This is a genomic window from Pararhizobium qamdonense (assembly GCF_029277445.1).
GTDB classification, from domain to species: domain Bacteria; phylum Pseudomonadota; class Alphaproteobacteria; order Rhizobiales; family Rhizobiaceae; genus Pararhizobium; species Pararhizobium qamdonense.
In genome coordinates this window covers 3,468,194-3,690,277 of sequence record NZ_CP119566.1, presented here as the reverse complement: position 1 = coordinate 3,690,277, position 222,084 = coordinate 3,468,194, and the positions used below count along the sequence as shown (strand labels likewise).

The window sequence follows — 222,084 nt, the reverse complement described above, 5'->3', positions numbered from 1 at the left end:
TGCCGAGGCGCTCTACGCCGATCTCGGCCATTTCGGCCGCAAGCCCATCCAGTGGGCCTGGATCGGCCTCGTCTTTCCGGCACTCGCGCTCAATTATCTGGGGCAGGGGGCTCTCGTCCTCAAACATCCCGAGGCGATGTCCGATCCCTTCTACCTGATGTTCCCGGAATGGGCGCTGCTGCCGGTGGTCATCCTGGCCACCTGCGCCACGATCATCGCCGCCCAGGCCGTCATCACCGGCGCCTTCTCGCTGACGCGCCAGGCAATCCATCTCGGCTTTCTGCCGCGCATGGCGATCTTCCATACGTCGGAGACCCAGACCGGCCAGATCTACCTGCCCAATGTCAACATGCTCCTGATGTTCGGCGTCATGCTTCTGGTCTTCGTCTTCGGCTCGTCCGAATCGCTTGCCACCGCCTATGGTATCTCCGTTACCGGCGCGATGGTGGTCGATACGTTCCTGGCCTATGAGTTCGTGCGGGTGCGCTGGCGCTGGCCGCTCTATCTGGCGATTGCGACGCTTCTTCCATTGCTGATGCTCGAAATGATCTTCTTCGGCGCCAATATGCTGAAGATCCATGATGGCGGCTATGTACCTGTGCTGATTGCCGCAGCGATCATCGTCATCATGTGGACATGGCGGCGCGGTACCAAGATCCTGCATGACAAGACCCGGCACACCGATATCCCGCTGGCCTCCTTCGTCAAATCAATCGAGCGAAAGAGCGAGCATGCACCGGTTTCCGTGCCGGGAACGGCGATCTTCCTCACCAGCGATCCGGAATCGACGCCGGCCGCGCTGTTGCACAACATCAAGCACAATCACGTCCTGCACGCGCAAAACTTCATCCTGACGATCCGCACGCTGAACACGCCGATCGTTCCCAAGGACCAGCGCGTCACGGCCAGCAGCCTGTCGGAACGTTTCAGCCTCCTGGAAATGCGCTTCGGCTATATGGAAACCCAGAATGTCTCGCAGGCGCTTGGCCTCTTCCGCAAGACTGGCCTGAAGTTCGACATCATGTCGACCTCCTTCTATCTGGGACGGCGCAAGCTGGTGCCGGATGCGCAATCGGGCATGCCGCACTGGCAGGACCGCCTGTTCATCGGCCTTGCCAATGCCGCCATCGACCCCTCGGACTATTTCCGCCTGCCGACCAACCGCGTGGTGGAACTGGGCTCGCACGTCATCATTTGATTGCGCTTATAGCGACAAGCGCCTCCTGCGCCGTTCGGCCGGGGGGCGTTTTGCGTTCCAGCCACCCATTCCGGGACGGCCTTATTAACCAACCATCAAGGTTAATGCTTCATTGTCAGGGAAGTTGAAGCGGTAAACGCGCCATTGAATGCGACGTCACCGCTTGTCCGATTCACTTCCGCGGGGAAAGACGGTCCGGGTATTTTTGCCGGATGGAAACCCGCGTCTGTCAGTGCGTGGAGTACGGTTGGTGCGTAAGGGTAAAGTGCTGCGTTTTCCGTCCGGTTTGCCATCCGCGCGCTGGACTGCCCCGCTGATGCTGGGCATCGGCCTGCTCGTCGGGTTACCCTCGGTGGCCGCCCATTCCGATCTTGCAACCTTTCTCTCCGGCGTCAATCGCGGTGGCGAACGCTGGCGCATGCACATGACCCGCTCGCCGGCCGGCTCGCTGCACGAGGTCGAGATGGTCTTCAGCGATCCGGTGATCACCGGATCGATCGGCGACGGGGCAGGGATCGACATGCCGGGTGGCGGCAAGGTCTCGCTCACCGCCGGCCAGAAACTGGCCGATCCGCGTACCGACGAGGACCGGGTGAACCGCAAGGACAAGAAGGGCCGCATCATCGCCGTCGCCCCGGTGACGCCGCCGAAGGATTTTACCGCAGGCTCGATCCTGCAGCGCACGAGTTCGCTGACCGACCCGCTGTTTGATGCGGCAGAACGGATGGTGTTTTCGAAGTCGCAGATCCAGGGCAAGGAAATCAAGATCGCCACGGCCTTCTACAAGAAGAAGGCGCCCAAGGCCGATCCAGCCATGTCGCCGATGCTGGCAAGCCTGGTGACCAATGCGTCGGCCGATATCCTTGCTACCGCCTATGCACCGGCCGAGCCGGATTATGCCCGCCAGTCGCCATTTGATTCGATCCTGCGCGAAGACAAGACCGGCGGCCGCTTCATTCCCGACATCGCCCCGGAGGATCACGCCTGGGCTGCCAATCCGCTGCCGGCCTCGGTTTTTTCCGAGGCTGAACAGAAATGCCTGACATCGGGCATCTATTTCGAATCGCGCGGTGAAACGCTGAAAGGCCAGGCGGCCGTCGCCCAGGTCATTCTCAACCGCGTCCGCAATCCCGCCTATCCCTCGACGATCTGCGGCGCCGTCTATCAGAACAAGAACTGGTACAACCGTTGCCAGTTCTCGTTTGCCTGCGACCGCATCCCCGATATCGTCTGGTCGCGCTCGGCCTGGGCAACTGCCAAGGAAATCGCCCTTGCGGTGACCGCAGGCAAGATCTGGTTTCCCGAAGTCGGCTCCGCGACGCATTATCACGCCACCTATGTGAAGCCGGACTGGGGTCCGACGATGAAGCGGGTCTCCAAGATCGGCAAGCACATCTTCTACCGCACCTATGGCGGTGGATGGAGCTGATCGCCTGGCCTGATGACTTGGCCTGATCACTTGGGCTGCGGGCAGCAGCCGGACTGACTTATTTCCGTCACGGTCCGGCAAAGCCTCCGGTGATTCCCCGAAAATCCCGCCAGACTGGCACGGTTATCGCGTAACATAATGTTTTTATTAAATAATATTGTGGCCTAACAAGGCCGTTTGGTGCCTTGACTATGCAGGCCCCGAAAACTATGTTGCGGCCGACTTCAGAACGGGCCGAACGGTGGCTTCAAATCCGGCCTTTGTGTGACCAGGCTTATGGTTTATCACCATGAGAGGCGACAAAAGGCGGGGTGCCACATGACGGATAACCGGAAAGAGGGTCTGGAAGATCGGCTGAAACGCCTCGGTTCGGAATTGTCTGAAAAGCGCAAGGACGATCCGAAATACGCTGCGGATGAAGCGCGCGCTGCGCAGAACCGCAAGGGCTATCAGGTCGCGATCAAGCTTTCGAGCGAATTTGTGGCGGCGATCATTGTCGGTGCACTTCTGGGCTATCTTTTGGACCATTTTGCGGGTACAGGGCCGTGGGGGATGATTGTGCTTCTCCTGCTTGGTTTTTGTGCCGGTGTGCTGAATGTCCTGCGTTCGGCGGGCATGGTGGCAGCGCCTCATCCGGCAGATACGCTGGGCAAGGGCATCAAGAACAAGAGCGACGACGCGTAGACGCGCTGTCATCGCAGGTTGAAATATCCGCCCCTTGGCGGTGAGTAACGAGGAAGAGCGGCTGTGGCAGGCGATAAGGTAGATCCGGTACACCAGTTTGTGGTCAACAAGATCATTCCGATCGAAATTGGCGGTATTGATTTCTCTTTCACCAACGCATCGCTGTTCATGGTCGCGACGCTCGCCGTTGCCACCGGTTTCCTCTACTTCACGACGTCGACGCGCAGCCTGGTTCCCGGCCGCATGCAGTCCGTCTCCGAAATCTCCTATGAATTCATCGCCTCGATGCTGCGCGAAGGTGCAGGCTCCCACGGCATGAAATTCTTCCCGATGGTGTTTTCGCTGTTCATGTTCATCCTGACGGCAAACATGCTCGGCATGGTTCCCTACTTTTTCACCGTCACCAGCCAGATCGTCGTGACCTTCGCGCTTGCGCTCTTCGTCATCGGCACTGTCCTGTTCTACGGTTTCTATAAGCACGGCCTTGGCTTCCTCAATGTGTTCGTGCCCTCTGGCGTACCTGGTATCCTTCTGCCTTTGGTTATTGCAATCGAAGTGATCTCCTTCCTGTCCCGTCCGATCAGCCTTTCGGTTCGTCTCTTCGCGAACATGCTGGCCGGCCATATCACGCTGAAAGTGTTCGCAGGCTTCGTCGCCTCGCTCGGAACCCTCGGCGCGCTGGGCATTGGTGGTGCGATCCTTCCGCTCATCATGACCGTGGCCCTTACGGGTCTCGAATTCCTCGTATCCTTCCTCCAGGCCTATGTCTTTGCGGTGCTGACGTGCATGTACCTCAACGACGCAGTGCATCCGGGTGGCCACTAAGGAATAAAGTCGTGGGGCTTTCCCGCTCCGGATCGTTCTTCGGTCCTGACCGGTGGGAGTGCCCAAGTTAGCCGCAACAACCATTTCGAAGGAGAAAATCATGGAAGCGGAAGCAGCAAAGTACATCGGCGCAGGTCTCGCTTGCCTCGGCATGGCCGGCACGGCTCTTGGCCTCGGCAACATTTTCGGTAGCTACCTGTCGGGCGCCCTGCGCAACCCGTCGGCAGCAGACAGCCAGTTCGGCCGTCTCGTATTCGGCTTCGCCGTTACGGAAGCTCTGGGCATCTTCTCGCTGCTCGTAGCTCTGCTTCTCCTTTTCGCCGTCTAAGACCGGCTTGAAGGCAGGGCCGCGGTTTCAACGTCGCGGCCCGCATCTTTTCTGAGTGCACCTGGAGGTGAGCATGTTTGTGACCGCGGCATACGCCCAGTCAACCACCACCGAAGGCGCAGTGACCCACGACGCCGCTGCCGGCGAGGTCCACACCGAAACCGGTGTAGCCCAAGAAGGCGGACATGGCTCGGGAGTGTTCCCGCCCTTCGATACGTCGACATTTGCATCGCAGCTTCTGTGGCTGGCGATCACATTCGGTCTTTTCTACCTTCTGATGTCGAAGGTCGTCATGCCGCGCATCGGTGGCATTCTCGAAACGCGTAACGACACGATCGCACGCGACCTCGATGATGCAGCCCGCTCGAAGGCAGAGGCCGACGCCGCCATTGCTGCCTATGAGCAGGAACTGGCCGCCGCAAAAGCCAAGGGCAACGCGATCGCATCGACTGCGCGCGAAGCTGCAAAGGCAAAGGCTGCTGCCGATCGCACCGCGGTCGAAGAAAGCCTGAACAACAAGATTTCCGCTGCCGAAGCGCGTATCGCCGATATCAAGACGAAGGCCCTGGCCGACGTTGGCGCGATCGCCGAGGACACTGCGACAGCCGTCGTCGAGCAGTTGATCGGCGGCAAGGTATCGAAGGCTGAGATCGCATCTGCGGTCAAAGCATCGGCGAAGTAAGGAGAGCATCATGGATTTGACCTCACTGGCCACATTCTGGGCCACAGTCGGCTTGGTGCTTTTCCTCGCGCTCATCGTCTATCTCAAGGTTCCGGGCATGCTGGCCAAATCGCTCGACGAGCGCGCCGGCCGCATCACCAACGAACTGGCCGAAGCCAAGCGCCTGCGCGCCGAAGCCCAGGCCCTGCTCGTCGAATACCAGCGCAAGCGCAAGGAAGCCGAAGCGGAAGCCGCCAACATCGTTGCCGCTGCCGAACGCGAAGCTGAAATGCTGACCGCCGAAGCCAAGCAGAAGACCGACGAATTCGTCGCCCGCCGCACGGCCTTGTCGGAACAGAAGATCAAGCAGGCCGAAACCGACGCCATCAACTCGGTTCGCGCCACGGCCGTCGATATCGCCATTGCCGCCGCCGAAAGCGTCATCACGGCAAAGTCGGATGCCGCAACCCAGGCCGCCCTGTTTTCCAAGGCAATCAGCGACGTGAAGACACGCCTGAATTAAGCAACCGCGTGATCGGGATTTGAAAAGGCTGGCTCGCGCCGGCCTTTTTTATGTCTGCCGGAGGGGTTCGAGGACTGGCATCAGCCCGCGCACCAGCGGCGAGCGCTTGGCCACACCCCGGCAAAGCGAAGTGGCCTGCAGAAAAGTCAGATGCTAATTGCTGGTGCTTGCCGTCGGCGCCATGGTCAGGCAGGCCTGTTCGAATTCCTGCATGGTCTCGGCGCTGTTGTCTTCGGGCAGGACCGCGTCTGTTGCCATATTGCCCGCATCATCCGGCGTCCCATCATCATAGACGTAGGACTGGATATAATAGGCAAGCCCGCCCTTCCAGACCTTGCGGCCGTCAATATCCTGGCAGCTATAGGCCGTCTGCAGATCCGATTGCAAGGCGTCCGCGGTCGGCTCCTCTGCAGCGGGAACGCTGGCCGCTGCCGTCGCAGCAAGGAAGATCAAGCCAAAAAACACGGTGTAAAACCTTTCAAGGGAATCGCGGGTGCATGCCGTTCCTCGTTCTATAACCCGTCCGCCCGGCTGTTTGTTACCTGGGGCACGCCGCACACAAGAAAAACCGCTCCTGTGTCTTTGACGTCAATGACGATGGGAAAAACGTTTGGCACGGGCGGATGTTCCAGGATACAGCCCGCATCTCCCCAAGCGTCAGCCCTGCAGTTCCTCGTCCGGCATGTCAACGCCGTCCTGGCGCAGCGGCCTAAAGCTCATTCTATGCAGCGGGCAGGGGCCGTGATCGTCGATGGCATTGCGGTGGCGCTGCGTGGCATAGCCGGCATGAGTGGAAAACCCATAGGCCGGGAAGACCAGATGGGCGCGGGTCATCATCCGGTCGCGTGACACCTTGGCAATGATCGAGGCCGCCGCAATCGACAGCGAGCGGGCATCGCCCTTGACGACGGCCTTGCCAAGACAGGCAAGGCCGGGCGGGATATCGCGGCCATCGGCGAGCACCAGGGCAGGTGCAGTGGACAGGCCATGCACCGCCCGGCGCATCGCATCCAGGCTCGCCTTGCGGATATCCGTACCGTCGATCCGGCCGGCACCGGACGAGGCGATGGAGACGATGGAGGAGGCGAGGATAAGATCGAACAGTTCCTCGCGGCGGGCAATCGACAGCTGCTTGCTGTCGTTCAAGCCTTCGGGGATATTGTCGGGATCCAGGATGACGGCGGCGGCAACGACCGGACCGGCGAGTGGCCCGCGCCCGGCCTCGTCCGTGCCCGCAACCGGCCAGAGCCCATCGCGGCGCCCGGCGAGTTCGAAGCTGAAATCGGGGCCTTCGATCGTCTCGAAAAGAAAAGGGGAATCGGGCTGTGTGCGTCGTGACATGCGGCGAAACTCGCACACAAGCCCGATTCCCTGCAAGTCCTTCGGCAAGGAGGCAATTGCCGGAGGATGACCGCTGCTGCTGCGGGTGTGCAGCACCGGTATTTCGATCTCCGGGACAGTCCCGGAGCAATGCTTGTCCGCCGTCAGAGCAGCGAGAGTTGCACGCCGGTGCCGAGCGGCGGCACGAACAGCTCGCAGTTCAGCGGGCGCCGCGTGACATTCAGTTCCAGCCGCTTGGCGGCAAGCTCGAACCGGCGGCCGATCTGCCAGGCATAGGGCCCAGCCCCTTTCATGCGCTTGCCGAACTCTGCGTCGTAGTCCTTGCCGCCGCGCATCGAGCGGACCAGCGACATGACATGGCGGTAGCGATCGGGATAGTTGCGCAGCAGCCAGTCGCGAAACAGCGGGCTGACTTCGATCGGCAGGCGCAAGAGCACATAGCTGGCACTCATCGCGCCCGCCGCCTTGCCCGCGTCCAGCACCCGCTCGATCTCATGGTCGTTCAGCGCCGGAATGACCGGCGCCATCATCACCGTTGCGGGAATGCCGGCATCGGCGAGCGCCTTGATCGCTTCCAGGCGTTTCGACGGCGTCGATGCTCTCGGCTCCATCAACCGGGCAAGCTTGCGGTCGAGTGTCGTCACCGACAGGCCGACCTTGGCCAGCCCCTTCTCGGCCATCGGCGCCAGGATATCGATATCGCGCATCACCATCGCCGATTTGGTGACGATCATCACCGGGTGATCGGCAGCTTTGAGCACTTCGAGGACCTGGCGCATGATCCGCCATTCCTTCTCGATCGGCTGGTAGGGATCGGTATTGGTGCCGATGGCGATCGGGCGAACCTTGTAGCCGGGCTTGGCCAGTTCGCGCTCCAGAAGCTTTGCCGCATCCGGCTTGGCAAACAGCTTGGCCTCGAAATCGAGCCCCGGAGACAGGCCCATATAGGCATGGGTCGGGCGGGCGAAACAATAGATGCAGCCATGCTCGCATCCCCGGTAGGGGTTGACCGAGCGGTCGAACGGGATGTCGGGCGAATCGTTGCGGCTGATGATCGAGCGCGGCTTTTCGACCTGAACCTCGGTCTTGAAGTTCGGCAAGTCCTCCAGCGAGTTCCAGCCGTCATCCTCCAGCTGGCGCGACAGCGGCTCGAACCGGCCGGACGAATTGATCGCAGCGCCCCGGCCGCGCCGCCGGTCGATCTCGATGCGCAGCCCGGAGCCCGCAATCATCGCCTCGGCCATATCTGCCGTATTGGCAGGCGCCAAAGCACCCTGCCTGATCTGAGACAGCTCGTTCATGGGTTTCTCCGGTGGACTGGTCCTTGCGGATTTTCCGATATCCTCTGATTATTTTCCTATCGTGAAAAAGAGAACAATGCAAGAACAAAAATTCGAAACGCCGTTGCGCAAGGCCGCCAGCGCCCCAACATTCATCATGAATCAAAAGTTAATCACCGCGACATGAAGGGCTTCTGGAAAATCTGTGTGCAATGCGGTATGGACGGCGATGCTGACGATCATCACCGAAACCCGCGACAATGAGGCTGAACTGGCGCAGACGCTGTCGGCGCTGGTGGCGGGTGCCGTGGAAGGTCTGGTGAGCGATGTTATCGTCCTCGACCATGCCTCGCAGGATGGTTCAAGCCGCGTGGCGGATGCCGCCGGTGCGCGGTTCTGCAGCAGTTGGGACATGACCGATATCGTGCGCTCGGCCCGCGGCGATTGGCTGCTTCTGCTCGAAGCGGGTGCAAGGCCTGCAGGGCGCTGGATCGATGATGTCGCGGAATATATGTCGCTGAACAAGATGCCGGCGCGCTTTTCTGCGTCGCGGCAATACCGCCGCCCCATCCTGCAGCGCATCGTCAACCGGCCAGCGCCGTTGGAGCTGGGCTTGCTGCTCTCCAAGCAACAGGCCACAGCGATCGCCAAATCCTCCATGCAGCTTGCCGATTTTGCCAATGGGCGGGCGCTGCGCAAGCTTGGAAGCGAACTCGTGCCGGCCTGGGTGGCAATCGCCAATCGTCCGGACGCGGAATAGCGGCAGGCAGCAAAAAGAGCAGGCCCTTGCGAGCCTGCCCTGTCTTGATTGAAAAAATGACCGTCAAAATGGCTTGCCGCGTGAAACCCAGCCGTCGCGTCGTATCGCTTGCCGTGGCGGCTTTCATGAGGTGAAATCCGCCGCCTTCCTGGTATCTGCCGTGACCGGGATGGAAACTGAGGCGCGCCGTAATCCCGTCCTTCGCCCGCCTCATGTCCGTCTCCGGTAGGCACAGTTCTACGATGCTGCATCGTGATGCGCTGTTACGGATGGAACAGGGACGGTTGGGTTTTGACGACCCTTGGCGGTCAGTCGCGTTTGAGGTGCTCGTCCAGCCTGGGCATGATCTCGACGAAATTGCAGGGCAGGTGGCGGTAGTCGAGCTGCTGCTTCAAAATGCCGTCCCATGCGTCCTTGCAGGCGCCGGGTGATCCCGGCAGGACGAAGATGAAGGTGGCGTTTGCCACACCGCCGGTGGCGCGCGACTGGATCGTCGAGGTGCCGATCTTGTCATAGGAAATCCGGTGGAAGACCTCGGAAAAGCCGTCCATCCGCTTTTCAAACAACGGCTCCAGCGCCTCGGGCGTCACATCGCGTCCGGTAAAGCCCGTGCCGCCGGTGGTGATCACCACGTCGATCGCTTCGTCCAGCGTCCAGGCTTTCACCTGCGCCGCAATGCTGTCCTTGTCGTCGGCAACGATGGCGCGGGCTTCCAATCTGTGGCCGGCGTCCGTAATGCGGGCAACGAGCGTGTCGCCGGAACGGTCATCGGCCGGCGTGCGCGTATCGGAAACAGTGAGAACCGCAATCCCGACCGGAACGAAGGGCCGTTGATCCTTAACCTCGGTCATCGCGCTCTTCCTCTCCGTCAAAACTGTGGCTGGAAACACTGTTACAGGCCAGAACGTACCATCCCGGGTTCTGCCTGGAAAGCAGAGCCGCCGCCTCGTCGCGAGCCTCAAGGCTCGCGTAAAGCCCAAAGCAGGATGCGCCCGATCCAGACATCCGCACCAGCTGCGCGCCGGTCAGGCCAAGCGCATTCGAGACCGCCCCGATCTGCGGTTCCAGCGTGCGCGCCGGCGGCTCCAGATCGTTGCGCAGGGTTTTCAGAACGTCGATCCACCCGTCGCGCGACGGCCGGTCCTGCGGCATTGCAAGAGGCGGCTGGGTCTTGTTCGTCAAGAGCCGGAAAATCACCGGCGTCGAGACCGCTTTCAGCGGGTTGACGATCAGCATGGGAAAGGACGGAAAGTCCGGGACCCGCTCGATATCGTCCCCGATGCCGCGCGCGACAAGCGGCTCGCCGCGAAGGCACATCGGCACATCGGCGCCCAGTTTCAGCGCAATCGCCTGCAGGATTTCAAGCCGGGTGGAAACACCCCAAAGCTCCAGCAAGCCAAGCAGCGTCGCGGCCGCATCGGCCGAGCCGCCGCCAATGCCGGAGGCGACCGGCAGGTTTTTTTCGAGATGCAGATGCACTGGTGCTGCCTGAATGCCCGTTTCGCCGAGATGCGCCCGCAACAGGTCGCGCGCCTTCAGCACCAGATTTCCAGCGGGGTCGCCGGTTGGCGGCAGCGCGCCGGAAAAACGGCCGGACAGGGTGAAACGGTCTTCACCGGAGATGGAAAAGCCGATGCGGTCTCCCGCATCGGCAAAGGTCACAAGGCTTTCGAGGAGATGATAGCCATCAGCCCGCTGGCCAACGACATGCAGGGCCAGGTTGATTTTCGCCGGCGCGATCCGCGTCAGCGAAAATCCGGAAATGTCGTCCTGATGTGCCATGGGTGGGCGAAATCAGGATTTCTTGCCGGCAACGTCCGGAGCCACTTTCTTCGGCTGCGTGTCGCCCGCTTCGGCAGCGGCCGGAACCTTGGCTTCGACCGGCGGCAGGCCGCTTTCGATCTTGGCGTTGATCTTCGGGATTTCCGCTTCCTCGGGCTTCAGAGCCAAGGCCTGGTTCCACTGGAATACCGCTTCCAGCTTGCGGCCGACGCGCCAATAGGCATCGCCCAGATGGTCGTTGATCGTCGCATCGCCGGCCATCAGCTCGACAGCGCGCTCCAGTTCGCCAACCGCCTCGTCAAAGCGGCCCATCCGGAAATAGGCCCAGCCCAGCGAATCGACGATATAGCCATCATCCGGCTTCAGATCGACCGCCTTGCGGATCATGCCGAGGCCTTCTTCGAGGTTTATATTCATATCGACCCAGGAATAGCCGAGATAATTCAGCACCTGCGGCTGGTCGGGATTGAGGTCCAGCGCCTTCTTGAAGCTCGGCTCGGCCTTGTCCCACATTTTCTGGCGCTCATAGGCAATACCGCGCTGGAAGAAGATCGTCCAGTCGCTGCGCTGCGGCACCGGGCCGATCTGCTCGACTGCACGGTCGTAGATCAGGCCCATTTCCTTGTAATCCTTGGCATCCGACAGCACGCTGCCATAGGCCAGATAGCTGCGAACATCCTTCGGATCGAGCTCGATCAGTTCCTTCAGATGTTCCTTGGCCTCATCGACCTTGCCGATCGAGGCGAGGCTGAGACCCAGCTGCATTTCCGACAGGCGCCGCATCGGTGAATTTTCCGGTACGCTCTTGTAGAGCGCAATTGCCCGTTCCGGCTTCTTCAGGTTCTCGGCGATCCCGCCAAGCATGACGAGGATATCGGCGCTTTCCGGATCCAGCGCCCGGGCGGTCTGCAGATAAAGCGAGACGATGTCTTCCGCGCCTTCGCGGTTGAGCGCGGCAGCGATCGAAAACAGCACGGAGGCCGCCCCTTGCGTTGCGCTGCGAACCTGCTGCTCCTGCGGTTTGCCCTCGTCGATGGAGGTGCGCAAGGCCTTCAGTGGCGCATAGTTGCTGATGAAGCCTTCGCCGACCGAAACCGCATCGAGCGCCTTCTGCTTGTTGCCGTCGCGGGCCTCAAGCTTTGCCAGCGCGATAACGGCACGCATGAACGTGTCGGGGGCGGCAGCGCCGCCTTCGCGGTCGAGCACGGCATCGTTCAGCTTCGAGCGGGCGGTGGACTTGTCGCCGGCAGCCAGCGCAATGGCGCCCTGGTTGTAGGATTTGAAGATGCGGAACCAGTCCGGTCCTTCCATCTTCTGGATATCGGCGATCGCGTCCTTCGGCTTGCCTTCGCCAGCCTTCGCCCAGCCGAGCAGCAGGCCGTTCATCAGCCGGTCGAGATCGTTGGGGCCCTCGTAATTGAGGATTTTCTGCGCGTGGCGGTATTCCCGCTTGCGGATCGCCTCGACGGCGCGGGTGATCGTGGTGATGCGCTCGACGGAACTGTCGTTCTTCAACTCTTCGGCAATCTTGGCGCCGGTGTTGAAATCGCCATTCATCAGCGAGGTGATCATCAGCCGCTGCTTGACATCGACATTGTCGGGTTCGAATTCGAGCGCCGTGCGGTAGAGCTTGGTGGCCGTGTCGAGATCGTGGTCGACATCGGCGGTGCGGGCAGCGAGAAACGCGCCCGAAAAGCTGTTGACCGAATTGAAGTCGAATGGCTTGCTTTCTTCGACCGCAGCTTTTTCCTCGGCAAAGCTGGGTGCTGCGCCGGAAAGCGACGCCAAGGCCAGGAAGGCAGCGCCGCTGAGCAGGCGAAGAAGGTGTTTTTGCCGCATGACAAGCCTTTCGTTACGGGCGGCACCCCTTGGCGCCGACACGGATTCGCGCGGAATCAGTCCCAAATCAATAACGCAAAACCCGGCAAACCGGAAAAGGTTTGAACGCAAGGCAAGACGCAATTCGACATACCGCCGTCAATTTTCGCTCACCCGATCGTGAGCGATACTATCCGGCGGCCACAGCATGGAAGGACAGAATGGCTTTTTTGGCGCAGTGCGGCAAGAAATTCCTCAAGGTTGCAACGCGTCCCTGCAACGGTGGCTCAGCTGACCCGTTCGATACAGAAATCGATCACTTCCAGCAGCGCATCCTTCCAGGGGGATGCCGGCAATGGCGCCAGCGCGTCGCGGGCAATTGTTCCGTAATGCTGGGCCCGCGCGATGGTGTCCGTCAGGCCGCCATAGCGGGTGATCAGGCCCAATGCTTTTTCCAGGTTCTGATCGTTGCTCTCGCCGCCTTCGATGGCGGCGCGCCAGAAGCTGCGCTCCTCGGCGGTTCCACGGCGGTAGGAGAGAATGACCGGAAGCGTGATCTTGCCTTCGCGGAAATCGTCGCCGGTGTTCTTGCCGAGATCGGCGGCCTTGCCGCCATAGTCGAGCACGTCGTCCACCAGCTGGAAGGCAAGGCCCAGGTTCATGCCGTAGGATTTCAGCGCATTGCGGCTGGCCTTGTCGGTCTTGGCAACGATCGGGCCGACTTCGGCGGCGGCCGCAAACAGGGCTGCCGTCTTGGCGCGGATGACGGACAGATAGTCGTCCTCCGTCGTCTCCATATTCTTGGCGACCGACAGCTGCAGGACTTCACCTTCGGCAATCACGGACGCCGCCGTCGACAGAACGTCAAGCGCATCGAGCGAGCCGACATCGACCATCATCCGGAAAGCCTGGCCGAGCAGGAAGTCGCCGACCAGCACGCTGGCCTGGTTGCCCCAGATCATCCGCGCCGTCGATTTACCGCGCCGAAGGTCGCTCTCGTCGACCACGTCGTCGTGCAGAAGCGTGGCCGTGTGCATGAACTCGACGGCGGTCGCCAGCTTGATATGGGCATCGCCGGTGAAACCGAACATCGCGGCGGACGCGAGCGTCAGCATCGGGCGCAGGCGCTTGCCGCCGGAGGAAATCAGGTGATTGGCCACCTCCGGGATCATCTGGACGTCGGACCCCGCCTTGGACAGGATCAGCTGGTTGACGCGCTCCATGTCCGCCTTCGTCAGGTCGACGAGCGGCTTGACCGATGCCTGTTTGTTTTTGCTGTCTTCCAGCGGTATCACTACGCCCAACACAAGGGACTCCTGTTCAAATTCCAGTTCGGACAATAGAAAGGGGGGCTTGTGGCGGCAAGAGGCGAATTGTCCCGCTTGCCCAAATAAGGCAGGAAAACGACCCGTAATGAAGGAATTGATCCGTACCAACGACGCCGTCGTGCTCTCGTTTGCCGAAAGTCTGATGAAGGATGCCGGCATCGGCTGCTTCATCGCCGATCAGGGCATGAGCATCCTTGAAGGTTCGCTGGGCCTGTTGCCCCGGCGTTTTCTGGTCAGCGAGGATGATGAGGAGGAGGCCCGGCAGCTTCTGATCGATGCCGGGCTTGAGGCGGAATTGCGGGACGAATGACGACGGCGGCAACCGAAACCATCGACAGCTTTCACCGCGGTCAATTTCAAGTGATCCAGCCTCTGGGGCAGGGACACCGGTCCGGCATGGACGCGATGTTGCTTGCCTCTCTAGTCGTTTCGAAGCGGCCCTGCCGCGTCGCCGATCTCGGCGCAGGCGCCGGTGCTGCCGGCATGGCGGTTGCCTCACGGCTGGACCATGCCGAAGTGCTCCTGGTCGAACGGTCGGCGTTGATGGCGCAGTTTGCCAGGCGGAGCCTCGCGCTGGAAGCCAATGCCCGGCTGGCCACGCGCATATCGGTTTTGGAGGCCGACGTCTCGCTGACGGGCAGGGGAAGGACTGCGGCTGGGCTGGCCGATAACAGTTTCGACCATGTGATCATGAACCCGCCCTTCAACGATGCAGCAGACCGCAAGACGCCGGATGCGCTGAAGGCTGAGGCGCATGCGATGACCGATGGCCTTTTCGACACCTGGATCCGCACGGCCAGCGCCATTGCACGGCCGGGCGGACAGCTGTCGCTGATCGCCCGGCCGCAATCGATCGCCGAGATCATGTCCGCCTGCAGCCGCCGTTTCGGCGGCATCGAGATCACGCCTTTGCACCCGCGCGACGGCGAAAATGCCGTTCGTATCCTCGTCACCGCCATCAAGCAGAGCCGGGCGCGGCTGACCTTGCGGGCGCCGCTCATCGTGCATGAAGCGCAGACGCACAGATTCGCCGGTGCCGTCGATGACATGAACAACGGCCGCGCCGGCTATGGCCGGCAAGCGCCTGTGCGGCACCAGAAGCTTCCGCAATAACAGACGAAAATCCGCGATCCTAAGCGATATTGGAGTCCTGTTGGATGCGGCGTCTGTTCTATTGGAGGAAAGAATAATAGAACTATTTTTTATATTGTGGCGCTGAATTGGTTGATCTATCTCAAAAATCACTGAGACACGAAATGACGTGAATTCAACCCGGAGAGAGCCCAATGAACCCCGCCATGAACATGATGCCGATGATGAACAACATGATGCCGATGAACCCGATGATGGGCGGCATGATGAACCCGATGATGGGTGGAATGATGAACCCGATGATGCCGATGATGGGTGGCATGCCCATGATGAACGGAATGATGAACGGCATGATGCCGATGATGGGCGGCATGCCCATGATGAACGGCATGATGATGCCGATGATGATGGGCATGATGTCCTGCACGATGACGGCAGACGGCATGACCTGCGAAATGAAGCCGATGGACGGCATGGACAAGGACATGTTCATGGAATGCTGCAAGCGCATGATGTCCATGATGTCCGGCGGCATGCCGATGATGATGATGTGCGGCGGCATGATGATGTGCTGCACGATGGCTGCCTAAGGCACCCTGAGCTGACGCCATTCAGGGCCTCCGGTTACGGGGGCCCTTTTTGTGTCTGCCCTATAAGGTTTTACGATCTTGCCGCAATCGGCGCCGTGTTTCAGGTGCCCACCTGCTCGGCATAGGTCATGACGAGATAGAGAATGGCTTCGGTGCCGGTCATGTTGCGATAGGTATGGACGACGTCCGCATCAAACAGCACCGCGTCGCCTTCACCGAGAATTTGCGGCGGATGCTTGCCGGCGATGATTTCCACGGTCCCTTTCGAGACGATCAGGTTTTCCACCGTGCCATGCTGATGCGCTTCGGCACTTTCCGCGTGATGCGGTGCAATCCTCAGCTCGTAGAATTCCACCCGTCGTTCGCTCTCGAAGGGAAACAGCGCGCGGGTCTGGAATTTCCCTTCGGACGAGGACAGGATTTTCGATTTTGCCCGGCTCAACGAGAAGAATGTCGTTTCATCGCGCTCGGCAATCAGCGAGCCGCAGGGAACGTCAAGGGCCAGCGCAATCTTGGACAGAATGCTGATCGTCGGACTGCTCTTGCCGGTTTCGATCTGGCCGAGCATGGCACGGCTGACACCGGAAATCTTGGCCAGCCGGTCGAGCGAATACCCGCGCCGGGTTCGCAGCCGCCGCAGATTGCGTCCGGTCAGAAGCGCTATTTCATCGGCGGGATCGACCTTCAGCTCTTCCGCCAACTGCAATAGCGGACTAGGCGCCATGACCCATCATCATGACCGGCATGAAGCCCCAATAGGGCACCCAGACCAACATCGGCTGCATCGGCACGGCTTGTGGAACCGCCACAGCAGGCGAGGAGGCCGCCTTGGCGCGCGATTGCCGATAGGATTGCAAGTCGATGACCGTTGCCGTCTGGGCTGCCATGAAAGTCTCCTGCTGGAACTGCTGAGTGAAATCTACAAATTTTATCGATTTCAGCACAGGCCAAGCCGTTTAATCTTGCGCCCTGAAGTGAAATCTTTTGCCAATCCCGCATGGCTTGCCGCAACGCGCTTCCAGCGGTGGCGGGGATACGAAGGAGAAATGATCGCTCTGGCCATTGCGTTTGCCGCGTCAATACATACATGCCAACACGAAGAATGATGGAATGAATGCAGGGAGTTCAGATGGCCGGACTGTTCAGGAAGCTGTTGCCGAAACGTTTTCGCAAGCAAGGTGTGACGATCCCCGTCGTGCGCCTGCAAGGTGCGATCATGGCAGGTGGCAGCCAGTTTCGTCCGGCGCTCAATCTGGCGACGGTGGCGCCGGTGCTCGAAAAGGCCTTCTCGATGAAGGATGCACCCGCCGTCGCCATATCGATCAATTCGCCTGGCGGCTCCCCCGTCCAGTCGCGGCTGATCTACCAGCGTATCCGCGATCTGGCCGAAGAAAAGAAGAAGCGCGTGCTGATCTTCGTCGAGGATGTGGCCGCGTCCGGCGGCTATATGATTGCGCTCGCCGGCGATGAGATCATTGCCGACCCGACCTCGATCGTCGGCTCCATCGGCGTGGTGTCGGGCGGTTTCGGGTTTCAGGAACTTCTGAAGAAGATCGGCGTCGAGCGGCGTGTCTACACCGCCGGTTCCAACAAGGTGATGCTCGATCCCTTCCAGCCGGAAAAGGAAAAGGACATCGAGTTCCTCAAAGGGCTGCAGCTCGAAATCCATGAGATTTTCATCGGCATGGTCAAGGCGCGCCGCGGCCATCTTCTGGCCGATACTTCAGACATTTTCTCCGGCCTGTTCTGGACCGGCAAGCGCGGTCAGGAACTGGGGCTGGTCGATAGCCTCGGCGACATGCGCAGCGAATTGAAGAAGCGGTTCGGCGCAAAGACCGAGTTGCAGCTGGTGTCCGCCTCGCGCGGCCTGTTCGGCCGCCGCCAGCCCGGCGCAGCGCTGGCAAGCGGAATGGCCGAGCGTTTTGCTGTAACGGCCGTTTCCGGTCTTGCCGAGGTGGCGGAGGAAAAGGCATTATGGGGCCGCTTCGGGCTTTGAAGCTCCAGTTGAAACGGGGAGGCGCATGCCGCAATTGATTATACTGCTGCTATTTGCAGCCATCGCCTGGATCGGCTACCGCAAATTCGTGGCAGACGCGGAAAAACTGACCCGCCGCCAAAACGAAACCCGCCGCCAGCAGGAAAACGGTACGCAGGGAACGCTGGTCAAGGACCCGCTGACGGGGGAATACCGGCTGAAGAAGCCGGAGTGAATAAAGCGCGAGGCGAGGGCGGCTTTAACTGCGCTCCTTCACCCGGCTTCCCCAATCGGCTCCGGCATAACTCACACAGATTACATAGACCTCGCTGCGGTCGGTAGAGACCGTGAAACATACGACGGCCTTGCCAGCCGCCGGGATGATGCGCAGCCCAGGATATATTTCATCCCGGACCGTGCCGACATGCGGAAAGTCGCGCAGTGAATACAGCGAAGCTTCGATATCGGCCATCTTCTTTTCGGCGATATCATATCCCGCATATTCGCCGATAAAAATGGTCATGGTGGAAAGGTCGTCGCGGACAAGCGGGTGGCGGGTGACCTTGTAGCGCATCCCGGCAGTCAGCCTCTTTTGGCGCGGATGAGGGCGCGAATGTCGTCGAACATCGTATCGTCCTCCAATGGTATCCACTGATCCTTCGGCAGCTCCATTCGCCGGTTTATTTCATCCGCCATGCCTGCCAATGGGTCGGCCGTGACGGCGTCATTGTGCATCATATGCTCGATCCCGGCCTGGATGACGCTGGATACGGAGGGATAGATCCCATCCGCCACCATTTTCTCTGCAAATTCCCGGTGGGTGTCGTCCAGTTCGATATGGATTTTGACGGTCATGTGCCGATCCCTTGGTTTCTTATCTAGCTTACCACATCGGGTGAATTGCCTGCAACGAGGCAACGCGCGCCAAGAGTTCTGGTCCGCCCGCCCCTTGACCCTCTGCGCCCATCATGGCACCAGACAGCCAGATAATCCCAACCTGGACTGATGCCATGACCGCCGCCGCTCTCCCGGACCATATGAACCCCAAGCGCTCGTTCCAGGCGCTGATCCTGACGCTGCACGCTTACTGGGCGGACAAGGGATGCGCGGTTCTGCAGCCCTATGACATGGAGGTCGGCGCCGGCACGTTTCATCCGGCAACGACGTTGCGCGCGCTCGGGCCAAAGCCGTGGCGGGCAGCCTATGTGCAGCCATCGCGCCGCCCGTCCGACGGGCGTTACGGTGAAAATCCCAACCGGCTTCAGCATTATTACCAGTATCAGGTCATCCTGAAGCCCAATCCGCCGAACCTGCAGGAACTCTATCTCGGTTCGCTGGAGGCGATCGGTCTCGATCCGCTGCTGCACGATATTCGCTTCGTGGAAGATGACTGGGCAAGCCCGACGCTGGGTGCCTGGGGTCTCGGCTGGGAATGCTGGTGCGACGGCATGGAGGTCTCGCAGTTCACCTATTTCCAGCAGGTCTGCGGCATCGAATGCGCGCCGGTGTCGGGCGAACTCACCTATGGTCTTGAGCGTCTCGCCATGTATGTGCAGGGCGTCGACAATGTCTATGACCTGAATTTCAACGGCCGCGAGGGCGACGAGAAGATCAGCTACGGCGATGTCTTCCTGCAGGCCGAGCAGGAATATTCGAGGCACAATTTCGAATATGCCAACACGGCGATGCTGCAGCAGCATTTCGTCGATGCCGAACGGGAATGCCTGGCGCTTCTGGCCGCCGGCGCGCCCGATACCGGCGCCAACGCCATCCTGCACAAATGCGTCTTCCCGGCCTATGACCAGTGCATTAAGGCCAGCCATGTGTTCAATCTGCTCGATGCACGCGGCGTCATTTCCGTGACGGAACGCCAGAGCTATATCCTGCGTGTTCGCACGCTGGCGACGGCCTGTGGCGAAGCGTTCCTTTTGACGGACGCGGGCGGCATCAATCTGGCAAAAACGGCTGCCTGACGGTCGAGTTGCACACGCGACATAAACGCGCGCAATCTGGCGCGAAAGTGCAATCTTTGCGAGAGTTGTCACATGGCTCCCTTTAAAGAAGCGAAATCAAGTGCTTGAGCCCAATGTGGCGTTCAGGAAGCCTTTAAGGAGTTTGTTCTAAGCTTTGTTCAAGTGACAAGGTTCAGGACGGATGATGGACGACGAGGATATTCTGCCCCCGGAAGTTTTGGCTTCGATGTTGATGCGGATGTTCGAATTCGCGCCGATTGCGATGGCGATCACAACCAGTGATACCCGGACGTCGAGCTATGCCAAGGTCAACGATGCCTATCTGAAGCTGACCGGCCTGAAATGGGAAAACATCCGCGGCAAGAAGCTGACCTCTGATGGTGCTGCCATCGATAATCCCGCCCGCGACCGCCGCCACCGCCTGCTTGCGGAAGTGGGATCCTACGAGCTGGAAGAGGTCGATCTCGTCTATGCCGACGGCACGATCATTCCAACGCTGATCTCGGCGCAGCGAACTGTTGTCGACGGCGTCTCCTTCGATGTCGAGGTTATCGTCGATGTTTCGGCGCGTGTCCGCCAGCAGCGTGAAATCGAGAATGCGCTTCGGGCATCGGCGCGCACCGACGCTCTGTCCGGCCTGCCGAACCGGGCCTGTTTTGACGAAGTCGTCATCGAATCCGTGGCGCGCAGCATGCAGAACGATCGCAAGCTGGCGCTTGCCTTCGTCGATCTCAACGATTTCAAGACCGTAAACGATACGCTGGGTCATGCGGCCGGCGACGAGGTGCTGCGAACGATCGCCAGCCGCCTGCGCGAAAGTTTCCGTGCCACCGATTTCATTGCGCGCATTGGCGGCGATGAATTCGTCGTTCTGCTCGATATCGACCTGAAGCTGGCGGCCGACGTGCAACAGAATATCCAGGATGCGATGGAGCGGGTTTTCAAGCCGATCGCCATCGAGGGAAAGGTCACCTATACCGGCGCTGCCGTCGGGGTGACGTTCCTGAAGCCGGACGATACCGTCGCGTCCTTCGTGCGCAGGGCGGACGAATATATGTATATCGCCAAGACCAGCGAGCAGCGGGTGGCCGTCGTCTGTTTCGGGCAGATCCTGGAAACCGTTCCCTCGCCGGAAGACCAGATGCAATGGGGACCAGCGAGAGCCTCCAACGACCAGCTTTAGATCACATCGGCCGCTTCGACACCAATCGTCCAGACAGGCTTCAACGTTGCAAAGGCGCCAGTCGGCAGCTGACCGGCATAGGTCTGCAAGGCGCGCCGCACACCTGCCGGTTTTTCCATCGTGCCGATATGAGCATAGGCGAAAAACAGCGCTGAAAAGGCGATGACGTTGATGAGGGCGGCGAGCGGTTTCATGGGGGCGGTACTTTGCGGCGTCCGGCGTTGATCTGATGACCGCACTATCGATCAGACGGCGCCTTTGCGCGGTTCCCGGCGGAACAGGCTCACCTGTTGACACACAGATAAGCCGGAGGCTGAGGCAGTCGGATGAAATTTGTCTTTCACCGGCGGCATTCGATCCATAAGCTGCGCAAAACATAGGCTTCGGGAAGGAACCCCTGATGATTGGTCTCGCTATTGCTGCGGTCGTGATCCTCTACCTGATTTTCGTCTATAACGGCCTGGTCAAAGCACGGCAGGTGAAGGAGGAGGCATGGTCGGGTATCGACGTGCAGCTGAAGCGCCGCGCCGACCTGATTCCCAATCTGATCGAGACCGTCAAAGGTTACGCCGCCCATGAAAAGGGCACGCTGGAGGAGGTCATAGCGCTTCGCAACCGGGCGCAATCTTTGCCGGCGGGTGACGTTGCCGGCCGCGCTGCAACCGAGGGCCTGCTCAGCCAGGCGCTCGGCAAGCTGTTTGCGCTGGCGGAGGCCTATCCGGACCTCAAGGCCAATCAGAACTTCTCCGAACTGCAGCAGTCGCTGGAAAGCATCGAAAGCGAAGTGCAGATGGCCCGACGCTATTATAACGGTGCCGCCCGCGACCTTAACGTCAAGGTGGAAAGCTTTCCGTCAAACCTGGTTGCCGGTCCCTTCGGATTTACCAAGGCCGCCTTTTTCGAGATCACCAACGAGGCAGACCGCGCAGTCCCCGTGGTGAAGTTTTGATCTAGCCGCAAAAGACATTCCGTCGTAGACGGCTATCCACGATCGATAGAGCAGGCGCAGCCACGCAGGGGCCGTGCATTGGGCATGAAGAGACGAGAACATGAACGCCGCAGACCAGAAACTCACCATCCTTCCATCAGGCCATCCGCTTGAAGGCCGCGTCAGCCCCCCAGGTTCGAAATCGATCACCAACCGGGCGCTGCTTCTGGCCGGCCTTGCCAAGGGCACCAGCCGCCTGACCGGCGCCTTGAAGAGCGACGACACCCGGTATATGGCGGACGCCTTGCGCGCCATGGGCGTGGACATTTCCGAGCCCGACGATACCACCTTCATCGTTACCGGTTCCGGTAAGCTTCTGGCGCCGCAACAGCCGCTTTTCCTCGGCAATGCTGGAACTGCGACGCGTTTTCTCACGGCCGCTGCTGCCCTGGTTGATGGCACTGTGGTGGTCGATGGCGACCAGCATATGCGCAAGCGGCCGATCGCGCCGCTGGTCACGGCACTGCGTTCGCTCGGTGTGACGGTGGACGCCGAAACCGGCTGCCCGCCGGTGACGATCGCCGGCACCGGCGATTTCGCCGAAGACCATGTCACCATCGATGCCGGCCTTTCCAGCCAATATGTATCCGCCCTGCTGATGGCCGCTGCCGGTGCCTCCCGCCCCATCAATATCGAGCTTGCCGGCGAGGAGATCGGCGCGCGCGGCTATATCGATCTGACGGTTGCCGCAATGCGCGCCTTTGGCGCCGAAGTCACCCAGGTCAGCCCGTCGATCTGGCAGGTCTCTCCGACCGGGTATCATGCAACGGATTATCTGATCGAGCCGGATGCCTCGGCTGCGACCTATCTCTGGGCGGCGGAAGTCTTGACCGGCGGGCGGATCGATCTCGGCGTTGCGGCCGCGTCGTTTTCGCAGCCGGATGCCAAGGCCTATGAGGTCATCGCCTCGTTCCCGCATATGCCCGCCGTCATCGATGGCTCGCAGATGCAGGACGCTATCCCAACACTTGCCGTACTGGCCGCCTTCAACGAGACCCCGGTGCGTTTCGTCGGGATCGAGAACCTGCGCGTCAAGGAATGCGACCGCGTGCGCGCCCTGTCCACCGGCCTCTCGAATATCCGCCCAGGCCTCGGTATCGAGGAGGGCGATGATCTGCTGGTTGCCTCCGATCCGGCGCTTGCCGGCCAGACGCTGCCGGCCGATATCGACACATTCGCCGATCACCGGATCGCCATGAGCTTTGCTTTGGCGGGCCTCAAGATCAACGGCATCACCATTCTCGACCCCGGCTGCGTCGCCAAGACCTATCCGCGCTATTGGGATGAGCTTGCATCGCTGGGCGTCGGGCTTGAGGGCGACCGGCCTTAAGGTGCAGGCAAATAAGGCTGTTCCGGCCGGGGAGGGATCGATCGCATGACACGTGTTTTCGCGGCGCTGGCACGGCTCTTCTTCCTGCTCTCCATCCTGTTGTCCACCGCAGGGCTGGCGCGCGGGGAGGAGGTTTTCAAATCCTATCGCTCGGTCATCGGCGTCGCCAAAAGCGGCGTGCTGAGCGTCACGGAAACGATCACCGCCAATGTCGAGGGAGACCGCATCAAGCGCGGCATCTACCGCGATTTTCCGCTGACCGTCACCGATGCGGCTGGCCGCGTCGTCAAGGTCGATTTTAAGCTGATCTCCGTTGAGCGCGACGGTGCGGCCGAGCCCTATCGCACCGAAAATATCAGCGGTGGCATCCGCATCTATACCGGCGACAAGGACGTGTTCCTGCAAGATGGCGAGCATACGTTCCAGTTTACCTACGAGACCGCCCGCCAGATCCGCTTCTTTCCCGATCATGACGAGCTGTATTGGAATGTGACCGGCAATCAATGGGCGTTTCCGATCGAGGAGGCCTCTGCCACGGTCGCCTTGCCTGCGGGCGTGAAGGCGCAGGCGCTGGATATCTTCACCGGCGGCCAGGGCGCGACCGACAAGAACGCCCGCGCGCTGGAAGATGGCGACCGGCTGGTCTTTACCACGACGCGCCGCCTGGAGGCCAACGAGGGGCTGACCATCGCGGTCAAGATGCAAAAGGGCAGCATCGATCCGCCTTCGGTATCGCAGGAACGGGCCTGGTGGTTCTACGATCATCTGCCGGCGATCCTGGCCATCGCCGGTTTCGTGGTCGCCGCGCTCTATTATTCCCGCATGTGGCTGAAGGTCGGCCGCGATCCGGCCCGAGGCGTCATCGTCCCGCGCTGGGATGCGCCCGACGGGATCTCCCCGGCGCTGGTCAATTATATCGACAACAGGGGTTTTTCCGGCCGGGGCTGGACGGCGCTGTCGGCCGCCGCCCTCAACCTTGCCGTCGAAGGCTATGTCGTCCTCAAGGACTTCAAGAACGCGCTGGAGATCACCCGCACCGACAAGCCGAAGCCGCCATCGCTCCCAACCGGCGAGGCGGCAGTCCTTGCGGCCGTCCAGCGCAATGGCGGCAAGCTTGCGATCGACAAGGACAATGGCCCGGCCGTGCAGAAGGCTGGAGCCGAGTTCCGCACCGCGATGGAAAAGGAACATCGCAACAGATACTATCACGCCAATACCGCCTATGTGGCCGGTGGCATCGCCATCTCGGCTCTGTTTCTGCTCGCCATTTTCGTCGCGGGCCTTGTCGATGGCGCAACGGTCGCGCTGGTGCTTCTGCCGGTCATAGCCTCGGTGATCATCTCGCTTTTTGCGCTCGCCATCGGCCGCCTGTTCAACAAGCGCGGCAGTCTGTTTACCCGCATCGGCGCGCTGATTGCCGCAGCCTTTCTCACATTCTTTGCCGTCGCAGGCGCGCTTAGCGTTTCTGCTGTCGTCATCAGCATGGCGCTGAGCGCCCATCAGATCCCGCTTCTGATCGGCGTCGGCGGTATCGTGCTGGTCAACATGCTGTTCTTCCATCTGATGGGCGCGCCGACGCCGATCGGCGCGAAGATGATGGATGGCATCGATGGTCTCCGGCAATATCTGACGCTCGCGGAAAAAGAGCGGATGAACATGGCCGGCGCCCCTGACATGTCGCCGCAGCATTTCGAAAAGCTGTTGCCCTATGCCGTGGCTCTGGGCGTCGAAAGACCCTGGTCGGACACCTTCGACCGCTGGCTTCTGGCCGCCGCCGCCGGTGCCGCCGCCTACCAGCCCGCCTGGTATTCCGGCAACAGCTTCGCCGCCGGCTCCTTTGGCGATCGCATGGGCGGTTTCGCCGGCTCCATGGCCAGCACCATGTCCTCATCTCTCCCCCCACCCCCCAGCTCGTCCTCCTCCGGCTTCTCCAGCGGCGGCGGCTTTTCGGGCGGCGGCGGCGGCGGTGGCGGGGGCGGGGGGTGGTAGCTTTCTTCTGATGTGCACGAAGCTGTATCACGTGGTGATACTTGACGTCTCCGGTAGAATGTATCAGTATGTGATACGGTTCCTGGAGCTGAGTGGTGATCCGTTCTTTCAAGGGCAAGATATCTGCGGCCCTGGCCGATGGCAGTATGAAGAAGGGGTTTCCCACCGATCTCGTCCGGCGTGCCCAGCAATTGCTGGTGTTGTTGAATGCAGCCTGCGACGTGAAGGACCTGCGCTCGCCTCCCGGCAATCGGCTGGAGAAATTGTCGGGAGACCGTGAAGGTCAGTATTCGATCCGTATCAATCAGCAATGGCGCATCTGTTTCGTGTGGTCGAATGGCGGCGCCGATGACGTGGAAATCGTTGATTACCATTGAGAGTAGGGACTGTCAGATGAACGATATCGGCCTGCCGGCCATCCATCCGGGCGAGATTCTCAAGGATCTCTATCTCGAGCCGCTGGATATAAGCGCGGGAACGCTCGCCAAGAAGCTGAATGTCCCAAGAACCCGCATCGAACGGATCGTTACGGGCAAGACTGGCGTGACCTCCGATACCGCGCTGCGTCTTGCCAGGTTTTTCGACACCACGCCCGAACTCTGGATGAATTTGCAGGTCAGCTACGACCTGACGATCGAGGCTGAACGCAAACGGGCCGAGATTGAGCGCATTCCCGTGCGCGATGCGGCCTGAGCGCTGACTTTTCCGCCATTGAATGGATGACTTTTCCCGCCGGGCTTGCTAAATCCCCCGCAGTCAAACGATCCCTTAGAAAAGCATTCATTCCATGCCCGATCTTCTGCTTGAACTCCGCTCCGAGGAAATCCCGGCCCGTATGCAGCGCAAGGCTGCCGGTGATCTGAAGAAGCTGTTGACCGATGCGCTGGTCGAGGCGGGGCTGACCTATGAGGGGGCGCGGGAATATTGGACGCCGCGGCGCCTCACGCTCGATATTCGCGGCCTCAACACCCGCTCCGCCGACGTCAGCGAAGACCGCAAGGGTCCGCGCACCGATGCCAATGAAAAGGCGATCGAGGGCTTCTTGCGCGGTGCCGGTCTCACCTCGATCGATCAGGCGCATGTGCACAGCGATCCCAAAAAAGGCGATTTCTATGTCGCCCACATCGTCAAGCCCGGCCGTCCGGCAGAAGAGATCATTGCCGAGGTGATGCCCGGCATCATCCGCAATTTCCCTTGGGGCAATCCGATGCGGTCGGGCGCTGCGTCCGCCAAGCCGGGCTCGCTACGCTGGGTGCGGCCGCTGCAGTCGATCGTCTGCCTGTTTGGCCCGGAACACGAGGAAACTCAGGTCATTCCGTTCACGGTCGGCGATATCACCGCGTCGAACATCACCTACGGCCACCGGTTTCACGCGCCGCAAGCCATCACCGTGCGCCGTTTTGCCGATTACATCGAGAAGCTGGAAAAGGCCAAGGTCGTGCTCGATGCCGAGCGCCGCAAGCAGATCATCGCCGCCGACGCCGCCAATATCGCCTTTGCCAGCGGTCTTGAACTGGTCGAGGACGAAGGCCTGCTGGAGGAAGTGTCCGGCCTCGTCGAGTGGCCGCAGGTGCTGATGGGCGCGTTCGAGGAGGATTACCTGGCGATCCCGTCGGAAATCATCCGGCTGACCATCAAGACCAACCAGAAATGCTTCGTCACCCGCCGGCCGGGCGACCACCTCCCCCTTGAGGGGGGAGGTCGCGCGGTACGCGCGGGTGGGGGTGACAGTCAGGCGGACACACAGGATCACCCCACCCCGTCGCTGCGCGCCGACCCTCCCCCTCAAGGGGAGGGTGCCCTGTCGAACAAGTTCATCCTCGTTGCCAATATCGAGGCCAAGGACGGCGGCAAGGAAATCATCCACGGCAATGGCAAGGTCGTGCGCGCGCGTCTCTCCGACGCCAAGCATTTCTGGACCCGCGACCAGGGCAACCTGCCGGATCTCGAAACGCTTAAAGCCCCGGCCGCAAAATTCGATCTCGACCTGAAAAAACCGCTCGACCAGCGCATGGCCAAGCTTGATGCGCTGAATGTCACCTTTCATGCCAAGCTCGGCACCCAAGGAGAACGCGTCCAGCGTATCCGCACGCTGGCCGCAGAACTCGCAACGGTGACCGGTGCCGATCTGACACTGGTCGATCGCGCCGTCGTGCTGGCAAAAGCCGACCTGCGCACCGAAGCCGTCGGCGAATTCCCCGAACTCCAGGGCATTATGGGCCGCAAATACGCGAGTTTGCAGGGCGAAGACGCTTCCGTCGCCGCCGCGATCGAAGATCATTGGAAGCCGCAGGGTCCATCCGACCGCCTGCCCGCCGATGCCGTCGGCCTGACCGTGGCGCTCGCCGACAAGCTGGACACGCTGGTGGGCTTCTGGGCCATTGACGAAAAGCCGACCGGCTCCAAGGACCCCTATGCGCTTCGACGTGCGGCGCTGGGTGTCGTGCGGATTTTGCTGGAGCGGAAGGTGCGGTTGCCGCTTTCCACCGTCGTTGAGGACAACGACCTCATCTCCTTCTTCCACGACCGCCTCAAAGTCTACCTGCGCGATCTCGGCGCCCGTCATGACCTGATCGATGCGGTTTTGGCTGCGCCCCCCTCATCCGGCCCTTCGGGCCACCTTCTCCCCGCTGGGGAGAAGAGGGAGCAAGGGGCAGCGGCAGAGATCCCTTCTCCCCAGCGGGGAAAAGGTGCCCGAAGGGCGGATGAGGGGGCCGCCAATGACGACCTCCTGATGGTCGCCCGCCGCGTCGAAGCGCTGACGGCGTTTGTTACCTCGGAAGAAGGCCTCAACCTGCTCGCCGGCACCAAGCGCGCCACCCAGCTTCTGGCCGCCGAGGAAAAGAAGGGCACGCAGGTCGCAGCCACGGTCGATCCCGCACTCCTGACGCTCGATGCTGAAAAGGCACTCTATGCCGCCGTGACGCAAGCCTCGAGCGAGGCAAGCGCTGCCATCGCCGGCGAGGATTTCCGCTCGGCCATGGAAGCCCTGTCGAAGCTGCGCGGCCCGGTCGATCAGTTCTTCGCCGATGTCCTCGTCAACGACGAAGACCCCGCCATCCGCGCCAACCGCCTGGCCCTGCTCGGCCTGATCCGCGCGGCGACAGGAACGGTTGCGGATTTCTCGAAGATTTCGGGCTAACGCATGACGCTGGCGCGATTACAAGCGCCGCAAGGGAAGCGAACATGCCATTGACCCGTGACTTTAAGGTGACCATTCAGGCGCGCGCCAAAAATGACGCGGATTTTCGTGCTGCGCTGTTGTCGGACGCGATCGAACTTTTGCTGTCGGGCGATATGGAAACCGGGAAATCGGTTCTGCGGGATTTTATCAATGCGACGGTGGGGTTTGAACGTCTGGCCGAAAAAACCGGCACGCCCGCAAAAAGCCTGATGCGCATGTTTGGACCGAAGGGAAATCCGCGTGCGGAAAACCTCTTCCATGTCATCCGCCACCTGCAGGAAGAAACCGGCGTCCATCTTGCGGTTGCTGCCGCCTGAAGCGATAGGTGCGCGGTGGAACAGATCTGGAAATCAGATGCCACCCGCGCTATTCAGGGCGCATGACCGCCAAAATCCTCGTCAGTGCCTGTCTCATGGGTCATGCCGTCCGCTATGACGGACAGGCAAAGCCGCTTGTGCATGCAGCACTCGATCGCTGGCGTGATGAGGGGCGGCTGGTGACGGTCTGTCCGGAAATGTCGGCGGGCATGCCGGTGCCGCGGCTGCCGGCGGAGATCGGGGAGGGGTGGTCGGCGGCGGATATTCTGTCCGGCAAGGGTCATGTGCGCGAAAGCAATGGCACGGATGTGACGGGCGAGTTCCTGCAGGCGGCGCGCAACGCACTGGCCTTGGCGGTCGAAACCGGCTGTACGCACGCGCTGTTGATCGACGGTAGCCCGTCCTGCGGGTCCGGCTTTGTCTATGACGGCAGTTTTTCAGGCCGCCGCCAGAAGGGCGAGGGCGTGACGGCGGCGCTTTTGAGGGCGCATGGCATACAGGTGTTTTCAGATCGGCAGATTGAAGAGCTCGTGGCTGCCATCGGTCATTGAGAGCTCGCCGAAACCGTCCGGCCCGCCGGATCGTTAGCGCCAATATTCCAGAGTTGCCGGAAGGTTAGAGTCGCGAGCAGGTCAGAGGTGCGGCGTTTGGCATTCGCCACAAAAAATTGCGCCCCTGCTTCTCTCAGGGGCGCAATCTTTCGCCTGGAGGGCGAATGCCCGGTCAGCCTTTTATGAGTGGCTGGTTAGGGCAGGGACTTGGAGTTCCCCGTCATTTTAGCCGAAGTTGGAAATTTTCGAGATCAACTTCTTGTGACCGTCTGTCTTGCGGCGTTACCGCAGCCATTCCGGAAAGCGACGCAATGCTGACCGAGCTTGTTTTCGCAGCGCTATCTATCATCACCGGCGTGGCTGTTGCCTCGGCCTCAACCGGCAGGATTTCTGCAGTTGCGGTCTTTGCCAGATCGCCGGAAAGCGTCATTTTGGCATGCGCCTCCTTGATGTCATCGTCGGATGCCTTGCTGATGAAGACGACCGGGGAGCCGCCAAGCCAGGCTTCCGTGCGCACCATTTTCATCTCACCGTTGATTTCTCTCAGCTCCACCCGCTCGGTGCCCGCAGCGATTTCGGGAACGATGTAGCCGGTCTTCTTTGCGACGATCAACGCAGGGCACTGGCCGCAGGATAGCTGCGTGATGCTGTGATTGATCTTCTCGCCGGAGACGACGCGTTCGAGCGAAGACGCGCCGGCTGTGCTGGCAACAGTCAGGCTTGCAAATGTAAGCAAAAGGGCGCGCATCGGCTTTCTCCTTTGATATCGTCAAAGGAAAATATCCGGTCTCCGTTACGTTCCCGTCAGGAGAATTGGTAAAAATTGAGTGAGTTTTACGATGGGCGGCGCGGCCGTTACGCTGTCTCGCGCTCGACCGCCTGCCAGCCGATATCGCGGCGGCAAAAGCCGTTGTGCCATTCCACCTGGTCGAGTGCGGCGTAAGCCCGGTCTTTCGCCGTGCTGACGGTGCTGCCCATCGCCGTGACGTTGAGCACGCGGCCGCCGGTGGCGACCAGCTGCCCGTCCTTCAGCGCCGTTCCGGCATGAAACACCTTGGCATCGGTGCCTTCCTCCGGCAGCTTTGTAATCGGCGTGTTCTTGTCGTAAGTGCCGGGATAGCCCTTCGACGCCATGACGACGGTGAGTGCTGCTTCGTCGCGCCACTCGGCGCTGACGGAGGCAAGCGTGCCGGTGGCGGCCGCATGAAGAAGCGGCAGGAGATCGCTCTTCAGCCGCATCATCAGCACCTGGCATTCCGGATCGCCGAACCGGACATTGTATTCGATCAGTTCCGGCCCCTTGGCCGTGATCATCAGGCCGGCAAACAGCACGCCGGTAAAGGGGTGGCCGCTATCGGCCATACCGGCGATCGTCGGCTCGATGATCTCGCGCATCGTGCGTTCGACCATGTCTGTGGTCATGACCGGGGCAGGCGAATAGGCACCCATGCCGCCGGTATTCGGACCGGTATCGCCATCGCCGACGCGCTTGTGATCCTGTGCCGAGGCGAGCGCCAGAGCGGTCTTGCCGTCGCAAAGGCAAAAGAAGCTCGCTTCCTCGCCGTCGAGGAACGCCTCGACCACCACTTCGGCACCGGCTTCGCCAAACGTGCCGGAAAAGCAGCTGTCGACAGCCTCGAGCGCTTCGTCCAGCGTCATGGCAACGGTCACGCCCTTGCCGGCGGCCAGGCCGTCGGCCTTGATGACGATCGGCGCGCCCTGTTCGCGGATATAGTCTTTGGCCGGTCCGGCTGCGGTAAAGCGCTGATAGGCACCGGTCGGGATGTTGTATTTGGCGCAGATATCCTTGGTAAAACCCTTGGAGCCTTCCAGCTGGGCGGCGGCGGCAGACGGTCCGAAAACCGCAATGTCAGCGGCGCGCAACGTGTCGGCAAGACCCGCCACCAGCGGGGCCTCCGGGCCGACCACGACGAAATCGATGGCTTCCTTTTGGGCGAAGGCCAGAACGGCGGCGTTATCGGCCGTGTCGATATCGGCGATGATTGCCTCTTCGGCGATGCCGGGATTGCCGGGTGCGGCGTAAAGCGCCGTCAGGCGTGGCGATTGCGCCAGTTTCCATGCCAGCGCATGTTCGCGCCCGCCCGACCCGATCAACAGAACTTTCATCGCCTACTCCGCCATCTCACGAGGCTCAAGAGCCCCATTTGTCGTAGGGGGCTCTATGGCGAGGGCGCTCCAAGGTCAAGGAAAAATCGCTGCAATGGCGGCGAGACAGGCCTTCAGGACAGGTTGGATATCCCGGATTGGCGGTCGCGATCAGTAAAGCACGAATAGTCGTCTGCAGGGCCGGCAATTTTCGCCGTCTGCTTCAAGGCCCAGATGGTGAGTTCCGGCAGCATCAGCGGCTTGCTGATGAGATAGCCCTGGAAATGATCGCAGCCGGCCGCCGTCAGCATTGCCAGCTTTTCTGGCGTATCCACCCCTTCGCCAACCACAATCATCTCCTGCGCGTGGCAGAGCGCGATCATCGCCTTTAGCGCCGGAAGCGATTCCTCGTTGGCAAGATTTTGCACCAGGGCCCGGTCGAGCTTGATGGTGTTGGCGGTATATTCGATGATCTGCTGCACGGAGGTATAGCCGGCGCCGAAATCGTCGATGGAAATCCGGAAGCCGCGTTCCCGCAGGGTTTCGATATTGCGGTGCAGCTGGTCGCCGAGCTTGACCGCATAGGTTTCCGTCAGCTCGATCTCGATGACACGCGGATCGAGCCGGTGCCTTGCCGCGCAATCGGAGAAGTAGTCGCTGATCGATTTGGAGTGCAGCTCCGCCGACGAGATGTTGATTGCAAGGACAGTCTCGGGGCCGAAAAGCTGCTTCAGCCGGTGATATTCCGACATGGCCCGGTTGATCACCCACCAGTCGATCTTGGTAAACAGGCCGGTGCTTTCGGCGATCGGCACGAATTCGTCGGGCGTGATATTGCCGAGCACCGGCGAATGCCAGCGCAACAGCGCCTCGCAGCCGATCACCTTGCCGCCGGTATCGACCATCGGCATGTAGACGAGGTGAAACTGCTCGTCCGGATCCACCAGCCGCAGTTCCTCCTGGATCTGGCGGATGCGGTCGCGCTTGTCCTGCAGCGCCCGCGAAAAGCGCGAGGAGCGGTTCTTGCCGTCGGTCTTGGCCTGGTACATCGCCGCATCGGCATTGGAGATCAGTTCGGCAAGATTATTGGCATCCGTCGGGCAGATGGCGACGCCGATGCTGGCGGTGACCGGATAATACTTGCCGCGCACCTCGAAGCCGTTGGAAAACAGCCCAAGGATCGCAGCGCACATTTCCCGGATCGTGCCGTCGCGCGGTGTCGATTGCACGAGAACGGCAAATTCGTCGCCGGACAGGCGGGCAAAGACGGCCGGCAGCATCTGCCGGCGCGCAACGATGCCGCTGATCACAGCCTCGATCCGCATCGCCAGCGTCTGCAACAGGTCGTCGCCGACCTCGTGGCCATACTTGTCGTTGACGAACTTGAAGTGATCGATATCGATGAACAACAGGCTGCAATGGCCGCCCTTTGTGGTCACCGAGTTGATGATGTCGGCGGCGAGCATGTTGAAATGGGCGCGGTTGCTGATGCCTGTCAGCGTATCGGTCCAGGACGCCTGCTGCACCAGGTTCAAGGCGCGCTGCGACTGGTCGTGCAGCTGCTTGATATTGCCGGTCAAGCGGCCGATTTCGCCTTCCGCGCCGGTCTCTCTGATATCCGCATTCTCGCCGCTCATTACCGCCGTTACCTGCCGGTCGAGGGCCGAGATCGGATTGGTGATGAACCGGCGGATCAGCGCGATCATCAGCCCGACCGAGAGAAAGCTCATCACCAGCGCGCCGGAAACCAGCAGCAATTTCAGCTGCCCCATATTGCCCGACCCATGCGACGGCGGCACCGTCATGGTGGCAAACAGCGAGGGCGCCATGCGCACGGCGGCGGAGAGATTGGTGGAGGATGACGGCTGAGGTGCGGTCTCGAATGTAATATCGGCTTCATATTCGTGCTGCAGGGCGCGCTGCATGCTCAGAAACTGCGTCGGTTCGATCGCCACCTGCACCAGCAGCGCATCGGCCTTGGCGCTCGGCAGCGGGCGGCTGAAGGTGACGGGGTCGATGAATTCCGAATAGACGATCAGTTGCCGCGTCTCCGTGTCGTGCAGGAAGCTCCAGTCGCGCAGTTGGCTGCCACCGGCCAGCCGGCTTGCCAGCGCAAACTGCGCCGGACCGATCTCGGCAAACGGATCGTCGCTGTTTTCAAAGTAATAACCCGGCGTCAGGTCGGGATTGAGGATGGCGAAGGAAATGAATTTCTTCGGATCGTCGGACAGCGAGCGCACGCTCTGCTGCAGCCGCAGCCCCAGCGCATTGTTGCGGTATGCCTCGTCCGATTCCGACACGAACAGACGCACCGCGTTGCCCTCCAGCATCGAGTAGAGGAAGCTCCGGCTCTGGCTGACCTCGTTGCGGAACAGTGCCGCCATATGGTCGAGCTGCTGCGAAAGCCGCGTCCGCTCCAAAGCCAGCACCGCGCGGCTCTCGATAAAATAGACCGAGAGGGCGGCAAGCAGATAGCCTGCCAGAACGACCGGAAAGATCAGGAAGAACGCGCGCTTGCCAAGTGTCACTGGAAGTTTGCCATCGAGCTGATGATGCGCCGGCGCGTCTGGATCGATTGGATCGACAATTCCTTCTGGTACTGGCTTTTCGCCATGATATCGGCGGGCGGGTAGATTTCCTGGTTGGCGCGCATATCGGCGGGGATGAGTTCGAGCGCCTTGTCGCTGGCGGCGGGCATGGTTAGCGCCAGGGCATTATCGGCCGCACTTTGCGGCGAGCCGATGAAATCCACCAGCTGCAGGGCCAGCGCCTTGCGCGGCGAGGCGGCGGTGACGGCCATGCAATCGAGCCAGGAGAGCGTGCCTTCCTTCGGCACCGCATAGCGCCAGACGCCCGGCGTCCCCGCTTTCTCGTTCAGCACATGCTGGTCGCCGCTATAGGCCAGCGCCATGTAGATGTTCTTGCCGTTTTCAGGGCTCTGGATCGAGGTAATCACATAGTCATAGGTGAGAACGAAGGGAGCCTGCTTCTTCATTACCTCGAAGGCGGCTTTCAGCGTCTCGTTGTCATTGGCGTTGATGGATTTGCCCAGCATGATCAGCGGCGCGATGAAGGCCTCGTTGTGATCGTCGTACATGGCGATATGTTTTTTCAGCGCCGGGTCCGGCGCCATCAGGTCGTTCCAGGAGGTGGGCGCGATTTTGACCATGTCGGAACGGTAGACGATGCCCATCGTGCCCCAGAGATAGGGCATGGCATAGCCGGCGCAACGTGACGTCCATTCGGGCTTGTAGTCGTTCATCGAAGCGACGTTTTGGCCGGACAGGGGTTCGAGCACGCCGCGCTTGCCGAACAGTTCGGCGCCGTTTTCGCCGACGACGGCAAGGTCGATATTGCTGCTGGGGTCCGACAGCACCTCGTCGCGTGCGTCGCCGCTGTCATAATAGATCTGGTGAACGGTGACGCCGGTCTTTTCCGTAAAGCGGTCGAGGATCTTCTGGTCGATATAGGATTCCCATATCAACAGGTTGAGCGTCTCGGCCTGCGCGGGCGCTGGCGCGAATGACGCGGCAAGCGCAGCGGAAGCGGCCATAAGTAAGTTGCGCATCATATTCACCCCGATAGTCCCCGGGCCGAACTTATCGCTCAATACTTGATGAATACTTACAATGGGATGTCCCGGTTGCAATTGGGTGAACTGCCACCGGGAGAGATTTCGTCACGGCGACGGGAATGCCTTCCCCGTCAGCCACACCTTACCGATGGCTGGGAAGCTTCGGCAGGAAGATCGTCAAGAGGCCGAGCAGCGGCATGTAGGAGCACAGCGTATAGACGAACTCGATACCGTTGCGGTCGGCAAAGATGCCGAGCACCGCCGCGCCGATGCCGCCGAAGCCGAAGGCAAAGCCGAAGAACATGCCGGCAATCAGCCCGACCCGGCCCGGCACCAGCTCCTGGGCAAAGACCACGATGGCCGAGAACGCCGAGGAAAAGATGAAGCCGATGATGACGACCAGCGCCGCCGTCCAGAACAGGTTGGCATAGGGCAGGAGCAGCGCGAAGGGGATGACGCCGAGGATCGAGAACCAGATGACGAAGCGCGCGCCAAAACGGTCGCCGATCGGCCCGCCGAAGATCACGCCGGCAGCCGATGCGCCGAGGAAGAGGAACAGCAGCATCTGCGCTTCCTGCACGCCGACGCCGAACTTCTCGATCGTGAAGAAGGTGAAGTAGCTGGACAGGCTGGACAGATAGGCATTCTTCGTTGCCGTCAGGATGACGAGAACGATCAGCGTCCAGATCACCTGGTTGCGCGGCAAGGGCAGGGTGCGGCTCACCGGCTTGCGGCCGGCCGAGCTGCGGCGGTGGCGTGTATACCAGACACTCACCCAGGACAAGACCATGAAGCCGGTCAGCGCAATCACCGAGAACCAGCTGAGGCTTCCCTGTCCCTGTGGAATGACGATGAACGCGGCGAGCAGCGGCCCGATCGCCGTACCGGTATTGCCGCCGACCTGGAACAGCGACTGGGCCAGGCCATGGCGGCCGCCGGAGGCAAGCCGTGCCACGCGCGAGGCTTCCGGATGAAAGATCGCCGAGCCGATGCCGATCAGGCAGGCGCCGATGACGAGCACGTAGAAATGATGGGCATTGGCAAGGGTGATCAAACCCGCGCAGGTCGACAGCATGGCGGCCGGCAGCGAAAACGGCATCGGCCAGCGGTCGGTGACGACGCCCACGGCAGGCTGCAGCAGCGATGCGGTCACCTGGAATGCGAAGGTCAAGAGACCGATCTGCACGAAATCCAGCGCGTAGTTTTCCTTCAGCAGCGGATAGAGCGATGTCAAAAGCGATTGCATGATATCGTTCAGCATATGGCAGAAGCTGACGGCCACGATGACGGAGACCGCCGTCTTTTCCGGGCTGATGCCAGTGGGTGATGCGATGCTCGCCATGCTCTTTTCCTCGCCGACGGTAGTGTAGACATGAATATGCGCTGTCTCTACATCGCTTGAGTATGGCCTGCTTTTGTGCTCTGGTCGTATTCTTTCGAGAGTGGGCCAAATGCAGACATACGACCTCAAATCCCGCGATCCCGCGGGCGATGATACCCATATTGAGAACCTGCAATGGATCGATTTGAACGATGATCCCATTACAGCGCTTGGCCGTCATTATCCGGCGGGTTCGCGCGGGCTTCCGCATAGCCATACGAAGACGCAGCTCTGGTGCGCGCGGCGCGGCGTGGTGCTGGTCAATACCGCCGGCGGCCGCTGGATGATCCCGCCCGGTCATGGTCTGCTCATCCCAGCAGGGCTCGAACATTTCAGCGAGATGATCAGCGATGTCGAAATGCATTCGATCTATGCCGATCCCACAGTGATCTCTGCGGTTCAGCCGCGCGTCCTGGAAGTGACACCGCTTGCCTCCAGCCTGATGGAGGAATTGGTGCTTGCGGAGGAAAAGCCGCTGACGCCGCGCCGCAAGCGGCTGATCATCGAGCTTTTGCTGGACGAAATCAGTCTGTTGCCGGAACGGCCGCTCGGCCTGCCGTTTCCCAGCGACGCCCGGCTTGGCCGCCTCTGCCGGCATTTCCTGAAGTCACCCGACGCCAATGCCGGTATCGACGAATGGGCAAGTGGCCTTGGCATGAGCCGCCGCTCCTTCACCCGGCTGTTTCGCGCCGAAACCGGCGTCAGCTTCGTCACCTGGCGCCAGCAGGCCTGCATTTTCGCCTCGCTGCCGGGGCTGGCAGAGGGCGAGCCCGTGACCAATGTGGCGCTCGATGCCGGGTATGAAAACATCGCCGCCTTCACCACGATGTTCCGGCGCATGCTTGGAAGCGCACCCAGCACCTATCTGAAATCGCGCACGCTGGCGTGACCTCGGCTATGGCAAATTGGCGACAATGCGGGGCCGATTGCGCCGCCTATGGAAAATAATTGCTAAAGGCGGCTGGTTAACGGGATGGTAGTGAGGCAAAGCCTACAACACCAAGGATCGATGATAGGAGACCATAGGACGGCCTCTTCCGGCCGGAAACGAAAATCGAGCCGATCCTATGGGCTCCTATCATCGATCCCTGGTGTATAGATCCCTAGTGTTAAGCCGCTTAACGAAGCATTGTTTGTCTGGAGTTGCGACGTGTTCAACCGATCCGTGTTTGCCCTTTCCATGGGGTTGTTTCTTGCCACGTCCGCCGGCGCTCAGGCGCAGGAGCGCCAGCATTTCTGGTCCGGCGATTGGTACCTGAAAGTCGGCGCCACCGGCTTTCTCGGCCCGAAATATGATGGCTCGTCCGATCGCCTGTTCCAGGCAGCGCCGCTGATTTCGCTTGGCCGGGCCGGCAGCACGGTGCGGTTTTCCTCGCGCAACGACAATCCGGCTTTTGCCTTCGTCGATAAGGGTGCGTTCCGCGCCGGTGTCGTCGGCAAGCTGATCTTCGAGCGCGATGACGATACCTCCTCCGATCTGAAGGGCATTGATCCCGTCCGCTTCGGCGGCGAACTCGGCGGCTTTGCCGAAGTCTATCCGACCGATTGGCTGCGCATCCGTGCCGAATTGCGCCAAGGCATCCGCAGCCATCACGGCATCGTCGCCGATGTGGCGGCCGATGGCTTCATCGACGTCACCGATACTGTGCGCCTGTCCGCCGGCCCGCGCCTCTCGGCGGCCACCAGCGATTATTTCGACGCCTATTACGGCATCAACGGGTCGGAAGCGGCAAAATCCGGCTATTCGAAATATACGCCCTCCGGTGGCCTGAACTCTGTTGGCGCCGGAGCCGCCATCACTTGGCAGGCGACCGAAAAGATCGAAGCCAGCGCCTTTGCCGAATACAAGCGTTTGATGGGCCCGGCAGCTGATTCGAGCATCGTCAAAGAAGGCGGCAGCCGCAATCAGTTCCTCGTCGGCCTGTCGGCCACCTACCGTTTCGATTTCACCCTGGAATAGGCCGGAGCCTGCCATGCGGGGGTCTGCCTGCTTGACCGGCGGCCGCTGGCGCTGCAAACAATCGGCATGACCACACGTCCTGCCGATTCCGGGCGCGTCTACGATGCGCCGTCCAACAACTGGGTGTACCGCGTGCTGCCAAGGCCGCTCTGGCCCTATGCGCAGCTTGCCCGCTGGGACCGGCCGATCGGCTGGCAATTGTTGATGTGGCCCTGCTTCTGGTCGGCGGCACTTGCCGCCAACGCGGCGGCGGCGCTCGGCACGTTTTCGGCGGGCCGCTTCGTCTTCCATCTTCTGCTGTTCTTCATCGGCGCTGTCGCCATGCGCGGCGCCGGCTGCACCTATAATGACATCATCGACCACGATATCGATATGGAGGTGGCGCGCACCCGCTCGCGGCCCCTGCCGTCGGGCCGCGTCACGCGGTTGCAGGCCAAGGTTTTCATGGTGCTGCAGGCGCTTGCCGGGCTGATCGTGCTCTTGCAGTTCAACGGCTTTTCCGTTGGCCTCGGCATCTTCTCGCTGGTTTTCGTCGCCGTCTATCCGTTTGCCAAGCGCTTTACCGACTGGCCGCAATTCTTCCTCGGTCTTGCCTTTTCCTGGGGCGCGATCATGGGCTGGGCGGCGGAATTCGGCTCGATTGCGCTGGCCCCGGTTGTCCTCTACGCCGCAGCCATCGCCTGGACGGTGGGGTACGACACGATCTATGCCTATCAGGATAAGGAGGATGACGAACTGATCGGCGTGCGCTCGACGGCGCGGCGCTTCGGCGATCGTCCGCGCCCCTGGCTCTTTGCGCTCTACGGATTGACGATTCTGCTGCTGTTCGTGGCGTTTGCGCTGGCTGGCGCCGGGCTGCTTGCCTATCTCGGACTTCTGATGGCAGCCGTACTTCTGTTCTATCAGATCCTCGTGCTCGACATCCACGATGCCGCCCAATGCCTGACGCTGTTCAAGTTCAACAACGTCGTCGGGCTGATCCTGTTTCTTAGCCTTTGTGCAGCCCTGATTGTTCGGCTTGCATAAAAAAACCCTCCGGATGGCCGGAGGGCCGTGGGCAAAGTATCTCGAGGCTTAAGCCCAGCTCATGTCTTTTTCGCGGGTCTTCTTTGTTCTGGCAAAGCGGGCGGAAAAGGCGGCAATAGCCGCAAGGATGAATGTGCGCATGATCTGTCTCCTTCTCGTGCCGGCAATGTGCTGTCTGCCTGTGGCATCAAGAAGGCGCTTCCGGGGTTTTTCAGAGGCTTGTTAAGCATCTGAAAAAACAAACAAAAAACCGGCTGCAGGGACAGCCGGTCGTTTGCACTGGAGGAAGGCTTGGAGATTGTGTCGAAACTCAGTTGCGGGCGATGATCTCGCGGCCGTCTATCTTCATGTTGACACCCAGGCTGCCGGTCGCGCGGCGCATCAGGAAGCGCGGGCGGCGGTCGTTGAACAGGGAGTGGCGGCGGCGCGGCTTGATATCGCGGGTGCGGACTTCGCCGAGATGCTCTTCCAGCGGGCGGGCGACGCCGTCGGCTTCGACCATCAGCATCGGGATCCGGTAGGCTTCCGACCAGGTGCGCCAGTCGGCGGCAATGTCGGAAAGATCGTGGGCAACCAGAAGCGGGATGCAGAGATCCGGGTCGTCATGATGCAGTTCAAGCGTCACAGTCACTTCTCCGTCTCCATGGTCGATGGCACGGGCGGCCACGCCTTTGAAGGCGCGAGCCGGCAGGGCGATCGACAGCGGCAGGCCGCTGGATGGCAAAACCTTGCGCAGGACAGCTCCACGCTCGTCCAGGCTTATGGTGACATTGCTGGACTGTCCGTGCAAGGTATAGCTTGCCTGCTGGGGAAAGCGCTTTGGATCCAGTCGCAGTGTGGTTTCAACCCAAGCCGGTTGGGAAAGTGTCTTTAGCATTTCAATCGCCCTTGTTTTCCTTGAGAGCCGGTTCCCGGTCTTCTCGTCGGGACTTTTCGTCCTCTGTGAGCCAAGGATAGGCGGGCCGGGTTTGAGACCACTTAAAAATCGCAGTTAAAAAACTTTGCATTTCCTGATGGTTAGCAAAGGCCAACGCAGCAGGGTTTCTCAAATCTGAAGAAAATCGGCAGAATTTTGCCGATCCCCCAATCCCGCGCCGCCGGGGTGAGGAAAAGCCACGCACAAGCAAGACCGGCGATGGTGTCTCTTAATATGGCCGCACTGCGCGGCATTGCGTCCGTCGTTGCCCCTTGGCGCCGGGCGGTTTCAGGCGATCGGCAGAGCGGCAATGGTTTCCACCTACATCGACTACAACCTCCTCACGCGCGACATGAAGACCAGTCTTCAGCGGACCGCGCAGCAGACGCTGGTCGCCCGCGAAACCGAGTATTACAAGGCCAACATCGGCAACGTCACCTCGATCGACGAGTTCCTCGGCGACTACAGGCTCTATGCCTATGCCATGAAGGCACATGGCCTGGAAGACATGACTTATGCGAAGGCCTTCATGCGAAAGGTGCTGGAGAGCGACCTTAGCGACGACAACAGCTACGCCAATATGCTGACGGATGACCGCTACCAGAATTTCGCCAGGGCATTCAGTTTCTCCCAGTCGACCGAGGTGGTCCAAAGTGATGCACAGGAAGACGCGCTGATCGGCCTGTATAATCAGTCGGTCTCCAACATCGATACAAAGATGGTCCAGGAGACGCGCTACTACGATACAATGATGGACACGATCACCAACGTGGACCAGCTCCTGCAGAATGACAGGTTGCGGTCCTACACGTTTCAGGTCTTCGGCGTTGACGCGAAATATTTCAACTATGCCCAGGTGCGCGGCGCGCTGACGAGCGATCTCAACGATCCGAACAGCTACTTCAACACCAACTTCGCTCCCGCGCTGGACGCGGCAATCGCCACCAAGGCCTCGTCCGACCAGGCGCTTTCGGCCCTGTCGAGCCGTGTCCAGTCGCAGACGCGCATCACCAATATCGATGCTCTGCTCGCGCGGCCCGAGACATCGGATGAAGACAAGGTGACGCTGCAGGCCGAAAAAACCACGCTGCAGAACAATATTGCCACCATCGATGCCGCTTTCCCGGAAATGACCTCCAATATCGATGCCTATGCCGGCGTCGAGGCTGAAATCCGCGATCTGCGCACGCAGATGAACCAGCCGGATGTCACCGAGGCCGAGAAGGCTGCGTTCCAGGCTGAGATCGACGAGCGCCAGACCGCGCTGAAAACCATGAAGGGCGTGAATTTCTACGCCACCGACCTGCAGACCAAACAGCAGGAAAGCACCGCCACGATCGCGCGGATCGCCGTCTTCAAGGACCTGGCCCTGATGTATGATTTCGCAGCGGATGGCTCCGTGCCGTCGGGCGGAACGGCGCAGGCGGCAGACAGCCGCAAGGCGACCCAGGAAGTCTACGCCTACAAGGCGCCGCGCGCGACGAACTCGGTCGCCGTGCTGCACAAGGCCTATTATGAGGAAACGATTGCCAACGTCACTACGGTCGCGCAGATCAAGGGTGACAGCCGGCTCTATTCCTACATCCTCACAGCCTTTGGCCTGCCGTCGAGCACCACGGTCACGATGCTCGAAAGCATTCTGACCAGCGATCCCAATGACCCGGCAAGCTACGTCAACACCAAGGGAGGCGAATACAATGCCGCCTACAAGACCTTGCGGGCCGCGTTCAACTTCCAGACGGACGGGACGCTTGCCGCCGGCGACAAGCCGCAGACGGCGGCGCAGATCAAGACGACCTCCGACAATTACATGGTGCGCTACAACGATGCCGACGAAGCGGCTGACGCGACCCTGATCAATTCCTTCAAGAGCCTGATTAAGATCGTCTCCAATGTCGATGATCTGATTGCAGACACCAAGATCATGAAACTGGCGCTGACTGCGGTCGGCCTTGAAAACGAAAGCGACACGGCGCGCAAGATCAGGAGGGTGCTGACCAGCGATCTCACCGATCCGAAGAGCTATGTCTATACGCTGAAGGACGACCGCTATCTGCAGCTGGCAAAGGCGTTCAATTTCAATGCGGACGGATCGGCCGGCGTGCCGATGCTGGCGCAGGCCGAATCCGAAATCCTCAACACCGCCAAGTCCTATGTCATCGAAAAGAGCCGTTTCGCGACCGAGGACGTCAAGACCAAGGCGACCGAGGAAGCGAAATATTACAGCGCCGAGATAGCGAAGGTCAAATCCCTCGACGAGCTCCTGTCCAACCGGCGCCTGGTCGATTTCGTGCTTGTTTCCGCCGGGCTGGATCCGGAAAAAGTGTCGACCGACTACGTCCGCAAGATGTTTCAATCCGATTTCAGCGATCCGGACAGCTTCATCAACAAGGAGCCGGACACGACGATCTACAAGGAACTCGTCGCCTCCTATAATTTCGACAGCAAGGGCGAGCTCGCCCGCCCCGAACTGGGTATCCAGACCAAGCGCGGCCTGCTCGAGACGGAAGATCTCTATCTCAACCAGACCCTGGAGCAGCAAAGGGGCGAGGACAATGCCGGCGTGCGGCTTGCACTCTATTTTCGGCGTCAGGCGAGCGGCATCAACACCGCTTACGATCTTCTGGCCGACAGCGCCCTTCTACAGGTCATCCAGACCACATTCAGCATCCCCGAGGCCATGTCGAGTGCCGATGTCGACGTGCAATATGCCTATATCAACCGGCTGCTTGACGTGAAGGACCTGCAGGATCCGGACAAGCTGGAGAAGCTGCTGCTGCGCTTCACAGCCCTTTACGACGTCGAAAACAATGTCGATATTTCCGCTGCCCAGTTGATCCTGTCGGGCGGTGGTGGCGGCGGCATCAGCGCCGATACGCTATTCGGCCTCTCGCAGCTGCGCCTGGGCGGCTTCTGATGCCGGATATCAATCAGCCTTCAGCACCTTGCCGGGGTTCATGATCCCGGCCGGGTCGAACGCGTGCTTGATCCGCTGCATCAGGTCGATCTCGATCGCCGGGCGGACGTCTGCCAATTCGTCGCGCTTCAGCTGGCCGATGCCGTGCTCTGCCGAGATCGAGCCGTTATACGACAGGACGATGCCGTGAACGATCGCGTTGATCTCGCGCCAGCGGCCGATGAACTGATCCTTGTCGGCGCCGACCGGCTGCGAGATGTTGTAGTGGATATTGCCGTCGCCCATATGGCCGAACGAGCAGATGCGTGCACCGGGAATGGCCTTCATCACGGCCGCATCGGCTTGCGCCATAAAGGCCGGAATGCTGGAGACCGGCACCGAGACGTCGTGCTTGATCGACCCGCCTTCCGGCTTTTGCGCCGGCGACATGCTTTCGCGCATGTGCCACAGGCTCTTGCGCTGCGCTTCGCTGGTGGCGACAACCGCATTTTCGATCAGGCCGCTGGCGATTTCGGTTTCGAGCACGGCCTGCATCATCCGTTCGGCGCTTTCGGCTGAATCGGCGGTCGAAATGTCGATCAACGCGTACCAGGCATGCACCGTCTCCATCGGATCGCGCACGCCGGGAATATGCTTTGCGGTGAATTCGACTCCCAGGCGCGGCATCAGTTCGAAACCCGTGAGCGCCGGCCCGCACAGGCTTGAGGCTTTGTCGAACAGGGCGAGCGCATCCTCGACACTTTTCAGGCCGGCAAAGGCAACCTGATGGCCGCGCGGCTGCGGAAACAGCTTGAGCACCGCGCCGGTGATGATGCCCAGCGTGCCTTCGGCGCCGATGAACAGATCGCGCAGGTCGTAGCCGGTATTGTCCTTCTTCAGGCGCCGCAGCCCGTCCCAGATTTCACCTGTTGGCAAGACCACTTCGAGGCCCAGGCACAGTTGCCGCATATTGCCATAGGCAAGCACGGCGGTGCCGCCGGCATTGGTGGAAAGATTGCCGCCGATCCGGCAGGAACCTTCCGAACCGAGCGAGAGCGGAAACAGCCGGTCATGGGCCTCCGCCGCCTTCTGGATATCGGCAAGGATGCAGCCGGCATCGGCAACGATGACATTGCCGACGGGGTCGATATCGCGGATGCGGTTCAGCCGTGCCAGAGACAGGACGATATCCTGGGCGCCCGTGCGCGGAATCTGCCCCGCCACATGGCCGGTATTGCCGCCCTGCGGCACGATCGCCGCACCGGTTTCGCTGGCAAGCTTGAGGATTTGCGACACCTCCTGAACGCTGCCGGGTTTCAGCACCAGCGGTGCATTGCCCTTGTAGAGACCACGGGATTCGACGAGATAGGGCGCAATATCCGCCTCATCCGTCAGCGCGTTGGCGGCGCCGACGATGGCGGTAAAGCGGACGATCAGATCGGCGGAGGGCAGGGTGTTGGTCATAGGCTCATTCCCGTGGTGCGGCAGCGCGTTCGATGCGGTCGAGGATGGCCTCGCCGAGGCCCTCGCTGGGGATCATGCCAAAGGCAATGGTCTTGGCGCCGGACGCATCGGCCCGTTTCATGAAGGCAAACAGGTTGGCAGCCGCTTCGCGCAGGTTTCCCGATGGGCTGAGGTCGAGGATGACAACGGCGTTTTCCTCGCCGGCCAAGGGCTTGCCGCCAAATTTGATCAGCGCTTCACCGGCTTTGACATCCGTAGCGTTCAGCCGCACGGCAGCACCCGGCGCGTAATGCGATGCCAGCATGCCCGGCGCCTCGATCACGGCTCCCGCCGTTTGCGGCCGTGTGACGGTCCTGCCGGTCAGTGCCTCGATCTCGGCGGCATCCAGGCCACCGGGCCGCAGCAGCCGGATGTCATCGCCGTCCACCTTGATGATGGTCGATTCCAAGCCGATTTCGGCAGCGCCGGCGTCGAGAATCAACGCCAGCTTGCCGCCAAGATCGGTCTCGACATGCGCAGCGCTGGTCGGGCTGATTTTGCCGGATGTGTTAGCGCTGGGCGCTGCCAAGGGTTTGCCGAACCGGGCAATCACCTGCCGGGAAAATCCGTCCGGCATGCGGATGCCCAGCGTGTCGAGACCGGCCGAGGCCAGCGGGTGTACGCCGCTGTTTGGCTTTAACGGCAGGATCAGGGTCAGCGGTCCGGGCCAGAAGGCTTCGGCCAGTTGCCGCGACAGCGGATCGAAGCTGACATAGGCCTCGGCCATCGCGAAATCCGAGACATGGCAGATCAGCGGATTGAAGCGCGGGCGGCCCTTCATTTCATAGATGCGGCTGATGGCATCGGGATTGGTGGCGTCCGCCGCCAGCCCATAGACCGTCTCGGTCGGGATCGCCACCGGCAGGCCTTCGCGAAGCGTCTCGCAGGCGATCGTCAGGGCTCGGTCCGGCTCGGTCCGCGTGTCTATGATCAGGGCCATCAAGCTTCCAAACGTCAATGCGCCCTCTTACGAAAGACAGGCAGGCGCGATGGCGTTTCCTTACAGCGCAAGGCCGGGTATTGCCAAGCGCATTCGAAGGTTGATGCGGTCAGAGGCTGCCGATGATCTTGCGAAGCTCGGCATTGCGGGCGCCGAGCAAAAGCACGTTCTTCAGCGCTTCCTTGGGGTCGCGGGTGCGAAACAGCAGCCCGTTGTCATGCACGGCGCGATTGACGGTCAGCTTGCCGGCCTCGGCATCCATCTCGGTTGCGACGGCGAAATACATCCGCGAATAGCCGAGCTTGATCTTCTCGAAGAAATGCTGGTCGTCGCCGATATCGGAGAAGAAATTGGCGATATAGAACGACCAGCGCACATCCTCGAACTTGGCAAACCGGGTTCTGGCGGCGGTGACATGGCAATAGCCGAGATGCGGGCTATCGGCGAGCGTGCGGTGAAACAGCAGTTTCGGAAAGCGGATCGAACGATGGAAACCGTTGATCCGGTCATGCGTGACCGTGCCGGCAGCCTCGAGCTTCTTGCCGGTGCGCACAGCCACTTCCTGATGGGTGAGGTAACGTTTTTCGGCCGCGCTCCATTGCTGATGGTTCCGGTTGATCCGCCCGGTGCGCAGGAATTCGGTATAGATCGCCGCCTTCGGCGAGGGGGCCGGCTCCTTGACCTTGGCGGCATCGAAATATCTCAAGTTTGACATCGGCCTCTACCAGACTGCGGTGGAATGCGTGGCGCGCATTGCGGGGCTAATCGCGAATGCGACGAGGTTACCCGGTTATGGTTAATGCAGTCTTTCGGCGCATCAATCTTTCGTGGCGAAACCGGCACATGGCAAGGCGCGTATGTGTGGCGGGCGATGTCGCAAAGAGGCCGTATCCTGGCCGATTGCCGAAGCGTTGTGCGGAAAACCCGGATTTTGATCCAAATCCGGCAGATCGCCTTGTTTATGCTTATAAAATAGACAGGCGAGCTTTGCCGCCGCGCAATCTGTTGCGTGTCGTCATTCTGGAATCGGATGTCGTTAATCGGCGGCTGTTTTCGTGGGCGTGAGGATTAGATGAAGACACTCAAGGTGCCGCCTTTATAGGGAGGGCGGAGAATTGGGAAGCCGGTCGAAATCCGGCGCTGCCCCCGCAACGGTGGTGGAGCGAAACCTCGGCAAAAGGCCACTGGAGAAATCCGGGAAGGCGCCGGGATCGTCCGCAAGGACAGCTCCAGAGCCCGGAAACCAGCCTTGTGATGAAATTGATATCTGGGTTGCGGCGGGCAGCCGGAAGGAGAACCACTATATCCACGCGCTCTCCCGGCGCGGCGGCGGTTCCTTTCCTGCCTGCGGCAACCTTCAAAAGAACGTTGGCGAGCACAAGGGAAATGACCATGGATCTCCGCAGTGAAGTCCTCCGCAAATTGACGAACCGCCGGGACACCCACAGTCTCGAACAGGCCTTCTATACCGATCCGGATCTCTACAGGCTCGATATGGAGGAGATCTGGTACAAGGACTGGCTGTTCATCGGCCATGACTGCGAAATCCCGAAATCCGGCAATTATGTCACCGTGCAGGTCGGCGAATACCCTGTTGTCATCGTCCGCGACCGTACGGGCACCGTGCGCGCGCTCCACAATTCCTGCCGCCACCGCGGCTCGCGCGTCTGCGCCGGTGCCAAGGGTTCGTCCGCCAAGCTTGTCTGTCCCTATCACCAGTGGACCTATGAGCTGGACGGCAAGCTTCTGTTTGCCCGCCAGATGGGCGAGGATTTCGACAAGAACCAGCACGGCCTGAAGCCGATCCATTGCGAAACCATCGGCGGCTACATCTTCATCTGCCTGGCTGACGAGGCGATGGATTTCCAGCCGGTGCGCGACATGGTCTCGTCCTATCTGACGCCGCACAATCTGAAGGATACCAAGGTCGCCTTCGAAAGCACGATCATCGAAAAGGGCAACTGGAAGCTCGTCTGGGAAAACAACCGCGAATGCTATCATTGCGCGGCAAACCACCCCGAGCTTTGCCGCACCTATCCGGAAGCCCCGACCGCCACCGGCGTGCAGGGTGCCAAGGATGATCCGGTCATCGCCGCCCATTGGGCCCATTGCGAAGCCTCCGGCCTGCCGAGCGAATTCAAGATCGATCACACCGGCCAGTTCCGCGTTGCCCGCATGCCGCTGATCGAAGGCGCCGAAAGCTACACCATGTCCGGCAAACGCGCCGTCAAGCGCCAGCTGTCTGATGATGTCAATCAGAGCCAGATCGGCACGCTGCTCCTGTTCCATTATCCAAGCACCTGGAACCATGTGCTGGCCGACCACGCCATCACTTTCCGCGTCCTGCCGCTTGGCCCCGAACTCACCCAGGTCACCACCAAATGGCTGGTGCACAAGGATGCCGTCGAAGGCGTTGACTATACGATCGACGAACTGACGCATGTCTGGACCGAGACCAACGACCAGGACCGCCAGATCGTCGAGGAAAACGCGTTCGGCATCCGCTCGCCCGCCTATCAGCCCGGCCCCTATTCGCCGGAGCATGAAGGCGGCGTGATGCAGTTCGTCGAGTGGTACACCAACTTCATGGCCGAGCGCCTGAAGGGCAAGTCCATCTCCACCCCTCTGGTCCGGGTCGCCTGACATGACGATTGCTTCATCCTTCCGGCACTTCGACGAGTTGCAGCCGTTCAACGACCGCCAGCAACTGCTGGAATGCATTTCCGTCACCGCCGAAGGGCCGGATGTGATGACGTTCGGCTTCAAGGCCGACAAGGACAGCTGGTTCCGCTATCTGCCGGGCCAGTTCGTCACGCTTGAACTGCCGGTAGCGCCGGATGATCCGGTGATGCGCACCTACACGCTGTCCTCGACCCCGTCACGGCCGTTTTCCATCGCCGTGACCGTCAAGGCCCAGGCATCCAGCATCGGCACGCGCTGGATGTTTGAAAACCTGAAGCCGGGCATGAAGCTGAAGGCATTCGGCCCGCTCGGCGATTTCTCCTTCGTGCGCCATCCCGGCGAAAAATACCTGTTCATCTCGGCGGGTTCCGGCATCACGCCGATGATGTCGATGACCCGCTGGATGGCCGATTGCGCTCCGCAGACGGACGTTTCGTTCCTGTCTTGCGCCCGCCAGCCCGACGATCTGCTGTTCCGCGACGAGCTGGAAAACATCTCTCGCAACATGCCCAATCTCAATCTCGGCTTCATCGTCGAGACGCATGCGCCGCGCCACAGCTGGCACGGGCTGCGTGGCCGCATCGAGACATCGAAGCTGGCGCTCTTGGCGCCGGATTTCCGCGAGCGCACCGTGTTCTGCTGCGGCCCCGAACCGTTCATGCGCGGCGTCAAATCCATGCTGGAAAGCGTCGGTTTCGACATGAACCGCTATCACGAGGAAAGCTTTCAGCCGGCTAATGCGCCGGATCCGGCAGAGCTTGCCATCCGCGCCGGTGCCGGCGAAGCGGATGCGACGGCGGTTGCCACCATCACCTTCACCATGGCCGGCAAGGAGGCCAAGTGTCAGCCCGGCCAGACCATCCTGCAGACGGCGCGTTCCGCCGGCGTGCGCATCGGCGCCGCCTGCGAGGGCGGGTTGTGTGGCACCTGTCGGGTGATGAAGATTTCCGGGGAAGTCGATATGAACCACAATGGCGGCATCCTCGACGACGAAATCGACGAAGGCTACATCCTGGCCTGCTGTTCCCGCCCGATCGGAGACGTGCAGATCGAGGCGTAATGGCCTCTTTTTTGGGGGCAAAAGCCCCTCATCCGCCCTGTCGGGCACCTTCTCCCCGCTCGCGGGGAGAAGGGACCTGCGGCAACCTCTGTCGTCCCCTCTCCCCGCAAGCGGGGAGAGGGCCAGGGTGAGGGGCGACGGCAACCGGGATAGGGATATGTCGGGCCGGGTTCACTACATCAGGATTCCGGCACAGCCGCAGGTGCACCAGCGCTTGAGCGGCAGGCGGCAAACACGTCAAGCGCTGGATTGTAGACCTTGGTGACAACGTCCATCATGCCCAGAACGGTATGAAACAGATTGTCGTGCGAGGTGGGCGTGTCGGCGCGGGCCTTGAGGCAGGCGCGATCAAGGCCTGTCAGCTGGGCATACTGTTCGGAGAACCAGGCGATGAACGGCACATGGGTCTGCTCGACAGGGGCGAACATGTAGGGCGCGCCATGCAGGAACATTCCGTTCTCGCCAAGCGATTCGCCATGATCGGACATATAGATCATCGCCCCGTCGACCGTATCCTGGTGCTTCTTCAAAAGCTTGATGACTTCCGCGAGGTTGTGATCGGTGTAGAGGATCGAATTGTCATAGGCGTTGACGATCTCCTCGCGTGAGCAATCGGAGAGCTGCGGCGTGCGGCAATCCGGCTGGAAGCGGCGGAATTCCTCCGGATAACGCTGATAATAGGACGGGCCGTGGCTGCCGAGCTGGTGCAGCACGATAACGGTGTTTTTGGTCGTGCCGGCCAGCTTTTCATCAAGCTTGCTCAGGAAAATATCGTCCAGGCAGCCGTCCTCCTTGCAGAGCGGACTGTTTTTCTGCTTGGTCAGGCTGGCAAAGCTGATGAGATCGGCGATGCCCTTGCTGCCGGTATTGTTGTCCCACCAGTAGCCGTCAATGCCCGCGCGGCGCAGAACGTCCATCAGCGTGTCGGTGGAGCGGCCCTTGCGGTCGCTATAGTCCTTGCGGCCATAGACGGAAAACATGCAAGGCAGGGATACGGCGGTTGCCGTTCCGCAGCTAGTGGTCTTTGTAAAGTTCGTCACTCCCAGCGTCTTCAGCTCCGGATTGGTTTCCCGCGCATAGCCGTTGAGGGAAAAGTTCATCGCGCGTGCGGTTTCTCCGGCGACGATGATGGTGACGACGGGTTTGTTGGCCTTTGCAGTGAGCGGGCCAAGCTTGGCATCGGTACCGAGCGGCGCCCGCACGATGCCGATCTCGCGATAGGTGCTGACGCCCAGACCAATCGCCGAGGTGATCGCTGCAAACGGCGTCAGCTTGGCCATCATGTCGCGATGCTGCCGGATGCTGGAGGATATGCCCGAATAATTCGAGACGATCAGCCCGACGCACAGCGCCAGGCAAAGCGAGATGACCGCCAGATTGACGAAAAACTTGCTGAAGAAAGGACGGTGCCGGATCCGCACCAGGCAGACCACCAAAGAGGGCAGAATACCGTAGAGGAAAATGTGCAGGAGGAATTTGAACGTGATCAGCGGACCGGCTTCCTGCGGCGTCGTCACCACGGCGTTGCGGATCATTTCCTTGTCGATCACCACACCGAAGAAATCCGTGTAGTAGGAGGCCATTGCGCCTGCGATCAACAGGAAGACCAGAACCGGCTTGATCAGGTATTTGACCGAAAACACCACCACGCCCGCAAAGACCAGGAGACTGATGGCCGCCACGAATGTGTAGAAGCTGAGGTGGAAACCGCCGAAGACATAAAAGGCTTCATTCCAGAACGTCAGGTTCTGGAAACACAGAATGAAGAGAACGGTGAGCAGGCTGAGCGGTATGCTGCCCATGCTGGGCCGCTGGAGAGAGCGAAAATTCAAGATGGGCTCCGGCAATCAAGGCAAAGAGGGTGACGATCCCTTTTTCTTGCGCTCGCCTGCTGACAGGAGCCTGAACGTTCGCAGCTTTTGCAGTTCGGTTGGTAAGACCGGTAAACGCGCCAATCGAGGCAATTTGGCGACGCCCCTGGCGCGGGCCGTCACCGCTTGCAGCCTCATCGATCGTCCAAGGCTCTATCAGGCTGCTGAAAAAGGCATCATCCAGCAATTCTGCAGGTCACTCGGGACATTGAGCGAACTGCAAAATTCCCCTCATCCCCGCCCTCGTTGTATGGCCTTGAGACATAGTTGACATGTGTTCGGAGACATCCCTGACACTTTTGCCGTTTGGCAAAGGAGGTCGGGCGGATGGTTTGGCGGGATGTGTCGATTGTGGATCAGCGGCAGGACTTTGTGATGCTTGCGTCCTGTGAGGGGGCCAATGTGGCCGAGCTTTGCCGGCGCTTTGATATCAGCCGGCAGACCGGTTATCTCTGGCTGAGGCGGTTTTCCGGTCTGGAGGGGCTGGCAGACCGGTCCCGGCGGCCCTTCACAAGTCCGCGCCGTTCGCCCTTTGAGATCGAAACGGCCGTGCTTGCGGTGCGTGATGCGCATCCCGCCTGGGGCGCGCGCAAGATCTGCGCCTGCTTGCGCCAGGCCGGAATGTCTGGCGTACCGGCGGCATCCACCGTGCATGCCGTGCTCAAGCGGCACGGGCGCATTGCCACCGATGCGGGTCCGGGCAAGGCCTATGAGCGCTTCGAGAAGGAGGCGCCAAACCTGTTGTGGCAGATGGACTTCAAGGGCCGGCTGAAGCTTTCCTGCGGCCGCTGGTGCCACACGCTGACGGTTATCGACGATCATTCCCGCTTTGCCGTGGCGCTGGAAGCCTGTGGCGACGAACGCGCTGACACTGTCCAGGCGCGGCTGGAAAAAGCATTCCGGCGCAATGGCTTGCCCTGCGCGATCTATGTCGACAACGGTTCGCCCTGGGGCTGTGCCGTCCCTGGGCGATGGACATGCCTGACCGTCTGGCTGCTCAAGCTGGGCATCCACACCCTGCACGCCCGCCCATATCATCCGCAGGCGCGCGGCAAGAACGAGCGATTCCACAGGACGCTGAAGGCCGAAGTGTTCTCGCTGGCAACCCTTCATGGCCTTGATCAGGCACAACAGGCGCTGGATCGCTGGCGGCATGTCTATAATCGCGAGCGTCCCCATCAGGCCCTCGACTTCAAGGTCCCGGCCAGCCGCTACACGCCCTCGGCGCGCAGCTTTCCAAAAACCCTGCCGCAGCCGGACTATGCGGCGGACGAAATCCTGCGCCGGGTTGGCACCACGAAAGCTTACATATCCTTCAAGGACCGCCTCTGGCCCGTGCCTTCGGCCTTCCTCGGCGAGACCGTCGCACTCAGGCCGCGCGCAAGAGACGGACGTTACAGCGTCTGTTTCGGCGCCACCCAGATCGCGACCATCGACCTCAATGCCCAGCCAAATGTGTAAAGCATGTCTCCGAACACCTGTCAGGGATGTCTCCGGGCTTTACACTCGTGGCGGGGATCCAGCCAACTCAAGTCCTTGAGTTGAAAAGTCTTTTGACCCGACGGACGTCGGGTCGCTAGATCCCCGCCACAAGGGCGGGGATGAGGGAGGATGAGGTCTCGCTCTTGCGAATAATCCAGGGTTTGTCAGCATCCTGCTAGAACAGGAAGTCGTGGATATCCAGTGCCGACATTTTCACGTTCTTCAACAGGATGCTGTCGCCGTTCAGGCCATCGATATACACGTCGTGGCCGACCTGTTTCATATGGTTCTTCACCAGGTCCTTGTAGTCGGTAATGCTGGCAAGCCCGGTCAGGTCGAGAATGTCGTGGTTTGAGCCGGTTGCCGCAAAATCGGTGATCGTGTCCTTGCCGTCCTTGGTGGCGAAGACGAACTGATCGGCACCGGCGCCGCCGGTCAGGATATCGTTGCCGCCATGACCCCAGATAATATCGTTTCCGGCCTTGCCGTCGATGATGTTCTTGCCGCTATTGCCATGCAACTGGTTGGCCAGCGCGTTGCCGGTGGCGTTGATGGCGGCCGCGCCATTCAGCGTCAGGTTCTCGAAATTGTTGCCGAGCGTGAAGGATACCGTCGATTTCACGAGGTCCGTGCCACCGCCGGCATTTTCCGAAATCTTGATCTTGGCGTCGCTGATCACATAGACGTCGTTGCCGCTGCCGCCATAGATCGTGCCGTTGACCTTGCCGCCGGTGCCGTCAAAATAGTCGTTGCCATTGCCCAGCTTGATGTCGCCGGTAATGGTGCCCTTGTTGAAGAGCGAATCGGCGCCGTTGCCGCCCAGGAATGCAGTGCCGGCCGATTTGATCAGGCCGCTATTCTGCAGGGTCGATTTGCTCGCGGCCGAAAAATCGATCGTGGCCAGCGATGCCTGCGTCCCGGTGATCGTGCCGTAATTGGTCACGGTCTCGCCGGCGCCGGCCACCTTGATGCCGCCGGCTGCCGTGATTGTCTTGTTGTTGGTGATGATCGTATCGTCGGCCGAGACGGCAATCGCATAGCCGGAGGCCTTGATCAGGCCGTTATTGGTGATCTTGCCGTCATCGCCGGTGAGCGTGATGGCATTCTTCAGCGCGGTGATGTCGCCGCTATTGGTGATGATCGCCACAGCGCCCGATGCCGCGATCGCGCCGCCCTTGGTGGAGATGACAGCGCCGTCATTGGTGATCGTCGCATTGGCGCCGGAGGAAGCGATGGTGGTCCCAACGCCTGTTGCGGTGCCGTGGTTAGTCAAGACAGCCGATTTGCCGCTGGAAAAGATCGCCGAGCCCTTGTCGGAGCGCAACTCGCCATTATTGGTGAGAATAGCCGAGGCACCGCGCAGTTGCACCACGTCCAGCGCCGCATGCGTGGTGCCGTGATTGATGATTTCCGCATTGCTGCCGGACGAGGTGATACCGATGCCGGCCGAGGAGTCGATCAGGCCGGTATTGACGAGTTTGGTCGATACCGCAGCGATCGTGATCGCTGTCAGCCGTGCCGCCACCGTACCGTCATTGATGAGTTCCAGGCCGCCGCTGTCGATCTTGAGGCCGTATTCACTGCCTTTGACGACGCCGGATTTGCTGACCACGAACTGGCTTTTGCTGTCGGTCACTTCGGTCGTGCCGAACTGGAAGGCGTAGCTGGAGGCTGAAAGCACCGTGCCGTTGATGTAGAAATCGCGCAGCGCCGCCGTGCCGGTGGCGAGGATGGCGGTCGCGTCCGTGCTCAGCGTGATCCCCTTGTTCAGGATAAACACGCTGTCGGTTTCAAGAACCGTCACCTGCGTGGTGCGGTTGGTGCTGATCACGATCTTTTCGGTCATCTGCTCTTCATGTGCAGTGTCATTGATTTGGTTCACCGTCTCATACGGCAAAACGGGTAAACAAGGTTATCCCGGACACTGCATTTCCGCTCTTATGGTAAATTCGCGGTAACACCACAATAGCGATTTCTAGCGAAGGCCAAAGGGTATGAAGGTCTTGGCGATCGACCCCGTCACGGTCACGTCGATGCTTGTGCCAAGGCCGGAACCGGAGCCGGAGAAAGACTCGGCCTTGCCGGACGCAATCATCAGCGGTTTGTCCATCGGCTTTTCCGGCACCAGTTCGCCTTTCGCCCAGATCGTCTTCAGCGCTGCGGCATTCATCGCGGCGACATTGACGTCGATATCGCTCAACGTGCCCGCCACCCGGTAGGGGCAATGCCGCTTGCCGCAATTGGCAGCGGCGGAGAATTGCCAGAGTGCATAGTCATCCCAGTTGCCCATTGGAAAGACGTTGCGGATGCCCGGCTTGTAGCGGGCATACCAGAGCGGCAGGCGTGACAGGAGCGGGAACCGGTCGCGGTTGGCGGCGATATAGCTGGCTGTGGCGTGATTGGTGTAGAGCATCGGATAGCGCCCGGTGCGGGTCTTGATATGCCCGGCAAAAATCGCCGCGTCTTCCAGCGACATGTATTTTTCCGGATCGATGCCCTCGATATCGATCACCATCAGCTCGTCGTCGCGCGGATCGGCATAGTCGAGGAAATGGTTGGCCTGATCGACCGGATTGCCGGGGCGGGCGAGATGATAGGCGCCCCAGAGCAGGCCGCTTGCCCGCGCGATGAGTCGCCGTGTCTGGTAGAGTTCGCGGCTGACGGCATATTTGCGCCACATCGTCTTGCAGTGCGCCACCGTATCACCGGCGTGATCACCGGTGCAGGCAAAGCTCTCCGGCAATCCGTCCGATGCCTTGGAGATGAAGCCGGCAATGCGCTTGTCTTTCAGCATTGCGTCCCAGTCGATGATGTTCAGCTCGTATGCGTCGAAGACAAGCGCGTGGCTGGCAGTTTTCCAGGGCATGAGATCGCGGGCCAGCGCCTGTTTCAATGGCGCAAGAAGACCGCCGCCGAAAAGCAACGCAACGCCGAGGCATGCGGCGAGGCGGAAAAACCTGCCCAAATGTGCTTTCCGGCGCTTTTCCATCCAGGGAGGGTGCGGAAAGATGGTTTACCAAGCGTTAACATGCCGGGCGCACAACGCATTGCGCTGTTTAATTGCTGGCGGGCGGAACAAAAACAACCTGAAATCGTTCCACCCCACGACAATGCAGTCCAATAGCAAGTGATGGAGGAACCCGATGGGTGTTTTCAATTTAAAAGTGGCATCGCTGGCGCTGTCAGCCGTTTTGCTGGCCACCTCATTCACGCCGTCGCAGGCCTTCACGCGTATCCCTGTTCCGGTCAAGGCTGAACGCGTCACCGACGCTGATTCCGTTCAGTACCGCCGCCGTGGTGACGGCGACTTCAACCGCCGGGGCTATTACCGCCGGGGTGGATATTCCTATTACAACGGTCATCGCGGCTATAACCGCTACCGTCCGGGCTACCGTCAGTACAATGGCGCATGGTTCCCGCTGGGCGCCTTTGCTGCCGGCGCAATCATCGGGGGTGCGGTTGCCCAGCCGCCCATGCGTTATGGTGGAAGCCATGTCGAATGGTGCGCCAACCGCTATCGCAGCTACCGCGCCTACGACAACACCTATCAGCCCAATAACGGCCCACGCCGCCAGTGCAATTCACCTTACTGAGCTTAAACTTCGATCAGCACAATTTCAGGCCGGGGCTTTTGTCTCCGGCCTTTTTTCTGTGAAATGGGGGCTGTCACAGAATCCCGATCCTCTTCAGGATCGTCCAGGCCACACCCATCGACATCATGATCAGGAAACCGGCCAGCAGCGTGCCATGAATGCCCTCGGCAAACGGCAGCCCGCTGGTGTTCATGCCGAAAAAGCCGGTGACCAGCGTGGGCGGCAAGAGGAAGGCCGTCATCAGCGAGAGAATATAGAGATGCCGGTTGGTCTCGGATGAGAGCTTGCTGTCGATCTCCTCGTGCAGAAGCCGGGCGCGTTCCTGCAGCGCGAAGACATCGCGATCCACCGCTTCCAGTCTGTCCGACAGCCGCTCGGCACCATCGATGAACCCATCGGGAACTTCGTCTTCCTCCGATGTGCTGGCGCGCCGCAGCAGGGCCAGCAAGGTGCGCAGGTGCCGGTGTAGCCGCACGGCAGTCCGCCGCAGCGGTGCCAGACGCGGCTGGTGGTTGTGCCCGGCCTCGCCATAGACATCGTCCTCGATGATATTGAGCTCTTCGGTCAGTTCCAGCACCAGGCTGATCAGCGTCCGCTGAAATTCGACCACCATCATCTCGAACAGGTCGATCGGCCGGGCGCAGCGGGCATTCTTCTCGACGGCGGCCTTGACCCGGTCGATGCTGCGCAGCGGATGCAGCCGCGTGGTGATAATGATCTTTTCAGTGACGGCAAAATGCAGCCAGCCGATGGTTTTGGTCTCCGCATCGAAGGTGCGCTCGAAATCGACCAGCGTGCCGTAGACCATATTGTCGGAAATGGTGACGGCGGCCTGCGTGTCATGGCTGGTCAAGGTCGAGAGCGCATTTTGCGGCAAGGTGGTGATGCGTTCGATCAGGGCAGGGGTGCGCGCATCGCTCAGCGCCAGATGCAACCAGACCCAGCCTTCGCCCTCCATCAGCGCATCAATCGACGAATCGGCTGCGATCCGCGCGCAGCGGCTTTCGCCCGGCAAAAAGCGATAGGCCCAGACGAGCCCCGGTATTTCGGAGGAAATCAGATTCATGCGGCAGGATCCCGGCAGAGGCCAGACTTCGCTGTATGCGGGTTTCATGACAGTTTTGTTACAGACTTGCGCGGGCGCCTGGATAAGCATCGCCAATCGAATATTGACGTTTACGTAAAAATCAATAATTTCGGGACCAGGACTGAAAGCCATTGCTGGACGGATGCATGGCAATGTTGTCAGGTGAGTGCAGGAGGAGACGGCGATGTACAAGGCACCGGTTGAGGAAATTCTATTCACGCTGAAACATGTGGCCGGGCTGAGTGAGGACCTCGCCGATGGTATTTTCGGCGATCTCGACGAGGACCTGGTCGATGCGATCGTCGGCGAAGCCGGCCGTTTTGCCACCGAAGAGGTCGCGCCGCTTGCCGATATCGGCGACAAGCAGGGTTCCAAATTGGTCGACGGCCAGGTTCAGGTTCCGGAAGGCTGGGCCGAACTCTACCGCAACTGGGCGGAAGGCGGCTGGAACAGCCTGACCGCGCCCGAGGAATTCGGCGGCCAGGCGCTGCCGCATATGCTGCATATCGCGGCCATGGAATTCTGGAATGCCGGCTCGATGGCCTTTGCGCTGGCACCGATGCTGACCATGGGTGCCGTCGATGCGCTGGAAAAACATGGGTCTGCAGACCTGAAAGCAACGTTCCTTGCCAGGATGATCTCCGGCGAATGGACTGGCACGATGAACCTGACGGAGCCGCATGCCGGCTCCGATCTCGGCGTCTTGAAAACGCGCGCCGAGCGCCGCGATGATGGCACCTACCGGATTTTCGGCCAGAAGATCTTCATCACCTGGGGCGACCACGAGGTCACCGGCAACATCGTCCATCTGGTTCTCGCGCGGATCGCCGGTGCGCCGGAGGGAACGCGCGGTATCTCGCTGTTCCTGGTGCCGAAATTCCTCGTCAACGCGGATGGATCGCTGGGCGCCCGCAACGACCTGTTCTGCCATTCGCTCGAACACAAGCTCGGCATCCATGCCTCGCCGACCTGCACCATGGTCTATGGCGACGGCCGGTTCGGCGATGAGAAGGGCGCCGTCGGCTATCTCGTCGGCGAAGAAAACAAGGGCCTCAACTGCATGTTCACGATGATGAACAATGCGCGGCTTGCCGTCGGCATCCAGGGCGTGGCCATGGCCGATGCGGCCACCCAGCATGCGCTCAATTATGCCCGCGACCGCACGCAGGGCAAGGCGCCGGGCTGGAAGGGCACGGGCATGAGCCCGATCATCGAGCATCCGGATATCGCCCGCACGCTGCTCACCATGAAGGCGCTGACGCAGGGCGCCCGTGCCATCGCGCTCACATGTGCCCGTGCGGTCGACCGGGCGCATGTGTCGCAAGGCGACGAGGCCCGCCATTGGCAGGAGCGTTCCAGCCTGCTCACGCCGATCGCCAAATCCTTCGGCACTGATGTTGGCGTCGACGCCGCCTCGATGGGCATTCAGGTCCATGGCGGCATGGGCTTTATCGAGGAGACCGGTGCCGCGCGCTATCTGCGCGACGCCCGGATCGCCCCGATCTATGAGGGCACCAACGGCATCCAGGCGATCGATCTCGTCACCCGCAAGCTGCCTCTCTCGGATGGCGCGCATGTGCGTGGCTTCATTGCCGAATTGAAAGCCGTTGCCTCCGATGTGGGCGCCTCCAATCTGGCCGGTTTCGGCGAAACCGGCAGCCGTCTTGAGGATGCGATCGCCGATCTGGAAGAGGCGACCGAATGGCTTTTGGCGCAGCTTGCCGAAGGCAAGTCCGCCGATGCGCTTGCCGGCGCCACCGCCTATCAGCGGCTGTTCGGCCTCACCCTGACAGGCGTCTATCTCGCCAAGGGCGGGCTGGCCGAAGCCGGCGATGGGGGCCGGGATGTCCGCATTGCGCTCTGCCGGTTTGCTGCCGAAAACCTTCTGGCCGAAACGGCAGCGCTGAAAAACAGCATTGTGACGGGTGGGCCAAGCCTTGCCGCCGCCCGGATCGCGCTCGCTTGATTGAAAACGGCTTGATTGAAGGAGATGGATATGACCGATGATGTTCTGATCGAGCGGCCCGAAACCTATCCCGGCGTTCAGGTGATCCGCTTCAACCGCCCGGCCAAGAAGAATGCCATCACGCGGGACATGTATGCCAAGATGGCCAATGCGCTGACGGTCGCCGGAAGCGACGATGCCATCCGCGTCACCGCCTTTCTCGGCACGAACGGCTGTTTTTCGGCCGGAAACGACATGACCGATTTCATGGCCTTTGCCATGGGCGGATCGATGGGCGAGGAAGTGATCACGTTCCTGAAGGCGCTTGCCAGTGCCGCAAAACCCATCGTCTCCGGCGTGGACGGCCTGGCGATCGGCATCGGCACCACCATCCATCTCCATTGCGACCTGACGATCGCCTCCGCGCGTTCGACCTTCAGGACGCCGTTCGTCGATCTGGCGCTGGTGCCGGAAGCTGCCTCCAGCCTGCTCGTGCCGCGCATTGCCGGCCATCAGCGCGCCTTCGCGCTTCTCGCCGCCGGCGAGCCGTTCACCGCCGCTGAGGCGCAGGACGCCGGGCTGATCTGGAAGATCGCCGGTGCCGATGCGATCGAGGAAGAGGTGCTGGCGCTCGCCGCCAACCTTGCGAAAAAGCCACCGGAAGCACTCCGCATCGCCCGCAATCTCATCCGCGGCGACCGCTCCGATGTGCTGGCGCGCATCGACGAGGAAGCCAAGCATTTCGCCGCCCAGCTGAAAAGCCCCGAAGCCCGCGCCGCCTTCGAAGCCTTCATGCGCCGTTGACCTTCCCCTTCTCCCCGCCGGGGAGAAGGTGCCCGAAGGGCGGATGAGGGGGCCGCGAACTCGGAATATGCTGCTTCACCCCCCTCTGTCACTGCGTGACATCTCCCCCTCAAGGGGGGAGATCATTCTTTTCCCTTGAGGCCACAAAGCCATCGGCCAATCTCCCCCCTTGCGGGGGAGATGTCGGCGTCGCCGACAGAGGGGGGTGATGCCGCAAACGCGGAGCTGACTTCCACAATAGTCCACCCCGCTCCCTTGCCGGACCGCAGGCTGTGCTCCATATTGAAACCCATAGCGTGGAGGAATTTCGGCATTGGGAGAATGCCGGCAGACAAGGGTTTGTCCATGCGGTCTCGTTTCAAGTTTTCCCTGTCCGACATGCTCAAGCAGCATCGCCGTTGGGAAAAGACCCTCGCCAAGGCCGTCAAGGTGACGCGCAAGGCGCTGGCACCCTCCGCAAAACCATCGCCAGCAGCGCCGGTTGCTAAAGCCCGGACGTCAGCCAAACCGGCGGCAGGGCTGCAGGAGGTCAAGGCATTCGGCAGCAATCCCGGCCGCCTGCGCATGCTGCGCTATGTCCCGGCCGACTTGCCGAAAAAATCCCCGCTCGTCGTCGTGCTGCATGGCTGCCAGCAGACGGCGCAAGCCTATGATCTCGGCAGCGGCTGGTCGACCCTGGCGCGCGAACGCGGCTTTGCCGTCGTTTATGCCGAGCAGAAGCGCTCCAACAACGGCAATCTCTGTTTCAACTGGTTTCGCCCGAGCAACGTCACCCGCGATCGCGGCGAGGTGATGTCGGTGCGCCAGATGGTCGCCAAGATGGCGTCGGCCCATGGGATCGACCGCAAGCGGGTCTTCGTCACCGGGCTCTCGGCCGGCGGCGCGATGGCGGCGGCGATGCTGGCAACCTATCCCGACGTGTTTCGCGGCGGCGGCGTCATCGCCGGCCTTCCCTATGGCGCGGCCCGCGACGTCCACCGCGCGCTGTCTGCGATGAAATCCGCGCCGGAACGGCAAGGGCAGGAATGGGGCGACCTCGTGCGCGCAGCGTCGCCGGTCACCGGCGATTTCCCGACAGTGTCGATCTGGCATGGCACGAGGGATCATACCGTCTCCCTCTCCAACGCCGAGGCGCTGGTGCAGCAATGGCTGGATGTGCATGGCCTGAAGATCGATGCCTATGCGCAGAACGACGTCGATGGCCATGTCCATCGCGTCTGGAAGGACAAGGACGGCAGGACCGCTGTCGAACTCTACCTGATCGACGGCATGGGCCACGGAACGCCGCTGAAACCGAGGCCCGCCTCGCGCGCCAAGGCCGATACGCCCGGTCCCTACATGCTCGATGCCGGCATTTCTTCCTCCATGCATCTGGCAACCGCCTGGGGTCTGAAGAAGCCGTCAATGCTCTAACGGCAGGCGGCCCAATCACCCGGAAAGCCCCGAAATCCCTGGTTTTCCGGTGGTGAAATTTAACACTGCCTTAAGTGCGCGCCGATATGATTTGATCATAACAGGCCCGGTCGTCCGGTTCCTGAAGGCCGCATGATGCGCGCCCTGCTATTGGCCCTTTGCGGCATGTCCCCCCATTTTCCGCATTCTGGAACAGCCTTGCGTTGAAAGCGCCGGCCGCCGGTCCCGCATGCGCATAAGATCGAGCCTCCGCCGGGCGCAAACGCCTGGCCGCAATAGGGAAACCTGACTTGTCCAAAAGATCGAACCTGATGACGCGCATCCTTGTCGCCGCGTCCTTCGTCGTCGTTGCCGCCTTTGCCGGCTTCTCCGTCTATATTGACAGCCTCCAGCATGACACGACGACCCGCGCTGTCGAGGAGAACATTTCCTCCTCCGGCAAGCAGGCGGCCCAAAGCGTGGCCAACTGGCTGAACGGCCGCGTCACCCTGACGGCAATGGTGGCCGATGCCGCAGGCGCGGTCGCCGACCAGGCCGGGCTCGAAGCCACGCTCAACAACGATGTTCTCGTCAAGGAATTCATCAGCACCTATGTCGGCGACGAAACCGGCAAATTCACCACCTGGCCGGTCATGCCGATGCCGGAAGGCTATGACCCGCGCAAGCGCCCCTGGTATCAGGACGCGGTGAAGGCCGGCGGCAGCGTGCTCACCGATCCCTATATCGATGCGTCAAGCGGAGACCTGATCATCAGCGCTGCAGCCCCGGTCATGAAGGACGGCAAGCTTGCTGGCGTTGCCGGCAGCGATTTCTCGCTGAAGACGCTGGTCTCGATGGTCAAGGATATCGATGTCGGCGGCGAAGGCTTTGCCTTCCTCGTCAACAAGTCCGGCCAGATCCTCGTTCACCCCGATGCCAAGCTGGTCACCAAGACGCTCACGGATGCTTTCCCCGTATCGACGCCGTCGATCGGTTCGGCAATCGTCGAGACCGAGCTTGAGGGCAAGCCGATGCTGGTCAGCTTCGTGCCGGTCGCGGGCCTGCCGACGGTGGAATGGTATGTCGGTTTCGCCGTCGATGCCGATCTCGCCTATTCCGCCATCGGCCAGTTCCGGATTGCCGCCACCATCGCCACGCTTCTTGCGGTCGGCATGATGATCGCGTTCCTTGCGACCCTTCTCAGCCGTCTCGTCATCCGACCGGTCACCGATATGACCGGCGCCATGGAGCGGCTGGCTGCCGGCGATCTTAAGGCCGAAATCCCCGGCCAGGAACGCCGCGACCAGATCGGCTCGATGGCCGCAGCCGTTGCCGTGTTCCGCACCAATGCGATCGAACGGGCGCGTCTGGAAGGCGAAGCCGAGAGCGGCCGCTCGCTGTCTGAACAGGAGCGCCGCGAGCGCGAAGCGTTGAAGGCCCGCGAGACCGCCGACATCCAGCAGGCCGTCGAGGCGCTCGCAACCGGGCTTGGCCGCCTTGCCGATGGCGATCTCGGCTACCGAATCTCGGTTCCCTTCGTCACGCATCTCGATCGCCTGCGCGCCGACTTCAACAATTCGGTAACCAAGCTGCATCAGACCTTGCAGGCCGTCGGCACCAATGCCCGCGCCATCGATGCGGGTGCGACCGAAATCCGCACCGCCGCCGACGATCTCGCCCGCCGCACCGAGCAGCAGGCAGCCTCGGTCGAGGAGACCGCCGCAGCGCTGGAACAGATCACCACCACGGTCAGGGACAGTGCCCGCCGCGCCGAAGAAGTCGGCCAGCTGGTTGCCCGTACCCGTGCCGGTGCCGAAAAATCCGGCGAGGTCGTACGCAATGCCGTCAATGCCATGCAGGGCATCGAAAAGTCGTCCGGCGAAATCTCCAACATCATCGGCGTCATCGACGACATCGCCTTCCAGACCAACTTGCTGGCGCTGAATGCCGGCGTCGAGGCGGCCCGCGCGGGAGATGCAGGAAAGGGCTTTGCCGTCGTTGCCCAGGAAGTGCGCGAACTCGCCCAGCGCTCGGCCAATGCCGCCAAGGAGATCAAGGCGCTGATCACCACATCCGGCCAGCAGGTCCGGGCCGGGGTGACCCTGGTCGGCGAAACCGGCCAGTCGCTGCAGGCGATCGTCTCGGAGGTCCAGGAGATCAACACGCATATCAGCGCCATCGTCACCTCCACCCGCGAACAATCGACCGGGCTGCAGGAGATCAACACGGCTGTGAACACCATGGACCAGGGCACCCAGCAGAACGCCGCCATGGTCGAGGAGCAAACCGCCGCCAGCCACGGCCTCGCCTCCGAAGCCGCCGCCCTCAACGACCTGCTCGCCCAGTTCAACATCGGCGGCACACAGCAGGCGGCAGCAAGACAACCGGCTTACGGACGCCGCGCGGCATAGACAAGAGCCTGTCTCAAAACCCCGGCAGGACGCAGGTTCTGCCGGGGTTCGCATGTTGATATGACTGCCCGGTGGTCATATATTGCTGTGACAGCCCAGATAGTCGCCCATCCCCGCCACAAGGACGGGGATGAGGTCTCGCTCTTGCGAATAATCCCATTCCAGGGTTTGTCAGCATCCTGCTAAATCGATTTGAAGCTCAGCTTCACTTCTCCAGCGTCGCCACCACTTCCACATGCGACGACCAGAGGAACTGATCGATCGGGGTGACGCCGGTGATGCGGTAGCCGGCGTCGACGAGGATGCGCAGGTCGCGCACCAGCGTGACCGGATTGCAGGAGACCGCGACGATCTTCTTGACGCCGGAACGGGCCATTTCCTTGGTCTGGACTTCGGCGCCGGCGCGGGGCGGGTCGAAGACGATCGCGTCGTAGACCTTCAGTTCCGAAGCCATCATCGGCCGGCGGAACAGGTCGCGCTTTTCCACGGTGACGGGTTTCAGCCCTTGCGTGTTGCGCGCGGCAAGATCCAGTGCCTTCAGCGGCTTGTCTTCGCTTTCCACGGCATGCACGCGCGCCTTGCGGGCGATGCGCAGCGAGAAAGTGCCCGATCCGGAAAACAGGTCGATGACGCGCTTGGATTTGCCCAGATGCGCAAGCACCAGCGCCGCCATCGCTTCTTCGGCCGGCTTGGTCGCCTGGGTGAAGCTGCCGGGCGGCGGCGAAACGGAAACGCCGCCGAAATCGATGACCGGCTTGACCGGCTCGACCAGAATTTCGCCGTTGAGGCTCAGCCGCGTAATGCCTTTGAGACCAAGAACGGTTTCGACCGCCATGCGCCGCTGCCGGTCGTCCATGGCCTTGATGCCGTCGAAGGCCAGATCGAGGCCGGACAGCGTTTCAAGCACGGTGATGCGGAACGGCTCGGCGTTGACGGCCATGGCGTTTGCCATCGTGCGGATGGTTGCAAGCCGCGACACGATGCCGGGGCTTGCGATTGGACATTCCGATATCGCCACGATATGATGGGTTTCAGGCTGGTTATAGCCGAGCAGCAGCTCTTTTTCGGTGCGCCGCGCCGTAAACACCGTGCGCCGCCGCTCGCCCGGATGGGCAATGACCAGCGGTGCCACATCGGCCTGCAATGCTTTCGATTTCAGTGCATCGAGGACCAGCTGCCGCTTGAAGCTTTGGTAGAGGCTGTCGCTGGCATGCTGCAGGCTGCAGCCGCCGCAGGTGCCGTTCTCGCCGTCCGGTCCGAAATGCCGGCATTTCGGCGCGACACGCTCCGGCGAGATATCGGTCATCGACATGACCGTGCCCTTGTCCTTGTTAATCGCCAGCGCCACGGTTTCGCCGGGCAGCGTGAAAGGCACATAGACCGGCCCGAACGGACCACGGGTGATGCCATCGCCGGATTGGCCGATCTTCTCGATCGTCAGCGTCTCCATGCTCATGCGTCTTCATCCGTTTCGTCGTCGCCCAAGGCGTCGCCGTCTTCGAGCGGCTTGTGGCCGGCCAGCAGATATTCCTCGTTGCCGTCACCGCCTGAGATCGGCGAGGGGATGAGACCAAGGCTGACCCAGCCCATGTCTTCGACGAGCCAGCGCTCCAGTTCGGCTGCAACCGCAGGCGCGGTCGACGGATCCTTGAGCAGGCCGGCCTTGCTGATCGCCTCGCGGCCGGCTTCGAATTGCGGCTTGACGAGCAGGATGCAATGGGCGCCGGGTTCGGCCAGATCAAGCGCCGGCGGCAGCGCCAGTTTCAGCGAGATGAACGAGACGTCGGAAACGATGAAGGAAATCTCGCGGTCTTCCAGATGATCCTCATCCAGCACGCGGGCATTCAGCCCCTCGATATTGGTGACGCGCGGATCGGCCTCCAGACGCGGATGAAACTGGCCGTGGCCGACGTCGACGGAAATGACATGGGCAGCACCGGCATGCAGCAGCACTTCGGTGAAGCCGCCGGTCGAGGCGCCGATATCAAGGCAGTCCAGTCCTTCCGGCGACAGCTCGAAATGCTCCAGGCCCGCCTTCAGCTTCAGCGCCGCGCGCGACACATAGGGCTGGACCGGATCGTCGATGGCGATGGTCACATCTTCGGGAAAGGTCGAGCTCGCCTTGGTGACGACGCGGCCATTGACGGTGACGGTCCCGCGCTGGATCGCATCGCGGGCGCGCGAACGGCTGGCGACAAGCCCCAGGTTCAAAAGCAGCTGGTCGAGGCGGACGGAGGTTTTTGGTTCGTTTGACATGGGTTCTCATGGCGCGTCGGGCCCGCGATGGCAAGGGCCAGGCGGCCGGGCGCGGGCAAATAATGCCGAAAGAGCATGATCGCGACCCTGATCCTGCTGGGAATGCCGGGCAGGGAAGGGACAACATGAAGGCTTAACCAAAAACAACAATCGCTAAAATTGTATCGATGGCATCAGGTGGGAGAGTAAGGTTTTTGCTTTAGGAAGGGGTGATCGCGCCTGCCGCGATGGTGGCAACCGTGGAAACCTGAGATGAGCGGCGAACGGGAGAACAGAATAGACCTTTTGCGGGGGCTGTCGCTTCTGCTGATTTTCATCGGTCATGCGGAGTTCACGTTTTCGGCGACGTTTCAGCAATCACGCGGCTTTTCGGATGCCTCGGAAATCTTCGTTCTTCTGGCCGGAATGTCCTGCGCTCTCGCCTATCACCGTCCGCACACGGGTCTGCAGGTGGCACGGCCCTGGAAGCGGGCGTTGCGGCTCTATGCCGTGCATCTCCTGCTGTTTGCGATCATGGTGACCGTATCGGCGATGGTGATCATGGCGTTCGACCGGGTCGCCTGGACGGCCGACATGACCGATTTCTGGCAGAACCCGTTGCACCACGGACTTCAGGCGTTGTCGCTGAGTTACATGCCCGGCAATCTCGACATCCTGCCGATGTATGTCGTGCTGCTTTTGATCGCCCCCTTCGCTTTCCTGCTGCATGACTGGTCAAAGACGTTTCTGCTGGGGTTGTCCTGCCTCATCTGGTTCATTGCCGGCCTTGGCCACATCAATTTCCCCAATGCCGCCCTTGAAGGCAGGACCTGGTTTTTCGACCCGCTATCGTGGCAGTTCATCTTCGTGATCGGCATCTATCTCGGCGCCCGCATGAAGCGTGGCCAGCCGGTTTTCCCCTATAACAAGCTCGTCTTTGCCGCTGCCGCCATTTTTGCCCTTGCCGCCATCCCCGCCAATCTGGCCATTCACCTTGGCTTCATGGCCTCGCCATTTGGCGAACTCCATCATCAGCTGGTGTCGAAGATCAATGACGGCCCTTTGCGCATCGCCAATGTTCTGGCGATCCTCTATCTCGCCTGGAACATTCCAGCCGTCAAAGCGGCCGCCGATCATCCGGCCTTGCGGCTCCTCTGCCTGGCCGGACGCCACAGTCTTGCGGTCTTTTCGGTGGGGATCCTGTTGTCCTTCAGTGCGGTGGTGCTGATGACGCTCGATCCGGATATGCCGGTCGCACTTCAGCTGCTGCTGCTGGCCGGCGGCTGCGCGCTGCAGCTGGTCATCGGCTGGTGCCTCGAGGCCCGCAAGACCACACGGGCGCAGGCTGCGTCCTACGGCCTGCACCGCACCGCCTGAGACTGGTTTCAAGCTTGCGCCTCAGCCAGCGACGCTGGAGCCGATGCGTTGCTTCTGCCCAAGCGTCTTGAACACGGTGGAAACGATTCCGGCGCGGTCGAGGCCGGACTTGGCGTACATGGCCTCGGGCTTGGCCTGTTCCATCCAGATATCGGGCAGCACCAGCGGGCGGATCTTCAGGCCATTGTCGAGCAGGCCTTCATGGGCAAGGAATTGCAGCACATGGCTGCCAAAGCCGCCGACAGCGCCTTCCTCGATGGTGATCAGCACCTCGTGGTGCTTGGCCAGCTGGCGGATCAGGTCATGATCGAGCGGCTTGGCGAAGCGGGCATCGACCACGGTCGTCGAAAGCCCTGCGGCATCAAGGTCTTCCGCCGCAAGCAGGCAGTCAGCCAGGCGCGTGCCGAAGGAGAGCAGCGCCACCTTCGAGCCCTGTTTCATCATCCGGCCCTTGCCGATTTCAAGGATCTCGCCGCGCTCCGGCATTTCCACGCCGACACCTTCGCCGCGCGGATAGCGGAACGAGATCGGACCCTGGTCATAGGCAGCCGCCGTGCGCACCATATGCTTGAGTTCCGCCTCGTCGGCAGCCGCCATGACCACGAAGCCGGGCAGGGTGGCAAGATAGGTCGTGTCAAACGAACCGGCATGCGTCGGGCCATCGGCGCCAACGAAACCGGCGCGGTCGATCGGAAAGCGCACCGGCAATCCCTGGATCGCCACGTCATGCACCACCTGGTCATATCCGCGCTGCAGAAAGGTCGAATAGAGCGCGCAGAACGGCTTGTAGCCTTCCGACGCCAGACCGGCAGCAAAGGTTACCGCATGCTGTTCGGCAATGCCTACATCGAAGCAGCGCGAGGGATGGGCGAGCGCAAACTTGTCGAGCCCGGTGCCGGACGGCATGGCCGCGGTGACCGCGACGATCTTGTCGTCAAACTCGGCTTCCTGCGTCAGCGCTTCGGCAAAGACGGATGTATAGGCCGGCGCATTCGGCTTGGCCTTCGCCTGCGCACCGGTGATGACGTCGAACGTGTTGACGCCGTGATACTTGTCGGCAGCAGCTTCGGCCGGCGGGTAGCCCTTGCCCTTCTGCGTCACCACATGGATCAGCACCGGACCCTTGGAATTGTCGCGCACATTGCGCAAGACCGGCAGGAGATGCTCGAAGGAATGCCCGTCGATCGGGCCGATATGATAAAAGCCCATCTCCTCGAACAGCGTGCCGCCGGTGACATAGCCGCGCGCATGTTCGACGGCGCGGGTGATCGCCCGGTCGACCGACTTGCCGAGATAGGCCGTCAGTTTCTTGCCCAGCTCGCGAAAGCCCATATAGGTGCGGCCGGAGGCAAGGCGGGCGAGATAGGCGCTCATGGCCCCCGTCGGCGGCGCGATCGACATGTCGTTGTCGTTGAGGATGACGATCAGCCGCGCATCGAGCGCGCCAGCATTGTTGAGCGCCTCGTAGGCCATGCCGGCCGACATCGCGCCGTCGCCGATGACGGAAATGACATTGCGGTGCTCGCCGGACAGGTCGGCTGCGACCGCCATGCCGAGGCCGGCGGAAATCGAGGTCGAGGAATGGGCAGCGCCAAAGGGGTCGTATTCGCTTTCGGCGCGGCGGGTAAAGCCGGACAAGCCGTTTTCCTGGCGCAGCGTGCGGATCCGGTCGCGGCGGCCGGTCAGGATCTTGTGCGGATAACATTGATGGCCGACATCGAAGATCAGCCGGTCATGCGGCGTGTTGAAGACTTTGTGGATGGCGATGGTCAGCTCGACGACGCCAAGACCCGCGCCCAGATGCCCGCCCGTGCGCGATACCGCATCGATCATCTCGGTGCGCAGTTCGGCTGCCAGTTGCGGCAAGTCCTTGTCCTCGATCCTCTTCAAATCATCGGGATAAACAACCTGATCGAGAAGGGGGGTCGCCGGCATGGGATGGACTGGCAATTGTGTCACGCTAGGGCCTTCATTCTCGCAGCATCAAGGGAGCCGCGATGTCTGTGTTGGTATCCGCTGGGAGCCGCGTCTTTAAACAGGTTCGTTATGGATTGCAAAAACCGGTTTTCTTGCGGCGTTCCGGCGAGTTTAACCAATATTACCGTTCCGGCAAAGGGATAAACTCTTCCTCGTCTCCCGGCACGATGTCGAAGCGGCCGGTTCGCCATTCTTCCTTGGCCTGATCGATGCGTTCCTTGGAGGAAGACACGAAGTTCCACCAGATATGCCGGGCGGATCCAAGTGCCGCCCCGCCAAACAGCATGATATGACAGCCGGCCGGTCCGGCCGTGACGGTGATCGCATCGCCGGCCCGGAAAACCAGCAGCTGGTTGCTGGCGAAATGATCGCCGGCGATGATGGCCTCGCCCTCCAGGATGTAGAGCGCGCGCTCTTCCCATTCGGCCGCAAACGGCGCGCTCTTGCCGGGTTGGATGGTGAGATCGACATAGATCGTGTCGGAAAACACCGACACCGGCGACCGCATGCCTTCGAACTGGCCGATGACCACGCGCCCCTTCAGGCCGTCCGTATCGAAGGCGGGCAGCTCCCGCTTTTCCGTATGGGCAAAGATCGGGTCGATCTCCTCATATTGATCCGGCAGCGCCAGCCAGGTCTGCAGGCCGGAGATGGACTGCGGCTTGCCGCGCAGGTTTTCCGGCGAGCGTTCGGAATGCACGATGCCGCGCCCCGCCGTCATCAGGTTGAGGTCGCCGGGCGAAATTACCATCTCGGTCCCCAGGCTGTCGCGATGCTTGATCTCGCCGTCGAACAGGTAGGTCACGGTGGAAAGCCCGATGTGCGGATGCGGCCGCACATCCAGCGCCTGTCCGGCTTTGAGCAATGCAGGTCCCATCCGGTCGAAGAAGATGAACGGCCCGACCAGCCGCCGCTTGACCGAAGGCAGCGCCCGGCGCACCTGCAGATTGCCGATATCGCTGGTGCGCGGAATGATCAGATGCTCGATCGCGTCGCAGGCTGGCGCATCACCAGCGTCTGGATCGTTTCCGGGAAAGAAGGACATGGGGTGATCCTCTCTAATAGGTCGATAAAAGGATGACTGGAAAGCAGGTTGCTCCCGGTGTTGCCGGGATCATCGGCCTGCTATGGCGTGGTGGTCAACGATTGTTTGCCGAAATCAGCCGGCGATTTGAGCCGGGGATTTGGCTGCCACTGCAAATGGTTCAAAATCTCTGAGGTTATAGGTGATCACGGTCAGACCATGGGCCTTTGCAGTTCCGGCGATCATGGCGTCGGCCGCGCCCGGATTGTAGCCCGCCGATACGGCCTGCGCCTCAAGTTCCCCTGAAATGCGGGCCACGGCGGCATCAAGCGGCAGGATATTGTCGGCATAGACGGTGGTGAGCCCAAGAAGCCAGATCGCCAATGTATCCGCCTTCGCAGTCGCCCCTTTATGCTCCAGGATTCTGATGCCCTTCTCGATCTCGTGAATGCTGACTGCAGAAAGATAGATGGCATTCGACCGTTCCTGCTCTTCCATCCATGTCACGAAAGCTTTTGATGGCTCGGCTCTGGATGGCGCAAACATCGAGATGGCGTTCGTATCCAGCAAAAAACCGCTCACAGTTCCACGTCTCTCGATGGCGATGGATTGCGGGCGAAAACATCGTCATCAGCGTCAATGTCGGCCGGAAATGTTCTGAGATAGTGCAAGAGGCTTGGCCGGTTGGTGCCAAGTGCTTTCTTGGCCGCTTCGGCCGCCCCGATACTGACCATCACGGCTGCGGCGCGGCCATGCCGTGTAATCGTTACAAACTCGCCAGAGGCGGCTTTATCGATAACGTGAGAAAACGAGGCCTTCGCATCTTTCAGACTGATTGTCGCCATCGCCATGCTCCTAAAAGGGTCACATATGACCTTTTAGGTTATAATGTCTTGGAAATCAACAACAGCCTTCGCCCACTCACTCCCCGTCGAGCGGCTCCACGCCCTGCGGCTTGCCCGCCCGGTCCAGCCTGATCTTCTCGATGCGGTTTTCGGCGGCACCCAGAAGCGCCTCGCAATGTTTCTTCAGCGCTTCGCCGCGCTCGTAGATCTCGATGGATTTATCGAGCGCCACATCGCCGCGCTCCAGCGCCGAGACGATGGCTTCGAGTTCCTCGACGGCTTTTTCGAAGGAGAGGGCGGATACGTCGGTTGGGGCGGCGCCCGGTTGCGCTTGCGTGGTCATGGTCATCCTCTCATCAGGCGGTAGATATGGGTTCCGGCCGATTCGGCCAGCCCTTGAAGATCGTAGCCGCCTTCCAGCAGGCTGACGATGCGGTTGTTGGCGGTTTTCCCGGCGGCATCCAGCAGACGCCCGGTCGCCCAGTCGAAATCCTCGGCCATCAGATTGATCTGCGCCAGGGGATCGCGGTGATGGGCGTCGAAACCGGCGGAGATCAGGATGAAATCCGGGCGGAAATCATCGAGCGCCGTCAGGATGCGCGACTTGAAGGCCTCGCGGAAATGTTCGCTGCCGGTATCGGGCGAAAGCGGTGCATTGACGATATTGCCGGCACCCGTCTCGGTCTTAGCACCTGTGCCGGGATAGAGCGGCATCTGGTGCGTCGAGCAGAACAGCACCGACGGATCGTCCCAGAAGATGTCCTGCGTGCCATTGCCATGGTGCACGTCCCAATCGACGATCGCGACGCGTTCAACGCCGTATGTCTGCTGGGCATGACGGGCGGCGATGGCGATATTGTTGAAGAAGCAGAAGCCCATCGCCTTGTTCTTCTCGGCGTGGTGGCCGGGCGGGCGCGAAGCGACGAAAGCATTGTCGGCCTTGCCGGAAAACACCGCATCGACAGCCGCGACCGCGCCGCCAATGCCGGTGAGGGCGGCCTGCAGGCTGGCGGGGCTGGCATAGGTGTCGGCTTCGAGCGCCTCGATACCGTCCTCGGGAATGGCGGACATCACGGTGCGCAGATGCTGTTCGGGATGGGCGAGCAGCACCAGATCCTCGTTGCCCTGCGGCGCCTCAAGCCGGGTCAGCGGCGAAAACCGTTCATGCTCGAGCGCAAGGTTCAGCGCCTTCAGCCGGTCGGGCCGTTCCGGATGGCCTTCCGGAACCTTGTGCTCCAGGAAGATCGGGTTTTCGAACAGGATCGTGGTCATGGCGGGAACCTATGGCGTCAAGGTGTGAAGGTCCATGGCTTAGGTAGGGCGTTTGCGGTGTTTTCAACAGCGCGGGTCGATCAGCACCTTGCCGCGGCGATCCGGGGCATTCTGGTGCTTGAGCGCGTCTGCAAGCCGGGACAGCGGATAGGTGGCGGCGATCTCGCTTGCAAATGGTCCCTCGCGAAGGCCGTCGAAGCATTCGTTCAACGCATGCGTCAGCGCTTCGCGTCCCGCAGAATGGACGAAGGTGCGCAGCCAGAGGAAAGAAAAGCGTACATCCGGCCGGGCGAGCAGGACCGATTGCGTAATCGGCATCCCGCTCAATGCGCCATATTGCAGGAACGCGCCGCCGGCCGAAAGATTGTGCCGGAGCAGGCTGCCGCCGGTCTCGCCGCCGACCGCATCGGCCACCGCGTCGAACCTGCGGTCCTGATCGGCCGGCTTCTGCCCGGTCACGAGCGTCCGGAGACCCGGCAGGGCAGGCAGCCGGGAAGCGGTGCTCTCGCTTCGAACGATGGCGGTCACATCAGCGCCTTGCTCCGTCAGCGTCTTCAGCAGCATCTTTCCGATCGCGGAACCGGCAGCCGTGACGCCGATCCGAACGCAGGCAAGGCTGGAGACACCACCGAAATGATCCTGCAGCGCGGAGATGAGCCGCAGCGTGGTCATCGGATTGATATAGGCGGTCGCCGCCTGCTCTGCCGGAAGATCGGCGGGAACGGCAAAGCACCATTCGGCAGGGCGCTGCAAAACCGCCTGCCACAGGCCGCTCGCGCCGAGCGGCAGCACGCGGTCGCCGGGTTTGAACCCGGTCACATCGGGAGCGACACGGCTGACGGTCCCGGTCCCCTCGAAGCCGGGGACAAAGGGCAGGACGGTGCGATTGCGGTAGGCCCCCGTCACCGGGATCAGGTCCGACGGGTTGATCGCGGCGCGATCGACCGCGATCTCGATCATGCCCGGTTGAAGCTCAGGACAGGGCATCCGCGCCAGCTGGATCACATCCTCCGGACTGCCATAATCTGTCACGAGCGCTGCAAGATGATCCGCCACGCGGCCTCAGGCGCGTGCGTGCAGCAGCGGATAACCGGCAAGCACGGCGCGGGCCGCCAGCGTCGCAATCACCGCCTTGACGATATCGCCGGGAATGAAGGCGAGGGAACCGGTGGCAACGGCCAGGAGCGGCGTACCGGTGACGGCGGTAACCCACGGCATGCCGATGGCGTAGAGAACGGCGATACCGCCGACCACGGAGGCGATGAAGAAACCGGCGAACTGCTTGATTTCGCTCTGGCCTTCCTTCACCAGCCGCTCGGCGATCAGGCCGGTCACGAAGGTTGCGGCGATCCAGCCGATCACGAAACCGCCGGTCGGGCCCTGGATGACGGCAAGCCCGCCACGGCCGCCCGACAGAACCGGAAGCCCGATTGCGACCAAAAGCACGAGCAGCACATAGGCGAGCGCACCGCGCTTGGCGCCGATGATGCAGCCGGCCAGCATCACGCCCATCGACTGGGCGGTGATCGGCACCGGAATGAAGCCGAGCGTCACCGGCGGGATGAGGCCGAGAACCACGATGATGGCGGTAAAGAGGGCAATGAGAACGAGGTCTCTGGTGGTCATGGCAGGTCCTTTGTCTATCAGTATTGTCGTATCCGGCCGGGCAAGGCCGCAAAAGCTTCAAAAAACGTCGCGCCGTCGCTCAGCGATGGTTCTCCCGTGGCCGCCTGAACCCGCGCGCGTCGATGGCCATGGCGATCGTGTCGGCATCTTTCAGCGTCAGGATGATCAACGGCGCAAGGATCGTCAACGGCCTGACCTTCAGTCCGCGCGCCCGGTGCGCCTCGCGGATCGACTGGTAATGGTTGAAAATATCCGGCACAAAACGCAGCACCAGCCCGAAAGCCAGCCCGACATCGGCGGCCCGCACCAGGCCGAGCCGGTCGAGCGGCTGCAAAAGCCGGGTGATTTCGTCGATGAAGGCGCCGGTCGCCGTCGTCGCGGTCACGGCGCCGGCAAACAGTACGATCGCCATCAGCCGGAAGAAACTCTCGGCCGCCTCGCGCAGCGAAGTGAGATAGGCCGTGGCGATCAGAAGGATCAGAATGGTGAACAGAACCGGTTTCAGCCGCGACACCGCCTCGCCAAAGGCAAGCCCGGTGGTGAAATAGATTGCCGCAGCGATGAGGAAGGCCGGAACGAGGATAGTGAGCGAGGACACCGCATAGAGCGCCAGCCCGCAGAGAAGCAGAATGGCGAGCTTTGCCCGCACGGACATCCGGTGCAGCGGCGTCGTGCCCTCGACATTCAGCCCGTTCAGCATGCGGCCACCGCATGATAGGCGCGGATGCTCTCGTCCGCCGGGCCATCGGCGATGAGCCGGCCGTCGTGGAACAAAAGCACGCGGTCGAATTGCGCGATCAACGGCAGGTCGTGGCTGATGACGATGGTGTGCTCATCAAGCCTTGCAATGGTCTCTTCCACCAGACGCCGGTTTTTCAGGTCCAGCTGGTTGGTCGGCTCGTCGAGGATGAGGATGCCGGGGCCGGTCACCAGCACGCTGGCAATCGCGACCAGCTGCGTCTCGCCGCCGGAAAGCTCGTGCACCCGCCGCCGCGCCAGGTGCGCAATGCCGAACCGGTCGAGCACGGCTGCGGTCCGGCTTTCGATTTCGCCAGCTTTCAAGCCCCGGTTCTTCAGGCCGAAGGCGATATCCTCGTGCACGATCGGCATGATGATCTGGTGCTGCGGGTTCTGGAAGATGAAACCGGCCTCGGCCAGCGTCGCGCTGGCATCGTTGACGGTATCGAGACCGTTGACGGTCACGGTGCCGGTGGACGGCTTGACCAGTCCGTTGATCAGCCGTGCGAACGTGGTCTTGCCCGAGCCATTCAGCCCGATAATACCGATGCGCCGCTCGCTCAGCGACAGCGTCAGCGGCTGAAGAACCGTGCGTCCGCCAAAACTGACGGACACGCTGGCAAAGCGTATGTCCAATCCGCGTCCCCCGCGTTCGAATGTCGAGGCTCTATAGGACGATTTCTTCGCCGATGGAAAGAGGCTTCCCGTTGGGGCTTGAACAAACTGTGAACATTTGCCTAGATTGATATATGGCGATTCTCGTTTCCAACCGTGATGCCCGGCGCATCTTCCTCAACAAGCAAGGCCTGGCCGCAGCTCCCAACCGGGCGCTCGGCAAGCAGGGATTGCTCGATCTCATCCATGAGATCGGCTTCGTGCAGGTGGACAGCATCTCGACCGTCGAGCGGGCCCATCACCAGATCCTGTTTTCGCGCAACCAGACCTATAAGCGCGAGCACCTGACCGAGCTTCTGGAAAAGGACGGCGCGCTGTTCGAACACTGGACGCATGATGCCTCCATCCTGCCGTCGGAATTTTTCCGCTACTGGAAGCACCGGTTTGCCAGGCGCGAGCCTGTGCTGAAGGAGCGCTGGCTGAAATGGCATGGCGAAGGGTTTGACAGCACCTTTGAGGAGACGTTCCAGCGTATCGCCGAAGGCGGCCGCACCATGTCGCGCGACCTCAAGGTCGCCGATCACAAATCGGGCGGCTGGTGGAACTGGCATCCCAACAAGACGGCGCTCGAATATTACTGGCATACCGGCAAGCTCGCCATCGCCGGCCGCCAGAATTTCCAGAAGATCTACGATCTCGCCGAGCGCGTCATTCCCGGTCATCACTATGAGCCCGAGGTCAGCCACGACGCCTTCCTCGACTGGGCCTGCCGGGCAGCGCTCGAACGGCTGGGTTTCGCCACCCATGGCGAAATCGCCGCCTTCTTCGACCTGATCTCGCCGGAAGAAGCGAAAGCCTGGGTGGCGCAACACCGCGACGAATTGACGGAAGTGATGATCGAGCCGGCCGACGGCGAAAAACCGCGTCTTTCCTATGCCTTCGCCGGCTTCCCCGGCAATCTCGGCGGCCTTGCGGAAGCGCCCGCCCGCATGCGCGTGCTCTCCCCCTTCGATCCGCTGATCCGCAACCGCAACCGCACCGAACGCCTGTTCGGCTTCTACTACCGCATCGAAATCTTCGTCCCCGAGCCCAAGCGCGAATACGGCTATTACGTCTTCCCGCTGCTCGAAGGCGACCGCATTGTCGGCCGCATCGACATGAAGGCGGAGCGCAAGAACGGCACGCTCACCGTCAAACGGCTCTGGTGGGAAAAGGGCGTGCGCCCATCATCCGGCCGCATGGAGCGCCTGGAAGCAGAACTCGACCGGCTGGCGAAATTCGCCGGGGTGGAAAAGGTGGTGTTTCTGGAGGGGTGGAGCGGTTAGGGTGGCTGTGCCCGTCACAGGGATGACGGGGCGATTTGGTATGCATCTGTTCCCAAATGACCTGCCGAATCCCCAGAAAAACCGCGTTGCCGGCAGCCTGCTGACGAGCCAGCGGCCGATCTCGCCAAGCCGCCTGGATGGCGCGTTCGGTCCAGCGGATCGACCGTCCCTTCATGCCAGCCGATCGGGCTTGACGTATTTTGCGACCACGTTCGCCAGCGCTTCGGCACTAGCAAACTCTCCCCGGTCGGCTTCGGCAAGTCCGGCCTCGATCTCGGCGTGCTGGCGCCTCATCCACTGCGACCGCGTCACCTCGAACCAGACCTCGCCATGTTCGCTGCCCGCAATCGCATCGGGACCGTCATAGGCGACTGTGCAGGCATGGTTCATGCCAATTTTTTCCATCACGCGGCGTGATCCCCGATTGACCGCCATCGTGGTCGCCACGATCGTCTCGTAGCCGGCACTTTTAAATCCCCAATCGACGAGGGCGAAAGCGCCCTGCGAGGCCAGGCCCTGGCCCCAGTCCTCCCGGCGCAGCCGGTATCCGAGTTCGGCCAGGCCCACGCTCTCCGGCCAGAGGCAGAACCATCCAACGAAGGCGTTATTGGTGGTCCGGCGCGCCGTCCAGATATAGGGCTCCGTTCCCCTGGGCATAAGGAACGCCGCATCATCCGTTGTCCGCTCGTGATCGACGGCATATCCGCCGTTCAAAAAGCGCATGACCTCGGGATCAAGCTCCAGATTGATGAAATCAGCGCTATCGTCCGGGCAGCAGGGGCTGAGCGTCAGCTGTGCCGTCTGTAAAATGGCCATGTTCGAACATCCAACCGTCGTCCTGGCGAGTATGCTTAATTCTTCCTTCAGTTCCAGATCCAATCGGTGCGCCGTCATTCCCGGTAAAAACAAAGAAGCCACCGGTCATGTCCCGACCGGTGGCCCCAGAATGCTCATTGCGCCCGGCTCAGATGATTTCGGTGGCCGCAATCTCGATACCAAAACCTTCCAGGCCGACATAGTGGCGTTCGCGCGAGGAGAGCAGGCGGATCGAGGTGATGCCGAGGTCTTTGAGGATCTGGGCGCCCAGTCCGATTTCCAGCCATTCGCTTTCGCGGGCCTGGGCCTCGCTATGCTCTTCGCGCTCATGCTTGCCCGCGCGTGCCGTGGTTGAAACGCCGACGCCGACGGAGCCTTCGCGCAGGTAGACGATGACGCCGCGGCCCTGTTCGGACATGCGCTTCATGATCGGATCGAGCTGGCAATCGCGGCCGAAGACGTCGGCGGCGACATTTTCCAGATGCAGGCGCACGGGGATATCGACGCCATCGCGGATGTCGCCGAAGGTGACGGCGAGATGCTGCATCGGATCCCAGGGCAGCGAATAGGCATGCGCCTTCGCCTTGCCATAGGGAGTATCGACATCGAAGGACGCTTCCAGATTGATCAGCGTTTCCTTGCGCTGCCGGTAGGCGATGAGATCGGCAACGGAAACCTGCTTCAGGCCGTGCTTTTCTGCAAAATCCGTGACCTGCGGCCCGCGTGTGACGGTGCCGTCATCATTGACCAGTTCGCAGATGACGCCGATCGGCGGCAGGCTGGCAAGGCGGCAGAGATCGACGGCCGCTTCCGTATGGCCCGACCGCATAAGCACGCCGCCTTCGCGGGCGACTAGCGGAAAGATATGGCCGGGGCGGGTAAAGTCGGCGGCGCCAACATTCGGATTGGCAAGGTTGCGCACCGTCAGCGTCCGGTCGTCGGCCGAAATGCCCGTGGTCGTGCCGTGCTTGAAATCGACGGTGACGGTGAAGGCCGTGGTGTGGGCCGCATCGTTTTCCGCCACCATGGCGTTGAGGTTGAGGCGCTTGGCCTCTTCCTTCGGCATCGGTGCGCAAACGATGCCGGATGTGTGGCGCACGATGAAGGCCATTTTTTCCGGCGTGCAATGGACGGCTGCGACGATCAGGTCGCCTTCGTTCTCGCGGCCGTCATCATCGGTGACGACAACGATCTCGCCGGCCTCGAAGGCCCGGATGGCATCGGCAACGCGCTTCTGGTCAAAGGGCATGGGGTTCTTCCTTGGATGTTACTTCAACCGGCCGGTCTGGCCACGGTCACGCAGGTAATGATCGGCAATGGTGCAGGCAAGCATGGCTTCGCCGATCGGCACGGCACGGATCCCGACGCAAGGATCATGGCGGCCCTTGGTGCGGATATCGACATTCTTGCCGTCCGAGTCGATCGACTGCCGCTCGGTGAGGATCGAGGAGGTCGGCTTGATGGCAAAACGGGCGATCACCGGCTGGCCGGTCGAGATGCCGCCCAATATGCCGCCGGCATGGTTGGACAAGAAGATCGGCTTGCCGTCATTGCCCATGCGCATCTCATCGGCATTTTCCTCGCCGGTGATTTCGGCCGCGCCGAAACCGTTGCCAATTTCCACGCCCTTGACGGCGTTGATCGACATCAGGTTGGAGGCGATGTCCTGGTCGAGCTTGGCATAGATCGGCGCGCCGATCCCGGCAGGCACGCCTTCGGCAATCACTTCGACGACGGCGCCGACCGAGGAGCCGGATTTGCGGATGCCGTCGAGATAGTCTTCCCAGACCGGAACGATGGCAGGGTCGGGTGCAAAGAACGGGTTGTTGCCGACTTCGTTCCAGTCCCAGTTGTCGCGGTTGATCTTATGCTTGCCGATCTGCACCAGCGCGCCGCGCACGAGAAGCCCCGGCACGACCTTGCGGGCAAGGCCTCCGGCCGCGACCCGGGCTGCGGTTTCGCGCGCCGACGACCGGCCGCCGCCGCGATAGTCGCGAATGCCGTATTTGACGTCATAGGTATAGTCGGCGTGACCCGGCCGGTAGCTCTTGGCGATCTCGGAATAGTCCTTGGAGCGCTGGTCGGTATTCTCGATCATCATCGAGACCGGCGTGCCGGTGGTGATCATCGTCTCGCCGTCCGTGTCCAGCATGACGCCGGAGAGAATCTTGACCAGATCGTCCTCGCGGCGCTGGGTGACGAAGCGCGACTGGCCGGGCTTGCGCTTGTCGAGCCAGGCCTGCAGCTCGGGCAGGGTGAAGCGGATGCCGGGAGGGCAGCCGTCGATGACGCAGCCGAGCGCCGGTCCGTGGCTTTCGCCCCAGGTGGTAACGCGGAAAAGATGACCGAAAGTGTTATGCGACATGGATCAGGCAACCGGAAATGAGGCCAAGCGCATCCGGGCGAGCCGCCGCGCCATTCAGTAGGCGCAGACTCATAGTGGAAAATGCCGGAAAGGGAAAACCTTTCTGGCGAAATTTCATGGATTGCGGCGTGAACAGTCTGTCTCGCGGAAAACGCCAATCAGGAGGCCAGCTGCAGCGCTTCCTTGCCGGCAAAGGCCACGAACCGGTCGAAGCTCAACGGCTTGGCAAAGGCATAGCCCTGCAGCAGATCGCAACCGAGCAGGCCCAGCATTTCCGCATGCGCCATGGTTTCCACGCCCTCGGCCACGGTTTCGATGCCCAGCGACCGGCCGATCTCGATGATCGAGCGGATCAGCGCCTGTTCGTTGCGCGAATTGAGGATCGGGGCCACCAGCTGGCGGTCGATTTTCAGCCGCTTCGGCTTGATCTTCAAGAGGCTGACGATCGAGGTATGGCCGGTGCCGAAATCGTCGATTTCGATATCGATGCCGAGCTTCTTGATGCCCTCGATATTGGCGGTGACGATATCGTCGCTTTCGTCGAGGAAGATCGATTCCACCAGCTCGAACGACAGCTGGCCCGGCTTGAACGACAGGCCTTGCAGCGAGTTCAACAGCAAGTCGTCGCTCAGCCGCTTGGCCGAAACGTTGACGGAAATCTTTGGAACGTCGATACCCATGGCCGCCCAGCGCATCGCGTCGATCAGCGCGCGGTCGAGCACGATGCGGTCGATCGTGGCCACCACGTTCAGTTCCTCGGCAATGTGCAGGAACTTGTCAGGCGTGAGCACCCCCTCGCGCGGATGGTTCCAGCGCACCAGCGCCTCGACGCCGGAAAGCCGCAGGGTCACGGCGTCGAATTGCGGCTGATACCAGGCGACGAACTGGTTCTGTTCGATACCCTCGAGAATTTCGTCGGCGATGCGCTTGGTGGTGACGATCTCGGCCTGCAGCGCCTCGGTGAAGAATTCGTGGCGGTTGCGGCCGTTTTCCTTGGCGCGGTAGAGCGCGATATCGGCATTGACCAAAAGCTGGCGTTCGTCGATCGCCATGTCGCCAGCAGAGGCGATCCCGATGCTGACGCCGAACCGGCAGGGAAAGCCGTTATAGTCGACGGGCTGGCGCATCTGCACGATGATGCGGTCGGACAGGCCGGACAGAAAGTCCTTGCCCGGCGGATTGGTGACCAGCACCACGAATTCATCGCCGCCGATGCGCGCCACCATATCGCCGGCACGGACATTGGCGCGCAGGATTTTCGATGCATGCACCAGCATCGCGTCACCCGCCGCATGGCCGAGCGTGTCGTTGATCTGCTTGAAGCGGTCGAGGTCGATATGTAGGATCGCGATGTTCTTCAGCCCGTCCCGCCGCGCGTTTGAGAGCGTTTCCAGCTCCTTGTCGAGCATGCGGCGATTGCCAAGTCCCGTCAGCGGATCGTGCAGGGCATTGTGCTCGATGCGGTCCTTGGCGTCGGCGAGTTCGCCGTTCTTGGCTTCTGCCAAGGCTTTTGCCGTGCGCAGCTGCTCGGTCAAAAACACGTCGTCGGTGATATCGAAGGCGATGCCGACCAGTCTGCGGCTGGAGCCCGGCGCCTCGTGGATCTTGCCGACGGAGCGCACATGCCGGATCGTACCATCCGGCAACACGATGCGCGATGCCTGAACATAGGGAACACCATCTGCAATCGTGCGGCCGACATTGAGCAGCGTTTCTTCGCGGTCCTCCGGGTGGATCGTGCCGATCCAGGTTTCATGCGACGTGACGCCATCGATATAGGTCAGCCCGTAGAGCTGATGCATGCGCTCGTCCCAATAGGTGACGCCGGCATCGAGATCCGCCTCCCACATGCCGCACTTGTAGGAATCCAGCGCCAGATCCAGCCGTCTGGTGATCAGCTCCAGCTGCTGCTCGCGTTCGGAAAGACCGGTGAGTGCCTTTTCCAGCTCGGCGTTCTTCTCGTCGGCAATGGCTTTTGCCGTGCGCAATTGCTCCGTCATCATCACGTCGTCGGTGACGTCCCAGCTCATGCCGGTGATCTTGGCCTTGCCGTCGGCGCCCACATGGGTGGAGCCGGCATTGCGCACATGGCGCACACTGCCGTCGGCGACGATGATGCGATACTGCGAACGGTATTCCAGATCCTCGTCCAGCGCCCGGAACAAGGTCATCGATGCCGCGCCGATATCGTCGCGATGCACCGTGCCGCGCCATTCCCCGTATTGCGGCGCTCCATTGCCCGGCGGCAGGCCGTGCAGATGGTACATGCGCTCGTCCCAGGACCGTTCCTGGGTGTCGAGGTCGATCTCCCAGATGCCGATCTTGGAGGATTCGAGCGCCAGGTTCAGCCGGTGCGAGACGGTCAGCAATTCGCGTTCGCGCGAGCGCAGCTTGGCGATGTTGCGCTGGCGTTCGTTGACGAAGCCGCCGGTGAGGAAGATCGGAATGATGATGATCGCCGCAGCGATGAAAATGGCAATGTCGATCCATGTGCCATTGGCCGGTTCCTGCGCCCAGCCCTCGGCCGGGATGGCGGCGAGTTCCCAGGTTCCCCCGGGCAATTGCAGCTGGCGGATCACCGGAGATTTCTCGAACAGATCGGTATCGCCGAAGAATGCGTCCTGGATGCTCGATTGCACGGACACGTCGCGGATCGCCAGCTGGATATTGGTGCGGTGATTGGTGCCGTCGGCCTCGTCGTGATGCTGGCCGGTGTCGATCAGACCCGCATTGGCGTAGATATCCCGCTCATCGATGACGGCTTCCATGAAGCCCCAGAATACCAGGTTGTCGCCCGCCTTGGTGAAAACGGGTGAAAACAGATTGAAGCCTGTCCGGCCGCTGGGAAGCCTGACCGGCCCTGCCAGAATGGGTTTGGCCTTCGACGCGGCCCGGTCCATGGCGACCCGCGAGGAGCGGAATTTCTTGAAATCGGTTCCGATCATCCGCTCGTTTCCGGCAAGCGGAAAGGTCATTTGGATCACGGCATTGGGCGCGGCACTGACGCGCACCATCTGCGGGTTCTGGATGAGGAGCTTGGTGGCCAGCTGGTCGAAAAGCGATTGCGCAATATTCGGATCGGCGGAAAGATTGTTGGCAAAGCCGCGCAGCGCCGTGATGTTGTTGTTGATTTCGCTCTGCAGGCGCAGCGAGACGAGATTGAGGTCGTTCTGAACGCTGCTTTTCAGCTCGTTGCGGAAATTTGCACGGTTCTGTTCCGCAAACAGATAGCCACCGGTAAAGACGACGGCGGCTGCGATGAACGCGGGAATGAGCGACGGTTTCGCCAGCCGGGCAAGCGTCCAGACGCGATGACGGATTGTAGCATTTTTGATCAAAAGCCATGCACCTCATATTCAACCGGTTCACGGTAGAGAGGGAGTCTTAAGATTGGCTTTAGGCTCTGATCCTGTTATGAAATTTGCGCTTGCGGAAGGGGTTGGCAAAGACCGGTCAAGGCTTCGTTAACCATGTGCGTTCCAAATTCGATAAAATTTTAAATGACACGACAACGGGCGATTTTTGCCACAATCAGGGGTCAAATAATGGGCACAACAAAATTGAATGAATCACTGAAGAGGGCAAGACAGATGCGTTTCATCGTTGCTACGTTGATGGCCGCAGCCGGTTTCTTTTCACCGCTTGCCGCGTTCGCCGAAAGTGCAGATGTCGAAGCCGTGATCACCGGCGTCGATACGGACAAGCTGAGCCTGTCGCTGGACGACGGCAAGAATTACCAGGCGCCAGAGGAATTCAATTTCGATGGCCTCAAAGCGGGCGTCAAGGTTCTGGTGTTCTACACCGAGGTTGACGGCAAGCGCGTCATCAACGATCTGGAAATCGTGCAGTAAGATTAAAGATCGATGAAGCGCCAAGCATCGGCGCTATCGATCCCTGTACGAAATTGTATTCGCGGCATCGGTACAGTGCCGCAGACTGGTGATAAACAAAGGTATTATCTAACAATCCTGCAGGTCACTGGGGAAATTGAGCGGGTTGCAAAACTCTCCGTCATCCTCGCCCTTGTGGCGGGGATCCAGCCAGCTCAAGTCCTTGAGCTGAAAGAGTCTTTTGACCCGACGGACGTCGGGTCGCTGGATCCCCGCCACAAGGGCGAGGATGACGGAGAGTGAGGTATCGTTCTCGTCAAACAAGCTTATTCAGTGGCAGCAGTCTGGTACCACCGGTTCAGTGTTGCGCCGTCGGTTTGGGTTCAGAGCCAGCCGATCGTGCCGTTCTCAATTTTCAAAATCCGGTCCTGAGGGATGGCGCCAAGCGCTGCCTCTTCCGCGTCCATTGCGCCGCATATCTTGAACAAGGTGCGGATGACGCCGCCATGGCTGACGCAGACGGTTGGGCCCGAAACGCTGGAAAGCCAGGCGCCAACCCGCCATGACAGGATCTCATAGCTTTCGGCATCCGCTCCCGGCGGGATGAAATCCCATTTCGACAATTCCCGCTCGGCGACACGTTCGGGCATGTCCCGCTCGAGTTCGGCCATTGTATAGCCTTCCCAATCCCCGAAGGAGACTTCCTTCAAGCGGTCGTCCATCCGGTATCCGGAGCGGGCAAGGCCCATCGCTTCGCGAATGAGTTCCATGGTCTCGCGGGTGCGGTGAAGCGGACTGGCGACGAAGTCGAATGTGTCCGCCTCCTGTCCCAGAAGCTCGAGAAGGGCGCGGCCATTGCCGCTCGCCTGCCGCCTGCCGGTATCGTTGAGCGGAATGTCCTTCTGCCCCTGCATGCGGATTTGCGCATTCCAGTCGGTCTGGCCGTGGCGGATCATGTAAATGGTCACGGAGAAACTCCGGGAGAGGGGCCCTTGAGACCCAAGGCAGGAGCCGGGGCGGCCGTTCTACAGCAGCCCCGGAATGCTTTCGTCTGCGTGTCAGTCCTTGACGACGGCGATATCCGGCGCATCGACCGCCTTCATGCCGACGACATGATAGCCGCTATCGGCATGATGGACCTCGCCGGTCACCGAGCGCGACAGGTCCGACAGCATGTAGAGGCCGACATCGCCGACTTCCTCGATGGTAACGGTGCGGCGCAGCGGTGCATTATATTCGTTCCACTTAAGAATATAGCGGAAGTCGCCGATGCCGGAGGCGGCAAGCGTCTTGATCGGGCCGGCCGAGATCGCGTTGACGCGGATGTTCTTCGGGCCGAGATCGACGGCAAGATATTTGACGCTGGCTTCGAGGGCCGCCTTTGCAACGCCCATGACGTTGTAGTTCGGCATCACCTTTTCGGCGCCGTAATAGGTCATGGTCAGCATCGAGCCGCCATCGGTCATCAGCTTTTCGGCGCGCCGTGCAACGGCGGTGAAGGAATAGACCGAGATGTTCATCGTCAGGGCAAAGTTGGCCGCCGACGTATCGACATAGCGGCCGGTCAGTTCGTCCTTGTCGGAAAAGCCGATGGCGTGCACGAGGAAGTCGATCTTGCCCCAGGTCTTTTCCAGATGTTCGAAGACGGCGTCGATGGTGGTCTCGTCGCTGACGTCGCAATGGCCGGCGAGAACCGCACCGAGTTCCTCGGCCAGCGGCTCGACCCGCTTCTTCAGCGCATCGCCCTGATAGGTGAATGCCAGTTCGCCGCCCTGCGCGTGAATTGCCTTGGCAATGCCCCATGCGATCGACCGGTTGTTCGCGACCCCCATGATGAGGCCGCGTTTGCCCTTCATCAGACCGGATGTTTGCGACATGATGTTATGCCCCCAATAAAGCCTATGCTTTCATCAGCCAGGCCTGTGCCGGCTGGAAATGCGCATATGTTGAACTTGCCGGAGCCCTCGCGCCCCTTGCGGTCGCGTCGGCTCTGAATTTTTCGAGCATTGGCTATGACATAGCCGTCCCGGTGGTTCAAGCGCGGGGGAGATCAGGAACTGTTAGTCCCCGTAATATTGGGTCAGTAGCCGGAAAGGCCGCCGTCATCCCAAGATTTTGTCGCAAAACCGTTACAGGAACAGGCCGTTGCGCAGGCTGCGCATCAGGTCGGTCACCTTTTCGTCCGGCTTTTCCCACAGCATCAGCCGCAGTTCCACCAGAAGGTCGCCGCGTCTGCCCTCAGCTGCCGGCAGGCCATGGCCTTCCAGCCTGATCACGTGGTCGGAGCCCGACCAGGCCGGGATGGTGACGCTGACCGGGCCGGTCAGGGTTTCGACCGTCGTCTCGCAGCCAAGGATTGCGTCCTGGATATTGACGGGAAGGGTGGTGCGCAGGTCCGTGCCATCGGTGCGGAAGCGGCCGTCCTCAAGCACGCGCACCGCAACGACGACATCGCCGCGCTGCATGCCGTTCAGCCGGTAGCCCATTTCCTTGAGGCGCACGACGCTGCCATCGGTGGTGCCCAGGGGCAGGGCGACCTTCAGGGTCTGGCCGTCGGGCAGCGTTGCCACAGGCTTTTCGCGGCGGAAAATGTCCTCGATCGAAACCGTGACGTCGCAGAAAATATCCGGCACCTTTTCAAGCGCGGGTTTGCTTGCCGCACCCCGGATCCGCCGCACGATGGCCGAAACCAGGTCTGCGGCCGGTGCCGCCGCGCGCGGAAAGCCGCCGAAGATCGGCATTTTGTCCGCTGGTTCGGCCTTCGCTTCGGTGCTGGTCTCCAGTTCTGCCTCTGCCTTTTGTTCGGGCTTGGGTTCGGCTTTGGGTTCGGGCCTCGCCTCGGACTTCGGTTCGGCCCTTTGTTGCGGCTTTGCGTCCGTCTTTGCCTTTGGTGTGGCGGCCTGCGGTGCGGCTGCCGGCTTGCGGTCTTCGCGGCGGGCGTTCTCGGCCTTTGCCCGATCGTCGGCGCCGAAGATGCGCGAGATCATGTCTTCGGCGGTTTCCGGATCGATGGTCTCTTCCTCTGACCCGCGCGCCTTGCGCTTCATGTCTTCCATGCGGCGCAGTTCGGCTTCCCGGCGGGCATAGTCGTAGCGGTTGCGCAGTTTCGGGTCCTTCAGCACCTCATAGGCGCGCCCGGCCTCGGCAAAGCGCTGTGTGGCGAGCGGATCGTCCTTGTTCTGGTCGGGATGCACGGCTTTCGCCACGGAGCGCCAGGCGGCCTTGATCTCGTCGGGTCCGGCATTGCGTCTGACGCCGAGCACTGAATAGGGATCACGCATGCCTGTCACCGCCCTTGAAGACCGAGGCCGCATGTTGCGGTTCGCTTCAGCCTGTTGAAACAATCGGGAAGCCGCACCGGCGGCTTTCTCCCTTTTGCGGTGATGATGTAAAGCGGCTGCTTAAATTCCGGTTAGCTGCGGGCGCCCGCCGGTTGTGTAAATCGCCCTCCACCGCGCCTTTGTTGCAGCGTGGTTAACGGGCGGTATCGGCAAAGGATCAGCTGCGCGGGCCAAAACTGGTCAGATACCATTCGCCATTGCCCAGAAGGCAGGTGTTACCGTCGAATTTGGCGATGCCCTGATAGGAATGACGCGTGGTGGTAAAGCGGCGGCAGGTGGTGCCGTTGACCTGTTCCTCGGCGATGCTGCTGATCACGCCGGCGCTGCCCGAGCTGGAATTCGCCCAGGGAATGGGATTTCCGGACATGCGGGTCACATCGGCCGATGACACGGCGTTTCTGACGGTGACGGCATCGGAATTGTCTTCGTCACTGCGCACAGCCGGAACCGAGCTTGTCGAAACGGTCCTGTCGACATCCGGCGTTCCGGAGAAGTCGAGGCCGCCGAGGCATCCCGAAAGGCTGGTCGCAGTCAGGCACAGTGCGGCAATCCCGCCCAACCGGGATAAAACCTTTCTGTCCTCGATCCACTTTGCTATGTCTTGCAATGGCATACCTGTCAGACTGGAAAGAGCGGCTTCAAGGTCCGGAGACGCAACGTGCGAGCTCTGACATTTTTTGTTCGGCGGGCGAAACGGCGTCGCGCCACACATTACGGCATTGGATGGCAATATGAGTGAGACTGGGTTAACAACTGGTGACTTCACGCAAGAGAATGAGCCCTTTTCCCTTTTTGGCACATGGCTGAAAGAGGCGCAGGCCGCAGAAATCAACGATCCCAATGCCTTGGCGCTGGCGACGGTGGACGGCGATGGCCTGCCGGATGTGCGCATGGTGCTGTTGAAGGATTTCGACGAGCGCGGCTTCGTGTTCTACACCAATTTCGAAAGCCAGAAAGGGCAGGAAATCCTCGGCAATATGAAGGCGGCAATGTGTTTTCATTGGAAAACCTTGCGCCGCCAGGTCCGGGTGCGCGGCCCTGTCGAGATCGTCAGCTCCCAGGAGGCCGACGAATATTACAAGACGCGGGCGCGCGGCAGCCGCATCGGTGCCTGGGCCTCCAAGCAATCGCGGCCGCTCGAAAGCCGGTTCGCGCTGGAAAAGGCGGTTGCCGAATATACGCTGAAATACGCCATCGGCGATATTCCGCGCCCCGATCACTGGTCGGGTTTCCGCATCAAGCCGACCTCGATCGAGTTCTGGAAGGACGGCGCTTTCCGCCTGCACGACCGCATCGAATTCCGCCGCGACGCGGCGGAAGGCGACTGGAACAAGGTGCGGATGTATCCCTGACGAATAGGGAAGGGTCTCAGCGCGCGCCCATCAGTTTGAAGGCAATGCCAGAGGCAAGCGCGCTGACATAACGCGCCTTCTGAAAATGGCCGTTCAGAGATATGCGCGGCAGGGCCGTCATGCCGGCGGTCCCCGAGAGGGTTCCCGGCTGCGTGGTCACTGCGGTCGTAAATCCCAGCGACGCCGCCAGGCGGTGGTCGCGCACAGAAACGGCGCTGGCAAAACCATAGGGATAGGCAAGCGATGCCGGCCGGTTTCCGGTGATCGTTTCCACCCTGCGGGCTGAATGCTCCATTTCCATGCCGGCCGTCACGTCGCTCAGGCGCGTCACCGAGCGATGGCTGATCGTATGCGCCCCGAGGCTAGCGAGCGGATTGTCAGTGAGACGCCTGAGCCCTGTTTCGTCCAGCGTCAGGGCAGCGGTTATTCCCATGGGATCGATGCCAAGCGCCTGCGCTGTCTGGTTGAGACGGGTGATCGCCGTGGCCTCGTCGATGGCGTGAAGAAAGGCCGCAAACCGGTCGAATACGGCCTGTTTCTCACGCAGCGTGCCAAGCGCGACAGTCTCTTCGCCTGCGCCAATATCGAACGTCAGGTTGGATTGCCCCTCCAGCAGATCGGCAAGCGTTTCCCACCAGAGCGTATGGGTGCGGTCGATGAACCCGCCTGCGACAAACACGGTGAAGGGCACGCCGTGCCGGGAGAAAACCGGCGCGGCATAGTCGAGATTGTTGCGGTAGCCATCATCCAGCGTGAAGACCGCAACCGGCTGGGGATCACTGGACGCAAGATGGACAGGCAGGGCATCAAGCGCGATGAACCGGTAGCCATCGCGCTTCAACGTCATGATCGCCGTTTCCAGAAATTCTGGCGTGATCTCCAGATGGGCGTTGGGATCGAAGGCGCGCGGCTGTTTCGGGCGCACATGATGCAGCGTGAAGATCGCGCCGCGCCCGCGCGCCTGCCGCATGGCGCCACAGGCCTGCAACACGAATGCAGCGTTCAGGCCAGCGGTAATGGCCGAGCGTTTGACAGCCTGTCGCAGCATGGATTTCAAGTCTGTTCCCCAGTCGAAATGAACAGCGCAACATTAACGGCGGCGGCGTTAACACCGGCTGAACGCTGCCACATGCGGTTTTCGCACAAAGAAAAAAGGCGGACTGCTTTCGCAATCCGCCTTCGATACTGTTTCAGTCCACACCGTTAACGGGCAAGCACGCCGTCAACTTCGTCACGCTGGCGGCCGCCGAGTGCCGCGCCGACCGCAGCAACGAAGCCGCCAATCAGCAGGGACAACGCACCGAACAGGGCAACCGATGCACTGGTCTTGCGCGCCGTCTCAGCTGCTTCGGTCGCGGCAACCTTGGCATCGTCGATGCTTTTCAGGACGCCATCAACGCGGGCCTTGGCATCGGCTTCGGAAAGACCGGTGCGCGAGGCAACGAGTTGGTCGAGATAGGTGCGGTCGCCCGCAGACATTTCGCCATTCGCAGCGCTGTTGATGAGAATGCGCGACACCTGTCCTGCCGTATCGTCGGCAGAGCCTGCAGCTGCAGGCGACGGGGCTGTCGGACGCAGCAGATTATCGACAAAATAGGATGTCGCATTGCTGCCCGCATCCGAAGATGCGGCCGCTGCACCCGCTGCCGTTGCACCGGCGGTCACCGTTGCAGTCGCCTGCACGCCAGCGCCGACCGTAGCGGAGATGGCCGACCCCAGAGCACCGGCTACGATCAATGTGGCCAGTGCCCAGGCGAGAACGCCATGCGCCGTATCGCGGAAAAACACTTCGTCACGGTTGACGCCTGTCCATTTCGTCCGCAGCCGTCCGGCAATATAGCCGCCGAAACCGGCAGACGCCCATTGCACGATGATCAGCCAGATCGCCGTGGTGATGGCGAATGTGGTCAGGGATGCGCCTTCGGATGAGAAAGGTGACGCCATGCTCAATCCGATGCCGGATCCGAGCAGCGACAGAACGACCGTGATTGCAGAAGCCGCCACGGCGCCTGCGATAATTGCACCCCAGCTGACAGCGGAATCCGATGATTCGATGGTGGTGCCGGCTGGCACCGTTGAGACCGGGATTGTCATCGCGCCACCTATCGGAAGAAGAGGGCGAGAAGTATAATAATGGGGATCGGAACCCCCAGCAGCCAAAGTAGAATTCCGCGTCCCATGATGTCTCTCCTTGCAATGAACCGGCCGCTTTTTCAAACGGTTATGCGGCGTGCCCGAATAACGCGGCGAGGGGCGTTTGGTTCCCGCGACAACTGAACCTTGCAGCAAATGAACAGGATTGCCGCCCGGAGCCTTGGTGGAAGCCTGTTGGCTGGCGGCTTTGGTCCCGCCCGGACGGTGTCCGTGTTAAATCTTCGTTTACCAGCCGGACAAAAGTTGTGCCGTATAAACGCAATCGGCCGCAAAGTTGCAGCAAAGACACGGCTCTGTCTCCCTATGACGCACGGCGCCTGCTTGCCGGTGCGATTGAGGGGGACCGGCATGATGACCTTCCGCTGCCTGCTTTTGGCAATATTGACATTCGCGCTTGCGCCGTCCGTGGCCTTGGCCGGCAGTGCCGCAATCATCATCGATGCCCGCACCGGCAAGGTGCTGTCCTCGGAAAATCCAGACACGCTCAATCATCCGGCCTCGCTCACCAAGATGATGTCGCTCTATCTTGCTTTCGAGGCGCTTCATCGCGGCACGATCGATTGGGATAGCACGATCAAGGTGTCGAAGACGGCGGCGGCCAAGCCGCCGATGCGGCTGGGGCTGAAGGCCGGGATGAAACTGACGGTGCGCGAGGCAGTGCTGGGCATGATCGTGCGCTCGGGCAACGATGCTGCGGCCGCCATGGCGGAAAAGCTCGGCGGCACGGAAGCGAGATTTGCCCAGATGATGACGAAAAAGGCGCGCCAGCTCGGCATGAGCCGCACCGTCTTCATCAATGCCTCCGGCTTGCCGGCCTCGGCCCAGGTGACCACGGCGCGCGACATGTCCACGCTTGCCATCGCGCTGATGCGGGATTTCCCAAGGGAATACAGGCTGTTTGCGACGCAGAGCTTCATGTTTCGCGGCCGCAAGGTGCGTGGCCATAACAATCTGATGTATCGCTATGACGGCATGGACGGGATCAAGACCGGCTATACCAATGCCTCCGGCTTCAACCTGGTCAGCGCCGTGCGCCATGGCAACCGGCGTGTGGTCGGCGTGGTGCTCGGCGGCCGCACGGCAAAAAGCCGCGACAACAAGATGGCAGCCCTTCTCGACCGTCATCTGGGCAAGGCGTCGAACGCAGGCAGCCGCGCGCTGCTCGCTGCGGCCAAGACCGGTGGCGCGGTCGAGGTGGCAGCGCTCGGTGCGTCCGATGTCCCATTGCCCTTTGCCGCCCCCAAGCGCCGGGGCGGCGACGCCGTTGCCGCACTGATCGCCTCGTCGCACGCGACAATCCCGGCCGAGCGCCCGGCCGTCATGGACGAGTTGGAAAAGACGGCGGATATCTTGCCCGCCGGTGCCTGGCAGATCCAGATTTCAGCGGCACCGACGCAGGAAGCCGCGCGGGCACTTTTGGCGCAGGCACGCTCCGTTGCCGGCCATACGCTGAAATCAGCCTCACCCTATACGGAAGCCGTCGGCCAAGGGGCCGGCACCATCTACCGCGCCCGGTTCGTCGGGTTCGACAGCCGCGACGAGGCGGATGCCGCCTGCAACTGGCTGAAGCAGCACTCCTACGACTGCATGCTGCTGCCGTCACGCGGCTGACGGGGAGGGGCTTGGCAACTGGTGAGCCCGGCCGTCGTTGCTGCCGGTCTCTCCAAAATGCGGCCTTTCTTCAATCAGGCCTGCGTGCCGCCAACGGTCATTTCGTTCATGCGCAGATGCGGCTGGCCGACGCCGACGGGGACCCATTGGCCGCCCTTGCCGCAATTGCCCATGCCGGTATCGAGCTTCATATCGTTTCCGATCATGGTGATCCGCTGCATGGCGTCCGGGCCATTGCCGATCAGCATCGCGCCCTTGACGGGCGCGCCGATCTTGCCGTTGTCGATCAGATAGGCCTCGGTGCAGCCGAAGACGAACTTGCCCGAGGTGATATCCACCTGGCCGCCGCCGAAGGAAACCGCATAGATACCCTTCTTGACGGAGGCGATGATCTCGTCCGGGCTCTTGTCGCCGCCAAGCATATAGGTGTTGGTCATGCGCGGCATCGGCACATGCGCGTAGGATTCGCGCCGCCCGTTGCCGGTCGCCTTCATGCCCATCAGCCGGGCGTTCTGGCGGTCCTGCATATAGCCAACCAGCTTGCCGTCGTCGATCAGCACGTTATAGGCGGATGGTGTGCCCTCGTCATCGATGGTGAGCGAGCCGCGGCGGCTTTCGATCGTGCCGTCATCGACCACGGTCACGCCCTTGGCCGCCACCTGTTGACCGAGCAGCCCGGCAAAAGCCGATGTCTTCTTGCGGTTGAAATCGCCCTCCAGGCCATGGCCGACCGCTTCATGCAGCATGACGCCCGGCCAGCCGGAGGACAAAACCACATCCATGGTTCCGGCCGGTGCGTCGATGGCGTCCAGATTGACCAGCGCCTGGCGCAGCGCTTCGTCGGCGCCACTCTGCCAATTGCCGGCAGCAACGAAATCGCCGAAGCCGCGACGGCCGCCGACGCCGTAGGAGCCGGCTTCCTGCCGGTCACCGTCGCCGACCACGACGGAGATGTTGAGGCGCGTCATCGGCCGGATATCATGCATGCGCTCGCCATCGGCGCGCAGGATATCGACCACCTGCCAGCTGGCAGCGATCGAGGCCGTCACCTGGCGGACCTTCGGGTGTTTGGCACGAAGATAGGCATCGATCTCCTGCAGCAGCGTAACCTTGGCCTCGAAGCTCGGCTCACCGATGGGGTTCTCGTCGCCATAGAGTTTCTTGTTGGTGCGCTGGGGCGCGGCCGCATAGGTGCCGGAATAACCGCGCGTCACGGCGCCGACCGCATCGGCAGCCCGTTTCAAAGCCGACAGCGAAAGATCGCCCGCATGTGCATAACCAACGGCTTCGCCGGCAACCGCCCGCAGGCCAAATCCCTGATCGGTATTGAAGCTGCCGCCCTTCAGGCGGCCATTGTCGAAGGACAGCGATTCCGACTGGCTATGCTCGATGAACAGCTCGCCATCATCGGCGCCCGCCAAGGTCTGCGCCAGCACGTCGCGAATGGCAGCCTCGTCGCTGTCGAACAGTTTGATGAGATCGGTGTTCATGGGCGAGGGGCTCCATATGCAGAGGGGGACCCTGCTTATCTAGGGACCCGTAAGAGAAGGGGCAAGCACAGATGTGGAGACGCTACCGCCGTGATGCATTGGTTTGCCATTTTTGCAAAAAAGCGGGCGGCTCCTCTTCTCCCCAGCGGGGAGAAGGTGGCGCGTCGCGCCGGATGAGGGGGAGCCTCACAGACAGTCCGTGCCCTTGGCCCCCTCATCGCCTCACTGCGTTCGGCACTTCTCCCCGCTGGGGAGAAGAGAAAAAGAAACTGCTTACGGCAGTGCGTCGTAGCCTTCGCCGAACCCCTTCAGGTCAACCGGAATACCGATGCCTTCTTCCGGAGACTGGAAGACGATGAAGGTTGCCTGGGCGCCGGAGCGGAAGGTTTTCAGGAGTTCGTCTTCCAGAACCACTTCGGCATAGCAGCCGTCGGAGAAGCAGCGGACGAAATAGGCGCGGCCGATATCCTTGCCATCGACATTGAGGCCAAGCCCGTTCGGCAAGAGAACGCCGAGCGGAGCAAGCACGCGCAGGATCTTCGCCTTGCGGTCCGCCGTCTTCAGGACGACGACCGAAAGGCCCACCTCGGGACGGTCCTCGGCAATGACGTTCTGCATCAGCGCGCATTGTTCGGCGGTTGCGCCGGCCGGCTGGTCGCAGACGATCGACCACGCACCATGGTTTGATTTCACGGTGCCGGGTGTACCTGGCTGTTGTGCTCCGGGCTGTTGGGCCGCTGCCGTATAGGAAAAGAGTGTGGCAGCAAGTCCGAACGCCGCGATCGGCAGCCGGGAAAGGAGGGACAGGCCCATGAAAACCTCAAACTTAAGAATCAGTCTGGCTATTCTTGAAGCGCGTAGCCGCAAATGAAAAGCCCCGCGCGGTACATTCCAGCCCGGTGTGGCGGAAATGGGGCTCCTGGACCGGTCTAAATCGTCCGGTTTTAGTGAAACGCCGCTTTAATAGGCTGCGGATGGAGTGCCGGTCGTTCCTTATATATGCTATAGGGGCGATAAGACTGGCGTGAAAGACTGGGATGGCGCGCGTGCTGTATGGAGCCGCTGCCGGTAACGGTGGGCGCCGCATGGCTGAACAGTTTGTGTGAAAAGCACAGTTTGCGCAAAATGCCGCATGGGCTTGAATGGACAGATGTTGCGGCGTTCATCAAACTGTGGTTTGAAGCGCTTCAGTATGGCTAAGGATTCTGCGTTACGGTTTGATCCTGATCAAGCGCCCAGGGAGACACTATAGTGAAAAACAAGGCTTTTGCAGTTTTGGCATCGATTGCCTGTCTGCTCTTCGCTTCGAATGCTTTGGCTGACAAGCCGGTCGCATGGCAGACCAACTTTCAGACCGCAGCAACCGGGATCATGGAAGAAATTACATGGTTCGAGCATTACACGCTCTGGTTCATCATTCCGATCACGCTTTTCGTTCTGGCGCTCCTGGTCTGGATCGTGATCCGGTTCCGCGAAAGCAAGAACCCGGTTCCCTCCAAGACCAGCCATAACACGGCGATCGAGATCGTCTGGACGCTGGGTCCGGTGGTCATTCTCCTGTTCCTGGCCATTCCCTCCTTCCAGCTTTTGACCGCGCAGCTGACGCCGCCGGAAAATCCGGATATCACGCTGAAGGCGACAGGCAACCAGTGGTACTGGTCCTATGAATATGAAATCGGCGAAAGCCCGCTCTCCTTCGATAGCTTGATGATGAAGGAAGAAGACCGCGCCTCGCTCGGCAAGGAAGACAAGCACGAATATCCGCGTCTTCTGGCCGTCGACAACGAAGTCGTCGTTCCCATCGGCAAGACCGTTCGTGTTCTGGTCACCGCAGCCGATGTCATCCACGCCTTCGCCATGCCGGCTTTCGGCGTGAAGATCGACGCCGTTCCCGGCCGTCTCAATGAAACCTGGTTCAAGGCTGAGCGCGAAGGTCTCTACTACGGCCAGTGTTCCGAGCTCTGCGGCAAGGATCACGCCTATATGCCGATCGCCATCCGTGTGGTCAGCGAAGACAAGTACAACACTTGGCTTGCTGCCGCCGCCACCAATGTTGGTGAAGCGAACAAGGCACTCATGGCTTCCATCGACGGCGCGGCCAAGACCGTAGACGTCGCTGAAAACGCCGCACAGTAATTCGCCCTACAGAATTCGAAGGGGAGCTCGACCCAATGGCCGGAACAACCGCGCAAAACGACCACCTTCATGACCATGCCCACGATCACGGGCACGACCATGACCACGCCCACAAGCCGCTGACCTTCTTTCAGCGCTGGTTCCTCTCGACCAACCACAAGGACATCGGCACGCTGTACCTGATCTTCGCGATCTTCGCGGGCATCGTCGGCGGCACACTGTCGGTCTTCATGCGCGCCGAGCTGCAGGAGCCGGGCATCCAGATCTTCCACGGCCTGGCCTCCATGGTCTACGGCTTCGAAGGCGACGCTGCCATCGACGGCGGCAAGCAGATGTTCAACGTCTTCACCACGGCGCATGCGCTGATCATGATCTTCTTCATGGTCATGCCGGCGCTGATCGGCGGCTTTGCCAACTGGATGGTCCCGATCATGATCGGTGCGCCTGACATGGCGTTCCCGCGCATGAACAACATCTCCTTCTGGCTGATCATCCCGGCCTTCCTGCTGGTACTCCTGTCGATGTTCGTCGAAGGCCCGGCCGGTGGCTATGGCTCCGGAGGCGGCTGGACGATCTATCCGCCTCTCTCGACGGCGGGAACGCCCGGACCCTCCATGGACCTCGTGATCCTCGGCCTGCACATTGCCGGCGCCTCGTCGATCCTCGGTGCGATCAACTTCATCACCACGATCCTCAACATGCGCGCTCCCGGCATGACGCTGCACAAGATGCCGCTGTTTGCCTGGTCGGTTCTGATTACCGCTTTCCTTCTGCTTCTCTCGCTGCCGGTTCTGGCAGGCGGCATCACCATGCTGCTCACCGACCGCAACTTCGGCACGTCCTTCTTCGCGCCTGAAGGCGGCGGCGACCCGATCCTGTTCCAGCACCTGTTCTGGTTCTTCGGTCACCCGGAAGTGTACATCCTGATCCTACCCGGCTTCGGCATCGTCAGCCACATCGTCTCGACCTTCTCGCGCAAGCCGATCTTCGGTTACCTCGGCATGGCCTATGCCATGGTCGCCATCGGCGCCGTCGGCTTCATCGTCTGGGCGCACCATATGTACACGGTCGGCATGTCGCTCGACACGCAGCGTTACTTCGTCTTCGCGACGATGGTCATCGCGGTTCCGACCGGCGTGAAGATCTTCTCCTGGATTGCGACGATGTGGGGCGGTTCGATCCGCTTCACCACGCCGATGGTCTGGGCGATCGGCTTCATCTTCCTGTTCACCGTGGGCGGCGTCACCGGCGTTCAGCTCGCTAATGCCGGTCTCGACCGTTCGCTGCACGACACCTATTACGTGGTTGCCCATTTCCACTACGTTCTGTCGCTCGGCGCCGTGTTTGCGATCTTTGCCGGCTGGTACTACTGGTTCCCGAAAATGACCGGCTACATGTATTCGGAACTGATCGGCAAGCTGCACTTCTGGGTCATGTTCGTCGGCGTGAACCTTGTGTTCTTCCCGCAGCATTTCCTCGGCCTTGCCGGCATGCCGCGCCGTTACATCGACTATCCGGATGCCTATGCCGGCTGGAACGCCGTATCGTCCTACGGTTCCTACATCTCGGCTTTCGCCGTTCTGATCTTCCTGTTCGGCGTCTTTGAAGCCTTCTCCAAGAAGCGCGTTGCCGGCAACAACCCCTGGGGTGAGGGCGCCAACACGCTCGAATGGCAGCTGACATCGCCGCCGCCGTTCCACCAGTGGGAACAGCTGCCGCGCATCAAGTAAGCGCTTGCAAACCTGGGCCGCCGGAAACGGCGGCTCCTCGACTTGAGGGAAAGCTGATACCGGCCGGGAGCGATGGTTCGTTAGGCCAAACCCGGCAAACCACCCTCCGTCATCCTCGGGCTTGACCCGAGGATCCACACCATTCCCTCCTGTATGCCTGGGCTGGCATGCTTGGGAATGGATCCTCGGGTCAGGCCCGAGGATGACAATGGGTACACTCGCCCGGCGGTGACGATGGAGAGACAGGCCATGAGGCCTGCTCTCCCGGAACCGTACAACAGAAACGGAACGGACATGCAGGTTATCGACAATCACGAAGCAATCGGCACGGAAGGCGGCGTTCGTCTCTCTGAGGCCTCTGCGCGCGATTATTTCGAGCTGCTGAAGCCGCGCGTCATGTCGCTGGTGGTGTTCACGGGTCTCGCCGGCATGGTGATGGCACCCGGGCACATCAACCCGTTCATCGGTTTCATTGCGATCCTCTGTATCGCCGTGGGTGCTGGAGCGTCCGGCGCCCTCAACATGTGGTACGACGCGGATATTGACGCTGTCATGACCCGTACGGCAAAGCGGCCGATCCCGTCTGGCAAGATCACGGCGCAGGAAGCGCTGTCGTTCGGCATGACGCTGTCTGCCTTTTCCGTCTGCATTCTCGGCATCGTCGTCAACTGGCTGTCGGCCGGCCTGCTCGCATTCACGATCTTCTTCTATGTGGTGATCTACACGATGTGGCTGAAGCGCTCGACGCCGCAGAACATCGTCATCGGCGGTGCTGCCGGCGCATTCCCGCCGATGATCGGCTGGGCTTGCGTCACCAATGGTATCGCCATCGAGAGCATCGTGCTCTTCCTCATCACCTTCCTGTGGACGCCGGCCCATTTCTGGGCGCTCGCCCTGTTCAAGATGCGCGATTACGGCGCCGTCGGCGTGCCGATGCTGCCGAATGTCTCGGGCGAGGCGACCACCAAGACGCAGATCGTCATCTATGCCGTGCTCACCGCGATCATCGGCGTTGTGCCGACGATCCTCGGGTTCTCGAGCACCTATTACGGCGCTTTTGCCGCAGCGCTTGGCCTCGGCTTCATCTGGTACTCCATCGGCGTGCACCGCATGCCGGAAGGGGACGAGAAGATGGTGCCGGCCAAGAAGCTCTTTGCATTTTCGATCCTCTATCTCTTCGCGATCTTCTCCGCGCTGATGGTCGATCATCTGATTGCCACGCTGTGGCTTACTGCCGGAAAGGTTGCCTGATGGAACTCGTGACACTCACGGACGCCCAGAAGAAGTCGCGCCGCGGCCGCAATATCGCGCTGGGTGCGGTCCTCTTCGGTCTCGTTGCCATTTTCTATGTCGTAACGCTGATCAAGTTCAGCAACGGCATGGTTCAATAGGGAGAGATCATGGCCCCGATCAAAACACCGGAGCAGAAGAAGGAGCGGGCAAACGGCGTCATCGTCGCCTCCTGCATCGCCTTCGTCGTCGGCATGACCGGCATGGCCTATGCCGCCGTGCCGCTCTACGACATGTTCTGCCGGGTGACAGGCTATAACGGCACGACCAAACGCGTCGAGCAGGCCTCCGACGTCATCCTCGACCGGAAGATCAAGGTGACGTTCGATGCCAATATCGCATCCGATCTGCCCTGGGTGTTCAAGCCCGTGCAGCGCGAGATCGAACTGAAGATCGGCGAAACCGTGCAGGTCGAGTTCGAAGCAACCAATGTGGCGAAGAAAGCGACGACCGGTCAGGCGGTCTTCAACGTCACGCCGATGGCGGCCGGCGCCTATTTCAACAAGGTCGAGTGCTTCTGCTTTACCGAGACGACGCTGCAGCCAGGCGAAGACCTGAAGATGCCGGTGGTGTTCTTCATCGATCCGGAAATCGTCAAGGCGGTTGAGACCAAGGGGATCAACACGCTGACGCTCTCCTACACATTCTACGCCCGCGAGCCGTCGAAGCCGGTCGCGGCGCTCAAGGCAAAACCTGCCGAAACTGACAGAAAACTTTGACAGATCACAGTTTTCGGCTAAGCCGGAAATGACGACATGAGAAAGACTTATCGGGGATAGTCCACATGGCCGATGCGCACCAGAAAAATCACGACTACCACATCATCGATCCGAGCCCCTGGCCGCTGATCGCCTCGATCGGCGCCTTCGTCATGGCCTTTGGCGGCGTCGGCTATATGCGATACCTGTCGGGCGGCACGCTGCACCTGTTCGGCCTGAACTGGGCGCATCCGTGGTTCTTCTTCATCGGCCTCGCCGTCGTGCTCTACACGATGTATGGCTGGTGGGCCGACACGATCAAGGAAGCGCATGAGGGGCATCATACCCGCGTCGTGTCGCTGCACCTGCGTTACGGCATGATCATGTTCATCGCTTCGGAAGTGATGTTCTTCGTCGCCTGGTTCTGGGCCTATTTCGATGCCAGCCTGTTTCCGGGCGAGGCCATCCAGGCCACCCGCGCCGCCTTCACCGGCGGCACATGGCCGCCCAAGGGCATCGAGGTTCTCGATCCCTGGCACCTGCCGCTCTACAACACCGTCATCCTGCTTCTGTCCGGCACCACGGTCACCTGGGCGCACCACGCCCTGCTGCACGGCGACCGCAAGGGCCTGATCAACGGCCTGACGCTGACGGTCCTGCTCGGCATCCTGTTCTCGGGCGTTCAGGCCTACGAATATGTCCACGCTCCGTTCGCCTTCAAGGATTCGATCTACGGCGCGACTTTCTTCATGGCGACCGGCTTCCATGGTTTCCACGTCCTGGTCGGCACGATCTTCCTCGCCATCTGCCTGATCCGCGCGCTGAAGGGCGACTTTACCCCCAAGCAGCATTTCGGCTTCGAAGCCGCCGCCTGGTACTGGCATTTCGTCGACGTGGTCTGGCTCTTCCTGTTCTTCTCGATCTACGTCTGGGGCGGCTGGGGTGCCCCGATCCACGGCTGATCGGACGACACACAAAATTTTCGGGCGGCCGCAGCAATGTGGCCGTTTCTGTTTGAAGCGATGGCTGAGGGTAAATTGACGGAATGTATCCTTTCGGATACGATTGATCATGCTCGTATTTGAAACAACCGATGTGTTCAAGGATTGGCTGTTTTCGCTGCGGGACGTGAAGGCGAAGGCCAGAATTCTTGCGCGGATACGCTCCGCCGAGTTCGGCAATCTGGGAGACTGCGCACCGGTTGGCGAGGGTGTCTCGGAAATGCGGATCCATTATGGACCAGGGTATCGCTTGTATTTCAAACGGCGTGGCGACGTTGTCTATCTCCTACTCGCCGGGGGCGACAAGTCCAGCCAGAAGCGGGACATAGCAGCCGCATTGAAGATGGCGAAGTCGCTTTAGAAGGATAAATCATGACAACGGTCTCCAGATTTGACGCATCCGAGTTTCTCGATGACGATGACCTTGTCGCCGAATATCTCACGGCTGCGATGGAAGATGACAATCCCGATGTCTTCATCGCAGCTCTGGGTGATGTCGCCAAGGCGCGCGGAATGACTGAGATTGCGAGGGCCTCGGGGCTTGGCCGTGAAAGCCTCTACAAGTCGCTGCGGGGCGGATCGAAGGCCCGGTTTGAAACGCTCCACAAGATCGTTAATACGCTCGGGTTGAAGATGACGATTGTTGCCGATCGCCCAACACCTTGAGTGCAACTTTGCTCCCCGTCGCACGATGCGTCTTTGTCGCAGGCTTTGCCCTTGGACGAAGGCGGGCGCTGGGGTTACGTAGTCGGCTGACTCCTTGGCACACAGCCGCCGCGAACAGTTTGGAAGAACCGGATGAACGAAGACAGCGCACATTTTCCACCGGTCGAGCCGGTGAGGGCCGGGCTCAAGGGGCTTTGCCCGCGCTGCGGGCAGGGCAAGCTGTTTGACGGCTTTTTGACATTGAAGCCGGCCTGCGCCAATTGCGGCCTGGATTACGGCTTTGCCGATGCCGGCGATGGGCCGGTGGTGTTCGTCATCCTGATCGTCGGTTTCGTCGTTGTGGGCGCAGCACTCTGGATGGAGGTCAATATCAATCCGCCGCTCTGGGTGCATTTCCTGTTGTGGATTCCGCTCGCCATCGTCTTCAGCCTGGCGCTGATGCGCATGCTCAAGGGCGTGCTCATCAATGTCCAGTTCCGCAACAATGCGCGCCAGGGCGAGATCGATCGTGGCTGATAGCGTGTCAACGAAGAAGGGCGGCGGTCTGGTCGGCCGCATCGCCGGCATCGTGCTGGTCCTCGTCGCGCTGGCGATCCTCCTGGCGCTCGGCACATGGCAGATGGAACGGCTGGCCTGGAAAGAGGGGCTTCTGGCCTCGATTGCGGAGCGGCGCGCGGCACCGCCCGTTGACCTTGCGGCCATCGAGGCTCTGGCCAAGGCCGGAGACGACGTCGATTACCGCACGGTGCGCGTCACTGGCACCTATCTCAACAACAAGGAACGGCATTTCTTCGCCACCTTTGGCGGCCGCACCGGCTATTACGTCTATACGCCGCTTGAGCTGAGCGATGGCCGGATCGTTCTCGTCAATCGCGGCTTCGTCACCTTCGAGGCGAAGGAACCGGAAATGCGCAAGCAGGGCCAGCTGACCGGCGAGCAGACCGTCACCGGGCTGTCGCGCGCCAAGCTTCTGGAAAAACCTTCCTGGGCCGTGCCGGACAATGATATCGCCAAGAACATCTTCTACTGGAAGGATCTCGATGTCATGGCATCGAGCGCCGGCCTCGATCCCGCCAAGGTCGAGCCCTTCTTCATCGATGCCGATGCGACGGCGCATGACGGCGGCATGCCGATCGGCGGCGTGACGCAGTTCGATCTGCCCAACAGCCATCTGCAATATGCGATGACCTGGTACGGGCTGGCTGCCGCCCTGGTCGTCATCAGCGGGATTTTCATCTTCCGGCGGAAGACATAAGGTCGATCCAGTCCGGAGCGGAGGGAATCGAATGGCCATTCTTGCAAACATCCTGATCGCCGTGACGGCGCTGATGCATGCCGGGTTTCTCGTGCTCGAAATGTTTCTCTGGACCGGGCCGCAGGCGCGAAAAATCTTCCGGATGACATCGGAACAGGCGCAGGCGACCAGGGTTCTGGCGGCCAATCAGGGGCTCTATAACGGCTTTCTCGCCGCCGGACTTGTGTGGTCGCTGATTGCTGCGTTGCCCGAATTTGCCGTGCAGTTGAAGCTGTTCTTCCTTGTGTGCGTGATCGTTGCCGCTATATATGGCGCATGGTCGGTCAAGCCGCGCATCCTGCTCGTGCAGGGCGGCCCGGCCATTCTCGGCCTTGTGTTCACCTTACTGGCATTCTGATCAATGGCGACGTCCCTTCCAGCAAAGACCCCGATCACCCTGCGCCTGTGCGGCCCGCGCGGTTTTTGCGCCGGGGTCGACCGGGCGATCCAGATCGTCGTTCTGGCGCTGAAGGAATTTGGCGCGCCTGTTTATGTCCGCCACGAGATCGTTCACAACCGCTATGTCGTCGAAGGGCTTGAGGCCAAGGGCGCGATCTTCGTGGAGGAACTCGACGAGATCCCGCCGGAGCATCGCAAGCAACCGGTGGTGTTTTCCGCCCATGGCGTACCGAAATCGGTTCCGGCCGATGCGATGCAGCGCAATCTCTTCTACCTCGACGCCACATGCCCGCTGGTCTCCAAGGTCCACAAGCAGGCCATGCGCCATCAGAAGCTCGGCCGCCATGTGGTGCTGATCGGCCATGCCGGACATCCCGAGGTGATCGGCACGATGGGGCAATTGCCCGAAGGTGCGGTGTCGCTGGTGGAAACGGTCGAAGACGCCGAAACCTATATGCCGCCAGATGCCGACAATCTCGGTTTCGTCACCCAGACGACGCTCTCTGTCGATGATACGGCAGGCGTCATCAAGCGGCTGCACGAGCGCTTCCCGAACCTGACCGCGCCTGCCGCCGATTCGATCTGCTACGCAACGACCAACCGCCAGGAAGCGGTGAAACAGGCGGCTCCCGGCTGCGATCATTTCATCATCGTCGGCGCGCCGAACTCGTCCAATTCCAAGCGGCTGGTGGAAGTGGCACTGCGCGCCGGGGCAAAAAAATCGGTGCTGGTCCAGCGGGCGTCGGAAATCGACTGGGATGATTTCGCCGATATCTCTACAGTCGGCCTGTCGGCGGGCGCGTCGGCACCGGAAGTCATCGTCAACGAGATCATCGAGGCTTTTCGCCAGCGCTATGATGCCGCCGTGGAATTGGCCGACACGGTCGAGGAAACCGAAAACTTCCTCGTCAACCGCGAATTGCGCCACGTTCCCTTGACGGCGCAGGACATGGCGTTTGTGAATGGGGAGTGACGGCAAAACGTGCATGCGGCGTGGATCCTCGGGTCAAGCCCGAGGATGACGGCTTCGAGTTTGTTATGTTTTGAAGCCAATTGCCTGCGCTGTGGCCGTCCCACTCTCCGTCATCCTCGGGCTTGACCCGAGGATCCATTCGCAGGCAAACCCCTTCCACCTATTCTAGCTCAGAGATCCGACCTTGGCAGTTTACACCGATATCACCGAAGACGATCTCAACGGCTTTCTGAAGCAATATGATGTCGGCACGCTGACGTCCTACAAGGGCATTGCCGAAGGCGTCGAGAACACCAATTTTCTGCTGCACACCACCAAGGGTGCCTATATCCTGACGCTTTACGAAAAGCGGGTGGACCAGAACGACCTGCCGTTTTTCCTCGGACTGATGCATCATCTCGCCGGCAACGGTTTGTCATGCCCGCTGCCTCTGCCGCGTGCCGATGGCGAATTGCTCGGCCATCTCTCGGGCCGTCCGGCCGCCGTCATTTCCTTCCTCGAGGGCATGTGGCTGCGCAAGCCGGATGCCAGCCATTGCCGCGAGGTCGGCAAGGCGCTCGCCGCCATGCATGTGGCCGGCGAGGGGTTCGAGATCCGCCGTCCCAACGCGCTGTCCGTCGGCGGCTGGCGGCCGTTGTGGAACAATTCGCGCGACCGCGCCGACGAGGTGCAACAGGGGCTGGCGGATGAGATTGCCCATGAACTGGATTTCCTCGAGGCCAACTGGCCGAAGGACCTGCCGGAAGGCGTCATCCATGCCGATCTCTTTCCCGACAACGTCTTCTTCCTTGGCGACCAACTGTCCGGCCTGATCGACTTCTATTTTGCCTGCAACGACCTGCTCGCCTATGACGTCTCGGTCTGCCTGAATGCCTGGTGCTTCGAAAAGGACGGCGCGTTCAACATCACCAAGGCCATGGCGCTGCTTGCGGGTTACCAGAGCGTGCGGCCGCTGACATCTGCCGAGATCGAGGCGCTGCCGCTGCTGGCGCGCGGTTCGGCGCTGCGGTTTTTCCTGACGCGGCTCTACGACTGGCTGATGACGCCGGCCGGTGCCCTCGTGGTCAAGAAGGACCCGCTGGAATATCTGAAGAAGCTGCAGTTCCACCGCTCCGTCGCAACATCAGCCGAATACGGCCTCACCAACGAGACAATGCCCGCATGAAACATGTTGATATCTTCACCGATGGCGCCTGCTCCGGAAACCCCGGTCCGGGCGGCTGGGGCGCGGTGCTGCGCTATGGCGAGACCGAGAAGGACCTGTGCGGCGGCGAGGCGGAAACCACCAACAACCGTATGGAACTGCTGGCGGCAATCACCGCGCTCACGAGCCTGAAGACACAGTGTGAAGTCGATCTCTATACCGATTCGAAATATGTCATGGACGGCATCGGCAAGTGGATCCACGGCTGGAAGAAGAACGGCTGGAAGACCGCAGACAAGAAGCCGGTGAAGAACGGCGAACTCTGGCAGGCGCTCGATGCCGCCAACCAGAGCCACAAGGTCACCTGGCACTGGGTCAAGGGCCATGCCGGCCACCCGGAAAACGAACGCGCCGACGAACTCGCCCGCAAGGGCATGGAACCGTTTAAGAAGAAGCGGTAAGCTCTATCGTCCGTCGGTAAACTCGACCAGATCCCAGAGATTTCCATAGAGGTCCTCGAACACGGCGACGATGCCGTAGGGAGCCTCTTTCGGTTCGCGGATAAAGCGGATTCCTGTCTCGACCATCTTTGCATGATCGCGCCAGAAATCATCGGTCTGCAAAAACAGGAACACGCGCCCGCCCGCCTGATTGCCGACGAATGGTTCCTGAACCGGCGAGGACGCCTTTGCCAAAAGCAGCGCTGTGCTGCCCTTGCCAGGCGGCGGCACAACCACCCAGCGTTTGTCCTGCTCGGGCTGGTAACTGTCCTCGACCAGCACGAAACCGAGCTTGCCGACGTAAAAAGCAATCGCCGCGTCATAATCGGCAACGACGAGCGCGATCAGCGCGATGCTCTGGTTCATGACATCCCCTTGCCGGTTACTTCACGGTGCAGACACCATTGGCGCCGCCCTTGCCGGTATAGGAGACATCCGCCGATCCATCCGGACTGATGGTGAGCGATATGGTGACACCGCCGCCCTTGGCTTCATAATAGTTCTCGTTGAAGACCTTGAGCTTGCCTTCCTTGCCGTTGATATAGATCGGACCGCCCTGATCGGCGTGAACGTCGATATTGCCGGGGCAGGTGGCGTTCACAAGCGGAATCTTGGCTGCGGCCTGACCAGCCACCGTCATGACGGCAATAGCCACACCGATACGAAAAAACGTCTTCATCGTGACCTCCCGAATGCGTCTTCCATGAAAACATGCCCTCTCGCCATGGCAAGTCAAGGACCGGAGGAAAACACTTAGCTCTTGCGGTAAGTGTTGCGTTGTGATACTTAGCTTTATGGATCAGTATTCACACCAGCTCGACGGGATTTTCCAGGCGCTGGCAGACCCGACGCGGCGGGCCGTGCTGGCGCGGCTGGGCAATGGACCGGCCAGCATCAGCGACCTTGCCGAACCCTTCGCCATGGCCCTGCCGTCCTTCATGAAACACATTCATTTTCTGGAGGGCAGCGGCCTGATCAAGACCCGCAAGCAGGGGCGGGTCCGCACCTGCACCATCGAGAAACAGCAGTTTGCCGCAGTCGATGCGTGGCTGTCGGCGCAGCGTTCGCTGTGGGAGGGCCGTACCGACAGGCTTGAGCAGTTCGTTACCAGGACAAAAGAAACCAAGACTTAAGGCACAAGGAGGCTGACAATGACCACACCCGACCCCAAGCTCGACCTGACGATTTCCCGGATCATCAAGGCGCCGCGATCGCTTGTCTGGAGCGCCTGGACCGATCCGTCACGCTTCGAGCAATGGTGGATCCCCGCGCCGGCCAAATGCAAGGTGGTCGCCATGGACCTGCGCCCGGGCGGAGCCCTTACGACGCAGATGAGCGAAAACGGCGGCGATTTCCAGCCGCATCTCTCCGCCTGCTTCCTGGATGTGCAGGATGGCGAGCGGATCGTCTTCACCAACGCGCTGACCGGCGGCTGGCGCCCGGCCGAACAGCCCTTCATGACGGCCATCGTCACGCTGCAGGATCATCCAGACGGCACCGATTACCACGCTTATGTCATGCACAAGAGCAATGCCGACCGGACAATGCACGAAGAGCTGGGCTTCTTCGACGGCTGGGGCACTGTCATCGGCCAGCTTGCAACATTGGTCGAGAAGCGGGTTCGGTAGGTTTTACCGGCCCCAAGGCCTGCCGGTCCAACCGGCAGGCGATGCTGCAATCATCTGGCCTGAACGCCAGGCCTCAAATCTGCTCGAGCATGGCGGCAGCGGCAGAGACGGTCGCCTGTCCGGGGCTTTCCTCGACATTGATGGTTTTCACCACGCCGTCTTCCACCAGCATCGAATAGCGCTTGGAGCGCAGGCCGAGCGTGCCGGCCGAGAGATCGATATCCATGCCGAGAGCCTTGGTGAAGGCGGCGTTCCAGTCGGAGAGAAAATGGATCTTGCCCATGCCGCCCGATGCGGTTGCCCAGGCGCCCATCACATGCAGGTCGTTGACGGCGACGACGGCGATATCATCGACGCCGCGGGCAAGGATAGCGTCGCGGTTTTCCAGATAGCCCGGCAGGTGGTTGAGCGAGCAGGTCGGCGTGAAAGCGCCGGGAACGGCAAAGAGCACGACCTTCTTGCCGGAAAACAGCTGGTCGGTGGTGATTTCGACCGGGCCATCGGCGGTCTTTTCCTTGAAGGTGGCGGCAGGCAGCTTGTCTCCGACGGAAATGGTCACGGTCTCACTCCTTGAAGTCTTTTTCGGGAAGGCCGGAGCGCTGAAGGCTCCGTGGTCGATGGGAATATAGATTCGGTTCAGTCAAAGGCAAGCGGGGTTTCGATGCTCTGTTCGCCCGAACGCGCAACCAGCGTCACCGCGCCGCTTTTCAAGGCGCCGCCCTTGGCGGGAACCCTGACCGGCACCACGGCCGTCACCTTGCCATCCTGCGCGACAACTGTGTCCGGCGTGCCGAAACTATAGCCGGCAGGACCGGACAGGAAGATTTCCGCAGGCATTGCCGCCGGCGTTACCAGTTCCAGGTGCAGGCGCTTTTCAGCCGCGTCGAAGGCGGCGGCCGTCACCTTGAAGGTGCCGGACGGCGGCATCGGCAGGGCCGCGACGGCATCCTCGATCCGGGCCCGGTCGAGCGGGTTTTCCGCAAGTCCCTCGGGCAGCGAAAGATGCAGGTCTGCCTGCACCGGGATGCAGATATCCTTGCAAATCCCGAGAAACACCGAGGCATTCAGGCTGAGATCGCCGCTTTTCTCGCGCTTCAGAGAGAGCGGAAAGGCCACCGAATGATCATAGCCCGTATATCCCGCAATGCCGTCGTGAAAGGCCTTCGGTGCTGGAAAGCGCAGACCGGAAAAGGCAATGCCGTCCGTCGGGTCGATGGTGATCTGCGGCGGGATCCCGCTGGCACCGGGGTCGATCCAGTAGGTCTTCCAGCCGGGCTTCAGCCGGATGTCGAGAATGGCCGGGATCGTGCCATCAGCGAGCGGTTTGGCGGCGACGATGCGAACCTCGCCGCCTTGCGACTGCACCCACTGGCTTTGTGCGGCCATGGCGGACGGGGCAATAAAAAAATATGCTGCAAGGGTTGCCAGCGCAGCCAAATGAGGCACAATCTCTCGGAGGCGATGATGTTTCATGACGCTGAGGCTTACCGGTTTTGAGGCAGGCTTGAAAGATGCCGGCTCTCACCTCGCGATCATTTTCTCTTGATGGCACACGGCTTCGAGACGCGGGATATCCGCAAATTAAAGACCAGAGTGGAAGCGCTTTTCATTTGAACCTGAGGCTAAGACCATGATGGCGACGTTCCAGAAAAAGCGCGAACGCGGGGTGTTGGACGGTCAGTTCCTGATCGCCATGCCCGGCATGTTCGACAGCAATTTTGCCCGCACCGTTATTTTCGTCTGCGCCCATTCGGACGACGGCGCCATGGGCTTCGTGCTCAACCGGCCGCAGCAACTGACATTTCCCGATGTTCTCCTGCATCTGCAGATCATCGATCAGGAACAGGCCATCCGGCTTCCAGGCATTACGCGCGATTTCCAGATCCAGACCGGCGGCCCGGTGGAAACCGGCCGTGGCTTCGTTCTGCATTCGGATGATTACCTCAGCGAGTCCAGCATTCCCGTCAATGACGACATCTGCCTGACGGCAACGCTCGATATCGTACGGGCGATTTCGCGCGGCGAGGGGCCTGCCAAGGCGATGATGATGCTCGGCTATGCCGGGTGGGGTGCGGGCCAGCTTGAAAATGAAATCGCCAACAATGGCTGGCTGAATTGCCCGGCCAGCGAGGAGCTGATCTTCGACCGCGGCCTCGGCGACAAATACGACCGGGCTCTGGCCTCGATGGGTGTGGCGCCTGCCATGCTGTCGGTCGATGCCGGCCATGCATAGGGCCAATCTATTTTCGACTTTGTTGTCTTAAGCCGGAACAAATTCAGCCGCTCTCCGTTTTCCAGTCGCAAGGACAGGACGATCCGATCCTGACCTCAACCTCTCAAGGAGACTGATCATGGGTAGCACTTCCGACAAGATTTCCGGCGCCGCCAATCAGGCAGCAGGCAAGGTCAAGCAGGCAGCAGGCAAGGCAACCGGCAGTGAAAAGCTGCAGGCTGAAGGCAAGGGCCAGGAAGTCAAGGGCAAGGTCCAGACGGCTACAGGCAAGGCCAAGGACGCCGTCAAGGGTACCGTTGATCGCATGTAATCCGGTTTGCCGCTGGCAGGCCTCATCGGCCACCGGCGGCTCCCAAGTGCGCGAATCGACTGTCCTGACGGGTTCAACTGGATAGAAGATTTCAGCGCCGATGCCCGCTGTGCCTTGTGCCGGCGGGCATTTCTTTGCGAGACACCACATATTCAGGCAATGGCTGTCACGGCAGTCACTCTTCATTCATCATCGGCGGAGCCATAGGCGGGGCGATTTTCATGAGACTTTACGAATGCGGCAACTGCGGAAATCCCGTCCATTTCGACAATCGCGTCTGCATCAATTGCGGGTCGCAACTCGGCTTCCTGCCGGAGGCCATGTCGATGCAGGCGGTAACACCCGCAAGCGAAGACCTGTGGCAGGCATCTTCGCGTCCGGTGGCGGATGTGCGCTTCTGCGCCAATGCCGCCCACGATATCTGCAACTGGCTGATCTCCACCAATGACGATCACGCCTATTGCCAGGCCTGCCGCTACAACCGCATCGTGCCGGTGACAGACAATCCCGAAGGCTTGGCGCGCTGGCAAAAGATCGGCCAGGCGCAGCGGCATCTGTTCTATTCGCTTCTGCGCTGGAAACTGCCGCGCCCCGGCCGCGACGCCGATCCGCAGGGCGGTCTCGTGTTCGATTTCCTGGCCGACGAGGTGGATGCGAACGGCAATGTGGTTCCCGCCATGACCGGCCACGAAGACGGCCTGATCAGCCTGCGTGCAGCCGAGGCCAATGACGCGACGCGCGAAAGCGTGCGCGTCTCGATGAACGAGCCTTACAGGACGCTGCTCGGCCATTTCCGCCATGAGATCGGCCATTTCTACTGGGCGCAATTGGTGCGCGACGAGCAAACGCTTGCCGAAGCCCGCGCCCTGTTCGGCGACGAGCGCGAGGACTATGCCGAGGCGCTGAAGCGCAACTACGAACAGGGACCGCCAGCCGACTGGCAACTGAACTTCATCAGCACCTATGCCAGCGCCCACCCGGCCGAAGATTTTGCCGAATGCTGGGCGCATTTCTTCCACATCGTCGATACGCTGGAGACAGCCCGCTCCTTCGGCCTGTCCACCGAGCCCCGCCGCCACGAGGACATGGCCGCCGAAGTCGATTTCGACCCCTACCGCGCGAATGATGCCCAACCCCTCGTCGATGCCTGGGTCCCCTTGAGCGTGGCACTCAACAGCATCCAGCGCAGCATGGGCCAGCCCGACAGCTACCCCTTCGTGCTGTCACCCCCGGTGGTACAAAAACTCGATTTCATAAACAGTTTGATCCGCCGGGCAGGGGCGGTGTACGGGCAGTAGGGTTGAACATCGGCCGCCGTTTGACTGAAGGCCGTAAATCCCGATTTTACGTCGTAAACGCCGTTGGTGGCTTAGGTGCTGCCGACGGCTGTTTGTCTACAGACGTTGCCGTCGGATCGCTCGTCGGGTGACCAAATTGGGTCATATAACCGTCGGCCGCCTCGTCTGTCTTGCACCAAAAGCGGACAACGGGCTAATTGCGATCCGGAGCTATCGCTTGTTGGACACGCAACGGCATAACAATGGCAACGAAGTATGGAATACGTATAAAAGCTGCGCCCAAAGTGGGAAACATCTATTGGTGTGACTTACACCCCGAAAACGTGATCCATATCCCTGAATTCTGGAAAAAGCGCCCTGTCGTTGTCGTCAGCAAGAACGCAACCTTGCACGGTAAGGTCACGGTATTGCCGATGACTACGGATGACGACAACGCGAAGAATGCGAACGCCATTGAGATCAGCGCCGAAATGCAAGGCAGGATTGATGGCAAGCGTACATGGGTAGTGTGTGACCATCTCATGACAGTGGCAACCAGCAGGCTCGACAATGTGAGCAACACTCCGCCGCGTTTAAAGGGTGACGAACTAACGGTGATTTTACAGAAGGCGCATGCCATCATTGCGGGGTGGGTGCCACCTCTGCCGGCGAACGTAGCAGTTACAAAAACACGGCCGTCCGAGTGACCCCATCAACGGCCGTTGCTGGGACGGTAGAAACAGTACAAACGAAGACGGAACGGAAGCCTCTGAGATGACGCAGCGTGATCGATCTCGATACAGCACGGCTTCATGGGTGTTGACTACGACAGAGTCCAAAGCTAAATATAGATCATTCGCGGGGCCGATGAGGTCGCCGTCTCTCCGCAAGGAGACTCATAAGCCAAGCCACCCTCGCGGGTGGCTTTGGTCGTTCTAGGGGTATACCCGAGTACGTGGACTATGAGCGGCATCACCAACGTAGCCGCGATGCGGGTACGGAGTCGCTCGGGAAGCCACACAGAGTCAGGAGCGGAATGAATGCCATTTGTTCAACGGGGCACTGATGCAATTGATTTGCTCCGAGCGGATGGTTTGCCGTCATCTTGTAAAGTACCGACCAGACGCAAAATGCAGAAGCGAGGAATGTCGGTATGGGTCCACTTCCTACGTCTGAAGTGATTGCCTTACCTCTCGTAACCGCTTTCAGCCAAAGCTGACGCCTGTCGAACTGGCTACATCGTAGCAAAATTCACCCTCTGCCTCACGCCCGCTTCATCAACGGAAACCTCTCCTTCAGCAGCCGCTGGATCGAGTCCGAGCCGATGGGGGGGCCGAAGAGGAAGCTTTGGCCGAAATCGCAGCCCATCTGGGCGAGCTGGATGGCGTCTTCCTCGGATTCGATGCCTTCGGCGACGACCTGCATCTCCAGTTCGCGGGCCATGGTGATGACGGAGCGCAGGAGGATGGAGCGTTTGTCGCTGGGGTCGCGGACCAGCGACTTGTCGATCTTGATCGTGTCGAACGGAAAGCGGGTGAGGTAGGCAAGCGACGAATGGCCGGTGCCGAAATCGTCGAGCGCCAGCCGCAAGCCCGCATCCTTGAGCTTCTCCAGCACAAGCCGCGCCTGTTCCGGGTTTTCCATGACGACGGATTCGGTCAGTTCCACCTTCACCTTATGCGGATCGCAATGGTTCTTGTTCAAGACCGCACGGATGTCGTCATAGAGTTCGTTGTTGAGCAGTTGCGCGCTCGACAGGTTGACGGAAACGAAGATCGGCAGCTCGCCGGTCTGGATCTGCCATTCGGTCAGGTCGCTGGTGGCCTTTTCGAAGGCGAACATGCCGAGCTCGTTGATCAGATCGGAATTTTCGGCGATCGGAATGAATTCCGACGGCGAGATGCTGCCACGCTTGGGATGTTCCCAGCGCATCAACGCCTCGAAGCCGGCAATTTCGGCATCGACCAGGCGCACGATCGGCTGATAGACGAGGCTGAGTTCCTTGCGCTCGATGGCGCGGCGCAGGTCGGTTTCGAGCTGCAGGCGGTCGGTGCCCGAGGCGCGGAAGGCCGGGCGGAAGGGTTCGACGCGGTTGCCGCCGGCCTTCTTGGCGCGGAACATCGCAAGCTCGGCATCGTCAAGCAGGCCGGCTGCATTTTCCTGCTGATCGACCCAGGAGACGAGGCCGATCGAGGCCGTCAGGTTGATTTCTTTGTTGCCGAAATTGAGCGGTACCATAATCGCCTTGGAAACGGCATCGGCAAAATCGGCGACCTTGGCCGTGTCGCGCTCCGACATCAGGATCAGCCCGAATTCGTCGCCGCCAAGCCGCGCCAGCGTGTCCTGAGGCTTGACCAGGCGGCGCAGGCGGCGGGTCAGCGCGATCAGGATATTGTCGCCGGCGGCAATGCCAAGCATGTCGTTGACCTGCTTGTAGCGGTCGATATCGATGGTGATAACGGTGGGGCGCACAGCCGTCGAGCCTGGTGCCAGCGACAGAAGCGATTGCAGCCGGTCGAGGAAAATCTGCCGGTTCGGCAGGCCCGTGAGGTTGTCGTTCAGCGCATTGTGCAGCAGCCGGTCGATCGAATTCTTCTGCTCGGTAATATCGACGATCGTGCCGACGCAGCGGATGATTTCGCCGTTGGCGCCGAGCACCGGGCGGGCGCGGATCGAGAGCCAGTGATAATGCCCGTCTTCGGCGCGCACGCGGAACTCGTGGTTGAGACGGCCCCTGCGATGTTCCAGAAGCACGTCAAGCGTGGCGCGGAACCGGTCGCGGTCGTCGGGATGCAGCCTCGGCAGCCAGTTGCGGGCAGCGCCGTGCATGGTGCCGGGCGAGAGGCCGAGCTGGCCGGAAATATCCGGGATGGTGACGACACGGTCGCGCGCCACGTCCCAGTCCCAGACGGTATCGCCCGAACCGGTCAGCGCCAGCGACTGGCGCTCCAGGTCCGAAAACAGCCCCTGGCTATAGGCGCCGCCGGCAAAGGCATGCTGCATCACCGTGAAGCCGATCAGAAGCACGATCAGAACCAGGCCGCCGCCAAGCGCCGGCTGGACGATATCGTTGGCCAGCTGTCCGGTGACGGTCAGCCAGGCGCCAAACAGCCAGACGAGGATCAGAAGCCAGGCCGGCACCAGAAGGATGGCGCGGTCATAGCGGTTGAAGCCGAGATAGGCGATCAGCACGATGCCGGCAGTACCGGTCAGCGCAAACGAGAGGCGGGCAATACCGGACGCGATCGCCGGGTCGTAAATCGCTACGCCGAACAAAAGGCCAAGTCCGAGGATCCAGGCGAGCGTCGCATAGCTCAGGTGCTGGTGCCAGCGGTTGAGGTTGAGATAGGTGAACAGGAAGATGACAAGACCGGCGGCGAGAAACACCTCGCTGCCTGCGCGCCAGATGCGCTCGTCGCCTGCGGTGATCGAGATCAGTTTCGACAGGAAGCCGAAATCGACGCAGATATAGGCAAGCACCGCCCAGGCCAGTGCCGCCGTCGCCGGCAGCATCGAGGTTCCCTTGACGACGAAGAGAATGGTGAGGAACACGGCCAAGAGGCCGGCAATGCCCAGCACGATGCCGCGATAGAGCGTGAACGCGTTTACCGTGTCCTTGTAGGCGTCCGGCTGCCAGAGATAGATCTGCGGCAGGTCAGGCCCGGCAAGTTCGGCGACGAAGGTGATGACCGAACCGGGATTGAGCGTGATGCGGAACACGTCGGCCTCGTCGCTCGGCTGGCGGTCGAGCGCAAACCCCTCGCTCGGGGTGATCGACAGGATGCGCTGCGAGCCAAGGTCCGGCCAGAACAGCTTCGAATTCACCAGACGGAAATGCGGGGCGACGATGACGCGCTCCAGCTGCTCTTCCGACACGTTGGCCAGCGCAAACACCGCCCAGTCGCCCTGATGGTTGTCGGCGCTGGAGCGAACCTCGATGCGCCGTACGATGCCGTCTGTGCCGGGCGCCGTCGAAACCTGGAAGGCTTCGCCGCGGCCGGTATAGATTTCCGTCGTTGCCGTCAGATCAAGCGCCGTGTCCTCGCGTGAAATCTTGACTGGCTCGGTGGCAAGCGCAGCACCGCTCCCGATCAGGCAGAACGCGATCATCATGGCGGTGAGAAGCGCCAAAAGTCTGCGTGCTGACGGGTGAGGTGGCAGGCGGGTCAAAAACATCAATCACTCGAATTCTTATGTTGCATGCTGTCCTGCGAGAGGAGGGAAAACATCAGATGATCCCGCCATTGCCCGTTGATTTTCAGGTATTCCCGCAAATAGCCTTCGCGCTGAAACCCGGCCTTTTCAAGGAGCCGGATGCTTCTGTGGTTCTCGGGAATACAGGCTGCTTCAATACGGTGCAACTGAAGGCTCGAAAAGATATAGGGGATTGCGAGCTTGACGGCCTGCGCCATGTGCCCCTTGCCGGCAAATCTTTCGCCCATCCAGTAGCCGATCATGCAGCATTGGGCGGCGCCCCGGCGGATATAGCCGATTGTCAGGCCGCCGATCAGCTGGTCTTCGTCGCGTGAAATGATGAACAGGGGAACGGCCTGGCCGGAGGAAAATTCCTGTTCATTGCGGATGACGCGGGTGCGAAAGGCGCTTTCGGTCATCTCGTCGGCCCGCCATGTCGGCTCCCAGGGCTCCAGAAAGGCGCGGCTTTCGCTGCGCAGCTGGTACCATTGGCGGTAATCGGTGGATTTGGGCAGGCGCAGCATGTGCGCCGCATTGCCAATTTCGATCGGACCCGGCTGCCTCGACAGAAACCGAAACACCGATCGTGTCATGGAAGCCTCCGCAGCGGATGGGTTGATACCATATGCGAGAGTGCCGGGCGCTCGGCGAACGCCCGGAGGTCGCTCATCAGAAAAGAATTAGCCGTTGGCAGCCCGAGCCCGGACGGCCTTGTTGGACAGTGCACCCAGAATATCGCCCATCGGCGCCAGCTTCTCGACCGGACCGATCGCCGACAGCGTCGGTACCGTGTCGAAGAACAAGCGGCCGGCAAGATCCGTCAGGCGTTCCACGGTGATACCGGACAGGCGCTCCATGAGTTCCTCATTCGGGATCGGGCGGCCATAGAGCATCATCTGGCGGGCAATCTGGCCGGCGCGCGCTGCCGGGCTTTCCTGCCCCATCAAAAGCTGGGCCCGGATCTGCGCGCGGGCGCGGTCGATTTCCTGCTGCTCGATATTCATCGAGGACTTGCGCAGCTCATCGATGATGACGGGCATCAGTTCCGGCAGGTTCTCGCCGCCGGTCGCCGCATGCACGCCGAAAATGCCGGTATCGGAAAAGCCCCAGTGGAAGGCATAGACCGAATAGCACAGGCCGCGATGCTCGCGCACCTCCTGGAACAGCCGGGACGACATGCCGCCGCCGAGAATATTGGCAAGGATCTGCGAACAGTAGAAATCGCGGGCATGGTAGGCCTTGCCCTCGAAGCCGAGCAGAACCTGCGCATCCATCAGGTCGCGGCCTTCGCGCACGTCGCCGCCGGTATAATGGGCGGTCTCGGCAACAGGCGACGCCACCGGCTTTTGCGGCAGGCTGGAAAAACGGTCTTCAACCTGTCGCACAAAGCTATCATGATCGATTGCACCGGCACCGACGACGAACATGCGGTCTGTGGTGTAGTTGCGGTCGAGATAGGTGCGGATCTGTTCGGGCGTGAAGGATAGAACCGTTTCCGGCGTGCCGAGGATCGGGCGGCCGATCGTCTGGTTGGCAAAGGCGGTTTCGGCGAATTTGTCGAAGACGACATCGTCGGGCGTGTCGTTGGCGGCGCCGATTTCCTGCAGGATGACCTGCTTTTCGCGCTGCAGCTCGTCCTCGTCGAAGGAGGATTCCGTCAGGATGTCGGCGAGAATATCGACCGCGAGCGGAACGTCGTCCTGAAGAATGCGGGCGTAGTAGGAGGTGGTTTCGGTTGACGTCGCGGCGTTGACCTCGCCGCCGACATTTTCGATCTGCTCGGCAATGTCGCGGGCCGTGCGCCGTGCTGTGCCTTTGAACGCCATATGTTCCAGCAGATGGGCAATTCCGTGCTCGTCCGTGGTTTCATCGCGTGAACCGGATTTGATCCAGACCCCGAGTGCGACGCTTTCAAGATGCGGCATGTTCTCGGTGACGACCGTCAACCCGGATTGAAGCCGGGTGCACTCAACTTTCATCATACGTCTTTCTGCGTCCTTATTTCCGGATGCGGGCCCGCTCATTGATAAAGGTTTCAACAGCTTTTAGCTCGGCGTCAAGAACGTCGAAACGCTCCTCCCTGACCATCAGATTAGCAAGCCACGTTGGAAGCGCCGGGTCAATACCACAGGCCGATTTAACTGCGGCCGGGAATTTTGCCGGATGCGCGGTCGCAAGCGTCACCATGGGAACGCTGGATGTCTCGTGCTTGTTGGCAACGAAGACGCCGATCGCCGTATGCGGATCGAGAAGATAGCCGGTGGTCTCCAGCGTCCTGGCGATCGTTTTGGCCACTTCCTTCTCGGTGGCGCGCCCCGCGCGAAACACCTTGCGGATGGATTTCAGCGCATCCTCCTCGATGTCGAAGGAGCCGGACTGCTTCAGGCTGGCCATGGCGCCGCGCACCTTGGAAGCGTCGCGTCCATAGGCCTCGAACAGCAGCCGTTCGAAATTCGACGAGATCTGGATATCCATCGATGGCGAGGTGGTCGCCTTGACGTCGCGCATCTCGTAGCGGCCGGTCTCCAGCGTGCGGGCGACAATATCGTTCTCGTTGGTAGCAACGACCAGCTTGTCGATCGGCAGGCCCATCTGGCGGGCCACGTAACCGGCAAAAATATCGCCGAAATTGCCGGTCGGAACGGTGAACGACACCATCCGGTCGGGACCGCCGAGCGCCAGAGCCGTGGTGAAATAATAGACGATCTGGGCCATGATCCGGGCCCAGTTGATCGAGTTGACGCCGGAGAGCGCCACGCTGTCGCGGAAGGAAATGTCGTTGAACATCTCTTTGACGAGGCTCTGGCAATCGTCGAAATTGCCGTTGATCGCCACCGCGTGGACATTGCTGGCCGCCGAGGTGGTCATCTGGCGCTGCTGCACCGGCGAGACCTTGCTATGCGGAAAGAGGATGAAGATATCGGTACGGTCGCGTCCGGCAAAGGCGTCGATCGCGGCACCGCCGGTATCGCCCGATGTGGCGCCGACGATGGTGGCGCGTTCGTTTCGCTCCGTCAGAACATGATCCATCAGCCGCGCCAAAAGCTGCATCGCCACATCCTTGAAGGCGAGCGTCGAGCCGTGGAAAAGCTCCATGATGAAGGCGTTCGCCCCGGTCTGGACGACCGGCGCGATGGCCGGATGGCGGAAGGTCGAATAGGCCTCGTCGATCATCGCGCGGAACGTGGCGTCAGGGATTTCACCGTCGATGAAGGGGCTCAGAACCGTGAACGCGATATCCTGGTAGGATTGTCCGCGCAGCGCCCGGATTTCCTTTTTGGTGAAGCTTGGCCATTGTTCCGGCACGTAAAGCCCGCCGTCGCGGCCAAGGCCCGCCAGAAGCGCATCGCAAAAACCCAGCGAAGGGGCTTCGCCCCGCGTCGAGATATACTTCACCGTGACCATCCTTCGTCGTCTGTTTGCTGCCGCAGACGTTGCGGCGGGAATTGAGCCGCACCCTAGTGGAAGCGGGCGGGAATTGCGGTTCTCTTTGCGTCAGCCCTTGGCAAAGCTGACGGAAATATCGGATTTTCGTCTGTCACCGGCCCTTTCAGCGCGCGCTGAAAAATTGGCGTTGCGGCATCAGACTCCAATCGATTTTTCAATGCGTCGCTGCTATAGACCATCGCCAAGGGTCTTGAAAGGCTCAAGTTGCAGGGCAGAAAACCGAAAAATACCTTATTTTGCGGTCAGTCACGCCTGCGGCATCAATTTGTGCAAGGCAGGGGGTCAAGTCAGGTGTTTGGTAAAGTTTCCATCCGTCTTCTCGGAATTTCGCTTCTCGTGGTCATCGCAGGCTGCAACAAGACAGACACGGGCGGCGCGATCGACGCCGGCGGCAATGCGGCAGCACCGACACCGGCCGTCATCCAGGGCACATGCCCGCAGGTCTACCTGCTCGATGGCACCGCCAATTACCGGACCTATGCCAAGGGCGCCAAGGACGATCCGACCAAGATCGTCTACCAGGCGTCGCTCGCCGACACGACCCGCCAATGCGTCCAGAACGAGAGCCAGCTGGTCATGACCGTCGTCGTCCAGGGCCGCGTCGTTGCAGGCCCTGCCGGTGGCGCCGGCACCGTCAACCTGCCGATCCGCGTCGCCGCAACCGACGGCAAGAACACGCTCTATTCGGAGTTGACACAATACCCCGTCGAAGTCCCCACCGGCGTCGGCACCACCCAGTTCATCTTCACCAAGACCAACATCGCACTCCCCGGCGGCGCCGGCGATTTCGCCAAGGTCTATATCGGCTTCGACGAGGGCCCGGCTGCGGCGAAGAAGAAGAAATAAGCGGTATTTTTGCCTAATTGTGAAAAGCCGGCGCGAGGTTTTGTGCCGGTTTTTCAGCTGACGGAGGTGGGCGGTGCCGGTTCTCGCTGAAAAACCAACCCAAATTCGTTATGCCGTCAGCGTTTCCGACCATTCCGACAGCGCTGCAATCACGCCCGGAAGGGCGCTCATGCGGGAAATCACGGTTTCGGCGCCGGCTTCCGTCAGCTTGTCGGCGTGCGAGGGATAGGTGTGCGAGGCGCCGGTGAAGCCGACGACGCGCATGCCGGCGGCAATCGCGCCGTGAATGCCGTGGACGGAATCCTCGATCACCAGGACGCGCGAGGGATCGACGCCGAACTGCTTGGCGCCGTGCAGGAAAATGTCCGGCTTCGGCTTGACCCGGTCTTCGCCGAGATCGCGGGCGGAATAGATATGCTTGCCGAAATGATCCTTGATGCCGACCCGGGTCAGCATCGAGGCAAGCCGCGCCGAGGTCGAGTTCGAGCAGATGCAATGCGGCAGCTTGAGCTGCGCCAGCATCGGCTTGACGCCCTCGATGATGTTGAGGTCTTCTGCCAGGCGCTTGTCGAGAATGGCTTCCGACTTGGTAAGGAGCGAGGCCGACAACGGGATGTCGGCTTCCTTCTCGATGGCCAGCAGCGTGTTGTGCCAGGTCATGCCGGCGAAGCGCTCGGCCATTTCCTCGGTGCTGATCGGATAACCCGCCTCCGTCAGAAGCTCGGCTTCGACTTCGCTGGCGATGATTTCCGAATCGACGAGAACGCCGTCGCAATCGAAGATGATGAGATCAATGCTGGTCATGCCGGGAGAATCCTTGGGGGAGATGCTGGCCGTTTACACGATGCCTTCGAAAAGCTCAACCGCGCCCGGCGGAAACCTGCCATGCGCCGGAGGCGGAACGGATGAAGGTGATGCCGACGGCACAGCCGTTCCCTATGTCCGGCGTCTTCCCACGCGCGGCGTCATTTCTGGCCAGGCAACGCCTTGACGAAATCGATGAAGGCCCGGAGCGGTGCGGGCACCAGGCGCCGTCCGGGATAATAGAGAAACGGCCCCGAAAAGGATTGCCACCACGGTTCCAGAACCGGCTCCAGCGTGCCGGCGTTGAGATGCGGGCGCAGCCAGTCCTCAAACAGCGAAATGATCCCGGTCCCGGCAATGGCGGCATCGACGGCAAGGTCGATGGAGCCGCCGACGCTGACGATCAGCGGTCCGGCCGGATCAACAAGCACCACCTCGCCGTCGCGCTCGAACTCCCAGGGTGCCGTCGTCTTGCCGCTGGAAAAGCGGCCGAGCAGGCAGGCGTGCTCGAGCAGGTCGCGCGGGTGCGAAGGGCGGCCGCAGCGGTTCAGGTAGCCGGGCGCGGCTGCGGTGGCAAAGCGCTGCACACGCGGCCCGATCGGCACGGCGATCATGTCCTGCTCCAACCGCTCGTCATAGCGGATACCGGCATCGCAACCGGCGGCGAGCATATCGACAAAGCTGTCCTCGGCCATGATCTCCAGCCGGATATCGGGATAGGCAGCCAGGAATGGCGGTACGATCGCCGGCAGCACCAGCCGTGCCGCGCTGACGGGCACGTTCAGCCGCAGGGTTCCCGCCGGCCGGCCGCGAAAGCCGTTGACCACTTCCAGCGCCGCCTCGACCTCGCTCAGCGCCGGACCAAGCCGCTCCAGCAGGCCCTTGCCTGCCTCGGTCGCAACCACGCTGCGGGTGGTACGATTGAGCAGCCGCACGCCCAGCTGCGTCTCCAGGCGCCGCACGGCTTCGCTGAGGAAGGAGGCGCTGGCGCCGCTGATGCGGGCGCCCTCGCGAAAACCACCGGCGCGCGCCACCGCCACGAATGCGTTGAGATCACCAAGGTCCGTCTTCATTGTTCGCCATCCCGCACAGCCTGTGCTGATTATGACCCGTTATCACGTAAGCCAGCAACGCCTATGTTCAGATCAGCTCTTGAAAGGAGTGAGATCATGTCCATTATCGAACAGTCCGGTACGTTCACCCTCGGAGGCCGCAGCGTCGAAAGGCTCGGCTACGGCGCCATGCAGCTCGCCGGCCCCGGCGTTTACGGCCCGCCGAAAGACCATGATGCGGCGCTCGCCGTGCTGCGCGAGGCGGTTGAAAGCGGGGTCGATCATATCGATACCAGCGATTTCTACGGTCCGCATGTCACCAACCAGATCATTCGCGAGGCGCTGCATCCCTACCGCGACGATCTCGTTATCGTCACCAAGGTCGGCGCACGGCGCGGCGAGGACAAGTCCTGGAACCCGGCTTTCTCGCGCGAGGAGCTGACGCAGGCCGTGCATGACAATCTGCGCAATCTCGGCCTCGATGTCATCGATGTCGTCAATCTTCGCCTGATGTTTGATGTGCACGGTCCGGCGGAAGGGTCGCTGGAAGAACCGTTGACCGTGCTGGCGGACCTGCAGCGCCAGGGTCTCATCCGTCATATCGGGCTCAGCAACGTCACGGCCACGCAGATCGCCGAGGGCCAGTCCATTACCAAGATCGTCTGCGTCCAGAACCAATACAATCTCGCCCATCGCGGCGACGATGCCCTGATCGACGACCTTGCGAGCAGCGGTATCGCCTATGTGCCGTTCTTTCCGCTCGGGGGCTTCAGCCCGCTGCAGTCATCGACCCTGTCGAATGTCGCCGCGCGGCTGAACGCCACCCCCATGCAGGTGGCGCTCGCCTGGCTTTTGCGCCGCGCCCCCAATATCCTGCTGATCCCCGGCACATCCTCCGTCGGTCACCTCCGCGAAAACCTGGCTGCAGCAGCTCTGGTGCTGTCCGACGAGGTCGTCAAGGAACTCGATCAGGTGGGTGAGATCGCCGCCTGATTGGTCCGGACACCGCACATCATCCGCTCCGCCGCGCTTTCCCGGCGGTGGAGCGGATGGCGTATGTCTGAGTTGGCGGGCTTACCCGGCAAGCAGTTGCCGTTGGCGGCATTGCCGGGTAAGACACGGATTTTGTCCTAGCCAAGGCTTCCATGACCGTCCGTCTGCGCCCGCATCACCTGCTTTGCATGCTGACCTTTATCGGCAAGGGCTATACGGCTGCCTTCACCGAAAACTACATCCGCATCGCCGCCCGTCTGTCCGCAGGCGAGGATATCGAGGTGGTCGAGGGGCCGGACGATATCTGTGCGCCGATGCTGGGCGAGCCGGGCATGCACTGCCTGAACGAGGAGAGCGTGCCGCATCGGGATTTGAAGGCAAGCGAGGCGGTCGAGGCTTTGCTCGGCATATCCGCGCGTCCCGGCGCATCGATCCGGCTGAGCGCCGATAGGCTCTTGCGAATGCGTGCGGCCTTTGCGGAGGGCTCGATCCGCGATGCCTGCCAGCGCTGCGAATGGTCGCCGCTCTGTACCAGCATTGCCGGGTCGGATTTCGACGGCGTGCTTGTGGCGCGAGCTGGTTGTTAGAGCGCAAGCGGCTTATCGCAGGGCGACAACCGGCGTGGCATCCGCCCGCACGGCAAGCTCGCAAAGAGCAAGCGCGCCGATCCCGGCTGCAAAGAAGCCCGCCGCGAGGATAAGTGTTGTGCCGTCGTAAAAGGCGCCCAATGCGACGGCTAACAGGGTGGCGATCAGGCTTGACCCAGACGCAATCAGCGAGGCGCCAAGACCTGCGACATCCCCCAGAGAGCACATGGCCATGGCGTTGAGATTGCCGAACAACACGCCGATTGCAAAGAACGCCGAAAAGGCTGTTATCATCAGGACGGGCAGGGGCGGCCGCCCGATCCAATATCCTGATGCCGCCAGCATCATCAATCCCGCCCCGGCAAGCCCGCAAAAACCGAAGCGCGCCATGGTCTGCGCACCGAATCGCCCAACCAGTTTGGCATTGAGGAACGAGGCAAGCCCGATGCCGGTGGCAAGGCCTGCAAAATAGAGCGGGAACGTGTCGGCGATCCCATAGACGTCGAAGAACAGATCGGCCGCCGTGCTGAGATAGACGAGCTGTGCGCCAAAGACGAGCCCGGTTGCCGAGATCAGCAAGACCACGCGCCGGTTCGACAGGATGCGCCGGCCGTTGGACAGGAGTAGCCGGGGGCGCAGCGGAATGCGGCGGGTGGGCGCCAATGTTTCCGGCTGGCGCGTCACCAGCCAGATGCCGAGCAGGCCTGCTACGGCGAGATAGACGGCAAAGACACTGCGCCAGCCGCTGAGCGCGATGATGCCCTGGGCGAGCGCTGGCGCCAGCATCGGCACGAGGATGAACAGCGTAAACATCAACGACATCACCCGGGCCATCGCATCGCCCTCGAACTGGTCGCGGATCATCGCTCTTGTCGCAATCTTCGGCCCGGAAACGCCGATGCCTTGGACAAACCGTCCAAGGATGACCATTTCGAGCGAGGTGGCGAGCATGGCGATCACCGTTCCCAGCGCGTAGATGCAAAGCCCCAGAAGCAGCGCCTTCTTTCGCCCCAAAGCGTCCGAGAGCGGCCCCAGCAGCAATTCGCCAAACACCATGCCGAAGATGAACAGCGATATGACATGCTGGGTGGAGAGCGGCGGCGCGGCGCCGACATCCGCGCCGATCTGGCGCAATCCCGGCAGCAGGGCATCGATGCTGATGGAGGTGAGCGAGGTTAGGCAGGCATAGAGCGCGATGCGCTCGCGAAAACCGGGGGACACTGTCATGGGCCGCATTCGAGGGAGAAGAATTGGTCGGAGCTGTAGCAGCCTTTTGGTTCACACGCCCATAGCATGCACGTACTGGCGCCCGGCTGGCGTCGGCGCGGGCAGGGGGAAGAGCTTGGCAAACGCTTTCTCGCCGGTGCCGGTAAACCGGATGGCGCGGCTGCCGGGTTCGCGCAGCGCCCAGCCTTTGTCGAGAAACAGCGTGAGCAGCGCCTGGCCGAGCGAGCCGGACAGATGCGAGCGGCGTTCGCTCCAGTCGAGGCAGGCGCGGCAGAGCGGGCGGCGTAACCTTTTCAGCGCCGCAAGGTCGATGCCGAGCGCCGTCATGCTGGCAGCGCCCGACGCCGTCAGATGCAGCGTATCGCCAGCGCCGGAAATCACCTCTTCGGCGATCAGGCTATCAAGCATGCGCACGCCGTAATCGCCCGCCAGATGGTTGTAGCAGACGCGGGCCTTGCGCAGCGCCGGGTCCTTGGGGCCGGTGCGATGGCGGGTAAAACCGCGATAGGCGGCAAAGCCCATCAGCCCCTCGATCATCAGCCCGACATCGTCGTCGGCCAGGGTGAAATAGCGGTGGCGGCCCTGCTTGCGCTGGGCGATCAGGCCGCCGGCCTCAAGCTTGGAGAGGTGCGAACTCGCCGTCTGCAGGGTGATCCCCGCCGTCCCGGCAAGCTCAGTCGCCGTCAATGCCTTGCCGCTGGTGAGCGCGGTCAGCATATTGGCGCGGGCGGGATCGCCGATCAGCGATCCGATGAGAGCGATATCTGGACCTTCTTTCATGCCGCGATGGTAACTGCAGCGAGAAGCACCGGCAAGGCCCGACACTTCGATCGTCATCGAAGCATCAGGCACTTCGAAACTGGCACAAGGGGACATCCGCAACCGAAGGAGCGTCCCATGATCACCTGTTTCATCCGCTATGAAATCGACCCGTTCAAGCGCGAGGAATTCGCCGCCTATGCCCGCAACTGGGGACAGGCCATCCCGCGCAACGGCGCCGACCTGATCGGCTATTTCGCCCCGCATGAGGGCTCGGCGACGACGGCCTATGCCGCCTACAATATCGACAGCCTCGCGGCTTACGAAGCCTATCGCGCCCGCCTTGCCGCCGATCCGCTCGGGGCGGAAAACTATCAGTTCGCAAGGAAAGAACGGTTTATTCTCAAGGAGGACCGGATTTTCCTCAAGAACGTCTCCGGCCCGCATGCAAAGGCGGTGTCGTTTTGATCGCCGTGATTTTCGAGGTGGAGCCGGCGGATGACCGGCGCAGCGCCTATCTGGATCTGGCAGCCCAGCTTCACGGCAAGCTGAACGAGATCGACGGGTTCCTGTCGATCGAGCGGTTCGAAAGCCTGAAGGTGCTCGGCAAGATCCTGTCCCTGTCGTTCTGGCGCGACGAGGCGGCGATCGCCACCTGGCGCAACGGCCCCGAACACCGCGCCGCCCAGCACGCCGGCCGCAACGGCACCTTCGCCGCCTACCGCCTGCGCATCGCCGCGGTCATCCGCGATTATGGCATGACCGAGCGGGACGAGGCGCCGGAGGATAGCCGGATTTTTCATGAGACAAGAGAGAACCGCAAATAGGCGCCGGGCGTCGCTCCGGTTCATGGAAAGAGGGTAACGCATCTGCGCTAAACTTTCCATCCTCCTGTATCATTTCACGAATTCCGCCTCCGCCTTCAGCATTTGGTAACCAAGTTCGGTAACCATAAGGACTGAAATCAGTTCCGAGTAAGCGTAGGTGCGAGTGTCCATGTCATCAGTTGTTTCGTTGGCCGAAATCTCCCGCGGCGCCAGCCCTGCAGGCTGGCTCGATTCCATCATCAAAGGCGATTGCGTCGCCGCTCTTGAGGCGCTTCCCGACAACTCCGTTGACGTCGTCTTCGCAGACCCGCCCTACAACCTCCAGCTCGGCGGTTCGCTGCACCGGCCCGATCAGTCGCTGGTCGATGCGGTCGATGACGACTGGGATCAGTTCGTATCCTTCGAGGCGTATGATGCTTTTACCCGCGCCTGGCTGCTGGCCTGCCGCCGCGTCCTGAAGCCGACCGGAACGCTCTGGGTCATCGGCTCCTACCACAACATCTTCCGCGTCGGCGCGACCCTGCAGGACCTGAACTTCTGGATCCTCAACGATATCATCTGGCGCAAGACCAACCCGATGCCGAACTTCAAGGGCCGCCGGTTTCAGAATGCCCATGAGACGCTGATCTGGGCAAGCCCCAGCGCCAAGGGTAAGGGCTACACGTTCAACTACGATGCCCTGAAGGCCTCGAACGACGACGTGCAGATGCGCTCCGACTGGCTGTTTCCGATCTGCTCGGGCGGCGAGCGCCTGAAGGGCGACGACGGCAAGAAGGCGCATCCGACCCAAAAGCCGGAAGCGCTGCTTGCCCGTATCCTGATGGCCTCGACCAAGCCGGGCGATATCGTGCTCGATCCCTTCTTCGGCTCCGGCACCACCGGTGCGGTCGCCAAGCGCCTCGGCCGCCATTTCGTCGGCATCGAACGCGAGCAGGCCTATATCGATGCGGCATCCGAACGCATCGCCGCTGTCGAGCCGCTCGGCAAGGCAACCCTGTCGGTCATGACCGGCAAGAAGGCCGAACCGCGCGTCGCCTTCAACACGCTGATCGAAAGCGGCATGATCAAGCCGGGCACGGTGCTGACCGATGCGAAGCGCCGCTACAGCGCCATCGTGCGCGCCGACGGAACGGTGGCAAGCGGCGGCGACGCCGGCTCGATCCATCGCCTCGGCGCCAAAGTCCAGGGTCTCGACGCCTGCAACGGCTGGACCTTCTGGCACTATGAAGAGGGCACGTCGCTCAAGCCGATCGACGACCTGCGCGCCGTCATCCGCAGTGATATGGCCAAGATCAACTGATCATTTCCAACCCGGAAATGCAAAACGCCGCGCTCCGTATGGGATGCGCGGCGTTTGTGTATGCAATTATGAAACTCTCAATAGACCGTCTTCACGACTTGCCTGACGGTTCCATCAAAACGTCGAAACAGCGGGCGCAGTAGCCGAACTCATAGCCGCTGGTCTGCCATGGCTCCACCGGCTCTTCGCAAGCGATGCAATGGATGACCCAACGCGCCGGGCTTTCGGAATTGTTGTCCGGGCCGAGCTGCCCGTCCTTGGATTTTTTCGAAATCTCGGTGGTCTCGTTCATATGCTCTGCCTTCTCTGTCTGCCGGCTGGCCCGTTTCCCGGCTGGCCCCGTTTGTCGGTTTGAACGAGGTCGTGAAAAAACAAGTTTCAAAATGGGACAGATTTTTTATGCGTCCGTGCCCATCGCACAGGGACTGTGTCTGTCGCGAATCACGGCCATGTGGACGTTTGCGCATTGTCTGCCCGGCTTGTTCCCTTGAAGCAAGAATGCCGGATTTACAGGAATTATTGGTGCCGCCCGCAATGTGGGATGTCCTAAAATATCCGGCCTTAACGGGCTTGAATAGCTAATGTTTGCCCCGCCATTTCCTCTTTGAAATCAGTCGCTGGATGCCCGCCTTTTAGAACAATTTAACCATCCCGCCTGTAATCTGCCCAGCAAGCAGGACGACCGTGTGATCAACCACGCGAGGCGCGCGGGCCAGCCCGTAGAATGCTTGACGGCGCGGTGAAAGCCGCCCGTTTCAGAGATAGTTTTCGTCCGGTTTCGTACCTTCAGTCCCGGACGGAGACTTAAACGCCCAGGATCAGCGATGATCCTGGGCGTTTGTGTTTTGATCGCCGGAACGCACCCGGTTAAAGGATGAAATCGTCGGCAAACATCTTGGTGACGCCGTTCATCTTGATCTGGAAATCGGCACGGCCGTCGCCATCGGTATCGCCCGAAATGATGCCGTTCTTGAACTGCAGCTCGCCCGCCTTGCCATGGAAGGCCGAACCGCCGATGAAGCTGAAGTTCTGGTTGCCGCTGACGCGTTCATTGGCATCGATCGTGCTGAGATCGACGATGTCATTTTCCGAGGCGCGGAAATCGCTGATGATATCGCGCTTGCTGCCAACGGCGGATTCACTGGCAAAATCGAAATCGAAAATGTCGGCACCAGAGCCGCCGCTGAGGAAATCGAAGCCCGAGCCGCCAAGCAGATAGTCCGCCCCGGTACCACCCACCAGATCGTCATCGCCGGAACCGCCGACCAGATCGTCGTCGCCCGTGCCGCCGTAGAGATCGTCATTGCCGGCACCGCCATAAAGGTCGTCATTGCCGCCGAGGCCGTCGAGAATGTCGTTGCCGCCCAGGCCCTGAAGGATATTGCGGCCCGAACTGCCGGTAATGTCGTCATGGCCTCGGTCGGTGCCCGTGGCATTTTCGATGCTGATCAGCGTTTCCCGGTGGCCATTTGTCGTGGACGCCCATTGTCTGCCAAGATCGATGGTCACGCCCTTGCCGCGCTGCGAGGCATAATCGTCCTGCAGTGCGTAGCTGATCGTGTCCGTGCCGGTGCCGCCGTTAAAATAATTGTCGACGCCGACGGAGAGAAACGTGTCGTTACCGGCATCGCCGTAATATTTGCTGGCTTCGGTATCCACTTCGAAACGGTCATTGCCGTTGCCGCCATGCACGATGTCGTAGCCGTTGCTGTCGCCGGCGCGGATATCGGCGATGTAGAGATCGTTGCCGTCACCCAGCACGATATCGTTGCCGCCTTCGAAATAGTTGACGACCTTGTCATTGCCCGAGCCGGCATTGACATAGTTGTCGCCACCGTAGCTGCTGGTCACATTGAGATAGATGGTGTCGTTGCCGCCATAGCCGTAAATCTCGACGGGACGTCCGGTGTAATCGCCCTGGACGATGGTATCGCTGCCGTTGGTGCCATCAATAATCTTTGCCATGGAAACGCGGCCTTTCGGATGAGTTGGATGCTGAATTTCGAAGCCGATCATGCCCTCGATCAGGTGAATGACAGCTGAACCAATTGCGGCGTTTTGGTGATTTCAAAAAGGGCTTTTGGTGTCAGAAGTCGGTGACATCGACGCTGATGATTTTGCCCTGGTCGTTGAAGGTGATGGTCTCCTCGCCCCGGCGGACAAGCGGCGTCCCGGTGGAGGAACTGGTGGCCTGCAGGCTCCAGACGGCGCGGGCTGCCAGCGGCGAGATTTTCACGATCAGGCTGTCCTCCGCCACCTGGTCGGGATATTCGGCGAAATAGCGCCGGAACGCCGCCATGATGTCGGCGCGTCCCTCCAGCCCGCCGACCTTGCCGGACGAATAGGTGGCGTCATCGGCAAAGAAATTTTCGATCGTATCGAAGTCGAGATCACCGATTGCCGCATGAAAACGCTCGGCTGCAGCAGCCGGATCGAAGGCATTGAGGGTCATGGTCACACCGAAAGTCCATAGGCCAGAAGGTCCGATTGCAGCGTCTGCGGATCGGTGAAATGCACGGCTTGCCAGCCTGCGGCGCGCGCGCCTTCGACATTCGGCATGCTGTCGTCGATGAACAGGGTTGCCGCCGGATCGAGATCGAAATTGTCCGCATGCGTCTGGTAGATCGCCACATCCGGCTTGATCAGCCGGATATCGCCAGACACGGTGACGCCGCGCGGCAAGGTGAGAAAGGGAAACCGCTTCTGCGCTTCCTTGAACGTATCGGAGGCGAAATTGGTCAGCATGGTCACGTCGTAGCCCTTGGCGATCAGGCTTTCCATGATGGAGACGCATTCGACATAGGCATGCGGCACCATCTCGTGCCAGTATGTGCGAAAGGCACGGATGCTGTCGGCATGATCCGGATACTGCGCGATCAACAGGTCTTCCGCCTCGCGCCAGTCGCGGCCGCGATCCTGCTCGATGTTCCAGTCATGGGTGCAGACATTGGCAAAGAACCATTTGCGCTCGGCGTCATCGGGAATGATTCGCGAAAACGGGAGATGCGGGTCGTAGTGGATCAGCACCTTGCCGATGTCGAAGACGATGTGGCGGATTTCGACGCTGCTCATCGGGTATTCCTCAGTTTCCAAGGCTGTCCGGACCGTCCTTGAAAGCGTCCGGTATAGCCTGGGCGATTGCTTTTTTCATGACGGTCGGGAGTGCTTGCGCCTTGAGAGAGACAAGCGGTTCCCACCAGCCGTTTCCTGTTTTGTTCTCATTTGTGACCTTGGCCCGATAGATCGACAAGCGCAACTCAAAATGCGTAAAAACATGTGTGATTGTTCCGCACGGCTCCCATGGGGCGGCAAAAGGCTGGGCGGAAATGGTGTTGTCGCCGTCGATGCGCGAGGTCCAGGGCGTGCCGGGAACTTCCGTCATGCCGCCGAGCAGCCCCGTCTCGCCGCGCTTTTGCAGATAGACGGCGCCGTCGATGCGGCTGGCAACGAAGGCAGCGCCCACCCGCAGCGGTTTTTCCTTTTTCGCCGCCTTGCGTGGAAAGGTCTCCGGATCGGCCGTCTTTAGGGCGAGACAGCCTTCGTTGAGCGGACAGAGCGCGCAGGCCGGCCGTCTCGGCGTGCAGATGGTCGCGCCGAGATCCATCATCCCCTGAGCAAAATCGCCGGGCCGATCCGCTGGCGTCATGGCAGCCACCAGCGCCCGCATCTGCGGCTTTGCGGCCGGCAGCGGTGTCTCAATCGCGTGGAGCCGCGAAATCACCCGCTCGACATTGCCGTCGAGAACAGCGCTTTGCCGGTTGAAGGCGATGGCCGAGACGGCGGCTGCGGTATAGTCGCCAATGCCCGGCAGCGCCCGCAAGCCTTCCTCGGTATCGGGAAACACACCGGAATGGTCGCGGGCCACGGCCTCCGCGCATTTCTTCAGGTTGCGCGCCCGGGCATAATAGCCAAGCCCCGCCCAGGCTTTCATCACCTCCTCGGTATCGGCTGAGGCAAGATCGGTCACCTCTGGCCAGAGCGCCAGGAACTTGTGGAAATAGGGTTTCACCGCCTGCACGGTGGTCTGCTGCAGCATCACTTCCGACAGCCAGATATGGTAGGGATCGGCCACCACGCCATCGCGCGCCATCGGCGGGGAAATGCGCCAGGGCAGGTCGCGGTGATGCCGGTCATACCAGGAAAGAAGCCGGTTGGCCGCATCGGCCGGGGTCATTGTCTGCTGCATCATTTGCCGGAATGTTGGTTGGGGTCTATCATTGGCGAAGTGTTCGCCATCCTTCAAGGCGGATTCGGAACCTGAAAGATATCTGTTGAAACAACCTTATACTCGCAAGGGCGGCCGGCAGATCAGCGAGATCGCCAATGGCATGATCGATCCGGTGCTGGCCAAGCGCGCCGGGATCAACACGCTGTTGCTCGGTTCCTGGGATGAGATCGCCGGCGAGGATTTCGCCGATTGCACCCGGCCGGAAAAGATCGCCTGGCCGCGACGCGCCTCCGAAATGACGGGCGAGGGGGGCTATCAGCCGGGGGTACTGACCATCGCCTGCGAAGGCGCGCGCGCCCTGTTTCTCACCCACGCGCAGGGTGAACTGATCCAGCGGATCAACGGGTTTTTCGGTTTTCCGGCCATCAACCAGATGCGCATCGTGCAAAAACCGGTCTCTGCCCCGCCCAAGCCCTATCGCAAGCCCAAGCCGCTGACGGGCGAGCCAGCCCGCCGGCTGGAGACGCTGGTCGATGGTATCGAAAACGATGCGCTCAAAGCGGCGCTGACCCGGCTCGGCACGGCAGTGCTGGCGCCTGGAAAAAAGTGACCGGGCCATCAGCCGGTCACAATTGTTTGAATGGTGATGAGCAACAGCCCCTTGTCGCCCCGAACAAGGCAAGTTATCGAATTTCAGACCGATTTCGTCCATCCCCTCACACAGGTGAATTCATGTCCCTTTCTGAACTGAGCCCTTTCAAGCGCCTCCTGAGCGGCGTCGCCGTGGCTGCCATTGCTGTGACGCTCGCCGCCTGCAGCGACGAGAAGAAGGAGACAGCCGCCAGCACACCGGCCGCAGAAAGCACCGCAACAGTCGCCAAGACCGAAGTGACGCCCGCTGCCGGCGGATCGATGATGTCATCGACATCGGCGATGAAGCCGGCTGAGGGTGGTTCGATGATGTCGGCCGCCACCAAGCCTGTGGATGGCACGACGACGTCCTCCACCACATCGTCTGCTGCAACGCCGGCAACGGCCGATGCCGGGCAGACGCAGGTGGCGCAGGCCGCAGCGCCCGCAGCCAAGGTCGAGGTTCCGCAATCGGAAGGCGAAGTCGACATCGCCAAGCTGATGGCGCCCGGCCCGCTGCCGGAAATGTCCGTCGGTAAGGCCGATGCCAAGGTGACGATCGTCGAATATATGTCGATGACCTGCCCGCATTGCGCCCGTTTCCACAATGAAACCTATGACGCCATCAAGGCGAAATATGTCGATAGCGGCCAGGTGCGCTTCGTGGTGCGCGAATTCCCGTTCGATCCGCGTGCTGCCGCCGCTTTCATGCTGGCGCGCTGCGCCCCGGAAGGCCAGTATTTCCCGATGATCTCGATGCTGTTCAAGCAGCAGGAACAGTGGGCCGCCGCACAAAACGGCCGCGATGCGCTGCTGCAGATGTCGAAACTCGCCGGTTTTACACAGGAGAGCTTCGAGGCCTGCTTGACGAACCAGAAACTTCTGGATGATGTGCAGGCAACGATGCAGAAGGGCGACAAGGATTTCGGCGTCAAGGCCACCCCAACCTTCTTCGTCAATGGCAAGAAGTATTCCGGAGAAATGTCGGTTGACACCATGTCGGCCCTTATCGACTCGATGCTCTGATCCATCGCAGTTCTCAGGAACAACCGGCGGGCGCCTCAGTGCGCCCGTTTTTGTATACCTCCCCCTTGAGGGGGGAGGTCGCGCGCATGCGCGGGTGGGGGTGACCCGCCGTATCTGGCAAGGCGTCACCCCACCCCGGAGCTTCGCTCCGACCCTCCCCCTCAAGGGGAGGGTAAAACCATGAAATTCACCAAGCTCCGTCTTCTCGGCTTCAAGTCCTTCGTCGAACCCTCCGAATTCGTGATCGAGCGCGGGCTGACCGGGGTGGTCGGGCCGAATGGGTGTGGCAAGTCGAACCTGGTGGAAGCGTTGCGCTGGGTGATGGGGGAGAATTCCTACAAGAACATGCGGGCGTCCGGCATGGACGACGTGATCTTTTCCGGTTCCGGCAATCGTCCCGCCCGCAACACGGCGGAAGTCGGCCTCTATCTCGACAATTCCGATCGCACCGCGCCCGCCGCCTTCAACGACAGCGACGAGATCCAGGTGACGCGGCGGATCGAGCGGGAGAACGGCTCGGTCTACCGCATCAACGGCAAGGAAGCCCGCGCCAAGGATGTGCAGCTGTTGTTTGCCGATGCTTCGACCGGCGCGCGCTCGCCCTCGATGGTGGGGCAGGGCCGGATCGGCGAGCTGATTGCGGCAAAGCCCCAGGCGCGCCGCCAGTTGCTCGAAGAAGCCGCGGGCATTTCGGGCCTGCATTCGCGCCGCCACGAGGCCGAGCTGCGGCTGAAGGGGGCCGAAACCAATCTCGAGCGGCTGGAAGACGTTACCTCCCAGCTCGAAAGCCAGATCGAAAGCCTGAAACGCCAGTCGCGCCAGGCCAATCGTTTCAAGCTTCTGTCCTCCGATATCCGCCGCCACGAGGCGATGCTTTTGCATATCCGCTGGGTACAGGCCAAGGAGGCCGAGGGCGAGGCCGATAGCCAGCTGAACCAGGCGACATCGCTGGTGGCCGAAAAGGCGCAAGGTCAAATGGAAGCGGCCAAGGCCCAGGCGATCGCCAGCCTGAAATTGCCGGAACTGCGCGAAGCCGAGGCGAGGGCGGCTGCCGCCCTGCAGCGCCTGCAGATCGCCAAGTCGCAGCTGGAGGAAGATGCCGGCCGTATCCTGCGCCGCCGCGACGAATTGCAGCGCCGCCTGTCGCAACTGCGGGAAGATATCGTGCGCGAAGAGCGGCTGGTTGCCGACAATGCCGGTATTCTCACCCGGCTGGACGAGGAAGAGCACGAGCTTGCCGAGATGCTTTCGGAAGCGGGCGAGCGGGCCGAGGACGCCCGCGAGCGGCTGGCCGATGCGAGCGAAAAACTGTCTTCAAGCGAAAGCCTGCTCGGCCTGCTAACGGCCGAAAAGGCCGAGGCCCAGGCATCGCGCAACCAGCTGGAAAAAACCATCCGCGACCTGAGCGAACGGCAGGCGCGTCTTGCCCGCCAGCTGTCCGACCAGAGCCGCGACCTCGACGAACTCGACCGGCAGATTGCGGCGCTTCCCGATCCCGCTGAAAAGCAGGAGGACGTCGAAGCCGCTTTATCCGCTCTCGAGCAGGCGGAAAATGCCGTTGCCGATATCGAGGAGGCGCTGGCTGAGGCCCGCCAGGCCGAAATCGCCGCCCGCCCGTCTGTCGATGCCGCCCGCGCAACGGTCAATGGTATCGAGACCGAAGCCCGCACCATCCGGCGTATGCTGGAGGCATCGGCCGTGCAGGGGGCTGCCCCGCCGGTCGTTGATGACATGAAGGTCGATCGGGGCTTCGAGACCGCGCTGGGTGCAGCCCTTGGCGAAGATCTGGAATCGCCGCTCGATCCGAAGGCGCCTGCCCATTGGCGGGCACCGGGCGACGGCGCCGATGATCCGCCATTGCCCGGTGGCGCCGTTTCGCTCACCCAATATGTGCGTGCCCCGCAGATCCTGGAACGCGGCCTGCGCCAGATCGGCATTGTCGATGATGATGCAGAGGCAAAGCGCCTCCTGCCATCGCTGAAGGCCGGTCAGAGGCTGGTGACGCGCGATGGTGCGGTGTGGCGCTGGGACGGCCATGTCACGGGCGCCGATGCGCCGAGTGCGGCAGCGCTCAGACTGGCGCAGAAAAACCGCCTTGCCGAGCTTGAAGGCGAATTGACCGAAGCCCGCGATCAGCTGGCGGAGCGCGAGGCCGGGCTTGCCGCCGCCGCCGCTCGTATCCGTGCTGAGGACGAGCGGCTGCGGCTGTCGCGCGAGACCCAGCGCATGGTGGTGCGCAAGCTGTCTGAAGCCCGCGATGCGCTGGCGCAGGCCGAGCGTGCCTCCGGCGATCTCGTCCGTCGCCGGGCGGTGCTTGCCGAAACCTCAAGCCAGCTTTCGCTGCAGGTCGAGGAGATCGGCGAGCAGATGGAGGGCGCGCGCGACGCGCTGGAGGATGCGCCTGACGTGGCCGCGTTGGAGCAGACGCTGAACAGCCAGATGACGGCGGTTGCGACAGACCGGGCGCTGGTTGCGGAAGCCCGCGCCATCAATGACGGCCTTGCCCGCGAAAACGAAGTCCGGCAACGCCGCATCCGCGCCATCGCCACCGAGCGCCAAACTTGGACCGAAAGGGCCGCCAGCGCGCAGGAGCATATCGAGACCCTGCGCGAGCGCGAAAGCGAAGCCCGCGAGGAGGTCGAGGAGCTGCTCGAAGCGCCCGATGAATTCGACGAAAAGCGCCGTGCGCTGATGAACGAACTGTCGAAGGCGGAGGACGCGCGCCGCGCGGCGGCCGACGTGCTCGCCACAGCCGAAACCCGCCAGCGCGATGCCGACCGGATTGCCGTGACGGCTTTGTCGGAACTGGCCGAAACGCGCGAAAAACGGGGCCGGGCCGAAGAACGGCTGGTCTCCGCGCGCGAAAAGCGGCTGGAAAGCGAAGCCCGTATCCGCGATGTGCTGCACTGCGCCCCGCATGAGGTGATGCGGCTCACCGGCCTTGCCGTCGACGCCGAGCTGCCGGATATCCGCCAGATCGAGCGCGAACTCGACCGGCTGAAGATCGAACGCGAGCGGCTGGGCGCCGTCAACCTGCGGGCCGAGGAGGAGCAGAAGGAACTCTCCGACAAGCTGGAGGCGATGCTGAAGGAGCGTGAGGACATTATCGACGCGATCCGCAAGCTGCGCTCGGCGATCCAGAATCTCAACCGCGAAGGCCGCGAACGCCTGCTGGCCGCCTTCGATGTGGTCAATGTTCAGTTCCAGCGGCTGTTCACCCACCTGTTCGGCGGCGGCACGGCCGAATTGCAGCTGATTGAGAGCGACGATCCGCTCGATGCCGGCCTTGAAATCCTTGCCCGTCCGCCGGGCAAGAAGCCGCAGACGATGACGCTTCTCTCGGGCGGCGAACAGGCGCTGACGGCGATGGCGCTGATCTTTGCGGTATTCCTCACCAACCCGGCGCCGATCTGCGTGCTCGACGAAGTCGATGCGCCGCTCGACGACCACAATGTCGAGCGCTATTGCAACCTGATGGACGAGATGGCCGCCTCGACGGAAACGCGCTTCGTCATCATCACCCATAACCCGATCACCATGGCCCGCATGAACCGCCTGTTCGGCGTCACCATGGCCGAACAGGGCGTCTCCCAACTCGTCTCCGTCGATCTGCAGACGGCCGAGCAGCTGCGCGAAGCGGTGTAGCAGCCGTATCTGCCGTTCAAAACGCGCGGATCGGTTTCCCGCCTGTCGATCTCGAAAAACCCCCGCCCGGGACGAATTATTAGCATTTTCTAAATTATGAGCAAAGATGGTATGGCTATACCCCGCCACAATCCATTGGCGTAAGCGTCCGGTAAGACATTCTTTTCATATCTGGGCGCACACTTTCACCAGCGGCCTTCTTGGAAGGCCTGCCGGTCGCCGGGGGGATGAACCTTGACGGATTTCACGGGCGCAGATGCGTTGATGCTGTTGGAGGCCGTGCCCGTGGCGTCGCTGTGCGTCAATGCAGGCGGCATCATCGTTTTTGCCAACGGCATGGTGACGGCCATGGCCGGTGGCGGGCCGGGGCTTGTGCGAACGCCGGTCTCGCGGCTCCTGCCGGAATGGCACACTGTCTCCAGCGGATCCGCCCCATCCTTTCGCCGCGAAACGCTGCTTTTGCGCTGTGATGGCAGCATCATTCCCGTGGAGCTTTCGGTCGTGCGGTTCAGCGAAGCCCTGACGGGCGTCGTCATCCGCGATCTCATCGATGAACGGTCGATGGAAACGATGCGGCTGGAGCTTGAGCGGCAAAACGAGGAGGCGCTTCTGGAGGCAAGGGCTGCGCACCGGCGGCTCGGTTTCTTCATCGACATGCTGCCGCAGGCGGCCTGCGTCTTCGATGCCGAGGACCGCTATATCCTGTGGAACGAAAAATATGCAGCTTTGTATCCGGAGATCGCCGGTTACCTGCGTCCCGGAATGCCCTTTCGCGAAATCCTCGAAATCAGCCTGGCCAGCGGCGAGATGCCGGAACTGGTCACGGATCCGCAACGCTGGCTTGAGGAGCGGATGCGCAAGCACAGGCTGCCGGTCTCGCAGGAAGAGCAGATGCTGCGCGACGGGCGCTGGCTGCGCCACGACGATCGCCGCACGCCCGACGGCGGCGCCATCGGCATGCGCATCGATATCACCGATCTCAAGCATCGCGAGGAATCGTTCCGGCTTCTGTTCGATGCCAACCCGATGCCAATGATGGTCTGCGATGCCGTGACGCTGGATATCGTCGCCGTCAACAGCGCGGCAGTCCGGCTCTACGGTTTCCCGGCCGAAGCCATGCCGCAAAAACGCGTCACCGATTTTCACAGCGGCAGCGAGGGCGAGCGGCTGGGCACCATGCTGCGCGGGCTGGAGGGCGATTGCGAGGCCCGCACCGTCTGGCATCAGAAAGGGGCCAATGGCAGCGAACATCACGTCCTGATCTATGTGCGCATCATCAATGATGGGCCGTCACGGCGGCTGCTTTTGACGATTGCCGATGTTAGCGACCGCATCCGGGCCGAAGCGCACGCCACGCATCTGGCCCATCACGATCCACTGACCGGCCTGCCCAACCGCATGCAGTTTCGCCAGAAGCTCGAATCCGCATTGGAAAGGGCGGCCCGCGAGGGCGAGGAACTGGCGGTCCACTATCTCGATCTCGACGGCTTCAAGCCGGTCAACGATACGTTCGGTCATGCGGCCGGCGATCTCCTGCTGAAACAGGTTGCCGAACGGCTGAAATCAGTCCTGCTCAATGGTGATCTGGTGGCACGGCTGGGCGGTGACGAATTCGCCATCCTGCAGCATGCCTCGGCATCGAAGGCGGCCGATATTGCCGACCGCTGCATTCTGGCGCTCGGCAAGCCCTTCGGTATCGCCGACCGTCAGATCGGCATCAGCGTCAGCATCGGCATTGCGGTGGCGCCCGGCAACGGCTTTGATCCCGACGAGCTGATGAGCGCTGCCGACACCGCCCTGTACCAGGCCAAGGCCGGCGGCAAGAGCACCTGGCGCCGCAGCAGCTCGGCAGCTTAGAGCCTCGTACGATCAATGAGACAGGTTTTGTGATGATTTTGCTGCAATGCAGCAAAATTCCGCCACCGGTGCATTTTAAAGCCGAAAAGGATACTGTAACGTGCGGTGGGAGCCGTATGGGTGGAGAAGTGGCATGATGAAGTGGGTTTATACCTTCGGCGGGGGAGAAGCCGAGGGAAATGCGGGCGATCGCGATCTCTTGGGAGGCAAGGGGGCCAATCTGGCGGAGATGTGCAATCTCGGCCTTCCCGTGCCGCCCGGCCTGACGATCATCACCGAAGCCTGCGGCAGATATTACGCCGATGGCCGCAGCATTCCTGCCGAACTGAAGGCGCAGGTCTCGGCCGGTATCGAGACGATGCAGGCGATCACCGGCCGCGTGTTTGGCGATACCGAGCGCCCCTTGCTTTTGTCTGTGCGCTCCGGCGCCCGCGCCTCGATGCCCGGCATGATGGATACGGTGCTCAATCTCGGCCTCAACGATGCGACTGTGCAGGCGCTTGGCCACGATGCCGGTGACGCCCGGTTTGCCTGGGACAGCTACCGCCGCTTCATCCAGATGTATGCCGATGTGGTCATGGGTCTCGATCACGAGGTCTTTGAGGAAATCCTCGAGGATGAGAAGGGCCGTCTTGGCCATGAACAGGACACCGAGCTTTCCGCCGTCGAATGGCAGCACATCATCTCGCTCTACAAGCGCGTGATCGAGGAGGAGCTTGGCGAGGCGTTCCCGCAGGATCCCGAGGTTCAGCTCTGGGGAGCGATCGGCGCCGTCTTTGCCAGCTGGATGAACCCGCGCGCCATCACCTACCGCCATCTGCACAATATTCCCGCCGCCTGGGGCACCGCAGTCAACGTCCAGGCCATGGTCTTCGGCAATCTCGGCAATACGTCGGCCACCGGCGTCGCCTTCACCCGCAATCCCTCGACCGGCGAAAACGAGCTTTACGGCGAATTCCTCGTCAATGCGCAGGGCGAGGATGTCGTTGCCGGCATTCGTACGCCGCAGAATATCACCGAGGCCGCCCGCATCGCGTCGGGCTCCGACAAGCCCTCGCTGGAAAAGCTGATGCCGGAAGCCTTCGAAGAGTTCCAGGCGATCTGCGACCGGCTGGAAGGCCATTACCGCGACATGCAGGACCTTGAATTCACCATCGAGCGCGGCAAGCTGTGGATGCTGCAGACACGGTCCGGCAAGCGCACCGCCAAGGCGGCGCTCCGGATCGCCGTCGATATGGCCGAAGCCCGCACCATCACGAAGGATCAGGCGGTCTCCCGCATCGATCCGGCCTCGCTCGATCAGCTGCTGCACCCGACCATCGACCCGCGCGCGCGCCGCGACATCATCGGCTCCGGCCTGCCGGCGTCACCAGGGGCGGCCACCGGCGAAATCGTCTTCACCTCTGAAGAAGCGGTGCTTGCCAACAAGGAAGGCCGCAAGGTCATCCTGGTGCGCGTCGAAACCAGCCCGGAAGACATTCACGGCATGCATGCGGCCGAAGGCATTCTCACCTGCCGTGGCGGCATGACCAGCCATGCGGCCGTGGTCGCGCGCGGCATGGGCATTCCTTGCGTCTCGGGCGCCGGCAACCTGCGGGTCGATGCCCGCAACGAACTGCTGATCGCCGCCGGCATGACGCTGGCCAAGGGCGAGGTCATCACCATCGACGGCTCGTCCGGCCAGGTGCTGAAGGGCGAAATCCCGATGCTGCAGCCGGAACTCTCGGGCGATTTCGGCAAGATCATGGCCTGGGCCGATGCCAGCCGCCGCATGACCGTGCGCACCAATGCTGAGACCCCGGCCGATGCGCGGGCCGCCCGCTCGTTCGGCGCCGAGGGCATTGGTCTATGCCGCACCGAGCATATGTTCTTCGAGGGCGAGCGCATCAATGTCATGCGCGAAATGATCCTGGCGGCCGACGAGGCGGGGCGGCGGGTCTCGCTTGCCAAGCTCCTGCCGATGCAGCGCTCCGATTTCACCGAGCTGTTCTCGATCATGCACGGCCTGCCGGTGACCATCCGCCTGCTCGATCCGCCGCTGCACGAATTCCTGCCGAAGACCGATGAGGAGATCGGCGATGTCGCGGCCGTACTTGGCATGAACCCGGCGGAGCTGCGCCAGCGTGTCGATGCGCTGCACGAGTTCAATCCGATGCTCGGCCATCGCGGCTGCCGCCTGGCGATTTCCTATCCGGAAATCTGCGAGATGCAGGCCCGCGCCATCTTCGAGGCCGCCGTCGAGGCTGCCCGCGAAACCGGCGCGGCCGTCGTTCCCGAAATCATGGTGCCGCTGGTCGGCCTGAAATCCGAGCTGGATTACGTCAAGGCCTGTATCGATGCGGTGGCAAAGGAGGTCATCGGCGAATCCGGCATCGGGATCGAATATCTCGTCGGCACGATGATCGAGCTGCCGCGCGCCGCCCTTCGCGCCCATGTCATCGCCGAAAGCGCCGACTTCTTCTCCTTCGGCACCAACGACCTGACGCAGACCACTTTCGGCATCTCGCGTGACGACGCAGCCCAGTTCCTCAATACCTATATCCAGAAGGGCATCGTCGAGAAGGATCCGTTCGTCTCGCTCGATTTCGATGGCGTCGGCGAACTCATCCAGATCGCCGCCGAGCGCGGCCGCCGCACCAAGAACGGGCTGAAACTCGGCATCTGCGGCGAGCACGGCGGCGATCCCGCCTCGATCCGCTTCTGCGAGGAAACTGGCCTCGACTACGTCTCCTGCTCCCCCTTCCGCGTCCCCATCGCCCGCCTTGCCGCAGCACAAGCCGCCATCAACGGCAAGGGGTGAGGGGGCTCAACTCTGCGGCAGGACGGTGACGCCGGAGTGCCGGGCTGCCTGCGCAAGCGCCCTGTCCAGCGTTGCCAGCGGCAGCCGTAGCCGCTGGGCAAGTTCCAGATAGGCAGCGTCATAGACCGTCAAGCCGTGCAGATCGGCAAGCGTCACCGTTGCTGACCAGGCATGGAGGCGGGTTTCTTCGTCGGTGACAATGTCCAGCTTCTGTAGATAACCGAGAAACTGGTCCCGTGCTTGGCTCGCAATACGCTTCCGGCGCACGGACACACAAAGACTGTTGGCAACTTCCAGATGCCAGAGAGCGGGCACGATGGCGCCGTTCTGGATGACCTGGTCGAAGACATCAGCGATTGCCGGTGTCTGTTCGTCCTCAAGCAAAAAGGCGAGTGTCGCCGAGCAGTCGAGAACCAAACTCACCGGCGGCCCTCATCGCGATATTGCTTCCACTCGTCCCATTCGAATGCGCCAAGCTTGATGTCTTTCGCCAGCGCCCGGATGCCCTTCGCGGCCTCGATGGCAGCCGTCCGATCCTGCAACGGTGTCTCCCTAATCATCCGCGCGACAGGTTTGCCATGCCGCGTGATCACGATTTCCTCGCCATTCTCGACAAGGTCAAGAAGCGTGCCGAGCGTATTCTTCGCCTCAAAGGCTCCGATCTTGCGCATCCGAATTCTCCTCGGGAAAAACCTAGCTGAGCTAGCTTAATCCCGTAACGTGCTACGAGCAAGCTGCCAAGGGCCAGCAGTCAGACGTGAGGCAAAGACAAGCTGTTTCAATCCACGCATGAATCAGAGTTGCGTTGTCGAACAGACTGAAGCTTTTTCTCTGTAAGGCCAAGCGGGCTGAAAATTGACTTGAGAAATCCTATATCCTAACTGTCTGTAGCAATGCCGGTATTCAACTCTCCAGGGAGACCTCCGTGAAGCATGTCTCAATCATCGTTCGCGCTATTTGGGATGAAGAAGCCAGTGTCTGGGTCGCGACGTCAACGGATATTGATGGTCTTGCAGTTGAAGCGGATACGATGGAATTGCTGGAGCCGAAGATTTTGGCGGCGATCTCCGATCTGCTTGAATTGAATGACATATCCTCTGATCTCAGCGAAATTCCCGTGCACATCATGTCTGAACATCTGACCAGCGTTGCCAACCCGCGTTTCTGACCGCCAATGTCTAGCTATTTGCGCGACCTCAAGGATTTGCTGATGAAAGCCGGTTGTCACTATGTGAGGCCCGGCAAGGGCGATCACGAAATTTGGTTCAGCCCGATTTCCCAGCGGCATTTCACGGTCGATCATGGCGTTAAATCGCGCCATACTGCCAATGAAACGTTGAAACAGGCCGGCTTGCGGAAGGCTTTCTAGTCAGTTGACAGCACCTGCCGGCCTTACCGCTGTCATATTCCTACCGATCAATAAAATCCCGCACCGCTTTGTTATAGCGTTGCGGGTCCTGCAGCATGGCGAAATGGCTGGTATCCTTGAGGATGATCAGCTTAGCGCCGGGGATCGTGCTGGCCAGATAATCGGTATGCGCGCGGCTGATCGCCTCGTCATGGTCGCCCAGAACAATGGCGGTCGGGGTGGTGATCTTCTTCAGGTCCTCGTCGCTCCAGTTCGGCTGGCTTGCCCACATATTGCTGATCTGGGTGACGAAGGCGTCGTATTCGGTGGGTGTCGGGGAGATCTTTTTGTAGACCTCGCCGGCTTTCTCGATGTAGCTGGCAAAGGTCTTGTTTTCCATCACGGTCGGGATCACCCCGTCGATCTTCGAATTGGCGGCCTGGGCAAACAGTCTGGTCAGACGCTCCGGATGATGGATGGCGATGTCGAGCCCGATAATGCCGCCGTCACTCCAGCCGACAATCGCTGTCCTGTCGATCTTCAGGTAGTCGAGCAGCGCCAGATAATCCGACGACATCAGGTCGTAGCTATAGGGTTCGGCATTGCGGGTGGAGCGGCCATGGCCGCGGCTTTCGGCTGTGATGACGGTGTGATCCCTGGAGAGATCGGCCACCTGCGCGCCCCAGACATCGGCATAGCCAAGGCCGCCATGGATGAGGAGCACCGGCGGTCCGGAGCCGTAGACGGCATAGTACATGTTGATGCCGTTGACCGGTGCCGCGCCGGTCTTGTCCGTTTTCGGCAAGGGGGCGGGGTCGGGCAGGTCCTGCCAGCGCTCGGCGGCGAGCGCCGGGATGGCGGAGAGCAGGAAAAGGGCGCAGACTATTTTCAGCATGGCTTTCATGGAAAATCTCCCGATCGGTTTCATGCACCATCATAGGCGCCAATCCGCTTTGCCAAAGCAAAAGCCTGCGCCTAACGGCGCTTAATGCGGAATTTTCTTGCAAGCCGCTTGGCGGTTCTCGAACGATTTCAGCGTGCGAGGCTCTAAAACTTATCGGAGAATAACCGGCCGGTTCCAGCCCCAGAGCATCGGGTCGTTGCCGTAGCGCAGCGAGCGCGATTCCGCCCGGCGGTCGAGATCGATGCGCTGCAGGCAGGTGGCAAGTGCATCGGTGCCACGGCGAAAACCGTAGGACAGGCAGGTTTTCTCATCCGCGGCGCGGCGCTCCTGCGGGGTCAATGTGGTGCAGCCGGCAAGCAGGATGCCAAGGGCGGCGAGCGGCAGGATCTTCCGGATAGACATGCTGATACCTTGAAGGATTGCAGACTGCGCTCTGTCTATCAGATACGCTGCAGCACATCCACAAAGGCTTCGGCGAAATTCTTCAGGTCCGCCGTCGTCTCGTCCGGCGTCTCGATACGGATCTTGTTTCCGCCGGTTTCCAAGCAAGCAAAGATCGTCGCCATGGTGGTGCTGCCATCCTTGGGAATGCGCAGCACGGCGATACGGTCACAATCGGCAACCAGGCCGGAGGCGGGCAACTCAAACAGAAGCGCGCCATCGATGGCGCCAACAGCCGCACGCACATGGGCGGAAAAACCGTCCGGCCCTGTCGTGAAACCGTCCAGCGACAGTTCAAGCTCGAGCAGTTCCATGGTCAGGCCGGGGTCGGCGGCCGGCATTGCCTTTTGCGTGGCGGTCATTTCGGATGATAGCATGCTCACTCTCCTTTCAAGCCGCAGTGAAAAAAGACTTCCCGCGCGCTTGGAAATTCCGATGTGTGTGCAAACCCGTTCCACGCCCCATGAACCGGAAAAACACCGCTGATCCCCATCTTTAAGACTTGATCATGGAGAATGGCGAATTTGCGGCATGTTAGCAAGAGCGGATGTTTGCGTTTCCGGGCAGCCGAACCCGCTGCAACGCCCACATCTCTGCCACGATCCCCGGTAAAAACCACTTCACCGCTGTCGTCATCAAGCTTTCGTTTCAAGATGAAGCGCTCTAAACAGGAGGTTGCCTTATCCGGCCAAGGGATTGATTCTGCCAGATGATGATCAAGTACGAGCGCCCTCCTTCTGCCGCCGCCCGCTGGGCGCGCCGGATCGCCCGCTTTGCCTTCGGTCTCTTTGTCGGGGCCCTGCTGGCACATCGATTCGGTCCGCTCGTCACGCCGCATTTCGTGGCGTTGATGGTGCTGTCGGCCGGGCTTGCGGCGCTTGCGGTCGTGCTTGCCATGATCGGCCTTGTCCGCTTCTGGCAGGTGGCCGCCATGGGCGGCATCGCATCTTTCGTGGCCCTGGTCTATGCCGCCGTGCCGCTCGCCGCTGCGGGCTACGGCCTGGCCGAATATTTCTCAAAGCCCGCCATTTACGATGTCAGCACCGACACGGTGACGCCGCCGCCCTGGATCAAGCCGCCCAATGCCGCGCAGGGCTGGCTGAAGCGATCACCCGAGGTGACGCCGGCAGACCGCGAGGCGCAGGTGCTGGCCTATCCGGGACTGACCGGCCGCCGCTACGATGGCGCGCTCGACCGCGTTTTCGAAGGGGTGAAGAAAGTTGCGGAACAGTCGGGCATAACCATCATTGCCGAGGAGGGCGTTGAAAATGCCAGGGCCGATCTCGAGGACATGGCCGTCAAGCCTTCGGACGCCGCACCTGCCGATAGCGACCCCGACGATGTGCCGATCCCGCTGCAGCGCCCCGAAATCGTCACCGGCGAGATGCCCGTTGGCCGGCGCGCCTCCGATATCCTGCTGCAGGGCGAATGGCAGACGCTGATGACAGGCCTGCGGTTCGATGTGCTGATCCGGCTGCGCGAAGAGGCCGAAACCACCTTCGTCGATATGCGTGTCGCCGCGCGCTATGGCGGCCATGATCTGGGCTTGGGCGCCGAATTCGCCGATCAGTTCCTGCATGCGCTCGATGCCGAATTGCTGGGGATCGCCGGGGATTGATCGGCCAGGTCAGCCCGTAAAATAGCCGTCCATCCATGCGGCAAAGGCCACCGCCTGCGGCGAGAGCTGATCGAAATCGCGCGCCACCAGAAAATAAGCTCCTTGCGGCACCGAGAGCTCGAACGGCTGGATGACGCGCCCGGCGTCGAGATCGTCCTGCGCCAGAATGGCATCCACCAGCGCAATCCCGTGGCCGCGCATCGCGGCCTGCAGGGCCAGCGCGCAATCGGCAAAGATCGGGCCGCGTATCGCCTCTGCGGACGGCGTCAGCCCGGCAGCTGCAAACCAGCGGGTCCAGACATCGCGGTTTTCCTCATGCAGCAAAATATAGGACAACAGATCCTGCGGCGTTTCGAGTGGCATTGTCAGGATGTCCGGCGATACGACCGGGATCATCGCGACCTCGCAGAGCTTGCGCGCTTGCACGCGCGGCCAGGCCGTGGCCTTGGCGCTGTGGCGGATCGCGAGTTCTGCCGCATTGCCGCGAAACTCCACCAGCCGGGCCTCGGATTCCACCGAGACGTCAATCTGCGGATGTTGCGCGCGAAAAGCTGCGAGATGCGGCACCAGCCAGCAACTGGCAAAGGCAGGCTCTGCATTGACGGTCAAAAGGGCCGGCGCCGTTGCTGCGCGGATCTCTTCCAGCCGGTGATCGATCGTATCGAAGGCCATCGCCAATGTTTCGAGCAGCCGCGCCCCCTCAGGGCTGAGGCGCACCTTGCGATGATGCCGGGTAAACAAAGCTGTTCCCAGCAGCGCTTCCAATTCGCGCACCTGCCGGCTGATCGCGGCCTGCGAAACGAACAGCTCTTCCGCAGCCAGCGTAAAGCTCTCCAGCCGTCCCGCCGCTTCAAAACTGCGCAGCGCCGTCAGGGGTAGTCGTCCGCGCTTCATCGCATAACCTCAAGTCATTCGAAGCCGACAATAAGCTCGTTTGTCCGCAGCGGGCAAGCGGGATCACACTCAGCCATCGATATCACAAGGACGACGCCGATGAATGCAATGCTGCGACTATGGATGGACGTCATCCGGCTTTTGACCCTGCAACCGAGGGCTTGTTCCGATCCGGACGGCAGGGCCAAGCGCTATAGCGAACGATCAGGGAGGCCAGGCGGCTGTTGATCCAGGCCGGAAACCGGAAAAGGCCGTGTTGCTCATGCCAGAAACCGGGCCCGGTGCTCCGGCGAAGGCACGAAGCAGGTGTTTCGGCGGCCGGCGATCCGGTAGCGGTTGCGGGCGATCCATTCATAGAGCGGGTCGCGGATGCTTTTCGGGATGAGACGCAGGATGCCAGTCAGTTTCCACGGAAAGCCGAGCCCGGCGGCCAAACGCAGCGAACCTTCGGATTTCAGATAGGCGATGCCATCGGCAATCAGGATGTTGGTCTCGTAATCGCGGCTGTCGAGGCCATAGTGCCGGTAGAGCGCTTGGCCAAGCGGCGATTGTGCCGTGATGAAGCGGTAGCGGCCCTGCCGGTCGTGCCGCAGGACGAAATTCACCCAGCCGGAGCAGAAGATGCATTCGCCGTCAAAGACGAGGATGGGGTGATCGTCGGCAAAATCCGGCACTGCCGGATCGTTGCGGTAGCTATAGGCCGGCCGCAATGGCATCAGCGCGTCCCGCCCAGCCGGAACGCCCCGGCCAGCGACGGCGCGCCATCGGTCTTGACCTCACCGCGCTCGATCAGGTCCTCCAGATGCGCAAAGACCGAAAGCGCTGCGGCCCCATGCAGCCGTGGATCGGTGGTGGCGTAGATCACCTTGACCATGTCCATGATATGGCTGTCGCCGGCCCGCACCCGTTCAAACACGGCGCGCTCGCGCATTCGCCGGTGGGCGCGCAAACCCCGCAGGAACGCCGCAGGCTCCTTCACCGGGCCGCCATGGCCGGGCAGGTAGAGCCGGTCGTCGCGGCCGAGCAGCTTTTCCAGCGACGCCATGTAGTCGCTCATCGATCCATCCGGCGGCGCGACGATCGAGGTCGCCCAGGCCATGACGTGATCGGCGGAAAAGACGATGCCGGTATCATCCGGCGTGCCGAGCGCAAAGGCCGCATGGTTGGCGGTATGGCCGGGGGTCAGAAGTGCTGTCAGCGACCAGCCGTCGCCTTCGATCCTGTCGCCGTCGGCAAGTGCGATATCGGGCGCAAAATCCATGTCCGAGCTTTCGGCAAAGGGATTGATCTCGCCTGCATGCAGCGGCCGAGCCGCCCGGTGCGGCCCTTCGGCCACCACGGTAGCGCCGGTCGCAGCCTTCAGCCGTCTGGTCAGCGGCGAGTGGTCGCGGTGGGTGTGGCTGACGGCGATATGGGTGACCTCGCGGCCCTTCAGCGCCGCCATCAGCGCCTGAAAATGCGCCTCGTCCTCAGGCCCGGGATCGATCACCGCCACCGATGAAGCGCCGACGATATAGCTGTTGGTACCATGGAAGGTGAAGGGGCCGGGATTGTTGACGGTGATGCGCTGCACCCCGTCTGCCACCGTCACCGCCTCGCCATGGGCAGGCTTGAAGTCAAGGTCGAAATCCGGACCGTCCATGCCCCGTCTCTTCACTTGTACTCGATTTCGATGAAGGACATGAAATCCTTGCCGGCATTGACGACATTGTGCTCGACGCCGGCCTCGCGCCGGTAGGCCTGGCCCTTGGCAATATCCACCCGCCGCTCGCCGCCCGGCTCCTCCAGAAGAAACCGGCAATCTGTCATCGGGATGACCACATAGCCCATGCCATGCACATGATGCCCGGTATCGGCCCCCGGCTCGAAATCCCAACGGGTGATCCGCACCACCTCGTCATCGAGAAGAACGGTCGGCTTGGCAGGCGGGCGGGCACGAAAAATGCTCATGGAGGTCTCCGGGTTGAAGACCCGACCCTATCTGAGAAAACCGGCAACAGAAACGCATTTCCCGCATCGGCCTTGCGTCTTTTGAGCCAGCCTTGTGTCTTTTGAAAACGGGGTGCGGCACCAGCTTTCCCCGCAGCGCTGCCCCTCACCCTAACCCTCTCCCCGCTCGCGGGGCGAGGGGACGACGGAGCTTGCCGCCTGTCCTTCTCCCCGCAAGCGGGGAGAAGGTGCCCGAAGGGCGGATGAGGGGCCTTTCTACACAGAAGCTTCTCCCGCAACTTTCCCAAGCCTCCCTTGAAAAATACGCTCAAAACCCAAACTTAAACATTGTCGCACGCGTCCGGCTTTGCTAAACCGGCTCTCGATTTGGCAGGGCAATCTGTTCGCGCCAAACGGTGGGGCGTAGCCAAGCGGTAAGGCACTGGTTTTTGGTACCGGCACCCCTGGTTCGAATCCAGGCGCCCCAGCCACGACTATTTTATTAAGCTAAATCAATGACTTGTGTTGCTTTAGAAAAGGCTAGCCGTAACAGTTTTCCGGCGCATATTTTTGGCGCAAATTTTGTCAGTGCGCTATGGTGTTGTTGGGGTAATCGATGCCACTCAAAGTAGAAATAAGCATCGTGGTAAACTTACGAGGTTTGAGTGGCAAAATCGTCGTGGCGTAAAAAATTTAAGAAAAACAGGGCTGAGAAGCCGCCGATTATTTTGCCGCCCCTCCTAGGCACTGACGAGCCAGATAAGTATCTTGTTTTCGACAATGATGGTGGCCGGCCTGACCTCAAGGAGTGCGTAGTTCCGATTTTCTATGTTAGCAAAGCGGAACCGAGAGAGTGGAGGTTCGTCGGCACGGCATTTTTTATTGCTCAAAATTTAGTTGCTACCGCGCGGCATGTTGTCGAAGACATATTTGTAGACAACCATCAGGCACACGACCCTTACATTTTCCAGCGGAGCGGAGAATCCGAGTTCCGTGCTCGGCCGTTAATATCTATTTGCCGATCTGCAAGCGCAGATATCGCCATAGCGCAACTCTCTCCCATCGCCGGACACAAGCACAAGGTATTGCCCCTAAGGGAAACCGAGCCTTCAATAGGCGAGATTACGTTCACTTATGCATTTCCGAATTCAGCCGTCGTTCGGCGTGACGATGGTCAGTTCGATATCGTTATGAACCCCGCTTTTTATCGCGGGACTGTGGTCGAAATATTTCCTGAAGGGCGTGATAGTGTGATGCTGCCTTGGCCGTGCTCGCGGGTGAATTTTTTCATGCATCCCGGGTCTAGTGGCGGGCCGGTTTTCGATGAAGAAGGTCGGGTTTTTGGTGTTAATTGCATGAGCGGAGAGCCTGAGCGCAATGTCGCGTATGTCACCGCGATAAAAACGCTGATCAATACTGCTTTAAACGAGGTTATTTTTGAGGGCGAATTCCATAGAGAACTGCCTTTCGAGCGATTGCTTGAGGCAGGTGTAATTCAGCTATTTTAAGGCGCAACAGTTTCGCGCTTATGCCTCACTGTTGAATTTCGGCTTCCACCCGCGAGCGATGCCACGGCTGAGCAGGCAGGACGCGGTGTAAAGCTCATCATGAAGGAATGCAGCGTCGGCGATCACGTCGCGTAGATGGTCGGCAAGGTTCGCCGCTTCTCATCATCCATAGCAGCATTCCGTAACAGTTCAGAAAAATACGTCAATTAATACAAATCACTATGGGAAAACAAAGGGCTGGGAAGAGTTGGATTATGTTCCAGGTGCCCCAGCCACTTTGTTTTTTCTTCTCTTTCAAACTCCGCAGGTCCATTACACACTTCCGCCGTGGATTTGTATTGAGCCTCCACCGCCCGCGGCAGCTGCCCAAATGGCGTTCCTTAAACCCTCACCAAAACCCGCCATCCTTTCCATCATGTTCAAACTTGCCAACGCCGGTTGCAACTGCCACCTTACACAGGCTTGATTCACGCTGACAGGAGGGGCAGTTCATGGCTCACAAGTTTGAAATCTTCAAAGACAAGGCTGGCGAATTTCGGGTTCGTTTCAAATACAACAATGAAGTGATGTTTGCGACGGAAGGCTATTCGTCCAAGTCGAGCGCGCAGAATGCCATCGAGTCGTTGAAGAAAAATGGCCCCGGTGCGCCGGTCGAGGACAATAGCTCGACCTGAGCAGCTTCCAAAGAAAAGACCCGCCAGCGTTCGCCGGCGGGTCTCTTTAAATCACACATCTGCGCTCGAAATTCTCAACTGGCCTTTTGGCCGGCCAGAAACTCCTCGCACCAGCTCGGGCCGGAGGATTTCTTGACGTCGCCGAGGACCTTGATCGAGCGGATGACATAGTCGGAGGATACGCTGAGCTGGACGGAGCAGGAGAGGAATTCGGTGCGGGCAGCGGCGATCTTCTTGCCCTTCTTGCCGTTTGCACCCTCGGCGAACTGTGCCGGGATCGTCCGCTTTTTGTAGCCGCCCTTCCAGGAATAGACCGTCGTATCGCCGCTTGAGACGTCCGACTGCGGCGGGCCGAAGGCGGCGAAGAAGACGCCGGCGGGCTGTCCGCTCCAGCGGGCTTCGACAGCATTGCGGGCCGGGCCCACGGTGGTGCAGCCGGCAAGCGCCAGCGCAAGGGCGGCGACGGTCATCAAGCGGAAATTCATCTGGTCAGGTCCCTTTGGCTTTCGGTCTCAAACATCGGTTGTCCCGGCGGCGCAACGGGCTGCCGGCCGGGGATTTTCCCTTCAGCCTCTAGCGCTAAACCGATTGAAAGAAAATCGCCGCAACAACTTATCTGCGCGCCTTTGCGCATAAATTTTCAAGCGTTGCCGAAAGGCCCCAGCAGCGCAGGCGGATGGCCGCTGAACCCAGCGTACGCTGCGGCAAAGCTGCGATCCTTCCATCGGCCACAGAGGCGGATTACCCTCTTTTCCAGGGCCATAGCGCCGCCTATCCCGTTGTTTTCAGTCCCTTTGCCGATTTTTGAAATTTGCGCCTTGTGGAAAGGAAAATGCTGTTCTATAGAGGCGCCGCTGGTCACGGAGTGTAGCGCAGCCTGGTAGCGCACGTCGTTCGGGACGACGGGGTCGGAGGTTCGAATCCTCTCACTCCGACCAGCTTATCAAAGGCTTGTAATTCCTCGCCTTTTCCCCCCGCTCAGTTTCAAAACATTTGCCCGCCGTGTCACGCCGGCTTGACCATGCGCTCGCGTGCAGAAAACGCCGATCAGCCTGTATCGCGCTTCACTCTTCCTTGACCGAAAAACGGAGTGTGACTTACAACGGATCGCATCTCTGCGCTATCGCAGATCCCCGTCATATCCCGCGTTCGCTTCGATTATCAGGGGCTCACGCCGGTCCAGCCAGCAGGAACCCTTGCGCATGTTCGATCTTTTCTGGCGTAGCGTGGCAATCGGCATTGGCGGTACGGTGCTGATGGATATCTGGGCACTGTTTCTCTATCTGGTGGCCGGTCAGAGCAAGCCGAACTGGGGGCCGGTTGGGCGCTGGTTCTGGCATTTGCGCACCGGAAAAGTCTTTCACGACACGATCGCCAAGGCCGAGCCCTATGCGCATGAGCAGGCGCTGGGCTGGATCAGCCATTATGCCGTCGGCATCGCCTATGGCATTCTTTTGGTGGCGTTTACCGGGCCTGCATGGCTGGCGGCGCCCACCTTCCTGCCGGCCTGGATCGTCGGCATCGTCACCATCGGCGCCGGCTGGTTCCTGCTGCAGCCGGGTCTCGGCCTCGGCTGGGCCGCCTCCAAGCTGCCGAATGCCAATATGGTGCGCTTCCTCAACTTCGTCTCGCACACGGTCTTTGCCGCCGGGATGTACGGCACGGCACTGCTCTTGGCTTAGAGCCAGATCATTCCTGCCTGCGCCACCGGCATGCTATGGCTGTTGCGAATAACGCGTCTAAGGACATGAGTTGAAAAAGATCGACGACCTCATCGCATCCGTGACCAGCATTCACGACCGCTACAAGGCCGGCCGCATGGAGCGCGAAACCGTGCGCGAATGGGTCCTGGGGCTCGGCGGCTATCCGGCGCCCTATGCGCAACCGCTGACGGATGCCGCCGCCTGGTTCAGGCCGCTGCGCGATATGGAGCCGGATGCGATGAAGGCTACGGATCTGGAAAAGCTGAAGGCGGTTGCCGATGCAACAGCGCAGGCCGCTCCGGCCGGGCTTTCCGTGGGGCGGCTGCGGTAAGCAGGCGGATTGGCTGCGGCTTTGGTGTTTGATCGGGAATTTGAAGGGGTATCGCTGCCCCTTCAGGCTGCTGACAAAGGTCTCATCTCACAACTCTGCAGGCCAACTGGGAAATTGAGCTTGCTCCCAAACTCCCCTCATCCTCCCCTCGGGTTTAACCCGAGGGCTTGTGGCGGGGATACAGTCAGCTCAAGTCATTGAGCTGAAAGAGTTTTTTGACCCGACGGACGTCGGGTCGCTGGATTCCCGCCACAAGGGCGGGAATGAGGGAGGGTAGGTTATCGCTCTCGTCAAACAAGCGTCCACAGGGTTGTCGCAATCTGAAGGGGCCTCGCAGCCCCTTTTATCATAGGCCTTTGGCCGCCTTACCCATCAAGCCCGTTCAGGACGTCGGAGGCCCTGCCGGCGGAGATGCGGCGGATGTCGGCTTCCTCGCGGCGGGCGGCGAAGAGTTCGGTCGCCATCAACTGGTCGGCGAGATCGGCCGGCAGCGACAGGAGAACCCGGCTTTCTTCGGTATGGATGCCGCCCAGCGACGAGCGCTTGGCGGTAATCATGCCGCCGGCCACCGTATTGTTGGTGTCGGGATCGATCAGGATGAAGGCGCCGGTGGTGCGGTTCTGCTCGTAGGCGTCGAACACGGCCTGTTCGTCGAAGGAGAGATGCACCTTGCCGATGGCGTTCATCGCAAGGCCGTCCGTGTGATGGCTCCATTTGCGGCTCTTCAAGTCCAGCTGGCTCGATGGCTGCACGGTGACGCGCTGGCGGCGCGAGCCGCTCTTCAGCCAATAGCGCTTGCCGGGCTGGATGCCGTCCGATTGCAGGGCAACAAGATGGGCATCGAAGGCAAGGCCTGTCTGTGGCTGGCTTTCCAGAGAAACGATCATGTCGCCGCGCGAGACATCGACCTGGCGGTCAAGCACCAGCGTGATCGCATCGCCGGCAACGGCGGCATTGCGCACGAGATCGAAGGTGACGATCTTGGTGACATTGGCAACCATGCCCGACGGCAGGATGACGACCGAATCGCCGGGCTTCACGGAACCACCGGCAACCGTGCCCTGATAGCCGCGAAAGCTTTCGCCCGGACGCGAGACGCGCTGGACGGGCAAGCGGAAGCCGACCGTCTGGGCAGAGCGGACCGTGGCCAGTTCCAGAACCTCAACCAGCGTCTGGCCCTCATACCAGGGCATCGACGCCTTGCCGTCATAAACGACGTTCTCGCCCTTCAGCGCCGACATCGGGATGGCGGTGATCTGGCGCACGCCGAGCGACAGAGCCAGTTCGCGGAACTCATGGCTGATCTGATCGAAGCGGGCGCGGTCATAGCCGACGAGATCGAACTTGTTGACGGCCAGCACGAACTGCTTGATCCCCATCAGCGAGGCGATCGTCGCATGGCGGCGGGTCTGTTCAAGCAGGCCGGTGCGGGCATCGACGAGCAGGATGGCGAGATCGGCGGTGGAAGCGCCGGTTGCCATGTTGCGTGTATATTGCTCGTGGCCGGGCGTGTCGGCGACGATGAAGGAGCGGTTGCCGGTGGCGAAATAGCGATAGGCGACATCGATGGTGATGCCCTGTTCGCGCTCGGCCTGCAGCCCGTCGAGCAGCAGCGCGAAATCGGGCAGGCCGAGATCGTTCTGCTTGCCGCTATCGCGGCGCAGCGTTGCCGCCTGGTCTTCCTTGACCGCCTTGGTATCCCACAGCAGCCGGCCGATCAGGGTGGATTTGCCGTCATCGACGCTGCCGCAGGTAATCAGCCGCAGCGGCCGGGTGTCGCGCACAACGCGCGTGGCCTCAGTCGCCGGGAAGGCGGTCACGGTGCCGGTGGACGGCTCGATCGTGTTTTGAGCGATTGCGGAAACGGTCATCAGAAATATCCTTCGCGCTTCTTCTTTTCCATCGAGCCGGACTGATCGCGGTCGATGGCGCGGCCCTGCCGTTCGGAAACCGTGGCGATCTCCAGTTCGGCAATGACCTCTTCAAGGTTGGTGGCCTGAGACGGAATGGCGCCCGTCAGCGGGAAATCGCCAAGGGTGCGGAAACGGATCGAGCCGTGCTGTATCTCTTCGCCCGGCTGCAATTCGAGCCGCGGATCCTCAGCCAGGATCATCATGCCGTCGCGCTCGATATAGGGGCGTTCCTTGGCATAGTAGAGCGGCACCAGCGGGGTTTCTTCCACCTGGATGTAGCGCCAGATATCCACCTCGGTCCAGTTCGACAGCGGGAAGGCGCGCACGCTTTCGCCCTTGCGGATCATGCCGTTATAGACGTTCCAAAGTTCCGGGCGCTGCGCGCGCGGATCCCAGCGATGCTCGGGCGTGCGGAAGGAATAGATGCGCTCCTTGGCGCGGCTGGCTTCCTCGTCGCGGCGCGCACCGCCGAATGCGGCGTCGAAACCGCCGGCATCCAGCGCCTGGCGCAGGCCTTCCGTCTTCATGATATCGGTAAACAGCGCCGAACCATGGGTAAACGGCGTGACGTTCTCGGCCTTGCCGCGCGGATTGATATGTTCGATGAAGTCGAGATCGTATTTTTTGACGATATCGTTGCGGAACGCGATCATCTCGGCAAATTTCCAGCCGGTGTTCACATGCAGCAGCGGAAACGGCACGCGGCCGGGATAGAACGCCTTGCGCGCCAGGTGAAGCAGGACGGAAGAATCCTTGCCGACGGAATAAAGCATGACCGGCTTTTCGAACTCGGCCGCCACTTCGCGGAAGATGTGGATCGCTTCGTTCTCGAGCGCCTTCAGATGCGGGTCGAGCGGTGTCTTTGCAGTCTGCGGATTATGCAGTTCCGTTTCCGGAAGAGTACTGGGCATTTCAAGTCTCCGGGAGTGTCTGTGAGGCGGGCCTGCGCGGATTATCGCGCAATGCTGCTGGAAAGGGGGCCGCTGGAAAGGGGGCTGCTGGAAATCGGGCTGCTTGCGGTCGTCTGCGGGATGACCGAGGTGGAAGCCTCTGCGACATGCAGGCCGCATTCGCGCGTCTCGTCGTTTTCCCACCACCAGCGGCCGGCACGCTCGGGCTCGCCCGGCTTGATCGCGCGCGTACAGGGCTCGCAGCCGATCGAAGGATAGCCGCGCGCATGCAGCGGATTGATCGGGATAGCCTCATCGGCGACATGGGCGCGGATCTTTTCGATGTCCCAGTCGGCAAGCACATTGATCTTGATCAGGCCACGGTCGGTATCGGCCTCGGCAAACGGCGTTTCGGCACGGTTGCCGGACTGGCCGCGGCGCAGGCCGGTGATCCAGAAGGATGCACCCTCAAGTGCGCGCGCAAGCGGCTTCACCTTGCGCGCACCACAACAGGCATGCCTGGCTTCAATACTGTCGTAGAAACCGTTCAGGCCATATTTCGCGGCATAGGCGTCGATATCGTCCTGTTCGGGATAAAACCGCTTGATCAGGATGCCATAGGTCTGCTCGGTCTTGTCGATCAGCGCCACGGTCTCGTTGAAGAGCCGGCCGGTCTCGAGCGTCGAAACCTCGATCGGATGCCTGCCGGTACCGATGGCAGCGGTAATGACCTGATCTTCAATGCCAACGCTGGTGGTAAAAACCGATTTGCCGTCAAGCGACGCGATCAGCGCCAGCCGGCCGGAGAGATCAAGGCTCTCCAATTGGCTGTTGAGCGCGCTGGCGCGATGTTCAAGCGATGCGGACGTCATGGGAGGATATCCTGTTCTGTTGTCAGGGAATATCGCAGCCATGTGTGACAAAAGACAGAAAAACGGATTTCTAATGTTGGAGGTTCAGAGCAAATATCTCTCCGAACAGCAAAAAACGCAGAATACTCTCTGAAATGACAGAGTTAACGGCTAAAATCTATCAAATTTATAGTTTATTGTTTTAGAAACCACCGATTTTTGCAGGCTTCCGTTCCCTCCATGATGGCGCCCGTTGACCGCTTTGTCCGGTACGTTGAATCCGTTTGCCGCTTTTGCTATCCTGCATCGCAATTGCAACGCATCGGGTCCGGTCATGAAAACTGCCACGCTTCCTTCGCTCCGGGTCGATCCGGAATTGCGAGCCGCCGCCGAAGGCGTGCTGGAAAAGGGCGAGACACTATCGGCCTTCGTGGAAAATGCCGTCAAGGCGCAGGTGCGTTATAGAAAGACACAGGCTGAATTCATCGCCCGCGGTCTTGCATCACGCGAAGAGGCCAAGCGCACCGGAATTTACTACAGCGCAGACGAGGTCCTGGGAGAGCTAAAGGGGATGCTTGAGACCAAGCGTGCTGAAAACCGTTCGAAATGAGCTATTCGGTCAGGCTCACGGCAAAGGCACGGGAGGATATCAAGCGGCTCTATGCCTATCTGCTGGATCGCGATGAGCCGGCAGCAGGGCGTGCCCTTGATGCGATTGAAAAAGCGGTGACGGTGCTCGAAAGCTTTCCGTTCAGCTGCCGCCAGGCGCCCGGCGACAATTCATTTTTCCGCGAATTCGTCATCTCTTTCGGCACGTCCGGCTATGTTGCGCTGTTCGAAATCGAGGACAGCGAAACGGTCACCATTCTGGCCGTCCGCCACCAGCGCGGAGACGACTACCACTGAACCTACCGGTCGCTCAGCTCCCAGCGCGGATTGATCCAGGGTTCCTGGTTGCTGCGGGGCAGGGGCTGTTTGCCGAGGATGTGGTCGGCGGCCTTTTCGCCGGTCATGATCGAGGGGCCGTTGAGGTTGCCGTAGGTGACGTGCGGGAAGATCGATGAATCGGCGACACGCAGGCCATCGACGCCGATGACGCTTGTTTCCGGATCGACCACCGCCATCGGATCGTTTCTATCACCCATCCGGCAGGTGCCGCAGGGGTGATAGGCGCTTTCCAGATGCTCGCGCAGGAAGGCATCGATCTGGTCGTCGGTCTGGATGCTTTCGCCCGGCTGGATTTCCGGGCCGCGATACTGGTCAAAGGCCTGCTGGCCGAAGATCTCGCGGGTGAGGCGCACGCAGTGGCGGAATTTTTCCCAGTCTTCCGGATGGCTCATATAGTTGAACTGGATGACCGGATCGGCCTTCACATCGGGTGAGCGCAGCGTGACAGAGCCGCGCGATTTCGAATGGTTGTAGCCGACATGCACCTGGAACCCGTGGCTCTTGGCCGCCGCCTTGCCATCGTAGGAAATCGCCACCGGCAGGAAGTGATACTGGATATCCGGCTGCTTAACGCCAGGGGCTGAGCGCAGGAAAGCGCAGGCTTCGAACTGGTTGGACGTGCCGAGCCCGGATTTGGTGAACATCCACTGTGCGCCGGCAACACCCTGCCAGAACCAGGGCAGCCAGGAATAGAGCGACACGGGCTTCAACGAGACCTGCTGGAAATAGAATTCCATATGGTCCTGCAGATTGGCGCCGACGCCTGGCCGGTCGGCCTTCACCTCGATGCCCATGTCTTTGAGATGCGCGCCCGGGCCGATGCCCGATAGCATCAGGAGCTTGGGCGAGTTGAACGAGGAGGCCGAAACGATCACCTCGCGATTGGCCTTCACCACCTCGATCTTGCCGCCGCGCTCGATTTCGACGCCAACGGCCCGGCCGTTCTCGATGACGATCTTGCGCGCATAGCAGCGCAGCAGTTCGACATTGGGACGCTTGAGGGCCGGCTTCAGATAGGCGGATGCCGCCGACCAGCGCCGGCCATTGTGCACCGTCTGCTCCATCAGGCCGAAACCTTCCTGCTTGGAGCCGTTATAGTCGTCGGTCAGCTCGAAGCCGGCCTGCTGTCCGGCATCGACGAAGGCCTTGAACAGCGGGTTCTTGTAGGAGCCGCGCCGCACATGCAGCGGCCCGCCGGTGCCGCGCCAGCCGTCCTCGCCGCCATGCGAATTTTCCATCCGCTTGAAATAGGGCAGCACATCGGCATAGCCCCAGCCGCGCGCGCCGAGCCCCTCCCACTCGTTATAGTCTTCCATCGAGCCGCGCACATAGACCATGCCGTTGATCGAGGACGAGCCACCGATTACCTTGCCGCGCGGCGCGGTGATGCGCCGGTTGTTGAGGTTCGGCTCCGGTTCGGAAAGATAGCCCCAGTTGTAGCGGCTCATGCTCATCGGCCAGGCGAGCGCTGCCGGCATCTGGATGAACGGCCCGAAATCGCTGCCGCCGAATTCCAGCACCAGCACCGTATTCTTGCCGTCCTCGGACAGGCGGTATGCAAGTGCGGAGCCTGCGGAGCCCGAACCGATGATGACGAAATCTGCGCTTTGCATGGACTGGGCCTCTTTTGTTTCCGGCATGCGGTGGGTCGGTGATCTCCCCCTTTGAGGGGGAGATGTCGGCGTCGCCGACAGAGGGCGGTTAGGCCGGCCCGGAATGCGAGGGAGCCACCCCCCTCTGTCCCTCCGGGACATCTCCCCCGCAAGGGGGGGAGATCAGCCGCAGACCTCGATCAATACGGCGATTGAACCGGGCTCATTGCCACATAGACGCTCTTCAGTTCCGTGTAGTGATTGAGCGCCGCCAGCGAGTTTTCCCGCCCGAAGCCAGACTGTTTGGAACCGCCGAACGGCACCTCCACCGGCGCCAGGTTATAGGTGTTGATCCACAGCGTGCCTGCTTCCAGCCGGTCTGCGACCCGGTGCGCGCGGGTGAGGTCCGAGGTAAATACTCCGGCCGAAAGCCCGAATTCGGTGCCGTTGGCGCGTTCGATCACCTCGTCCTCATGGTCGAAATCGAGCACGCACATGACCGGCCCGAAGATTTCCTCGCGCGCGATGGTCATTTCGTCGGTGACATCAGCAAACACGGTCGGCTGGATATAGGTGCCTTCGGCAGAAACGTCATTGGGAATGCCGCCGCCGGTCAGAAGTGTTGCGCCCTCGGCCTTGCCCTTTTCGATATAGGCGAACACCTTGTCGAGCTGGGCGCGCGAGACCATCGGGCCGAGCTGGGTTTCTTCAATCATCGGATCGCCGATAATGATCTTTTCGGTGCGCTCCTTCAGCCGCGACAGGAAGCGTTCCTTGATGCCCTTCTGAATGAACACGCGAGTGCCGTTGGAGCAGACCTGACCGGTCGAATAGAAATTGCCGAGCATGGCGCCGCCGATGGCGCTCTCGAGATCGGCGTCGTCAAACACGATCAGCGGCGACTTGCCGCCCAGTTCCATCGTCACATGCTTCAGCTGGGACGCGGCAGCGCCAGCCACCTTGCGGCCGGTCTCGACCGAGCCGGTCAGCGAGACCTTGGCGACGTCCTTGTGGTTGACCAGCAGCGGACCTGTCGAGCGGTCACCCTGGATGACATTGTAGAGGCCCTTCGGCAGGCCGGCCTCAAACAGGATCTCGGCAATCTTCAGGGCGCCGAGCGGCGTGTTTTCCGATGGCTTGAACACCATCGCATTGCCGGCGATCAGCGCCGGCGCGCCCTTCCAGCAGGCGATCTGCTGGGGATAGTTCCAGGCGCCGATCCCCACGCAGACCCCGAGCGGCACGCGCTTTGTAAAGGCAAAATCGCCGCCGAGCGGGATGTAATCGCCGTTCAGCGCCGCTGCCGCGACGCCGCCGAAGAATTCGAATGCATCAGCGCCCGAGGTCGGATCGGCGACGATGGTTTCCTGGATCGGCTTGCCGGTATCGAGCGTTTCCAGCTCCGACAGTTCGCGGTTGCGGGTGCGCATGATGTCGGCGGCGCGCTTGAGGATGCGGCCGCGCGCCGTCGGGCTCATCGCGGCCCATTCGCCCTGTGCCCGCTTGGCGGCCGCGATCGCCCTATCGACGATGGCGGGCGTGGCGGCATGCAGCCGGGCGATCACTTCGCCGGTGGCGGGATAGATGCTGTCGAAGGCGGTGCCCGCAGTATCCTCGACGTATTCGCCGTCGATGAAGTGGGAGGCTGGTGGCTGGGCTTTCATCTTATTCCCCTCGCGGAAAGCGTTTGGATTCTTCGAGATTGTCGAGATTCATATGGTTGCGCATGTAGCGCTCGGAGGCCCTTTGCAGCGGCTGGTGGTCCCAGGGGTAATAGGCGCCGTTGCGCAGCGCCTCGTAGACCACCCAGCGGCGCGCCTGGCTTTCGCGCACGGCGGCATCGAACGCCTCCATATCCCAGCGGCTGTCGCGCATTGCCTGGAAGGCGCGCAGCGTCGGCGCCTGGGCAGGCACCGCCGCCAGGTTGGTCATCTCCAGCGGGTCGGCGTCGAGATCGTAGAGTTGGTCGGGGTCGAGCACGCAGTGGATATATTTCCACTTGCCTTCGCGAATGCAAACCAGCGGCGCATAGGAGCCTTCGGCGGCATATTCCATCAGCACCGGCGCGATACGCTCTGCGCCGTTGATCAGCGGCACCAAGCTTTCGCCGTCGGTCCAGGGCATGATCTCGTCCATCGAAATTCCGGCGAGGTCGCATAGCGTCGGCGTGAGATCGAGATTGGATGTCGGCGCCAGATGCAGGCCGGGGGTGATGCCGGGACCGGCGACCATCAGCGGCACGCGGGCTGAGCCCTCGAAGAAGTTCATCTTGAACCAGAGCCCGCGCTCGCCGAGCATGTCGCCATGATCCGAGCAGAACAGGATCAGCGTATCGTCGAGCATCCGGGTGCGGGTCAGCGTATCCACGAGTTCGCCGACCTTTTCATCCAGGTAGGAAATATTGGCGAAATAGGCCTGGCGCGAGCGCCTGACATTCTCCTCAGACACCGAAAAGTTCTGGTAGTCGCAGGCATGGATCAGCCGCTGCGAATGCGGGTCCTGGTCGGCGAGCGGGATATCGCCGACGTCGGGAAGCAACTGGCCGCAATCATTGTAGAGATCCCAGAATTTGCGGCGCGCCACATAGGGATCGTGCGGATGGGTGAACGAGACCGTCACCGCCCAGGGGCGGCGGGCTTCGTCGCCGTGTTCGCGGCTGAGATGATAGAGCTTCTGGTTGGCGAGAAAGGCCACCTCGTCGTCATATTCCATCTGGTTGGTGATCTCGGCCACGCCCGCGCCGGTGACGGAGCCGAGATTGTGATACCACCAGTCGATCCGCTCGCCGGGCTTGCGGTAATCCGGCGTCCAGCCGAAATCGGCGGGGTAGATATCCGTCGTCAGCCGCTCCTCGAAGCCATGCAGCTGGTCGGGTCCGACGAAATGCATCTTGCCCGACAGCGCGGTGTAATAGCCGGCGCGGCGCAGGTGATGCGCATAGGTCGGGATCGACGAAACATATTCGGCGGCATTGTCATAGACCTGCGTGCGGCTTGGCAATTGCCCGGCCATCAGCGAGGCGCGGGCAGGCGCGCAGAGCGGCGAGGATGTGTAATTGTTGCGAAAACGCGCCGAACGCTTCGCCAGCGCCTTCATATGCGGCGCATGCAGAAAGTCCGCCGGACCATCGGGAAAGAACTTTCCGTTCAACTGGTCGACCATGATGATGAGAATGTTCGGCCGGGTCATGCGGCATCTTTCTGTGTCTGGCAGGCATGGAGATTGAGCGTGATGTAATCGTCGGTCAGCGCGATCGAGGCTTGCGCCGTCACCGGCGAGGAACCGAGCGCCCGGCGAATATAAAGTCCGTCGATCATGGCAGCCGTACCCTCTGCGATGCGCTGCGCATCATCTGCGACACAGAGCGCCTTCAGGTTGGCGACGAGATTGGAATGCAGCCGCCGGGCATAGATAACCAGGAACCGGCGCGTCTCTTCGGAACGTTGCGCCTCGCTGTAGAAGGCAAGCCAGGCGGCGATGGTTTCCGGCGAAAACTGGTCGGCCTGAAAGCTCACCCTGACCATCGCCGACAGGCGCTCGCGCGGCGCCGCGGCTGCCGTGAGGGCCTTCACCGTATCGTCACGCAACTGCTTCAAAAGGGAGCGGACCGTCTCGACCAGCAATTGCTCCTTGCTGCCGAAATAATGATGCGCCAAAGCCGCCGAAACGCCGGCCTGGCGCGCGATGTCGGACATGGTCACCGACAGCGTGCCCTGGTCGCCGATCACATGCAGCGCCGCATCCACAAGCGCCTTGCGGCGCACCGGTTCCATTCCGACTTTCGGCATTCCTTGTTCCCTTCGTTGCCGTCACTGTATTTTTGATTGATCCATCAATCAATAAAAAATAAATGCTGCACCCAAGGATTTTCTTGCCATTCGCAGGACTGCGGCCTCAACTGGCGATGGCCGCGTCACGCGGCGCCGCGAAAGGAATGGATGCCCATGAAAATGCTGTTTTCGTCCTGGCAGGCATGGGCGCTTCTATCGGCCGCCTTTGCGGCTTTGACGGCGATCTTTGCCAAGATCGGCATCGAGAATGTCAATTCCGACTTCGCTACCTTCATCCGTACGATCGTCATTCTTCTCGCCATCGCCCTGATGCTGTTCCTGACGGGCAACTGGCAGGCGCCTTCGACGGTCTCGGGGAAAAGCTGGCTGTTTCTGGTTCTGTCAGGTCTTGCCACCGGCGCGTCCTGGCTATGCTATTTCCGGGCCTTGAAAATGGGACATGCGGCGCAGGTGGCCCCGGTCGACAAGCTGAGCGTGGTTCTCGTCGCGCTTTTTGCCGTGCTCTTCCTCGGCGAACGCCTGTCGCCCGCCCACTGGCTGGGCGTCTGCATGATTGCCGGCGGCGCCGTGCTTCTGGCGCTGAAGATTTAGAGCCTCATTGATCGTACGAGGCTCTAAAAGCCGAAATTCGCAGCCTGGCAGTGCATTTTAAAATCCTGTTATTCTATTCAGGATTACATATAAAATGATCAAATAGCTGGAGGTTGCATCATGGTTGAAGCCGTCAATGTCGCCCTGCGCCCGCCGCTGCGGGAAAAATGGGGGTGGTTCGTCGCCCTGGGCGTGGCGCTGATCATGGGCGGCGGCATCGCGTTCGGCAATGTGCTGGCGGCAACCGTCGCCTCCGTCTATTATGTCGGCATGATCATGCTGATCGGCGGAGCGCTGCATCTGGTGCAGGCCTTCCGGGTCAAGACGTGGGAAAGCGCTCTGTACTGGATCCTCAGCGGCGCCTGCTACACGGTCGCCGGCGTCTTTGCGTTCCTCAATCCGTTGCTTGCCTCTGCCGCCCTGACATTGCTGATGGCCGTCGCGCTGGTTATCGCCGGGGCCTTGCGGATCTGGACGGCATTCAAGCTGCGGCCGCTTGCCGGCTGGGGATGGATTGCGCTCGGCGGTCTCGTCACGCTGATCGCGGGCCTGATCATTGCCGCCGGCTGGCCGGTCAACAGCCTGTGGATCCTCGGCCTGTTCCTGGCGATCGATCTGGTCATGCAGGGCCTCGCCCTCATCGCCTTCGGAGTGCTCGCCAAAGGGTAGCAACGGGTTGCGGTACTATCTCTGCATTGTATCGCTAACATACCGCAGTCATTGAACTTTCATCAAACTGTCATGCTCTGGAAACGGAAAATTCAGGCTTCCGGACGATCCTTCGCGCGATCTCGAAAATCCGCCCGGAGCTTTGCATGTCCGCCCTGTCCGCCGTCCCTGCCGAAATGCTGTCGCTGCGCCGCTTTGGTGACGACCAGATCCTTACGCTGGCGAAGCTTGCGATCGAAAATGCCTTCCAGCCGATTGCCGAGATCGCCACCGGGGCGGTGTTCGGCTATGAAACGCTGATGCGCGGCTTCGAGCGTCTGGGCTTCAAGTCGCCGGTCGAACTGCTCGACAAGGCCGAGGAGGCGGGGCAGCTTCTGGCGCTGGAGCATATGATCAACACCCGCGCCTTTGCCGGTTTTGCCAGCCTGCCGGATTTTGCTGCGCGCACCCTGTTCGTCAATTTCGACAGCCGGCTGATCGGCCTGGAAGGCGATCTCGTCGAGCGGCTCGGCAATCACCTGAAACGCGCCAATATCCCGCCATCGTCGATCTGCTTCGAATTGTCCGAACGCTTCGACAGCGGCAAGATGCCGGATTTTTCCGGCCTGGTGAAAAGGCTGCGGCTGGCCGGTTTCAAACTGGCGATTGATGATTTCGGCGTCGGGTTCAACGGGTTGAAGCTGCTCTGCGACCAGCCGGTGGATTATCTGAAGATCGACAGGCATTTCATCTCCGGCATCGAATCCAGCCCGCGCAAGCGCCATATGGTGCGCCACACGGTCAACACCGCCCATGTGCTGGGCACGCGAGTGATTGCCGAAGGGGTCGAGACCGAAGCGGAATTTGCCACCTGCCGCGACCTCGGCTGCGATCTCGTCCAGGGCTATTTCGTCGCCCGGCCGACCGTGCATTTCGCCGATCTGCAACCGGCCTATCCGCATCTGGAACAGACCGCCGGCGCAAGGCGCCAATCGACCTCGCTCGACAGTATCCTCATCCGCAAACAGATCGAACAGGTGCCGGCCCTGCGCGAAAACGACGATCTGGACTCGGTGTTCGAACTGTTCCGCCGCTCGCCACAGCGCAGCTTCTTTCCGGTCCTGAACGCCAATGGCGAGCCGCGCGGCGTCCTGCATGAATATCACGTCAAGGAAATGATCTATCATCCCTTCGGCCGCGATCTCCTCAAGAACCATCTTTACCAGCGCCATATCTCGCATTTCGTCAGCCCGGCGCCGATCGCCGATCTGGAAACGCCGGCCGACGAGATGCTGAAGATCTTTGCCGGCATGGACGGCAGCGACTGCGTGATCCTGACCGAAAACATGCGTTATGCCGGCATCCTGTCGGCGTCATCGCTGTTGAAGATCATCAGCGAAAAGCAGCTGAAGACGGCGCAGGAGCAGAACCCGCTTACCGGCCTTCCCGGCAACCGCGCCATCCGCGACTATGTGCAGGGCGCCGTGCTCGACGCCGACGAGGCGCGCTATTTTTGCTATTGCGATTTCGACAGTTTCAAGCCGTTCAACGATCACTACGGCTTCCAGAAAGGCGATCTGGCGATCTCGCTGTTTGCCGCCCTGATGCGCCGCCATTTCATCGGCGAGGAAAAATTCCTCGGCCATGTCGGCGGCGACGATTTCTTCATCGGCGTCAGCGGCTGGACGCGCGAGGAGGTTTCCACCGTGCTCTTCCGCGTCCTGTCGGAATTCCGCAGCGACGTGCGCCAGCTCTATTCGGCTGAGCATCGCGAGGCCGGCTACATGACCGGCCATGGCCGCAGCGGCGAAACCTCGGTCTTTGCGCTGATGCGCTGCTCGATTGCCGTCCTCATCCTGCCGGAAGGTTTCGTCTTTTCCGACGCCCAGGCCGTCAGCGCCCGCATTGCCGAGATCAAGAGCCTGGCCAAGGACAGCGACGACGGCCTGGTCTTCGAGACATTTGGTGCCGTCGAGGGCTGACCAGCAATTCACCAGCCTGTATGAAACGAAAACGGGCTGAAACCCATCATGGGTTCCAGCCCGCTTCTGCATGATCCCGATTGCGGCGAACCGCGGCGGGTACGCTCATGCTGACGGTATCAGTACATGACCGGCGTGATCGACGTGGCCTGATGCTTCTTGCCCATCGTCTGATAGGCGATCGTGACTTTCTCGCCGATCTTCAGGCCCGGGTTCTTGAATGCCGCCGGCAGCATGTATTTGGTGCCGTTTTTCAAGGTTACCGTCATCGCCTTCATGTCATAGGCGCGGATGGTTCCCGTGGTGGTGCTGGCCGCAAAGGCGGCGGATGACAGGGTGATGGCGGAAAGGATCGTCAATGAGGTCAGAAGAGCACGCATGGGTGTCGTCCTTGGTTGGTCCCCGCATCGGGGCCGGTCGTCTTGAAACCGTCCGAAGCCCGTCGCGTCGCAGCCTGAAGCTGCCGGCGGCTCCCGGTTCGATTGTGACGCTAGGCCCGGTGTCACACCATTTCAAATTAAAGAAACTTAATCTTTCCAAGGCTGAAGACGGCGCAATTTCGCCATGATGCGGCGCTGGGCCTGCCGCTTAAGACTTCCGAATCGAGCTGCTCCGGCTGGTGGCGGCAACAACCGCTTTGCTGTTTCGATGCGGCGCGCTAGATAACCGGTCAACATCCACCAAGGAGAACACCGTGACCCTGCCGAGCGAAATGACCTATGTCGATCTTCCGTCCCCCGGCGGCCCGGAAAAGATGGTTTTGGCACGCGGGCCGCTGCCGGAGATGAAACCCGGCTATATCCTGATCCGGGTCGAGGCTTCCGGGGTCAACCGTCCCGATGTGTTGCAGCGGCTTGGCAATTATCCGCCGCCGCCAGGCGCGAGCCCTGTTCTTGGCCTGGAAGTGGCCGGCGAAGTGGTGGCCATGGGCGAGGGGGCCGAAGGCTTCATCGTCGGCGACAAGGTCTGTGGCCTTGCCAACGGTGGCGGCTATGCCGAATTCTGCGCGCTTCCGGCAACGCAGGCCATGCCCTGGCCGAAAGGGTATGACGCGGCGCGCGCGGCGGCACTTCCCGAAACCTTCTTCACCGTCTGGGCCAATGTCTTCCAGATGGCCGATCTGGTCGAAGGTGAAAAGATCCTCATCCATGGCGGCTCCAGCGGCATCGGCACCACCGCCATCCAGCTTGCCCGCGCCTTCGGCGCCGAGGTCTTCGTCACGGCCGGCAGCAAGGACAAGTGCGACGCCTGCGTGTCGCTCGGCGCAAAGCGGGCGATCAACTACCGCGAGGAAGAGTTCAAGTCGGTCATCCTCGAGGAAACCGGCGGCAACGGCGTGGATGTCATCCTCGACATGGTCGGCGCTCCCTATTTCGACCGCAACATCGCCTCGCTCGCCAAGGACGGCCGCCTGTCGATCATCGCCTTCCTCGGCGGCGCCACCGTCGAAAAAGCCAATATCGCAGCCGTCCTTGCCAAGCGCCTGCACATCATGGGCTCCGCCATGCGGCCGCGCACGGCAGTCGAGAAGGAGGCGATCCGCGACGATCTGGAAGACAATGTTTGGCCGTTGCTGGAAGATGGCGAAGTGGCGCCGGTGATGCACGCGATCGTGCCGTTCTCTGAAGTGGCCGAAGCGCACCGCCTGATGGAAGCCGGCGATCATATCGGCAAGATCGTCATGACATTCTAAAGTCTGATCGTCTTGCTCTTGCAATCGCTCTCTTGCAATCGCCCTCTTGCAATCGAAAAGAATCGGATTACCTTTATCTCATCTTCAACGAAACGAAAGGAAGGTGATCCAGTGTCTAATGAGATTTTAAACCTCGTAACGGGCATGGGAGTTGTGATGGTCGGAACGAGGCAGCCCTCGATCTGAACCACCCTTCCGGCGGGTCGTGTCTTTGAGAAGATACGGTCCGGGCATCTTACCTGGCCAAAACTCATGGAGGGCCGCTTTTTAAGCGGCCCTTTTTGTTTGTCTGCCGCACTGCTACTGGATTTGGCGACGTGCTACCGGTAGATGTCCCGGCGATTTCCAACCTCGAGAACCAGCACAATCAACCTATCATCTTTGATTTCGCACAGCAGACGGTAGTCGCCGACCCGGTAGCTCCAATAGTGCTTGAGCGGGCCGGCCAATTGTTTGCCGAGTTGGCGTGGGTTGTCAGACGCAGCCAACCTGTCCGAGAGAAACGAGAGGATGCGGCTTGCGGCTTGTTTGTCGAGGCTGCTGATATTTTTCCGTGCTCTGGCGGTAATCTCAATCGTCCAGGCCAAGGTCTTTCCTTACCTCGGCCAAAGAGTAAACGGCTTCTTCGCCGTTTCGGACGCGCTTGGCGATCTCTGCGGCGATATTGTAGTCTTCGATGTCCTCAAGACCTTGCCTGATGAACTGGTGAACGTGGAATTCCTTGCTTTGCCCTGTTTCGCGGGCAAGCTGTTCCAGCTGCTTTTCATCGGCGTCAGAAAGGCGAATTGACAGCGTCATTGGACTGCTCCGAAGATATATTGTCTTTCTTTAGCATGAAGCGAAACCGGTTTCGAGAGTTGTCAGCCATCAGAGGGCTGCGTTTCCTGTTGGCTCTAAACCCCAAACCGCCCCAGCGCCGGGATTTTCACCGCCGGACGCATCACGTCGATACCCGCCACCAGCCCCATGAAATGCACCTCCAGACCGCTGCGCACGCCCGCCGAAATGCCGAGCAGGCCGTAGAGCGTCGCGTGCATATCCAGTCCATCGGCATCGACCGAAAACAGCTTGCCCTCCGGCAGATAGTCGCGGCCGACCGCGTCCGGCGGCAGGACGGCGCCGAGCTCCGGCACCGAGCGCAGCACATGGGCGACGAATGTATTCGAGTTCGGTCCCGGCCAGATCCTGTAGGCGCCCGGCGTCGCATAGGGATAGGACTGAATGGCCTGTTCGACCTTGGCAATCAAACTGATGGCGGTCTCGCCCTTGACGCTAGCAACCAGGTTCGGCGTGTTCGAATACCAGCGTGCATCGGCAGGATAGCCATTGCGGCGGATCGGTGAACCCCAGCCCACCTTGTCATAGCGGTTATAAACCGTATCGCCCTGTCCCTTGGTGACGATCCAGGAATGGCTGGCGACTGCCCCTTTCATGCCGCCTGTCGTGGCGGAAAAGATATAGATGGCCGCGTCCTGGTCGTCTGCCGGCCTGGGCAGGATCCGGGCCGAGGTCCAATCCGCCTCGCGCCAGTTTGCCGGTCTTTCCTTGACATACCACCAGCCGGCCGAGGCCAGCGCCGGTACGAGATAGACGAACAGGATGGCAAGAAGCAGCCAGCGAAAAAATTTCATGGGTCCGTCCGGGTTTTGCGTTGCTTTGTCTTCGTCTAAAGACAAGGGAGAAGTTGGATTTTTGAGGGCACAACCATGTCGAACCCGGTTCTTGTTGAAGTCACGCGCGGTAATCTCGTCGAAAGCCGCCATCGCGGCATGGTGATCGTTGTCGATGGCGATGGGAAGACGGTGTTTTCGCTCGGCGAGACCGATGTCGGCGTCTTTCCGCGCTCGGCCTGCAAGGCCATGCAGGCGCTGCCCTTGATGGAGACGGGGGCCGCCGATGCCTATGGCTTTGACAAGCGGGCTTTGGCGCTGTCCTGTTCCTCGCATAATGGCGAGCCGGAACATGTGGCGCTGGCGGCCGAAATGCTGGCGGCAGCCGGCCGGGATGTCTCGACGCTGGAATGCGGCGCCCATTGGTCGTTCCAACAGGATACGATCATCAACCAGGCGCGCATGCTCGATCATCCGACGGCGCTGCATAACAATTGCTCCGGCAAACATGCCGGTTTCATCTGCGCCTGCTGCCATAGCGGCGAGGAGCCGGAAGGCTATGTCACCTATGATCACCCGCTGCAGCGCGATATCCGTGGCGTCATGGAAAGCCTGACAGGTGCCGTGCTCGCCCATGACAATTGCGGCACCGACGGCTGCTCGATCCCGACCTATGCCGTGCCGTTGAAGAGCCTTGCCCATGGCTTTGCCAAGATGGCGACCGGCAACGGCCTGGAGCCGCTGCGCGCCAAAGCCTCGAAGCGCCTCATCGAAGCCTGCATGGCCGAACCCTTCTATGTCGCCGGCAGCCGGCGCGCCTGCACCCGGCTGATGCAGACCGCACCGGGCCGGATTTTCGCCAAGACCGGCGCCGAGGGCGTCTTCTGCGCTGCCATCCCGGAACAGGGCATTGCCATCGCACTGAAGTGCGAGGACGGCACCACTCGCGCCGCCGAAGCCATGATCGCCGCCACGCTCGCCCGCTTCTTCACCGATGAGCCGGAATTGCATGAGAACCTGATGGCGCAGGCCAATCACGCGATGAAAAACTGGAACGGCATCCATGTCGGCGATGTCAGGGTGACCAGCGCTTTTGCGGCTTGAGCGCAGGCTTGAAAGCCATAACGCAATGCGTTATAGTCTATCATGATCAAGAGTTTCGCTGATCGTGAGACCGAAAGTATCTGGGACGGTCGGCGCAGCTGCAAGCTGCCCGGCGAAATTCAGGTGATCGCACTGCGCAAGCTGCGATTGATCAATGCTGCCAGCAATCTGAACGACCTGCGCATTCCTCCGGGAAACCGGCTCGAAATGCTGAAGGGAAGCCGTGCAGGGCAATATTCCATCCGGATCAATGATCAGTGGCGCATTTGTTTTCGATGGCAGGAAGGTGAGGCAAGAGATGTCCAAATTGCAGACTATCACTGAGGAGGATTTGCTGCCCAATCCGCGTCCGGGTGAAATCCTCCTGCACGACTTTCTGGTGCCGATGGCTCTAAGCCAGAACGGTCTCGCGCGCGCCATCCGGGTGCCGCCGCGCCGGATCAATGAAATCGTGCTGGGAAAGCGGATCGTGACGGCTGATACCGATCTGCGGCTCGCCCGCTATTTCGGCCTGTCCGAAGGATTTTTCCTGCGGCTGCAGACGGACCACGATATCATGCAGACACGCCGGACGCTGGGCGCAGAGCTTGATCGCATCACGCCGAGGGCCGCCTAAGCCTCGATCATGCGTGAGCTTAGGCCCACCGAGTTGCGAGCGCGGCGGCACCCGACCGGAACGGCGGGATCGCAGGCTGGAAAACGGCCGGCGCCATCGTTATGGTCAGCGCGGGATCACGCGGTGCGCCGGTCAACAATCGATGGAAAGCCTGGATGTTAAAACTCTATTTTTCACCGGGAAGCTGCTCGCAGGCATCCCATATCGCCCTCGAGGAAGCCGGTGCGGTCTATGAGGCCGAACGAATCGATTTTGCCGGCCAGCAGCAACGGTCGGAAGAGTTTCTGCGGCTCAATCCGAAGGGCCGCGTTCCGGCGCTCGTCACCGAGCGCGGTATCATCACCGAATCGCCCGCCATCCTCACCTATATCGGCCAGCGCTTTGCCGGCACCCCGGTCAGTCTGCCGCAGGACCCGTTCGAGTTTGCGCGCATCCAGTCGTTCAACGCCTATCTCTGCTCGACGGTGCATGTCGCGCATGCACACAAGCGCCGTGGCAGCCGCTGGGCCGATGATCCCGCCGTCATCGAGGCCATGACCTTGAAGGTCGCCAGCAATATGAGCGATTGTTTCGAGCTGATCGAAACCACCATGTTCACTGGTCCCTGGGTCATGGGAGAGACATACTCGATCGCCGATCCCTACCTGTTGACCTTCACCGGCTGGCTGGAAGGCGACGGCGTCGATCCCAGGCGCTTTCCCAAAGTCTATGCGCACAGCCAGCGCATGGCGGAACGCCCCGCCGTACAAAAGGTCCTGTCCACCGCCGGCTGATGCGGTAAGAGCCCGACGTGCCGGCCGCCGTCATTGGGATAGAGTTCAAGCCTGGCACGCCTCGCAGCGGCGGTTTGCCGGCACCCGCACAATCTTCCCCGGAAAGGGCAGGTCGCCCAGTTCGCGTGTGTCCATCCGGGCGATATCGGGGTGGCGCAGGAGGTCGCGGCTCCAGCTTGCCTGCGTGTCTTCGTCAGCGGGGGCGGCAAGGAGCTGGTCGAGTATCGAGAAAATCTTCAACATGGGATCACCATCCTTCTTCGATATCTGCATCATCCTTCTTCTGATCAGCGATTTCAATTGAGATTGCCGCGTGTCCGGTATAGAAAAACTATATGAAAGAGCTGAACGGTATTCACCTGAATGGGTTGCGCGCGGTCGAGGCGGCTGGCCGTCTCGGTTCGCTGCAGGCGGCGGCCGGTGAGCTGGGCGTCACCATCGGTGCCGTCAGCCAGCAGATCATCAAGACCGAAAAGCAGCTTGGCCGCGTCCTGTTCGAGCGCGCTCCGCGCGGTCTGGTGGCTACGCCCTTTGCCGAAAGCTTTCTGCCGCGCCTGACCGGCGGTTTCGAAACGCTCGATCAGGCTGTCGTCTCGGCGAGGCGGCGGGACGAGACCATCCTGACGATTTCGGTGGCGCCGGTTTTTGCCGCACGCTGGCTGGTGCACAGGCTGGATCGGTTTACCGAAAAACACCCGGATATCCGCCTGCGTATCGATGCGACCACGGCGCTGGTCAATCTGGAAAGCACCGGCGTGGATATCGGCATCCGTGTCGGCGCCGGTGATTGGCCGGGCGTGAAAGCCGAGCTTCTGCTTGCGCAGGAAGCTTTTCCGGTCTGCTCGCCGGCGATTGCCGCGCAGTTGAAGGAGCCTCGGGATATCCTCGATATCCCCGCCATCATCGATGGCCATTCCACGCTCAGCTGGGAGATGTGGCTGCGCCAGGTCGGCCTGTCGGGAGAAAAGATGGTGACGCGCCACGTTTTCAACGATGCCTCGCTCTGTCTCGATGCGGCGATTGCCGGGCAGGGCGTGATGCTCGCCTGGCAGACGCTGGCGGCCTATTCGCTGATCGAGAAGCGGCTGGTCAGGCCGTTTCCCGTGCGCGCCAAGACGGGCCTGGCGCATTATTTCGTCACGCCGCCATCGCGCCGGGAAACCAAGACGGTCACGGCCTTCAAGCAATGGGTGCGCGACGAAATTGCCGGAAGCATGCGGCGTCTCGATTTTGAATAGACGCCAGATTTCAGCGGGTCGTCAGGCGGCCTCAACCTCCTTGCGCCGCCCGGCCATCATGGCTTCGAAGGCCGGGCGTGCATGGCAGCGCCCAAGCCAGGCCTTGACGGCGGGATGCCGGTCAAACAGATCGGTTTCGCTCATTGCGTAGCGCAGCACTTCGGCCAGGTTGAGATCGGCGACGGTGAAGCGGCCGCCGACAACATAGTCTTGTGTTTGCAGATGCTGTTCCAGCCGCGCCAGCGGACGCTCCAGCCCCCTGACGCAGGTCTCGATCAGGGCCTTGCCGTCCGGCGTATTGTCCTGCCCGTTATCATAGGTCAGCACGATCTTCACGCTATGTGGCTCGACCTCGGTCGCCGCCCAGAGCGTCCAGGCGATCATCTCGCCCTCTTCGCGCACGTTTGCGCCGGCGAGCGGGCCGCCATGCTTGCGGGCGAGATAGAGATTGTTGGCGAGCGATTCCGCCAGCACCAGCCCGTCATCCTCGATCGCCGGGATCAGCCCCATCGGGTTGACCGCAAGGAAAGAGGGCGATTTCGTGTTGACCGGAGCGCTGGCCGAAAACGGATCGGCAAGGCGCCGCGCCTGGATGACCGGCACGGACTGGAAGGGAAGGCCGAGTTCCTCCGCCATCCAATAGTTGCGCGAGGCGCGCGAGCAGTACACTCCATAGATCGTCAGCATGTCCGTTCCCCTTTGGCTGCGTTTCAGCGCACGCTATGGCATGCGCACCGGCGCTTGAAGCGCATGGCGTTGATGCCAGCCATGAAATCTTTTGATGTGACGGCGATCAGGCCAGCCGGTTGCCGGACAGTGTGAGATGCGCGAAGGCTTCGCTGCCACCTTTCAAAAGATCGCCGGTCGCCTTGTCGTTCCAGCGGTAGCCGAGGATCGCGCCGTCCCGCACGTCCTGAAACAGGTTGTTGGCAATCAGCGCCGTGCCGGCCCCCTCCACGACAGTGACGGCACAGCCGCCACCGGCGCCGCGCACCAGATTTCCGCTCGCCGCAACCGCGCGCATAAAAGGTCCCCAGCCGAGCATCAGGCCCCATCTCGGCGCGTTCTCGATGACATTGCCGGATATGACCGTGTCGGCTTCCGCAGCAATGCCGAAGCCGAAACCGGCGCCATCATGCACATAGGGACCGGTCAGGTGCAGGTTGCGGACGATATTGCCGCTGACGGTGGCCAACCGTCCGCCCTCGTCGAAATTGACGATCAGGATGCCGTTGGCCGCGCCGTCGATCAGGTTGCCGGAAACCACGGCGCCCTGAAAACCGAATTCAGAATAGATCGCCGTTTCGCCAGAGCGCAGGCACTGATTATCCGAGATCTGCACATTGGTGGCGGCGTTGGCGCGGATGGCCGAAAAGGCGCAGTCGGAAACATGATTGTCTGACACCATCACATTCCAGGCACGGAAAATATTGATGCCATTGCCGTTTTCGCCGGTGCCGCCGTCGTCCGCTGAGATTTTGAACACCCGGTTGCCGCTCACCATCGTGCCATCCTCGCCGGCCTCCCAGCGATGCACGAGAATGCCGCCATTGCCGCAATCCGACACGGTGTTGGCGGTGATCGAAAGCCGCGCGCTATCGACGGCATAGAGGCCGGCAAAGGCCGCCTTCGAAATGCTGTTGCTGGTGATGCGGCCGCCGCAGCGCTCTGCATGGATGCCATGTTTCGACGCGCCGGTGACCGTGCAGTTCTCGATGGTGAGATCGGCAATATCGCTCAGATGCAAAAGCCCGCCCGTTTCAGGGGCGAGCGCCTCTGCTTTGCCATCGAAAACGAGATCGGACAAAGTCAGCCTGCCAAGCGCCTGTCCGCTCAGAAACGGGCCGCTGCCGGTGTGGATCAGCCGGGTGCGGCCGGGGACGCCGCTGACAAACAGCGTGTCGGGCAGGGTAATGCCGGACACCCGGTAATCGCCGGCCGGCAGAAACACCGGCATGCCCTGTTCCGCCGCCTCCCTGAATAGACGGTTGATGGCGTCGCTCTGCTCGCCTTGGCGATCGGGGGCGACGCCATAGCCGGAAATATCGATCGTGCCGCGCAGGCCATCCTGCTGCGGTTTCATCGATGCGGCACTCGAAACGCGGCTCACGCCTGCGCAAAAGCCCATGGCGGTGATCGAAGACAGGAGCAGGCGGCGGTTCAGCATGACAAATCCTTTGGGTTGACGAAGCATGGATCGTGCCAGGTTGCGATGTGCCAAAGCGGCACACAAAGTGGAGAAGGAGTGCAATCTTGGATTGATTTTATTTTGATGGAAATCGGAATGCGTTTATTTCGCCCTTCTATCTTTAGGGAAGAATAACTTATGCCTGCTAAAAATTGACGCGGGGAATAGAGAGACGGACTGAATGTCCGTCTTTGGAGGCGCGTTTGACGAAGAATTTCAGCCGCTATCGAAGGGATAGCGGAGCCAGGATTGTCAGCAACGACGACACGCAGCGACTGATTGCGGCAAGCCAGCGGCTTGCGGCCGAAGTCTCGCGCATGTTCGCCCCCGAACCCGCCATCGCCGATCGCCATTACTGGCTGGAAACGATGATGAACCATATTCCCGATTACATCTATGCCAAGGATCTCGACGGCCGCTTTCTCATCGCCAATCAGGCGACGGTGACCGAAAACGGCTTCCGTGAGGCGCATGAGATCGTCGGCAAGTCCGACTACGATATCCACACGCTGGAAAACGCCCGTCATTTCGAGCAGGCCGAGCGCAGGGTGATCGAAACCGGCGAGCCGATGTTCGGCATCGAGGAGCTGAATGCGGTCAGCAAGGACGAGCGCTGGCTGATGACATCGAAAGTGCCGCTGCGCGACCAGCAGGGCGTCACCATCGGCGTTGTCGGCATCTCGCGCGATATTACCGATCGCAAGCGGGCGGAGCGGCTTCTGCTCGGCCAGGCCCGTCTTCTGGAACTAATTGCCACGAGCACGCCTCTGTCGGAGTTCTTCAATGAGCTGATCCTGATGATCGAGGCGCATCTGCCCGGCATTATCGGCTCGATCCTGCTTCTGTCGCCCGACGGGCGGCATCTTCTGACGGGTGCGGCACCTGGGCTCGACGGCAGCTATTGCAACGCCATCCACGGCATCGCCATCGGGCCGAAGGTTGGCTCCTGCGGCACTGCGGCCTTTCGGGGCGAGCCGGTCTTCGTCAGCGATATCCAGTCGGATCCGTTGTGGGAAGACTATGCCGGTCTGGTGCGGCCGCTCGGATACCGGTCCTGCTGGTCGATGCCGATCCTTGCGTATCAAGGCCAGGTGCTCGGCACCTTCGCGCTTTACTCGCATCAGCCGGGGCTGCCCTCGCCGGAGAAGGTCGATCTCATTTCCATGGCGGCGCATCTGGCCGGCATCGCCATCGAGCGGCGCCAGTCGGAAGAGCGCATCCAGTTCATGGCGCATCACGATGCGCTGACGGGCTTGCCGAACCGGGCCATGTTCGACGAGCGCGTCGCCATTGCCCTGGAAAAGGCGCGTGTGTCCGGCCAGTGGGTGGCGCTGGCCTTCCTCGATCTCGATAATTTCAAGCTGATCAACGATACGCTCGGTCATCATGCCGGCGACGAATTGTTGCGCGTGGTTGCCGGCCGGATGCTCGCCTGCGTGCGCAAATCGGACATGATCGTGCGGGTCGGCGGCGACGAGTTCATCATTCTCATCAACAGCCTGCCGCCTGAAAGCGGCGTCATGCTGGCGCGGCTGGAAGCGATCCGTGCGGCGATCGGCGCGCCGGTGGTGCTGGCCGGCCGCAGCCTGCAGGTCAGCTGCTCGATGGGTGTCGTCTGTTATCCCGAACATGGCGACAGCGCCACCGAACTGCTCGCCAATGCCGATTCCGCCATGTACCGCGCCAAGGAGGCCGGCCGCAACAATCTGCAGGTGTTCGACGCCGAGATGGCCGCCGCCGCGCACGAGCAATTGCGCCGTCACGAGGAACTGCGCGATGCCGTGATCGGCAGCGAATTCGTGCTGCATTATCAGCCGCAGATGAACCTGAAGTCCGGCCGGATTTTCGCAGCCGAATCGCTGCTGCGCTGGCAGCATCCCGAGCGCGGGCTGATTTCGCCCGGTGATTTCATTCCGCTTGCCGAAGAAACCGGCCTGATCGTGCCGATCGGGGATTGGGTGCTGAACGAAGCCTGCCGCCAGAACAAGGCCTGGCAGGATGCCGGCCTGGCGCCGATCGTCGTCAGCGTCAATGTGTCGGCCCGCCAGTTCAAAGAGCGCAACTGGGTGTCGAAGGTGGCCGAAGCGCTGGAGGACAGCGGGCTTGAGGCCTGTTATCTCGAGCTGGAGCTGACGGAAAGCCTGATCATGCAGGATGTCGCCTCCGCAGTCGCCACCATGCACGAACTGGAAGCGCTTGGTGTCCATCTTGCCATCGACGATTTCGGCACCGGCTATTCCAGCCTGAGTGCTCTCAAGCGCTTTCCGGTGCGCCGTTTGAAGATCGACCGCTCCTTCGTCCAGGATATTCCAGGCGATGCCGACGACCGGGCGATTACCGGCGCGATCATCTCGCTGGCGCAGAAGCTGCAGATGCAGGTCATTGCCGAAGGCGTGGAAACACAGGAGCAGGTGGATTTCCTGGCAGCCAGCGGCTGCGACGACATCCAGGGCTATTTCTTCAGCCGGCCGGTCGCCCCTGCAGCCTTCGTTTCCCTGCTGTCGAAATAGGCTGACAAGCCTGTCAGCAGCGGGTTCTGTGTCGTTTTTGCATCGCATCTGCACCCTCGCGCAGTCGTGATGGTTTGCGGAGCCCACAAGCCCCGATCCAGCCGCAATTGCCATACTTGTGGCAAGAGATCGGTATTGTCTGCCGGGATAGAATACCTGTGCGGAACTTTCGCCGCGCTTTCGCCTTTATGCGTCAAACGGAAATACAGAGTTCAATGACCCCTTCAAAAGCACTCTCCCGCCGGCAGTTTCTCAACATGTCCGGACTTGCGGTCGCGTCCGCTGGCCTTGCCGGCTGTACGTCCTCGATGAACACCGACCGCTTCCGCGCCGAAACCGCACCTTATTTTCGCAACCCGGCACTCGAGGGCCGTTTTGCCGATCCGCGCTATGGGGCCGAGCTTGAAGGCCCGGTGGGCGATGGCATGACCCCGACCGGCCTGCCGCTGCAATCGGCCTATTATGCCGAAATGTACGGCCCGAAATTCGATGGCGGCTTCAACATCCCGGCCGTGCCCTACCAGCAGATCGACGCCCGCTTCTATCGCCAGGAGGTGGACAACACGTTTGGCGAAAGACCCGGTACCATCATCGTCGATACCGGCGAGCGGTTCCTCTATCTTATCCTCTCCAACGGCTCCGCGATGCGCTACGGCGTCGGCATCGGCCGCGAGGGCTTTGCCTGGTCGGGCAGGGGCGTCCTGCAGTGGAAGCAGAAATGGCCGCGCTGGAAGCCGCCGAACGAGATGGTGGCCCGCCAGCCGCATCTGGAAAAATACTCGATCGCCAATGGCGGCATGGCGCCGGGCCTCGACAATCCGCTCGGCGCGCGCGCCATGTACATCTTCCAGAATGGCGAAGACACGCTCTACCGCCTGCACGGCTCACCGGAATGGCAATCGATCGGCAAGGCCGTCTCGTCGGGCTGCGTCCGCCTGATCAACCAGGACGTCATCGACCTCTACGACCGCGTGCGCGATAAGGCACCGATTTTGGTGATCTGAGCGGGGTCTGAACTTTCGAAATGAAGAGGCCCGCCGCCTAAGGCGGGCTTTCCTGCGCGCCCGTCACGAGATGGGCCAACCGGGCATGCTAGTCCCCGGACGCCTGATTATCCCCAAGATGCGTGTTGAGATCGTGCAGTGCCGAGCGCAGGGCGGCGGCTTCCGCCATGCTGCACCCCGTCGCCTTGCCGATCTCCGTCAGAATGCCGAAAGCATCGCCCTTCAGCGCTTCGCCCTTGTCCGTCAGCGTGACGATCACCTGGCGCTCGTCGCCCTTGTCGCGGATGCGGCTGACGAAGCCTGCGGTTTCCAGCCGCTTGAGCAGCGGCGACAGCGTGCCGGAATCCAGCCCAAGCTCTTCGCCAATTCCCTTCACCGTCATCCTGTCCTTCTGCCACAGCGCCAAGAGCACCAGATATTGCGGATAGGTGAGGCCGAATTTTTCCAAGAGCGGCTTATAGGTGCGGTTGAAGGCATGGGCGACCGAATAGACGGCGAAACAGAGCTGCTGGCCAAGCGCCAGCGCATCGCCTTCTTTCAGATCGTCCTTACGCATGTCTTGATCCTTGGTCATACTGCGTATTCTCGCAGTTTTAGCAGGATTTTGCAATTTGCAAAATTATATTGCGTCCAATTAAATTTTGCGCTATTAGAAATGTAGGCACTCTACCGCCCCGCAATCAACCGCTGAACCAAGGAGACAGACAATGCCAATTCTTTACACGACCAAGGCATCCGCAACCGGTGGCCGCGCCGGCCATGCCGTCAGTGAAAACGGTGTTCTCGATGTGACGCTGACCGTTCCGAAGGAACTCGGCGGCGATGGCGCGACCGGCACCAATCCCGAACAGCTGTTTGCAGCCGGCTATTCCGCCTGCTTCCTCGGCGCGCTGAAATTTGTCGCCGGCAAGGAAAAGGTGAAGATCCCGGAAGACGCAACGGTGACCGCCACCGTCGGCATCGGCCCGCGCGACGATGGCACCGGCTTCTACATCACCCCATCCATCTCCGTCAGCCTGCCGGGCGTTGACCGCGAAGTCGGCGAAAAACTCGTCGCCGCCGCCCATATCGTCTGCCCCTACAGCCACGCCCTGCGCACATCGACGGAAGTCGAAGCCAAGCTCGCCTGATCTGAGACAGGTCCGGATAAAAGAAACGGCGGCTCCATGGGGCCGCCGTTTTGCTGCCGGGACGGTGGTTTGTCGGTTTCTGCAGGTTGTTTTCGAAGTGTTTGATTGCCCACTCTTGGCCGGGTCCCTGGATCCTCGCCTCAAGGGCGAGGATGACGGAGGGTGGAGTTTCGCGCCTGCCAAAAAAACCCACCTGTCTGACGGCGTTCAGATGGCCGCTTGCGTTCAATCATCTCAGATTGTTGGCAACACTCAGATTCCTGAAACACTCAGAGTGCTGACAACCACTGAAGCCAATTGTCTGGCGAGAGCGCCCCCACCCTCCGTCATCCTCGCCCTTGAGGCGAGGATCCACCCCGGCGTCCGTCGGCTCAAAAAACTCTTTCGACTTAAGGACTTGAGCTAACTGGATCCTCGCCTCAAGGGCGAGGATGACGAAGGTTGGGGTTTCGCGCCCGCCAAAAAGACCCAACTGTGCATCTGACGGCGTTCAGATGGCCGCCTGCGTTCAATCATCTCAGATTGTTGGCAACCCGCAGATTCCTGAAACACTCGGAGTGCTGACAACCACTGAAGCCAATTGTCTGGCGGGCCCGAAATCCCCACCCTCTGTCATCCTCGCCCTTGAGGCGAGGATCCAGGCCCCAGCCGCTATCGGGTCAAAAAACTCTTTCAGCGCAAGGCCTTGCGCTGACCGGATCCTCGCCTCAATGGCGAGGATGACGGCGGGTGGGGTAGGCATCTTGCCTGACAATTGGCTTCAGAGGTTTTCAGCAATCTGAGCGTTGCCAACAATCTGGGATGACGCACCGCAGGCCGTCCCTTAAACGCCGATAACTACACAAGTGTGGCCTTTTGGCGGGCCCGAAACCCCACCCTCCGTCATCCTCGCCCTTGAGGCGAGGATCCAGGGCCTCAGCGTCCGTTGGCTCAAAAAACTCTTTCAGCGGGCCTTGCGCTGACTGGATCCTCGCCTCAAGGGCGAGGATGACGGCGGGTGGGGTAGGCCTCTTGCCAGACAATTGGCTTCAGTGGTTTTCAGCAATCTGAGCGTTGCCCACAATTCGGGATGACGCACCGCAGGCCGTCCTTTAAACGCCGACAACTGTACAAGTGTGGCCTTTTGGCGGGCCCGAAACCCCACCCTCCGTCATCCTCGCCCTTGAGGCGAGGATCCAAACCCCGCATCGCGACCGCAAACGGCAGCGCCCCTCCCGAAACCTATCCCCGCAACAAACACGAAAAACGCGGCCCATCCCGAGCCGCCTTTTCCATATCAAGCCCTGCCTACCGCTTCAGGCTCCCCAATATGCCGCGCACCAAAGCCCGGCCAAGAGAGGAGGCGACCGTGCGCGCCACGGATTTCATCGCGGCCTCGGCCACGCTTTCACGCTGGTAGCCGGAGCGGGCCTTTGGCTTGGGCTGTGCCGGTGCCTGCGCGTCGTCATCGCCAAAGCCGGGCAGGGTCCAGCGGCTGCCGCCGGGGGCTGCCGGGGCGGGGGCTTCGGAGGCTTCGCGGCTTTCCTCTGCCTGCTGCGTCGATTTTGCAGCGCGCTGGGCAAGGATTTCGTAGGCGGATTCCCGGTCGATATCCTCGTCATATTGCCCGGCCACCGGGCTGATGCTCATGATGTTGGCGCGCTCGGCCGGTGTCAGCGGACCGGCGCGGCTCGACGGCGGACGGATCAGCGTGCGCTCGACCATCGAGGGCGAGCCCTTGCCTTCGAGCGTCGAGACCAGCGCTTCCCCGGTGCCCAGATTGGTGATGACGGTGGCGCAGTCGAAATCCGGATTGGGGCGGAACGTGTCGGCCGCAGTCTTTACCGCCTTCTGCTCGCGCGGCGTATAGGCGCGCAGCGCATGCTGGATGCGGTTGCCAAGCTGGGCAAGCACCGTTTCCGGCACGTCGAGCGGGTTCTGCGTGACGAAATAGACGCCGACGCCCTTGGAGCGGATCAGCCGGACGACCTGCTCGATGCGCTCGAGCAGAACCTTCGGCGCATCGTTGAAGAGCAGATGCGCCTCGTCGAAGAAGAAGACCAGCTTCGGCTTGTCGGGATCGCCGATCTCGGGCAGTTCCTCGAACAGTTCCGACATCAGCCACAAGAGGAACGTGCCGTAAAGGCGCGGGTTCATCATCAGCTTGTCGGCGGCCAGCACCGAAATGGCGCCGCGGCCATCGCGGGTGGTGCGCATGATGTCGGAGACCTTGAGCGCCGGTTCGCCGAAGAAATTCTTGGCGCCCTGCTGCTCGAGGATCAGAAGCTCGCGCTGGATGGAGCCGACCGAGGCCTTGGAGATCAGCCCGTATTTGCCCGAAAGGGCAGAGGCGTTCTCGGCCATGTAATTCAGCATCGCCTGGAAATCCTTCAGATCCAGAAGCGGCAGCCCGCCCTCGTCGGCGATCTTGAAGGCGATGTTGATGACGCCTTCCTGGGCATCGGTGGCGCTCATCAGCCGGGAGAGCAGCAGCGGCCCCATCTCCGACATGGTGGTGCGCACGCGGTGGCCTTTTTCGCCGTAGAGATCCCAAAAGATCACCGGAAATTCCTGGAAGGCGAAATCGGTAAAGCCGATCTGCTCGGCACGCTGGGTGACCCAGCCCTTCGGCTCGCCGATGGCGCCGATGCCCGACAGGTCGCCCTTCACGTCGGCGCAGAAGACGGGCACGCCGGCATTGGAAAAGCTTTCGGCCAGGATCTGCAACGTTACGGTCTTGCCGGTACCGGTGGCGCCGGTGACGAGCCCGTGGCGGTTGCCGAATTTGAAATCCAGATATTCGCCCTTGTCGATCGTATCGTCCGGTTTCCGGCTGGTGCCGATATAGAGCTTCCCGTCCTCAAGCATGTGGGCCTTGTCTCCGTTGCGCCGATGAAAGCAGTAGCGCCGGCCTTCATCATATTGTTTTCCCATGACTGTTATAGGAGGAGTACCGGCCACCGGCAACAGATGGATTGGGGGCAAACCAGGGCTTGGCACACGGTTGGGCATGAGGCTGGGCGTGCGGCTTGGCCGCATTGTCTTTGCCACCAAGGCATGAAACGATGCTCAGGTTCTCGCGCAGTGGATACCCGTTCCGCACGTGCTTGAGTTTCAATCCGAGATAATTTACCTTGACGTTCACGTCAAATAAACGAGGAGAATCACCCATGAACGAACTGGTTACCCGCGTCGCGGAAAATGTCGGCATCGACCCGGCAACGGCTGAAAAAGCCATTGGCATGATGCTCGGCTTTCTGCAGCGCGAAGCCGCCGACGGCCCGGTTGCCAAGATGATCGAAGCCATTCCGGGTGCTGACGCGCTGGTTGCGCAATATAATGGCGCAGGCAGCGGCGGCGGCGGTGGCCTGCTCGGCGGCCTGCTGAGTGCCGTCGGCGCCGGTGGCGGTGTCATGGCGCTTGGCCAGCAGCTGATGGCGCAGGGTCTCGGCATGGGCGAAATCACCGCTCTTGCCAAGGAAACCATCGGTTACGCCAAGGAAAAGGCCGGCCCGGATGTGGTCGATGAGGTCGTCGCCTCGGTTCCGGGCCTCAGCCAGTTCGTCTGACAGCGTCAAGCCATGGACGCGATGTCCGATAGCGATTTGGCCGCGCACCTGAGGCAACTGGAGGAACGTCTCCACGACCCGCAGGTGCGCGGTTCTGCATTGTTCGCAGGGGAATTGTTGGACGCGGATTTTACCGAGTTCGGCAGTTCCGGTGCGGTCTATACCCGTGCCGGCATCATCGCAGCCCTGGTTGCCGAGGCCGCTGAGGCAGGGCCGGCGGTGCGATCGGAGAACTACCGGCTGACGCGCCTGTCGGAAACGGTGGCGCTGCTCACCTATGAAACGGCAAGGGAAAACTGCCGTGTGCTGCGCTCATCGATCTGGCGTTGTTCCAAGGGTCAATGGCGCATGGCCTTTCATCAGGGAACCCCGATGAAAGAATAGGCAGCTCAGGCCGCTTTCGGTGGGGCCAATGACAGGAACAGCGTGAAGATCACCAGGATCAGGCCGACGCTGACCGGCGCTGCGTGAGCGCCGAAGAGATCCATGATCGATCCCGTCGCGCCCGAGCCCAAACCGCTGCCGAGTGCATAGGCGAGCGCGAAGGCCGCGCTGCCCGCCACCAGCATGCCGCCACGATACTGTTCGCCCAGCATGGTCAGCGCGCAGGTATAGAGCGAAAAGCTCGCAGCGCCGATCAGCGCGAAATCGGCGAGAATGGCAATTGGCGAGGTCAGGAACGGAATGATCAGGAAGGCGAAGGCGCCGAGCCCGCCCATGGCGATCGCCACCTTTCGTCGCGGCAGCCGGTCGAGCAGCACGCCGATGAACGGCTGCGCCAGCGCCGTCGGCAGCGCCAGAACCGTGACGCTGAGCGCCGCAAAGGCCTGCGAATGCCCGGTCTTGACGAAATAGACCGGCATCACCGAGATCGCCGCAATGTCCGAAAAGCCGAAGGCCAGCACCATGGCGATCAGCACCGGCGCCTTGCGCAGGAAGCGGAACACGTCGCGCGTCGAGGAAGCCTCCGGCGTCGTGCGGGTCGAAAGCGTCAACAGCGCGGTGGCAAAGGCGACGAGCGCCACATAGACGGCGGTCAGCGCAAACCCGAAGCCGCCTTCGGTGCCCATCAGCGGAATGACCAGCGGACCGGCGGCAAACCCACCGCAAATGCCCGCGCCGTAAAGGCCCGAAACCCGGCCGCGCAGCCGGTCGGGGCAGGCGGAGTTCATCCAGGCTTCGCTGAGCATAAAGATCAGGCTGGCAAAGAAACCCAGCAGAAACCGCGCCAGAAACCACACCGGCAGCGAGGATGTCGCCGCAAAGGTCGCAAGGCAGAGCGAGCAGCCGGCAAGGCTGATGATGATCAGCTTGTCGGTGCGCAGCCGCGCCGTCAACTGGCCGATCAACAGCGTCGACGTGGCGAGACCGAGCGCGAACCCGACCGCATTGAACCCGATGACCGCCGGCGTCACGCCCCGGCTTTCCAGGGTCAGCGAAATCAGCGGATAGGTAATCCCCTGCGCCACCGAAAAGGCCGACGCGCCGAGAATGACGGCAACGATAGCGGCCCAGTCCGGCATGAAGTCGGTGACCGTCGTCTGGTGGCCCTGCATGAAAAATCCCCTCCGCCGCCCGCTGGTGCCGGGCGTACGCCTCTCTATCCGATCTGCTGGAGATTGGAAATCCCGGCGGATTGGGCGCTGACAGCAATTTCCGGCGGACGGTACGGGTTCAAAACCGATCGCGTCATCGTGATCGCGCCGGTGCTGTGCTGGCCGCCCGCCGGCACTACATCGTTTCAGATGACAGGCCGCACGTGCCGCCTGCATCGCAGCCTCAACCAACGGAGACCATCCCATGAAACGCAGCTTCCTCTCAAGCGCGGCAGCGGCCGGTCTGCTGGTCGCATCAGCCGTCACCGCCCAGACGGCAAACGCGGCCGACAGCATCCGCGTGCGCGGAACCATTGCCAGCATCAGCGATACGGCGCTTGTCGTCAAAACCAGGGACGGGACGGATCAGAGCATCACGCTCAAGCCGGACTGGAAGGTTTCCGGCGTCACCAAGGCCTCGATCGAGGATATCAAGCCGGGCGATTATGTCGGCATTGCCTCTCTGCCGAAGGCGCAGGGCGGCGACGGCGCGCTGGAAGTGCTGATCTTTCCCGCCGCAATGAAAGGGACGGGCGAGGGCAGTTACGCCTGGGACCTGAAGCCCAACAGTTCCATGACCAATGCCACGGTTGCCGATGCGGTCCAATCCGTCGAGGGACGAACGGTGACGGTCGAATTCCAGGGACAGGAAAAGAAGATCGACATCCCCACGGCAACCCCGGTCGTCACGTTTGCCGAGGCCACGAAAGCCGACCTGAAGCCGGGCGCAACCGTGTTCGTGCCCTCCGAGAAAGCCGCCGACGGCACTGTCTCCACCGCGCGGATCGTGGTCGGCACCAACGGCGTCGTTCCGCCGATGTGATCCGCTTCAAGGTTTCGCCACCCTGTCGCATGAACGCGACAGGGTGAAACTGTGATAATCAATCCGCCCGGTCCCAGTCCGGCGCCAGGCCGCCGGGGCTGACGATGCGGCCGTTGGGGCGGGCAAGCTTGTGGATTAAGGCCATCTCTTCGCTGGAGAGATCGAAATCGAAAATGTCGAAATTTTCCGTCAGCCGGCTTTCCGTCGCGGTTTTCGACAGCGTGATCACGTCCTTTTGCTGGGTGAGCCAGCGCAGCACCACCTGGGCTGCGGTCTTGCCGTGCCTGGTGCCGATATCCTTCAGAAGCGGCTCGTTCGGCACCTTGCCATCGGCCATGGCATAATAGGCGGTGATCGACATGCCGGTTGCGCGGGCCGCATCCAGCACCTTCGTCTGGTCGAGATAGGGGTGATATTCGATCTGGTTGGTGGCGATCGGCGCCTGGCTGAGCGCAACCGACTGCGCCATCAGCGCCGTGTTGAAATTGCTGACGCCGATATTCTTCACCTTGCCGGCCGTCTTGACGTCGTTGAGCGCGCCGATCTGCTCGGCCAGCGGCACGCCGCTGCTGGGCCAATGCAGAAGCAGGAGATCGACATAATCGGTGCGCAGCTTCTTCAGGCTCTCATCGACCGAGGCGAGGAAATCGGCATGCTTGTAGTGATCGACCCAGACCTTGGTGGTCAGAAAGATATCGCTGCGGCCAACGCCGGATGCCTCGATCGCTTCGCCGACCTCAGCCTCGTTGCGATAGATCTGCGCGGTGTCGATATGGCGGAAACCGAGCTTGATTGCCTGCGGCACGATGCGCAGCACGTCGGGGCCGGGCATGCGAAAGGTGCCGAAGCCGAGAGCGGGGATATGTGCGCCATTGGCGCTGACTGTCTGCATGGAAATGTCCTTTCAGGGAGAAAACCCGGCACGCGGCCGGGTCTGGAATGATGTCTTAGACGAATAGATGTGGCGTGCGCCGGTTTGGTCAAGCGGTGGTGCAGGCCGCCGCCGCCGCCGGTTCCGGCTTGCGGTCGAGCATGCCGCTGATGAGGGTGAGCACCAGCGCACCCGCCACCAGGATCGCGCCGACCCACGGGGTTGCCTGCAGCCCGAGCGGCGAGGCAACCACCAGACCGCCGATCCAGGCGCCCGCCGCAATGCCGAGGTTGAAGGCGGCGATGTTGAGTGCGGAGGCGACATCGACGGCGCCCGGACGGTGCTGCTTGGCAAGCTGCACCACATAAAGCTGCAGGCCCGGCACATTGGCAAACGACAGGAAGCCGAGTGCGGCAAGCGTGATCAGGGCCGGGACCGGCGAGGCGGCGGTGAAGGTGAAGATCACCAGAACGGCGGCCTGCAGGGCAAACAGCCAGCTCAGCGCCTTCACCGGATTGCGGTCGGCAAGGCGGCCGCCGATGATATTGCCGGCAGCGATCGCCAGGCCATAGAGCACCAGCACGAGGCTGACGGACGAGGCGGCAAAGCCGGTGACATCCTCAAGCATTGCCGCAAGGAAGGTGAAGGTGACGAATGTGCCACCGTACCCAAGCGCCGTCATGGCAAAGACCAGGAGCAGGCGGCCGGACCCCAGCACGCGGACCTGATCGAGAATGCTGGCGGGTGCTGCCTTCGACAGGGTGGAGGGCAGGAGTGCTGCAATGGCGGCAAGCGCGATGACGCCGAGACCCGCGACCGCAAAGAACGTGGCGCGCCAGCCGAATGTCTGGCCGATGAAGGTGCCAAGCGGCACGCCGGTAACGATCGCAACCGTCAGGCCCATGAACATCAGCGCAATTGCCGAGGCGCGGCGGTTTTCCGGCACGAGATCGGCGGCAATGGTGGCGCCGACGGAGAAGAACACGCCATGCGCAAAGGCCGAAAGCACGCGGGCGACCAGCAGCATTTCATAGGAGGGGCTGAGGGCCGCCATGGTATTGCCGGCAATGAACAGCGCCATCAGCCCAAGGAGCAGCGGCTTGCGCTCGATCCGGCCGGTGAGCGCCGTCAGGATCGGCGCACCAAACGTGACACCGAGCGCGTAGATCGAGACGATCAACCCGGCAAGCGGCAAAGTAATGCCGAGATCGTTGGCGACGGTCGGCAACAGGCCGACGATGACGAATTCCGTGGTCCCGATCGCATAGGCCGCGATCGTGAGGGCAAACAGGGCAAGAGGCATGGAAGCACCTTTATCGCCGGTGGGAGACCGGACGTGTTGGTGGCGGCACACCGGTGATCCGGGCCGTCATGGGTTTCGTTGAGCGGAATATGGATTAAAGCCACTTGCGTGATAATCCATAGGAATGGATAAATGCCTGTGAATTGAATTCATAAGGGGCGGTGATGGACAACCGGGCGGGCGAAATGGAAGTCTTCGTGGCAGCCGCCGAGGCCAAGAGTTTTTCTGCGGCCGGCCGGCGCCTGAAACTGTCGCCATCGGCGGTCAGCAAGCTCGTCACCCGCATCGAGGACCGGCTCGGCACCCGCCTTCTGGTGCGCACCACCCGCTCGCTACTCCTGACGCCTGAAGGCGAGATCTATCTGGCGCGGGCGCAGCGGATACTCTCGGATATCACCGAGACCGAAGAACTCGTGTCCGGCGGCGGCCTTGCAACCCCGCGCGGACTTTTGCGGGTCAACGCGACCGTCGGCTTCGGCGAGCGCTTCATCATCCCGCTTGCGGACGAATTCCTGGCGCTTTACCCCGAAGTGCGTCTCGAACTGTCCTTTACCGACGGCATCATCGATCTGATCGAGGAACGCACCGATATCGCCATCCGGGTCGGGCCGATGCGCGATTCGAGCCTCAAGGCGCGAAAGCTTCTTCACAGCCACCGCATCACGGTCGCCACGCCGGACTATCTCGCGCGCCGCGGCATGCCAGAGCGCCCGGAAGATCTGGCCGCGCACAATTGCATCACCTTCACCTTCGGCCGCAATCCCGGCGAATGGCTGTTTCGCGATCCGGCCTCCAGCGCGCGCTATACGCGCCCCGCGCCCGGCAACGTCCAGGCCTCCAGCGGCTCGATCGCCCGCAATCTGTGCCTGACAGGGCTCGGCATTGCCCGCATCGGCAAATTCGATGTCGAACCGGACATCGACAGCGGCAGGCTGGTGGAAGTGCTGCAGGATTACAATCCGCATGAACCGGAGGAAGTCCACGCGGTTTTCACCGGCCACGAACATCTCGCAGCCCGCATCCGTGCCTTCATCGATTTTCTTGCCGCAAAGATGGGCGAATGAGTGCATGCTGCCGTCTATTCACAGGGGAGCAACCAGCGCGAGGAGAAAACGATGAAAGAGTTGATCCTGAAAATGTCCATGTCGCTCGACGGTTTCGTCAGCGGCCCGGACGGCGAAAGCGACTGGATGTTCAGCGGTGACGAGGAGGCCATTGCCTGGTCGGTCAAGACCGTGTCGAACGCCAGCCTGCATATCATGGGCAGCCGGACCTTCCAGGCCATGGCCGCTTTCTGGCCGGTCTCCACCATGGCGTTCGCGCCTGCGATGAATCAGATTCCGAAGGCCGTTTTCTCAAAACAAGACCCGTTGCTTCTGAAAGCTTTGGCGGTCACGCAATTGGTGCAACTGCAACCAGGTGCTGAAAGTTGGAACGAAGCCACTGTAGCAAGCGGCGATCTCATCAGTGAAGTCGCCGCGCTGAAGGCCCGCAATGGCAAGCCGATCATTGCCCATGGTGGCGCAACCTTCGCCCGCAGCCTGATTGCCGGGGAATTGGTCGATCAATACGTCCTTTTGGTGCACCCGGTGGTACTTGGCAGGGGCGCGCCGATTTTCTCCGGCGTCGTTCCGCCAAGGCGTCTCAAACTGGTCAGTGCCACGGCCTTTCCGGGCGGCTCGGTCGCGCAGATTTACCGGCCGGTTTGAGCAGGTTCGAGAATGCTAACGCTTTGCGGGTATCGGGTGGCGGCCGAATTGCTTGACTGATCAATTCTCTCTGGCAGTTTGGGCAGGCAGGCCCCACATGCTTCCTCCCGACATTGTCCTGCCAAGACGAGAGTTTTATGCCGCATTCAAGAAAAATGTCCCTGACGCCGGATCTGGTGGCGCTTTGCCATCGCGATGTCACCGATCCGGGGCCGGACGGACGCTTTACCCCGATCACCGATGAGCAATACCGCACCCTTGCGCAAACTCTGGAGCGCGAAAGCCATGGCGAGCCGCTCTGGGTCTTTGCCTATGGATCGCTGATCTGGAAGCCTGAATTCGAGGCGATCGACCGACAGCGGGCAACCGCCTTTGGCTGGCACCGGTCGTTTTGCCTGCATATCAACCGCTGGCGCGGATCGCATGAGCAGCCGGGCCTGATGATGGCGCTGGAGCGCGGCGGCCGCTGCGACGGCGTCATCTACAGGCTGCCGGACGATGACCGCGCCGCCCAGATCGAACGCATGCTGCGCCGCGAGGTCAGCGCCTATGAAAATATCGATGCGGTGCGCTGGTTGCCGGTCAAGTCCGAAAGCGGCCCCTGCCGGGCTCTTGGCTTCTGGGTCGGCGCCACGGGCGAGCGCATTGTCTCGCGCCAACCTTTGGAACAGGTCGCAGGCATATTGGCGCGGGCCTGCGGCCATTTCGGGTCCTGCGCGGAATATCTCTACAACACCGTGTCGCATCTGGAGGATTTCGGCATTCACGACCGCAACCTCTGGCGGCTGCAACACCTCGTCGCCGAAGAAATCCGCAGCATCCACCATGAGGCGCTGGCGCCGCAGGCGCGCTGAGCGCTAGCGCTTCACCGCCACCACGAACAGGCGCGGGAATTTCAACAGCACGCGGCCATCGGCAAGCGGTGGATAGGCTTCGCGGATGCGCCTGAGATAGGCCGCCAGATAGGCTTCGCGCGCATCCGCCGGCAGGGCGTCGAGATAGGGGCGAAGGCCGGTGCCCTTGACCCATTCGACGATCGCCTCGGCATTGGCCAGCCGGTGATAATAGATCGTGTGCCAGACATCGATCCGGATGCATCTGGCGTCCAGCCGGTCGAGATAGACGTCTGGCGGCGGCAGGGCGGAGCGGCGCTTGCCGCCATTCGGGTAATATTTCGAAAAACGCGGATCGTCGGCGAGCTCCCGCATCGCCACATGCGACGGCTCGTCAAGATTGTCCGGCATCTGTACGGCGATCGTGCCGCCGGGAATGAGTTCGCCCATCAGCCGCTCGATCGTGGCGAGATGATCCGGCAGCCATTGAAACACGGCATTGGCAAAGAACAGCACGGCGGGCTTGGGCGGCGCCCATTGCGTGAGATCGCCCCTGTCGAAGCGCGTATTGGTCATGCGCTTGCGCGCCGCCACCAGCATGTTTTCGTCGCTGTCGATGCCGGTCAGCATATAGGCGGGGAAACGGTCATGGATCAGTTCGGTGGAATTGCCGGGGCCGCAGCCGAGATCGTAGAGCGCGCCATCGGGCAGATTGGGGATCTGGTCGAGCAGGTCGCGGGCCGGCCGGGTGCGCTCGTCTTCGAATTTCATATATTGTTCGGCAGACCAAGACATGGCGTGTCCTTTGGATGAAACAAAAAACGTTAGAGGCTTTCCAGCGAGGGCAGGATCAGCGCCGGGCCGAAATCGGCATATTCGTCGGGCATGTTGGTGCGGTTGATCCAGACGGTGCGGAAGCCGAATTTCGTGGCGCCGGCAATGTCCCATCGGTTGGACGACTGGAAGGAGACAGCATCTGGATACAACCTGTAGGTGGTCGTCACCATGTCGTAGACGGACGGCACGGTCTTGAAAGCCTTGACGGCTTCCACGGAGAAGATGTCGTCGATGATCAGGTCGAGGCCTGCCTTCTTGACGGCCGATTGCAGCATTTGCGGCGTGCCGTTCGACAGGATGGCGATGCGGGCACCCTGATCCTTCAGGTGCTTGAGGACGGAAGGCACCTCCGGATAGCAATCCAGGTGCCAATAGGCATCGAGCAATGCGGCCTTGAGCGTCTTGTCGGCCGAGGGAAAGCGCGCAAAGGCATAGTCCAGCGATTGCTCGGTCAGCGCCCAGAAATCGGTATAGGTCCCCATCAGGGTGCGGATCCAGGAATATTCCAGCTGCTTGGCGCGCCAAAGATCGGAAAAAGCCTGGCCATCGGGCCCGATCGCGGCCGAATGCCTGCGAACGGCGGCATGCACGTCGAACAGCGTACCATAGGCATCGAACACATAGGCCGCATGAGACATCGAACTCTCCCGTCATTCCCTTAGTATTGCCTCCTTCCATACACCAAACAGAAGAAGCAACACCTCGATTGATTGCGTTTTTTCCTCCCGCCGTTCCAGTGAGGCCTGAAGGCATGACGCAATCGCCGCTTGCATACGGTTCTTGGCCGGGATCATGTCAAAAATTTGTGCAATGCACAATATTATCTCAGGCGGTCAATCAATTCTTTGCCGGTTTCCAGACCTTGGCGGGAAAACGCAGCGCCTGCCGGGCAAGCCGTCCCTTGAGCCCAAGCGTCGCGTCGCAAAGCCCGGTCACATGCCGGTTGGGCTTTGCCTCGGGCCGCAAGCCATGCAGCGCGGCGGCAGCCTCCTCCGGATCCATATAGCGGGCGAGTATACCGAGCGTCAGGGCAGTCGAACGGCCGATGCCGCGCAGGCAATGGATCAGCAGATGCGCATCTTCAGGCAAACCGTCGACAAAGGCAAAGGCCCGGTCGATATCGGCGGCCGTGGCCGCATCCGGCTCCTCCGGATCGGTGACATCGCCAAACAGAAGCTCCAGATGCCGCTCCGCAGGCAGTTCGATCATCGACAGAAGCTTCGTCCCCGGCGCCCGGATCGAGATCAGATGGCTCGGCGCCCAGACGCCCCTGTTATGGCGCGCCTCCGTCTGCGACGCGACGATCACCCGCACCGGCCAGCCATTCGGATGCACTGTATTGGCCGCAAGCAAAGGCGCATAGAGCGCATCCGCCAACTTCCCCTGCCTTTCCGCCACCTGTCCCATGGGATCGCCTCGTGATTCCGTTGCCATGAAGGCCAACAAAATATCAGCTGCGACGGGGGCGGGGGAAGAGGGATTTTGCGGCGTGATGTCCGGCTTGTGCCGGTGTGCCGCAACGGGCCATCCGGTCCGCAACGGGACATAGGAGCGGGGGTAGCAAAGCTTATGAAAACACAACATACAACAAGGAGGCCCTTTCGGCCCCCGGCAACATCAGCAGCGCGCCGCTATTTCTTCTTCGCGGCAGCCTTCTTTACAGGCTTGGCTTCCGTCGGTTCCTGGGCAAGCCGCAGGGCTTTCAGCATTGCGGTTTTCTTGTTTCGTGCCGCCAGCTCCGTGTTGATGATATGCAGAGCCGCCGCAGAGGTTTCGTCCGGGCTGCGCCGCACGGTTGGCTTGACGGCGGTCTTCGTGTCATTTTTGCTGGTCAATCTGTACACTCACTTTGCAAAACTGGTGGGGCGCAAAACTGGTAGCGCGCAAATCTGATGGTGCGCACATCTGATGGGGACGGTCTGAACCGGCGATCCCCAAAAGCAGGTGACGGGAGATTACTCTCCCGTTGCGCTAGAAGACAGCGAGATATTTCAAGAGCGAAATAACGCCGATGATGATCACGATGATCTGGACGATCTGCTTGGCGCGGCCATCGATCGGCAGGCGCGCAATAAGATACAAAACAAGTACGATGACGAGAAACGTGATCAAGATACTGATCAGCGCGGAAGATGCCATTTATCCCACTCCTAAAAAAACCCGCTTTAACGCGGTAAAACGTGAAATAGGGCGCTGATCGATTTTGGGAAGCTGCCGCCGGCAGAATATAATCGTACGGTGATATAGAGGCGAACGGCAACGCTGCTCCGGTTGCGGGAGCGTGCCACCGGTTCAGAGACACGGCCTCGATCTTGAGCTCAGAACCGCGTGATGACGCTGATGCCGAGGTCCTGCGCCGTATCCAGCGTCGTCAGCGCCGGCACCGCTTCTTCCAGGCTGATATGGCGGCCGATCAGTTTTTGCGGGTTGAGCTTGCCGGTTTCAAGCATGGCCATCATCGCCCCGTAGCGCCAGGCCTGCATGCCGTGGCTGCCGTAGATTTCCAGCTCGTGGCCGATCACCTGGGCCATCGGGATCTGCGGGCTGGAATGATCGCCGAGCATCAGCCCGACCTGAACATGGCGGCCGCGGCGGCGCAGGTTCTTGATCGAGTTGAAGCAGGTGACGGGCGAGCCGAGCGCGTCGATCGAGACATGCGCGCCGCCTTTGGTGATGTCGCGTACGGCTTCGGCCACATCGCCGGTGACGCTGCCATCGATGGTGGCGACCGCGCCGATCTCGCGGGCAAAGGAAAGTTTCGTCTCGGAAATATCGATCGCGATCACATTGGCGCCCAGCGCGGTTGCGATCATGATCGCCGACAGGCCGACCCCGCCGCAGCCATGCACCGCCACCCACTCGCCGCCGCGCACGCGGCCCTGATCGACAATGGCGCGGAACGACGTGGCAAACCGGCAGCCAAGGCTGGCGGCGGTGGCATAGTCGAGCGTTTCGGGGAGATGCACGAGATTCTGGTCGGCAAAATCGATCGCGACATATTCGGCAAACGAGCCCCAATGGGTAAAGCCCGGCTGGAACTGGTTGGCGCAGACCTGCTGATTGCCGGAATGGCACTCGCCGCAGCGGCCGCAGCCGGACACGAACGGCACGGTCACCCGGTCGCCCACCTTGTAGCGCAGCACGCCCTTGCCGGTTGCAGCGACCGTGCCGGCCAGTTCGTGGCCCGGCACATGCGGCAGCGCGATATCGGCATCATGCCCCATCCAGCCATGCCAGTCGCTGCGGCAAAGCCCGGTCGCCTCGACCTTGATGACGACGCCATCCTCGCCCGGCACCGGATCGGGCAGCACGCGGATCTCCGGCGTCTTGCCGAAGGCGTCGTAATACATGGCTTTCATCGAACAGGTCCTTTTGCTTCTGGCGGCACACTATGCGAGGCCCAGTTTGCGATCCAGATTGGACGGCATGACTTTTTTTGATGTACCTATTTACCCCACTTGTCGATTTTCCGGTTATGCCCGGACAAAGAAAGTCAAACAAAGACGAATAGGAGACCATCATGGCCGTCGATACATCCGCGCGCAGCACCACCTGGACCTATGTCGATGGCGAGTGGCTTTCGGGCAATCCGCCGCTGATCGGCCCGACCTCGCATGCCATGTGGCTGGGCTCGACGGTGTTTGACGGCGCCCGCTGGTTTGACGGAATCGCGCCCGATCTTGATCTGCATTGCCAGCGTATCAACCGCTCGGCCCTGGCGCTCGGCCTGAAGCCGGTGGTCACGGCAGAGGATATCGAGGCGCTGGCCTGGGAGGGCGTGAAGAAATTCGACGGCCAGACCGCCATCTATATCAAGCCGATGTATTGGGCCGAACATGGCATGCCCGGCAGCGTCGTTGCCGCCGATCCCGATTCGACCCGCTTTGCGCTGAGCCTGTTCGAAGCGCCGATGGGCGAGGGGCCGGCAGGCAAGGGCGGCCAGTCGCTGACCATCTCGCCCTTTCGCCGCCCGACGATCGAATGCATGCCGACCGACGCCAAGGCCGGCTGCCTTTATCCCAACAATGGCCGCATCCTGATGGAGGCCCGCGCCCGCGGCTTTTCCAATGCGCTGGTGCGCGACATGCTCGGCAATATCGCCGAAACCGGCTCCTCCAACATCTTCATGGTCAAGGACGGCGTCGTCTTCACGCCCGCCTCCAACAAGACCTTCCTGGCCGGCATCACCCGCTTCCGCGTCATGGCGCTTTTGCGCGACGCCGGCTTCGACGTGGTCGAGACGTCGCTGACGCTTTCTGATTTCGAAGGCGCCGACGAGATCTTCACGTCGGGCAACTATTCCAAGGTCGTGCCCGTCACCAAACTCGAAGACCGCGACCTCCAACCCGGCCCGATCGCCGCAAAGGCCAAGGACCTCTACATGGACTGGGCGCATTCCTCGGCTTCGGATTTGTAAGGCGTTGCAAAAAACAGCCATCCGCCTTGCAACGCGGCCGGCCTTTTTGCGTTATGGGGCAGGGCAGGCACGTTGCAGCCCACCCATTTCAGCATGCGCATTCGCAGCAAACGCTTGTCCTTTCGTGGTGCATCATGGCATGAGGACGTCTTTCGCGGAGACTGGCAGATGACCGGAAGCATTTTGGCCGGATGGCATTGGAAAAAATGGGCGTTGATGGCCTCGCTTTTGCTGGCGGCGCCTGTTCTGTGCGTACCCGCGCATGCAACGCCGGTGCTGGTTGTCGATGCCGATAGCAAGCAGGTGCTGTACCAGGAGGATGCCGGCGTGCCCTGGTATCCGGCCTCGACCACCAAGCTGATGACAGCCTTTGTGGTGTTTGAAGCCTTGCGCTCGGGCGAGGTAACCCTTGCGACCCCCGTCACCATGACCCGCAACGCTACGAAACAGGCCTTCCTCGAATCCGGCCTCACCTTCGGGCGCACGATGACGCTGGAAGATGCGCTTTTTGCCATGATCGCTGCCTCGGCCAATGATGTCGCTGTCGCGGTGGCGGAAGCCTTGGCTCCCGACGAAGCCGGTTTTGTCCGGAAAATGAACGATGCGGCGGTTCGCCTTGGGCTGACCGGCACGCATTTTGCCAATCCCAATGGCCTGTTCAACCGGGAAAACTATACGACCGCCCGCGACCTTGCCATTCTGGGCATGGAAGTGGACCGGCTGTTTCCGCAATATCGCCGGTTCTTCCTCGCCTCGGCGGTCACGATCGATGGCAAGGAGATCAAGTCCAACAATCTGCTCCTGACCCGCTTTTCCGGCACGATCGGCATGAAGACCGGTTTTCTCTGCGCCTCCGGCCGCAATATTGTCGGGCTTGCCGCGCGCAACGGACGCCGCGTGATGGTGGTGGTTTTGGGTGCGACCACGGAGCGCGAGCGCAACGAACGGTCGGCGCAATATCTGACGCAGGCCTTCGACGGCCGGCTGCCGGCCACTGCAGAGCGTGTCGATGCTGTACAAAACCGCATGGATGTGGCGCCGCAGGATATGCGCCTTCGGTTGTGCACCGGCGAGAGCGTCGCCTATGAGGCAAGCCGCAATGCGCTCTACCCGATGGGCCTGCCCGGCAATGAAAGCTATCTGCGCGACGAGATCCCCGGCCAGGTGCACGCGATCAGCACGGCACCGAATGAAAACCTGTCCGACGTGCCGCTGCCTGCAAGGCGCCCTTCATAGCCCGGTTATGAAGGGCCGCTATCGTGAGGGCGATGGACGGTAAACCGGCATCGCTTTGACAGGAAAACCCTCTTCGACGCGTCCAGCACGCCGATGACGGGTTGAGATGCCGCCCGGCAATGGCTATCTGGTGCAAACCTCCAAACACTCTCAGACAAAAGCGGACATCCGCAAGCAACAAGGCGTATCCCGGCATGACCCCAGAATTCCTCGTCACCCATTCCGGTGGCTTCCATGCTGACGAACTGTTGTCCAGCGTCATTCTCACACGGCTTTTCCCGCAGGCGCGCATCGTGCGCAGCCGCGCGCCGGAATGGATCACGCCCGGTGAAGACCGGATCATCTACGATGTCGGCGGCGCTTATGATGCCGGGGCGCGCATCTTCGATCACCACCAGCGCGGCGCGCCGCTGCGCGACGACAGCCAGCCCTACAGCTCGTTCGGACTGGTCTGGAAGCATTTTGGCCGCGACTATCTCGCAGCCTCCGGCGTTCCGGACGATCATGCCGCCGATATTCATGCCGCCTTTGATGCAAGCTTCGTGCTGCCCATCGATCTCGTTGACAATGGTGCGCTCAGCCCGTCGGTGGCCGGGCTTCTGGGCGGCCTGACTTTGCCTGTTCTGTTGGAAACGCTGAAACCCGTGTTCGATGAGACGGACCCGGACGCCGACGATCGCGCCTTCCATGCCGCACTCGCCATCGCGCGCGCCTTCGTCGAGGCGAGGATCGGTAAGAGCGCTGCGAAATTGCGCGCCGAGGCCCTGGTGCATCAGGCCATCATTGCTGCCGGAACGGGCCACATTCTCGAATTGCCGATGGGCATGCCCTTCCGTCCGGCCATCGTCAAGGCCGGCGCCGATCAGCTCCTGTTCGTCGTCCATCCGCGCGACAAGGATTGGTGCCTGACCACCATCCGCCGCGCCGACGAAGGTTTCGAGGTCCGCGCCGATCTGCCTGCCGCCTGGGCCGGGCTCACCAATGCCGATCTGGAAGCGGTATCCGGCGTGAAGGGCGCAAGCTTCTGCCACAACGGCCGCTTCGTCGCCGCAGCCAAGACGCGCGAGGCGGCACTTGCCATGGCTGATCTGGCGGTTGCCGAGGCGCTTGCGAGCGCCGGCGGTCAGGCGGACGCGGCGGAGTAAACCGCCGCCGCTACTCCTTCACGGCCGCCACCGGCGCGCCGGTATCCGTCGTCAGCGCAAAGTCCTGCAATTCCTCGGGCTTCAGGTAATAGAGCCTGTCCGGGGGTGTTTCCAGCGCGTGCAGCCAGAGGCCGGATTTGATGCCCATCTCTTCCAGATGGCGGCTGACATCGGCTGTGGTGCGCTGTGCATCCGACATTGCCTGTTCGGGGGAAAGCTTTTCCTTCGACCCGTTGAAGATCTGGTGAACGCCGATGACGGCGCCTTTTTCGGCCTCGCGGGTCAGGCCGCCGGCCATGACGATCGGGCATGAGGAGGCGCAGAGCGCGCCGGCCGCCACCCGCGTGCCGAGCTTTTTCTCCCGGATCAGCTTCGACATGGCGAGCGCATCGCCCACAGACCCTCCGGGGGAATTCAAGAGTACGGTTTTCACATATTCGCCGCGTGCCTCGATCTCGCCGGCAAACCGCCCTGCGGCCCCCGGCTCGATCGAGCCTTCGGCCAGAAGGATGCCGCCGGGCTTGAGCTCGAAGCGGATCGCCTGTTTCAGCGTGCCGGGATCGGCGGTGATTTCGGAGGGCGCATTTTGCGGCTCGCCCTCGGTCAGCGCCGGCGGCAAAACGGGGGCTGTTTCCGGCTGCACCGGGTCGAAGCCGGGATGGGCCTGGTTGGCGGTGTTCAGCTCGCTCCAGTCGATGACGATGAAGACCAGCGATGTGACCACCAGCCCGTGAAAGAAATGGCGCATCAGCATGCCGTCATTGGCCGACAGCAGATAGGTTTTCAGCCGCTGTCCGAACCCTTGCAGCCGGGCGCTCGCGGTCATTTGCGCGGACCTTTGCCGGCAAGGTCGAGATTGGTGATGTTGGATTGCTCGCGTGCTTCCGCCTCGCTGAGCGCCGTCTGGATATCGAAGCCGCTGCGCTGCAGCGCCTTTTGCACCTCGAGCGCTTCCAGCAGTTCGGCTGCGGTGATGCGTTCGGCAAAGGGCAGGCTCTGTTCCTGCCGCCGCAGTGCCGCATGCGCGATCGACAGCATGAAGACGAGAACGGCAGGCAGAAGATCGATGGCGATGGCGCCGGCCCAGCTTGGAATGAAATCGGATGCATAGCGCAACACGGCGGCAGCCGAAGACAAAGGCACGAAGCGGCGCTCTCCGACAGGCTCGCGGGTCAGGATCTGGTCGGCGGCTTCCGAAAGCACCTTGGATTGCGCGGCCACCGAGGTGCGGATGGTTTCCATCACCTGATCCTGCCGGTTGGCAAGATCCGCCTCCAGGCCGCTGGCAACCGGCGCAATGAAGCCGAGCGACAGGTCTTCGGCCGCGCGCTTGACGGAGGCTGCGATCGACGTCTGCTCCAGCGCGGTGATCGTGCCGGTCAGCGCTACGGCTTCGGCGGCAAACTGGTCGGCGCGCGGATCGATGGCGCCGGGTGCGGAAACGAGGCCGCGCATGGTGGCCAGATGCGCACGGCCCTCGTCGAACAGGGTGGTGACGCGCTCGCGCGAGGCGGTAATGCCGGTTTCCAGCTCGTTCAGCTGCGCTGCCATCTGTCCAAGCAACTGCACGACGCTGCCCGCACCCGTCGTGCCGGTCAGGGCGCCGCTTTCGCGCTCCTGATCGGAAAGGCGCTGGAAGCGTTCGGAGGTGCGCTGGATATCCGGCAACAGGCTTTGGGCGGCAAGGGCATTCTGGTGGGCGCGGTCGAGATCGGCGGTATAGTCCTCGACCGTTTCGGCCAGATGCTGTTCGAGCGCGGCCGAGCCTGCAAGTGCGGCCGCATTCAGCCAGCTCGCCATGGCGATGATCATCAGGCATCCCAGCGCCATGATGCCGAGCATCGCGGTCCGGGCCGCAGCCCCGATAATATGCGGATAAAACCGCGCCATATAGGTCCAGAAGGCATAGATCGCCACCGAGACGGCGCAGGAATAAATCAGTGCCGCAAAGAACACGGCGGTTGCGGAACCATCGAGAATCGAGCGGACGCCGAGATAAGTATAGACCCCCGATGCCAGCGCCAGCGTGGCAAGGGCAAAGCGTGTCATGGTCTCGACGGCCTCGATGCCGTCCTGCAAGCGATGCGATGCGCCAAGCGCCATGGTGTTTCTCCGGCTGGGGGTGGCTTAACAAACCCTTAAAATACCGGCGAAATCAAGGCTTGAAGCGCTTTGACCGAATGTCTCAGGCGGGCAGGGCGGATGAGCCCGCGCGGCGGTGCATGATAAAGGCCTGAAGACAGATGCCGGCAAGGAAAATCACGGCCCAGATCGCGGTGACCGTCTGTACCGGCGGCGAATCCGGACCGTTGCCGATCGGGCTTGAGGGCGGCAGGCGCGACAGGGTTTCGTTGATGCCCGGGATCATCAGGAGAAAGAAGGTGAACGACATCGACAGCGCCTGCAGATAGCGGTTGAGACGACCGAACCAGCCGAGTTTGCCGATGACGATGGAAAAGATCACCGCCGCCATGGCGATGATGCCGATCGCATGCCCCGCATTGAAACCGCCGGTGCTCGAAAGCCCGAACGAGGTGATCGCCGAGAGAAACAGCGTGATGATGTAGATCCGGCCGGAATTAGATTTCGGCACGATGGCGGCATATTTGGAAAAGGAATAGAGCCCCGCGACAATGGGCGCGACGCTGATGATGGTATGGACGATGCCGAGCGTGGACAGTGGATTGGCCATGAAACTTCCCCTTGAATGATCAGAATCAATGCGCAGAAAAATCAGCCGGTTCGCCGTCAGCCGGGCGCAGATGCGCCAGTGGCTGCGGCTTTATGGGATTTTGATCATTTCGGGCGATCAGCGCAATCGAAATCCTATGCCGCTTGGCCGTACAAGGGAATGGACCGGCAGGGTATTCATTATAGTCTATGTCCCAAATGACCTATCGACTGCCGAGAAAATTGACGTCTTCAGCAGCCTGCTAAACCCCCGCCAAAACCTCAAGCGCCGCCTTCACCCTTGCCCGGTCAGTCTGCGATATCGGGCGGATCGGCAGCGGCGGATCGAACGTGCTGAGTTCCAGGAGGTTGGCGATGGCATGCACGGTGCGGTAGCTGCTCAGTTCGCGAAACAGCGTCCAGAGCGGCTCGAACAGTGCATTGATGCGCTGAACCTCAGCGCGGTCACCGGCCTCTGCGGCCCGCATCAACTTGACGGCGGGCTCCGGCAGGATGCCGGCGACGACGCTGTACCAGGCCACGCCTCCGGCCAGGATAGCATCGGCCACCAGCCAGTCGCCGCTATAGCCGACGGCGAAACCGGCGGGAACGGCCGATAGCGTTGCCTGATGGGCGGCGGCGATATCGGCAGCGGGCAGCGCCGGGTTTTTGACGGCGGCGATGGAGGGGATGGCCGAAAGCCTTGATAGAAGCGCCGGGCTGATGGAGAAATGCGTGGTGCCGGGATTGTTGTAGATGCAGAGTGGCAGCTGCGTCGCTGCAGCGACGGCTGAAAAATGCTCGAACACCTCGTCGTCGCCAAGCGGCGTATAGGAAACGGGCGCAAGCAGAAGCCCCTGAGCGCCGGCATCGCGGGCATCCTGTGCCAGCGCCACCGCCTCGTCGGTCCGCAACGCGCCGACGCCAACGATCACAGGCGTGCGGCCGGAAAGGCAATCGGCGGCGGCCTTAATGGCGCGGCGCTTTTCCGCCCGGCTCAGATACATGTAGGAGCCGGTGCTGCCCAGGAGGCCGATCGAATCGGCCCCCGCAGCGTCGATGCGCTTGAGAAGAGCGCTTAGCGCCCCGGTATCGACGCGGCCGGCCGCGTCGCTCGGGGTAATCGGAAAGGCGGACAGGCCATGAAACAGCATATCGGGTCTCGCGCGTAATCAATCGTTCCGCCAAGCTGTGACCATCCGCCTGTCGAAGGTCAATGGCGCGATTGTCCCGGTATCATTTTCGTATCATTTTCGCGTCATTTCGCCTTGGCTTTCAGCATGTCTTCGGTCAATTCTCCGCCAAGCTCCACGGTCTTGCTCTGCTTGTTGTAGACGCAGATCTGCGTGATCTTTCCCTTGGCGCCCTTGGGCTTGCCGCTGACCAGCGCCAGGCCGAAGCTTTCCGAGCCGAACGGATCGACGGCAGCCCTCGGTTTTTCGATGGATCCGGCCGCAGCCTTCAGGCATTTCGCCGAAACGTCCGCGCGCATCACGTCCCAGGCATCATCGGATGACGCGGTGGCAACCGATGGCAAAAGGCCAGCGGCGAGAAGAGCGATCACGGCGGTGCGAGTGTGAAAAGACATCTGATTTCCTTGCGTTATGACATGTATGGACGGCATCGACCCTGTAAGACGATCATGTCCATTCTGTGCCCGGCGCATCCCTGTGGAACATTCCGGCGGTGAAAGTATTTTCCATACCTGTGGCGAAATTTGGCATGGTGCCGGTTGCCTGTTGCAGCGGTGGTCCCTATGTTCCGCCTCACAGATTTCTTTCATGAATTCCAACCCGGCTTTCATGGACCCCGCCAACAAGAGGAGATACCATCATGGCTTTCGAATTGCCGAACCTGCCTTACGACTACGACGCGCTGGCGCCCTACATGTCGCGCGAAACGCTCGAGTATCACCACGACAAGCATCACCTGGCTTACGTGACCAACGGCAACAAGCTGGCTGAAGAAGCCGGTCTGGCCGATCTGTCGCTGGAAGACATCGTCAAGAAATCCTACGGCACCAACCAGCCGCTGTTCAACAATGCAGGCCAGCATTACAACCACCTGCATTTCTGGAAGTGGATGAAGAAGGGCGGCGGCGGCACGCAGCTGCCGGGCAAGCTCGACGCAGCCATCAAGTCCGATCTCGGCGGCTACGACAAGTTCCGCAGCGATTTTCTCGCGGCCGGCGCTGGCCAGTTCGGCTCGGGCTGGGCCTGGCTCTCCGTCAAGGGCGGCAAGCTGGAAATCTCCAAGACCCCGAACGGTGAAAACCCGCTGGTCCACGGCGCATCGCCGATCCTCGGCGTCGATGTCTGGGAACATTCCTACTATATCGACTACCGCAACGCCCGCCCGAAGTACCTCGAAGCCTTCGTCGACAGCCTGATCAACTGGGATTACGTGCTCGAGCTTTACGAAAAAGCCGCATAAGATTTTTCAGGTCTGAATTTCGATGAAACCCGGCAGCGATGCCGGGTTTTTTCGTGGCTGGCAAACCCGAACTTTAAGTGTTTGACGAGAGCGATACCCCACTCCGTCATTCCCGCCCTTGTGGCGGGGATACAGTGACCTGACCTCTGCCGGGTCAAAAGACTCTTTCAGCTCAAGGACTTGAGCTGGGAAAGGCACAGGAATGACAGAGCATTGCGCACTTGCACAATTCCTCACATTACCGGCTCAATACCCAGAAAATTACGTCATCCGCACTCTCAATCCGGCGGCGATTCTGTTTTTTTCGTCCAACCACAAACCTCTACCTCCGATAGAGGCCCCGATTGCGAAACTCGACCTTTGGCACAGCCATAGCGAGCAATTTTGTTTGACTTGCGTGTAGTTTTTCCTCTATGCAACTCATATCCGGCAATCAGCAGCGACCGGGTGCCGGCGCGTTGAGGAATGGCGCGCCCAGGGGAGGCGCTGCTGGACCATGCTGTCACATAGGCGAGGACCTTGACCACACACCGCCTGGACGTTGAATTCTATTCCGATGGCACGCGCTGCAGGGCGTGGCTCTACCTGCCGGACAATGCAAAGCCGGCCCCTGTCGTCGTGATGGCCCATGGTCTGGGCAGCGTCCGCACGATGCGGCTCGATGCCTATGCAGAGCGTTTCAGCACGGCCGGTTATGCCTGCCTGGTGTTCGACTACCGGCATTTCGGCGACAGCGACGGCGAGCCCCGTCAGATTGTCGATGTGAACAAGCAACTGCAGGACTGGAAAGCGGCCATCGCCTTTGCGCGCGGCCGCAGCGATGTGGATGCGGGACGCGTGATCCTGTGGGGCACATCTTTCAGCGGAGGCCATGTCATCGCCGTCGCTGATCAGACCGTCAAGGCCGTGGTGGTCCAGTGCCCCTTCACCAGTGGGCTGGCCTCAAGCTTTGCCGTTGCGCCGATGACATCGATCAGGATCTCCATCGCGGCACTCCGGGACATCATCGGCTCCTGGCTGGGGGCAGCACCTGTCACCGTGGCGCTGGTTGGAAAGCCGGGCTCGACGGCCCTGATGTCGGCGCCCGATTGCGAAAGCGGCTATCTGCGCCTTGTTCCCGATGAAGAGCGCGGCCGGTTCCGAAACGCGGTCGCCGCGCGGATCGCACTCCAGCTCTTCTTTCATGCGCCGGGCAAAAGGGTGGCGCACCTGGATTGCCCGGTGCTGTTCTGTGTCTGCGCCAGCGATACGGTGGCGCCATCCGGCGCCACGCTGCGCCATGCCCGCCGTGCCCGGAAAGGCGAGATCAGGATCTACCAGGAGGGGCATTTCGACATTTACACCGGTGAGGCCTTTGAGCGGGCGACCGGCGATCAGATCGGCTTCCTTTCCCGCACCGTTCCCGTGATCTGAAGGAAAAAGACATGGCTCACTACGATCTCAACGGGCGCGTTGCCGTCATTACCGGTTCGACCGGCGGCCTTGGCACGGCCGTCTGCGCGGCGCTGATCGCCAAGGGCGCAAAAGTCGGCTTGTTCGACATGGACGAGGCTGCGGTCAAGGCGCAGGCGTCCACCTTGGGCGCCAATGCGCGGGGCTGGAAAGTGGATGTCCGGTCGCTGGACTCGCTCCAGCAGGCCATGGATGAAGCAGCAGACCATTTTGGCGGCATCGATGTGGTCATCGCCAATGCGGGGATCACCGCATTCGAACCGCTTGACACCGTAGACCCCGGACATTTCGAGCGGGTGGTCGATGTCAACCTTCTCGGGGTGTGGCGAACCTTCCACGCCGCCGCCGGGCATGTCCAGAAGCGCAAGGGTTATCTGATGGCGATCTCGTCGATGGCCGCCTTCAGCCATTAGCCTCTCCAGGCAGCCTACACGGCGAGCAAGGCTGGCGTCTGGGCAATGTGCAACAGCATCCGGCTGGAACTGCGTCATTCGGGCGTCGGGGTCGGCAGCGTCCATCCGACGTTTTTCAAAACGCCGATGATGGAAAGAACGTTCAACGATCCGGCCGGCAAACAGATCTGGAACGGAAACACCTCGGTGTTTTTTAAGATGGCGCCGCTCGAAGACGTCGTGAAGGGCATCGTGAAAGGGATCGAAAAGCGTTCCGAAATGATCTTCGTGCCGCGCAACAATTCGCTGGTCGCGCATCTGCCCCGGTTCTTCCGGAAAGTGATCGAGACGTTCGAATTCAAGGACGATGCGGTTGCCGCCATGATCAAGGCGGCAAAGTCAGCGCCACCGAAATAAGGTTCCGGTCGAAGCCGGGGTCGATGACAGGTCAGGGTGCTAACGCAGGTATTGATCCGGTTGCCAAAACTCCCCTCATCCTCGCCCTTGTGGCGAGGATCCAGTGACCCGACGTCTGTCGGGTCAAAAGACTCTTTCAGCTCAAGGACTTGAGCTGGCTGGATTCCTGTGACAGGCACAGGAATGACGGGGCGTTTGGTAGCGCTTTCGTCAAACGCTGGCAACGCCACTGGCGAAGGCCGTCAGCGGATCCGGAGCACTTCGTTCAAGCAGAGAGCCAACCTTCCTGTCACCCCTCCGTCACAGACCTGATCTAATCAGCGGCGCATGACATACACATCCTCCCCCATCCTGCGCTTCGGCATCATCGCCGATCCGCAATATGCCGATATCGCGCCGCACACGGCAATGAACCGGCATTATGCAAGCAGCCTTGCCAAGCTCACTGTGGCCATTGACGTGTTCAATGCGACGGAGCTCGATTTCGTCATGACGCTTGGCGATATTATTGACCGCGACTGGAAGAGTTTCGACGATATCCTGCCGGTCTATCGGCCGCTGCGCCACAAGGCGCTGTTCCTGCTCGGCAATCATGATTTTGCCGTGGCGCCGGAATATCTGGGCGCAGTCGCAGAACGGCTGGGCATGCCCGGCCGCTATTATGATTTTGCCATCGGCCGCTTTCGGTTCGTTGTGCTGGATGGCAGCGATATCTCTACCTTTTCCGCCCCTCCCGGTGATCCGCGCACGGTGCTGGCAACGGAGCGGCTCGCAGCGCTTGTGGAAGATGGCGCCATCAACGCCCAGACCTGGAACGGCTCGCTGAGTGAAACGCAATTCGCATGGCTGGCAGGCGTCATGGAGACGGCGCAGGCAAGCGGCGAGACCGTGTTCGTCTTCGGTCACTACCCGCTCTTCCCGCCCAACAGCCACAATATGTGGGACAGCGAGCGTATCATCGCGCTCATCACCGGTTTTGCCTGCTTTCGCGGCTATTTCAACGGCCATAATCACGAGGGCAATTTCGGCGCGGTCGATGGCCGTCCGTTCGTCACGTTCAAGGGCGTGGTCGATACGCCCGATGAAAACACCTTTGCGATCGTCGATGTCTTTGAGGACCGGATCGAGATCAACGGATTTGGCCGGGAAGAAAGCCGGGTGCTGAGCGCATAGGCGTCATGGCGGTTGCGGGTAAATTTGCGGACGGATGCGCCGTTTTGCCAAGTCGCGCGTTTAGCAGGTATCGAAACCAGCCAAGGAGGCCATCGTGGCGACGACCTTTGACATTTCCGACCTGTCCGAACAGGAATTGACCACTCTGATCGACGAGGCAACGCGCCTTCGCCAGACACGCCGCGACAGCCGGGAACTGGAGCGTCCGACCGCCGTCGATGGCTCCAAGGGCCAGGATGTGCAGGATCCCGATCACGGTGCCATCACCGCACCCACGCCGCGTTCCGTCAAGGAAGAGGCGCCTGCGCATGGCGCCACGAAATAAACTATCTACTCGATGATGGTGGCGGGCCGGGTGGCGGGCTGGTCCGCCATCCGCTGATCCAGCGATCCCGCAATCCATCCCCTTCACCGCGAAAATAGTCCGCGCTCAGACCGCAATTTTCCACCCGGTCTGCACGGAAATTGCGCATTGCCTGGCGCAAGTCGCACCAGGCGACGACGACGGCGGTGGCGGAATAGTAGATCAGCGCCAGGGGCCGGATCGTGCGCTGCGTGGCACGGCCGGCCTCGTCGCGGTAGTCGAGCATCAGTTTCTGCTCGTCGCGGATCGCCCGGCGCACCAGCGCAAGATCAAGTCCCAACGGTGACGGCGCGATCGTGCCCCAGGCGTGCAGCGCCTTGGAGTGCAGGGTCTGGCGCAGCGGCGCCGGTATCGCGCCGGCGATCTTCTGGTTGACGCGGCGCGCCGCCTCCTTCAATTCGTCGTCGCCGGTGCGCTCCAGCAGCGCCAGCGACAGCACGATTGCCTCCGTCTCCTCGATCGAAAACATCAGCGGCGGCAGGTCGAAGCCCGGCCGCATGATATAGCCGATGCCGCGCCCGCCCTCGATCGGCACCCGCATTCCCTGAAGTGCGGCAATATCCCGGTAGATCGAGCGCACCGTCACCTCGAGCGTTCCGGCGATCGTTGCCGCCGTGACGGGCCGGGTTGCAAGCCGCAGGATCTGGATGATCTCAAACAGTCGCGATGCCTTGCGCATGGGCGATTTTCTTTCACCAAGTGAAATGCTCCTGACAGAACCCTGTCAGTTGGTTGAGGCTATAGCATGACGGCAAGCGCTTGAAAAACAAGCGCTGTGTCCAATGCTCATCACTCTTCACCAACGGATAACTGACATGACCTATGCGGAAAATCTCTGGCTATTCTCCACACTCCTCTTCGGCATCATCATCGTTCCCGGCATGGATATGGTCTTCGTGATGGCGAATGCGCTGACGGGGGGACGGGCGTCCGGGCTGACGGCAACCGCCGGCATCATGGCGGGCGGCGTCTTCCACACGCTCTATGCGGCACTCGGCGTCGGCTTCCTCTTGCATCTGGTGCCGCAGCTGTTCAACGTGCTGTTGCTCGCCGGCGCTGCCTATATCGCCTGGATCGGCCTGTCGCTGGCGCGAAGCCATATTTCCATCGCCTCTCGAGCCCGGGGCGCGGCTGTCGCTCTGGGCCAGCTTCCGCCGGGGAGCACTGACAAGCCTCCTCAACCCCAAGGCCTATCTGTTCATGCTGGCCGTCTATCCGCAATTCCTGAAACCTGAGTTCGGTCCGCTGTGGTCGCAGGCGCTGATCATGGCGATCATGATCTCGCTGATGCAGCTTGCCGTTTATGGCAGCCTGGCGCTGGCCGCCGGCCGCAGCCGCGATGTCATCGTCGCGAGCCCCCGCGCGACCGCCATGCTGGGCAAGACAGTGGGCGTGGTTCTGATTGCGGTGGCGGCACTGACGGCGTGGCACGGCTGGATGGCATAGGGCAGTTGACCTAACATGAGTAAAATACTCCTGTTAATTCAAGCTGTTGCGGCGGGTGCAATAATATCGATCTCAAAAAAAAGTTACTTCCCTCGGGATCACAACATGCAATCATGCCCGCGCATCGATTGAGAGAACCGCTTCGCCAGTCCGGGCGGCGTCTCGCCAAAGCTGGAGACTTTGATGAAGCTGAAAATGATACTGACGGCACTCGTGATTGCAGGCTGTGGCGTAAGCGCCGTCATCGCTGCGGATGATCCGGTCAAGGTCCGCGAAGGGCTGATGAAGCAGATCGGCGGATCGATGGGCGCGCTTGCCGGCATCGCCAAGGGCGAAAAGCCCTATGACGCCGAGATCGTCAAGGCGTCGCTGACGACGATCAGCACCAATATCAAGGCGTTTCCGGACCAGTTCCCGGCAGGCTCCGAGGCCAATTCCGAAGCTTCCCCGAAAATCTGGGAGAACATGGACGACTTCAAGGCCAAGGCCGCCAAGCTCGGCGCTGACGCCGATGTGGCGCTTGCCCAGCTTCCGGCAGACCAGGCCGGCGTGGGTGCAGCACTTGGCATTATCGGCAAAAGCTGCGGCGACTGTCATCAGGCCTACCGCGTCAAGAAATGACCCGGCGGGCCTTGCCCCTCACATGTTGATTTTTTGGCGCGCCCGTCCCGGCGCGCCAAATGTGTTTTCCGGATGAGGCAGCCGGATGAAGCGGAAGGAAGAGACCGATGGGTGTCAGGGTTCGAAAACTGGTAACGGCGGTGGTTCTGTTCGGCGCGCTTGCGGGCGGTGCCGCCTGGTTCCTGACCAAGCCCGAGCCGTGGCCGGCCTCCCATTGGGAGGGGCTGGGCGACGCGGATATCGCCAATGGCCAACAGATTTTCTGGGCAGGCGGCTGCACCAGCTGTCACGCGGCGGCGAAATCCGAGGGCGATGCCAAGCTGGTTCTGGCCGGGGGATTGCCGCTCAAAAGCCCGTTCGGCACGTTCCATGTTCCCAATATCTCCCCGGATGAAACCGCCGGGATCGGCAGCTGGACGCTGGCGCAATTCGGCGATGCGATGACGCGCGGCGTCGGCAAGCGGGGCGAACACCTCTATCCATCCTTTCCCTATGGTTCCTATGCCCGCATGACGGCCAAGGATATCAACGATCTCTGGGGCTTCCTCAAAACCCTGCCGAAGAGTACCAATGTCGCGCCGCCGCATGATCTGCCGTTTCCCTACAACATCCGCCTGGCGCTCGGCGGCTGGAAGCTGCTGTTCTTCACCGGCACGCCGCGCGTGAGCCTCGATACCAGCAATCCGAAAATTGCCCGTGGCCAGTATCTGGTCGAAGGCCCCGGCCATTGCGGCGAATGCCACACGCCGCGCAACGGGCTTGGAGGCTTCGAGACCGCGCAATGGCTCGGCGGCGCGCCAAACCCGGAAGGCGAGGGCCGCATCCCCAACATCACGTCAGGTTCAAAAAGCATCGGCGCCTGGAGCGAGGGCGATATCGTCACCTATCTCGAAACCGGCTTCACCCCCGATTTCGATTCGGCCGGCGGCTCGATGGTCGAGGTCCAGCAGAACATGGCAAAACTGCCCGCATCCGACCGCGAGGCGATCGCGGCTTATTTGAAAGCGGTGCCGGCGGTGGAGTAAGTTTTTTGCACCGGCTTGCTTCTGCCGGATGCAACCGTAAAATGTCCTTTCTCGCCGCAGGATAGGAGCAAGTGCATGAACACCATGTCCTACAAAGGTTATGCTGCGCGGACCGATAGGGATGCACAGGACGGAATCTTTTATGGAAGGATTGCCGGTATCACCGATGGCATCGGCTTTCATGCCGATTCGATCGAGGATATGGAGGTGGCGTTCCGTGAGGCCGTGGATGATTATCTCGAAACCTGCGGCAAGATCGGCAAGGAGCCACAAAAGGCAGCCTGAACCAGCTTGGCGTAATCAGGCCGCATCGTCCCGGTCGATCTCGTGCAGGGCGGCAAGCGCGATGAACCCGGACCGCGTCAATCCCTTGGATTCGGCAAACCGGTCAATCTGGCGAAGAACATCTTCCGGAAGCGTGACATTGACACGCACAGCCTTCTTCGTCTCCATCCTCACTCCGACAAGAATGGCAACGCCTTTTCTGTTGTCCGCATCGGCCATGATGTTTTCGAGGCTGGAGGGCTCTGGAATGTTGGATCCATCCTCAACCAGACCTTCCAAATGAAATGCCAAAGCTTCGCTCGCCATCTGCCGGGCGTCGTCGAGATCGGTGCCTGCCGAGATCACGCCGGGAAAATCGGGAAAGGACACGCCATAGTCGCTGCCGGGGTCCTTGTGGATCAGTCCGATATAATTGCGCATGGAGCTACCTCAGTTTTAAGTCGGCCTGCTTTTCGATGCTTTTCAGCGTTCCGATGGGAATGTCACGCCTAGGGTGGGGAACCGTCACTCGACCAGGCTTGCCGGGGTGCTTGAATTGGACATGACTGCCCTTTCTAGCCACCTCGTACCAGCCGTCCTTCCTCAGATTGGAAATGACATCGGAGCTAAGTATATGGGAATTTATACACATCGATGTGTATAAATCAATCGGAAGCTTTCCGGCTGGAGACGGCTACGCTTGGCAGATGCTCTGCGCCGAGGCGGCCAAGGCGCGTTCCATCGAACGCGCCCATCGCCATCATGCTGCCGGACCCGCCCTTACGCCAGCGTCTGCAGGTAGCGCATGCCGGTAACTGGGCCGGGCGTGAAGTTTTCCGATTCGTAGAAGCGGTGCGCCTGGAAATTGCCGGTGGCAGCGCTGACGGAGAGATAGGTGGCGCCGGCCATGCGTGCCTGCTCGCGGGCCTTGGCAACGAGGTGGCGGCCGATGCCGGTGCCGCGATGGGCGCTGCGCACGTAGAGATGGTGCAGTTCCATGCCGCGCGCACCCTGCTGGGCGCGGTAGAGCGGCACGAGGATGGCGTAGCCGATCAGTTCGCCCGCAGCCTCGGCCACCAGCGCCGTGATCCACGGCATGCGGCCGAACAGGTCGCGCTCAAGATTTTCGGGTGTCACGGCGGCGGCGTCGCCGTGATGGGCGGCAAGTTCGCTGATCAGTTCTCGCAGTGCAGGCAAGTCGCGCTGCTTGGCGGTGCGGATGGTGACCATCGGGGCGCGGATGGCGGGCGCAAGAGGAAGGGTCTGCAGCATATGATGGCTCCTTATGGCTTTCCCGCCATCAGGTGCCGTCCAAAAACAAAAGCCGCCTGATGGCGGCTTGTTTGAACGAGATCAGACAGCCGCACCTATGGGAGCAGCGTAAAATACCAGCGGGCGATGTTTGCGGTTCTGATCATGGCGGGCAATGTCGCCTTTTCCGCACAAATGTCAACGGGGATTCTGAGGCCTGTTAATTTTTGCGGCGGAAACAAGATTTTGAACGGCCATCTTTCCGGCCAAGACCGGCCACATTCGCTCCCTACCCATGGCCTCCAGCGCATCATATCTGATTGAGTAATTGCTTATATAAGTGATCACAATCAAGCTCTTGGCTGCGCGCACAATGATCCAGGGAGACCCCATCGCATGTCGTTCACGTTCAATCGCCGCTCCTTCCTCATCGGCTCCGGCCTGTTGCTGCCCGGCATCGGCCTTGCGCCGCAAACGGTCCTTGCGGCTGGAAAAGACATCGAAAAGCAATTGGCAGCACTCGAAAAACAAACTGGCGGACGTCTCGGCGTCTACGTCCTCGATACGAAAACCAAGGCATCCTTTTCCCACCGGCCGGACGAGCGCTTTGCCATGTGCTCGACCTTCAAGGCGCTGGCGGCGGCCTGCGTGCTCGCGCGCGCCGACAAGGGCGAGGAAAAGCTCGACCGCAAGGTGCAGATTACCAAGAAGCATCTTTTGACCTATTCGCCCGCCGTCGAAAAGCGTGTCGGCGGCGCCATGACGGTGCGCGAACTCTGCGATGCCGCTGTCACGTTGAGCGACAATGCGGCGGCCAACCTGCTTCTGGCAAGCTTCGGCGGCCCCAAGGGGCTGACGGACTGGCTGCGCACGATCGGTGACGCCACCACCCGCCTCGACCGCTGGGAGCCGGAACTCAACGAGGCCAAGATCGGCGATCCCCGTGATACGACGACGCCAAAGGCGATGACGGAGACGCTCGGCAAGCTCCTACTCGGCGACACGCTATCGACAGCGTCCCGCGACCAGTTTACCGCCTGGCTTGTCGCCAATACGACGGGTGCCAAACGCCTGCGCGCAGGGCTTCCGAAAACTTGGACGATCGGTGAAAAGACCGGCACCAGCGGCCACGGCGAAGCCGGCGACATCGGCTTCGTGCGGCCCTCCGAAAACCACACCATCCTCGTCTCCGTCTATATCGCCGAGGGCAAGAAGCCGACGAAGGAGCTGGAGCCGGTTTTCGCCGACGTGGGCAAACTGATCGCCGCCATGGTGGGTTAAGACTGGCGGCGGCGATGGCGGCGCTGCCCGATTCATCAGCCCCTAACCGGAAAACAAAAAGCCGGCGGATCGCTCCGCCGGCTTTTTCGTTGTGTCGACGCTGCCTTACTTCGCCAGCTTGTAGGCGATCACGTAGTCGCCCGGCTTGGTGCCGACAGAGCCGTGGCCGCCGGCGACGATCAGGACGAACTGGGTGCCGTCATCGGTGGCGTAGCTCATCGGGGTGGACTGCCCGCCGGCGGGCAGTCGGCCTTCCCACAGCACCTTGCCGGTGGTCAGCTCATAGGCGCGGATATAGTTGTCGACGGCAGCTCCCAGGAAGGCGACGCCGCCCTTGGTGATCATCGGGCCGCCGATGCCGGGCACGCCGACCTTGAAGGGCAGGGGCAGCGGCGTCATGTCCCGCACGGTGCCGTTCCTGTGCTTGTAGGCGATCTGGCCGGTCTTGAGATCGGCCCCGGCGACATAGCCCCATGGCGGCGCCTGGCAGGGAATGCCAAGCGGCCCGAGGAACGGCCCCATGAAGACGCCGTAAGGTGCGCCGTCATTGCGGTTGAGGCCCTGTTCGGAACCCTTCTCATCCTGCCCCTTGGCCGGGATCTGGTCGCGCGGCACGAGCCTGGAGGTGAAGGCCAGATAGGTCGGCATGCCGAACATCACCTGCCGTTCGGGATCGACCGCGACCGAGCCCCAGTTGAACGTGCCGAAATTGCCGGGATAGATCAGGCTGCCTTGCAGCGATGGCGGCGTGTAGCGGCCTTCATATTTCAGCCGCTTGAAGTCGATCCGGCAGGCGAGCTGGTCGAACATCGTCACGCCCCACATGTTCTTGTCCGTCAAGGGTGGCGGCGAGAAGGTGAGGTCGGAGATCGGCTGTGTCGGCGCGGTGAAATCCTCGGCGATTGCGCCGGTCGGGGCCGGGATCTCCTTGACCGGGATGATCGGCTCGCCGGTGCGCCGGTCGAGCACGTAGATATCACCCTGCTTGGTAGGGCCGACAAGGGCCGGAACCGGCTGGCCGTCCTTGCCGGTAATGTCGAGCAGCACCGGCTGGGCGGGAACGTCCATGTCCCAGAGATCGTGATGCACGGTCTGGCGCACCCAGCGGACGGCGCCTGTGGTGATATCCAGCGCCACGATCGACGAGGAATATTTCTCCACATGCTCGCTTCGGTTCATGCCGAGCTGGTCGGGCACCTGGTTGCCAAGCGGGATGAAGACAAGGTTGAGCTTGTCGTCATAGCTGAACACGGACCAGCTGTTGGGCGAGTTGGTCGTGTAGGTCTGGCCTTCCGGCAGGGGCGTCGTTACGTCCGGATTGCCGCTGTCCCAGTTCCAGATCAGCGCGCCGCTGTTGACGTCGAAGGCGCGGATGACGCCGGATTGTTCCTGCGTCGAATAGTTGTCGTTGACGGCACCGCCGATGATGATCTTGCCGGCGGTGATCACCGGCGGCGAGGTAGAGTAATAATAGCCGGCCGGATTGTACTGCATGCCTTTTTCAAGATGCAGCGTCCCCTTTTCGGCAAAGCTCTCGCAGACCTTGCCATTGGCGGCATCGAGCGCGATCAGCCGTGCATCGGCGGTCGGCAGATAGACCCGTTCGGCGCAGGCACTGCCGGCCACGGCGGCCGGATCGGCATAATAGGTCACGCCACGGCAGGTCTGGTGCTGCCGGTCCGGGTTCATGCCGGAATTGGCGTCGAACTTCCATTTTTCCTTGCCGGTCGCCGCATCGAGCGCAATTGCCAGGTTGTGCGGCGTGCACATGTAGAGCGTGTCGTGGATTTTCAGCGGCGTCACCTGATAAGTGGTTTCGCCGACATCGTCGGGGCGCTTCACGTCGCCGGTCTGATATTGCCAGGCCTCCTGCAGGGTGCCCACATTGCCAGGCGTGATCTGCGAGAGCGGCGAATAGCGCTGGCCATAGGGCGTGCGGCCATATTGGTGCCATTCGCCGTCGGGGACATTGCCGCCGAGATCGGCAGCTGCGGTCGCCGTTCCAACCGGCAGTTCGCCGGCAAGATCAAGCGGGTCCTGCGTCATCGAGTAGCCGGCAACGGCGATCGAGGCGATCACGGCAAGGCCGAGCGGCAGGGCGCTGGCCTTGTAGACCTGGCCGGTCGGGCTGACAAAGCCAAGGCCGCGGCGGATGGCCGGCAACAGCAGCCAGAGGCCGAGCAGGATGATGACGCCGCCGCGCGGTCCAAGCTGCCACCAGTCGAAGCCGACTTCCCAGATCGCCCAGGCGAGCGTGCCGATGATCAAAAGCGCATAGACGGTGAGTGCTGCGCCGCGCCGCGCCAACAGGAGAAAGGCGGTGATGAGGAAGCCGAGGCCGGCAATGGCATAATACCAGCTGCCGCCGAGCACGATGAGCCAAAGCCCGCCGCCGCCGAGCCCAAGCCCGATCAGTGCGAAGACGATGGCCGTCAACAAAATCAACATGAATATCTCCCGTTATGGAAAGCCGCGCCGCGCGGAACGTCTCGCTTGCGGTGGGCATCTGGGGCCTCAGGGAAAAGGCCGTCTGGTCTTGGGGCTGGCCATCGCGCCGGATGGTGCTGTGCGCGGTGAACCTCAATCGGTGGCGCGCAAAGGGTTCAATCGCCGCGCGCGATATCACCGAACATATCGCACGGGCGCCGCCTTTCAATGGCCACAATTGCCCACAGCCATCAAAATTCGGCATGGCAGGCAGGCGTCTGGCGCACGGCCGGCGGACGGCCTGCAAAAGGATTTCGGCAGCGCGGAAAAATAGGATAGGTCAGCGGCAAGGTTTATCATATCGAGGTCTGACATGAAGAAATTGCTGACGGTTCTGCTGGTTGTCGTCGTAGCCGTCATCGGCGTGATCGGCGGGCGCTGGCTGCTCTATGTCACCAATACCAGCGATCCGCTGGACGAGGTCGGCATCGAACTCAACAGCCGCATGCCGGAACCGCTTCGCAAATGGGGCTGCGCCCAGCTGAAATCCAATTTCGAAAACCGCCTGCCGCCCTATGGCTGCGCTGTTGCTGGGGGAACGGGCTGGGAGTGACGGGGGATTGCGTGGGCGGCTGTGAGATTGATTTTCGCAGCATCCGGCAGGTCATTTGCGAAATATTCGATTGGCAAAACTTCCGTCATTCCTGTGCCTGTCACAGGAATCCAGCCAGCTCAAGTCCTTGAGCTGAAGGAGTCTTTTGACCCGGCAGACGCCGGGTCGCTGGATCCCCACCACAGGGGTGAGGATGACGGAGAGCGGGGTGATGACCCCGCCAGAGAATCGCATTCAGCGTTGGCAGCAATCCGAAAGCCTAAAGCGCGACGCCCCTCACGTCCCGCAAAACGTCTTCAAAACTTCTTCCGACGGCGCGGGCGGCGCCGCGTAGGCTGCAAAGCCCGGCCGGTCCTCGTAGGGCCTGGCAAGGGCGTCGTTCAGCGCCTCGAACAATGAGAAATCTCCATCGTCCTCCGCCGCGCGGATCGCCTGCTCGATCCGGTGGTTGCGCGGGATGATCGCGGGATTGACGGCGCGCATGACGGCAGCCGTCTGCGCGTCGGACAGGGGTTCGCGCCCGGTCCGCTCGCGCCACGCGGCAAGCCAGGCGTCGATATCGGCTGTACCGGCAAAGAGATCGCGAAGCGGACCGTCCTTGGCGCTGCCTTCGGCGGCATCGCAGAGCTTGCGGAAGGTCAGCGTGAAATCGGTTTCGTTGCGGTGCATGGCGCTCAGCAAGCCCTGAACCAGATCAAGGTCGCCATCCTCCTCGGTGTGCAGGCCGATCTTTGCCTTCATGCCGGTGAGCCAATGGGTCTGGAACAGCGCGCCATAATTGCCAATCGCATCATTGGCGAGATTGACGGCTTCCGACGGTTCCGGGTCGAGCAGCGGCAGCAGGGTTTCTGCCAGCCGCGCCATGTTCCATTGGCCAATCGCCGGCTGGCGGCCATAGGCATAGCGTCCGCCCCGGTCGATCGAGGAAAATACCTTTGCCGGGTCATAGGCATCGAGAAAGGCGCAAGGACCAAAATCGATGGTTTCGCCTGATATGGCGCAATTGTCGGTGTTCATCACGCCGTGAATGAAGCCGGCGCAAAGCCAGCGCGCAATCAGCGACGCCTGCCGCTCGATCACCGCTTGCAACAGCGTCAGATAGGGACGCTCCTGGGTCTCGATGCCGGGGTAATGCCGCGCAATGACATGATCCGAAAGCACCTTCAGCCCCTCGGTGTCGCCCCGCGCTGCCAGGAACTGGAAGGTGCCGACGCGAATATGGCTGGCCGCCACGCGGGTGATGACGCCGCCGGGAAGCACCCTCTCGCGGTAGACCGGCTCGCCGGTAACGACGGCGGCAAGCGCCCGGGTTGCCGGGATGCCCAATGCAAACATTGCTTCGCTGACGATATATTCGCGCAGGACCGGTCCAAGTGCCGCGCGCCCGTCGCCACGCCGCGAATAGGGCGTCTTGCCCGCGCCCTTCAGCTGGATATCGCGGCGCCTGCCATGGATATCGATGACTTCGCCGATCAGGATCGCCCGCCCGTCGCCCAGGAGCGGCACGAATTGACCGAACTGATGGCCGGCATAGGCCATGCCGAGCGGTTCGGCGCCGGCGGGTATCGCATTGCCGGAAAAGATCGCCGCCCCCTCGCGCTCCAGCGCATCGGCATCGAGCCCAAGCTCGATTGCCAGCGGCCGGTTGAACTTGATCAGCCAAGGCTCGGAAACCGGTGTCGGAACAGCCGCCGCATGAAAATGCTGCGGCAGCCGGGCATAGCTGTTGTCAAAGGGAATGGGGGCGGCCGCTGCCGTCTTTTCGCGCACGGATGATGTCATGCGTCTAAGGTAAGGTCACGGGCTCCCGGCGGCAAGGGCGTTGCGGCCTGCAGGGTTCTGGCCTATTTTGATATTGCGATGGAGATTGCGCCGTGAACGAAAAATAGGAGGCTGTTGCCTGTCTTGATGGGGCATACCGTCGTGGGAGTCTACACCGTCAGTGCACCACCCGAGGCCTCGGCCTGCGCCGTTCCTCCGTCCTGCGGGATTTCCAGCTGGCGCTTGATGGCGTCCTTGATCTCCGCCTCGATGGCCGCGCGGGCGTCGGCATCCATGGCGGCGAGGTCGTCTTCGGTCAGGTCCTTCCCGGCAAGAAGCTGTGCCCGGATCTTTTCGGCAAGCGACATGTTCGACCAGTCCAGAAACTCATTGGCCGGATTGTCCTTCGGCGCTTCGCTCACGGCACTTGTTTCGCCCTCCAGCTTGTCGGCCATGGAGAGCCAGAGTGCTGAAAACAAAGAGGAGGATGGGGATGAGCCGCCGGCAGAGATTGTCGGCGCCTGTGTGCGACCGCCACCCCCGCCGTCAATGTTCAGCGCCAAGGCGGAAGAGGCGGCGCCAGTTCCCTGATTTCCGTTTTGCGGACGGTAATAATGGCTGATGCTGTCGCCGATCTTCATATGATTCTCCCTGCGAAGTTGCAGGGAGAATTAGTCTTCAAGCCATGCGCGGGGCTTGTTTCACAGCGACGGAGACGCCGTTACATCTTCCCCGCCACCTTGATCGCGAATGCGTATTCGAAGGCGATTTCCTCCAGGCGCTGGAAGCGGCCGGAGGCGCCGCCATGGCCGGCGTCCATGTTGGTCTTCATCAGGATGGGTTCCGAGCCCGTGGTTTTTTCGCGCAGCTTGGCGACCCACTTGGCCGGTTCCCAATAGGTGACGCGCGGGTCGGTAAGGCCGCCCAGCGCCAGGATCGCCGGGTAGGGCTTTTCCGAAACGTTGTCGTAAGGGGAATAGGCGGCCATGCGCTCATAGGCCGTCTTGTCCTCGATCGGGTTGCCCCATTCCGGCCATTCCGGCGGGGTCAGCGGCAGCGTGTCGTCGAGCATGGTGTTCAGGACATCGACGAAGGGTACGGCGGCAATGACGCCCTTGAATTTCTCCGGTGCCATATTGGCAATCGCTCCCATCAGCATGCCGCCGGCTGAGCCGCCCTCGGCGATGATGTTTTCGTAGGACGTGAACTTCTGTTGATTCAAATAGTCGGCTGCTGCGATGAAGTCCTTGAACGTATTGGTCTTCTTCTCCATCCGGCCGTCTTCGTACCATTCAAAGCCCTTGTCCTTGCCGCCGCGGATATGGGCGATGGCATAGACGAAGCCGCGATCGGCGAGCGACAGGCAATTGGTGTTGAACGAGGCGGGAATGGCAATGCCATAGGCGCCGTAGCCGTAGAGCAGGCAGGGCGCCGAGCCGTCGAGGGCCAAATCCCTGCGGTAAAGCAGGGTGACCGGCACCTCGGCGCCGTCCCAAGCCGGCGCCATGACGCGGCGGGTGACGTAGTCGCCGGGATTGTGGCCGGACGGCACTTCCTGCGTCTTCAGCAGCGTGCGCTCGCGCGTCACCATATTGTAGTCGTAGAGCTGGCTGGGCGTCGTCATCGAGGAATAGGAGAAGCGGATGACGTCGGTGTCGTATTCGGCAGCACCCGCAAGCCCCAGCGAAAACGCCTCTTCGGCAAAGGCGATCGCATGTTCCTCGCCGGTGCGCCGGTCGCGGATCTTGATCTGCGGCAGGCCGGCCTCGCGCTCCAGCCAGACGAGATGGCGTGCATAGGCGCCATGCGAGATGATGAGCCGGCCGGCCGTATGCGGCACGACGTCGGTCCAGTGTTCCCGCGCCGGTGTCTCAACCGGCGTCTGCATGATCTTGAAATCCTTGGCGCCGTCGGCATTGGTGAGGATGTAGAAGACATCGCCGCCTTCAGACAGCGAATATTCAAGGCCGGTTTCGCGGGCCGCCACCAGCTGCGGCTTGCCGGTCAGATCGGAGGTCGGCAGGAGCCAGTATTCGCTGGTCTCGTGATCGTGGATGTCGATATAGATGAAGTCGTCGAGCATCGAGCCGCCGACGCCCATGAAGAAGCCCGGATCCTCTTCCTCGTAGACCAGCCGGTCGTCGCCTTGCCCGGTGCCGACGATATGGTGGAAGATTTTCGAGGGACGATGGTTGTCGTCGAGCACGGTGTAGAAAAAGCTCTTGCCATCGGGCGCCCAGGCGCCGCCGCCGCCGGTATTCTCGATGATATCGGCAAGGTCATCGCCGGTGGCGAGATCGCGCACGCGTAGCGTATAATATTCCGAGCCCTTGTCGTCATAGCTCCACAGACCCCGGCTGTGATCGGTCGAGTGATCGACGCCGCCCAGACGGAAATAGGCTTTGCCTTCCGCCTCCTTGTCGCCGTCAAGCAGCACGGAACGCGCACCGCCGTCGCGCGGCGTGCGGAAGAAGGACGGCTGCTCGCCGCCCGTCACATAGAACGTGCCATAGGCAAACGGCCCGTCCTTGACCGGAACGGATGAGTCATCCTCCTTGATGCGGCCCTTCATCTCGGAAAACAGCGTCTTTTGCAGCGCTTCGGTATCGGCCATCGCCGCCTTCATATAGGCGTTCTCGGCCTCCAGATGCCTGCGGATCTCCGGATCGAGGATCGAGGGATCCTTGAACATCGCCTGCCAGTTTTCGGCGCGCAGCCAGGCATAGTCGTCCGTGCGGGTGATGCCGTGGCGGGTATCGGTCACCGGCTTTTTCAAGGCGGCGGGCGCAGGTGGCAGATTTTTGAAGATGGACAAGGAAATCTCCGGGGCAATGCGAGGGGTGATGCGTCCGAGATAGAGACCGGGTGGCGAAGGTTCAAGCTGAAACTCGCATCGGCTGTGGTGGCACCCGCTTCGGATGTCGCATTTTTTGCCGCCTGACTGTCATCTCGATTTCTGGGATGCCAGTCTTAACCGGACGTTAGAGCAATTCCCTCAGATTGCGCCGTCATGCGCGATGTCGGTTTTCTCCTGCGCTTTGAAAGAGGCATCATGCCTCGCTCCCCTTATTTTGTTCAGCGTGCGGTCCCTTGCCCAGCCGGAGTTTCGACATGAATTTTCGCAATCTCTCTATTCTCCAGAAGATCAGTCTGGTCGTTTTCGTCATGGGGCTGTCCTGCCTGGTCATCGCATCCGTCGGTGCACGCGGCATCCTGGCGCTGGAATCGGCCATCGTCTCGGTCGGCGCCAGGGAAGAGGTTGCCCGCGAGGCCATGGACCTGCGCGTCGATATCATCGCCATCAGCCGCATGACCTACCAGCTGGCCGCACAGCCGGACAAATCCGCCGATTTCCGCGAAGAGGCTGACAAGCGCTCCACGGAAATGCTGGCGCGCCTGCCAAAGATCGAGGCCGCCGCCGACGCAACGGAGCTCCAGCAGCTGCAGGCGATCCGCGCGACGCTTAAAACCTATTTTGGCGAAATCCGCGCCATGGTCGATATTGCCGCCGCCAACCCGCAGGACGCTGCCGCCATCAAGGCGGCGCTTGCCAAGGCGCTTGACGCGCAAAAGACCGTCACCAGCACCGTCAAGGTCTACAGCACCTATTCGGGCGAAGCGCTTGCCGCCGCCCGTGCCGATGCCCTGCAGTCGTCCTCCGTCGCCCTTCTGATTGCTGTCTTTGCCGCAATCGGCTGCATTGCCGTTGGCGCACTCGTCAGCCTTCTGGTTGCCCGGCGTGGCATCTCCACGCCGGTGCGGGATCTCACCGCCGCCATGAGCCGTCTGGCCGAAGGCAATCTCGACAGCGCCGGCACCGACGCCACCCGCAAGGACGAGATCGGCGAGATGGCCCGCGCCGTGGAGGTCTTCCGCTACAACGCCCTGGCGATGCGCGATATGAAGGCGCAGGAAGCCGCCCTGCACGCGCTGAGCAGCGACCTGCAGTCGAGCATCAGCGCTGTCGTCGCCGCTGCTGTCGCCGGCGATTTCACCGGCCGCATCGGCAAGGATTACCAGAACGACGATCTCAACCGGTTTGCCGGCAGCGTCAACGAACTGGTGGAGAGCATCGATCTCGCCGTCACCGAAGTGCGCCGCGTCATCGCAGCGCTTGCCGATGCCGACCTCTCGGAAAGCATGGAAGGCCATTTCCAGGGCGCGTTTGCCGAACTGCAGCAGAACGTCAACGCCACGATGGTAACGCTGCGCTCGACCATGAACAACGTGCGCGGCGCCGCCGGCACCATCAAGGACAGCTCGGCCGAACTGAGTTCGGCTGCCAACGACCTGTCGAAACGCACCGAACAGCAGGCGGCAGCGCTCGAGGAAACCGCAGCCGCGCTCGACGAGATCACGGCGACCGTGCGCACCTCGTCTGCCCGCGCCGTTGAGGCCCGCGACATGGTGCGCGAAACCAAGGAGAGTGCCGGAAAATCCGGCGAGATCGTCCGCAACGCCGTCACCGCCATGAGCCGGATCGAAGGGTCTTCCAGCAAGATCAGCCAGATCATCGGCGTCATCGACGAGATCGCCTTCCAGACCAACCTTCTGGCGCTGAAT

229 protein-coding genes, 2 tRNA genes, 4 pseudogenes and 1 riboswitch (2 of these 236 only partly in view) are annotated in these 222,084 nt (G+C 61.3%); of the genes and pseudogenes, 119 read left to right on the top strand and 116 right to left on the bottom strand.

What is annotated here, in order from left to right; genetic code table 11:
* The 7 genes from PYR65_RS18140 to PYR65_RS18110 form a co-directional block, all read left to right on the top strand.
* Positions 1–1,198, top strand: the 3' portion of a protein-coding gene (locus PYR65_RS18140) for a potassium transporter Kup (protein WP_060636505.1). It extends 704 nt beyond the left edge of the window; 1,198 of the gene's 1,902 nt are visible here — the last part of the coding sequence; its start codon lies beyond the left edge, outside the window; it ends in the stop codon at positions 1,196–1,198.
* Between the two features lie 250 nt (positions 1,199–1,448).
* On the top strand, positions 1,449–2,627 hold the full coding sequence (locus PYR65_RS18135; protein ID WP_276118983.1) for a cell wall hydrolase: 1,179 nt from the start codon (positions 1,449–1,451) through the stop codon (positions 2,625–2,627).
* A gap of 318 nt (positions 2,628–2,945) precedes the next feature.
* Complete coding sequence (locus tag PYR65_RS18130) at positions 2,946–3,311, top strand: AtpZ/AtpI family protein (RefSeq protein ID WP_060636503.1); 366 nt, start codon at positions 2,946–2,948, stop codon at positions 3,309–3,311.
* A 63-nt stretch (positions 3,312–3,374) separates the two neighbouring features.
* Positions 3,375–4,136 (top strand): F0F1 ATP synthase subunit A, encoded by a 762-nt coding sequence (locus PYR65_RS18125; protein WP_276118982.1) that lies wholly within the window; start codon positions 3,375–3,377, stop codon positions 4,134–4,136.
* Positions 4,137–4,236: 100 nt separating this feature from the next.
* Complete coding sequence (locus PYR65_RS18120; protein WP_056332699.1) at positions 4,237–4,464, top strand: F0F1 ATP synthase subunit C; 228 nt, start codon at positions 4,237–4,239, stop codon at positions 4,462–4,464.
* A 73-nt stretch (positions 4,465–4,537) separates the two neighbouring features.
* Positions 4,538–5,146, top strand: coding sequence for a F0F1 ATP synthase subunit B (locus PYR65_RS18115; protein ID WP_060636501.1), 609 nt, complete (start codon positions 4,538–4,540; stop codon positions 5,144–5,146).
* Positions 5,147–5,156: 10 nt separating this feature from the next.
* A complete protein-coding gene (locus PYR65_RS18110) occupies positions 5,157–5,648 on the top strand; it encodes a F0F1 ATP synthase subunit B (RefSeq protein ID WP_060636500.1) in 492 nt (163 codons plus the stop codon).
* 153 nt (positions 5,649–5,801) lie between these two features.
* Here PYR65_RS18110 and PYR65_RS18105 read toward each other — a convergent pair whose 3' ends face one another.
* The 3 genes from PYR65_RS18105 to PYR65_RS18095 form a co-directional block, all read right to left on the bottom strand.
* On the bottom strand, positions 5,802–6,113 hold the full coding sequence (locus PYR65_RS18105; RefSeq protein WP_276118981.1) for a hypothetical protein: 312 nt from the start codon (positions 6,111–6,113) through the stop codon (positions 5,802–5,804).
* A 192-nt stretch (positions 6,114–6,305) separates the two neighbouring features.
* A complete protein-coding gene (locus PYR65_RS18100) occupies positions 6,306–6,989 on the bottom strand; it encodes a ribonuclease HII (RefSeq protein ID WP_276118980.1) in 684 nt (227 codons plus the stop codon).
* A gap of 143 nt (positions 6,990–7,132) precedes the next feature.
* Entirely contained in the window at positions 7,133–8,290 is a 1,158-nt protein-coding gene (locus PYR65_RS18095; protein ID WP_060636484.1) for a PA0069 family radical SAM protein, read from the bottom strand.
* Between PYR65_RS18095 and PYR65_RS18090 the strand changes: the two genes are divergently transcribed.
* Both PYR65_RS18090 and PYR65_RS18085 read left to right on the top strand, forming a co-directional pair.
* A complete protein-coding gene (locus tag PYR65_RS18090; protein ID WP_276118979.1) occupies positions 8,289–8,456 on the top strand; it encodes a hypothetical protein in 168 nt (55 codons plus the stop codon). The two genes, PYR65_RS18095 and PYR65_RS18090, sit on opposite strands and share 2 nt — an antisense overlap.
* 42 nt (positions 8,457–8,498) lie before the next feature.
* Positions 8,499–9,029 (top strand): glycosyltransferase family protein, encoded by a 531-nt coding sequence (locus PYR65_RS18085; RefSeq protein ID WP_276121101.1) that lies wholly within the window; start codon positions 8,499–8,501, stop codon positions 9,027–9,029.
* A 308-nt stretch (positions 9,030–9,337) separates the two neighbouring features.
* On the opposite strand, the gene moaB is transcribed toward PYR65_RS18085, so the two are convergent.
* From moaB to PYR65_RS18065, 4 genes are all read right to left on the bottom strand, one after another.
* Positions 9,338–9,880 carry a molybdenum cofactor biosynthesis protein B gene (moaB, locus tag PYR65_RS18080; protein WP_276118978.1) on the bottom strand — a complete coding sequence of 181 codons (543 nt, stop codon included), beginning with the start codon at positions 9,878–9,880 and terminating at the stop codon, positions 9,338–9,340.
* Positions 9,867–10,811 carry a 4-(cytidine 5'-diphospho)-2-C-methyl-D-erythritol kinase gene (locus tag PYR65_RS18075; RefSeq protein WP_276118977.1) on the bottom strand — a complete coding sequence of 315 codons (945 nt, stop codon included), beginning with the start codon at positions 10,809–10,811 and terminating at the stop codon, positions 9,867–9,869. The genes moaB and PYR65_RS18075 overlap by 14 nt, the downstream gene beginning before the upstream one ends.
* 12 nt (positions 10,812–10,823) lie before the next feature.
* Positions 10,824–12,650, bottom strand: coding sequence for a tetratricopeptide repeat protein (locus PYR65_RS18070; protein WP_060636538.1), 1,827 nt, complete (start codon positions 12,648–12,650; stop codon positions 10,824–10,826).
* Between the two features lie 266 nt (positions 12,651–12,916).
* Entirely contained in the window at positions 12,917–13,933 is a 1,017-nt protein-coding gene (locus tag PYR65_RS18065; RefSeq protein ID WP_060636537.1) for a polyprenyl synthetase family protein, read from the bottom strand.
* Positions 13,934–14,042: 109 nt separating this feature from the next.
* Here PYR65_RS18065 and PYR65_RS18060 point away from each other — a divergent pair, with 109 nt between their 5' ends.
* From PYR65_RS18060 to PYR65_RS18050, 3 genes are all read left to right on the top strand, one after another.
* Positions 14,043–14,267, top strand: a complete 225-nt coding sequence (locus tag PYR65_RS18060) for a putative signal transducing protein (RefSeq protein WP_276118976.1) — start codon at positions 14,043–14,045, stop codon at positions 14,265–14,267.
* Positions 14,264–15,070: a tRNA1(Val) (adenine(37)-N6)-methyltransferase gene (locus tag PYR65_RS18055; RefSeq protein ID WP_276118975.1), complete on the top strand. Its 807-nt coding sequence runs from the start codon at positions 14,264–14,266 to the stop codon at positions 15,068–15,070. The genes PYR65_RS18060 and PYR65_RS18055 overlap by 4 nt, the downstream gene beginning before the upstream one ends.
* Positions 15,071–15,243: 173 nt before the next feature.
* Positions 15,244–15,639 carry a hypothetical protein gene (locus PYR65_RS18050; RefSeq protein WP_276118974.1) on the top strand — a complete coding sequence of 132 codons (396 nt, stop codon included), beginning with the start codon at positions 15,244–15,246 and terminating at the stop codon, positions 15,637–15,639.
* A 100-nt stretch (positions 15,640–15,739) separates the two neighbouring features.
* On the opposite strand, the gene PYR65_RS18045 is transcribed toward PYR65_RS18050, so the two are convergent.
* Both PYR65_RS18045 and PYR65_RS18040 read right to left on the bottom strand, forming a co-directional pair.
* Entirely contained in the window at positions 15,740–16,363 is a 624-nt protein-coding gene (locus PYR65_RS18045; RefSeq protein WP_060636478.1) for a helix-turn-helix domain-containing protein, read from the bottom strand.
* The gene (locus tag PYR65_RS18040) at positions 16,353–16,526 is read right to left on the bottom strand and encodes a hypothetical protein (protein ID WP_276118973.1); all 174 of its coding nucleotides are present in this window, start codon (positions 16,524–16,526) and stop codon (positions 16,353–16,355) included. Before PYR65_RS18040 ends, PYR65_RS18045 begins: the two co-directional genes overlap by 11 nt.
* A gap of 242 nt (positions 16,527–16,768) precedes the next feature.
* Between PYR65_RS18040 and PYR65_RS18035 the strand changes: the two genes are divergently transcribed.
* Together PYR65_RS18035 and PYR65_RS18030 are read left to right on the top strand one after the other, a co-directional pair.
* Complete coding sequence (locus PYR65_RS18035; protein ID WP_276118972.1) at positions 16,769–17,635, top strand: S49 family peptidase; 867 nt, start codon at positions 16,769–16,771, stop codon at positions 17,633–17,635.
* A 25-nt stretch (positions 17,636–17,660) separates the two neighbouring features.
* Entirely contained in the window at positions 17,661–17,849 is a 189-nt protein-coding gene (locus tag PYR65_RS18030) for a hypothetical protein (RefSeq protein ID WP_276118971.1), read from the top strand.
* Positions 17,850–17,873: 24 nt separating this feature from the next.
* Here the strand turns inward: PYR65_RS18030 and PYR65_RS18025 are convergent, their stop codons facing one another.
* Together PYR65_RS18025 and PYR65_RS18020 are read right to left on the bottom strand one after the other, a co-directional pair.
* A complete protein-coding gene (locus tag PYR65_RS18025) occupies positions 17,874–18,188 on the bottom strand; it encodes a type II toxin-antitoxin system RelE/ParE family toxin (protein ID WP_276118970.1) in 315 nt (104 codons plus the stop codon).
* 8 nt (positions 18,189–18,196) lie between these two features.
* Positions 18,197–18,469 carry a hypothetical protein gene (locus PYR65_RS18020; protein ID WP_276118969.1) on the bottom strand — a complete coding sequence of 91 codons (273 nt, stop codon included), beginning with the start codon at positions 18,467–18,469 and terminating at the stop codon, positions 18,197–18,199.
* Positions 18,470–18,624: 155 nt separating this feature from the next.
* Here PYR65_RS18020 and PYR65_RS18015 point away from each other — a divergent pair, with 155 nt between their 5' ends.
* Both PYR65_RS18015 and PYR65_RS18010 read left to right on the top strand, forming a co-directional pair.
* Entirely contained in the window at positions 18,625–19,587 is a 963-nt protein-coding gene (locus tag PYR65_RS18015) for a glycine--tRNA ligase subunit alpha (protein ID WP_060636473.1), read from the top strand.
* A gap of 181 nt (positions 19,588–19,768) precedes the next feature.
* Positions 19,769–20,770, top strand: coding sequence for a GGDEF domain-containing protein (locus PYR65_RS18010; RefSeq protein WP_244490089.1), 1,002 nt, complete (start codon positions 19,769–19,771; stop codon positions 20,768–20,770).
* Here the strand turns inward: PYR65_RS18010 and PYR65_RS18005 are convergent.
* A complete protein-coding gene (locus tag PYR65_RS18005; RefSeq protein WP_276118968.1) occupies positions 20,767–20,964 on the bottom strand; it encodes a hypothetical protein in 198 nt (65 codons plus the stop codon). The genes PYR65_RS18010 and PYR65_RS18005 overlap by 4 nt on opposite strands.
* A gap of 206 nt (positions 20,965–21,170) precedes the next feature.
* Here PYR65_RS18005 and PYR65_RS18000 point away from each other — a divergent pair, with 206 nt between their 5' ends.
* The 8 genes from PYR65_RS18000 to PYR65_RS17965 all read left to right on the top strand — a co-directional run bounded on the left by PYR65_RS18000 (position 21,171) and on the right by PYR65_RS17965 (position 29,129).
* Positions 21,171–21,719, top strand: coding sequence for a LemA family protein (locus PYR65_RS18000; protein WP_276118967.1), 549 nt, complete (start codon positions 21,171–21,173; stop codon positions 21,717–21,719).
* Positions 21,720–21,819: 100 nt separating this feature from the next.
* Entirely contained in the window at positions 21,820–23,088 is a 1,269-nt protein-coding gene (locus PYR65_RS17995) for a 3-phosphoshikimate 1-carboxyvinyltransferase (protein ID WP_276118966.1), read from the top strand.
* A gap of 45 nt (positions 23,089–23,133) precedes the next feature.
* On the top strand, positions 23,134–25,077 hold the full coding sequence (locus PYR65_RS17990) for a DUF2207 domain-containing protein (RefSeq protein ID WP_276118965.1): 1,944 nt from the start codon (positions 23,134–23,136) through the stop codon (positions 25,075–25,077).
* Between the two features lie 95 nt (positions 25,078–25,172).
* Positions 25,173–25,454: a type II toxin-antitoxin system RelE/ParE family toxin gene (locus PYR65_RS17985; protein WP_276118964.1), complete on the top strand. Its 282-nt coding sequence runs from the start codon at positions 25,173–25,175 to the stop codon at positions 25,452–25,454.
* Positions 25,455–25,470: 16 nt separating this feature from the next.
* Entirely contained in the window at positions 25,471–25,770 is a 300-nt protein-coding gene (locus PYR65_RS17980) for a HigA family addiction module antitoxin (protein ID WP_276118963.1), read from the top strand.
* Between the two features lie 94 nt (positions 25,771–25,864).
* Positions 25,865–28,219, top strand: a complete 2,355-nt coding sequence (locus PYR65_RS17975) for a glycine--tRNA ligase subunit beta (RefSeq protein ID WP_276118962.1) — start codon at positions 25,865–25,867, stop codon at positions 28,217–28,219.
* Between the two features lie 44 nt (positions 28,220–28,263).
* Positions 28,264–28,578, top strand: a complete 315-nt coding sequence (locus PYR65_RS17970) for a helix-turn-helix domain-containing transcriptional regulator (protein WP_060636467.1) — start codon at positions 28,264–28,266, stop codon at positions 28,576–28,578.
* Between the two features lie 62 nt (positions 28,579–28,640).
* Entirely contained in the window at positions 28,641–29,129 is a 489-nt protein-coding gene (locus tag PYR65_RS17965) for a DUF523 domain-containing protein (protein ID WP_276118961.1), read from the top strand.
* Between the two features lie 220 nt (positions 29,130–29,349).
* On the opposite strand, the gene PYR65_RS17960 is transcribed toward PYR65_RS17965, so the two are convergent.
* The 5 genes from PYR65_RS17960 to PYR65_RS17940 all read right to left on the bottom strand — a co-directional run bounded on the left by PYR65_RS17960 (position 29,350) and on the right by PYR65_RS17940 (position 36,151).
* Positions 29,350–29,877 (bottom strand): plant virulence effector HPE1-like domain-containing protein, encoded by a 528-nt coding sequence (locus PYR65_RS17960; RefSeq protein WP_276118960.1) that lies wholly within the window; start codon positions 29,875–29,877, stop codon positions 29,350–29,352.
* Positions 29,878–29,984: 107 nt separating this feature from the next.
* Entirely contained in the window at positions 29,985–31,256 is a 1,272-nt protein-coding gene (purD, locus tag PYR65_RS17955; protein ID WP_276118959.1) for a phosphoribosylamine--glycine ligase, read from the bottom strand.
* Between the two features lie 113 nt (positions 31,257–31,369).
* Positions 31,370–33,763 (bottom strand): putative bifunctional diguanylate cyclase/phosphodiesterase, encoded by a 2,394-nt coding sequence (locus tag PYR65_RS17950; protein WP_276118958.1) that lies wholly within the window; start codon positions 33,761–33,763, stop codon positions 31,370–31,372.
* The gene (locus PYR65_RS17945) at positions 33,760–34,803 is read right to left on the bottom strand and encodes a polyamine ABC transporter substrate-binding protein (RefSeq protein ID WP_060636535.1); all 1,044 of its coding nucleotides are present in this window, start codon (positions 34,801–34,803) and stop codon (positions 33,760–33,762) included. Before PYR65_RS17945 ends, PYR65_RS17950 begins: the two co-directional genes overlap by 4 nt.
* A gap of 148 nt (positions 34,804–34,951) precedes the next feature.
* Positions 34,952–36,151, bottom strand: coding sequence for an MFS transporter (locus PYR65_RS17940; RefSeq protein WP_060636462.1), 1,200 nt, complete (start codon positions 36,149–36,151; stop codon positions 34,952–34,954).
* Positions 36,152–36,260: 109 nt separating this feature from the next.
* Here PYR65_RS17940 and PYR65_RS17935 point away from each other — a divergent pair, with 109 nt between their 5' ends.
* The 3 genes from PYR65_RS17935 to ubiA all read left to right on the top strand — a co-directional run bounded on the left by PYR65_RS17935 (position 36,261) and on the right by ubiA (position 39,176).
* Positions 36,261–37,079, top strand: a complete 819-nt coding sequence (locus PYR65_RS17935; protein WP_276118957.1) for an AraC family transcriptional regulator — start codon at positions 36,261–36,263, stop codon at positions 37,077–37,079.
* A 291-nt stretch (positions 37,080–37,370) separates the two neighbouring features.
* Positions 37,371–38,150, top strand: coding sequence for a MipA/OmpV family protein (locus tag PYR65_RS17930; protein WP_276121100.1), 780 nt, complete (start codon positions 37,371–37,373; stop codon positions 38,148–38,150).
* Positions 38,151–38,216: 66 nt separating this feature from the next.
* The gene (ubiA, locus tag PYR65_RS17925; protein WP_276118956.1) at positions 38,217–39,176 is read left to right on the top strand and encodes a 4-hydroxybenzoate octaprenyltransferase; all 960 of its coding nucleotides are present in this window, start codon (positions 38,217–38,219) and stop codon (positions 39,174–39,176) included.
* A gap of 310 nt (positions 39,177–39,486) precedes the next feature.
* Here the strand turns inward: ubiA and PYR65_RS17920 are convergent, their stop codons facing one another.
* Positions 39,487–40,053, bottom strand: a complete 567-nt coding sequence (locus tag PYR65_RS17920) for a DUF6101 family protein (RefSeq protein ID WP_060636459.1) — start codon at positions 40,051–40,053, stop codon at positions 39,487–39,489.
* Between the two features lie 349 nt (positions 40,054–40,402).
* Between PYR65_RS17920 and PYR65_RS17915 the strand changes: the two genes are divergently transcribed.
* Positions 40,403–43,009, top strand: coding sequence for a DUF1217 domain-containing protein (locus PYR65_RS17915; protein ID WP_276118955.1), 2,607 nt, complete (start codon positions 40,403–40,405; stop codon positions 43,007–43,009).
* 9 nt (positions 43,010–43,018) lie between these two features.
* Here PYR65_RS17915 and PYR65_RS17910 read toward each other — a convergent pair whose 3' ends face one another.
* The 3 genes from PYR65_RS17910 to PYR65_RS17900 form a co-directional block, all read right to left on the bottom strand.
* Positions 43,019–44,452: an FAD-binding oxidoreductase gene (locus tag PYR65_RS17910; RefSeq protein WP_276118954.1), complete on the bottom strand. Its 1,434-nt coding sequence runs from the start codon at positions 44,450–44,452 to the stop codon at positions 43,019–43,021.
* Positions 44,453–44,456: 4 nt separating this feature from the next.
* The gene (locus PYR65_RS17905; RefSeq protein ID WP_276118953.1) at positions 44,457–45,431 is read right to left on the bottom strand and encodes an L-threonylcarbamoyladenylate synthase; all 975 of its coding nucleotides are present in this window, start codon (positions 45,429–45,431) and stop codon (positions 44,457–44,459) included.
* A 109-nt stretch (positions 45,432–45,540) separates the two neighbouring features.
* Positions 45,541–46,146, bottom strand: coding sequence for a DUF6656 family protein (locus tag PYR65_RS17900; protein WP_060636455.1), 606 nt, complete (start codon positions 46,144–46,146; stop codon positions 45,541–45,543).
* Positions 46,147–46,499: 353 nt separating this feature from the next.
* Positions 46,500–46,697: riboswitch (cobalamin riboswitch) on the top strand.
* A gap of 126 nt (positions 46,698–46,823) precedes the next feature.
* Here PYR65_RS17900 and PYR65_RS17895 point away from each other — a divergent pair.
* Both PYR65_RS17895 and PYR65_RS17890 read left to right on the top strand, forming a co-directional pair.
* Positions 46,824–48,074, top strand: a complete 1,251-nt coding sequence (locus PYR65_RS17895; protein WP_276118952.1) for an aromatic ring-hydroxylating oxygenase subunit alpha — start codon at positions 46,824–46,826, stop codon at positions 48,072–48,074.
* Between the two features lies 1 nt (position 48,075).
* Positions 48,076–49,173 (top strand): hybrid-cluster NAD(P)-dependent oxidoreductase, encoded by a 1,098-nt coding sequence (locus PYR65_RS17890; RefSeq protein ID WP_276118951.1) that lies wholly within the window; start codon positions 48,076–48,078, stop codon positions 49,171–49,173.
* Between the two features lie 179 nt (positions 49,174–49,352).
* On the opposite strand, the gene PYR65_RS17885 is transcribed toward PYR65_RS17890, so the two are convergent.
* Together PYR65_RS17885 and PYR65_RS17880 are read right to left on the bottom strand one after the other, a co-directional pair.
* Complete coding sequence (locus PYR65_RS17885; protein ID WP_276118950.1) at positions 49,353–50,975, bottom strand: phosphoethanolamine transferase; 1,623 nt, start codon at positions 50,973–50,975, stop codon at positions 49,353–49,355.
* The gene (locus tag PYR65_RS17880; protein ID WP_276118949.1) at positions 50,902–51,231 is read right to left on the bottom strand and encodes a hypothetical protein; all 330 of its coding nucleotides are present in this window, start codon (positions 51,229–51,231) and stop codon (positions 50,902–50,904) included. The genes PYR65_RS17885 and PYR65_RS17880 overlap by 74 nt, the downstream gene beginning before the upstream one ends.
* Positions 51,232–51,371: 140 nt before the next feature.
* Here PYR65_RS17880 and PYR65_RS17875 point away from each other — a divergent pair.
* Positions 51,372–52,543, top strand: a pseudogene (locus PYR65_RS17875) (IS481 family transposase); the annotation flags it as partial.
* Positions 52,544–52,701: 158 nt separating this feature from the next.
* Here the strand turns inward: PYR65_RS17875 and PYR65_RS17870 are convergent.
* A complete protein-coding gene (locus PYR65_RS17870; protein ID WP_276118948.1) occupies positions 52,702–54,372 on the bottom strand; it encodes a calcium-binding protein in 1,671 nt (556 codons plus the stop codon).
* Positions 54,373–54,501: 129 nt separating this feature from the next.
* Positions 54,502–55,515 (bottom strand): glycoside hydrolase family 25 protein, encoded by a 1,014-nt coding sequence (locus PYR65_RS17865; protein WP_276118947.1) that lies wholly within the window; start codon positions 55,513–55,515, stop codon positions 54,502–54,504.
* A 154-nt stretch (positions 55,516–55,669) separates the two neighbouring features.
* Between PYR65_RS17865 and PYR65_RS17860 the strand changes: the two genes are divergently transcribed.
* On the top strand, positions 55,670–56,119 hold the full coding sequence (locus PYR65_RS17860; RefSeq protein ID WP_060636449.1) for a BA14K family protein: 450 nt from the start codon (positions 55,670–55,672) through the stop codon (positions 56,117–56,119).
* 73 nt (positions 56,120–56,192) lie between these two features.
* Here PYR65_RS17860 and PYR65_RS17855 read toward each other — a convergent pair whose 3' ends face one another.
* The gene (locus tag PYR65_RS17855; RefSeq protein WP_276118946.1) at positions 56,193–57,185 is read right to left on the bottom strand and encodes a transporter; all 993 of its coding nucleotides are present in this window, start codon (positions 57,183–57,185) and stop codon (positions 56,193–56,195) included.
* Between the two features lie 205 nt (positions 57,186–57,390).
* Between PYR65_RS17855 and PYR65_RS17850 the strand changes: the two genes are divergently transcribed.
* From PYR65_RS17850 to mcpU, 4 genes are all read left to right on the top strand, one after another.
* Entirely contained in the window at positions 57,391–59,172 is a 1,782-nt protein-coding gene (locus tag PYR65_RS17850; protein ID WP_276118945.1) for an acyl-CoA dehydrogenase, read from the top strand.
* 30 nt (positions 59,173–59,202) lie between these two features.
* Positions 59,203–59,955: a crotonase/enoyl-CoA hydratase family protein gene (locus PYR65_RS17845; RefSeq protein ID WP_276118944.1), complete on the top strand. Its 753-nt coding sequence runs from the start codon at positions 59,203–59,205 to the stop codon at positions 59,953–59,955.
* A gap of 345 nt (positions 59,956–60,300) precedes the next feature.
* On the top strand, positions 60,301–61,368 hold the full coding sequence (locus PYR65_RS17840) for an extracellular catalytic domain type 1 short-chain-length polyhydroxyalkanoate depolymerase (protein WP_276118943.1): 1,068 nt from the start codon (positions 60,301–60,303) through the stop codon (positions 61,366–61,368).
* 290 nt (positions 61,369–61,658) lie between these two features.
* Complete coding sequence (mcpU, locus tag PYR65_RS17835) at positions 61,659–63,758, top strand: methyl-accepting chemotaxis protein McpU (RefSeq protein ID WP_456238688.1); 2,100 nt, start codon at positions 61,659–61,661, stop codon at positions 63,756–63,758.
* Between the two features lie 205 nt (positions 63,759–63,963).
* Here the strand turns inward: mcpU and PYR65_RS17830 are convergent, their stop codons facing one another.
* Positions 63,964–65,214: a class I SAM-dependent RNA methyltransferase gene (locus PYR65_RS17830; RefSeq protein WP_276118942.1), complete on the bottom strand. Its 1,251-nt coding sequence runs from the start codon at positions 65,212–65,214 to the stop codon at positions 63,964–63,966.
* Positions 65,211–66,014, bottom strand: coding sequence for a TlyA family RNA methyltransferase (locus tag PYR65_RS17825; protein ID WP_276118941.1), 804 nt, complete (start codon positions 66,012–66,014; stop codon positions 65,211–65,213). Before PYR65_RS17825 ends, PYR65_RS17830 begins: the two co-directional genes overlap by 4 nt.
* A 252-nt stretch (positions 66,015–66,266) precedes the next feature.
* Between PYR65_RS17825 and PYR65_RS17820 the strand changes: the two genes are divergently transcribed.
* Positions 66,267–67,370 (top strand): OpgC family protein, encoded by a 1,104-nt coding sequence (locus PYR65_RS17820; protein ID WP_276118939.1) that lies wholly within the window; start codon positions 66,267–66,269, stop codon positions 67,368–67,370.
* 21 nt (positions 67,371–67,391) lie between these two features.
* Here the strand turns inward: PYR65_RS17820 and dxs are convergent, their stop codons facing one another.
* The 10 genes from dxs to PYR65_RS17770 form a co-directional block, all read right to left on the bottom strand.
* Positions 67,392–69,305, bottom strand: coding sequence for a 1-deoxy-D-xylulose-5-phosphate synthase (gene dxs, locus PYR65_RS17815; protein WP_276118937.1), 1,914 nt, complete (start codon positions 69,303–69,305; stop codon positions 67,392–67,394).
* A gap of 163 nt (positions 69,306–69,468) precedes the next feature.
* Positions 69,469–70,392 (bottom strand): pirin family protein, encoded by a 924-nt coding sequence (locus PYR65_RS17810; protein ID WP_276118936.1) that lies wholly within the window; start codon positions 70,390–70,392, stop codon positions 69,469–69,471.
* A gap of 114 nt (positions 70,393–70,506) precedes the next feature.
* Positions 70,507–70,953, bottom strand: coding sequence for a type II toxin-antitoxin system VapC family toxin (locus PYR65_RS17805; RefSeq protein WP_276118933.1), 447 nt, complete (start codon positions 70,951–70,953; stop codon positions 70,507–70,509).
* Positions 70,950–71,216 carry a type II toxin-antitoxin system Phd/YefM family antitoxin gene (locus PYR65_RS17800; RefSeq protein WP_276118932.1) on the bottom strand — a complete coding sequence of 89 codons (267 nt, stop codon included), beginning with the start codon at positions 71,214–71,216 and terminating at the stop codon, positions 70,950–70,952. The genes PYR65_RS17805 and PYR65_RS17800 overlap by 4 nt, the downstream gene beginning before the upstream one ends.
* 76 nt (positions 71,217–71,292) lie before the next feature.
* On the bottom strand, positions 71,293–71,565 hold the full coding sequence (locus tag PYR65_RS17795; protein WP_407951251.1) for an exodeoxyribonuclease VII small subunit: 273 nt from the start codon (positions 71,563–71,565) through the stop codon (positions 71,293–71,295).
* Complete coding sequence (locus PYR65_RS17790; protein ID WP_060636435.1) at positions 71,562–72,488, bottom strand: histone deacetylase family protein; 927 nt, start codon at positions 72,486–72,488, stop codon at positions 71,562–71,564. Before PYR65_RS17790 ends, PYR65_RS17795 begins: the two co-directional genes overlap by 4 nt.
* Positions 72,489–72,551: 63 nt before the next feature.
* A complete protein-coding gene (locus PYR65_RS17785) occupies positions 72,552–73,475 on the bottom strand; it encodes a zinc-dependent alcohol dehydrogenase family protein (protein WP_328518510.1) in 924 nt (307 codons plus the stop codon).
* A 75-nt stretch (positions 73,476–73,550) separates the two neighbouring features.
* Positions 73,551–74,114, bottom strand: coding sequence for a biotin transporter BioY (locus tag PYR65_RS17780; protein ID WP_060636434.1), 564 nt, complete (start codon positions 74,112–74,114; stop codon positions 73,551–73,553).
* Between the two features lie 79 nt (positions 74,115–74,193).
* The gene (locus PYR65_RS17775) at positions 74,194–74,814 is read right to left on the bottom strand and encodes an energy-coupling factor transporter transmembrane component T family protein (protein WP_276118929.1); all 621 of its coding nucleotides are present in this window, start codon (positions 74,812–74,814) and stop codon (positions 74,194–74,196) included.
* A complete protein-coding gene (locus PYR65_RS17770; protein WP_276118928.1) occupies positions 74,808–75,488 on the bottom strand; it encodes an energy-coupling factor ABC transporter ATP-binding protein in 681 nt (226 codons plus the stop codon). Before PYR65_RS17770 ends, PYR65_RS17775 begins: the two co-directional genes overlap by 7 nt.
* A gap of 113 nt (positions 75,489–75,601) precedes the next feature.
* On the opposite strand from PYR65_RS17770, the gene PYR65_RS17765 reads away from it, so the two are divergent.
* Positions 75,602–76,792: a winged helix-turn-helix domain-containing protein gene (locus PYR65_RS17765; RefSeq protein WP_276118927.1), complete on the top strand. Its 1,191-nt coding sequence runs from the start codon at positions 75,602–75,604 to the stop codon at positions 76,790–76,792.
* A 171-nt stretch (positions 76,793–76,963) separates the two neighbouring features.
* Here the strand turns inward: PYR65_RS17765 and PYR65_RS17760 are convergent, their stop codons facing one another.
* From PYR65_RS17760 to PYR65_RS17745, 4 genes are all read right to left on the bottom strand, one after another.
* The gene (locus PYR65_RS17760; RefSeq protein WP_276118926.1) at positions 76,964–77,608 is read right to left on the bottom strand and encodes a GNAT family N-acetyltransferase; all 645 of its coding nucleotides are present in this window, start codon (positions 77,606–77,608) and stop codon (positions 76,964–76,966) included.
* Positions 77,609–77,756: 148 nt separating this feature from the next.
* Entirely contained in the window at positions 77,757–78,857 is a 1,101-nt protein-coding gene (ribB, locus tag PYR65_RS17755) for a 3,4-dihydroxy-2-butanone-4-phosphate synthase (protein WP_276118925.1), read from the bottom strand.
* Positions 78,858–78,875: 18 nt separating this feature from the next.
* Positions 78,876–79,973: a chorismate synthase gene (gene aroC / locus PYR65_RS17750; protein WP_060636429.1), complete on the bottom strand. Its 1,098-nt coding sequence runs from the start codon at positions 79,971–79,973 to the stop codon at positions 78,876–78,878.
* A gap of 158 nt (positions 79,974–80,131) precedes the next feature.
* Positions 80,132–83,311: a bifunctional diguanylate cyclase/phosphodiesterase gene (locus PYR65_RS17745; protein ID WP_276118923.1), complete on the bottom strand. Its 3,180-nt coding sequence runs from the start codon at positions 83,309–83,311 to the stop codon at positions 80,132–80,134.
* A 252-nt stretch (positions 83,312–83,563) separates the two neighbouring features.
* Between PYR65_RS17745 and PYR65_RS17740 the strand changes: the two genes are divergently transcribed.
* The gene (locus PYR65_RS17740; protein ID WP_060636427.1) at positions 83,564–83,824 is read left to right on the top strand and encodes a DUF1344 domain-containing protein; all 261 of its coding nucleotides are present in this window, start codon (positions 83,564–83,566) and stop codon (positions 83,822–83,824) included.
* Between the two features lie 12 nt (positions 83,825–83,836).
* Positions 83,837–84,106: a hypothetical protein gene (locus tag PYR65_RS17735; RefSeq protein WP_276118922.1), complete on the top strand. Its 270-nt coding sequence runs from the start codon at positions 83,837–83,839 to the stop codon at positions 84,104–84,106.
* A gap of 80 nt (positions 84,107–84,186) precedes the next feature.
* On the opposite strand, the gene PYR65_RS17730 is transcribed toward PYR65_RS17735, so the two are convergent.
* From PYR65_RS17730 to PYR65_RS17715, 4 genes are all read right to left on the bottom strand, one after another.
* Entirely contained in the window at positions 84,187–84,771 is a 585-nt protein-coding gene (locus PYR65_RS17730; RefSeq protein WP_276118921.1) for a histidine phosphatase family protein, read from the bottom strand.
* 90 nt (positions 84,772–84,861) lie between these two features.
* On the bottom strand, positions 84,862–85,680 hold the full coding sequence (gene fabI, locus PYR65_RS17725; RefSeq protein WP_060636424.1) for an enoyl-ACP reductase FabI: 819 nt from the start codon (positions 85,678–85,680) through the stop codon (positions 84,862–84,864).
* Between the two features lie 252 nt (positions 85,681–85,932).
* Complete coding sequence (locus PYR65_RS17720) at positions 85,933–87,084, bottom strand: DnaJ C-terminal domain-containing protein (protein WP_276118920.1); 1,152 nt, start codon at positions 87,082–87,084, stop codon at positions 85,933–85,935.
* Positions 87,085–87,301: 217 nt separating this feature from the next.
* Complete coding sequence (locus tag PYR65_RS17715; RefSeq protein WP_060636529.1) at positions 87,302–87,751, bottom strand: RT0821/Lpp0805 family surface protein; 450 nt, start codon at positions 87,749–87,751, stop codon at positions 87,302–87,304.
* 124 nt (positions 87,752–87,875) lie between these two features.
* Here PYR65_RS17715 and pdxH point away from each other — a divergent pair, with 124 nt between their 5' ends.
* A complete protein-coding gene (gene pdxH / locus PYR65_RS17710) occupies positions 87,876–88,496 on the top strand; it encodes a pyridoxamine 5'-phosphate oxidase (protein WP_276118919.1) in 621 nt (206 codons plus the stop codon).
* 16 nt (positions 88,497–88,512) lie between these two features.
* Here pdxH and PYR65_RS17705 read toward each other — a convergent pair whose 3' ends face one another.
* Both PYR65_RS17705 and PYR65_RS17700 read right to left on the bottom strand, forming a co-directional pair.
* Positions 88,513–89,544: a polysaccharide deacetylase family protein gene (locus PYR65_RS17705; RefSeq protein ID WP_276121098.1), complete on the bottom strand. Its 1,032-nt coding sequence runs from the start codon at positions 89,542–89,544 to the stop codon at positions 88,513–88,515.
* A gap of 155 nt (positions 89,545–89,699) precedes the next feature.
* Complete coding sequence (locus tag PYR65_RS17700; RefSeq protein WP_276118918.1) at positions 89,700–90,590, bottom strand: hypothetical protein; 891 nt, start codon at positions 90,588–90,590, stop codon at positions 89,700–89,702.
* Positions 90,591–90,998: 408 nt separating this feature from the next.
* On the opposite strand from PYR65_RS17700, the gene PYR65_RS17695 reads away from it, so the two are divergent.
* Positions 90,999–92,261: a D-alanyl-D-alanine carboxypeptidase family protein gene (locus PYR65_RS17695; protein WP_244490085.1), complete on the top strand. Its 1,263-nt coding sequence runs from the start codon at positions 90,999–91,001 to the stop codon at positions 92,259–92,261.
* 74 nt (positions 92,262–92,335) lie between these two features.
* On the opposite strand, the gene tldD is transcribed toward PYR65_RS17695, so the two are convergent.
* On the bottom strand, positions 92,336–93,751 hold the full coding sequence (gene tldD, locus PYR65_RS17690; RefSeq protein ID WP_276118917.1) for a metalloprotease TldD: 1,416 nt from the start codon (positions 93,749–93,751) through the stop codon (positions 92,336–92,338).
* A 273-nt stretch (positions 93,752–94,024) separates the two neighbouring features.
* On the bottom strand, positions 94,025–94,564 hold the full coding sequence (locus PYR65_RS17685) for an invasion associated locus B family protein (protein ID WP_060636419.1): 540 nt from the start codon (positions 94,562–94,564) through the stop codon (positions 94,025–94,027).
* Positions 94,565–95,002: 438 nt separating this feature from the next.
* On the opposite strand from PYR65_RS17685, the gene coxB reads away from it, so the two are divergent.
* From coxB to rnhA, 14 genes are all read left to right on the top strand, one after another.
* A complete protein-coding gene (coxB, locus tag PYR65_RS17680; RefSeq protein WP_276118916.1) occupies positions 95,003–95,887 on the top strand; it encodes a cytochrome c oxidase subunit II in 885 nt (294 codons plus the stop codon).
* A gap of 35 nt (positions 95,888–95,922) precedes the next feature.
* Positions 95,923–97,617 (top strand): cytochrome c oxidase subunit I, encoded by a 1,695-nt coding sequence (ctaD, locus tag PYR65_RS17675; RefSeq protein ID WP_060636417.1) that lies wholly within the window; start codon positions 95,923–95,925, stop codon positions 97,615–97,617.
* 294 nt (positions 97,618–97,911) lie between these two features.
* Positions 97,912–98,868, top strand: a complete 957-nt coding sequence (locus tag PYR65_RS17670; RefSeq protein WP_276121097.1) for a heme o synthase — start codon at positions 97,912–97,914, stop codon at positions 98,866–98,868.
* Positions 98,868–99,008: a hypothetical protein gene (locus PYR65_RS17665; protein ID WP_060636415.1), complete on the top strand. Its 141-nt coding sequence runs from the start codon at positions 98,868–98,870 to the stop codon at positions 99,006–99,008. Before PYR65_RS17670 ends, PYR65_RS17665 begins: the two co-directional genes overlap by 1 nt.
* Before the next feature lie 9 nt (positions 99,009–99,017).
* Positions 99,018–99,626 carry a cytochrome c oxidase assembly protein gene (locus PYR65_RS17660; RefSeq protein WP_060636414.1) on the top strand — a complete coding sequence of 203 codons (609 nt, stop codon included), beginning with the start codon at positions 99,018–99,020 and terminating at the stop codon, positions 99,624–99,626.
* Positions 99,627–99,691: 65 nt separating this feature from the next.
* The gene (locus PYR65_RS17655; RefSeq protein ID WP_060636413.1) at positions 99,692–100,567 is read left to right on the top strand and encodes a cytochrome c oxidase subunit 3; all 876 of its coding nucleotides are present in this window, start codon (positions 99,692–99,694) and stop codon (positions 100,565–100,567) included.
* A gap of 109 nt (positions 100,568–100,676) precedes the next feature.
* Positions 100,677–100,967 (top strand): type II toxin-antitoxin system RelE/ParE family toxin, encoded by a 291-nt coding sequence (locus PYR65_RS17650; protein ID WP_060636412.1) that lies wholly within the window; start codon positions 100,677–100,679, stop codon positions 100,965–100,967.
* An 11-nt stretch (positions 100,968–100,978) separates the two neighbouring features.
* On the top strand, positions 100,979–101,272 hold the full coding sequence (locus tag PYR65_RS17645) for an addiction module antidote protein (RefSeq protein WP_060636411.1): 294 nt from the start codon (positions 100,979–100,981) through the stop codon (positions 101,270–101,272).
* Between the two features lie 132 nt (positions 101,273–101,404).
* Positions 101,405–101,788 carry a DUF983 domain-containing protein gene (locus PYR65_RS17640; protein ID WP_276118915.1) on the top strand — a complete coding sequence of 128 codons (384 nt, stop codon included), beginning with the start codon at positions 101,405–101,407 and terminating at the stop codon, positions 101,786–101,788.
* Positions 101,757–102,527 (top strand): SURF1 family protein, encoded by a 771-nt coding sequence (locus tag PYR65_RS17635; RefSeq protein WP_276121096.1) that lies wholly within the window; start codon positions 101,757–101,759, stop codon positions 102,525–102,527. Before PYR65_RS17640 ends, PYR65_RS17635 begins: the two co-directional genes overlap by 32 nt.
* Before the next feature lie 31 nt (positions 102,528–102,558).
* Positions 102,559–102,924: a DUF1304 domain-containing protein gene (locus PYR65_RS17630; RefSeq protein WP_276118914.1), complete on the top strand. Its 366-nt coding sequence runs from the start codon at positions 102,559–102,561 to the stop codon at positions 102,922–102,924.
* Between the two features lie 3 nt (positions 102,925–102,927).
* Positions 102,928–103,938 (top strand): 4-hydroxy-3-methylbut-2-enyl diphosphate reductase, encoded by a 1,011-nt coding sequence (ispH, locus tag PYR65_RS17625; protein WP_276118913.1) that lies wholly within the window; start codon positions 102,928–102,930, stop codon positions 103,936–103,938.
* Positions 103,939–104,122: 184 nt separating this feature from the next.
* Complete coding sequence (locus PYR65_RS17620; RefSeq protein WP_276118912.1) at positions 104,123–105,103, top strand: homoserine kinase; 981 nt, start codon at positions 104,123–104,125, stop codon at positions 105,101–105,103.
* Entirely contained in the window at positions 105,100–105,543 is a 444-nt protein-coding gene (gene rnhA, locus PYR65_RS17615) for a ribonuclease HI (protein ID WP_060636406.1), read from the top strand. The genes PYR65_RS17620 and rnhA overlap by 4 nt, the downstream gene beginning before the upstream one ends.
* Positions 105,544–105,546: 3 nt before the next feature.
* On the opposite strand, the gene PYR65_RS17610 is transcribed toward rnhA, so the two are convergent.
* On the bottom strand, positions 105,547–105,948 hold the full coding sequence (locus PYR65_RS17610; protein ID WP_276118911.1) for a VOC family protein: 402 nt from the start codon (positions 105,946–105,948) through the stop codon (positions 105,547–105,549).
* 16 nt (positions 105,949–105,964) lie between these two features.
* A complete protein-coding gene (locus PYR65_RS17605) occupies positions 105,965–106,261 on the bottom strand; it encodes a hypothetical protein (RefSeq protein ID WP_276118910.1) in 297 nt (98 codons plus the stop codon).
* Between the two features lie 115 nt (positions 106,262–106,376).
* Here PYR65_RS17605 and PYR65_RS17600 point away from each other — a divergent pair, with 115 nt between their 5' ends.
* Both PYR65_RS17600 and PYR65_RS17595 read left to right on the top strand, forming a co-directional pair.
* Positions 106,377–106,715, top strand: coding sequence for an ArsR/SmtB family transcription factor (locus tag PYR65_RS17600; protein WP_276118909.1), 339 nt, complete (start codon positions 106,377–106,379; stop codon positions 106,713–106,715).
* 18 nt (positions 106,716–106,733) lie between these two features.
* Entirely contained in the window at positions 106,734–107,210 is a 477-nt protein-coding gene (locus PYR65_RS17595; RefSeq protein WP_276118908.1) for an SRPBCC family protein, read from the top strand.
* A 73-nt stretch (positions 107,211–107,283) separates the two neighbouring features.
* Here the strand turns inward: PYR65_RS17595 and PYR65_RS17590 are convergent, their stop codons facing one another.
* A complete protein-coding gene (locus PYR65_RS17590) occupies positions 107,284–107,769 on the bottom strand; it encodes a peroxiredoxin (protein ID WP_060636401.1) in 486 nt (161 codons plus the stop codon).
* 77 nt (positions 107,770–107,846) lie between these two features.
* Entirely contained in the window at positions 107,847–108,596 is a 750-nt protein-coding gene (locus tag PYR65_RS17585; RefSeq protein ID WP_276118907.1) for a protein-disulfide reductase DsbD domain-containing protein, read from the bottom strand.
* 244 nt (positions 108,597–108,840) lie between these two features.
* Between PYR65_RS17585 and PYR65_RS17580 the strand changes: the two genes are divergently transcribed.
* From PYR65_RS17580 to PYR65_RS17565, 4 genes are all read left to right on the top strand, one after another.
* A complete protein-coding gene (locus PYR65_RS17580; RefSeq protein ID WP_407951250.1) occupies positions 108,841–109,443 on the top strand; it encodes a YqgE/AlgH family protein in 603 nt (200 codons plus the stop codon).
* Between the two features lie 118 nt (positions 109,444–109,561).
* The gene (locus PYR65_RS17575; RefSeq protein WP_060636399.1) at positions 109,562–109,753 is read left to right on the top strand and encodes a CsbD family protein; all 192 of its coding nucleotides are present in this window, start codon (positions 109,562–109,564) and stop codon (positions 109,751–109,753) included.
* A gap of 221 nt (positions 109,754–109,974) precedes the next feature.
* Positions 109,975–111,051 carry a zinc-binding metallopeptidase family protein gene (locus tag PYR65_RS17570; RefSeq protein WP_276118906.1) on the top strand — a complete coding sequence of 359 codons (1,077 nt, stop codon included), beginning with the start codon at positions 109,975–109,977 and terminating at the stop codon, positions 111,049–111,051.
* Positions 111,052–111,293: 242 nt separating this feature from the next.
* On the top strand, positions 111,294–111,737 hold the full coding sequence (locus tag PYR65_RS17565) for a type II toxin-antitoxin system PemK/MazF family toxin (protein ID WP_060636397.1): 444 nt from the start codon (positions 111,294–111,296) through the stop codon (positions 111,735–111,737).
* A gap of 556 nt (positions 111,738–112,293) precedes the next feature.
* Here PYR65_RS17565 and PYR65_RS17560 read toward each other — a convergent pair.
* The 4 genes from PYR65_RS17560 to thrC form a co-directional block, all read right to left on the bottom strand.
* A complete protein-coding gene (locus tag PYR65_RS17560) occupies positions 112,294–115,206 on the bottom strand; it encodes a sensor domain-containing phosphodiesterase (RefSeq protein ID WP_276118905.1) in 2,913 nt (970 codons plus the stop codon).
* On the bottom strand, positions 115,206–115,817 hold the full coding sequence (locus PYR65_RS17555) for a GNAT family N-acetyltransferase (protein WP_060636395.1): 612 nt from the start codon (positions 115,815–115,817) through the stop codon (positions 115,206–115,208). Before PYR65_RS17555 ends, PYR65_RS17560 begins: the two co-directional genes overlap by 1 nt.
* Positions 115,818–115,904: 87 nt before the next feature.
* Positions 115,905–117,206 carry a M16 family metallopeptidase gene (locus PYR65_RS17550; RefSeq protein ID WP_156383036.1) on the bottom strand — a complete coding sequence of 434 codons (1,302 nt, stop codon included), beginning with the start codon at positions 117,204–117,206 and terminating at the stop codon, positions 115,905–115,907.
* Positions 117,207–117,222: 16 nt separating this feature from the next.
* Positions 117,223–118,629, bottom strand: a complete 1,407-nt coding sequence (gene thrC / locus PYR65_RS17545; RefSeq protein ID WP_276118903.1) for a threonine synthase — start codon at positions 118,627–118,629, stop codon at positions 117,223–117,225.
* Between the two features lie 333 nt (positions 118,630–118,962).
* Here thrC and PYR65_RS17540 point away from each other — a divergent pair, with 333 nt between their 5' ends.
* Positions 118,963–119,517 carry a hypothetical protein gene (locus PYR65_RS17540; RefSeq protein ID WP_060636393.1) on the top strand — a complete coding sequence of 185 codons (555 nt, stop codon included), beginning with the start codon at positions 118,963–118,965 and terminating at the stop codon, positions 119,515–119,517.
* 108 nt (positions 119,518–119,625) lie between these two features.
* On the opposite strand, the gene PYR65_RS17535 is transcribed toward PYR65_RS17540, so the two are convergent.
* Both PYR65_RS17535 and PYR65_RS17530 read right to left on the bottom strand, forming a co-directional pair.
* On the bottom strand, positions 119,626–120,321 hold the full coding sequence (locus tag PYR65_RS17535) for an HAD family hydrolase (RefSeq protein ID WP_060636392.1): 696 nt from the start codon (positions 120,319–120,321) through the stop codon (positions 119,626–119,628).
* A 161-nt stretch (positions 120,322–120,482) separates the two neighbouring features.
* Positions 120,483–121,394 carry a LysR family transcriptional regulator gene (locus PYR65_RS17530; protein WP_276118902.1) on the bottom strand — a complete coding sequence of 304 codons (912 nt, stop codon included), beginning with the start codon at positions 121,392–121,394 and terminating at the stop codon, positions 120,483–120,485.
* Positions 121,395–121,490: 96 nt separating this feature from the next.
* Here PYR65_RS17530 and PYR65_RS17525 point away from each other — a divergent pair, with 96 nt between their 5' ends.
* Positions 121,491–122,366, top strand: a complete 876-nt coding sequence (locus PYR65_RS17525; RefSeq protein WP_276118901.1) for an aldo/keto reductase family oxidoreductase — start codon at positions 121,491–121,493, stop codon at positions 122,364–122,366.
* A gap of 152 nt (positions 122,367–122,518) precedes the next feature.
* Positions 122,519–122,953 carry a DUF1284 domain-containing protein gene (locus tag PYR65_RS17520; protein ID WP_276118900.1) on the top strand — a complete coding sequence of 145 codons (435 nt, stop codon included), beginning with the start codon at positions 122,519–122,521 and terminating at the stop codon, positions 122,951–122,953.
* A 12-nt stretch (positions 122,954–122,965) separates the two neighbouring features.
* Here the strand turns inward: PYR65_RS17520 and PYR65_RS17515 are convergent, their stop codons facing one another.
* Together PYR65_RS17515 and PYR65_RS17510 are read right to left on the bottom strand one after the other, a co-directional pair.
* Positions 122,966–124,180, bottom strand: a complete 1,215-nt coding sequence (locus PYR65_RS17515) for a multidrug effflux MFS transporter (RefSeq protein WP_276118899.1) — start codon at positions 124,178–124,180, stop codon at positions 122,966–122,968.
* Between the two features lie 51 nt (positions 124,181–124,231).
* Complete coding sequence (locus tag PYR65_RS17510) at positions 124,232–124,960, bottom strand: ArsR/SmtB family transcription factor (protein ID WP_276121095.1); 729 nt, start codon at positions 124,958–124,960, stop codon at positions 124,232–124,234.
* Between the two features lie 117 nt (positions 124,961–125,077).
* Here PYR65_RS17510 and PYR65_RS17505 point away from each other — a divergent pair, with 117 nt between their 5' ends.
* The 3 genes from PYR65_RS17505 (at position 125,078) to PYR65_RS17495 (ending at position 127,066) form a co-directional block, all read left to right on the top strand.
* The gene (locus tag PYR65_RS17505; RefSeq protein WP_060636387.1) at positions 125,078–125,407 is read left to right on the top strand and encodes an NIPSNAP family protein; all 330 of its coding nucleotides are present in this window, start codon (positions 125,078–125,080) and stop codon (positions 125,405–125,407) included.
* Entirely contained in the window at positions 125,404–125,766 is a 363-nt protein-coding gene (locus PYR65_RS17500; RefSeq protein WP_276118898.1) for an antibiotic biosynthesis monooxygenase family protein, read from the top strand. Before PYR65_RS17505 ends, PYR65_RS17500 begins: the two co-directional genes overlap by 4 nt.
* A gap of 169 nt (positions 125,767–125,935) precedes the next feature.
* On the top strand, positions 125,936–127,066 hold the full coding sequence (locus PYR65_RS17495) for a site-specific DNA-methyltransferase (RefSeq protein ID WP_276118896.1): 1,131 nt from the start codon (positions 125,936–125,938) through the stop codon (positions 127,064–127,066).
* 91 nt (positions 127,067–127,157) lie between these two features.
* Here the strand turns inward: PYR65_RS17495 and PYR65_RS17490 are convergent, their stop codons facing one another.
* The 5 genes from PYR65_RS17490 to mutY form a co-directional block, all read right to left on the bottom strand.
* The gene (locus tag PYR65_RS17490) at positions 127,158–127,358 is read right to left on the bottom strand and encodes a hypothetical protein (RefSeq protein ID WP_060636384.1); all 201 of its coding nucleotides are present in this window, start codon (positions 127,356–127,358) and stop codon (positions 127,158–127,160) included.
* Between the two features lie 575 nt (positions 127,359–127,933).
* On the bottom strand, positions 127,934–129,031 hold the full coding sequence (locus tag PYR65_RS17485) for a calcium-binding protein (RefSeq protein WP_276118895.1): 1,098 nt from the start codon (positions 129,029–129,031) through the stop codon (positions 127,934–127,936).
* 121 nt (positions 129,032–129,152) lie between these two features.
* Positions 129,153–129,518, bottom strand: coding sequence for a nuclear transport factor 2 family protein (locus tag PYR65_RS17480; RefSeq protein WP_276121094.1), 366 nt, complete (start codon positions 129,516–129,518; stop codon positions 129,153–129,155).
* A gap of 2 nt (positions 129,519–129,520) precedes the next feature.
* Positions 129,521–130,138 (bottom strand): HAD family hydrolase, encoded by a 618-nt coding sequence (locus PYR65_RS17475; RefSeq protein WP_060636382.1) that lies wholly within the window; start codon positions 130,136–130,138, stop codon positions 129,521–129,523.
* A 10-nt stretch (positions 130,139–130,148) separates the two neighbouring features.
* Positions 130,149–131,255: an A/G-specific adenine glycosylase gene (gene mutY, locus PYR65_RS17470; RefSeq protein WP_407951249.1), complete on the bottom strand. Its 1,107-nt coding sequence runs from the start codon at positions 131,253–131,255 to the stop codon at positions 130,149–130,151.
* 139 nt (positions 131,256–131,394) lie between these two features.
* Between mutY and PYR65_RS17465 the strand changes: the two genes are divergently transcribed.
* From PYR65_RS17465 to ppdK, 5 genes are all read left to right on the top strand, one after another.
* Entirely contained in the window at positions 131,395–131,844 is a 450-nt protein-coding gene (locus PYR65_RS17465) for a DUF721 domain-containing protein (protein WP_407951336.1), read from the top strand.
* 122 nt (positions 131,845–131,966) lie between these two features.
* On the top strand, positions 131,967–132,890 hold the full coding sequence (locus tag PYR65_RS17460) for a DsbA family protein (RefSeq protein WP_407951248.1): 924 nt from the start codon (positions 131,967–131,969) through the stop codon (positions 132,888–132,890).
* 180 nt (positions 132,891–133,070) lie between these two features.
* The gene (locus PYR65_RS17455) at positions 133,071–136,535 is read left to right on the top strand and encodes a chromosome segregation SMC family protein (RefSeq protein ID WP_276118893.1); all 3,465 of its coding nucleotides are present in this window, start codon (positions 133,071–133,073) and stop codon (positions 136,533–136,535) included.
* Between the two features lie 234 nt (positions 136,536–136,769).
* On the top strand, positions 136,770–138,392 hold the full coding sequence (locus tag PYR65_RS17450; RefSeq protein ID WP_276118892.1) for a diguanylate cyclase domain-containing protein: 1,623 nt from the start codon (positions 136,770–136,772) through the stop codon (positions 138,390–138,392).
* 133 nt (positions 138,393–138,525) lie between these two features.
* Positions 138,526–141,192, top strand: a complete 2,667-nt coding sequence (gene ppdK, locus PYR65_RS17445; protein WP_276118891.1) for a pyruvate, phosphate dikinase — start codon at positions 138,526–138,528, stop codon at positions 141,190–141,192.
* Between the two features lie 6 nt (positions 141,193–141,198).
* On the opposite strand, the gene PYR65_RS17440 is transcribed toward ppdK, so the two are convergent.
* Both PYR65_RS17440 and PYR65_RS17435 read right to left on the bottom strand, forming a co-directional pair.
* Complete coding sequence (locus PYR65_RS17440) at positions 141,199–141,615, bottom strand: type II toxin-antitoxin system VapC family toxin (RefSeq protein WP_276118890.1); 417 nt, start codon at positions 141,613–141,615, stop codon at positions 141,199–141,201.
* Entirely contained in the window at positions 141,612–141,863 is a 252-nt protein-coding gene (locus PYR65_RS17435) for a type II toxin-antitoxin system Phd/YefM family antitoxin (RefSeq protein ID WP_060638433.1), read from the bottom strand. The genes PYR65_RS17440 and PYR65_RS17435 overlap by 4 nt, the downstream gene beginning before the upstream one ends.
* A 254-nt stretch (positions 141,864–142,117) precedes the next feature.
* On the opposite strand from PYR65_RS17435, the gene PYR65_RS17430 reads away from it, so the two are divergent.
* Together PYR65_RS17430 and PYR65_RS17425 are read left to right on the top strand one after the other, a co-directional pair.
* The gene (locus PYR65_RS17430) at positions 142,118–142,360 is read left to right on the top strand and encodes a DUF1902 domain-containing protein (RefSeq protein WP_276118889.1); all 243 of its coding nucleotides are present in this window, start codon (positions 142,118–142,120) and stop codon (positions 142,358–142,360) included.
* Positions 142,361–142,366: 6 nt separating this feature from the next.
* Positions 142,367–142,561: a type II toxin-antitoxin system HicA family toxin gene (locus PYR65_RS17425; protein WP_276118888.1), complete on the top strand. Its 195-nt coding sequence runs from the start codon at positions 142,367–142,369 to the stop codon at positions 142,559–142,561.
* Positions 142,562–142,601: 40 nt separating this feature from the next.
* Here PYR65_RS17425 and PYR65_RS17420 read toward each other — a convergent pair whose 3' ends face one another.
* From PYR65_RS17420 to PYR65_RS17405, 4 genes are all read right to left on the bottom strand, one after another.
* Positions 142,602–143,444 carry an alpha/beta fold hydrolase gene (locus PYR65_RS17420; RefSeq protein WP_276118887.1) on the bottom strand — a complete coding sequence of 281 codons (843 nt, stop codon included), beginning with the start codon at positions 143,442–143,444 and terminating at the stop codon, positions 142,602–142,604.
* 150 nt (positions 143,445–143,594) lie between these two features.
* Positions 143,595–143,846: a hypothetical protein gene (locus PYR65_RS17415; RefSeq protein WP_060638432.1), complete on the bottom strand. Its 252-nt coding sequence runs from the start codon at positions 143,844–143,846 to the stop codon at positions 143,595–143,597.
* A gap of 38 nt (positions 143,847–143,884) precedes the next feature.
* Positions 143,885–144,262, bottom strand: a complete 378-nt coding sequence (locus PYR65_RS17410) for a hypothetical protein (protein ID WP_276118886.1) — start codon at positions 144,260–144,262, stop codon at positions 143,885–143,887.
* A gap of 2 nt (positions 144,263–144,264) precedes the next feature.
* Positions 144,265–144,537: a hypothetical protein gene (locus tag PYR65_RS17405; protein WP_276118885.1), complete on the bottom strand. Its 273-nt coding sequence runs from the start codon at positions 144,535–144,537 to the stop codon at positions 144,265–144,267.
* A gap of 57 nt (positions 144,538–144,594) precedes the next feature.
* Between PYR65_RS17405 and PYR65_RS17400 the strand changes: the two genes are divergently transcribed.
* Positions 144,595–145,503 (top strand): DUF1499 domain-containing protein, encoded by a 909-nt coding sequence (locus tag PYR65_RS17400; RefSeq protein ID WP_276118884.1) that lies wholly within the window; start codon positions 144,595–144,597, stop codon positions 145,501–145,503.
* Between the two features lie 9 nt (positions 145,504–145,512).
* Here PYR65_RS17400 and PYR65_RS17395 read toward each other — a convergent pair whose 3' ends face one another.
* The 4 genes from PYR65_RS17395 to PYR65_RS17380 form a co-directional block, all read right to left on the bottom strand.
* Positions 145,513–146,397, bottom strand: coding sequence for a LysR substrate-binding domain-containing protein (locus PYR65_RS17395; protein WP_276118883.1), 885 nt, complete (start codon positions 146,395–146,397; stop codon positions 145,513–145,515).
* A gap of 260 nt (positions 146,398–146,657) precedes the next feature.
* Complete coding sequence (locus tag PYR65_RS17390) at positions 146,658–147,113, bottom strand: thiol-disulfide oxidoreductase DCC family protein (protein ID WP_276118882.1); 456 nt, start codon at positions 147,111–147,113, stop codon at positions 146,658–146,660.
* The gene (locus tag PYR65_RS17385; RefSeq protein ID WP_276118881.1) at positions 147,113–148,039 is read right to left on the bottom strand and encodes an MBL fold metallo-hydrolase; all 927 of its coding nucleotides are present in this window, start codon (positions 148,037–148,039) and stop codon (positions 147,113–147,115) included. Before PYR65_RS17385 ends, PYR65_RS17390 begins: the two co-directional genes overlap by 1 nt.
* A gap of 11 nt (positions 148,040–148,050) precedes the next feature.
* The gene (locus PYR65_RS17380) at positions 148,051–148,347 is read right to left on the bottom strand and encodes a cupin domain-containing protein (protein ID WP_060638426.1); all 297 of its coding nucleotides are present in this window, start codon (positions 148,345–148,347) and stop codon (positions 148,051–148,053) included.
* A gap of 396 nt (positions 148,348–148,743) precedes the next feature.
* Here PYR65_RS17380 and PYR65_RS17375 point away from each other — a divergent pair.
* The 3 genes from PYR65_RS17375 (at position 148,744) to PYR65_RS17365 (ending at position 150,508) form a co-directional block, all read left to right on the top strand.
* Positions 148,744–148,817: transfer RNA gene (locus tag PYR65_RS17375), tRNA-Gln, on the top strand.
* A 174-nt stretch (positions 148,818–148,991) separates the two neighbouring features.
* Positions 148,992–149,834, top strand: a complete 843-nt coding sequence (locus PYR65_RS17370; protein WP_276118880.1) for a S1 family peptidase — start codon at positions 148,992–148,994, stop codon at positions 149,832–149,834.
* Between the two features lie 491 nt (positions 149,835–150,325).
* Positions 150,326–150,508, top strand: a complete 183-nt coding sequence (locus PYR65_RS17365; protein ID WP_060638425.1) for a YegP family protein — start codon at positions 150,326–150,328, stop codon at positions 150,506–150,508.
* A gap of 74 nt (positions 150,509–150,582) precedes the next feature.
* Here the strand turns inward: PYR65_RS17365 and PYR65_RS17360 are convergent, their stop codons facing one another.
* Complete coding sequence (locus tag PYR65_RS17360) at positions 150,583–150,993, bottom strand: hypothetical protein (protein WP_060638424.1); 411 nt, start codon at positions 150,991–150,993, stop codon at positions 150,583–150,585.
* Positions 150,994–151,369: 376 nt separating this feature from the next.
* Here PYR65_RS17360 and PYR65_RS17355 point away from each other — a divergent pair.
* The 3 genes from PYR65_RS17355 to PYR65_RS17345 all read left to right on the top strand — a co-directional run bounded on the left by PYR65_RS17355 (position 151,370) and on the right by PYR65_RS17345 (position 152,542).
* A tRNA-Pro gene (locus PYR65_RS17355) sits at positions 151,370–151,446 on the top strand.
* A gap of 264 nt (positions 151,447–151,710) precedes the next feature.
* Entirely contained in the window at positions 151,711–152,190 is a 480-nt protein-coding gene (locus tag PYR65_RS17350) for a DUF2938 domain-containing protein (RefSeq protein WP_276118879.1), read from the top strand.
* 70 nt (positions 152,191–152,260) lie between these two features.
* Positions 152,261–152,542 carry a hypothetical protein gene (locus tag PYR65_RS17345; RefSeq protein ID WP_276118878.1) on the top strand — a complete coding sequence of 94 codons (282 nt, stop codon included), beginning with the start codon at positions 152,261–152,263 and terminating at the stop codon, positions 152,540–152,542.
* A gap of 365 nt (positions 152,543–152,907) precedes the next feature.
* On the opposite strand, the gene cysN is transcribed toward PYR65_RS17345, so the two are convergent.
* Genes cysN through PYR65_RS17330 form a run of 3 tightly spaced genes read right to left on the bottom strand, consistent with a single transcriptional unit; the run spans position 152,908 to position 156,217 of the window.
* Complete coding sequence (cysN, locus tag PYR65_RS17340; protein WP_276118877.1) at positions 152,908–154,413, bottom strand: sulfate adenylyltransferase subunit CysN; 1,506 nt, start codon at positions 154,411–154,413, stop codon at positions 152,908–152,910.
* Positions 154,413–155,366 (bottom strand): sulfate adenylyltransferase subunit CysD, encoded by a 954-nt coding sequence (cysD, locus tag PYR65_RS17335; protein WP_276118876.1) that lies wholly within the window; start codon positions 155,364–155,366, stop codon positions 154,413–154,415. Before cysD ends, cysN begins: the two co-directional genes overlap by 1 nt.
* Positions 155,367–155,407: 41 nt before the next feature.
* Positions 155,408–156,217: a phosphoadenylyl-sulfate reductase gene (locus tag PYR65_RS17330; protein ID WP_276118875.1), complete on the bottom strand. Its 810-nt coding sequence runs from the start codon at positions 156,215–156,217 to the stop codon at positions 155,408–155,410.
* 313 nt (positions 156,218–156,530) lie between these two features.
* Between PYR65_RS17330 and PYR65_RS17325 the strand changes: the two genes are divergently transcribed.
* Both PYR65_RS17325 and PYR65_RS17320 read left to right on the top strand, forming a co-directional pair.
* Positions 156,531–156,806: a YlcI/YnfO family protein gene (locus tag PYR65_RS17325; RefSeq protein ID WP_276118874.1), complete on the top strand. Its 276-nt coding sequence runs from the start codon at positions 156,531–156,533 to the stop codon at positions 156,804–156,806.
* Entirely contained in the window at positions 156,803–157,102 is a 300-nt protein-coding gene (locus tag PYR65_RS17320; protein WP_276118873.1) for a type II toxin-antitoxin system RelE/ParE family toxin, read from the top strand. Before PYR65_RS17325 ends, PYR65_RS17320 begins: the two co-directional genes overlap by 4 nt.
* Before the next feature lie 2 nt (positions 157,103–157,104).
* Here the strand turns inward: PYR65_RS17320 and betA are convergent, their stop codons facing one another.
* From betA to betI, 4 genes are all read right to left on the bottom strand, one after another.
* The gene (gene betA, locus PYR65_RS17315; RefSeq protein ID WP_276118872.1) at positions 157,105–158,757 is read right to left on the bottom strand and encodes a choline dehydrogenase; all 1,653 of its coding nucleotides are present in this window, start codon (positions 158,755–158,757) and stop codon (positions 157,105–157,107) included.
* A 179-nt stretch (positions 158,758–158,936) separates the two neighbouring features.
* A complete protein-coding gene (gene betB / locus PYR65_RS17310) occupies positions 158,937–160,400 on the bottom strand; it encodes a betaine-aldehyde dehydrogenase (protein ID WP_276118870.1) in 1,464 nt (487 codons plus the stop codon).
* Position 160,401: 1 nt separating this feature from the next.
* The gene (betC, locus tag PYR65_RS17305) at positions 160,402–161,925 is read right to left on the bottom strand and encodes a choline-sulfatase (RefSeq protein ID WP_276118869.1); all 1,524 of its coding nucleotides are present in this window, start codon (positions 161,923–161,925) and stop codon (positions 160,402–160,404) included.
* Complete coding sequence (gene betI / locus PYR65_RS17300) at positions 161,922–162,524, bottom strand: transcriptional regulator BetI (protein WP_276118868.1); 603 nt, start codon at positions 162,522–162,524, stop codon at positions 161,922–161,924. Before betI ends, betC begins: the two co-directional genes overlap by 4 nt.
* Positions 162,525–162,680: 156 nt before the next feature.
* On the opposite strand from betI, the gene PYR65_RS17295 reads away from it, so the two are divergent.
* From PYR65_RS17295 to PYR65_RS17285, 3 genes are all read left to right on the top strand, one after another.
* Complete coding sequence (locus PYR65_RS17295) at positions 162,681–163,118, top strand: EamA family transporter (protein WP_276118867.1); 438 nt, start codon at positions 162,681–162,683, stop codon at positions 163,116–163,118.
* Between the two features lie 120 nt (positions 163,119–163,238).
* Positions 163,239–163,787: an HdeD family acid-resistance protein gene (locus PYR65_RS17290; RefSeq protein WP_276118866.1), complete on the top strand. Its 549-nt coding sequence runs from the start codon at positions 163,239–163,241 to the stop codon at positions 163,785–163,787.
* Positions 163,788–163,942: 155 nt separating this feature from the next.
* Positions 163,943–165,748 (top strand): GGDEF domain-containing protein, encoded by a 1,806-nt coding sequence (locus PYR65_RS17285; RefSeq protein WP_060639903.1) that lies wholly within the window; start codon positions 163,943–163,945, stop codon positions 165,746–165,748.
* Between the two features lie 119 nt (positions 165,749–165,867).
* On the opposite strand, the gene PYR65_RS17280 is transcribed toward PYR65_RS17285, so the two are convergent.
* Entirely contained in the window at positions 165,868–166,128 is a 261-nt protein-coding gene (locus PYR65_RS17280; RefSeq protein ID WP_276118865.1) for a DUF1344 domain-containing protein, read from the bottom strand.
* A gap of 314 nt (positions 166,129–166,442) precedes the next feature.
* Here PYR65_RS17280 and PYR65_RS17275 point away from each other — a divergent pair, with 314 nt between their 5' ends.
* Positions 166,443–167,441, top strand: a complete 999-nt coding sequence (locus PYR65_RS17275) for an NAD(P)H-quinone oxidoreductase (protein WP_276118864.1) — start codon at positions 166,443–166,445, stop codon at positions 167,439–167,441.
* 320 nt (positions 167,442–167,761) lie between these two features.
* On the opposite strand, the gene PYR65_RS17270 is transcribed toward PYR65_RS17275, so the two are convergent.
* The 3 genes from PYR65_RS17270 to PYR65_RS17260 form a co-directional block, all read right to left on the bottom strand.
* Positions 167,762–168,028, bottom strand: coding sequence for a type II toxin-antitoxin system RelE family toxin (locus PYR65_RS17270; RefSeq protein WP_276118863.1), 267 nt, complete (start codon positions 168,026–168,028; stop codon positions 167,762–167,764).
* A complete protein-coding gene (gene relB / locus PYR65_RS17265; protein WP_276118862.1) occupies positions 168,012–168,239 on the bottom strand; it encodes a type II toxin-antitoxin system RelB family antitoxin in 228 nt (75 codons plus the stop codon). Before relB ends, PYR65_RS17270 begins: the two co-directional genes overlap by 17 nt.
* Positions 168,240–168,334: 95 nt before the next feature.
* Positions 168,335–169,072, bottom strand: coding sequence for a DUF3750 domain-containing protein (locus tag PYR65_RS17260; RefSeq protein WP_276118861.1), 738 nt, complete (start codon positions 169,070–169,072; stop codon positions 168,335–168,337).
* 75 nt (positions 169,073–169,147) lie between these two features.
* Between PYR65_RS17260 and PYR65_RS17255 the strand changes: the two genes are divergently transcribed.
* The 4 genes from PYR65_RS17255 (at position 169,148) to PYR65_RS17240 (ending at position 171,544) form a co-directional block, all read left to right on the top strand.
* On the top strand, positions 169,148–170,155 hold the full coding sequence (locus PYR65_RS17255) for an asparaginase (protein WP_276118860.1): 1,008 nt from the start codon (positions 169,148–169,150) through the stop codon (positions 170,153–170,155).
* A gap of 42 nt (positions 170,156–170,197) precedes the next feature.
* Positions 170,198–170,479 (top strand): type II toxin-antitoxin system RelE/ParE family toxin, encoded by a 282-nt coding sequence (locus PYR65_RS17250; protein ID WP_276118859.1) that lies wholly within the window; start codon positions 170,198–170,200, stop codon positions 170,477–170,479.
* Positions 170,454–170,771: a HigA family addiction module antitoxin gene (locus PYR65_RS17245; RefSeq protein WP_276118858.1), complete on the top strand. Its 318-nt coding sequence runs from the start codon at positions 170,454–170,456 to the stop codon at positions 170,769–170,771. Before PYR65_RS17250 ends, PYR65_RS17245 begins: the two co-directional genes overlap by 26 nt.
* 155 nt (positions 170,772–170,926) lie before the next feature.
* Positions 170,927–171,544 carry a glutathione S-transferase family protein gene (locus PYR65_RS17240; protein ID WP_276118857.1) on the top strand — a complete coding sequence of 206 codons (618 nt, stop codon included), beginning with the start codon at positions 170,927–170,929 and terminating at the stop codon, positions 171,542–171,544.
* A 45-nt stretch (positions 171,545–171,589) separates the two neighbouring features.
* Here the strand turns inward: PYR65_RS17240 and PYR65_RS17235 are convergent, their stop codons facing one another.
* Positions 171,590–171,787: a hypothetical protein gene (locus PYR65_RS17235; RefSeq protein ID WP_276118856.1), complete on the bottom strand. Its 198-nt coding sequence runs from the start codon at positions 171,785–171,787 to the stop codon at positions 171,590–171,592.
* Positions 171,788–171,879: 92 nt separating this feature from the next.
* Between PYR65_RS17235 and PYR65_RS17230 the strand changes: the two genes are divergently transcribed.
* Positions 171,880–172,782 carry a LysR substrate-binding domain-containing protein gene (locus PYR65_RS17230; RefSeq protein ID WP_276118855.1) on the top strand — a complete coding sequence of 301 codons (903 nt, stop codon included), beginning with the start codon at positions 171,880–171,882 and terminating at the stop codon, positions 172,780–172,782.
* A 21-nt stretch (positions 172,783–172,803) separates the two neighbouring features.
* Here PYR65_RS17230 and PYR65_RS17225 read toward each other — a convergent pair whose 3' ends face one another.
* Entirely contained in the window at positions 172,804–173,469 is a 666-nt protein-coding gene (locus PYR65_RS17225) for a glutathione S-transferase family protein (protein ID WP_276118854.1), read from the bottom strand.
* Positions 173,470–173,575: 106 nt separating this feature from the next.
* Positions 173,576–174,949 (bottom strand): TIGR03808 family TAT-translocated repetitive protein, encoded by a 1,374-nt coding sequence (locus tag PYR65_RS17220; RefSeq protein WP_276118853.1) that lies wholly within the window; start codon positions 174,947–174,949, stop codon positions 173,576–173,578.
* 224 nt (positions 174,950–175,173) lie between these two features.
* Here PYR65_RS17220 and PYR65_RS17215 point away from each other — a divergent pair, with 224 nt between their 5' ends.
* Complete coding sequence (locus PYR65_RS17215) at positions 175,174–177,480, top strand: EAL domain-containing protein (protein ID WP_407951247.1); 2,307 nt, start codon at positions 175,174–175,176, stop codon at positions 177,478–177,480.
* Positions 177,481–177,695: 215 nt separating this feature from the next.
* Entirely contained in the window at positions 177,696–178,484 is a 789-nt protein-coding gene (locus PYR65_RS17210) for a L,D-transpeptidase family protein (protein WP_276118852.1), read from the top strand.
* Positions 178,485–178,572: 88 nt separating this feature from the next.
* Here PYR65_RS17210 and PYR65_RS17205 read toward each other — a convergent pair whose 3' ends face one another.
* Entirely contained in the window at positions 178,573–179,040 is a 468-nt protein-coding gene (locus tag PYR65_RS17205; RefSeq protein ID WP_276118851.1) for a MarR family winged helix-turn-helix transcriptional regulator, read from the bottom strand.
* Between the two features lie 151 nt (positions 179,041–179,191).
* On the opposite strand from PYR65_RS17205, the gene PYR65_RS17200 reads away from it, so the two are divergent.
* Entirely contained in the window at positions 179,192–179,614 is a 423-nt protein-coding gene (locus PYR65_RS17200) for an organic hydroperoxide resistance protein (protein ID WP_060639854.1), read from the top strand.
* A 1,287-nt stretch (positions 179,615–180,901) separates the two neighbouring features.
* On the opposite strand, the gene PYR65_RS17195 is transcribed toward PYR65_RS17200, so the two are convergent.
* The gene (locus PYR65_RS17195) at positions 180,902–182,461 is read right to left on the bottom strand and encodes a helicase HerA-like C-terminal domain-containing protein (protein WP_276118850.1); all 1,560 of its coding nucleotides are present in this window, start codon (positions 182,459–182,461) and stop codon (positions 180,902–180,904) included.
* Between the two features lie 302 nt (positions 182,462–182,763).
* On the opposite strand from PYR65_RS17195, the gene PYR65_RS17190 reads away from it, so the two are divergent.
* Together PYR65_RS17190 and PYR65_RS17185 are read left to right on the top strand one after the other, a co-directional pair.
* Complete coding sequence (locus tag PYR65_RS17190) at positions 182,764–183,162, top strand: DUF2780 domain-containing protein (protein ID WP_060639856.1); 399 nt, start codon at positions 182,764–182,766, stop codon at positions 183,160–183,162.
* A gap of 12 nt (positions 183,163–183,174) precedes the next feature.
* On the top strand, positions 183,175–183,546 hold the full coding sequence (locus PYR65_RS17185) for a nuclear transport factor 2 family protein (RefSeq protein WP_328518492.1): 372 nt from the start codon (positions 183,175–183,177) through the stop codon (positions 183,544–183,546).
* Positions 183,547–183,551: 5 nt separating this feature from the next.
* Here the strand turns inward: PYR65_RS17185 and PYR65_RS17180 are convergent, their stop codons facing one another.
* Positions 183,552–184,718, bottom strand: coding sequence for an MFS transporter (locus tag PYR65_RS17180; protein ID WP_276118849.1), 1,167 nt, complete (start codon positions 184,716–184,718; stop codon positions 183,552–183,554).
* Between the two features lie 244 nt (positions 184,719–184,962).
* Between PYR65_RS17180 and PYR65_RS17175 the strand changes: the two genes are divergently transcribed.
* Positions 184,963–185,580 (top strand): hypothetical protein, encoded by a 618-nt coding sequence (locus PYR65_RS17175; RefSeq protein WP_276118848.1) that lies wholly within the window; start codon positions 184,963–184,965, stop codon positions 185,578–185,580.
* Positions 185,581–185,638: 58 nt separating this feature from the next.
* Here PYR65_RS17175 and PYR65_RS17170 read toward each other — a convergent pair whose 3' ends face one another.
* Together PYR65_RS17170 and PYR65_RS17165 are read right to left on the bottom strand one after the other, a co-directional pair.
* Positions 185,639–186,472: an aldo/keto reductase gene (locus tag PYR65_RS17170; protein ID WP_276118847.1), complete on the bottom strand. Its 834-nt coding sequence runs from the start codon at positions 186,470–186,472 to the stop codon at positions 185,639–185,641.
* An 88-nt stretch (positions 186,473–186,560) separates the two neighbouring features.
* Entirely contained in the window at positions 186,561–187,754 is a 1,194-nt protein-coding gene (locus tag PYR65_RS17165) for an MFS transporter (protein ID WP_276118846.1), read from the bottom strand.
* Positions 187,755–187,918: 164 nt separating this feature from the next.
* On the opposite strand from PYR65_RS17165, the gene PYR65_RS17160 reads away from it, so the two are divergent.
* The 3 genes from PYR65_RS17160 to PYR65_RS17150 all read left to right on the top strand — a co-directional run bounded on the left by PYR65_RS17160 (position 187,919) and on the right by PYR65_RS17150 (position 190,317).
* Positions 187,919–188,818 carry a LysR family transcriptional regulator gene (locus tag PYR65_RS17160; RefSeq protein ID WP_276118845.1) on the top strand — a complete coding sequence of 300 codons (900 nt, stop codon included), beginning with the start codon at positions 187,919–187,921 and terminating at the stop codon, positions 188,816–188,818.
* Positions 188,819–188,869: 51 nt separating this feature from the next.
* Positions 188,870–189,463, top strand: coding sequence for a dihydrofolate reductase family protein (locus tag PYR65_RS17155; protein WP_060639907.1), 594 nt, complete (start codon positions 188,870–188,872; stop codon positions 189,461–189,463).
* A 137-nt stretch (positions 189,464–189,600) separates the two neighbouring features.
* Positions 189,601–190,317: a gamma-glutamylcyclotransferase gene (locus tag PYR65_RS17150; RefSeq protein WP_276118844.1), complete on the top strand. Its 717-nt coding sequence runs from the start codon at positions 189,601–189,603 to the stop codon at positions 190,315–190,317.
* Between the two features lie 3 nt (positions 190,318–190,320).
* Here the strand turns inward: PYR65_RS17150 and tam are convergent, their stop codons facing one another.
* From tam to PYR65_RS17120, 6 genes are all read right to left on the bottom strand, one after another.
* Positions 190,321–191,091, bottom strand: coding sequence for a trans-aconitate 2-methyltransferase (gene tam, locus PYR65_RS17145; protein WP_276118843.1), 771 nt, complete (start codon positions 191,089–191,091; stop codon positions 190,321–190,323).
* A gap of 29 nt (positions 191,092–191,120) precedes the next feature.
* Positions 191,121–191,771: a haloacid dehalogenase type II gene (locus PYR65_RS17140; protein ID WP_276118842.1), complete on the bottom strand. Its 651-nt coding sequence runs from the start codon at positions 191,769–191,771 to the stop codon at positions 191,121–191,123.
* A 199-nt stretch (positions 191,772–191,970) separates the two neighbouring features.
* Positions 191,971–192,540, bottom strand: coding sequence for a phosphatase (locus PYR65_RS17135; RefSeq protein WP_276118841.1), 570 nt, complete (start codon positions 192,538–192,540; stop codon positions 191,971–191,973).
* A 224-nt stretch (positions 192,541–192,764) separates the two neighbouring features.
* Complete coding sequence (locus tag PYR65_RS17130; protein ID WP_276118840.1) at positions 192,765–192,968, bottom strand: hypothetical protein; 204 nt, start codon at positions 192,966–192,968, stop codon at positions 192,765–192,767.
* Positions 192,969–193,104: 136 nt separating this feature from the next.
* On the bottom strand, positions 193,105–193,272 hold the full coding sequence (locus tag PYR65_RS17125; protein ID WP_156383265.1) for a Thivi_2564 family membrane protein: 168 nt from the start codon (positions 193,270–193,272) through the stop codon (positions 193,105–193,107).
* 179 nt (positions 193,273–193,451) lie between these two features.
* A complete protein-coding gene (locus PYR65_RS17120) occupies positions 193,452–194,492 on the bottom strand; it encodes a zinc-dependent alcohol dehydrogenase family protein (RefSeq protein WP_276118839.1) in 1,041 nt (346 codons plus the stop codon).
* A 161-nt stretch (positions 194,493–194,653) separates the two neighbouring features.
* Here PYR65_RS17120 and PYR65_RS17115 point away from each other — a divergent pair, with 161 nt between their 5' ends.
* From PYR65_RS17115 to PYR65_RS17105, 3 genes are all read left to right on the top strand, one after another.
* Entirely contained in the window at positions 194,654–195,550 is an 897-nt protein-coding gene (locus PYR65_RS17115; RefSeq protein ID WP_276118838.1) for a branched-chain amino acid aminotransferase, read from the top strand.
* 168 nt (positions 195,551–195,718) lie between these two features.
* On the top strand, positions 195,719–196,786 hold the full coding sequence (locus PYR65_RS17110) for a D-alanyl-D-alanine carboxypeptidase family protein (protein WP_276118837.1): 1,068 nt from the start codon (positions 195,719–195,721) through the stop codon (positions 196,784–196,786).
* 194 nt (positions 196,787–196,980) lie between these two features.
* Positions 196,981–197,931 carry an MYG1 family protein gene (locus PYR65_RS17105; RefSeq protein ID WP_276118836.1) on the top strand — a complete coding sequence of 317 codons (951 nt, stop codon included), beginning with the start codon at positions 196,981–196,983 and terminating at the stop codon, positions 197,929–197,931.
* 10 nt (positions 197,932–197,941) lie between these two features.
* On the opposite strand, the gene PYR65_RS17100 is transcribed toward PYR65_RS17105, so the two are convergent.
* From PYR65_RS17100 to PYR65_RS17090, 3 genes are all read right to left on the bottom strand, one after another.
* The gene (locus PYR65_RS17100; protein WP_407951246.1) at positions 197,942–198,757 is read right to left on the bottom strand and encodes a COG3904 family protein; all 816 of its coding nucleotides are present in this window, start codon (positions 198,755–198,757) and stop codon (positions 197,942–197,944) included.
* Positions 198,754–200,034 carry a hypothetical protein gene (locus PYR65_RS17095; protein WP_060639873.1) on the bottom strand — a complete coding sequence of 427 codons (1,281 nt, stop codon included), beginning with the start codon at positions 200,032–200,034 and terminating at the stop codon, positions 198,754–198,756. The genes PYR65_RS17100 and PYR65_RS17095 overlap by 4 nt, the downstream gene beginning before the upstream one ends.
* A gap of 82 nt (positions 200,035–200,116) precedes the next feature.
* Positions 200,117–200,623 (bottom strand): hypothetical protein, encoded by a 507-nt coding sequence (locus PYR65_RS17090; protein ID WP_276118835.1) that lies wholly within the window; start codon positions 200,621–200,623, stop codon positions 200,117–200,119.
* Positions 200,624–200,638: 15 nt separating this feature from the next.
* Between PYR65_RS17090 and PYR65_RS17085 the strand changes: the two genes are divergently transcribed.
* Positions 200,639–200,824: a hypothetical protein gene (locus PYR65_RS17085; RefSeq protein ID WP_276118834.1), complete on the top strand. Its 186-nt coding sequence runs from the start codon at positions 200,639–200,641 to the stop codon at positions 200,822–200,824.
* Positions 200,825–200,864: 40 nt separating this feature from the next.
* Here the strand turns inward: PYR65_RS17085 and PYR65_RS17080 are convergent, their stop codons facing one another.
* Entirely contained in the window at positions 200,865–201,755 is an 891-nt protein-coding gene (locus tag PYR65_RS17080) for a dihydrodipicolinate synthase family protein (RefSeq protein WP_276118833.1), read from the bottom strand.
* A gap of 104 nt (positions 201,756–201,859) precedes the next feature.
* Positions 201,860–202,189, bottom strand: coding sequence for a hypothetical protein (locus PYR65_RS17075; protein WP_276118832.1), 330 nt, complete (start codon positions 202,187–202,189; stop codon positions 201,860–201,862).
* 245 nt (positions 202,190–202,434) lie between these two features.
* On the opposite strand from PYR65_RS17075, the gene PYR65_RS17070 reads away from it, so the two are divergent.
* The 5 genes and pseudogenes from PYR65_RS17070 to PYR65_RS17050 all read left to right on the top strand — a co-directional run bounded on the left by PYR65_RS17070 (position 202,435) and on the right by PYR65_RS17050 (position 206,793).
* The gene (locus tag PYR65_RS17070; RefSeq protein ID WP_276118831.1) at positions 202,435–203,034 is read left to right on the top strand and encodes a superoxide dismutase; all 600 of its coding nucleotides are present in this window, start codon (positions 202,435–202,437) and stop codon (positions 203,032–203,034) included.
* Between the two features lie 519 nt (positions 203,035–203,553).
* Entirely contained in the window at positions 203,554–204,447 is an 894-nt protein-coding gene (locus PYR65_RS17065; RefSeq protein WP_276118830.1) for an alpha/beta hydrolase, read from the top strand.
* 11 nt (positions 204,448–204,458) lie between these two features.
* Positions 204,459–205,295: pseudogene (locus PYR65_RS17060) on the top strand (SDR family NAD(P)-dependent oxidoreductase).
* 327 nt (positions 205,296–205,622) lie between these two features.
* Entirely contained in the window at positions 205,623–206,468 is an 846-nt protein-coding gene (locus PYR65_RS17055) for a metallophosphoesterase (protein ID WP_276118829.1), read from the top strand.
* 94 nt (positions 206,469–206,562) lie between these two features.
* Complete coding sequence (locus PYR65_RS17050) at positions 206,563–206,793, top strand: hypothetical protein (RefSeq protein ID WP_276118828.1); 231 nt, start codon at positions 206,563–206,565, stop codon at positions 206,791–206,793.
* A gap of 1 nt (position 206,794) precedes the next feature.
* Here the strand turns inward: PYR65_RS17050 and PYR65_RS17045 are convergent, their stop codons facing one another.
* On the bottom strand, positions 206,795–207,511 hold the full coding sequence (locus PYR65_RS17045; protein ID WP_276118827.1) for a helix-turn-helix transcriptional regulator: 717 nt from the start codon (positions 207,509–207,511) through the stop codon (positions 206,795–206,797).
* 136 nt (positions 207,512–207,647) lie between these two features.
* Between PYR65_RS17045 and PYR65_RS17040 the strand changes: the two are divergent.
* The 4 genes and pseudogenes from PYR65_RS17040 to PYR65_RS17025 all read left to right on the top strand — a co-directional run.
* A pseudogene (locus PYR65_RS17040) lies at positions 207,648–208,278 on the top strand (LysE family translocator).
* Between the two features lie 183 nt (positions 208,279–208,461).
* Positions 208,462–208,899, top strand: a complete 438-nt coding sequence (locus PYR65_RS17035) for a c-type cytochrome (protein WP_060639884.1) — start codon at positions 208,462–208,464, stop codon at positions 208,897–208,899.
* Between the two features lie 107 nt (positions 208,900–209,006).
* Entirely contained in the window at positions 209,007–209,924 is a 918-nt protein-coding gene (locus PYR65_RS17030) for a c-type cytochrome (protein WP_276118826.1), read from the top strand.
* 75 nt (positions 209,925–209,999) lie between these two features.
* Positions 210,000–210,200 (top strand): annotated as a pseudogene (locus PYR65_RS17025) (type II toxin-antitoxin system HicB family antitoxin); the annotation flags it as partial.
* Positions 210,201–210,224: 24 nt separating this feature from the next.
* On the opposite strand, the gene PYR65_RS17020 reads toward PYR65_RS17025, so the two are convergent.
* From PYR65_RS17020 to PYR65_RS17010, 3 genes are all read right to left on the bottom strand, one after another.
* Positions 210,225–210,629 carry a type II toxin-antitoxin system HicB family antitoxin gene (locus tag PYR65_RS17020; RefSeq protein ID WP_276118824.1) on the bottom strand — a complete coding sequence of 135 codons (405 nt, stop codon included), beginning with the start codon at positions 210,627–210,629 and terminating at the stop codon, positions 210,225–210,227.
* A 4-nt stretch (positions 210,630–210,633) separates the two neighbouring features.
* Positions 210,634–210,822 carry a type II toxin-antitoxin system HicA family toxin gene (locus tag PYR65_RS17015; RefSeq protein WP_276121089.1) on the bottom strand — a complete coding sequence of 63 codons (189 nt, stop codon included), beginning with the start codon at positions 210,820–210,822 and terminating at the stop codon, positions 210,634–210,636.
* 146 nt (positions 210,823–210,968) lie between these two features.
* Positions 210,969–211,460 carry a GNAT family N-acetyltransferase gene (locus PYR65_RS17010; protein ID WP_276118823.1) on the bottom strand — a complete coding sequence of 164 codons (492 nt, stop codon included), beginning with the start codon at positions 211,458–211,460 and terminating at the stop codon, positions 210,969–210,971.
* 375 nt (positions 211,461–211,835) lie between these two features.
* Here PYR65_RS17010 and bla point away from each other — a divergent pair, with 375 nt between their 5' ends.
* Entirely contained in the window at positions 211,836–212,720 is an 885-nt protein-coding gene (gene bla, locus PYR65_RS17005; protein WP_276118822.1) for a class A beta-lactamase, read from the top strand.
* Positions 212,721–212,825: 105 nt separating this feature from the next.
* Here the strand turns inward: bla and PYR65_RS17000 are convergent, their stop codons facing one another.
* A complete protein-coding gene (locus PYR65_RS17000) occupies positions 212,826–215,168 on the bottom strand; it encodes a glucose/quinate/shikimate family membrane-bound PQQ-dependent dehydrogenase (protein WP_276118821.1) in 2,343 nt (780 codons plus the stop codon).
* On the opposite strand from PYR65_RS17000, the gene PYR65_RS16995 reads away from it, so the two are divergent.
* A complete protein-coding gene (locus tag PYR65_RS16995) occupies positions 215,146–215,481 on the top strand; it encodes a hypothetical protein (protein ID WP_276118820.1) in 336 nt (111 codons plus the stop codon). The genes PYR65_RS17000 and PYR65_RS16995 overlap by 23 nt on opposite strands.
* Positions 215,482–215,520: 39 nt before the next feature.
* Complete coding sequence (locus PYR65_RS16990; RefSeq protein WP_276118819.1) at positions 215,521–215,760, top strand: hypothetical protein; 240 nt, start codon at positions 215,521–215,523, stop codon at positions 215,758–215,760.
* A 276-nt stretch (positions 215,761–216,036) separates the two neighbouring features.
* Here the strand turns inward: PYR65_RS16990 and PYR65_RS16985 are convergent, their stop codons facing one another.
* The 3 genes from PYR65_RS16985 to PYR65_RS16975 all read right to left on the bottom strand — a co-directional run bounded on the left by PYR65_RS16985 (position 216,037) and on the right by PYR65_RS16975 (position 220,336).
* Positions 216,037–217,542, bottom strand: a complete 1,506-nt coding sequence (locus PYR65_RS16985; RefSeq protein WP_276118818.1) for a protein adenylyltransferase SelO — start codon at positions 217,540–217,542, stop codon at positions 216,037–216,039.
* 149 nt (positions 217,543–217,691) lie between these two features.
* Positions 217,692–218,162, bottom strand: coding sequence for a hypothetical protein (locus PYR65_RS16980; RefSeq protein ID WP_276118817.1), 471 nt, complete (start codon positions 218,160–218,162; stop codon positions 217,692–217,694).
* An 80-nt stretch (positions 218,163–218,242) separates the two neighbouring features.
* A complete protein-coding gene (locus PYR65_RS16975) occupies positions 218,243–220,336 on the bottom strand; it encodes a S9 family peptidase (protein ID WP_276118816.1) in 2,094 nt (697 codons plus the stop codon).
* Between the two features lie 296 nt (positions 220,337–220,632).
* Between PYR65_RS16975 and PYR65_RS16970 the strand changes: the two genes are divergently transcribed.
* Positions 220,633–222,084, top strand: partial view of a methyl-accepting chemotaxis protein gene (locus PYR65_RS16970; protein WP_276118815.1) — the 5' portion only. Its footprint extends 462 nt past the window's final position; only the first 1,452 of its 1,914 coding nucleotides appear in the window; the start codon lies at positions 220,633–220,635; its stop codon lies beyond the right edge, outside the window.

Excerpts from the sequence above, each read along its gene's own strand:
- PYR65_RS17840 (WP_276118943.1), top strand. The coding sequence starts at position 60,301 with ATGCGGTCTCGTTTCAAGTTTTCCCTGTCCGACATGCTCAAGCAGCAT.
- PYR65_RS17510 (WP_276121095.1), bottom strand. The coding sequence starts at position 124,960 with ATGAAAGAAGGTCCAGATATCGCTCTCATCGGATCGCTGATCGGCGAT.
- PYR65_RS17245 (WP_276118858.1), top strand. The coding sequence starts at position 170,454 with ATGTCCAAATTGCAGACTATCACTGAGGAGGATTTGCTGCCCAATCCG.
- cysN (WP_276118877.1), bottom strand. The coding sequence starts at position 154,413 with ATGACCGTTTCCGCAATCGCTCAAAACACGATCGAGCCGTCCACCGGC.
- PYR65_RS17295 (WP_276118867.1), top strand. The coding sequence starts at position 162,681 with ATGAAAATGCTGTTTTCGTCCTGGCAGGCATGGGCGCTTCTATCGGCC.
- PYR65_RS17890 (WP_276118951.1), top strand. The coding sequence starts at position 48,076 with ATGACGATTGCTTCATCCTTCCGGCACTTCGACGAGTTGCAGCCGTTC.
- PYR65_RS17865 (WP_276118947.1), bottom strand. The coding sequence starts at position 55,515 with ATGGAAAAGCGCCGGAAAGCACATTTGGGCAGGTTTTTCCGCCTCGCC.
- PYR65_RS17140 (WP_276118842.1), bottom strand. The coding sequence starts at position 191,771 with ATGTCTCATGCGGCCTATGTGTTCGATGCCTATGGTACGCTGTTCGAC.
- PYR65_RS17585 (WP_276118907.1), bottom strand. The coding sequence starts at position 108,596 with ATGGCCGCACAAAGCCAGTGGGTGCAGTCGCAAGGCGGCGAGGTTCGC.
- PYR65_RS18005 (WP_276118968.1), bottom strand. The coding sequence starts at position 20,964 with ATGAAACCGCTCGCCGCCCTCATCAACGTCATCGCCTTTTCAGCGCTG.
- PYR65_RS17650 (WP_060636412.1), top strand. The coding sequence starts at position 100,677 with ATGCTCGTATTTGAAACAACCGATGTGTTCAAGGATTGGCTGTTTTCG.
- PYR65_RS17850 (WP_276118945.1), top strand. The coding sequence starts at position 57,391 with ATGTACAAGGCACCGGTTGAGGAAATTCTATTCACGCTGAAACATGTG.
- PYR65_RS17645 (WP_060636411.1), top strand. The coding sequence starts at position 100,979 with ATGACAACGGTCTCCAGATTTGACGCATCCGAGTTTCTCGATGACGAT.
- PYR65_RS17280 (WP_276118865.1), bottom strand. The coding sequence starts at position 166,128 with ATGCGTGCTCTTCTGACCTCATTGACGATCCTTTCCGCCATCACCCTG.
- PYR65_RS17600 (WP_276118909.1), top strand. The coding sequence starts at position 106,377 with ATGGATCAGTATTCACACCAGCTCGACGGGATTTTCCAGGCGCTGGCA.
- PYR65_RS18090 (WP_276118979.1), top strand. The coding sequence starts at position 8,289 with ATGGGTTTCTCCGGTGGACTGGTCCTTGCGGATTTTCCGATATCCTCT.
- PYR65_RS17090 (WP_276118835.1), bottom strand. The coding sequence starts at position 200,623 with ATGGCCAATCCACTGTCCACGCTCGGCATCGTCCATACCATCATCAGC.
- PYR65_RS17895 (WP_276118952.1), top strand. The coding sequence starts at position 46,824 with ATGGATCTCCGCAGTGAAGTCCTCCGCAAATTGACGAACCGCCGGGAC.
- PYR65_RS17610 (WP_276118911.1), bottom strand. The coding sequence starts at position 105,948 with ATGAACCAGAGCATCGCGCTGATCGCGCTCGTCGTTGCCGATTATGAC.
- PYR65_RS16995 (WP_276118820.1), top strand. The coding sequence starts at position 215,146 with ATGGCCGTCAACAAAATCAACATGAATATCTCCCGTTATGGAAAGCCG.
- PYR65_RS17085 (WP_276118834.1), top strand. The coding sequence starts at position 200,639 with ATGATCAGAATCAATGCGCAGAAAAATCAGCCGGTTCGCCGTCAGCCG.
- PYR65_RS18055 (WP_276118975.1), top strand. The coding sequence starts at position 14,264 with ATGACGACGGCGGCAACCGAAACCATCGACAGCTTTCACCGCGGTCAA.
- PYR65_RS17400 (WP_276118884.1), top strand. The coding sequence starts at position 144,595 with ATGATGATCAAGTACGAGCGCCCTCCTTCTGCCGCCGCCCGCTGGGCG.
- PYR65_RS16980 (WP_276118817.1), bottom strand. The coding sequence starts at position 218,162 with ATGAAGATCGGCGACAGCATCAGCCATTATTACCGTCCGCAAAACGGA.
- PYR65_RS17200 (WP_060639854.1), top strand. The coding sequence starts at position 179,192 with ATGCCAATTCTTTACACGACCAAGGCATCCGCAACCGGTGGCCGCGCC.
- PYR65_RS17390 (WP_276118882.1), bottom strand. The coding sequence starts at position 147,113 with ATGCCATTGCGGCCGGCCTATAGCTACCGCAACGATCCGGCAGTGCCG.
- PYR65_RS17185 (WP_328518492.1), top strand. The coding sequence starts at position 183,175 with ATGGACGCGATGTCCGATAGCGATTTGGCCGCGCACCTGAGGCAACTG.
- PYR65_RS17365 (WP_060638425.1), top strand. The coding sequence starts at position 150,326 with ATGGCTCACAAGTTTGAAATCTTCAAAGACAAGGCTGGCGAATTTCGG.
- PYR65_RS17465 (WP_407951336.1), top strand. The coding sequence starts at position 131,395 with ATGATCGATCCGGTGCTGGCCAAGCGCGCCGGGATCAACACGCTGTTG.
- PYR65_RS17550 (WP_156383036.1), bottom strand. The coding sequence starts at position 117,206 with ATGATGAAAGTTGAGTGCACCCGGCTTCAATCCGGGTTGACGGTCGTC.
- PYR65_RS17555 (WP_060636395.1), bottom strand. The coding sequence starts at position 115,817 with ATGACACGATCGGTGTTTCGGTTTCTGTCGAGGCAGCCGGGTCCGATC.
- PYR65_RS18045 (WP_060636478.1), bottom strand. The coding sequence starts at position 16,363 with ATGGCGCCTAGTCCGCTATTGCAGTTGGCGGAAGAGCTGAAGGTCGAT.
- PYR65_RS17235 (WP_276118856.1), bottom strand. The coding sequence starts at position 171,787 with ATGTTGAAGATTTTCTCGATACTCGACCAGCTCCTTGCCGCCCCCGCT.
- PYR65_RS17570 (WP_276118906.1), top strand. The coding sequence starts at position 109,975 with ATGAGACTTTACGAATGCGGCAACTGCGGAAATCCCGTCCATTTCGAC.
- PYR65_RS17475 (WP_060636382.1), bottom strand. The coding sequence starts at position 130,138 with ATGAGCAGCGTCGAAATCCGCCACATCGTCTTCGACATCGGCAAGGTG.
- PYR65_RS18060 (WP_276118976.1), top strand. The coding sequence starts at position 14,043 with ATGAAGGAATTGATCCGTACCAACGACGCCGTCGTGCTCTCGTTTGCC.
- PYR65_RS17395 (WP_276118883.1), bottom strand. The coding sequence starts at position 146,397 with ATGAAGCGCGGACGACTACCCCTGACGGCGCTGCGCAGTTTTGAAGCG.
- PYR65_RS17230 (WP_276118855.1), top strand. The coding sequence starts at position 171,880 with ATGAAAGAGCTGAACGGTATTCACCTGAATGGGTTGCGCGCGGTCGAG.
- PYR65_RS17210 (WP_276118852.1), top strand. The coding sequence starts at position 177,696 with ATGACCCCTTCAAAAGCACTCTCCCGCCGGCAGTTTCTCAACATGTCC.
- PYR65_RS17830 (WP_276118942.1), bottom strand. The coding sequence starts at position 65,214 with ATGAGCATGGAGACGCTGACGATCGAGAAGATCGGCCAATCCGGCGAT.
- PYR65_RS17685 (WP_060636419.1), bottom strand. The coding sequence starts at position 94,564 with ATGGGCCTGTCCCTCCTTTCCCGGCTGCCGATCGCGGCGTTCGGACTT.
- PYR65_RS17960 (WP_276118960.1), bottom strand. The coding sequence starts at position 29,877 with ATGCGCGCCCTTTTGCTTACATTTGCAAGCCTGACTGTTGCCAGCACA.
- PYR65_RS17360 (WP_060638424.1), bottom strand. The coding sequence starts at position 150,993 with ATGAATTTCCGCTTGATGACCGTCGCCGCCCTTGCGCTGGCGCTTGCC.
- PYR65_RS18015 (WP_060636473.1), top strand. The coding sequence starts at position 18,625 with ATGACCGCCGCCGCTCTCCCGGACCATATGAACCCCAAGCGCTCGTTC.
- PYR65_RS17350 (WP_276118879.1), top strand. The coding sequence starts at position 151,711 with ATGTTCGATCTTTTCTGGCGTAGCGTGGCAATCGGCATTGGCGGTACG.
- PYR65_RS17580 (WP_407951250.1), top strand. The coding sequence starts at position 108,841 with ATGATGGCGACGTTCCAGAAAAAGCGCGAACGCGGGGTGTTGGACGGT.
- PYR65_RS17800 (WP_276118932.1), bottom strand. The coding sequence starts at position 71,216 with ATGGCGACAATCAGTCTGAAAGATGCGAAGGCCTCGTTTTCTCACGTT.
- rnhA (WP_060636406.1), top strand. The coding sequence starts at position 105,100 with ATGAAACATGTTGATATCTTCACCGATGGCGCCTGCTCCGGAAACCCC.
- moaB (WP_276118978.1), bottom strand. The coding sequence starts at position 9,880 with ATGACCGAGGTTAAGGATCAACGGCCCTTCGTTCCGGTCGGGATTGCG.
- PYR65_RS17930 (WP_276121100.1), top strand. The coding sequence starts at position 37,371 with ATGGGGTTGTTTCTTGCCACGTCCGCCGGCGCTCAGGCGCAGGAGCGC.
- PYR65_RS18010 (WP_244490089.1), top strand. The coding sequence starts at position 19,769 with ATGATGGACGACGAGGATATTCTGCCCCCGGAAGTTTTGGCTTCGATG.
- PYR65_RS17260 (WP_276118861.1), bottom strand. The coding sequence starts at position 169,072 with ATGAAATTTTTTCGCTGGCTGCTTCTTGCCATCCTGTTCGTCTATCTC.
- PYR65_RS17425 (WP_276118888.1), top strand. The coding sequence starts at position 142,367 with ATGTCTAGCTATTTGCGCGACCTCAAGGATTTGCTGATGAAAGCCGGT.
- PYR65_RS17845 (WP_276118944.1), top strand. The coding sequence starts at position 59,203 with ATGACCGATGATGTTCTGATCGAGCGGCCCGAAACCTATCCCGGCGTT.
- PYR65_RS17870 (WP_276118948.1), bottom strand. The coding sequence starts at position 54,372 with ATGACCGAAAAGATCGTGATCAGCACCAACCGCACCACGCAGGTGACG.
- PYR65_RS18000 (WP_276118967.1), top strand. The coding sequence starts at position 21,171 with ATGATTGGTCTCGCTATTGCTGCGGTCGTGATCCTCTACCTGATTTTC.
- bla (WP_276118822.1), top strand. The coding sequence starts at position 211,836 with ATGTCGTTCACGTTCAATCGCCGCTCCTTCCTCATCGGCTCCGGCCTG.
- PYR65_RS18035 (WP_276118972.1), top strand. The coding sequence starts at position 16,769 with ATGGCCGGACTGTTCAGGAAGCTGTTGCCGAAACGTTTTCGCAAGCAA.
- PYR65_RS17170 (WP_276118847.1), bottom strand. The coding sequence starts at position 186,472 with ATGCAGACAGTCAGCGCCAATGGCGCACATATCCCCGCTCTCGGCTTC.
- PYR65_RS17560 (WP_276118905.1), bottom strand. The coding sequence starts at position 115,206 with ATGTTTTTGACCCGCCTGCCACCTCACCCGTCAGCACGCAGACTTTTG.
- PYR65_RS17000 (WP_276118821.1), bottom strand. The coding sequence starts at position 215,168 with ATGTTGATTTTGTTGACGGCCATCGTCTTCGCACTGATCGGGCTTGGG.
- PYR65_RS17970 (WP_060636467.1), top strand. The coding sequence starts at position 28,264 with ATGCCATTGACCCGTGACTTTAAGGTGACCATTCAGGCGCGCGCCAAA.
- PYR65_RS17195 (WP_276118850.1), bottom strand. The coding sequence starts at position 182,461 with ATGCTTGAGGACGGGAAGCTCTATATCGGCACCAGCCGGAAACCGGAC.
- PYR65_RS18030 (WP_276118971.1), top strand. The coding sequence starts at position 17,661 with ATGCCGCAATTGATTATACTGCTGCTATTTGCAGCCATCGCCTGGATC.
- PYR65_RS18040 (WP_276118973.1), bottom strand. The coding sequence starts at position 16,526 with ATGGCAGCCCAGACGGCAACGGTCATCGACTTGCAATCCTATCGGCAA.
- PYR65_RS16990 (WP_276118819.1), top strand. The coding sequence starts at position 215,521 with ATGAAGAAATTGCTGACGGTTCTGCTGGTTGTCGTCGTAGCCGTCATC.
- PYR65_RS17490 (WP_060636384.1), bottom strand. The coding sequence starts at position 127,358 with ATGAACGAGACCACCGAGATTTCGAAAAAATCCAAGGACGGGCAGCTC.
- PYR65_RS17780 (WP_060636434.1), bottom strand. The coding sequence starts at position 74,114 with ATGACCACCAGAGACCTCGTTCTCATTGCCCTCTTTACCGCCATCATC.
- PYR65_RS17110 (WP_276118837.1), top strand. The coding sequence starts at position 195,719 with ATGACCGGAAGCATTTTGGCCGGATGGCATTGGAAAAAATGGGCGTTG.
- PYR65_RS17740 (WP_060636427.1), top strand. The coding sequence starts at position 83,564 with ATGCGTTTCATCGTTGCTACGTTGATGGCCGCAGCCGGTTTCTTTTCA.
- PYR65_RS17855 (WP_276118946.1), bottom strand. The coding sequence starts at position 57,185 with ATGAATCTGATTTCCTCCGAAATACCGGGGCTCGTCTGGGCCTATCGC.
- PYR65_RS18075 (WP_276118977.1), bottom strand. The coding sequence starts at position 10,811 with ATGGCACATCAGGACGACATTTCCGGATTTTCGCTGACGCGGATCGCG.
- PYR65_RS17995 (WP_276118966.1), top strand. The coding sequence starts at position 21,820 with ATGAACGCCGCAGACCAGAAACTCACCATCCTTCCATCAGGCCATCCG.
- PYR65_RS17900 (WP_060636455.1), bottom strand. The coding sequence starts at position 46,146 with ATGTCAAACTTGAGATATTTCGATGCCGCCAAGGTCAAGGAGCCGGCC.
- purD (WP_276118959.1), bottom strand. The coding sequence starts at position 31,256 with ATGAAAGTTCTGTTGATCGGGTCGGGCGGGCGCGAACATGCGCTGGCA.
- PYR65_RS18095 (WP_060636484.1), bottom strand. The coding sequence starts at position 8,290 with ATGAACGAGCTGTCTCAGATCAGGCAGGGTGCTTTGGCGCCTGCCAAT.
- PYR65_RS17330 (WP_276118875.1), bottom strand. The coding sequence starts at position 156,217 with ATGACGTCCGCATCGCTTGAACATCGCGCCAGCGCGCTCAACAGCCAA.
- PYR65_RS17480 (WP_276121094.1), bottom strand. The coding sequence starts at position 129,518 with ATGACCCTCAATGCCTTCGATCCGGCTGCTGCAGCCGAGCGTTTTCAT.
- PYR65_RS17455 (WP_276118893.1), top strand. The coding sequence starts at position 133,071 with ATGAAATTCACCAAGCTCCGTCTTCTCGGCTTCAAGTCCTTCGTCGAA.
- PYR65_RS17910 (WP_276118954.1), bottom strand. The coding sequence starts at position 44,452 with ATGACCAACACCCTGCCCTCCGCCGATCTGATCGTCCGCTTTACCGCC.
- PYR65_RS17760 (WP_276118926.1), bottom strand. The coding sequence starts at position 77,608 with ATGGCCATTTTACAGACGGCACAGCTGACGCTCAGCCCCTGCTGCCCG.
- PYR65_RS17320 (WP_276118873.1), top strand. The coding sequence starts at position 156,803 with ATGAGCTATTCGGTCAGGCTCACGGCAAAGGCACGGGAGGATATCAAG.
- PYR65_RS17460 (WP_407951248.1), top strand. The coding sequence starts at position 131,967 with ATGTCCCTTTCTGAACTGAGCCCTTTCAAGCGCCTCCTGAGCGGCGTC.
- PYR65_RS17700 (WP_276118918.1), bottom strand. The coding sequence starts at position 90,590 with ATGACAATCCCGGTCTCAACGGTGCCAGCCGGCACCACCATCGAATCA.
- PYR65_RS17095 (WP_060639873.1), bottom strand. The coding sequence starts at position 200,034 with ATGGCGCTTGGCGCATCGCATCGCTTGCAGGACGGCATCGAGGCCGTC.
- PYR65_RS17695 (WP_244490085.1), top strand. The coding sequence starts at position 90,999 with ATGATGACCTTCCGCTGCCTGCTTTTGGCAATATTGACATTCGCGCTT.
- PYR65_RS17220 (WP_276118853.1), bottom strand. The coding sequence starts at position 174,949 with ATGCTGAACCGCCGCCTGCTCCTGTCTTCGATCACCGCCATGGGCTTT.
- PYR65_RS16985 (WP_276118818.1), bottom strand. The coding sequence starts at position 217,542 with ATGACATCATCCGTGCGCGAAAAGACGGCAGCGGCCGCCCCCATTCCC.
- PYR65_RS17035 (WP_060639884.1), top strand. The coding sequence starts at position 208,462 with ATGAAGCTGAAAATGATACTGACGGCACTCGTGATTGCAGGCTGTGGC.
- PYR65_RS18050 (WP_276118974.1), top strand. The coding sequence starts at position 15,244 with ATGAACCCCGCCATGAACATGATGCCGATGATGAACAACATGATGCCG.
- PYR65_RS17630 (WP_276118914.1), top strand. The coding sequence starts at position 102,559 with ATGGCCATTCTTGCAAACATCCTGATCGCCGTGACGGCGCTGATGCAT.
- PYR65_RS17010 (WP_276118823.1), bottom strand. The coding sequence starts at position 211,460 with ATGCTGCAGACCCTTCCTCTTGCGCCCGCCATCCGCGCCCCGATGGTC.
- ribB (WP_276118925.1), bottom strand. The coding sequence starts at position 78,857 with ATGCCCTTTGACCAGAAGCGCGTTGCCGATGCCATCCGGGCCTTCGAG.
- PYR65_RS17180 (WP_276118849.1), bottom strand. The coding sequence starts at position 184,718 with ATGCAGGGCCACCAGACGACGGTCACCGACTTCATGCCGGACTGGGCC.
- PYR65_RS17905 (WP_276118953.1), bottom strand. The coding sequence starts at position 45,431 with ATGGCCCTGATCATAGACACGCGGACCGAGCCGGACCGAGCCCTGACG.
- PYR65_RS17070 (WP_276118831.1), top strand. The coding sequence starts at position 202,435 with ATGGCTTTCGAATTGCCGAACCTGCCTTACGACTACGACGCGCTGGCG.
- PYR65_RS17605 (WP_276118910.1), bottom strand. The coding sequence starts at position 106,261 with ATGAAGACGTTTTTTCGTATCGGTGTGGCTATTGCCGTCATGACGGTG.
- PYR65_RS17810 (WP_276118936.1), bottom strand. The coding sequence starts at position 70,392 with ATGTCCTTCTTTCCCGGAAACGATCCAGACGCTGGTGATGCGCCAGCC.
- PYR65_RS17225 (WP_276118854.1), bottom strand. The coding sequence starts at position 173,469 with ATGCTGACGATCTATGGAGTGTACTGCTCGCGCGCCTCGCGCAACTAT.
- PYR65_RS17100 (WP_407951246.1), bottom strand. The coding sequence starts at position 198,757 with ATGACCGCGAGCGCCCGGCTGCAAGGGTTCGGACAGCGGCTGAAAACC.
- PYR65_RS17160 (WP_276118845.1), top strand. The coding sequence starts at position 187,919 with ATGGACAACCGGGCGGGCGAAATGGAAGTCTTCGTGGCAGCCGCCGAG.
- PYR65_RS17240 (WP_276118857.1), top strand. The coding sequence starts at position 170,927 with ATGTTAAAACTCTATTTTTCACCGGGAAGCTGCTCGCAGGCATCCCAT.
- PYR65_RS17575 (WP_060636399.1), top strand. The coding sequence starts at position 109,562 with ATGGGTAGCACTTCCGACAAGATTTCCGGCGCCGCCAATCAGGCAGCA.
- betB (WP_276118870.1), bottom strand. The coding sequence starts at position 160,400 with ATGAAAGCCCAGCCACCAGCCTCCCACTTCATCGACGGCGAATACGTC.
- PYR65_RS17135 (WP_276118841.1), bottom strand. The coding sequence starts at position 192,540 with ATGGGACAGGTGGCGGAAAGGCAGGGGAAGTTGGCGGATGCGCTCTAT.
- pdxH (WP_276118919.1), top strand. The coding sequence starts at position 87,876 with ATGAGTGAGACTGGGTTAACAACTGGTGACTTCACGCAAGAGAATGAG.
- PYR65_RS17190 (WP_060639856.1), top strand. The coding sequence starts at position 182,764 with ATGAACGAACTGGTTACCCGCGTCGCGGAAAATGTCGGCATCGACCCG.
- PYR65_RS17655 (WP_060636413.1), top strand. The coding sequence starts at position 99,692 with ATGGCCGATGCGCACCAGAAAAATCACGACTACCACATCATCGATCCG.
- PYR65_RS17175 (WP_276118848.1), top strand. The coding sequence starts at position 184,963 with ATGAAACGCAGCTTCCTCTCAAGCGCGGCAGCGGCCGGTCTGCTGGTC.
- PYR65_RS17965 (WP_276118961.1), top strand. The coding sequence starts at position 28,641 with ATGACCGCCAAAATCCTCGTCAGTGCCTGTCTCATGGGTCATGCCGTC.
- ppdK (WP_276118891.1), top strand. The coding sequence starts at position 138,526 with ATGATGAAGTGGGTTTATACCTTCGGCGGGGGAGAAGCCGAGGGAAAT.
- PYR65_RS17080 (WP_276118833.1), bottom strand. The coding sequence starts at position 201,755 with ATGCTGTTTCATGGCCTGTCCGCCTTTCCGATTACCCCGAGCGACGCG.
- ispH (WP_276118913.1), top strand. The coding sequence starts at position 102,928 with ATGGCGACGTCCCTTCCAGCAAAGACCCCGATCACCCTGCGCCTGTGC.
- PYR65_RS17795 (WP_407951251.1), bottom strand. The coding sequence starts at position 71,565 with ATGACCATGACCACGCAAGCGCAACCGGGCGCCGCCCCAACCGACGTA.
- PYR65_RS17935 (WP_276118957.1), top strand. The coding sequence starts at position 36,261 with ATGCAGACATACGACCTCAAATCCCGCGATCCCGCGGGCGATGATACC.
- fabI (WP_060636424.1), bottom strand. The coding sequence starts at position 85,680 with ATGTCGCAAACATCCGGTCTGATGAAGGGCAAACGCGGCCTCATCATG.
- PYR65_RS17635 (WP_276121096.1), top strand. The coding sequence starts at position 101,757 with ATGCGCGCCAGGGCGAGATCGATCGTGGCTGATAGCGTGTCAACGAAG.
- PYR65_RS17665 (WP_060636415.1), top strand. The coding sequence starts at position 98,868 with ATGGAACTCGTGACACTCACGGACGCCCAGAAGAAGTCGCGCCGCGGC.
- tam (WP_276118843.1), bottom strand. The coding sequence starts at position 191,091 with ATGTCTTGGTCTGCCGAACAATATATGAAATTCGAAGACGAGCGCACC.
- PYR65_RS18100 (WP_276118980.1), bottom strand. The coding sequence starts at position 6,989 with ATGTCACGACGCACACAGCCCGATTCCCCTTTTCTTTTCGAGACGATC.
- PYR65_RS17105 (WP_276118836.1), top strand. The coding sequence starts at position 196,981 with ATGACCCCAGAATTCCTCGTCACCCATTCCGGTGGCTTCCATGCTGAC.
- PYR65_RS18070 (WP_060636538.1), bottom strand. The coding sequence starts at position 12,650 with ATGCGGCAAAAACACCTTCTTCGCCTGCTCAGCGGCGCTGCCTTCCTG.
- PYR65_RS17485 (WP_276118895.1), bottom strand. The coding sequence starts at position 129,031 with ATGGCAAAGATTATTGATGGCACCAACGGCAGCGATACCATCGTCCAG.
- PYR65_RS17515 (WP_276118899.1), bottom strand. The coding sequence starts at position 124,180 with ATGACAGTGTCCCCCGGTTTTCGCGAGCGCATCGCGCTCTATGCCTGC.
- PYR65_RS17705 (WP_276121098.1), bottom strand. The coding sequence starts at position 89,544 with ATGCTGCGACAGGCTGTCAAACGCTCGGCCATTACCGCTGGCCTGAAC.
- PYR65_RS17435 (WP_060638433.1), bottom strand. The coding sequence starts at position 141,863 with ATGCGCAAGATCGGAGCCTTTGAGGCGAAGAATACGCTCGGCACGCTT.
- PYR65_RS17565 (WP_060636397.1), top strand. The coding sequence starts at position 111,294 with ATGGCAACGAAGTATGGAATACGTATAAAAGCTGCGCCCAAAGTGGGA.
- PYR65_RS17915 (WP_276118955.1), top strand. The coding sequence starts at position 40,403 with ATGGTTTCCACCTACATCGACTACAACCTCCTCACGCGCGACATGAAG.
- PYR65_RS17920 (WP_060636459.1), bottom strand. The coding sequence starts at position 40,053 with ATGCTAAAGACACTTTCCCAACCGGCTTGGGTTGAAACCACACTGCGA.
- PYR65_RS17595 (WP_276118908.1), top strand. The coding sequence starts at position 106,734 with ATGACCACACCCGACCCCAAGCTCGACCTGACGATTTCCCGGATCATC.
- PYR65_RS17765 (WP_276118927.1), top strand. The coding sequence starts at position 75,602 with ATGGCGATTCTCGTTTCCAACCGTGATGCCCGGCGCATCTTCCTCAAC.
- PYR65_RS17325 (WP_276118874.1), top strand. The coding sequence starts at position 156,531 with ATGAAAACTGCCACGCTTCCTTCGCTCCGGGTCGATCCGGAATTGCGA.
- PYR65_RS17410 (WP_276118886.1), bottom strand. The coding sequence starts at position 144,262 with ATGCTATCATCCGAAATGACCGCCACGCAAAAGGCAATGCCGGCCGCC.
- PYR65_RS17735 (WP_276118922.1), top strand. The coding sequence starts at position 83,837 with ATGAAGCGCCAAGCATCGGCGCTATCGATCCCTGTACGAAATTGTATT.
- PYR65_RS17535 (WP_060636392.1), bottom strand. The coding sequence starts at position 120,321 with ATGACCAGCATTGATCTCATCATCTTCGATTGCGACGGCGTTCTCGTC.
- PYR65_RS17255 (WP_276118860.1), top strand. The coding sequence starts at position 169,148 with ATGTCGAACCCGGTTCTTGTTGAAGTCACGCGCGGTAATCTCGTCGAA.
- PYR65_RS17860 (WP_060636449.1), top strand. The coding sequence starts at position 55,670 with ATGGGTGTTTTCAATTTAAAAGTGGCATCGCTGGCGCTGTCAGCCGTT.
- PYR65_RS17030 (WP_276118826.1), top strand. The coding sequence starts at position 209,007 with ATGGGTGTCAGGGTTCGAAAACTGGTAACGGCGGTGGTTCTGTTCGGC.
- dxs (WP_276118937.1), bottom strand. The coding sequence starts at position 69,305 with ATGCCGGCGACCCCCCTTCTCGATCAGGTTGTTTATCCCGATGATTTG.
- PYR65_RS17495 (WP_276118896.1), top strand. The coding sequence starts at position 125,936 with ATGTCATCAGTTGTTTCGTTGGCCGAAATCTCCCGCGGCGCCAGCCCT.
- tldD (WP_276118917.1), bottom strand. The coding sequence starts at position 93,751 with ATGAACACCGATCTCATCAAACTGTTCGACAGCGACGAGGCTGCCATT.
- thrC (WP_276118903.1), bottom strand. The coding sequence starts at position 118,629 with ATGGTCACGGTGAAGTATATCTCGACGCGGGGCGAAGCCCCTTCGCTG.
- aroC (WP_060636429.1), bottom strand. The coding sequence starts at position 79,973 with ATGTCGCATAACACTTTCGGTCATCTTTTCCGCGTTACCACCTGGGGC.
- betC (WP_276118869.1), bottom strand. The coding sequence starts at position 161,925 with ATGACCCGGCCGAACATTCTCATCATCATGGTCGACCAGTTGAACGGA.
- betI (WP_276118868.1), bottom strand. The coding sequence starts at position 162,524 with ATGCCGAAAGTCGGAATGGAACCGGTGCGCCGCAAGGCGCTTGTGGAT.
- PYR65_RS17055 (WP_276118829.1), top strand. The coding sequence starts at position 205,623 with ATGACATACACATCCTCCCCCATCCTGCGCTTCGGCATCATCGCCGAT.
- PYR65_RS17945 (WP_060636535.1), bottom strand. The coding sequence starts at position 34,803 with ATGCGCAACTTACTTATGGCCGCTTCCGCTGCGCTTGCCGCGTCATTC.
- PYR65_RS17165 (WP_276118846.1), bottom strand. The coding sequence starts at position 187,754 with ATGCCTCTTGCCCTGTTTGCCCTCACGATCGCGGCCTATGCGATCGGG.
- PYR65_RS18020 (WP_276118969.1), bottom strand. The coding sequence starts at position 18,469 with ATGACCGTCAAAATCCATATCGAACTGGACGACACCCACCGGGAATTT.
- PYR65_RS18120 (WP_056332699.1), top strand. The coding sequence starts at position 4,237 with ATGGAAGCGGAAGCAGCAAAGTACATCGGCGCAGGTCTCGCTTGCCTC.
- PYR65_RS17420 (WP_276118887.1), bottom strand. The coding sequence starts at position 143,444 with ATGAAAGCCATGCTGAAAATAGTCTGCGCCCTTTTCCTGCTCTCCGCC.
- PYR65_RS17120 (WP_276118839.1), bottom strand. The coding sequence starts at position 194,492 with ATGAAAGCCATGTATTACGACGCCTTCGGCAAGACGCCGGAGATCCGC.
- PYR65_RS17670 (WP_276121097.1), top strand. The coding sequence starts at position 97,912 with ATGCAGGTTATCGACAATCACGAAGCAATCGGCACGGAAGGCGGCGTT.
- PYR65_RS17525 (WP_276118901.1), top strand. The coding sequence starts at position 121,491 with ATGTCCATTATCGAACAGTCCGGTACGTTCACCCTCGGAGGCCGCAGC.
- PYR65_RS17520 (WP_276118900.1), top strand. The coding sequence starts at position 122,519 with ATGACCGTCCGTCTGCGCCCGCATCACCTGCTTTGCATGCTGACCTTT.
- PYR65_RS18025 (WP_276118970.1), bottom strand. The coding sequence starts at position 18,188 with ATGCGCTACAAGGTCACCCGCCACCCGCTTGTCCGCGACGACCTTTCC.
- ctaD (WP_060636417.1), top strand. The coding sequence starts at position 95,923 with ATGGCCGGAACAACCGCGCAAAACGACCACCTTCATGACCATGCCCAC.
- PYR65_RS17940 (WP_060636462.1), bottom strand. The coding sequence starts at position 36,151 with ATGGCGAGCATCGCATCACCCACTGGCATCAGCCCGGAAAAGACGGCG.
- PYR65_RS17660 (WP_060636414.1), top strand. The coding sequence starts at position 99,018 with ATGGCCCCGATCAAAACACCGGAGCAGAAGAAGGAGCGGGCAAACGGC.
- PYR65_RS17775 (WP_276118929.1), bottom strand. The coding sequence starts at position 74,814 with ATGCTGAACGGGCTGAATGTCGAGGGCACGACGCCGCTGCACCGGATG.
- cysD (WP_276118876.1), bottom strand. The coding sequence starts at position 155,366 with ATGCCCAGTACTCTTCCGGAAACGGAACTGCATAATCCGCAGACTGCA.
- PYR65_RS18115 (WP_060636501.1), top strand. The coding sequence starts at position 4,538 with ATGTTTGTGACCGCGGCATACGCCCAGTCAACCACCACCGAAGGCGCA.
- PYR65_RS18110 (WP_060636500.1), top strand. The coding sequence starts at position 5,157 with ATGGATTTGACCTCACTGGCCACATTCTGGGCCACAGTCGGCTTGGTG.
- PYR65_RS17415 (WP_060638432.1), bottom strand. The coding sequence starts at position 143,846 with ATGTCTATCCGGAAGATCCTGCCGCTCGCCGCCCTTGGCATCCTGCTT.
- PYR65_RS17045 (WP_276118827.1), bottom strand. The coding sequence starts at position 207,511 with ATGCGCAAGGCATCGCGACTGTTTGAGATCATCCAGATCCTGCGGCTT.
- ubiA (WP_276118956.1), top strand. The coding sequence starts at position 38,217 with ATGACCACACGTCCTGCCGATTCCGGGCGCGTCTACGATGCGCCGTCC.
- PYR65_RS17385 (WP_276118881.1), bottom strand. The coding sequence starts at position 148,039 with ATGGACGGTCCGGATTTCGACCTTGACTTCAAGCCTGCCCATGGCGAG.
- PYR65_RS17115 (WP_276118838.1), top strand. The coding sequence starts at position 194,654 with ATGGCCGTCGATACATCCGCGCGCAGCACCACCTGGACCTATGTCGAT.
- PYR65_RS18130 (WP_060636503.1), top strand. The coding sequence starts at position 2,946 with ATGACGGATAACCGGAAAGAGGGTCTGGAAGATCGGCTGAAACGCCTC.
- PYR65_RS17290 (WP_276118866.1), top strand. The coding sequence starts at position 163,239 with ATGGTTGAAGCCGTCAATGTCGCCCTGCGCCCGCCGCTGCGGGAAAAA.
- PYR65_RS17790 (WP_060636435.1), bottom strand. The coding sequence starts at position 72,488 with ATGACCACGATCCTGTTCGAAAACCCGATCTTCCTGGAGCACAAGGTT.
- mutY (WP_407951249.1), bottom strand. The coding sequence starts at position 131,255 with ATGATGCAGCAGACAATGACCCCGGCCGATGCGGCCAACCGGCTTCTT.
- PYR65_RS17150 (WP_276118844.1), top strand. The coding sequence starts at position 189,601 with ATGCCGCATTCAAGAAAAATGTCCCTGACGCCGGATCTGGTGGCGCTT.
- relB (WP_276118862.1), bottom strand. The coding sequence starts at position 168,239 with ATGACGCTGTCAATTCGCCTTTCTGACGCCGATGAAAAGCAGCTGGAA.
- PYR65_RS18085 (WP_276121101.1), top strand. The coding sequence starts at position 8,499 with ATGCTGACGATCATCACCGAAACCCGCGACAATGAGGCTGAACTGGCG.
- betA (WP_276118872.1), bottom strand. The coding sequence starts at position 158,757 with ATGCAAAGCGCAGATTTCGTCATCATCGGTTCGGGCTCCGCAGGCTCC.
- PYR65_RS17980 (WP_276118963.1), top strand. The coding sequence starts at position 25,471 with ATGAACGATATCGGCCTGCCGGCCATCCATCCGGGCGAGATTCTCAAG.
- PYR65_RS17975 (WP_276118962.1), top strand. The coding sequence starts at position 25,865 with ATGCCCGATCTTCTGCTTGAACTCCGCTCCGAGGAAATCCCGGCCCGT.
- PYR65_RS17825 (WP_276118941.1), bottom strand. The coding sequence starts at position 66,014 with ATGTCAAACGAACCAAAAACCTCCGTCCGCCTCGACCAGCTGCTTTTG.
- PYR65_RS17125 (WP_156383265.1), bottom strand. The coding sequence starts at position 193,272 with ATGGCATCTTCCGCGCTGATCAGTATCTTGATCACGTTTCTCGTCATC.
- PYR65_RS17250 (WP_276118859.1), top strand. The coding sequence starts at position 170,198 with ATGATCAAGAGTTTCGCTGATCGTGAGACCGAAAGTATCTGGGACGGT.
- PYR65_RS17885 (WP_276118950.1), bottom strand. The coding sequence starts at position 50,975 with ATGGGCAGCATACCGCTCAGCCTGCTCACCGTTCTCTTCATTCTGTGT.
- PYR65_RS17380 (WP_060638426.1), bottom strand. The coding sequence starts at position 148,347 with ATGAGCATTTTTCGTGCCCGCCCGCCTGCCAAGCCGACCGTTCTTCTC.
- PYR65_RS17820 (WP_276118939.1), top strand. The coding sequence starts at position 66,267 with ATGAGCGGCGAACGGGAGAACAGAATAGACCTTTTGCGGGGGCTGTCG.
- PYR65_RS17990 (WP_276118965.1), top strand. The coding sequence starts at position 23,134 with ATGACACGTGTTTTCGCGGCGCTGGCACGGCTCTTCTTCCTGCTCTCC.
- PYR65_RS17075 (WP_276118832.1), bottom strand. The coding sequence starts at position 202,189 with ATGTCTTTTCACACTCGCACCGCCGTGATCGCTCTTCTCGCCGCTGGC.
- PYR65_RS17505 (WP_060636387.1), top strand. The coding sequence starts at position 125,078 with ATGATCACCTGTTTCATCCGCTATGAAATCGACCCGTTCAAGCGCGAG.
- PYR65_RS17205 (WP_276118851.1), bottom strand. The coding sequence starts at position 179,040 with ATGCGTAAGGACGATCTGAAAGAAGGCGATGCGCTGGCGCTTGGCCAG.
- PYR65_RS17530 (WP_276118902.1), bottom strand. The coding sequence starts at position 121,394 with ATGAAGACGGACCTTGGTGATCTCAACGCATTCGTGGCGGTGGCGCGC.
- PYR65_RS17720 (WP_276118920.1), bottom strand. The coding sequence starts at position 87,084 with ATGCGTGATCCCTATTCAGTGCTCGGCGTCAGACGCAATGCCGGACCC.
- PYR65_RS17640 (WP_276118915.1), top strand. The coding sequence starts at position 101,405 with ATGAACGAAGACAGCGCACATTTTCCACCGGTCGAGCCGGTGAGGGCC.
- PYR65_RS17155 (WP_060639907.1), top strand. The coding sequence starts at position 188,870 with ATGAAAGAGTTGATCCTGAAAATGTCCATGTCGCTCGACGGTTTCGTC.
- PYR65_RS17785 (WP_328518510.1), bottom strand. The coding sequence starts at position 73,475 with ATGCCCTGTCCTGAGCTTCAACCGGGCATGATCGAGATCGCGGTCGAT.
- PYR65_RS17020 (WP_276118824.1), bottom strand. The coding sequence starts at position 210,629 with ATGCGCAATTATATCGGACTGATCCACAAGGACCCCGGCAGCGACTAT.